The organism is Alcanivorax sp. IL3 (assembly GCF_047495465.1).
Taxonomy (GTDB): Bacteria; Pseudomonadota; Gammaproteobacteria; order Pseudomonadales; family Alcanivoracaceae; genus Alcanivorax; species Alcanivorax jadensis.
Genome location: NZ_CP179931.1, coordinates 1597997 through 1825248 on the forward strand (window position 1 = coordinate 1597997; position 227252 = coordinate 1825248).

Annotated in this window: 203 protein-coding genes, 4 tRNA genes and 3 pseudogenes (2 of these 210 running past the window's edge); 128 read left to right on the plus strand and 82 right to left on the minus strand. The window is 58.5% G+C overall.

What is annotated here, in order from left to right:
* A protein-coding gene (locus ACMG4M_RS07475; protein ID WP_414431055.1) for an MBL fold metallo-hydrolase crosses the window boundary here: on the plus strand, positions 1–241 show its 3' end. It extends 779 nt beyond the left edge of the window; the window shows 241 of its 1020 coding nt (coding positions 780–1020); its start codon lies off the left edge, out of view; the stop codon is at positions 239–241.
* Positions 242–357: 116 nt separating this feature from the next.
* Here the strand turns inward: ACMG4M_RS07475 and ACMG4M_RS07480 are convergent, their stop codons facing one another.
* Together ACMG4M_RS07480 and ACMG4M_RS07485 are read right to left on the minus strand one after the other, a co-directional pair.
* Positions 358–1758, minus strand: coding sequence for a hypothetical protein (locus tag ACMG4M_RS07480; protein ID WP_414431056.1), 1401 nt, complete (start codon positions 1756–1758; stop codon positions 358–360).
* 246 nt (positions 1759–2004) lie between these two features.
* A complete protein-coding gene (locus ACMG4M_RS07485; RefSeq protein WP_414431057.1) occupies positions 2005–3162 on the minus strand; it encodes an acyl-CoA dehydrogenase family protein in 1158 nt (385 codons plus the stop codon).
* A 323-nt stretch (positions 3163–3485) separates the two neighbouring features.
* Here ACMG4M_RS07485 and ACMG4M_RS07490 point away from each other — a divergent pair, with 323 nt between their 5' ends.
* The 3 genes from ACMG4M_RS07490 to ACMG4M_RS07500 all read left to right on the plus strand — a co-directional run bounded on the left by ACMG4M_RS07490 (position 3486) and on the right by ACMG4M_RS07500 (position 7091).
* Complete coding sequence (locus ACMG4M_RS07490; RefSeq protein WP_035250337.1) at positions 3486–4688, plus strand: 3-oxoadipyl-CoA thiolase; 1203 nt, start codon at positions 3486–3488, stop codon at positions 4686–4688.
* Positions 4689–4783: 95 nt separating this feature from the next.
* Positions 4784–5950 (plus strand): acyl-CoA dehydrogenase, encoded by a 1167-nt coding sequence (locus tag ACMG4M_RS07495; RefSeq protein WP_035250339.1) that lies wholly within the window; start codon positions 4784–4786, stop codon positions 5948–5950.
* A 298-nt stretch (positions 5951–6248) separates the two neighbouring features.
* The gene (locus ACMG4M_RS07500; protein ID WP_272962478.1) at positions 6249–7091 is read left to right on the plus strand and encodes a YbaY family lipoprotein; all 843 of its coding nucleotides are present in this window, start codon (positions 6249–6251) and stop codon (positions 7089–7091) included.
* A 6-nt stretch (positions 7092–7097) separates the two neighbouring features.
* Here ACMG4M_RS07500 and ACMG4M_RS07505 read toward each other — a convergent pair whose 3' ends face one another.
* Positions 7098–7301, minus strand: a complete 204-nt coding sequence (locus tag ACMG4M_RS07505; protein WP_035250342.1) for a hypothetical protein — start codon at positions 7299–7301, stop codon at positions 7098–7100.
* A 58-nt stretch (positions 7302–7359) separates the two neighbouring features.
* Here ACMG4M_RS07505 and ACMG4M_RS07510 point away from each other — a divergent pair, with 58 nt between their 5' ends.
* The 3 genes from ACMG4M_RS07510 to ACMG4M_RS07520 all read left to right on the plus strand — a co-directional run bounded on the left by ACMG4M_RS07510 (position 7360) and on the right by ACMG4M_RS07520 (position 9367).
* A complete protein-coding gene (locus ACMG4M_RS07510) occupies positions 7360–7977 on the plus strand; it encodes an IMPACT family protein (RefSeq protein WP_156964922.1) in 618 nt (205 codons plus the stop codon).
* 110 nt (positions 7978–8087) lie between these two features.
* On the plus strand, positions 8088–8495 hold the full coding sequence (locus ACMG4M_RS07515) for a DUF1330 domain-containing protein (RefSeq protein WP_414431058.1): 408 nt from the start codon (positions 8088–8090) through the stop codon (positions 8493–8495).
* Positions 8496–8635: 140 nt separating this feature from the next.
* Positions 8636–9367 carry a dienelactone hydrolase family protein gene (locus ACMG4M_RS07520; RefSeq protein ID WP_035250347.1) on the plus strand — a complete coding sequence of 244 codons (732 nt, stop codon included), beginning with the start codon at positions 8636–8638 and terminating at the stop codon, positions 9365–9367.
* Positions 9368–9528: 161 nt separating this feature from the next.
* Here ACMG4M_RS07520 and ACMG4M_RS07525 read toward each other — a convergent pair whose 3' ends face one another.
* The gene (locus ACMG4M_RS07525; protein ID WP_035250350.1) at positions 9529–9948 is read right to left on the minus strand and encodes a DUF3617 domain-containing protein; all 420 of its coding nucleotides are present in this window, start codon (positions 9946–9948) and stop codon (positions 9529–9531) included.
* Positions 9949–10018: 70 nt separating this feature from the next.
* Complete coding sequence (nth, locus tag ACMG4M_RS07530; RefSeq protein WP_272962479.1) at positions 10019–10657, minus strand: endonuclease III; 639 nt, start codon at positions 10655–10657, stop codon at positions 10019–10021.
* A gap of 86 nt (positions 10658–10743) precedes the next feature.
* Here nth and gltS point away from each other — a divergent pair, with 86 nt between their 5' ends.
* Positions 10744–11928: a sodium/glutamate symporter gene (gene gltS / locus ACMG4M_RS07535; protein WP_335627509.1), complete on the plus strand. Its 1185-nt coding sequence runs from the start codon at positions 10744–10746 to the stop codon at positions 11926–11928.
* 126 nt (positions 11929–12054) lie between these two features.
* Here the strand turns inward: gltS and ACMG4M_RS07540 are convergent, their stop codons facing one another.
* Both ACMG4M_RS07540 and ACMG4M_RS07545 read right to left on the minus strand, forming a co-directional pair.
* On the minus strand, positions 12055–12585 hold the full coding sequence (locus ACMG4M_RS07540; protein WP_273009059.1) for a glycine zipper 2TM domain-containing protein: 531 nt from the start codon (positions 12583–12585) through the stop codon (positions 12055–12057).
* A 121-nt stretch (positions 12586–12706) separates the two neighbouring features.
* Entirely contained in the window at positions 12707–13270 is a 564-nt protein-coding gene (locus ACMG4M_RS07545) for a hemerythrin domain-containing protein (RefSeq protein WP_414431059.1), read from the minus strand.
* Between the two features lie 113 nt (positions 13271–13383).
* On the opposite strand from ACMG4M_RS07545, the gene ACMG4M_RS07550 reads away from it, so the two are divergent.
* Positions 13384–13809: a hypothetical protein gene (locus ACMG4M_RS07550; protein ID WP_414431060.1), complete on the plus strand. Its 426-nt coding sequence runs from the start codon at positions 13384–13386 to the stop codon at positions 13807–13809.
* 254 nt (positions 13810–14063) lie between these two features.
* Here ACMG4M_RS07550 and ACMG4M_RS07555 read toward each other — a convergent pair whose 3' ends face one another.
* From ACMG4M_RS07555 to rsxA, 6 genes are all read right to left on the minus strand, one after another.
* Positions 14064–14774 (minus strand): electron transport complex subunit E, encoded by a 711-nt coding sequence (locus ACMG4M_RS07555; protein ID WP_414431061.1) that lies wholly within the window; start codon positions 14772–14774, stop codon positions 14064–14066.
* A gap of 258 nt (positions 14775–15032) precedes the next feature.
* A complete protein-coding gene (gene rsxG, locus ACMG4M_RS07560) occupies positions 15033–15680 on the minus strand; it encodes an electron transport complex subunit RsxG (RefSeq protein WP_414431062.1) in 648 nt (215 codons plus the stop codon).
* Positions 15677–16717, minus strand: a complete 1041-nt coding sequence (rsxD, locus tag ACMG4M_RS07565; RefSeq protein ID WP_414431063.1) for an electron transport complex subunit RsxD — start codon at positions 16715–16717, stop codon at positions 15677–15679. The genes rsxG and rsxD overlap by 4 nt, the downstream gene beginning before the upstream one ends.
* Complete coding sequence (gene rsxC, locus ACMG4M_RS07570) at positions 16717–19605, minus strand: electron transport complex subunit RsxC (RefSeq protein ID WP_414431064.1); 2889 nt, start codon at positions 19603–19605, stop codon at positions 16717–16719. The genes rsxD and rsxC overlap by 1 nt, the downstream gene beginning before the upstream one ends.
* A complete protein-coding gene (gene rsxB / locus ACMG4M_RS07575; RefSeq protein ID WP_035250376.1) occupies positions 19602–20186 on the minus strand; it encodes an electron transport complex subunit RsxB in 585 nt (194 codons plus the stop codon). The genes rsxC and rsxB overlap by 4 nt, the downstream gene beginning before the upstream one ends.
* A complete protein-coding gene (gene rsxA, locus ACMG4M_RS07580) occupies positions 20183–20767 on the minus strand; it encodes an electron transport complex subunit RsxA (protein WP_035250378.1) in 585 nt (194 codons plus the stop codon). Before rsxA ends, rsxB begins: the two co-directional genes overlap by 4 nt.
* Positions 20768–21048: 281 nt before the next feature.
* Between rsxA and ACMG4M_RS07585 the strand changes: the two genes are divergently transcribed.
* From ACMG4M_RS07585 to ACMG4M_RS07615, 7 genes are all read left to right on the plus strand, one after another.
* Positions 21049–22176, plus strand: coding sequence for an aminotransferase class V-fold PLP-dependent enzyme (locus ACMG4M_RS07585; RefSeq protein WP_414431065.1), 1128 nt, complete (start codon positions 21049–21051; stop codon positions 22174–22176).
* A gap of 202 nt (positions 22177–22378) precedes the next feature.
* Positions 22379–23029, plus strand: coding sequence for an esterase/lipase family protein (locus ACMG4M_RS07590; RefSeq protein WP_414431066.1), 651 nt, complete (start codon positions 22379–22381; stop codon positions 23027–23029).
* A 283-nt stretch (positions 23030–23312) separates the two neighbouring features.
* Positions 23313–23705 carry an SMI1/KNR4 family protein gene (locus ACMG4M_RS07595; protein ID WP_039926702.1) on the plus strand — a complete coding sequence of 131 codons (393 nt, stop codon included), beginning with the start codon at positions 23313–23315 and terminating at the stop codon, positions 23703–23705.
* A gap of 98 nt (positions 23706–23803) precedes the next feature.
* Positions 23804–24028 (plus strand): hypothetical protein, encoded by a 225-nt coding sequence (locus ACMG4M_RS07600; protein WP_414431067.1) that lies wholly within the window; start codon positions 23804–23806, stop codon positions 24026–24028.
* Positions 24029–24091: 63 nt separating this feature from the next.
* Positions 24092–24361, plus strand: coding sequence for a hypothetical protein (locus ACMG4M_RS07605; protein ID WP_414431068.1), 270 nt, complete (start codon positions 24092–24094; stop codon positions 24359–24361).
* 115 nt (positions 24362–24476) lie between these two features.
* Positions 24477–25037, plus strand: a complete 561-nt coding sequence (locus tag ACMG4M_RS07610) for a PepSY domain-containing protein (RefSeq protein ID WP_035249516.1) — start codon at positions 24477–24479, stop codon at positions 25035–25037.
* Positions 25038–25316: 279 nt separating this feature from the next.
* Positions 25317–25691: a hypothetical protein gene (locus ACMG4M_RS07615; RefSeq protein ID WP_414431069.1), complete on the plus strand. Its 375-nt coding sequence runs from the start codon at positions 25317–25319 to the stop codon at positions 25689–25691.
* A gap of 134 nt (positions 25692–25825) precedes the next feature.
* Here ACMG4M_RS07615 and ACMG4M_RS07620 read toward each other — a convergent pair whose 3' ends face one another.
* The 3 genes from ACMG4M_RS07620 to metG form a co-directional block, all read right to left on the minus strand.
* A complete protein-coding gene (locus ACMG4M_RS07620) occupies positions 25826–27166 on the minus strand; it encodes an oxygenase MpaB family protein (protein ID WP_414431070.1) in 1341 nt (446 codons plus the stop codon).
* 316 nt (positions 27167–27482) lie between these two features.
* A complete protein-coding gene (locus ACMG4M_RS07625) occupies positions 27483–28268 on the minus strand; it encodes a class II aldolase/adducin family protein (RefSeq protein WP_349379942.1) in 786 nt (261 codons plus the stop codon).
* 157 nt (positions 28269–28425) lie between these two features.
* Positions 28426–30456, minus strand: a complete 2031-nt coding sequence (gene metG / locus ACMG4M_RS07630) for a methionine--tRNA ligase (protein ID WP_349379943.1) — start codon at positions 30454–30456, stop codon at positions 28426–28428.
* A gap of 247 nt (positions 30457–30703) precedes the next feature.
* Here metG and ACMG4M_RS07635 point away from each other — a divergent pair, with 247 nt between their 5' ends.
* Positions 30704–32794, plus strand: coding sequence for an ATP-binding protein (locus ACMG4M_RS07635; RefSeq protein ID WP_414431071.1), 2091 nt, complete (start codon positions 30704–30706; stop codon positions 32792–32794).
* On the opposite strand, the gene ACMG4M_RS07640 is transcribed toward ACMG4M_RS07635, so the two are convergent.
* A complete protein-coding gene (locus ACMG4M_RS07640; RefSeq protein WP_414431072.1) occupies positions 32761–35559 on the minus strand; it encodes a 7TM diverse intracellular signaling domain-containing protein in 2799 nt (932 codons plus the stop codon). The genes ACMG4M_RS07635 and ACMG4M_RS07640 overlap by 34 nt on opposite strands.
* A gap of 129 nt (positions 35560–35688) precedes the next feature.
* Between ACMG4M_RS07640 and ACMG4M_RS07645 the strand changes: the two genes are divergently transcribed.
* The 8 genes from ACMG4M_RS07645 to ACMG4M_RS07680 all read left to right on the plus strand — a co-directional run bounded on the left by ACMG4M_RS07645 (position 35689) and on the right by ACMG4M_RS07680 (position 48321).
* On the plus strand, positions 35689–37101 hold the full coding sequence (locus ACMG4M_RS07645; protein ID WP_414431073.1) for an alkaline phosphatase D family protein: 1413 nt from the start codon (positions 35689–35691) through the stop codon (positions 37099–37101).
* A gap of 433 nt (positions 37102–37534) precedes the next feature.
* Complete coding sequence (locus ACMG4M_RS07650) at positions 37535–37849, plus strand: DUF2288 domain-containing protein (protein ID WP_272979952.1); 315 nt, start codon at positions 37535–37537, stop codon at positions 37847–37849.
* Positions 37850–38277: 428 nt separating this feature from the next.
* Positions 38278–43089: an NAD-glutamate dehydrogenase gene (locus tag ACMG4M_RS07655; RefSeq protein WP_414431074.1), complete on the plus strand. Its 4812-nt coding sequence runs from the start codon at positions 38278–38280 to the stop codon at positions 43087–43089.
* 204 nt (positions 43090–43293) lie between these two features.
* The gene (locus ACMG4M_RS07660) at positions 43294–44349 is read left to right on the plus strand and encodes a PA0069 family radical SAM protein (protein WP_052043035.1); all 1056 of its coding nucleotides are present in this window, start codon (positions 43294–43296) and stop codon (positions 44347–44349) included.
* A gap of 168 nt (positions 44350–44517) precedes the next feature.
* Complete coding sequence (locus tag ACMG4M_RS07665; RefSeq protein WP_035249537.1) at positions 44518–45279, plus strand: SDR family NAD(P)-dependent oxidoreductase; 762 nt, start codon at positions 44518–44520, stop codon at positions 45277–45279.
* Between the two features lie 355 nt (positions 45280–45634).
* Positions 45635–46252, plus strand: a complete 618-nt coding sequence (locus ACMG4M_RS07670) for a TetR/AcrR family transcriptional regulator (RefSeq protein WP_035249540.1) — start codon at positions 45635–45637, stop codon at positions 46250–46252.
* Positions 46252–46890 (plus strand): alpha/beta fold hydrolase, encoded by a 639-nt coding sequence (locus ACMG4M_RS07675; protein WP_035249543.1) that lies wholly within the window; start codon positions 46252–46254, stop codon positions 46888–46890. The genes ACMG4M_RS07670 and ACMG4M_RS07675 overlap by 1 nt, the downstream gene beginning before the upstream one ends.
* A gap of 30 nt (positions 46891–46920) precedes the next feature.
* Positions 46921–48321 carry a tetratricopeptide repeat protein gene (locus ACMG4M_RS07680; RefSeq protein WP_414431075.1) on the plus strand — a complete coding sequence of 467 codons (1401 nt, stop codon included), beginning with the start codon at positions 46921–46923 and terminating at the stop codon, positions 48319–48321.
* Here ACMG4M_RS07680 and ACMG4M_RS07685 read toward each other — a convergent pair.
* On the minus strand, positions 48305–49627 hold the full coding sequence (locus ACMG4M_RS07685) for a rhomboid family intramembrane serine protease (RefSeq protein ID WP_052043037.1): 1323 nt from the start codon (positions 49625–49627) through the stop codon (positions 48305–48307). The genes ACMG4M_RS07680 and ACMG4M_RS07685 overlap by 17 nt on opposite strands.
* Before the next feature lie 170 nt (positions 49628–49797).
* Complete coding sequence (locus tag ACMG4M_RS07690; RefSeq protein WP_035249548.1) at positions 49798–50271, minus strand: hotdog fold domain-containing protein; 474 nt, start codon at positions 50269–50271, stop codon at positions 49798–49800.
* 131 nt (positions 50272–50402) lie between these two features.
* On the opposite strand from ACMG4M_RS07690, the gene ACMG4M_RS07695 reads away from it, so the two are divergent.
* Both ACMG4M_RS07695 and ACMG4M_RS07700 read left to right on the plus strand, forming a co-directional pair.
* Positions 50403–53351 carry a DUF748 domain-containing protein gene (locus tag ACMG4M_RS07695; protein ID WP_349379951.1) on the plus strand — a complete coding sequence of 983 codons (2949 nt, stop codon included), beginning with the start codon at positions 50403–50405 and terminating at the stop codon, positions 53349–53351.
* Between the two features lie 2 nt (positions 53352–53353).
* Entirely contained in the window at positions 53354–54100 is a 747-nt protein-coding gene (locus ACMG4M_RS07700) for a class I SAM-dependent methyltransferase (RefSeq protein ID WP_035249555.1), read from the plus strand.
* Positions 54101–54197: 97 nt separating this feature from the next.
* Here ACMG4M_RS07700 and ACMG4M_RS07705 read toward each other — a convergent pair whose 3' ends face one another.
* On the minus strand, positions 54198–56156 hold the full coding sequence (locus ACMG4M_RS07705; RefSeq protein ID WP_273009461.1) for a transglycosylase SLT domain-containing protein: 1959 nt from the start codon (positions 56154–56156) through the stop codon (positions 54198–54200).
* Positions 56157–56338: 182 nt separating this feature from the next.
* Here ACMG4M_RS07705 and ACMG4M_RS07710 point away from each other — a divergent pair, with 182 nt between their 5' ends.
* Entirely contained in the window at positions 56339–57313 is a 975-nt protein-coding gene (locus tag ACMG4M_RS07710; RefSeq protein WP_272962992.1) for a methyltransferase, read from the plus strand.
* A 94-nt stretch (positions 57314–57407) separates the two neighbouring features.
* On the opposite strand, the gene ACMG4M_RS07715 is transcribed toward ACMG4M_RS07710, so the two are convergent.
* Entirely contained in the window at positions 57408–58388 is a 981-nt protein-coding gene (locus ACMG4M_RS07715) for an SDR family oxidoreductase (protein WP_273009459.1), read from the minus strand.
* Positions 58389–58514: 126 nt separating this feature from the next.
* On the opposite strand from ACMG4M_RS07715, the gene ACMG4M_RS07720 reads away from it, so the two are divergent.
* Positions 58515–58588: transfer RNA gene (locus tag ACMG4M_RS07720), tRNA-Gly, on the plus strand.
* Between the two features lie 54 nt (positions 58589–58642).
* On the opposite strand, the gene ACMG4M_RS07725 is transcribed toward ACMG4M_RS07720, so the two are convergent.
* Complete coding sequence (locus ACMG4M_RS07725; RefSeq protein WP_035249563.1) at positions 58643–58927, minus strand: hypothetical protein; 285 nt, start codon at positions 58925–58927, stop codon at positions 58643–58645.
* Positions 58928–59093: 166 nt separating this feature from the next.
* Here ACMG4M_RS07725 and ACMG4M_RS07730 point away from each other — a divergent pair, with 166 nt between their 5' ends.
* Complete coding sequence (locus tag ACMG4M_RS07730) at positions 59094–59531, plus strand: translesion error-prone DNA polymerase V autoproteolytic subunit (protein ID WP_035249566.1); 438 nt, start codon at positions 59094–59096, stop codon at positions 59529–59531.
* A 5-nt stretch (positions 59532–59536) separates the two neighbouring features.
* Positions 59537–60808 (plus strand): translesion error-prone DNA polymerase V subunit UmuC, encoded by a 1272-nt coding sequence (gene umuC, locus ACMG4M_RS07735; RefSeq protein ID WP_414431076.1) that lies wholly within the window; start codon positions 59537–59539, stop codon positions 60806–60808.
* Positions 60809–60830: 22 nt separating this feature from the next.
* Here umuC and ACMG4M_RS07740 read toward each other — a convergent pair whose 3' ends face one another.
* The 4 genes from ACMG4M_RS07740 to ACMG4M_RS07755 form a co-directional block, all read right to left on the minus strand.
* Positions 60831–62291, minus strand: coding sequence for a DUF3336 domain-containing protein (locus ACMG4M_RS07740; protein ID WP_035249570.1), 1461 nt, complete (start codon positions 62289–62291; stop codon positions 60831–60833).
* Positions 62292–62459: 168 nt separating this feature from the next.
* On the minus strand, positions 62460–62768 hold the full coding sequence (locus ACMG4M_RS07745; RefSeq protein WP_035249572.1) for a hypothetical protein: 309 nt from the start codon (positions 62766–62768) through the stop codon (positions 62460–62462).
* 197 nt (positions 62769–62965) lie between these two features.
* The gene (locus tag ACMG4M_RS07750; protein WP_273009453.1) at positions 62966–63994 is read right to left on the minus strand and encodes an AraC family transcriptional regulator; all 1029 of its coding nucleotides are present in this window, start codon (positions 63992–63994) and stop codon (positions 62966–62968) included.
* Between the two features lie 266 nt (positions 63995–64260).
* Positions 64261–64962, minus strand: coding sequence for an SIMPL domain-containing protein (locus ACMG4M_RS07755; protein ID WP_272974971.1), 702 nt, complete (start codon positions 64960–64962; stop codon positions 64261–64263).
* 163 nt (positions 64963–65125) lie between these two features.
* Here ACMG4M_RS07755 and apbC point away from each other — a divergent pair, with 163 nt between their 5' ends.
* Together apbC and dcd are read left to right on the plus strand one after the other, a co-directional pair.
* On the plus strand, positions 65126–66211 hold the full coding sequence (apbC, locus tag ACMG4M_RS07760; protein ID WP_414431077.1) for an iron-sulfur cluster carrier protein ApbC: 1086 nt from the start codon (positions 65126–65128) through the stop codon (positions 66209–66211).
* Between the two features lie 116 nt (positions 66212–66327).
* Positions 66328–66897 (plus strand): dCTP deaminase, encoded by a 570-nt coding sequence (dcd, locus tag ACMG4M_RS07765; RefSeq protein ID WP_035249579.1) that lies wholly within the window; start codon positions 66328–66330, stop codon positions 66895–66897.
* Between the two features lie 195 nt (positions 66898–67092).
* On the opposite strand, the gene ACMG4M_RS07770 is transcribed toward dcd, so the two are convergent.
* Genes ACMG4M_RS07770 through purM form a run of 4 tightly spaced genes read right to left on the minus strand, consistent with a single transcriptional unit; the run spans position 67093 to position 70172 of the window.
* The gene (locus tag ACMG4M_RS07770) at positions 67093–67806 is read right to left on the minus strand and encodes a DUF3108 domain-containing protein (protein WP_035249580.1); all 714 of its coding nucleotides are present in this window, start codon (positions 67804–67806) and stop codon (positions 67093–67095) included.
* 2 nt (positions 67807–67808) lie between these two features.
* Entirely contained in the window at positions 67809–68483 is a 675-nt protein-coding gene (locus ACMG4M_RS07775) for a DUF3108 domain-containing protein (RefSeq protein ID WP_414431078.1), read from the minus strand.
* A 7-nt stretch (positions 68484–68490) separates the two neighbouring features.
* Positions 68491–69075, minus strand: coding sequence for a phosphoribosylglycinamide formyltransferase (gene purN, locus ACMG4M_RS07780; RefSeq protein ID WP_052043050.1), 585 nt, complete (start codon positions 69073–69075; stop codon positions 68491–68493).
* A gap of 53 nt (positions 69076–69128) precedes the next feature.
* Positions 69129–70172 (minus strand): phosphoribosylformylglycinamidine cyclo-ligase, encoded by a 1044-nt coding sequence (gene purM / locus ACMG4M_RS07785; RefSeq protein ID WP_035249585.1) that lies wholly within the window; start codon positions 70170–70172, stop codon positions 69129–69131.
* A 213-nt stretch (positions 70173–70385) separates the two neighbouring features.
* On the opposite strand from purM, the gene ACMG4M_RS07790 reads away from it, so the two are divergent.
* The 5 genes from ACMG4M_RS07790 to ACMG4M_RS07810 all read left to right on the plus strand — a co-directional run bounded on the left by ACMG4M_RS07790 (position 70386) and on the right by ACMG4M_RS07810 (position 76689).
* A complete protein-coding gene (locus ACMG4M_RS07790) occupies positions 70386–71384 on the plus strand; it encodes a DUF2066 domain-containing protein (RefSeq protein WP_272962986.1) in 999 nt (332 codons plus the stop codon).
* 3 nt (positions 71385–71387) lie between these two features.
* Complete coding sequence (gene hda / locus ACMG4M_RS07795; protein ID WP_414431079.1) at positions 71388–72011, plus strand: DnaA regulatory inactivator Hda; 624 nt, start codon at positions 71388–71390, stop codon at positions 72009–72011.
* A gap of 4 nt (positions 72012–72015) precedes the next feature.
* The gene (locus ACMG4M_RS07800; RefSeq protein WP_414431124.1) at positions 72016–72078 is read left to right on the plus strand and encodes a hypothetical protein; all 63 of its coding nucleotides are present in this window, start codon (positions 72016–72018) and stop codon (positions 72076–72078) included.
* 163 nt (positions 72079–72241) lie between these two features.
* On the plus strand, positions 72242–75721 hold the full coding sequence (locus tag ACMG4M_RS07805; RefSeq protein ID WP_414431080.1) for a hypothetical protein: 3480 nt from the start codon (positions 72242–72244) through the stop codon (positions 75719–75721).
* A gap of 20 nt (positions 75722–75741) precedes the next feature.
* On the plus strand, positions 75742–76689 hold the full coding sequence (locus ACMG4M_RS07810; protein WP_414431081.1) for an Ig-like domain-containing protein: 948 nt from the start codon (positions 75742–75744) through the stop codon (positions 76687–76689).
* On the opposite strand, the gene ACMG4M_RS07815 is transcribed toward ACMG4M_RS07810, so the two are convergent.
* Positions 76651–76947, minus strand: a complete 297-nt coding sequence (locus ACMG4M_RS07815) for a hypothetical protein (RefSeq protein WP_035249593.1) — start codon at positions 76945–76947, stop codon at positions 76651–76653. The genes ACMG4M_RS07810 and ACMG4M_RS07815 overlap by 39 nt on opposite strands.
* Positions 76948–77096: 149 nt before the next feature.
* Here ACMG4M_RS07815 and sthA point away from each other — a divergent pair, with 149 nt between their 5' ends.
* Positions 77097–78494 carry a Si-specific NAD(P)(+) transhydrogenase gene (sthA, locus tag ACMG4M_RS07820; protein WP_414431082.1) on the plus strand — a complete coding sequence of 466 codons (1398 nt, stop codon included), beginning with the start codon at positions 77097–77099 and terminating at the stop codon, positions 78492–78494.
* A gap of 164 nt (positions 78495–78658) precedes the next feature.
* Here the strand turns inward: sthA and smrA are convergent, their stop codons facing one another.
* Complete coding sequence (gene smrA / locus ACMG4M_RS07825) at positions 78659–79258, minus strand: DNA endonuclease SmrA (protein WP_414431083.1); 600 nt, start codon at positions 79256–79258, stop codon at positions 78659–78661.
* Positions 79259–79348: 90 nt separating this feature from the next.
* Between smrA and ACMG4M_RS07830 the strand changes: the two genes are divergently transcribed.
* A complete protein-coding gene (locus tag ACMG4M_RS07830; RefSeq protein WP_156964908.1) occupies positions 79349–79672 on the plus strand; it encodes a hypothetical protein in 324 nt (107 codons plus the stop codon).
* 347 nt (positions 79673–80019) lie between these two features.
* On the opposite strand, the gene ACMG4M_RS07835 is transcribed toward ACMG4M_RS07830, so the two are convergent.
* Positions 80020–80778: a glutathione S-transferase N-terminal domain-containing protein gene (locus tag ACMG4M_RS07835; RefSeq protein WP_035249600.1), complete on the minus strand. Its 759-nt coding sequence runs from the start codon at positions 80776–80778 to the stop codon at positions 80020–80022.
* A gap of 287 nt (positions 80779–81065) precedes the next feature.
* On the opposite strand from ACMG4M_RS07835, the gene ACMG4M_RS07840 reads away from it, so the two are divergent.
* Both ACMG4M_RS07840 and ACMG4M_RS07845 read left to right on the plus strand, forming a co-directional pair.
* A complete protein-coding gene (locus ACMG4M_RS07840; protein WP_272962981.1) occupies positions 81066–82277 on the plus strand; it encodes an acetyl-CoA C-acetyltransferase in 1212 nt (403 codons plus the stop codon).
* A 29-nt stretch (positions 82278–82306) separates the two neighbouring features.
* Positions 82307–84472, plus strand: coding sequence for a 3-hydroxyacyl-CoA dehydrogenase NAD-binding domain-containing protein (locus ACMG4M_RS07845; RefSeq protein ID WP_272979832.1), 2166 nt, complete (start codon positions 82307–82309; stop codon positions 84470–84472).
* Between the two features lie 76 nt (positions 84473–84548).
* Here ACMG4M_RS07845 and ACMG4M_RS07850 read toward each other — a convergent pair whose 3' ends face one another.
* Complete coding sequence (locus tag ACMG4M_RS07850) at positions 84549–84959, minus strand: VOC family protein (protein ID WP_272974961.1); 411 nt, start codon at positions 84957–84959, stop codon at positions 84549–84551.
* 68 nt (positions 84960–85027) lie between these two features.
* Between ACMG4M_RS07850 and ACMG4M_RS07855 the strand changes: the two genes are divergently transcribed.
* Both ACMG4M_RS07855 and ACMG4M_RS07860 read left to right on the plus strand, forming a co-directional pair.
* A complete protein-coding gene (locus ACMG4M_RS07855; protein ID WP_035249608.1) occupies positions 85028–85843 on the plus strand; it encodes a PPK2 family polyphosphate kinase in 816 nt (271 codons plus the stop codon).
* A 9-nt stretch (positions 85844–85852) separates the two neighbouring features.
* The gene (locus ACMG4M_RS07860) at positions 85853–87376 is read left to right on the plus strand and encodes a Na/Pi cotransporter family protein (protein WP_290518950.1); all 1524 of its coding nucleotides are present in this window, start codon (positions 85853–85855) and stop codon (positions 87374–87376) included.
* Positions 87377–87385: 9 nt separating this feature from the next.
* Here the strand turns inward: ACMG4M_RS07860 and ACMG4M_RS07865 are convergent, their stop codons facing one another.
* On the minus strand, positions 87386–87781 hold the full coding sequence (locus ACMG4M_RS07865; RefSeq protein ID WP_052043042.1) for a response regulator: 396 nt from the start codon (positions 87779–87781) through the stop codon (positions 87386–87388).
* Positions 87782–88034: 253 nt separating this feature from the next.
* On the opposite strand from ACMG4M_RS07865, the gene ACMG4M_RS07870 reads away from it, so the two are divergent.
* Positions 88035–89054 (plus strand): AraC family transcriptional regulator, encoded by a 1020-nt coding sequence (locus tag ACMG4M_RS07870; RefSeq protein WP_272974958.1) that lies wholly within the window; start codon positions 88035–88037, stop codon positions 89052–89054.
* A gap of 24 nt (positions 89055–89078) precedes the next feature.
* Positions 89079–89951, plus strand: coding sequence for a formyltetrahydrofolate deformylase (purU, locus tag ACMG4M_RS07875; protein WP_035249612.1), 873 nt, complete (start codon positions 89079–89081; stop codon positions 89949–89951).
* Positions 89952–90072: 121 nt separating this feature from the next.
* Here the strand turns inward: purU and ACMG4M_RS07880 are convergent, their stop codons facing one another.
* Positions 90073–90744: an outer membrane beta-barrel protein gene (locus ACMG4M_RS07880; protein WP_035249613.1), complete on the minus strand. Its 672-nt coding sequence runs from the start codon at positions 90742–90744 to the stop codon at positions 90073–90075.
* A 60-nt stretch (positions 90745–90804) separates the two neighbouring features.
* On the opposite strand from ACMG4M_RS07880, the gene rlmM reads away from it, so the two are divergent.
* The 3 genes from rlmM to tusA are packed head-to-tail and all read left to right on the plus strand — an operon-like array spanning position 90805 to position 93346.
* Positions 90805–91866 carry a 23S rRNA (cytidine(2498)-2'-O)-methyltransferase RlmM gene (gene rlmM, locus ACMG4M_RS07885; RefSeq protein WP_272962354.1) on the plus strand — a complete coding sequence of 354 codons (1062 nt, stop codon included), beginning with the start codon at positions 90805–90807 and terminating at the stop codon, positions 91864–91866.
* 2 nt (positions 91867–91868) lie between these two features.
* A complete protein-coding gene (locus tag ACMG4M_RS07890) occupies positions 91869–93110 on the plus strand; it encodes an MFS transporter (RefSeq protein WP_035249615.1) in 1242 nt (413 codons plus the stop codon).
* On the plus strand, positions 93107–93346 hold the full coding sequence (tusA, locus tag ACMG4M_RS07895; RefSeq protein ID WP_035249617.1) for a sulfurtransferase TusA: 240 nt from the start codon (positions 93107–93109) through the stop codon (positions 93344–93346). The genes ACMG4M_RS07890 and tusA overlap by 4 nt, the downstream gene beginning before the upstream one ends.
* A 150-nt stretch (positions 93347–93496) precedes the next feature.
* Here the strand turns inward: tusA and ACMG4M_RS07900 are convergent, their stop codons facing one another.
* Entirely contained in the window at positions 93497–94186 is a 690-nt protein-coding gene (locus tag ACMG4M_RS07900; RefSeq protein WP_414431084.1) for a hypothetical protein, read from the minus strand.
* Positions 94187–94738: 552 nt separating this feature from the next.
* Here ACMG4M_RS07900 and ACMG4M_RS07905 point away from each other — a divergent pair.
* Positions 94739–95194 carry a gamma-glutamylcyclotransferase family protein gene (locus ACMG4M_RS07905; RefSeq protein WP_414431085.1) on the plus strand — a complete coding sequence of 152 codons (456 nt, stop codon included), beginning with the start codon at positions 94739–94741 and terminating at the stop codon, positions 95192–95194.
* Between the two features lie 123 nt (positions 95195–95317).
* Here the strand turns inward: ACMG4M_RS07905 and ACMG4M_RS07910 are convergent, their stop codons facing one another.
* Positions 95318–96673, minus strand: coding sequence for an MATE family efflux transporter (locus tag ACMG4M_RS07910; protein ID WP_414431086.1), 1356 nt, complete (start codon positions 96671–96673; stop codon positions 95318–95320).
* A gap of 112 nt (positions 96674–96785) precedes the next feature.
* Here ACMG4M_RS07910 and ACMG4M_RS07915 point away from each other — a divergent pair, with 112 nt between their 5' ends.
* Positions 96786–97280 (plus strand): elongation factor P hydroxylase, encoded by a 495-nt coding sequence (locus ACMG4M_RS07915; RefSeq protein ID WP_414431125.1) that lies wholly within the window; start codon positions 96786–96788, stop codon positions 97278–97280.
* A gap of 207 nt (positions 97281–97487) precedes the next feature.
* Here ACMG4M_RS07915 and ACMG4M_RS07920 read toward each other — a convergent pair whose 3' ends face one another.
* The 9 genes from ACMG4M_RS07920 to arsC are packed head-to-tail and all read right to left on the minus strand — an operon-like array spanning position 97488 to position 105542.
* Complete coding sequence (locus tag ACMG4M_RS07920) at positions 97488–98825, minus strand: DUF58 domain-containing protein (RefSeq protein WP_414431087.1); 1338 nt, start codon at positions 98823–98825, stop codon at positions 97488–97490.
* An 8-nt stretch (positions 98826–98833) separates the two neighbouring features.
* Positions 98834–99805 (minus strand): AAA family ATPase, encoded by a 972-nt coding sequence (locus ACMG4M_RS07925; RefSeq protein WP_272975659.1) that lies wholly within the window; start codon positions 99803–99805, stop codon positions 98834–98836.
* Positions 99802–101109, minus strand: coding sequence for a DUF4350 domain-containing protein (locus ACMG4M_RS07930; protein ID WP_414431088.1), 1308 nt, complete (start codon positions 101107–101109; stop codon positions 99802–99804). Before ACMG4M_RS07930 ends, ACMG4M_RS07925 begins: the two co-directional genes overlap by 4 nt.
* Positions 101102–102604, minus strand: coding sequence for a DUF4129 domain-containing protein (locus ACMG4M_RS07935; RefSeq protein WP_277672552.1), 1503 nt, complete (start codon positions 102602–102604; stop codon positions 101102–101104). The genes ACMG4M_RS07930 and ACMG4M_RS07935 overlap by 8 nt, the downstream gene beginning before the upstream one ends.
* Positions 102585–103577, minus strand: coding sequence for a stage II sporulation protein M (locus ACMG4M_RS07940; RefSeq protein WP_035249630.1), 993 nt, complete (start codon positions 103575–103577; stop codon positions 102585–102587). Before ACMG4M_RS07940 ends, ACMG4M_RS07935 begins: the two co-directional genes overlap by 20 nt.
* The gene (locus ACMG4M_RS07945; protein ID WP_035249631.1) at positions 103574–104254 is read right to left on the minus strand and encodes an RDD family protein; all 681 of its coding nucleotides are present in this window, start codon (positions 104252–104254) and stop codon (positions 103574–103576) included. The genes ACMG4M_RS07940 and ACMG4M_RS07945 overlap by 4 nt, the downstream gene beginning before the upstream one ends.
* Positions 104244–104585: a DUF2069 domain-containing protein gene (locus ACMG4M_RS07950; RefSeq protein ID WP_035249632.1), complete on the minus strand. Its 342-nt coding sequence runs from the start codon at positions 104583–104585 to the stop codon at positions 104244–104246. Before ACMG4M_RS07950 ends, ACMG4M_RS07945 begins: the two co-directional genes overlap by 11 nt.
* A gap of 2 nt (positions 104586–104587) precedes the next feature.
* Positions 104588–105181, minus strand: a complete 594-nt coding sequence (gene wrbA / locus ACMG4M_RS07955) for an NAD(P)H:quinone oxidoreductase (RefSeq protein ID WP_414431089.1) — start codon at positions 105179–105181, stop codon at positions 104588–104590.
* A gap of 7 nt (positions 105182–105188) precedes the next feature.
* Complete coding sequence (gene arsC / locus ACMG4M_RS07960; protein ID WP_272962003.1) at positions 105189–105542, minus strand: arsenate reductase (glutaredoxin); 354 nt, start codon at positions 105540–105542, stop codon at positions 105189–105191.
* A 77-nt stretch (positions 105543–105619) separates the two neighbouring features.
* On the opposite strand from arsC, the gene ACMG4M_RS07965 reads away from it, so the two are divergent.
* The 5 genes from ACMG4M_RS07965 (at position 105620) to ACMG4M_RS07985 (ending at position 110839) form a co-directional block, all read left to right on the plus strand.
* Positions 105620–106915 (plus strand): YihY family inner membrane protein, encoded by a 1296-nt coding sequence (locus tag ACMG4M_RS07965; RefSeq protein WP_272997513.1) that lies wholly within the window; start codon positions 105620–105622, stop codon positions 106913–106915.
* Positions 106899–107174 (plus strand): acylphosphatase, encoded by a 276-nt coding sequence (locus ACMG4M_RS07970; protein ID WP_335625552.1) that lies wholly within the window; start codon positions 106899–106901, stop codon positions 107172–107174. Before ACMG4M_RS07965 ends, ACMG4M_RS07970 begins: the two co-directional genes overlap by 17 nt.
* Positions 107171–108046 (plus strand): alpha/beta hydrolase, encoded by an 876-nt coding sequence (locus ACMG4M_RS07975; protein WP_272997515.1) that lies wholly within the window; start codon positions 107171–107173, stop codon positions 108044–108046. The genes ACMG4M_RS07970 and ACMG4M_RS07975 overlap by 4 nt, the downstream gene beginning before the upstream one ends.
* Positions 108047–108423: 377 nt before the next feature.
* A complete protein-coding gene (locus tag ACMG4M_RS07980; protein WP_035249638.1) occupies positions 108424–109926 on the plus strand; it encodes a fumarate hydratase in 1503 nt (500 codons plus the stop codon).
* Positions 109927–110068: 142 nt separating this feature from the next.
* Positions 110069–110839, plus strand: coding sequence for a hypothetical protein (locus tag ACMG4M_RS07985; protein ID WP_035249640.1), 771 nt, complete (start codon positions 110069–110071; stop codon positions 110837–110839).
* A 451-nt stretch (positions 110840–111290) separates the two neighbouring features.
* Here the strand turns inward: ACMG4M_RS07985 and ACMG4M_RS07990 are convergent, their stop codons facing one another.
* Together ACMG4M_RS07990 and ACMG4M_RS07995 are read right to left on the minus strand one after the other, a co-directional pair.
* Positions 111291–113954 carry an efflux RND transporter permease subunit gene (locus ACMG4M_RS07990; RefSeq protein ID WP_272998217.1) on the minus strand — a complete coding sequence of 888 codons (2664 nt, stop codon included), beginning with the start codon at positions 113952–113954 and terminating at the stop codon, positions 111291–111293.
* Positions 113955–113988: 34 nt separating this feature from the next.
* Complete coding sequence (locus ACMG4M_RS07995; protein ID WP_035249644.1) at positions 113989–114420, minus strand: SRPBCC domain-containing protein; 432 nt, start codon at positions 114418–114420, stop codon at positions 113989–113991.
* Between the two features lie 143 nt (positions 114421–114563).
* Between ACMG4M_RS07995 and ACMG4M_RS08000 the strand changes: the two genes are divergently transcribed.
* Positions 114564–115583, plus strand: coding sequence for an AraC family transcriptional regulator (locus ACMG4M_RS08000; protein ID WP_035249646.1), 1020 nt, complete (start codon positions 114564–114566; stop codon positions 115581–115583).
* Between the two features lie 76 nt (positions 115584–115659).
* Here ACMG4M_RS08000 and ACMG4M_RS08005 read toward each other — a convergent pair.
* From ACMG4M_RS08005 to ACMG4M_RS08035, 7 genes are all read right to left on the minus strand, one after another.
* Positions 115660–115735, minus strand: a tRNA-Thr gene (locus ACMG4M_RS08005).
* A gap of 61 nt (positions 115736–115796) precedes the next feature.
* Positions 115797–117308: a 4-hydroxyphenylacetate 3-hydroxylase family protein gene (locus ACMG4M_RS08010; RefSeq protein ID WP_414431090.1), complete on the minus strand. Its 1512-nt coding sequence runs from the start codon at positions 117306–117308 to the stop codon at positions 115797–115799.
* A gap of 330 nt (positions 117309–117638) precedes the next feature.
* On the minus strand, positions 117639–118070 hold the full coding sequence (msrB, locus tag ACMG4M_RS08015) for a peptide-methionine (R)-S-oxide reductase MsrB (RefSeq protein ID WP_414431091.1): 432 nt from the start codon (positions 118068–118070) through the stop codon (positions 117639–117641).
* Entirely contained in the window at positions 118067–118693 is a 627-nt protein-coding gene (msrA, locus tag ACMG4M_RS08020) for a peptide-methionine (S)-S-oxide reductase MsrA (RefSeq protein ID WP_414431092.1), read from the minus strand. The genes msrB and msrA overlap by 4 nt, the downstream gene beginning before the upstream one ends.
* Before the next feature lie 160 nt (positions 118694–118853).
* On the minus strand, positions 118854–119996 hold the full coding sequence (locus tag ACMG4M_RS08025) for a CaiB/BaiF CoA transferase family protein (protein WP_035249656.1): 1143 nt from the start codon (positions 119994–119996) through the stop codon (positions 118854–118856).
* Positions 119997–120014: 18 nt separating this feature from the next.
* The gene (locus tag ACMG4M_RS08030) at positions 120015–120623 is read right to left on the minus strand and encodes a hypothetical protein (RefSeq protein ID WP_414431093.1); all 609 of its coding nucleotides are present in this window, start codon (positions 120621–120623) and stop codon (positions 120015–120017) included.
* Between the two features lie 157 nt (positions 120624–120780).
* Entirely contained in the window at positions 120781–122763 is a 1983-nt protein-coding gene (locus tag ACMG4M_RS08035; protein WP_272975671.1) for a neutral/alkaline non-lysosomal ceramidase N-terminal domain-containing protein, read from the minus strand.
* Between the two features lie 244 nt (positions 122764–123007).
* On the opposite strand from ACMG4M_RS08035, the gene ACMG4M_RS08040 reads away from it, so the two are divergent.
* The 4 genes from ACMG4M_RS08040 (at position 123008) to ACMG4M_RS08055 (ending at position 128226) form a co-directional block, all read left to right on the plus strand.
* Positions 123008–124099: an OmpA family protein gene (locus ACMG4M_RS08040; RefSeq protein WP_272975672.1), complete on the plus strand. Its 1092-nt coding sequence runs from the start codon at positions 123008–123010 to the stop codon at positions 124097–124099.
* A gap of 23 nt (positions 124100–124122) precedes the next feature.
* A complete protein-coding gene (locus ACMG4M_RS08045) occupies positions 124123–125544 on the plus strand; it encodes a thrombospondin type 3 repeat-containing protein (protein WP_414431094.1) in 1422 nt (473 codons plus the stop codon).
* Positions 125545–125737: 193 nt separating this feature from the next.
* Positions 125738–127822 carry a transporter substrate-binding domain-containing protein gene (locus tag ACMG4M_RS08050; protein WP_414431095.1) on the plus strand — a complete coding sequence of 695 codons (2085 nt, stop codon included), beginning with the start codon at positions 125738–125740 and terminating at the stop codon, positions 127820–127822.
* Between the two features lie 116 nt (positions 127823–127938).
* Positions 127939–128226, plus strand: a complete 288-nt coding sequence (locus ACMG4M_RS08055; protein ID WP_035249668.1) for a hypothetical protein — start codon at positions 127939–127941, stop codon at positions 128224–128226.
* 494 nt (positions 128227–128720) lie between these two features.
* Here the strand turns inward: ACMG4M_RS08055 and ACMG4M_RS08060 are convergent, their stop codons facing one another.
* Complete coding sequence (locus tag ACMG4M_RS08060) at positions 128721–129653, minus strand: alpha/beta fold hydrolase (RefSeq protein WP_414431096.1); 933 nt, start codon at positions 129651–129653, stop codon at positions 128721–128723.
* 209 nt (positions 129654–129862) lie between these two features.
* On the opposite strand from ACMG4M_RS08060, the gene ACMG4M_RS08065 reads away from it, so the two are divergent.
* The 8 genes and pseudogenes from ACMG4M_RS08065 (at position 129863) to ACMG4M_RS08100 (ending at position 140798) form a co-directional block, all read left to right on the plus strand.
* On the plus strand, positions 129863–131662 hold the full coding sequence (locus ACMG4M_RS08065; RefSeq protein WP_272962675.1) for a M61 family metallopeptidase: 1800 nt from the start codon (positions 129863–129865) through the stop codon (positions 131660–131662).
* 149 nt (positions 131663–131811) lie between these two features.
* The gene (hrpA, locus tag ACMG4M_RS08070) at positions 131812–135696 is read left to right on the plus strand and encodes an ATP-dependent RNA helicase HrpA (RefSeq protein ID WP_414431097.1); all 3885 of its coding nucleotides are present in this window, start codon (positions 131812–131814) and stop codon (positions 135694–135696) included.
* 267 nt (positions 135697–135963) lie between these two features.
* Positions 135964–137094: a beta-ketoacyl-ACP synthase III gene (locus ACMG4M_RS08075; protein ID WP_035244038.1), complete on the plus strand. Its 1131-nt coding sequence runs from the start codon at positions 135964–135966 to the stop codon at positions 137092–137094.
* Between the two features lie 192 nt (positions 137095–137286).
* The gene (locus ACMG4M_RS08080) at positions 137287–137634 is read left to right on the plus strand and encodes a hypothetical protein (RefSeq protein ID WP_414431098.1); all 348 of its coding nucleotides are present in this window, start codon (positions 137287–137289) and stop codon (positions 137632–137634) included.
* Between the two features lie 18 nt (positions 137635–137652).
* Entirely contained in the window at positions 137653–138510 is an 858-nt protein-coding gene (locus ACMG4M_RS08085; RefSeq protein WP_272998086.1) for a DUF692 domain-containing protein, read from the plus strand.
* A complete protein-coding gene (locus tag ACMG4M_RS08090; protein ID WP_273010211.1) occupies positions 138507–139277 on the plus strand; it encodes a DUF2063 domain-containing protein in 771 nt (256 codons plus the stop codon). Before ACMG4M_RS08085 ends, ACMG4M_RS08090 begins: the two co-directional genes overlap by 4 nt.
* Positions 139278–139286: 9 nt before the next feature.
* Positions 139287–139936 (plus strand): annotated as a pseudogene (locus tag ACMG4M_RS08095) (DoxX family protein).
* A 118-nt stretch (positions 139937–140054) separates the two neighbouring features.
* Positions 140055–140798, plus strand: coding sequence for a VacJ family lipoprotein (locus ACMG4M_RS08100; protein ID WP_414431099.1), 744 nt, complete (start codon positions 140055–140057; stop codon positions 140796–140798).
* A gap of 160 nt (positions 140799–140958) precedes the next feature.
* Here the strand turns inward: ACMG4M_RS08100 and ACMG4M_RS08105 are convergent, their stop codons facing one another.
* From ACMG4M_RS08105 to dusA, 3 genes are all read right to left on the minus strand, one after another.
* Positions 140959–141399 (minus strand): TerB family tellurite resistance protein, encoded by a 441-nt coding sequence (locus tag ACMG4M_RS08105; protein ID WP_035244048.1) that lies wholly within the window; start codon positions 141397–141399, stop codon positions 140959–140961.
* Entirely contained in the window at positions 141396–142346 is a 951-nt protein-coding gene (locus ACMG4M_RS08110) for a transaldolase (RefSeq protein WP_414431100.1), read from the minus strand. The genes ACMG4M_RS08105 and ACMG4M_RS08110 overlap by 4 nt, the downstream gene beginning before the upstream one ends.
* 191 nt (positions 142347–142537) lie before the next feature.
* Complete coding sequence (gene dusA / locus ACMG4M_RS08115; protein ID WP_084573365.1) at positions 142538–143536, minus strand: tRNA dihydrouridine(20/20a) synthase DusA; 999 nt, start codon at positions 143534–143536, stop codon at positions 142538–142540.
* Positions 143537–143817: 281 nt separating this feature from the next.
* Between dusA and ACMG4M_RS08120 the strand changes: the two genes are divergently transcribed.
* The 4 genes from ACMG4M_RS08120 to ACMG4M_RS08135 all read left to right on the plus strand — a co-directional run bounded on the left by ACMG4M_RS08120 (position 143818) and on the right by ACMG4M_RS08135 (position 146993).
* On the plus strand, positions 143818–145302 hold the full coding sequence (locus tag ACMG4M_RS08120; RefSeq protein ID WP_272997472.1) for a SulP family inorganic anion transporter: 1485 nt from the start codon (positions 143818–143820) through the stop codon (positions 145300–145302).
* Between the two features lie 10 nt (positions 145303–145312).
* The gene (locus ACMG4M_RS08125; protein ID WP_035244056.1) at positions 145313–146161 is read left to right on the plus strand and encodes a universal stress protein; all 849 of its coding nucleotides are present in this window, start codon (positions 145313–145315) and stop codon (positions 146159–146161) included.
* A gap of 55 nt (positions 146162–146216) precedes the next feature.
* The gene (locus ACMG4M_RS08130) at positions 146217–146561 is read left to right on the plus strand and encodes a TraR/DksA family transcriptional regulator (protein WP_035244058.1); all 345 of its coding nucleotides are present in this window, start codon (positions 146217–146219) and stop codon (positions 146559–146561) included.
* 96 nt (positions 146562–146657) lie between these two features.
* Complete coding sequence (locus ACMG4M_RS08135) at positions 146658–146993, plus strand: YnfA family protein (RefSeq protein WP_035244060.1); 336 nt, start codon at positions 146658–146660, stop codon at positions 146991–146993.
* Positions 146994–147067: 74 nt separating this feature from the next.
* Here ACMG4M_RS08135 and ACMG4M_RS08140 read toward each other — a convergent pair whose 3' ends face one another.
* Positions 147068–147547 (minus strand): DUF4399 domain-containing protein, encoded by a 480-nt coding sequence (locus ACMG4M_RS08140; protein WP_414431101.1) that lies wholly within the window; start codon positions 147545–147547, stop codon positions 147068–147070.
* A 217-nt stretch (positions 147548–147764) separates the two neighbouring features.
* On the opposite strand from ACMG4M_RS08140, the gene gltX reads away from it, so the two are divergent.
* The 3 genes from gltX to ACMG4M_RS08155 all read left to right on the plus strand — a co-directional run bounded on the left by gltX (position 147765) and on the right by ACMG4M_RS08155 (position 149736).
* A complete protein-coding gene (gene gltX / locus ACMG4M_RS08145; RefSeq protein WP_035244063.1) occupies positions 147765–149249 on the plus strand; it encodes a glutamate--tRNA ligase in 1485 nt (494 codons plus the stop codon).
* A gap of 330 nt (positions 149250–149579) precedes the next feature.
* Positions 149580–149655 (plus strand) — tRNA-Ala (locus tag ACMG4M_RS08150).
* A gap of 5 nt (positions 149656–149660) precedes the next feature.
* Positions 149661–149736, plus strand: a tRNA-Glu gene (locus tag ACMG4M_RS08155).
* A gap of 262 nt (positions 149737–149998) precedes the next feature.
* Here ACMG4M_RS08155 and ACMG4M_RS08160 read toward each other — a convergent pair.
* From ACMG4M_RS08160 to ACMG4M_RS08170, 3 genes are all read right to left on the minus strand, one after another.
* Positions 149999–150763 (minus strand): TIGR01458 family HAD-type hydrolase, encoded by a 765-nt coding sequence (locus tag ACMG4M_RS08160; RefSeq protein ID WP_035244065.1) that lies wholly within the window; start codon positions 150761–150763, stop codon positions 149999–150001.
* 72 nt (positions 150764–150835) lie between these two features.
* Positions 150836–151537, minus strand: coding sequence for an RES family NAD+ phosphorylase (locus tag ACMG4M_RS08165; protein WP_408605288.1), 702 nt, complete (start codon positions 151535–151537; stop codon positions 150836–150838).
* Entirely contained in the window at positions 151534–151941 is a 408-nt protein-coding gene (locus tag ACMG4M_RS08170) for an MbcA/ParS/Xre antitoxin family protein (protein ID WP_035244067.1), read from the minus strand. The genes ACMG4M_RS08165 and ACMG4M_RS08170 overlap by 4 nt, the downstream gene beginning before the upstream one ends.
* A 157-nt stretch (positions 151942–152098) precedes the next feature.
* Here ACMG4M_RS08170 and ACMG4M_RS08175 point away from each other — a divergent pair, with 157 nt between their 5' ends.
* Together ACMG4M_RS08175 and ACMG4M_RS08180 are read left to right on the plus strand one after the other, a co-directional pair.
* Entirely contained in the window at positions 152099–152665 is a 567-nt protein-coding gene (locus tag ACMG4M_RS08175) for a hypothetical protein (RefSeq protein ID WP_414431102.1), read from the plus strand.
* Positions 152644–153114: an amidohydrolase family protein gene (locus ACMG4M_RS08180; protein WP_414431103.1), complete on the plus strand. Its 471-nt coding sequence runs from the start codon at positions 152644–152646 to the stop codon at positions 153112–153114. Before ACMG4M_RS08175 ends, ACMG4M_RS08180 begins: the two co-directional genes overlap by 22 nt.
* 58 nt (positions 153115–153172) lie before the next feature.
* Here the strand turns inward: ACMG4M_RS08180 and ACMG4M_RS08185 are convergent, their stop codons facing one another.
* The 3 genes from ACMG4M_RS08185 to gltA form a co-directional block, all read right to left on the minus strand.
* The gene (locus tag ACMG4M_RS08185; protein ID WP_414431104.1) at positions 153173–154051 is read right to left on the minus strand and encodes an NAD(P)-dependent oxidoreductase; all 879 of its coding nucleotides are present in this window, start codon (positions 154049–154051) and stop codon (positions 153173–153175) included.
* Positions 154038–155150: an SMP-30/gluconolactonase/LRE family protein gene (locus tag ACMG4M_RS08190; protein WP_052042397.1), complete on the minus strand. Its 1113-nt coding sequence runs from the start codon at positions 155148–155150 to the stop codon at positions 154038–154040. The genes ACMG4M_RS08185 and ACMG4M_RS08190 overlap by 14 nt, the downstream gene beginning before the upstream one ends.
* A gap of 354 nt (positions 155151–155504) precedes the next feature.
* A complete protein-coding gene (gene gltA / locus ACMG4M_RS08195; protein WP_297764370.1) occupies positions 155505–156788 on the minus strand; it encodes a citrate synthase in 1284 nt (427 codons plus the stop codon).
* Between the two features lie 454 nt (positions 156789–157242).
* Between gltA and sdhC the strand changes: the two genes are divergently transcribed.
* From sdhC to sucD, 9 genes and pseudogenes are all read left to right on the plus strand, one after another.
* Complete coding sequence (gene sdhC / locus ACMG4M_RS08200) at positions 157243–157617, plus strand: succinate dehydrogenase, cytochrome b556 subunit (RefSeq protein ID WP_084573340.1); 375 nt, start codon at positions 157243–157245, stop codon at positions 157615–157617.
* Positions 157611–157982: a succinate dehydrogenase, hydrophobic membrane anchor protein gene (gene sdhD / locus ACMG4M_RS08205; RefSeq protein WP_335625582.1), complete on the plus strand. Its 372-nt coding sequence runs from the start codon at positions 157611–157613 to the stop codon at positions 157980–157982. The genes sdhC and sdhD overlap by 7 nt, the downstream gene beginning before the upstream one ends.
* Before the next feature lie 3 nt (positions 157983–157985).
* Positions 157986–159761 carry a succinate dehydrogenase flavoprotein subunit gene (gene sdhA, locus ACMG4M_RS08210; protein WP_035244078.1) on the plus strand — a complete coding sequence of 592 codons (1776 nt, stop codon included), beginning with the start codon at positions 157986–157988 and terminating at the stop codon, positions 159759–159761.
* A gap of 14 nt (positions 159762–159775) precedes the next feature.
* Positions 159776–160492 (plus strand): succinate dehydrogenase iron-sulfur subunit, encoded by a 717-nt coding sequence (locus ACMG4M_RS08215; RefSeq protein WP_035244079.1) that lies wholly within the window; start codon positions 159776–159778, stop codon positions 160490–160492.
* 395 nt (positions 160493–160887) lie between these two features.
* Positions 160888–163722 (plus strand): 2-oxoglutarate dehydrogenase E1 component, encoded by a 2835-nt coding sequence (locus ACMG4M_RS08220; RefSeq protein WP_035244080.1) that lies wholly within the window; start codon positions 160888–160890, stop codon positions 163720–163722.
* A gap of 13 nt (positions 163723–163735) precedes the next feature.
* Positions 163736–164996, plus strand: a pseudogene (odhB, locus tag ACMG4M_RS08225) (2-oxoglutarate dehydrogenase complex dihydrolipoyllysine-residue succinyltransferase).
* 93 nt (positions 164997–165089) lie between these two features.
* Positions 165090–166529: a dihydrolipoyl dehydrogenase gene (lpdA, locus tag ACMG4M_RS08230; RefSeq protein WP_414431105.1), complete on the plus strand. Its 1440-nt coding sequence runs from the start codon at positions 165090–165092 to the stop codon at positions 166527–166529.
* 71 nt (positions 166530–166600) lie between these two features.
* Positions 166601–167770 carry an ADP-forming succinate--CoA ligase subunit beta gene (gene sucC, locus ACMG4M_RS08235; RefSeq protein ID WP_035244084.1) on the plus strand — a complete coding sequence of 390 codons (1170 nt, stop codon included), beginning with the start codon at positions 166601–166603 and terminating at the stop codon, positions 167768–167770.
* Positions 167767–168642, plus strand: coding sequence for a succinate--CoA ligase subunit alpha (sucD, locus tag ACMG4M_RS08240; RefSeq protein WP_272962660.1), 876 nt, complete (start codon positions 167767–167769; stop codon positions 168640–168642). Before sucC ends, sucD begins: the two co-directional genes overlap by 4 nt.
* Before the next feature lie 166 nt (positions 168643–168808).
* On the opposite strand, the gene ACMG4M_RS08245 is transcribed toward sucD, so the two are convergent.
* Positions 168809–169045: a PA3496 family putative envelope integrity protein gene (locus ACMG4M_RS08245; RefSeq protein WP_035244089.1), complete on the minus strand. Its 237-nt coding sequence runs from the start codon at positions 169043–169045 to the stop codon at positions 168809–168811.
* Between the two features lie 508 nt (positions 169046–169553).
* Here ACMG4M_RS08245 and ACMG4M_RS08250 point away from each other — a divergent pair.
* The 5 genes from ACMG4M_RS08250 to sixA all read left to right on the plus strand — a co-directional run bounded on the left by ACMG4M_RS08250 (position 169554) and on the right by sixA (position 175777).
* Complete coding sequence (locus ACMG4M_RS08250; protein ID WP_035244093.1) at positions 169554–171179, plus strand: hypothetical protein; 1626 nt, start codon at positions 169554–169556, stop codon at positions 171177–171179.
* On the plus strand, positions 171176–172078 hold the full coding sequence (locus tag ACMG4M_RS08255; protein WP_035244095.1) for a TIGR01777 family oxidoreductase: 903 nt from the start codon (positions 171176–171178) through the stop codon (positions 172076–172078). The genes ACMG4M_RS08250 and ACMG4M_RS08255 overlap by 4 nt, the downstream gene beginning before the upstream one ends.
* Positions 172079–172154: 76 nt before the next feature.
* Complete coding sequence (gene htpG, locus ACMG4M_RS08260) at positions 172155–174002, plus strand: molecular chaperone HtpG (RefSeq protein ID WP_035244097.1); 1848 nt, start codon at positions 172155–172157, stop codon at positions 174000–174002.
* Positions 174003–174272: 270 nt separating this feature from the next.
* Complete coding sequence (locus ACMG4M_RS08265) at positions 174273–175304, plus strand: NAD(P)H-dependent glycerol-3-phosphate dehydrogenase (RefSeq protein ID WP_272962680.1); 1032 nt, start codon at positions 174273–174275, stop codon at positions 175302–175304.
* Positions 175301–175777 carry a phosphohistidine phosphatase SixA gene (gene sixA, locus ACMG4M_RS08270; protein ID WP_035244101.1) on the plus strand — a complete coding sequence of 159 codons (477 nt, stop codon included), beginning with the start codon at positions 175301–175303 and terminating at the stop codon, positions 175775–175777. Before ACMG4M_RS08265 ends, sixA begins: the two co-directional genes overlap by 4 nt.
* A 329-nt stretch (positions 175778–176106) precedes the next feature.
* Here sixA and ACMG4M_RS08275 read toward each other — a convergent pair whose 3' ends face one another.
* From ACMG4M_RS08275 to xthA, 4 genes are read right to left on the minus strand one after another with little or no spacing between them, the layout of a single operon-like run.
* A complete protein-coding gene (locus tag ACMG4M_RS08275) occupies positions 176107–177321 on the minus strand; it encodes a serine/threonine-protein kinase (protein ID WP_272962657.1) in 1215 nt (404 codons plus the stop codon).
* Positions 177322–177372: 51 nt separating this feature from the next.
* Positions 177373–177876: a two-component system response regulator gene (locus ACMG4M_RS08280; RefSeq protein ID WP_035244105.1), complete on the minus strand. Its 504-nt coding sequence runs from the start codon at positions 177874–177876 to the stop codon at positions 177373–177375.
* A 51-nt stretch (positions 177877–177927) separates the two neighbouring features.
* A complete protein-coding gene (locus tag ACMG4M_RS08285; protein WP_035244108.1) occupies positions 177928–178953 on the minus strand; it encodes an ion transporter in 1026 nt (341 codons plus the stop codon).
* 3 nt (positions 178954–178956) lie between these two features.
* Positions 178957–179772 (minus strand): exodeoxyribonuclease III, encoded by an 816-nt coding sequence (gene xthA / locus ACMG4M_RS08290; RefSeq protein WP_272997958.1) that lies wholly within the window; start codon positions 179770–179772, stop codon positions 178957–178959.
* Between the two features lie 244 nt (positions 179773–180016).
* On the opposite strand from xthA, the gene ACMG4M_RS08295 reads away from it, so the two are divergent.
* From ACMG4M_RS08295 to ACMG4M_RS08320, 6 genes are all read left to right on the plus strand, one after another.
* A complete protein-coding gene (locus ACMG4M_RS08295; RefSeq protein ID WP_035244110.1) occupies positions 180017–180829 on the plus strand; it encodes an alpha/beta fold hydrolase in 813 nt (270 codons plus the stop codon).
* On the plus strand, positions 180829–181677 hold the full coding sequence (locus ACMG4M_RS08300) for an alpha/beta fold hydrolase (protein ID WP_035244111.1): 849 nt from the start codon (positions 180829–180831) through the stop codon (positions 181675–181677). The genes ACMG4M_RS08295 and ACMG4M_RS08300 overlap by 1 nt, the downstream gene beginning before the upstream one ends.
* Positions 181678–181785: 108 nt before the next feature.
* Positions 181786–182247 (plus strand): MaoC family dehydratase, encoded by a 462-nt coding sequence (locus ACMG4M_RS08305; RefSeq protein WP_035244112.1) that lies wholly within the window; start codon positions 181786–181788, stop codon positions 182245–182247.
* 289 nt (positions 182248–182536) lie between these two features.
* On the plus strand, positions 182537–183490 hold the full coding sequence (locus ACMG4M_RS08310; protein ID WP_035244113.1) for a hypothetical protein: 954 nt from the start codon (positions 182537–182539) through the stop codon (positions 183488–183490).
* Positions 183483–184571, plus strand: coding sequence for a diguanylate cyclase domain-containing protein (locus ACMG4M_RS08315; RefSeq protein WP_272962652.1), 1089 nt, complete (start codon positions 183483–183485; stop codon positions 184569–184571). The genes ACMG4M_RS08310 and ACMG4M_RS08315 overlap by 8 nt, the downstream gene beginning before the upstream one ends.
* Positions 184568–185077 (plus strand): DUF2505 domain-containing protein, encoded by a 510-nt coding sequence (locus tag ACMG4M_RS08320; protein ID WP_035244115.1) that lies wholly within the window; start codon positions 184568–184570, stop codon positions 185075–185077. Before ACMG4M_RS08315 ends, ACMG4M_RS08320 begins: the two co-directional genes overlap by 4 nt.
* Before the next feature lie 159 nt (positions 185078–185236).
* On the opposite strand, the gene ACMG4M_RS08325 is transcribed toward ACMG4M_RS08320, so the two are convergent.
* Positions 185237–186037, minus strand: coding sequence for an SDR family NAD(P)-dependent oxidoreductase (locus ACMG4M_RS08325; RefSeq protein ID WP_414431106.1), 801 nt, complete (start codon positions 186035–186037; stop codon positions 185237–185239).
* A gap of 101 nt (positions 186038–186138) precedes the next feature.
* Here ACMG4M_RS08325 and ACMG4M_RS08330 point away from each other — a divergent pair, with 101 nt between their 5' ends.
* The gene (locus ACMG4M_RS08330) at positions 186139–186348 is read left to right on the plus strand and encodes a hypothetical protein (protein WP_035244118.1); all 210 of its coding nucleotides are present in this window, start codon (positions 186139–186141) and stop codon (positions 186346–186348) included.
* Here ACMG4M_RS08330 and ACMG4M_RS08335 read toward each other — a convergent pair.
* The 5 genes and pseudogenes from ACMG4M_RS08335 to ACMG4M_RS08355 all read right to left on the minus strand — a co-directional run bounded on the left by ACMG4M_RS08335 (position 186333) and on the right by ACMG4M_RS08355 (position 190702).
* Positions 186333–187660, minus strand: a pseudogene (locus ACMG4M_RS08335) (dicarboxylate/amino acid:cation symporter). The gene ACMG4M_RS08330 and the pseudogene ACMG4M_RS08335 sit on opposite strands and share 16 nt — an antisense overlap.
* A gap of 101 nt (positions 187661–187761) precedes the next feature.
* A complete protein-coding gene (locus ACMG4M_RS08340; RefSeq protein WP_035244123.1) occupies positions 187762–188379 on the minus strand; it encodes a hypothetical protein in 618 nt (205 codons plus the stop codon).
* Positions 188376–189671 carry an ammonium transporter gene (locus ACMG4M_RS08345; RefSeq protein WP_035244124.1) on the minus strand — a complete coding sequence of 432 codons (1296 nt, stop codon included), beginning with the start codon at positions 189669–189671 and terminating at the stop codon, positions 188376–188378. Before ACMG4M_RS08345 ends, ACMG4M_RS08340 begins: the two co-directional genes overlap by 4 nt.
* 174 nt (positions 189672–189845) lie before the next feature.
* Entirely contained in the window at positions 189846–190325 is a 480-nt protein-coding gene (locus tag ACMG4M_RS08350; RefSeq protein ID WP_035244126.1) for an EVE domain-containing protein, read from the minus strand.
* A complete protein-coding gene (locus ACMG4M_RS08355) occupies positions 190322–190702 on the minus strand; it encodes a hypothetical protein (RefSeq protein ID WP_035244128.1) in 381 nt (126 codons plus the stop codon). The genes ACMG4M_RS08350 and ACMG4M_RS08355 overlap by 4 nt, the downstream gene beginning before the upstream one ends.
* Positions 190703–190925: 223 nt before the next feature.
* On the opposite strand from ACMG4M_RS08355, the gene prmB reads away from it, so the two are divergent.
* The 3 genes from prmB to ACMG4M_RS08370 all read left to right on the plus strand — a co-directional run bounded on the left by prmB (position 190926) and on the right by ACMG4M_RS08370 (position 194421).
* A complete protein-coding gene (gene prmB / locus ACMG4M_RS08360; RefSeq protein ID WP_084573341.1) occupies positions 190926–191852 on the plus strand; it encodes a 50S ribosomal protein L3 N(5)-glutamine methyltransferase in 927 nt (308 codons plus the stop codon).
* Between the two features lie 70 nt (positions 191853–191922).
* The gene (gene aroC / locus ACMG4M_RS08365) at positions 191923–193008 is read left to right on the plus strand and encodes a chorismate synthase (protein WP_272962646.1); all 1086 of its coding nucleotides are present in this window, start codon (positions 191923–191925) and stop codon (positions 193006–193008) included.
* 258 nt (positions 193009–193266) lie between these two features.
* Positions 193267–194421 carry an MFS transporter gene (locus tag ACMG4M_RS08370; RefSeq protein WP_414431126.1) on the plus strand — a complete coding sequence of 385 codons (1155 nt, stop codon included), beginning with the start codon at positions 193267–193269 and terminating at the stop codon, positions 194419–194421.
* Positions 194422–194425: 4 nt separating this feature from the next.
* Here ACMG4M_RS08370 and ACMG4M_RS08375 read toward each other — a convergent pair whose 3' ends face one another.
* Positions 194426–195301: a LysR family transcriptional regulator gene (locus ACMG4M_RS08375; RefSeq protein ID WP_084573342.1), complete on the minus strand. Its 876-nt coding sequence runs from the start codon at positions 195299–195301 to the stop codon at positions 194426–194428.
* Positions 195302–195460: 159 nt separating this feature from the next.
* Here ACMG4M_RS08375 and leuC point away from each other — a divergent pair, with 159 nt between their 5' ends.
* From leuC to ACMG4M_RS08495, 24 genes are all read left to right on the plus strand, one after another.
* Positions 195461–196879, plus strand: coding sequence for a 3-isopropylmalate dehydratase large subunit (leuC, locus tag ACMG4M_RS08380; protein WP_035244134.1), 1419 nt, complete (start codon positions 195461–195463; stop codon positions 196877–196879).
* A 10-nt stretch (positions 196880–196889) separates the two neighbouring features.
* Entirely contained in the window at positions 196890–197528 is a 639-nt protein-coding gene (gene leuD, locus ACMG4M_RS08385; RefSeq protein ID WP_035244135.1) for a 3-isopropylmalate dehydratase small subunit, read from the plus strand.
* 42 nt (positions 197529–197570) lie between these two features.
* Positions 197571–198011, plus strand: a complete 441-nt coding sequence (locus tag ACMG4M_RS08390) for a hypothetical protein (protein ID WP_414431107.1) — start codon at positions 197571–197573, stop codon at positions 198009–198011.
* 72 nt (positions 198012–198083) lie between these two features.
* Positions 198084–199160, plus strand: coding sequence for a 3-isopropylmalate dehydrogenase (gene leuB / locus ACMG4M_RS08395; RefSeq protein WP_277672948.1), 1077 nt, complete (start codon positions 198084–198086; stop codon positions 199158–199160).
* 62 nt (positions 199161–199222) lie between these two features.
* Positions 199223–200335 (plus strand): aspartate-semialdehyde dehydrogenase, encoded by a 1113-nt coding sequence (gene asd, locus ACMG4M_RS08400; protein WP_414431108.1) that lies wholly within the window; start codon positions 199223–199225, stop codon positions 200333–200335.
* A gap of 126 nt (positions 200336–200461) precedes the next feature.
* Positions 200462–201475 (plus strand): aspartate-semialdehyde dehydrogenase, encoded by a 1014-nt coding sequence (locus tag ACMG4M_RS08405; protein ID WP_035244143.1) that lies wholly within the window; start codon positions 200462–200464, stop codon positions 201473–201475.
* Between the two features lie 164 nt (positions 201476–201639).
* On the plus strand, positions 201640–201906 hold the full coding sequence (locus ACMG4M_RS08410) for a FimV family protein (protein WP_414431109.1): 267 nt from the start codon (positions 201640–201642) through the stop codon (positions 201904–201906).
* Complete coding sequence (locus ACMG4M_RS08415; protein ID WP_414431110.1) at positions 201854–202903, plus strand: FimV family protein; 1050 nt, start codon at positions 201854–201856, stop codon at positions 202901–202903. The genes ACMG4M_RS08410 and ACMG4M_RS08415 overlap by 53 nt, the downstream gene beginning before the upstream one ends.
* A complete protein-coding gene (locus ACMG4M_RS08420) occupies positions 202854–204305 on the plus strand; it encodes a FimV family protein (protein WP_414431111.1) in 1452 nt (483 codons plus the stop codon). Before ACMG4M_RS08415 ends, ACMG4M_RS08420 begins: the two co-directional genes overlap by 50 nt.
* Positions 204265–204762, plus strand: coding sequence for a FimV/HubP family polar landmark protein (locus ACMG4M_RS08425; protein ID WP_414431112.1), 498 nt, complete (start codon positions 204265–204267; stop codon positions 204760–204762). Before ACMG4M_RS08420 ends, ACMG4M_RS08425 begins: the two co-directional genes overlap by 41 nt.
* A gap of 226 nt (positions 204763–204988) precedes the next feature.
* Positions 204989–205792, plus strand: a complete 804-nt coding sequence (truA, locus tag ACMG4M_RS08430) for a tRNA pseudouridine(38-40) synthase TruA (protein ID WP_035244144.1) — start codon at positions 204989–204991, stop codon at positions 205790–205792.
* Positions 205793–205878: 86 nt separating this feature from the next.
* On the plus strand, positions 205879–206535 hold the full coding sequence (locus tag ACMG4M_RS08435) for a phosphoribosylanthranilate isomerase (protein WP_272962640.1): 657 nt from the start codon (positions 205879–205881) through the stop codon (positions 206533–206535).
* Entirely contained in the window at positions 206528–207739 is a 1212-nt protein-coding gene (gene trpB / locus ACMG4M_RS08440) for a tryptophan synthase subunit beta (protein WP_035244150.1), read from the plus strand. The genes ACMG4M_RS08435 and trpB overlap by 8 nt, the downstream gene beginning before the upstream one ends.
* A 9-nt stretch (positions 207740–207748) precedes the next feature.
* Positions 207749–208552 (plus strand): tryptophan synthase subunit alpha, encoded by an 804-nt coding sequence (trpA, locus tag ACMG4M_RS08445; RefSeq protein WP_272962639.1) that lies wholly within the window; start codon positions 207749–207751, stop codon positions 208550–208552.
* Positions 208553–208564: 12 nt separating this feature from the next.
* Positions 208565–209446, plus strand: coding sequence for an acetyl-CoA carboxylase, carboxyltransferase subunit beta (accD, locus tag ACMG4M_RS08450; protein ID WP_414431113.1), 882 nt, complete (start codon positions 208565–208567; stop codon positions 209444–209446).
* Positions 209439–210665 carry a bifunctional folylpolyglutamate synthase/dihydrofolate synthase gene (locus ACMG4M_RS08455; protein ID WP_414431114.1) on the plus strand — a complete coding sequence of 409 codons (1227 nt, stop codon included), beginning with the start codon at positions 209439–209441 and terminating at the stop codon, positions 210663–210665. Before accD ends, ACMG4M_RS08455 begins: the two co-directional genes overlap by 8 nt.
* Before the next feature lies 1 nt (position 210666).
* Positions 210667–211281, plus strand: a complete 615-nt coding sequence (locus ACMG4M_RS08460) for an SPOR domain-containing protein (protein ID WP_272974629.1) — start codon at positions 210667–210669, stop codon at positions 211279–211281.
* A gap of 140 nt (positions 211282–211421) precedes the next feature.
* Positions 211422–211907 (plus strand): CvpA family protein, encoded by a 486-nt coding sequence (locus ACMG4M_RS08465; protein WP_272974630.1) that lies wholly within the window; start codon positions 211422–211424, stop codon positions 211905–211907.
* Positions 211908–211972: 65 nt separating this feature from the next.
* Positions 211973–213496 (plus strand): amidophosphoribosyltransferase, encoded by a 1524-nt coding sequence (gene purF, locus ACMG4M_RS08470; RefSeq protein ID WP_035244162.1) that lies wholly within the window; start codon positions 211973–211975, stop codon positions 213494–213496.
* 30 nt (positions 213497–213526) lie between these two features.
* Positions 213527–214738, plus strand: coding sequence for an O-succinylhomoserine sulfhydrylase (locus ACMG4M_RS08475; RefSeq protein WP_035244164.1), 1212 nt, complete (start codon positions 213527–213529; stop codon positions 214736–214738).
* A gap of 94 nt (positions 214739–214832) precedes the next feature.
* Complete coding sequence (locus tag ACMG4M_RS08480) at positions 214833–215744, plus strand: AAA family ATPase (RefSeq protein ID WP_035244165.1); 912 nt, start codon at positions 214833–214835, stop codon at positions 215742–215744.
* 3 nt (positions 215745–215747) lie between these two features.
* On the plus strand, positions 215748–216704 hold the full coding sequence (locus ACMG4M_RS08485) for a DUF58 domain-containing protein (RefSeq protein ID WP_052042399.1): 957 nt from the start codon (positions 215748–215750) through the stop codon (positions 216702–216704).
* 8 nt (positions 216705–216712) lie between these two features.
* Positions 216713–218755, plus strand: coding sequence for a transglutaminaseTgpA domain-containing protein (locus tag ACMG4M_RS08490; RefSeq protein ID WP_035244167.1), 2043 nt, complete (start codon positions 216713–216715; stop codon positions 218753–218755).
* Positions 218756–218823: 68 nt separating this feature from the next.
* Positions 218824–219558, plus strand: a complete 735-nt coding sequence (locus tag ACMG4M_RS08495; RefSeq protein WP_035244169.1) for a TenA family transcriptional regulator — start codon at positions 218824–218826, stop codon at positions 219556–219558.
* A 114-nt stretch (positions 219559–219672) separates the two neighbouring features.
* On the opposite strand, the gene ACMG4M_RS08500 is transcribed toward ACMG4M_RS08495, so the two are convergent.
* A complete protein-coding gene (locus tag ACMG4M_RS08500) occupies positions 219673–220239 on the minus strand; it encodes a hypothetical protein (protein WP_272961893.1) in 567 nt (188 codons plus the stop codon).
* Between the two features lie 140 nt (positions 220240–220379).
* On the opposite strand from ACMG4M_RS08500, the gene hrpB reads away from it, so the two are divergent.
* The gene (gene hrpB, locus ACMG4M_RS08505) at positions 220380–222830 is read left to right on the plus strand and encodes an ATP-dependent helicase HrpB (protein ID WP_414429823.1); all 2451 of its coding nucleotides are present in this window, start codon (positions 220380–220382) and stop codon (positions 222828–222830) included.
* Between the two features lie 100 nt (positions 222831–222930).
* Here the strand turns inward: hrpB and acnB are convergent, their stop codons facing one another.
* Both acnB and ACMG4M_RS08515 read right to left on the minus strand, forming a co-directional pair.
* The gene (gene acnB, locus ACMG4M_RS08510; protein WP_035244172.1) at positions 222931–225531 is read right to left on the minus strand and encodes a bifunctional aconitate hydratase 2/2-methylisocitrate dehydratase; all 2601 of its coding nucleotides are present in this window, start codon (positions 225529–225531) and stop codon (positions 222931–222933) included.
* Positions 225532–225712: 181 nt separating this feature from the next.
* Positions 225713–226621: a lysophospholipid acyltransferase family protein gene (locus ACMG4M_RS08515; RefSeq protein ID WP_414429824.1), complete on the minus strand. Its 909-nt coding sequence runs from the start codon at positions 226619–226621 to the stop codon at positions 225713–225715.
* Positions 226622–226741: 120 nt separating this feature from the next.
* On the opposite strand from ACMG4M_RS08515, the gene ACMG4M_RS08520 reads away from it, so the two are divergent.
* On the plus strand, positions 226742–227252 hold the 5' portion of the coding sequence (locus tag ACMG4M_RS08520) for a tRNA-(ms[2]io[6]A)-hydroxylase (RefSeq protein ID WP_035244177.1). The gene runs 95 nt beyond the window's last position; 511 of the gene's 606 nt are visible here — the first part of the coding sequence; it begins with the start codon at positions 226742–226744; its stop codon lies beyond the right edge, outside the window.

Sequence of the window (227252 nt, forward strand, 5' to 3'; positions counted from 1 at the left end):
GCATCACCGAATCAATGCGCTGGTCGCCCATCACGACCAGCAACTGGACCAGGTACAGGCCGCCTGCCGTCATCACCCCCACAACGCCCACGATATTCTGCCGGTGATGTTCAACCGGGAGCTGGATGTGCAGCAGCTCATGTTTGCCATGGGCGAAAGCATTGCGCATCTCAATTGTCTGGTGGAGCAGGGCCGCGTGCAGCGCGAAGATTGTGATGGAATCTGGCACTTCGCGGCCTGAAGGGCAAAGGCGAACGGCAGTTCACCACAGAGGGCACAGAGATCACAGAGTGAAACCCGTGCGTTGCATACGTTTGGTTTTTCTCAGTGGTCTCTGTGCCCTCTGTGGTAAAAAATTCATACCCCGATCCATTGATTCAAGACCACCAACCACAACGCCAGCATCGGCACCACCAGCACAAAGAACAACCCGTTCCAGCGCCAGGCAATCCGGTAGGGCGAGCGGCTGATCAATTGGCTGAGGACCAGCATGGACGCGGTGAAGGGTGAGGAGATCATCGACAGGCTCCAGGCGCACATCAGGCCCACGGCCAGCAGGCGGGGATCGGCGCCCACACCATCGCCCAGCAGCGATGCCAGTAGCGTTACCGACACAATCGGGTTGAGGCCGATCTGGGCCAGCGCCACTACCAGCAACATGGCGGCCACGGCCATGGCGGCGCCCTGAAGATGAGTGGCCAACAGCATCTCATGCAGCATCTGCGGGTCAATCAATGGCGTGATCAGCGCGCCCAGGCAGGCGGAGCCGCCCAGCACCGCAATTTCACCCCGGTTGGCGCCAAAGATCAGCCGGGAATGTCGCCCCAGTAATGTCAGTGCCCGAGGCAAGCCGGTGCCGCCACCCAGTCGCTGCCGTTGCAGGGCCATCCACAAAATAGCTGACAACGGACAGGCCACCAGCACCGCCACCGGTAGACGCAGCTCGGCTGCTATCGATACCGCAAAGACTCCCAAGGTGATCGCCAGCGCCAGCAGGGTGAATTGCCACAAGGGTGTCAGGGAGGGTGGCGCAGTGTGTGGAACGCGGCTGGCCAGATGACCGGGCCGCAGTTGCCAGTCCAACCACCAGCCCAGCAGGAAGAACAGGCCGGCGGTGGGCAGTGCCACCGGCGCCAGTGTGGCCCAGGTAAGGCTCGGCATATTGGCCAGGATCACCGCCATGGTGATGCCCAGTGGTGACACCAGCGGTGCCAGGGCAAAACCTCGCAGAATCGACAGCATCATGCGTCGCTCCCGCGCCGCCTGAATATCATCATGGCCACCGGCGGCTTTCAGGGTATTGCTGCGCAGTACCATGGCGCCGAACAGATTGAGCACGCCGATATTGATGATCACCCCGAACAGGGCGGTGCCCAGTGACAGGGTGGGATAACGCAGGGCCGGTTTCTGGCGGATCAGGGTAGTGCCGGCCTCGCGCACCAGCCGCGAGCGCATGGCGGAGACCCGCAGCAGACCCAGGGACGACACAAAGGTGGCAAAGAAACAGAGCCGGTCGAGAGCCTGAAGCAGAATGGGGATAGGGTGGGTTTCACGCCAGACAACCACGCCGGCCATGGCGATAACCACCAGCAGAATCCCCTTTGCCATCCGTGTCTGGCGCGGCCATTGCACCAGCAGATAAAGCAGCAGTGCGATCCGCGCCAGCCAGGCACCGGCTTGCAGATCGAGCACCAGAAACAGCAGGGTGCCCAGCATGCACAGGGGGAGGGTGTAATGGAGTGGGCTTGTCAGGAGCATGAGGAGTTGCAAGTTGAAAGTGTAAAGTTGAAAGGCGCGTTCAGGGTCAAAGCTAATTGATGAAATCAGTGCCCGCGATTAAATGCCGTATTCGCGATGCAAGCATCGCTTCCCACAGGGATCAAAATGGCAGCTGTTTTTGTGGGAAACTATGCTTGCATCGCGAATACGGCATGTCGGCGCGGTTCGGGCTTTGTTCAATTGGCAGAAACAGTGATTCGCGTTTCAACTTTCCACTTTGAACTTTCAACTATTCCCCGCCTGCCGTGCCAGTTCCCGGGCAATGACGATTTGCTGGATCTGGGTGGTGCCTTCGTAGATCCGGAACAGGCGCACGTCACGGTAGAAACGTTCCACTGCATAGTCCGCCATATAACCGGCACCGCCGTGAATCTGCACGGCGCGGTCGGCTACGCGGCCAACCATTTCGGAACAGAACAGCTTGCAGCAGGACGCATCCAGGCTGACTTTTTCACCCCGGTCCTTGCTGCGGGCCGCTTCCAGAACCATGGAGCGACCGGCGAACATTTCCGCGCGGGAATCCGCCAGCATGGCCTGGATCAGCTGGTGCTCGATGATGGGTTTACCGAACTGTTTGCGTTCGGCGGCAAAATTCACTGCGTCTTCGATCAGTCGTGTGGCCACGCCCACACAGATGGCAGAGATATGCAGACGGCCACGGTCCAGGACTTTCATGGCGGTCTTGAAACCCACGCCTTCCTTGCCGCCGATGATGTTCTCGGCGGGCACCCGGCAGTTATCGAAAATGATGTCGCAGGTGTGGGCGCCTTTCTGGCCCATCTTCACGTCGGCCTTGCCGCGGGAAATACCGGGGGTACCCCCTTCCACAATAAAGGCGGTGACGCCGCCGCCACCCTGGATTTCCGGGTTGGTGCGTGCCATTACCGTAAACAAGCCCGCACGGGGACCATTGGTGATGTAGCGCTTGGTGCCATTGAGAATGTAGTGGTCGCCGTCACGCTGGGCGCGGGTTTTCACTGAGCCGGAATCTGAGCCCACATCCGGCTCGGTGAGACAGAAGGCGCCGATCACCTCGCCGGTGGCCAGTGGAGGGACGTACTTCTGCTTCTGCTCTTCGGTACCATCAATGAGAATGCCCTGGGCACCGATGCCATTATTGGTGCCCATCAGGGAGCGGAACGCCGGGGAGGTACGGCCCAGCTCGAAGGCCACCAGCACTTCCTCCTCCATGGTCAGCCCCAGACCGCCATATTCTTCCGGGATCGACAGACCGAATAGCCCCATGGCCTTCATGTCGGCGACAATGTCCTCGGGAATGGTGTCCGTCTCGGCCACGTGCTGCTCGGCAGGCACCAGCCGTTCACGGACAAAGCGGGCAATGGTATCGGTCAACTGAGTGAGGGTTTCGGCATCACGGATCATGGTCGGGTCCGGCTGTAGCGTGGCTTCTTTTAGGGGTGTTATCGCAGGGCGAATCTCTTGCATCGCACTCTGTCACGGCCTATCCTGCTCGTCAAGTTATTCAAAATAACATTCCGCACAGCGGACAAGAGCAGTTGAAAGTGTAAAGTTCAAAGTTGAAACGCGACTGAGTCAGTCGCCACCCCTTGCACTCATTCCCTCGCAATGGCGGGCTTGAGAGCCAGCATTGGGGCGCGACGATATCGCTTATCGAATGGCAGATTCCCATCCCGCGTTTCAACGTTAAACTTTGAACGTTCAACTCTCTGAATGGGAGAGTGCAAATGCTGGATGCCTATATTTACGACGGCCTGCGAACCCCCTTTGGTCGCCATGGTGGCGCCCTGGCACCGGTGCGACCGGATGATCTGTTGGCCGGGGTGATCCGTGAGCTGGTGCAGCGCAACGGGTTCGAGCTGTCCCGCTATGAAGACGTGGTGATCGGTAATACCAATCAGGCCGGGGAGGATGCCCGCAATGTGGCGCGCCACGCCGGGTTGCTGGCGGGGCTGCCGGAATCCGTGGCCGGGATAACCGTTAACCGCCTGTGTGGCAGTGGCCTGGCGGCGACGCTGGATGCCGCGCGCATGGTGACGGTGGGCGAGGGCGAGCTGATCGTGTCTGGCGGTACCGAATCCATGAGCCGGGCGCCCTTTGTGATGGCCAAGGCGGAGAAAGCCTTTAGCCGCGACATGACCATTTTCGATAGCACCATCGGTGCCCGCTTTCCCAACCCGGCCATTCTCCGCCAGTTCGGTGCCGACACCATGCCGGAAACCGCCCAGAACGTGGCGGACGATCTGGGCATCAGCCGTGACGCATCGGATGCGTTTGCCGCCCGCTCGCAGCAGCGCTACCAGGCCGCCCGGGAGCGCGGTTTCTACCAGGCAGAAATCCTGCCGGTCACCGTTCCCCAGGGCCGCAAGAAAGATCCGCTGACTGTGGCAGAGGATGAGCATCCCCGTGCCGGCACCACTGCCGAAAAATTGGCAAAACTGCCTGCTATCGTTGAGGGTGGCACCATCACCGCAGGGAATGCATCGGGCGTGAATGACGGCGCGGCGGCACTGATTATCGGTTCTCGCGCTGCCGGTGATGCGGCGGGCATTGCGCCCCGCGCACGGATTCTCGCCGGTGCCGTGGCCGGTGTGGCGCCCCGTGTGATGGGGCTGGGACCGGTAGAGGCCTGCAACAAGGCACTGGCCCGGGCCGGGCTGACCCTGGACCAGATGGATGTGATCGAAATTAACGAGGCGTTCGCCACCCAGGTCTTAGGCTGTTGCAAGCAGCTGGGCCTGGCCGGCGATGATGAACGCCTGAACCCGAATGGTGGCGCCATTGCCGTGGGCCATCCACTGGGGGCGTCCGGCGCCCGCCTGGCCCTTACCGCCATGCGCCAGCTGGAAGCCAGCGGTGGCCGCTATGCACTGGTCAGCCTCTGTATTGGTGTGGGGCAGGGCGTGGCCATGGTGATTGAAAGGCAATGAATAATTAATAGTTAATAATTAATAACGAAACCCGCAGGGCGGAGATTTCCTGCCGGAAATGTCCGCCCTGCGGAATGAAACGAACAGGATTACTAATGCAGAGATTCGACTGGAAAGATCCGTTGTTGCTGGAAACCCAGCTCACCGAAGACGAGCGCATGATTCGTGATGCGGCCCATGATTACTGCCAGAGCAAACTGATGCCCCGAGTGCTGGAAGCCAACCGGCACGAGATTTTTCACCGGGAAATCATGACGGAAATGGGCGAGCTGGGTTTTCTCGGCCCCACCATTCCCGAGCAGTATGGCGGTGCCGGTGTGAACCATGTGAGCTACGGCCTGGTGGCCCGGGAAGTGGAACGGGTGGACTCCGGTTATCGCTCGGCCATGAGCGTACAGTCGTCACTGGTAATGTTCCCGATTCATGCCTTTGGCAGTGAAGCGGTGCGCCAGAAATACCTGCCGAAACTGGCCACCGGCGAGTGGGTCGGCTGCTTCGGTCTCACCGAGCCGGATCACGGTTCCGATCCGGGTTCCATGAGCACCCGCGCCAGGAAGGTGGACGGTGGCTACCTGCTCAACGGCGCCAAGACCTGGATTACCAATTCGCCCATTGCCGATGTGGCGGTGGTGTGGGCCAATCTGGACGGCAAGATCACCGGCTTTGTGGTGGAACGCAGCTTTGACGGTTTCACCACCCCGAAGATCGAAGGCAAGTTCTCCCTGCGCGCCTCCATCACCGGGCAGATCATGCTGGATGACTGCTTCGTACCGGACGAAAACCGCCTGGACGTAGAGGGGCTGAAAGGGCCGTTCAGCTGCCTTAACAAGGCCCGTTACGGGATCAGCTGGGGTGCCATGGGCGCGGCGGAATTCTGCTGGCAGGCAGCACGCCAGTACACCCTGGATCGCAAGCAGTTTGGCCGGCCACTGGCCGCTACCCAACTGATCCAGAAAAAGTTGGCGGACATGCAGACCGAAATTACCTTGGGCCTGCAGGGCGCGCTACAGCTGGGCCGACTGATGGATGCCGGCAACTGGGCGCCGGAAATGGTGTCGCTGATGAAACGCAACAACTGCGGCAAGGCCATCGATATCGCCCGCCAGGCCCGTGACATGCACGGTGGCAACGGTATCAGCGACGAGTACCATGTGATCCGCCATGTGATGAACCTGGAGGCGGTAAACACCTACGAGGGCACCCATGATGTTCACGCCCTGATTCTGGGCCGGTCCCAGACCGGGATTCCGGCTTTCGGTTGAGGCCGGTTGGCTATGAATGCTCTGAAGCCCCGGCAAGCCGGGGCTTTTTTGTGCCGGCTCGCCCTGGCTGGATCAGGAGCAAGCGCAGACCCTGGAGGAAAAGGCCCATAAGGTGTGCTGCCTCCCGCGGCATATTGATGTGGAGCTGGTCGTTACCGTTTAAAGACATCGTTGAAGAAAAGTAAAAAAGCAGCCCCAGTGGGCTGCTTTTTTATGGGCGGTGCTTTATTAGTAAAGCTCGGCAGGGAACCGCCGAGCGTCCAGCGAATCCCATCACTGACGATGACAAGGAATGACTATGCGATCTCCCATATTGACCCACCGTTCTGTTTCCGTGCTGTTTGGCTCCGCTGGCATTGCTGCCTTGCTTGCCCTGTCTGGCTGTGATCAGGGAAAACCGGAATCTGATAGCCAACAACCCACCGTGGTGGAGCAGAGTGAAAAGACCGAGCAGCAGATCCTCAGTGGTAAAGTCATGTACCGCGAGCGCATGGCCATGCCGCAAGGTGCAACGCTCACGGTAACCCTGGAGGATGTATCGCTGGCCGATGCGCCGTCCACAGTGATTGCCGAGCAACATATCGACGACCCGGGTCAGGTACCGGTGCCCTTTACCCTGCGCTATGCCAGGGATGCGGTAATGCATGACCATCCAATGGCGTATGCGGTACGTGCGGAAATTCGTGGCGCGGATGGGCAGTTGCTGTGGCTCACCACCGAACGGCATACCGCCGAACTGGGCGAACGGGCCAGCGGTGAAGAGATCACGGTCATGTTGCAGCGGGTTGGCGCCGAGCAATCCGCGGAGGCGCGACCGAAAACCGCCATGGTGAAGGCGCAGGAAGCGGGGGCGTCATTCTGGGCCGTCGGTAACGAGCCTGGCTGGCATCTGGCAATTTACCCGGACGAAAAGTTGGTCTTTGTGGGCGACTACGGCGAAACCACGGTAACCACTCCGGACCCAGGGGCGCAGACCGAAGGCACGGAAACCATTTACCTTGCCAACACCGACACTGACCAGCTGAAAGTGGAAATCAGCGAAATGCCCTGCGATGACTCCATGAGCGGTGAGTCTTTCGATTATCAGGTGAAGGTTATCAGTAACGAAAAGCTCTTCAGTGGTTGTGGTCAGGACCTCTGATCGAGATCAGGGCGCCAACAGGTGATAGATGAATCGCCCGGCGCCCAGCCATAGCAGGGCACAAAGCGTAAAGAAGAAAATACTGCCATCCTGGTACAGGGCCCACAGCAGCGGTGCGAAAATCACACCTGTGACGGGCAGGGCAACACCGATGGCCAGCCGCTTGCGGCGGCGCAGGCTGTCATCGTCTTGGCTGAGGGGATCGGTCATGGCAAGTCGCGTATTCGGATAAAGACGGCAATTACCTTACCATAGCGGCTCCCCGCCAGTGATCAACCCGGAGTTTGCCATCAAAGGTTATCCCGTTCCCGCCGCTCCCGTTGACCGGGAACTACTGATCAACAAAAGTCGTTTCATCACCTGGCTGCGCCCGGTAGCCAGCCGCGAACAGGCCATGGCGGTGATCGACGAGGCCAGGGCCCGTTACCCGGATGCCAGCCACCATTGCTACGCCTACCTGCTTGGCAACCCGGCTTCTGCCCAGGCCGCCATGAATGACGATGGCGAGCCTTCGGGCACCGCCGGCAAACCCATTTTCAATGTGATCCAGCACAAGGGCATGAGTGATGTGCTGGTGGTGGTGAGCCGTTATTTTGGTGGCGTGAAGCTGGGGGCGGGCGGTCTGGTCCGCGCCTACGCGGCAGCGGCAGAAGCGGTGCTGGCGGAAGTGGAAAGGGTGGAGAGTGTGCCGCAGCTCACCTGCCGGCTGGAGATGGGCTTCCCTCTGGAGCAGCGCCTTCGTCACTGGGCGGAGCAGAATGCGGCAGAGGTGCTGGACGTGCATTACAGCCAATCAGTGGCGATGACACTGCGCTTTCCGACGCAGAGTCTGGATGACCTGGAAAGTCTCTGTGCCGCGGAGCAGATTGCCCTGACAGTGCTGTGACCGCTTTGGCGTTCAGGGTGTCGTTATCGGCCCTGTCTTTCTGCCTGACACGGCGGCAAGGTGGTGATCGAACCCTTCGCCTTGCTGATAAAAAACCAAACGGAGTCACCATGTCAGAGAAACCGGTCATCGACCCGAATCCCCAGACCCTGCCCGATATACTGGCATCCCTGCCGGACGATACCCCCATCGTCATGCTGAATCTGCTTCGCTTTAACAAGACCGCGCGGTACAAGGATGGCGAAGCGGATTACAGCGGCCGCGAGGCCTACCAGAAATATTCCGACGTGGCCTTCGGCAAGGTTCGCGGTGTCGGCGGCGAGCTGGTCTGGAAGGGCAAGGCCCTGGCCGGCGTGATTGCCCCGGACGCAGAGAAGTGGGACGACGTGCTGCTGGTACGTTACCCCTCCAAACAGGCCTTTGCCTCCATGCTGGCCGATCCGGAATACCGCGAAGCCACCAAACACCGCACCGCCGCCCTGCAGGAAGCGCGGCTGGTGGCCATGCAGGAAAAATGAAAAGCAATTGATAATTGAGAATTGATAGTTGATAACTGGGTTGGAAGTGGCCCGGTTGGATAGGGGAAACCCTGACCGGTGGTAGTAGCCTCACTGCTTCGTTATCAATTATTCATTATCAACTATCAATTGGGTTTCTCATGTCCAACCAACCTGTAGGCATTCCCATTCCCGGCGGTCACACCATGCGTGCCCGTTGGCTGCGCCCGAAAACGGCCAATCCTCACAAGGCGGCGGTGATCGCCATTCATGACATTTTTGGCTACACCGAGGATATCGAACGCATTGCCCAGCGGTTGGCGGATAATGGTTATCCGGTGCTGGTGCCGGATCTCTACGATCTGCCGGGCAGCAAGGCCCTGTGCGTAGTGAAAACCCTGAAAGCTCATGAAACCGGCAAGGGGCAGACCTTCGAGCAACTGGAAGCCTGCCGTGAATGGTTGCTGAACCAGAGCGAAGAAGCGGTGACCCAGGTGGGTGTTATGGGCTTCTGCATGGGCGGTCGCTTTGCGGTGCTCTACGCCAGCCAGGCACCGGTGCAGGTGGTGGCGCCTTTCTATGGTGGCATGCCCAAAAACGTGAAAGAGGTGAGCGGCATCTGCCCGGCTGTGGGTGGCTGGGGGCGCACGGACATGATCTATGGCGATCATGGTGATCGTCTGGCAAAGCACATGGATGCGCTGGGTGTGCCCCACGATATTAAGACCTATGAAGACGTGGGCCATTCCTTCATGAATGACCACCAGACCTTTACCTTCAAGAAGCTGGGGCCATTACCGCCGCTGCGTTCAAAATTCGATGCGGGTGCATCGGAAGACAGCTGGCAGCGAGTGCTGGCGTTTTTTGAGAAGGTGTTTGCTGGAGAGATCTGAAGCACCTCGCTGCGCTGTTGGAGCTATGCTCGCATGGCGAAGGGTGGATGACCGGTATGACTACCGGGCTAAGCCCTTTCGCCATGCGAGCATAGCTCCAACGGTTAAGTGGTAGGTGATGATTTCGTTGGAGCCTTGCTCGCAAGGCGAACCGCCAATCCTTATCCAGGACAATCCGAACTGGCCCATTTTCCTTCGCTCTTCGACACCATCTTGTGGCTCGGCATGGTCATGTCGATGGTGCTGGTGTAATGGGTATCGCTATGCAGTGTCACCGAACCTTTCATGGTGCTCTGCATGCCGTTCTGGTTGCAACTGGCTTCCCAGGTCAGATTGTCTCCGCTGCGATCCACCTTCCCAAGGTCACATTCATCCGCGTTCCAGCTCTCTTGCAGGGCACTGACCACATCCTCGGCCTCTTCAGGGCTGAGGCACTGCTGCTGGGTATGAGCCCGCATCTGCGGGGGCAGATTGTCGCCTTCCATGGTGGTATTGATCTGCCACAGGCCAGGCTTCAGGTCGCCGGCCAGAACCGGGGCGCACAGGCCCAGCAGTGTTGCCAGCAGGATCGTGTGTTTCATGTCGCGTCCCTTCGTTACCAAACTGAGATACTTCAGAGTAGCAACGTAGAGCAGGGCGCTCAATTACCACTCATGCTGGCCGCTGGCTCGGCGGGAATTCGCACAGGTCTGCGATCAGGCATTCGCCACACTTGGGCTTGCGGGCCATACACACATAGCGGCCGTGCAGGATCAGCCAATGGTGGGCATCGCGCAGGAATTCCTCCGGCACCAGTCGAACCAGCCGTTTTTCCACTTCCAGCACATTCTTGCCCGGTGCAATCCGGGTGCGGTTGGACACCCGGAAGATATGTGTATCCACCGCCATGGTGGGCAGGCCATAGGCCGTATTGAGCACCACATTGGCGGTTTTGCGACCCACACCGGGCAGGGCTTCCAGGGCTTCGCGGGTACGTGGCACCTGGCTATCATGATGCTCGACGAGAATTTTACACAGCTGAATGATGTTTTCGGCCTTGGAATTAAACAGGCCGATGGTCTTGATGTACTCTTTAAGCCCGTCGACTCCCAGGGCGAAGATCGCCTCTGGCGTATTGGCCACCGGATAGAGTCTGGCGGTGGCCTTGTTCACGCCCACGTCTGTGGCCTGGGCAGACAGCACCACGGCCACCAGCAACTCGAAATCGCTGCTGTATTCCAGCTCGGTGGTGGGGTGGGGGTTCTGATCCCGTAGACGGGTAAAGATTTCAGTTCGTTTTTCGCGATTCATAACAGCTTCCCGTTGTCGCGGGCAGTATAACGGATCAAATCGGTGGCTGTGAGGGGGAAGCCCCAGCCGCCAACAAGGAGAAAGGGATGCAGTTTTCCGCCATGGAAACCCTCATGGTCGCATTGTTGGTGCTGGGCGCCGGTCAGTGGATCGTTCACAAGGTGGACTTGCTGGCTCGGCTGAACATGCCCGAGCCGGTGGTGGGCGGTTTGCTGGCCACCATCGTTGTCACTCTGATGCAGGTATCCGGTATCAGCCTGACCTTTGATGAAAGCATCAAGACGCCGGCCATGCTGTTTTTCTTCGGTGCCGTGGGCCTGGCCGCAGACTTTCGCCTGTTGCGCCGGGGCGGCTGGGCCATGCTGCTGTTCGCGATGCTGGTGATCGTGCTGGTGGCACTGCAGGATCTGGTCGGTGTGATGATGGCCAAGCTGATGGGGCTGGATGCCTGGTATGGCCTGATTGGCGGCTCGGTGACCATGACCGGTGGCCACGGCACGGGGGCCGCCTGGGCGGGGGTCTTCGAACGGGATTTCGGTCTTACCGGCGTGAGTGAGCTGGCAGCGGCGTCTGCCACTTTCGGTCTGATATTCGGGGCGCTGCTGGGCGGGCCACTGGCTATGTTCCTGATTCGTCGCTACCGGCTTGCCGCACCGGCCCATGGTGCGGCGGTGGAAGATGTCGAGCATGACGAAGCGGAAACACCTCGCCCGATTTCCGCCGCCAGCGTGATCCGCATCCTGATGTTGCTGTCAGTGGGTGTGGTGGTCGGCGCGGTGGCGGCGGAAGAGTTTGCTTCCGTGTTCCGGTTGCCTACCTTTGTATGGGTGCTGTTTGTCTGCATTGTGCTGGGTAACACGGCGCGTCGCCTGTGGCAGGTCAACGATGCCACCATTGATGTGGTGGGTAACACGGCGCTGGGGATTTTTCTGGCGATCACGTTAATGAGTCTGCAATTGTTACAACTGGTGGATCTGGCACTGCCCATGCTGGCCATGCTGCTGGTGCAGGTGGGGTTGGCGCTGGCGTTCATTACCCTGGTGACCTTCCGGCTGATGGGGCGCAACTATGATTCGGCCGTCCTCTGTGCTGGCCACTGCGGCTTTGCCATGGGGGCTACGCCTACAGCGGTGGCCAACATCCAGGCGGTGACCCAACATCATGGCCCGTCGCCGCTGGCGTTTATCATCGTGCCGGTGGTAGGGGGCTTTATTGTGGATATTGCCAACGCGACGATCATCCAGACGTTCGTGTCTGTGCTATCGGGCTAGGGGCAATGCGGACGTTGTTTGCTATGAGCTGCGTGCGCGACTGCAGAAAGGGCTCAAGCGAGTGACGAGTAACGAGTTTCGAAGAGCAAACCGGTTTGGCCTTTCGCTCTTCGCAACTGCTTCCAGTTACTGGGTAACCACTTCCCCCTCTTCGATACGCAACCGCTCGCCGGGCCTCTTGTCCATGCGAATGGTGTCTTCCTGATCATTGAAGACATAGGTCACGTCGTAACCTTCTGTGCGACTCTTGTCTTCCATCACGGTGTTACAGCGTTGTTCCGTGGTGGTGTAGGTGTTTTTTTCCTGCATGCCTTTCTGGATCTGATTACCTGCCACACCACCGGCAATGGCACCACCTGCGGTGGCCGCATCTTTACCACTACCGCCGCCAAACTGGTGGCCGATCACACCGCCGACCACGGCACCGACAACACTACCGGTAACCCGATGCTGGTCTTTAACCGGTTTCTTGCGTTCCACGGTGACTTGCTGACAAACCTCACGGGGTTCCTGCCAGGTTTTCACAATCGGGTCCACATTCACTACCTGGGCATAGCCTGAGGTAGCCGGGGTTATGGCCTGGTAAGCCCCATAGCCGACACCGGCGATGGCCACGGCCCCTACGATACCCAGGGCGGCAACTGCTGCGCTTTTCATGGCTCACTCCTTATTTGTTGGTTGTGCCTATTATGATCCTGTAATGGCCATAATGTTCGCTGCCTGGCGCACAACAAGTGCAAAAGAATGTGAATTATGCCGTTCAATAGAGCGCAAAAAATTACATGTACAGCAAATAAATGGGCATGATGATCTCTTCTTCATCGTCCATATGCCGGTGCAGCAGCCGGATCAGTTTGTCAGCCTGGGCGTGGGCTTCGCTAATCACCTGGGTTGCCGGTTTTTTTTGTGCAAAACGGCGCAAATTGCTATCCAGCTCTTCCAGACTGGCCTCCAGTACCCCGTGATCCTGCTCAAGAAGATCGAAGCCAACGGTTAGTCTGGGATGGTCGCGGCGCAGTACCGGGAACACGCTGCTGTCCTCGTAGCCATGATGGCTGTGCAGATTGCGTAGCAGGCTTTTGCCGACCCGCTCCACCTCTATCATTCCATCCGTGTATGCACTGGCTGATTCGCGCTGGTTCAGTACCTGCTCAAGGCTGGCGTGGTAATGGCGGGCCTGTCGCTTCAGGCTGTTGTGGTTGCGCTGCAAGGGGCGGGCGTTGCTGATCAGGTAATTCTCATGCTCCCGCCATTCGTCGCGAGGCAATGTGATCAGTCTGCTGCGCACCTCTTCCGGCAGCCCTTGCCGTGATAGCACATGATGATCTGATGTGGATGCCATGATTCGCTCCCTGGTTGATGGGGGCACTATAGGTTTTTGTTTGCCGGCAATGAATCGGGTTAAATGATGCCGTTTTATCAGACCATCTGATCTTTGGGGAACGGGGAACAACAATGCTGGATACACAGCTACAAGCGGAATATTTTCATCTTACCAATCTGATTGATGCCTTCGATCAGAAGTCGCTCACGATCAAGGCCTGGAGCGTCACTCTGGCCGGAATTCTGGCTGGCTCCGGCGCGTTCTTCGATCGCCCGGCGCTATTGTGGGTGGGTGTGCTGGGCAGTTTGTTGTTTTGGTTGGTGGAAGGGCACTGGAAGGCGTTTCAGTCGGCGCACTTTGCGCGTATCGAAAAGATTGAAGCCTATTTTCGTGGCGAAGTGGACGACATCGCCCCATTCCAGACCGCCGCCAGCTGGGACCGCAGCCGCAAGAGCGGCGGCCTGGCAGAGCTGCTGCGAATTCTGCGCTGGCGACATGTGTTTCTGCCACATGAGCTGGTGGCGGTGTCGTTGTTGATGGCGGGGTTGGTGCTGTAGGAGCGGCGCTTGAGCCGCGAATGGCGTTACCGTAGGAGCGTCGCTGGCGGCGCGATAAAAAACCAGGATCAAAAACTTTTTCACCACCGAGGACACAGAGATCACTGAGGAAAGACGTTTTTTCTCTGTGTGTTCTGTGCCTTCTGTGGTAAATCCGTCGTTCAGGTTATCGCGCCGCCAGCGGTGCTCCTTCGGGGGAGATGGGTAGGGTGGATTAGCCGATAGGCGTTATCCACCATGATGCGATGAAGGTATTAACTGACTTTGCCGGTGGTACGCACCCGCCGGCTGACCTTGGGTTCGTCGGAGGCCCTGGCTTTCTGGATGGCCTTGAGGCGCTTGTCGATCACGTTCTTGCCGGCGATGATCAGGCCCAGGCCCACGAAGGCTCCCGGGGGCAGGATGGCGAACAGGAAGCCGCCGTAGTTTTCTACCACCTGAATCTGCCAGTCTTCCGCCATGGGGCCAAACAGCAACTGCATGTTGGTGAACAGGGTGCCCAGACCGATCAGCTCACGCATGCCGCCGAGAATCAGCAGGATCACCAGAAAACCCAGCCCCATCATGAAACCGTCCAGCGCCGCCGGCAGCACCGGGTTCTTGCTGGCAAAGGCGTCGGCACGGCCCAGCACGGTGCAGTTGGTGACGATCAGTGGAATGAAGATACCGAGGATTTCGTAGAGCTCGAAGGTGAACGCCTGCATCAGCATTTCAATCACCGTCACCATGGCGGCGATGATCATCACGAAAGCGGGCAGGCGTACCGCATCGGTCACGTACTGACGAATCAGCGACACGCAGATGTTGGAGCCCATCAGCACCACCAGGGTGGCCAGGCCCAGGCCCAGGGCGTTGACCACGGTGCCGGTCACCGCCAGCAGCGGGCACAGGCCGAGAATCTGCACGGTGGCCGGGTTGTTGTTCCACAGCCCGTCCAAGGCCAGTTCCCGATAGGATTTACTCATTCAGTCACCTCCAAAATGGTCCAATGTGAGGCGTTTTCTTGAAGGAAGAGTGGGCCTCTTTCGAGAGGAAACAACGAAGCAGTGGGCCATTTTGGAGATGACCCGAAGGGCGACAAGCAGAGCTCGCATAGCTGTGTTATTTCGTCTTGGAATAGGCCCACTATGCCTGCGACGAAATGCCTTACTCTGCGAGCTCTGCTTGCCGCTGAATGAGTAAATCCTATCGGGAACTGGCCCATGATCTTTTTGTAGTTCGCATCACTCATCACAACTCTCCACCGATACCGCTTCCGCCGGGGTGCTGAACACAGCGTCGCGGTTGGCGTCGAAATATTGCAGGGCACGGTGCACGGCCCCCACCACAGCACGGGGGGTAATGGTGGCGCCAGTAAAGCTGTCGAACTGGCCGCCATCCTTTTTCACCGCCCAGCCGTCACTGGCAGGGTTGCCCAGAGACAGGCCATTGAAACCATAAATCCAGTCGGATTTTTTGGTTTCGATTTTATCGCCGAGCCCCGGGGTCTCATTGTGCGGTGGCACGACGCGCACCCCCTGAACCTTGCCTTGTGTATCCACGCCTACGATCAGGGCAATATTGCCACCGTAACCGTCCGGGGCGGTGGCTTCCAGTACGGCCCCATTGGGCTCGCCATCAAGACGCGCCCGGTAGACATGGTGGCCGTTGCGACCCAGCAGCGGGTCGCTGACGGTAAGACGGTCGGCGAGCAGATCATTATCGTGCTGCTCGTGGGGCATCACTTCGTTGAGCGATGCCATCAATGCGGCCTGCTTGTTGCACTCTACCTTGCCGATGGTCAGCTCGTTGGTGATCGCCAGGGTAGCGGCGGTACCGATGGCGAACACGCTGAGGATCACCATATTCCGGGAGATGGCCTGGCGCATCATGAGCCACCCCCTTGTTTGGCGCTGTTAGTGCCCCGGTTCGCCTTGTTGTGCCCGTAGGTGCGTGGCTGGGTGTAGTAATCGATAAAGGGCGCGCACAAATTCAGTAACAGCACCGAGAACGCCACGGCATCCGGGTAGCCGCCGAAGCTGCGGATCACCCAGATCAGCACGCCGATCAGTGCCGCATAGATCAACCGGCCGCTGCGGCTGGTGGCAGCACTCACCGGGTCGGTGGCGATAAAGAAGGCGCCGAGCATGGCACCGCCGGAGAATATCTGGAACACCGGGTCGGAAAACCGCACCGGGTCGATCAGCCAGGCAATCAGGGCGGGCAGGGCCAGGCCGACCAGAAAACCCGCCGGGATATGCCAGGTAATGATCTTGCGGCTGATCAGATAAAGGCCACCCAGCAAAAAGGCCAGATTGACCCATTCCCAGCCGAGACCGGCAAACTGACCATGCAGGATGCCGTGGCTGGCCAGCTCGCTGTCATTGCCGGCCCAGGTACGGAAGGTATCCAGGGGCGTGGCGCCGCTCAGGCCATCCACCGGCAACTGGCCGGTAAACAGTTGCCAGCTTTGCGCCAGGCTGGGCGCTTCGCCCGGCGCAATCCACTGGGTCATGGCCACCGGGAAAGAAATCAGCAGCAGCACATAGCCGACCATGGCCGGGTTGAACGGGTTCATGCCCAAGCCACCGTAGAGCTGCTTGGCAACAATAATGGCAAAGCCCACCCCGATCAGGGTCAGCCACCAGGGGGAGGTGGGCGGCAGCGCCAGGGCCAGTAGCACGGCGGTGAGCACCGCACTGTAGTCCTTCAGGTAGAAGGCCACCGGGCGACCGCGGGCTTTCAGGATCAGCGCCTCACTGACCAGCGCCACCACCACGGCCCACAGCACATTGATGACTGTGCCCCAGCCGAACTGCCAGGTCAGCACCGCCAGACCGGGCAGGGTGGCGTAAATCACCTGGCGCATAAAGGCGCCGGTGTTGTTGCTCACCGTGGTGTGGGGCGAGGTTGAAGAGATCAGTGCCATCAGTCTTGCAGTCCTTGTTCTTCTACCGCCTGCTTGAGCGCCATGCGGGCGATCTGGGCTTCCGCCTCCAGGGCCTGTAATTCGGAACTGAGGGCTTCCAGATTGACTTCCGAGGCGCTGTCCCGCTGTTGCTCAAGCTCGCGCTGTTTGTCGGCCAGGGCACTTTCTGCCCGGGCGGCTTCCAGCTTGAGGGTTTTCAGATCCTTGCCGGTGTGGGCGCGGATGTCTGCCTTGGCTTCTTCCACCAGCGCGTCCAGGGCATCGCGGGCCACGTCGGCCTTGCCTTTCAGCTTGTCCACTTTCCGTTCCATGGCATTGAGTTCTTCGGCGGGAATATCGCCGTTACGCTCGCCGCGCTCCAGGGCCGCGTGGGCTTCCTTGTACTGCTTGTGGGCCATGTTGTAGGCGGTCTTCAGGGCCTTGAGGCGCTTCTGGCGCTTGGCGGCCACCTCTGGATCCACTGCCTTCAGAGCCTGCGGGGCTTCGGTTTCCGGGGCCTTGGGGGTATCCGTGGGGGCCGGCGGTGTCTTGGGGGTCGCCGGAGCCGGGGCAGAGGCTTTGGCCTCGCGCAGTTCGGCTTTCCATTGATCGGCCTCGGTTTTCAGGCGATCCGCTTCGGCGCGCAATTCGGCAGCGTTGTCGGCCCCGTTCTCGTCGGCCTCTTTGGCGGCTTTGACGGCGGCCTTGTAGGTGGAGGAGACCTCGCCCACTTTCTTCTTCAGGTCGGCCAGCGGGTCGGCTGGTGCTGCGGCAAGTGCCGGGGTAGGCGTGGCCGGCGCATTGGCCTTGGCGTCGCGCAGGTCGGCCTTGAGCTGGTCCGCCCTGGCTTTCAGTTCGTCCGCCTGGCTGCGGAGTTCGGCAGCGTTGTCGGCGCCGTTTTCTTCCGCTTCCTTGGCCGCTTTCACCGCTGCCTTGTAGGCGGAAGAGGCGTCACCCACCTGTTTCTTCAGGTCTGCCACCGGGTCAGCCTGGGGCGCTGCTGCCGGGGTGGCGGGGGCGCTGGCCTTGGCGTCACGCAGTTCCGCCTTGAGTTTGTCGGCGGCGGCCTTGAGCTCATCGGCTTTGGCGCGTAGCTCGGCGGCGTTGTCGTCGCCATTGGCTTCCGCTTCCTTGGCGGCTTTCACCGCCGTTTTGTAGGCAGTGGACGCCTCGCCAACCTGCTTCTTCAGATTGCCTACCAGGTCTTCTGCCGGTGCGGCGGCGGGGCCCGCATCCTTGGCGTCACGCACGGCGGCCTTGGCCTTGTCGGCCTCGGCTTTCAGGCGATCCACTTCGGCTTTCAGTTCATCGATGTTGTCGGCGCCTTCCGCCTCGGCGGCTTTAGCCGCTTTCACGGCAGCCTTATAGGCCTTGGAGGCGTCCAGGGAGGCCTGCTTGAGGGCCGCTGTATGCACGGCGGGGACACTGGCTGTCTCGGTCTTCTTCTTGCGGTTGGCTTCCAGCCGCGCCTGACGACGGGCTTCTTTCTCGGCCTTTTCCGCTTCGATGCGGGCCTGGCGGGCTTCAAAGCGCTGGCGGGCCTTGTCGGCTTTTACCTGTTCCGCTGCCTGTTGGCGCACTTCTGCCTTGGCATAGCGGTAGTACTGCACCAGCGGGATATGGCTGGGGCACACATAGGCACAGGCGCCGCACTCGATGCAGTCCATCAGGTTATGGTGCTGGGCCTTTTCCAGGTCGTCGTTCTTGGCGTGCCAGTAGAGCTGCTGGGGCAGCAGATTGGCCGGGCACACGTCGGCACAGGAGCCGCAGCGAATGCAGGGCTGTTCCGGCGGTGGCTCGGGCAGTTCTTCCAGGGTGGCGGCGATGATGCAGTTGGTGGTTTTCACCACCGGCACTGCCGGGTTGTGCAGGGTGAAGCCCATCATCGGGCCGCCCATGACCAGGCGGCCGATATTGTCCGGGTCTACGCCGCCATGCAGCAGCAGATCGCGTACCGGGGTGCCCAGTAGCACCTCCATATTGCCCGGCTGGCTCACGCCTTCGCCGGTGAGCGTGGTCACCCGCGAGAGCAGGGGCTCGCCGTCGATCACCGCTCGCTTGATGGCGTAGGCGGTGCCCACGTTCTGGCACACCACACCCACCTTTGCCGGTAGCTGGCCGCTTTTCACTTCCTTGCCGGTGAGCAGCTGAATCAGCTGTTTTTCGCCGCCGGAGGGGTACTTGGTGGGCACTACCCGCACGTCGATGTCGCAGCCCTTGCAGGCTCGCTTGATGGCGGAGATGGCGTCGGGCTTGTTGTCCTCGATGCCGATCAGGGTGCGGCGCGGATTCAGCAGGTATTGCAGGATGTTGATGCCGGCAATGATCTCGGCGGCACGCTCGCGCATCAGGCGGTCGTCGGCGGTGATGTAGGGCTCGCATTCCACCGCATTGATCACCAGTTCTTCCACCCGCTGGTGGTCGCCCAGGTTCACCTTGATGCTGGTGGGGAAGCCGGCGCCGCCCATGCCGGCGATGCCGGAATGACGGATGGTGTCCACCAGTTCGCCGGGGCTGCGCTCGGTGTAGTCGGCCACACCGGTGTGCTCGATCCATTCATCCTTGCCGTCGGTGTCGATGACGATACAGATGGCATCCATCCCGGACGGGTGCTGAATGGCGCGCGGGCCGATGGCGCTGACGGTGCCGGAGGTGGGGGCATGAATGGCCGCGCTTACCGCGCCGCTGGGCTCAGCAATCATCTGGCCTTTCAGTACCCGCTCACCGGGTTCCACCAGCGGTTTGGCCGGGGCGCCGATGTGCATGTTCAGCGGCAGTATCAGCTGCGCCGGCATCGGGCCGGGGACAATGGCGGTGCCGTTGGAAAGCGCTTTCCTTTCCGGTGGGTGAATACCACCGTGGAAGTCGTAGACCTTGCGGCTGCGCGAACTGAACAGGGTACGAATCACAGGTTCACCACTTCAATACGGCTGTCCGGGCGCTCGCCGATACCGGCCGGGCGGTTCCAGCCCCAGGTCTGCAGGGTGGGTTGCACTTCCACCATGTCGATGCAGTCCACCGGGCAGGGCTCCACGCACAGGTCGCAGCCGGTGCATTCGTCCACGATTACCGTGTGCATCAGCTTGGCGGCGCCGACGATGGCATCTACCGGGCAGGCCTGGATGCACTTGGTGCAGCCGATGCACTCGTCCTCGCGGATATACGCCACCTTGGGGATGTCCGCATCCTCGGCGCCTTCGTCATCCAGGGTCAGCTCGTCGCGGCCGAGCAGGTCGGTGAGCGAATCCACGGTGTCCTGCCCGCCGGGCGGGCAGCGGTTGTGGTCTTCGCCCTCGGCAATGGCCTCGGCGTAGGGGCGACAGCCCGGGTGCCCGCACTGGCCACACTGGGTCTGCGGCAACAGGGAATCGATCTGGTCGACAATGGGGTCACCCTCGACCTTGAATTTCTCCGAGGCAAAGCCCAGCACCGCACCGAACACGGCGGCCAGGGCAAGCAGGGCGGCCACGGCAATCAGTACAGCGGTCATAACTTGATCAGCCCGGAAAAGCCCATGAAGGCCAGCGACATCAGGCCGGCGGTGATCAGGCCGATGCTGGGACCACGGAACGCTTCCGGCACATCGGCCACGGCAATACGCTCACGCATGGCGGCAAACAGCACCAGCACCAGGGAAAAGCCCAGCGCTGCGCCCAGCCCGTAGGTGAGCGATGACATAAAGGTGGCATCTTCCTGGCGTACATTCAGCAGCGCTACGCCCAGCACCGCGCAGTTGGAGGTAATCAGCGGCAGGAACACCCCCAGTACCCGGTAGAGCAGGGGGCTGGCCTTCTTCACGAACATCTCGGTGAACTGTACCGCCACGGCGATCACCAGAATAAAGCTGATGGTGCGCAGGTACTCCAGCTCGAAGGGCACCAGAATATAGGCCCAGGTCAGGTAGGCGAGCACGGACGATAATGTCAGTACAAAGGTGGTCGCCAGGGACATGCCCATGGCGGTCTCGATCTTGTTGGAGACCCCCATAAAGGGACACAGCCCCAGGAACTGCACCAGGACAAAATTGTTTACCAGCACAGCGCTGATCAGAATCAGGACGTACTCTGTCATGTGATCGTGGCTCGCTTGCCGAAGAATAGGGGTTAAACGCTGTGTTTACAGGGCGTTAAGGGCGCATAGTATGAGGCAGCGCCCCGGTTGGCTCAAGATTGTTCCGATATAAGCTTACTTGACTACAGAAGACAGTCATTGACTGCGAATTAACCAGTTGATGCCCCTTTTGCCATGCTTTTTGCCCCGGACGGTTGCGGCGCTGCCAGCAATCCAGTATCCAAGGCAGACAATAACGCGATGAGACCGGCCAGCGCCGGTTGCTGCAGAGGTGACCCCCAGTGACAGATTTGCCCCGTGACTTTGACCGAGACGGCCTGCTTGAGTATTCGGTGGTTTTCACCGACCGCTCCCTGAACCATATGTCCCAGCGTTTCCAGCAGGTGATGCGGGATATTTCCAGCAACCTGAAGCAGGTCTACAACGCCCACTCGGTTACAGTGGTGCCCGGCGGCGGCAGCTTCGGCATGGAAGCAGTGGCCCGTCAGTTCGCCACCGACCAGCATTGCCTGGTGATCCGTAACGGCTTCTTCAGCTTCCGCTGGAGCCAGATCTTTGAGATGGGCAACATCCCGTGCAAAGAGACCGTATTGAAGGCCGCCCCCATCAGCGACCAGCCCCAGGCACCGTTCGCCCCGGCACCCATCGAGCAGGTGGTCGACACCATCAAGGCCGAAAAGCCGGCCATGGTGTTCGCCCCCCATGTGGAAACCGCCTCCGGCATCATCCTGCCGGACGACTACCTGAAACAGGTGGCCGATGCCGTGCACAGCGTGGGCGGCCTGTTCGTGCTGGACTGCATTGCTTCCGGCACCATCTGGGTGGACATGAAAAAGGTCGGTGTGGACGTACTCATCAGCGCCCCCCAGAAAGGCTGGAGCTCCTCGCCCTGTAGCGCCCTGGTGATGCTCAGCGAAGCCGCCGACCAGCGCCTGCACGAAACCACCAGCACCAGCTTCGCCTGCGATCTGCGCAAATGGCGCGACATCATGATCGCCTACGAAAACGGCGGCCACGCCTACCACGCCACCATGCCCACCGATGCCCTGCGCGGCTTCCGTGACACCATGCTGGAAACCATGAAGGAAGGGCTCACCGCCGTGAAAGAGCGCCAGTGGAAGCTGGGCTCCGGCGTGCGCGAGCTGATGGCCAAACACGGCTTCGCCAGCGTTGCCGCCCCCGGCTTTGAAGCCCCCGGCGTGGTGGTGTGCTACACCGACAACGACACTATCAAGAGTGGCGCCGCCTTCGTTCAGCTCGGCCTGCAGACCGCCGGCGGTGTACCGCTAATGTGTGACGAACCAGCGGACTTCAAGACCTTTCGCGTGGGCCTGTTCGGCCTGGACAAGTTGGGGGATGTGGATGCGGCAGTGGCGCGGCTGTCGTCCGCCCTGGATCAACTTGGCTAGCCCTGAATGGCAACTGGTACACTTTATGAGGTTGTTAGCAGGCTTGCTGTTGTGGGCCTGTTTTAGCCCTAGTCTTCTTGCCGATGCCATTCACTCAAGAGATGAGGGCTGCAGCCAAACCTTTATGGAGAGTCCCCTCTCCCCTTGCGGGAGAGGGACAGGGAGAGGGGGAACGGCCTTGCTGAATACCGAGGGCACAACAATGAAAACCCAGAACCCTCAATGCGTCATCCTGCTCCATGGCCTGGCCAGAACTGCCCACGCCATGAAGAAAATGGAAAAGGCCCTGGCGAACACCGGCTACACCGTAGTGAACCAGGGCTACCCCTCCACCAAAAAAGACATCCAGACCCTCGCCGCAGACACCCTGCCCAAAGCCCTGGCTAAATGCCCGGCCACCGGCCCCATCCACTTCGTCACCCACTCAATGGGTGGCATCCTGCTACGCCAGTACCTCAGCCAGCACACCATCGAGAGAATGGGCCGCGCTGTCATGCTCGGCCCGCCCAACCAGGGCAGTGAAGTAGTGGACAGTCTGGGTGACTGGGCCCCATTCCAGTGGTTCAACGGCCCCGCCGGCAGCCAGATGGGCACCGGCCCCGACAGCGTGCCCAACCAGCTCGGCTCGGTGGACTTCCCCCTGGGCGTCATCGCCGGTAGCGACACCATCAACTTTCTGCTCTCCACCCAATTACCCGGCCCCAATGACGGCAAGGTCACCGTGGAAAGAACCAAAGTCGAAGGCATGCAGGATCATCTGGTGTTGCCGGTGACGCATCCGTTCATGATGCGCAATGGGGAGGTAATTGAGCAGGTGAAGGCATTCCTGGCAAGGGGGGTGTTCAGCAAATAGGGATTGCGATTCCCCTTTTCAACGGAAGCTTCCGTTGAACCCGGAAAGGGAAATGCCAACATGTTGATTTAGTGGGGCTTTGGTTTTTCTGTCTCCGAGTTCAAAGGAAAGGAGTTATAAGGAAGGTTCCGCATAACTCCGTGTAGGAAATTGGCTATAGCCTGCCAAGCGATTGTTATGGCAGGATTTTCTTTCGGGGCCGGGATTAGGGTTCCAGAGTTATACGGAACCGGGTTATGCGGAACGTTCTAATTAATACGCTGTTATAGCCTCGGAGACATAAGTGCCTTTTAACTTGTCAGAAGATCAATTAGCCCAAACTGAAAAAGAATTGGGAGCAAAATTGCCGTACGAATATCGTGAAGCAATGAAATTGGATAATGGCGGGGAAGCATCAACAGAAGAGGATGATTGGGAGTTTTACCCCATTAGAGATACCTCTGATAAAAAGAGGCTTTCACGTACTTGCAATCACATAATCAATGAAACTGAGTCATGTAAAGGCTTTGGCAATTTCCCAGAAGGAGCGATAGCAATTGCAAACAACGGTCTAGGCGATCAAATGGTATTCATCAAAGAGTCGGGCCAGTTACTAAACAAAGTGTTTTTGTGGCTTCACGAAACCGGAGAACTGCAAGAGTTAGCGGCAACATTTAATGAAATCGAAAAGCTATAACAAAACGCACCAGCATCGCCCCTTCGGGGCTGGACAGCCTAGACGCGGCTTCGCCGCAGGCTGCCGCTGTGCTCTGCGTTATGTTGTTTGAGGGGTATATGGAAGAAGTAAAGGTCGAGCTGACGAAAGACGAAGCCTTAGTCTTATTTGATCTTCTTTCTAGGTTCTCATCCGAAGATGTGCTCGACATTCAAGATCAGGCTGAAGAAAGGGCTCTCTGGAATCTATCCTGTACGCTTGAGGAGATTCTGTCTGAGCCGTTTTCAGACAATTGGGCCGAAATTATCTCAGCAGCAAGAGAACGGTTGCGAGATGAAAATTAGCTACAACATAACAATGCCATGCATGCGACAAGCGCATAATGGCGGGCGTTAAATGCTATGAGTATGAATAAGAAAGGCTGCCCCGTTTGCGGTTTTGCAGATGTAATCGTTCTTGATGAATTCAACTGCACCACATTTGAAATTTGTGACTGCTGTGGCTCTGAATCAGGTGTGGAATATGATCAGAATTCAACACCGGGCCATCTTGCAAAGGTTCGTCGTGAGTGGGTCGTTGAAAACAGATGTGAGTGGTGGGGTAGTAAGAAGACTATGCCGGAGAACTGGAATCCCAAGAAGCAAATGGAGCTAGCCGAAATTGAAATTCCTCAGTAGCGGTCAGCATTTAACAAGAAAAGGCAGCATCGCCCCTGCGGGGCTGGACCTCGCTACGCTCGGCCGCTGCTTTTGGCGTTAGGATAAAAATAAAATCTCAATGTACGGAAAATGAATGATGGATAGAATGAAGCTGATGAAAGCCCATGCATTGCTTGCAGCGTTTATTTTTCCTGCCGCGATAATGTTTATGGTTACGGGGGCCTTGTATACTTGGAGTGTAAAAGGGGGATACAAAAATGATGTCTATGAAGTGAAACTTAGTAAGCCTGTACAGTCAAACCTTAGTGAATTAATAAACCTTGCTCAGTTAGAGCTCGATGACCTTGTGATTGAGTATCCTGAAGGTCAGCCAAAGCTCAAGGCCTATGGCAGTCACTTTCTCCTTGAATGGACAGGCTCTTCTAAAGACGTAGTCTTAGAGCCAACTGAAGATCCGTTGATCGCCAAGCTCACTGTTAAACGCACTGATTGGTACAGAAGCCTGGTTCAACTCCACAAGGCTAAAGGCGGCATAGCTTTTAAATTTTATGCTGTGGTTCTTGCTATTTCCATCGTTGCTTTACTCGTTTCGGGTTTTATTATGGCTTGGCAAACACCTAAGCTCAAAAGGGTTACATTAATAACATCATTTGCTGGCTTGTTTTCTTTTTTTGTTTTTGTATTTTTAAGTTAGGCGGATGAACAAGGGTGAGCAGGCAGGATATGTAGTTTCCCCATTTTAGTGGGCATCTTCTCCTAACCAGAGTAGATGCATATTTCTCCATAGAATAATCAGGGAAAGCACCGGCAGTATCGGAACATGAGGAATGCGAGGTCTTGCTCCGTGCGTCAAGCGGCTAAAAATTTCTTGCTTCTACGACTCGTAGTCAGTCCTGCATCGGTTCTCTACTGAAACCAACAAACCGCCCCACTGTGGTAAAATACCCCCAAAGCCCCAACCCCGGACCCAGATATGCTCGTATACCTCCTCGTCGCCTGTGATCGCCTGGATGAAAAGCAGGAAAAGAAGCTCAAGCGCAATCTGCCTGACCTACAGGCGGCGCTGCAGGCCTATGTGGATGAGAGCGAAGCAGGCGGCAACGTCACTTTGATCAATGACTGCGAGAGTGACGATTGTGAGGACTGGCAACTGGGTATCAGCCAGCCGGTGAAGAAAAAAGCGCAGCTGAAAACGCCGGTCACCCTGTTCAATGATCTTGCCAAGCAATATGGCATTGATTGTGAGGTCGGCTCTATCGAGAACGGTGAGCGTGATCCGGTGAGCTACTTTGGCAAGCAGGAAGGGCAGGGGGATGCGTTTCTGATCGGGGAGTATCTGGGTGTGTAGTCTGGGTTGACCGTTACCCTTGAATCGCGCGCTTCCTGTTTCGCATGCTGTGGCCTGATGATAAAAAAGCCCCCTGATTAAGGGGGCTTTTTTGTGGCTCTTTGCCGCTGTCGTAGCAGGGCATTAATGCAGGATCAGGTGGCGTTCTTGATGGTGGGAGTGTATTGCGCCGCATCGGTGGTGAATTCCGCATGGCCATAGTCCACCAGCAACTCGTTGATGCGCCTGACCAGTATCCTGTCCGCGATCTTGTTGGCCACGGGAATGTCTTGCAGGGTCCGGTAGGCGATCAGGCGGGGCATGATGAATAGCGTGCCGATGCTGGACAGGGCGTAGTCGATCAGGTGCGGCTCCACGCCCATTTCTTTCGCTTTTGATTTGTCGTTTTTGCCGAGAAATGCCTGGTTGAAGAACACCTTGGAGACGCTGCGCTCTACCAGGTTGTGGACCTTGCTGGTGAGCTTGTCGTCTTTCGGGCGGTAGACGGACATGGTGGCGCGGGTGAGTTCGCCGCAGGTCTCGTCATCGTACCCTTCGCGCAGGGTGCCGGAATAGGTGAGCATGGTGTCGATGATGTCCGGCGCCTCGGCGGGTAGCAGTTCTTCGGGCAGGCCCAGCAGGAAGCACTGGTAGCGGGACAGTTCGACGATGGCCCGCTCGTTACGGGTGAAGTGTTTGCGGCCCTTGCGCATGGCCTTGAAGGCGGTCAGGTAGGCGGGCATGGTGCCGGCGGGCATCTGGTCGACCTGGGGGATGGGGATGCCGTAGATGGCCGGGTCCCATTTTTTTACCCGCTTGAGGATGTTGAAGCGGACCATGGAGTGCATCAGGCGGACCATGGCGGCGGCCTTGAAGCCGGGGCCGAAGCGTTCCAGGGCGCCGGGCAGGGTGGCGGTGGTGAAGAAGCTGGCGGTTTCGTTGATGCGCCGGTTTACCGAATCGTTGGCCAGGGTGCCGGTGATGGCCATGGGCAGGCCGGAGTACTTGTTCATAAAGGTGGCCACGAAGGCGCCACGGATCACGTAGGGAGCCAGGTTGGCCATCTGATTGCGGCTCAGACGGGCGCCTTCGCGCACCAGGTCCATGTCCACCCAGTCCGGGGTGGTTTCCATGGCGGTGATGAAGTCCACCAGTTCCTGTGGCGCCTCGGGGACTGCGTCGAGCCCTTCGTCGCAGGCTTTCTTGAGCATGCCGATCAGGTCGCGAAAGCTGTATTCGGGCATCAGGGCCGCGTAGGCATCGGCCACGGTGTCGCCCAGCAAGGTATAGGCACGGGCGCGTTCAACCTTTTCATTGTCGGCGAGGATCTTCTCGCGGTACTTGTTGGCGAAATGGCTCGGCAGGGTGCTGCGGATGTCCATGGAATCGGTGAAACGCTCCGGGGTGACATCGAAATCGATATCGCCATAGAGAGAGGGAATCCGGGTTTTCTGTGCGCGGACTTTTTCCCAGAGTGCGTCCAGTGACTGTGTCATCGGTAACCTCGGTAGACGGTGTCTTTCAATGCCTACACATTGCGTATACCCGTCGAGCAAGACAATTAACGGAAGTCGCCTTTCTGTATAGGTTGGCCGGTTTTGGCCTGCTTTGACAGGGGGAATAGGGGAGAGGAAACAGATTTGGGTGGGGTGTTTGGGCAATTGAGCCAGCGCCATCCATTGTCTGGTAGGCCTTTCACCCTCTCCCTGTCCCTCTCCCCTCAAGGGAGAGGGAACCCTCTAGAGAGGTCGTAGGGGGAGTGAAAGGTTCTGTAAATAATCTTGGCTCTCGACTAGCGCGTTAAACAGGTGCTTAGTCCGCGTAGCCGGGGTTCTGGCGGTCCAGTTTGCGTAGCAGGCCGGGCCAGGCCAGGTTGCCGCCCATGCCTTTGGTGACCTGGGAGGCTTGCTGTTTGATGGTGTTGACGATGCCATCGGGGATCGGAGTGAGCGGGCGGTTGCCGGACAGGGCCTGGAGCTGGATTTCGCAGGCGCGCTGCAGGATGAACATGCCCAGAAAGGCATCGGCAATACTGCTGCCCACGGTAAGAAGCCCATGGTTGCGCAGGATCATGAAGTTGGCGTCGCCCAGGTCTGCCTGCAGGCGGGCCTTTTCGTCTTCGCGCAGGGCCACGCCTTCGTAGTCGTGGTAGGCCAGGCTGGCCAGCGGGAATAGGCTTTGCTGGGACAGGGCGAGCAGGCCTTCCTGCTGGGCGGATACCGCCACACCGGCGATGGTGTGGGTGTGCATGACGCAGTTGGCATCGTCGCGCACGGCGTGGATGGCGCTGTGGATGGTGAAGCCGGCCGGGTTGATGTCGAAGTCGCTGTCGTCGAGTTTGTTGCCGGCCTGATCCACGCGCACCAGGCTGGAGGCGGTGATCTCGTCGAACATCATGCCGTAGGGGTTGATCAGGAAGTGATGCTCGTCACCGGGAATGCGTGCTGACAGGTGGGTAAAGATCAGGTCGTCCCAGCCGTGCAGGGCGATAAGCCGGTAGGCGGCGGCCAGATCCACACGCAGCTGCCATTCTTCTGCGCTGACGGTGTCTTTCTTGGACTGGATGGCGTCGGGGGTCAGTGTTGCCTGGCGGTTCATGGTAGCGCTCTCCCTTATTTTTCGTTTTCACAGTGTAGAGTGAAAGACCTTGCCCGGGGCAAGGGGAAAGCGATTGTACGTCGTGGCTGACCGGAAAGATGGCGGTAACCGCACAGGACAGGCCCTCCTGCGCAAGCGCGCGAGAGGGCCCTTCGAGTTAGCGTACTTCCATACCCGGCTGGGCGCCGCTGTCGGGGCTGAGGATATGGATGTCGTCACCGCCGGGGCCGGCGGCAAGTACCATGCCTTCGGAGACGCCGAACTTCATCTTGCGCGGGGCCAGGTTGGCCACCAGCACCACCAGTTTGCCTTCCAGATCTTCCGGGCTGTATTTGGCCTTGATGCCGGCGAAGACATTGCGTTCGCCCAGCTCGCCCACGTCCAGGGTGAGCTGCAACAGCTTGTCGGCCCCTTCCACATGGGCGGCCTTGGCTACGCGGGCCACGCGCAGTTTTACCTTGAGGAAGTCATCGATGCTGATGGTGTCATCTGCCACGTTGTCGGCCTTTTTCGGTTCGTTTTTCTTGCTGGCCGGTTTGGCCGGTACGTCTTCCTTGGAGGCGTTGAGCATGGTTTCGATCTGCGCCATGTCGATGCGGTTCAGCAGCGGCTTGAACTTGGCGATCTCGTGGCCCAGCAGCAGGGTGTCGCTATCACTCCAGGTCAGTGGCTCGACCTGCAGGAAGGCTTCTGCGCGCTCGGCCAGCGCCGGCAACACCGGCTTCAGGTAGATCACCAGCAGGCGGAAGACATTGATGGCCGTGCTGCAGATGGCCAGCACTTCCTGTTCCTTGCCGTCTTCCTTGGCCAGGGTCCAGGGGGCCTTGTCGGCGATGTAGCCGTTGGCGTGGTCGGCCAGGGCCATGATTTCGCGCATGGCCTTGCCGAATTCGCGCTTCTCGTAGAACTCGGCCAGGCGCGGGGCGGCTTCTTGTACTTCACGCACCAGCAGCGGGTTGTCCAGCTCGTCGCTGAGCGTGCCGCCGAATTTCTTCACGAAGTTGCCGGTGCGGCTGGCGATGTTCACCAGTTTGCCGACCAGGTCGGAGTTCACCCGCTGGGCGAAGTCTTCCAGGTTCAGGTCGAAATCATCGACACGGCTTGAGAGCTTGGCGGCGAAATAGTAGCGCAGGTATTCCGGGCCCAGGTGATCCAGGTAAGTGCGCGCCTTGATAAAGGTGCCACGGGACTTGGACATCTTGGCGCCGTTCACGGTGACGAAACCGTGGCTGTAGATGGCAGTGGGTTTGCGCAGGCCGGCACCGTCGAGCATGGCGGGCCAGAATAGGCCGTGGAAATTGATGATGTCCTTGCCGATGAAATGGTACAGCTCGGCGGTGGATTCCTTGCCCCAGTAGTCGTCGAAGCTCAGGCCTTCGCGGTCGCAGTAGTTCTGGAAGCTGGCCATGTAGCCGATGGGGGCATCCAGCCAGACGTAGAAAAACTTGCCCGGGTAGCCGGGAATTTCGAAGCCGAAGTAGGGGGCCTCGCGGGAGATATCCCAGGGCTGCAGATCTTCGATCCATTCCTGCAGCTTGTTGGCCACCTGTTCCTGCAGGGCGCCGGAGCGGGTCCATTCGCGCAGCAGCGACTCGAACTTGGGCAGATCGAAGAACAGCTGGGTAGTTTCCTTTTCCACCGGGGTGGCGCCACTCACGGAGGAGTAGGGCTTGATCAGGTCCGCCGGGGTGTAAGTGGCGCCGCACACTTCACAGTTGTCGCCGTACTGGTCTTCGGACTTGCACTTGGGGCAGGTGCCCTTGACGAAACGGTCCGCCAGGAACATGCCTTTCTGCGGATCGTAGAGCTGGGTAATGGTCTTCTCGACGATATAGCCGGCGTCTTTATTACGCTGGAACACCATTTCCGAGAGCGCGCGGTTTTCCGGGCTGTGGGTGCTGTAGTAGTTGTCGAACTGGATCTGGAAGTCGGCGAAGTCCCGTTCATGGTCCGCTTTGACTTGCGCAATTTGTTGCTCCGGGGTGATGCCGTTTTCTTCCGCCTTGAGCATGATGGCGGTGCCATGGGCATCGTCGGCGCACACGTAGATGCACTGCTCACCGCGCAGTTTCTGGAAACGGACCCAGATATCGGTCTGGATGTATTCCAGCAGGTGGCCCAGGTGAATGGGGCCATTGGCGTAGGGAAGGGCACTGGTCACCAGGATTTTGCGGGGCGTGTCACTCATGGGGTCGACGTCGTCATTCCGGAAAAAGGGTGGCCTATGATACGGGTGCGGCGGGGCTTTTTCATCCTGTGGGTGAACGGCTGTGCGGCATCTCCCACCGCTGATACTGGCAGGGGCCCGCTGCGGGGAATCTTGTGCTAGGGTTTCGGCTCAAAATTATTCTTTCAAGACAGTGATTCCGGGAGCTCATGCAGGCCATGGGACGGCACCTTTTGTCGTCCGGCCACCCGGTCAGGGGAAGGTAACGATGTCACTGAGAGTGCGCATTCGGTGGTTGCTGGTAATTTCCGCGGCTTGTTGTGTGGTGCTGGCTACTGTGGCGCTTTATTGGGTGAATCTGTCGCTGGTGGATACCCTTACCGAACGCAACGCCGAGCGGGAACTGGAAAAGGTGGAGGCTACCTTTCTGGATCAGCTTTCCATCTTGCGGGTGCGGGCCCAGGACTGGAGCCAGCAACCGGATCACCCGCCCAGCAATCAGGGGGGGCTGGGTTATCTGGACCTGATGATGGAGCTGCGTGGCAGCTCGGTGGTCTGGAATAACGGCGCCGATAAGGTTTCCTCTCCGGTGTTTGCCACTCTGGCGGAGCGCTTTGACGAGCAGGGCTGCATGCCGATCTGGGGGGTGGTGAAGGTGGAGGGCCGCCCATTGTTGTTCAGCACCGCGGTGGAGATGGGCTGCCAGGCCTATCTGCTGGGGGTGTGGCTGGACAGTGACTGGATGAGCTATCTGTCAGACCGGGTGGGCCATGCGCTTTATGTTCGCGAGGTTCCGGAATCGCTGAAACCGCTGCGGGGATTGACCATGACCGAGGACAAGCAGCTTCTCGGCCGTTTCCCGGTGCCGGATTTCCTTGGCGGCAATCCGCTGGAAGTGGTGGTGGAACTGCCTCGCGATGGCTATAACTCGTTGAATCTGTCGGTATTGGTGATCGGGTTGATCATGGCGGTGCTGGCCGGGCTGACGGTACTGGTGATCAACTACCGGATTCAGCCAATGCTGTTCGGGCGTTTGAATCTGGTGCATAACGCGGTGCGATCCATTGCGCGAGGCGGGGCGCTGGATCAGCGGGTGCCGGTGCTGGGTAATGATGAGATCGGCGCTCTGGCGGAAGACTTCAATGCCATGGTGGACAGCATTAATCACGCCCAGACACAGTTGGCGGATGCCCGCCGTCAGGCGGAGGAGGCAAGCCAGACCAAGAGCCAGTTCCTGGCGAATATCAGCCATGAAATCCGCACCCCGATGACGGCGATACTCGGTTATACCGAGTTGCTGCGTGATGGTTCCCTGAGCCAGGCAGATCAGAATCGCTATCTCACCATTATCCAGCACAACGGCGATGCCCTGCTGGCACTGATTAATGATGTGCTGGATTTGTCGCGTATCGAGGCGGGGCAATTACATAACGAGCAGCGTCTGTTTTCCGTGACCGAGCTGCTGGATGAAGTGGTTGATAGCCTGCAATTGCGAGCGCAGGAAAAGCAGATTGACCTGCGCCTGGATTATCTCTCGAGCATGCCGATGACAGTGTGTGGCGATGCCTTTCGGCTGCGCCAGATTCTGGTGAATCTGGTCGGCAATGCAGTGAAGTTCACGGAGGAAGGCCATGTTCAGGTTTGTGCTGGCTGGTCGGAGGTGGAGCAGCAACTGCAGGTGTCGGTGGAGGATTCCGGTATTGGTATCAGTGACGCGGAGCAACAGAAGATTTTTCAGCCGTTTTCCCAGGCGGACGCGTCCCATTCCCGTCGCTATACCGGAACCGGGCTGGGGTTAAGCATCGCCCGCCAGCTGGCCCGTTCCCAGGGCGGTGATATCTCAGTGTCCAGTGAACTGAACAAGGGCAGCCAGTTCTCCCTGGTGATGCCACTGTCTCAGGCGACCGAAGTGGATATGCGGGCAGCAGCGGCCCAACAGTTGCCTGAACTGGCAGGGACCGCCATGGAGCTGAAAGGCCGGGTATTACTCGTGGAAGATAACGCGGTGAATCGCTTGTTTGTTCGCAAAGTGCTGGAGAAATCCGGGATGCAGGTGGTAGAAGCCGAGGATGGGCGCGAAGCCTGCCGTTATTATGCCGAGGACCGTTTTGATCTGGTGGTGCTGGATATGCAGATGCCGGTGATGGACGGTTATGAAGCCGCCCAGGCACTACGGGACCGTGGCTTTGCGGGCCCGATACTGGCATTAACGGCCAACGTACTGGCGGTGGACCGCCAGCGCTGCATGGACGCGGGTTGCGATGCCTTCCTTGGCAAGCCCATTCGCGTGAAACAGCTGATTACCGTGTGTGCCGGGTTGCTTGCTCAGCCAGAGATACCTGATGGGGTAGCGACCTGACCGCGATGGAGCGCTTCGCGCACCTGTTGCTGGGAAACCGGTTTGCTCAGGTAGTCGTCCACGCCGGCGTCGCGGGCTTTCTGTACATAGTCGCCGGTGGCATGGGCTGACAGGGCGATAATCCAGCAATGCGGGTGAGCGGTGGATTCCTGCTCCAGGGTGCGGATTTCCCGGGTTGCCTGGTAACCGTCCATCACCGGCATCTCACAATCCATGAAGATGATGTCCCAGTAACCGGGTTGTTCGCCAACCAGTTCCAGCGCCTGTTCGCCGTCGCTGACCAGGGTGGCGTAGATACCCAGGGATTTGAGAATGCTGTCGATCACCAGCTGGTTGACCGGGTTGTCTTCGGCCACGATTACGTTCAGGGCGTTGCCCTTGTCCAACACGATGGCGGGTTCTTCAGCACTTTGTTGGGCGAGTTGTTCGTCATGGCCGGTGAGCAGGCTGCGTTTGAGGGCCTGACAGGAGAACGGGGTTTCGATCAGCAACAGGTTCTCGGGCAGATTGTCGCTCAGCGGTTTGCCGGTGGGGTGTAGCAGTACCAGCACCGGGTTACGGAAGTGTTGCTTCAGCCGTTGCACATACTGCGGGTTCTCCATTACCGCATGCTCGGCGATGACAAAGTCCACCGGGCGTGACGGATTGGCCGGATCCAGAGCGCTTTCCACATCACGGTATTCCAGGGTCTTCGCCCCCCAGCGTGTGAGAATCTGGGACAGGCTCAGCAACTGGGCCGGGGTATTGGAAATGAGCAGGGCGCTGCGGTTTTGCAATACCGGTTTGCTTTGCGGTTTTTCCACTTCCACTGGCAGGGACAGCCAGAAGGTGGCGCCGCGGCCCAGCGAGCTGGATACACCGATATCCCCGTTGAGCAGTTCGATCAGTCGTTTGCAGATCACCAGCCCCAGACCGGCGCCGGTATGTTTGCCCTTGCCGGATAGCTCGTGAAATGCCTGGAACAAACTGTTCTGTTGTCCTTCGTCCAGGCCCACACCGGTATCCACCACTTCAAACATCAGCACGCACAGGTTCTTTTCATTCACCGGTTGTTTCACGGTGACGTGCAGAGAGACATTACCTCGTTCGGTGAACTTGAAGGCATTGCTGAGCAGGTTGGTAATGATCTGCTTGAGCCGGATCGGATCGGTTTTGATGCGTTCCGGTACGCGGCTGTCGATATGGATATACAGCGGCAGTTGTTTCTCGCTGGAGCGCAGGGCAAACAACCGCACACAGTCGTCGACAATGCTTTCCAGCTGAACGCTCTGGTAATCCAGCTCCAGCTTGCCGGATTCAATCTTGGAATAATCGAGAATGTCGTTGATCACTGTGAGCAGGGACTGGGTGGACTGGTAAATGGTGCCCACATACTGAGCCTGCTGCTGGGTCATGGAGGTGCGACGCAGCAAGTCGGTCATACCCATGATGCCATTCATGGGGGTGCGGATTTCATGGCTCATGGTGGCCAGGAACTCGCTCTTGGCATGGTTACGAGCGCCGGCCTTGAAGGCTTCCATTTCTGCAATGGCTTTTTCGCGAATGGAGTCGGAATGGGCTTCCTTGAGCCGGCTGATGCGCCGGGCCAGCGCCAGTGACAGCAGAATGACTTCCAGGAATACGCCGGTCTGGACCAGGTTTTCCGTAAGGCCGGTGCGCGGCAGTACGCCGTATTTGTTCAGCGCCATGGCCGCCACACCGGTAATGAAGCAGGCCCAGGCAATAGTGAAAATGCGGGCATCCGGGTCGCCGGCGCGGGTGCGTAGCAGCCCTACCACCAAGATGCTGAAGTCCATCACCAGAATGGCGCTGACGGAAATCGGAATCAGGAAACCGCGGCTGGTAAAGGGGGCGGCAAGGAACAGCAGCGTACCGATGATTACCAGGCCTTTCAGCCATGCCGCCAGGCGCGGCGCCTTTTCCCGCAGCGACAGAAAATGCAGCGTAAACAACGGTGGCAGCAGCACGATCAGGGGTAGCAGGTAGTGAATGATGTACTGACTGACAAGCGGAGAGTGCGGCCACAAGTAACGGTGGGCATAGCCGTGCAGTACTGCCAGAAACAGGGTAACCACTGCCGACCAGCACACATATAGCAGATAGACCTTTTCGCGTATGGAGAAGAACAGCGAGAGGTTATAGAGAATCATCACCAGCATGCCGCCGAAAAAGATTCCCTGGATAATGGTCTGGTTCTGCGCGGATCGGGCGAACTGATCGTGGCTAAGCAGTCGTATCGGCAGCTGGATGCTGTGAGGAGAGGTGACCTTGAGATAAAAACTGCTGTCCTTGCCGCTGGGCAGGGACAGCGGGAAAGCGGGAGTGGGGTAGTTGCCAGGCCGTACGGCAAAATCACGGTCCATGCCGGCCTGGAAGTGATTGACCAGGTTGCCGCCGGCATCCAGTTGGTAGACGTCCAGCTCGCCGAGCATGGCGTAATCAACCAGTAGCTGCCAGTCGCTGTGCCGTGGGTTCTGGTTGCGCACGGCAAATCGGAACCAGCAGTGCTGATTGGTGAATCCCAGGTTGGGCATTTCTCCCCGGCTGGATTGCCAGGGCAGGGTCGGGCGTTTTTGCAGGGCATTAATGGTCGGCGACTGTGCCGCAGGGGTACAGAAGTAATCCAGCCCTTGATAGGGGTGTAGTTCTTCCTGCTTTTCGCCAATAATCTGCAGCTCGGGACCGTTAGCCCAGACGGCTGATGTCAGCCCGAGTGAGAGCAAGGCAATAAGCAGAATAAAGGCAGTTTTCGCATCCTTGAGCAACGTTTTTATTCCTGACAGAGGGTGCCGTTTATTTCGGGCCCGTACGAGTGACCATGAGGTTGCCTGCACCGCTTAACCGTGATGCTAGCAGCGTGGGCCGGGGGGCTCAATGCAGGGGGGACATAAGCCATGAGTCAAAGAGTGAACCGGTTTGCCGTAGGACCGGTGGTAGGGGAGGCGGTGGACACCCATGTGAGAGTGTTCGGTGCGCTGCCAAAAGGGAAGCTGGGAGCCGGAAAAAAATGGCTGTGGGGGCGGATTCGCTGGCGTCGTAAGGGAAGCACGGATTGGTCACCGGCGAGAACGTTTCGGCTTAATGGCAACTTCGATGGCTCCGGTGTGGTGATTCTCAATCAGTTGCAGCCTGGTACCCGCTATGAATATCAGGCTGGCTGGGTGGCCACGGAAGATGAGGTAGCGCTGGACTGGGAAGCAGCAGATCAGGGGGAGTTTCTTACCAATCAGCCGGATGCGGATGCCACGCGTTTCTTTTTTGGCTCCTGTTGCTACCGGTTTGTCGGCCTGGATGGTGAAATTCAGGACGATCGGGCAGACAAGATTTTTGCCGAAATGTCGTCGCGGGCGGATACCTCGAAACCGGATTTTTTGCTTTTCGGCGGAGATCAGGTATATGCCGATTCCATGTATAAGTTAGGTGCCGCCACCACCCGTGAGGATTTTGATGCGCTTTACCGGGAAAGCTTTTCCCAGCCGCATCTGGCCAAGCTGCTTCGCGATACCAACAGCTACATGATCCTTGACGATCACGAGATCGAGAATAACTGGCCGGCCCGGGCCAATGCTGAGTTGTGGACCAGCAAATATCCCGCCGCCATCAAGGCCTATCAGATTTACCAGGCGTCCCACTCTCCGGCGGCCCCCCTGAATCAGGCGGGCACCTATCTGGATCGCGATCCGGACCGTTTCTGGTACACCTTCTCCCGGGGGCCGGCAGATTTCTTTGTCATGGATGTGCGCACCGAGCGGGTACTGAGTCGTTGGCCCTGGCAGCGTCGCATGATCGGCGATATTCAGGAACAGGCCTTTATCGAGTGGCTGGATCGTGATCCGGACCGCATCAAGGTGCTGGTGACCTCGGTGCTGTTGTTCCCGGAGCAGCGACGCCCGTTCCGTGGCAAGGATGCCTGGGAGGGTTTCAAGCACCAGCGTCAGCGTCTGCTGGAGGCCATGGGGCGCAGCCGTAGCGACAAGCTGGTGGTGCTGAGTGGGGATGTGCATGCCTCCCTGTATGCCTGTTTGACGTTAAATGGTGGCAAGCAGGTGCATAGCTGGACCTGCTCCGGTTTGTTCTGGCCCACAGCGCTGCGGGCGTTCCGCTGGTATCGCCCGATGATTCGGGTGCCGGGTGTGCTCCATGGGGGCTGGGGTAAGCCTCTGGGCCGGGTGGAGGTCCCCGGCGAGGTATTCAGCGATAACGCCTTTTCCGAAGTGAGCTTCAGCGCCGAAGGGGCCAGCTTTCAGCTGTTCGATCGCAGGCAGCGACCAATCAGCGAGACAAGCCGTGAGATTCGCTGGCGCTGACCCCGGAGCGTTGGCTGGCTGTTTTGTAGGAGCGCCGCTTGAGGCGCGAAATGGCACGGTCGCACATGAAAGCCTCGTGCCAGAAGGCTTCGCGCCTCAAGCGGCGTTATTCGCTTCGCCCCCCCTTCGGGCCAGCCTGCGGCTGTTACTTCGCTAGGCTGGGTTCCTACAGCAATAAGCCTTGGCTTGCCGAGGCCGAAAACCACACCTTGCTATGGCAAATGGCTTACAAAAGATGTAGCAAATCGCGTCTTATGCCGCCTTGCTGGTTTCCCTAAAGTGGATCTCGCAAGGACGCAATCGAACACGGATGTTCAATTTCGGCCCCGGTACAGCCCGCCCGCCATTCCCCAAGTGGCGGGCGTTCTTTTTCCCTCTTTGATTGCACCCTCCCGAATACGGATAATGCACGGCCCTGAACACGGAGCCGCCCATGTCTGATTCATCCGCAGATCGCGATATTCTCAAAGCCAAACTCAATCAGGAAACGGCCAAGGCCAGCTGGAAAGAGCTGCAGCCGTTCTTTGCCCGTGGCCAGACTGTCTATGTGGCGCCAGAACTGGACCTGATCGAAGTGGCACTGGCGTTTTCCGAAGACCAGGCCGACACCCTGTCTCTGTGGCGGGACAAGGGGCAGGTAGACAAGGTCACCGATGATCAGGCCGCCAAGTGGTTTGAGATCGATCAGGGCCTATGGACGGTGGTAGTGATGCCCTGGGTGCTGGTGCAGCCGGTGCAGGTGCAGTAAGGCGCCAGAAGCCTTTTATGCAGGGCGCACTGAGGCTGAGGCGAACTGCACCAGAATAATTGATAATGGACAATTGAGAATTGATAACGCGCGGGATGGTGCCTTTATTATCAAAGCTAGGAGGCCGCGCCTACATTGGGAACGCGACTTCTTAGTTTTCCGGTCAGGCCGGCGTCTGATCGCGTCGTTATCAATTATCCACTCTCTCCATTAACAATTTAGCGGTGTTGGTGCAGTTCGCTTGGACTCAGTGCACCCTGCATAGCGATATAGCCCGCTGCACAATGTTGCTGCCGCTTTCCTGTCATTTTCCTGTTTGCCGATCTAATCACGGCGCCGGGCTGGTATTGATCCATTCCTCCGGTATAGAGTGAAACCGAGGCCGCTGGCCCCTTGCCGGCGCGCCCGAACGGACGCCGGAGGATTCGATGCAGGATGACGTCGCGCAGCGCCAGGCCCTGTTACAGGCCCAGCTTGAAGCACTGGTTACCGCCCACGTCGGGGTCGAACATCAGCCCCTGTTCCGCAGTTTCATGGCGGCTTATTTTGAAATGAGCAGCCAGGCGGCGCTCACCGCCCGTACCCCCGAGCAGCTTTTTCACATCGCCCAGCAACACTGGATGATGGCCTTCCAGCGCCACCCTGAAGAAACCCTGATTCATCTGAAACCACCCACTAGGCCAGGTGGGCTGGCGGCGTTGCGGACGGTGACCGATGACGTGCCATTTCTGGTGGATTCGATCGCCATGGCGGTACGAGATGCGGGCACGGCTATCGACTGGACTATTCATCCAGTGATACAGGTGCTTCGTGATACCCATGGACACATGACTAGGGTGGCCGGCGTTGGCGATGGCGAGAATCCGGCGGAATCCCTGGTCTATGTTGAGTTTGAACCACTGGCCAGCGACGAGGCCTATGAGCATCTCCAGGAATCCCTAGAACAGGTGCTGGGAGAGTTGCGCCTGGTGGTGGAGGATTTTCCGGCCATGCTGGATAACCTGGAAACCACCCAGAAGAACCTCTCTGGGGATTTCCCCAGTCGCGATCAGGAAGAACTTGCCGAGGCTCAGGCCTTTATTGACTGGTTGTCACTGGATCATTTTACCTTCCTGGGCTATGCCCGCTCCCGGGCAGAGCCCGTGGACGACGGCATCAAGCTTTCCCTGGATCATGATGCCGGGCTTGGCCTGGCCCGCCCCGGCAGCCGTTATGCCAACGCGGAAGAGTTTATTGCCCCCCACGACGAGATGGCCAAGTACATTGCCCATGGCCGCCTGGTCGTGGTGACCAAGGCCAACGCCCGTTCGCCGATCCACCATCCCCATTACATGGATGTGGTATCGGTAAAACGGTTGGCGGAGGACGGGACTGTAGAGGGGACCGATCGTTACATCGGCTTGTTCTCGCTGGATGCCTATATCAATCGTCCCCGGGACATCCCGTTGATCCGTCGCAAGGTCAATTATGTGCTGGACCGCTCCCGCCTGCCCGAGCGGTCACACTCCGGCAAACATCTGCGCGACATTATCTATCAGTTACCCAGAGACGAACTGTTCCAGTGCAGTGAAGAGGAGCTCTACAGCATCTGCATGGGTATCCGTGCCCTGCGTGACCGCCACCACCTCAGTCTGTTCATGCGGCGAGATCGTTACGGGCGGTTCTATTCCTGCATGGTTTATCTGAGCCGGGAGCGTTATTCCCGGGAACTGCGTGATCATGTCACCGCCGAGTTGAAGCAGCTCTGCAATGGCAGCTCGGTGGAGCGCACGGTGGATTTTCTGCGTGAGGGGCTGGCACGGATTCACTGCATTATCCGCATTCCCCAGGGGACTCATCTGGCCATGTCACAGGCCCAGGTGGAAGATCGCCTGTTGGCAGTTACCCGCACCTGGGCTGACCAGCTTCGCGACATCCTGCGCAAGGAGGGCGAGCATGGCGAAGAGGGTGCCGGACTGGCGCAGCGCTATGGCGACGCTTTCCCGGTGGGCTATCAGGAAAAGACTGATCCGATGGAAGCGGCAGCGGATATTCATTATCTGGCGCAGTTGAATGACCGCCAGCCGGTGCTGCCCTCGCTATCCATCCAAAGCGGCGACGGGGCTGCCTGCCCCACCAGCCTGCGTCTCTATAGCCAGAAGAAACCGATTGGCCTGTCAGATGTGTTACCCGCGCTGGAAAATTTCGGTCTGCGTGTGGTGAGACAGGAACCCACTCAGGTCATTCCCCGTGATGGTGAGGCCCAGTGGGTGCAGGTGTTCGATGTGCAGGTGCATGGCGATTGCGCCTTGGGGCCGGTGCAGCAGAAACGCTTTTTTGAAGAGGCGTTTCTGGAATGCTGGCATGGCAACACGGAAAACGACGGCCTTAACCGGTTGGTGCTGTTGGCTGGCCTTAACTCCCGGCAGATCGTCTGTCTGCGGACGCTGACCAAGTACCTGGTACAGACCGGCTTGCCCTATTCGCAGAACTATATGGAACAGTTGCTGGCGGACCATGCCAGCATCGCCCGCTCTCTGGTGCAGCTGTTTGAAACCCGTTTTGACCCCGGAATCAGCGACGAGCGCCGCAAAAACGAGGGCATCAAGCTGGCCCAGAACCTGGATCACCAGCTGGACCAGGTGGCCTCGCTGGATGCGGACCGGGTGCTGCGTGCCTTCCTCAGTGTGGTGCGGGCCGGGTTGCGCACCAACTTCTACCAGCCGGATGCGGCCGGCCACGACAAGTCCTATGTGAGTCTGAAGCTGGACCCGAGTCAGGTATCGGAACTGCCGCCGCCGCTGCCCATGTATGAAGCCTTCGTCTATTCACCGCAAATGGAAGGTATCCATCTGCGTGGTGGTCCGGTGGCCAGGGGCGGGCTGCGCTGGTCTGACCGGCGCGAGGATTTCCGAACCGAGGTGTTGGGCCTGGTAAAGGCGCAGATGGTGAAGAACGCCATTATCGTGCCGGTGGGTGCCAAGGGCGGCTTTGTGCTCAAGCGAGGCAACCCGGCGGACCGGGAGGCCTGGCAGCAGCTGGGCATCACCTGCTACAAGGAATTTATTCGCGGCCTGCTGGATATCACCGATAACCGGGTCGGGGATCAGGTGGTGCCGCCGGCCTCCGTGGTCCGTCATGATGGCGATGACCCTTATCTGGTGGTGGCCGCTGACAAGGGCACCGCGACCTTTTCTGATATCGCCAATGGCCTGGCCGATGAATACGGCTTCTGGCTGGGCGATGCCTTTGCCTCCGGCGGCAGTGCCGGCTACGACCACAAGAAGATGGGTATTACCGCCCGCGGTGCCTGGGAGAGCGTTAAGCGGCAATTCCGGGAAGCGGGCAAGGATATCCAGACAACGCCCTTTACCGTGGTGGGCATCGGCGATATGGGCGGCGATGTGTTCGGCAACGGCATGTTGCTGTCCGAACAGATCAAGCTGGTTGCCGCGTTCAACCACATGCACATCTTCATTGATCCGGACCCGGACCCGATGACCACCTTTGCCGAACGTCAGCGGCTGTTCAACACGCGTGGCACCACCTGGGAAGATTTCGATGCATCGCTGATTTCCGACGGTGGCGGGGTCTGGTCGCGCAGTGCCAAAAGCATCACCCTCAGTGAGCAGGCTTGTAACGCTCTGTGTATCGAGCAACGTACCCTGACACCCGCGGAGTTGATCACCGCCATCCTAAAGGCACCGGTGGAGCTGCTCTGGAACGGTGGCATTGGCACCTATGTGAAAGGCAGCAACGAAAGTCCGGCACAGGTAGGCGACCGGGCCAACGATGCCATCCGTATCAATGGTCGCGACCTGCGTTGTCAGGTGGTGGGCGAGGGCGGCAACCTGGGGCTGACCCAGTTGGGGCGGATCGAGTACGCGCTGAACGGCGGCTGTATCAACACCGATGCAATCGACAATTCCGGTGGCGTGCACAGCTCCGACCGGGAAGTGAACATCAAGATTCCACTCAATCAGCGGCTGCGTGATGGTCGCCTGGACCGGGAAACCCGTGACCCGCTACTAGAGCGGATGACCGATGACGTGGCAACGGCCGTACTGCGCGACAACTATGTGCAATGCCTGGCCCTGAGCCTGTTGGAATTCAATGCCGCCAGCCGTCTCGACGAACACGCCAACCACCTGCGCACTCTGGAGCGCCAGGGCTCGCTGACCCGCTCGGTGGAATACCTGCCGGATGACGAGGGGCTCAGTGAGCGCCGCACCCGGGGCAAAGGGCTGACACGGCCGGAACTGTCGGTGTTGTTGTCCTACACCAAGAATGCTTTGTTTGATGCCATGCTGGCCACCGATGTGCCGGACGACCCCTTCTTCGATCAGGACGTACTCAACTATTTCCCGGAAGAGCTGGTGGAATCCTTCCGCGAGGATTTATTGGCGCATGGGTTGCGCAGGGAGCTGATTGCCACTGTGTTGTCCAATGCGGTGGTCAATCGTATGGGCTTTTCCTTTGTCCACCGTTATGCCGATGAGCATGGGCTGTCCCTGCACCGTATCGTCAAGGCCTATGCCATGGCTCACGCGGTGTTCGATGGGGACCTTTACTGGGCACCGGTGGACGGGCTGGATGGCAAGGTGGACAGCCAGGTGCAGCTGCGCCTCTATGGTCGTGTCATCGGCCTGATGAAACACGTCACCACCTGGCTGATCCATTACAAATGGGGTCGTCGCCCGGTGGCGGAAGCGGTCAACCGCTATCGCAAGTCCATTGGTGAGCTGGAAGCCATGCTGCCGGATATCCTGCCAGGCAGTTACCGTCAGGAGTGGGATCAGGCGGTGGCCGGCATGGGCGACGATGGCGTGCCGGAAAAAGAAGCTCGCCTGCTGGCCAACACCATGGTGCTGGGCAGCGCGCCGGACGTGATCGAATTGGCCTCCCAGGCCCAGGTGCCGCTGAAACTGGCGGCGGAGGTCTACTTCCTGGTCGGGGATCGCCTGCAGATCCTCTGGCTGTTGTCCGCCATCATCGACCTGAGCGTACAGGGTCGCTGGCAGGCCCTGGCCCGCGCCAACCTGCGCGAAGACTCTTATCGCCTGCACCGCCAGGTGGCTGCCAAGGTACTGGAACAGGAGGGCGACAACGCCGCCGCTCGCTTTGCTGCGTGGGAAGACAAGGCCAGCCGCAAGGTCGCCTTCGGCATCCACCGCTTGCAAACCCTGCAGGCAGACAGCCCCCACGACTTCATGACACTTGCAGTCGGGGTAAGGGAGCTGCGCAAGCTTCGGAGTTTGTAGGCCACTTATGCCACCAGACTTCGTTGGAGCTATGCTTGCATGGCGAAGGGGTTGCCCGCTTCGCCATATGCTGGTGATCAATACTCCCATTCGCCTTGCGAGCAAGGCGCCACCGGGCTGGCTGGGCGTAGTTGGGTAAAAAGTATTGAGTCCGGGCTCTTCTCGATATACTGTACAAAAAGACAGTATTCGACGGGAGCCATTATGCCTGCTGTGAACCGGGGTACCTTCAGCCAGATACCGGGACGCTTTGCCGTCAGCCATAGCGATATGGATGACGCGCCGGTAAACCGGCCCACCCGCTATCACCGTGAACAGGCAAAAAGCCTGATCATGACCAATCGCAGCCCGGACCTGCCATTTGAGCAGAGCATCAATCCCTACCGGGGCTGTGAGCATGGCTGTATCTACTGCTATGCCCGCCCCAATCATGCCTATGTGGATCTGTCACCGGGCCAGGATTTCGAGAGTGAAATCTTCTGCAAGGACAATGCGGCAGAGGTACTGCGCGATAGTTTGCGCAAGCCAGGATATCGCTGTCGGCCCATTGTGCTGGGTACGGTGACAGATCCTTATCAGCCCATCGAACGAGAACGGCGTATAAGCCGGGAACTGTTGCAGGTGCTGGTGGATTGCCAGCATCCCTTCAGCCTGATCACCAAGAGCACCCTGGTACTGCGAGATCTTGACCTGATTGCTCCCATGGCGCGCCTGGGCAGGGCGTCGGTGGCGGTGTCCGTGACCACGCTGGATAACCGCCTCAAAGGCGAGTTGGAGCCACGGGCCAGTGGTGGCCGTGAGCGCATCAAGGTGATTCGTGAGCTGAGCCGGGCCGGGGTGCCTGTAACTGCCCTGGTGGCGCCAGTGATTCCTTTCATCAACGACCACGAGCTGGAAGATATTGTCGAGCAGGTGGCCCAGGCCGGTGCTCAGCAGGCGGGTTATGTGGTGTTGCGACTTCCCCATGAAGTGGGGCCGCTCTGGGAGGAGTGGCTGCATGAGCATTACCCGGAGCGGGCGGAGAAGGTGATGTCGGTGATGCGGGATCTGCATGGTGGCGCCGTCTATGACAGCCGCTGGCACCAGCGACAAAGCGGGCAGGGGGCCTGGGCGCATCTGCTGCGCCAGCGTTTTGCATCCGCTTGCAAAGCGGCCGGATTGCAGGCCCGTGAAGAACAATCTCTGGATTGCAGTGGCTTTGTGCCACCAGGTCCCCATGGCCAGCTCAACCTGTGGGGCGTGGCAGAAGGGGAGACCTGAAGCGATGGCGCTGTTGGAGCTTTGCTCGCAAAGCGAAGATTGCACTGAAAACCAGGGCTCTCAAAAGGTAGTGTCGAGGCGCAACTCATTTAAGTGACCAGCGGTTATTTACAGATCGGTGATTTTTCTCTAAATTAGTGACCGATGGTTACTTAATGGAGAAAAGCTATGCAAGCGGTCGTTATTACTGGCGCCAGTGCCGGTATTGGTAAGGAATTTGCCCGGCAATTGGCAATGGAAGGGAACAACCTGGTATTGGTGGCCCGGCGCCTGGATCGCCTGGAGGCCCTTGCCGGCGAGTTGCGCGAGCGAAACGGTATTGAGGTTGCCTGCATCGCCTCGGATCTGGCGCAGCCGGAAGCCTCCGCCGAGCTGGCAAAGGCGCTGGAGCAACAGCAGATCGCGGTGACTGGCCTGATCAACAATGCCGGCTTTGGTGATCGCGGGCAGTTTGCGGATCTGGATCTGCAGCGGCAGCTGGATATGGTGCAGGTGAATGTGACAGCCCTGGTAGATCTGACCTGGCGTCTGGTGCCGGCGCTCAAGCAGGCTAAGGATGCGTTTGTGATCAATGTGGCGTCTTCGGCGGCCTTTCAGGCAGGCCCGAACATGACCATTTATTACGCCACCAAGGCCTTTGTTCTGTCGTTCTCTGAAGGCCTGCACGAAGAGCTGAAAGGTAACGGGATCGCGGTCAGCGCTCTGTGTCCAGGTGCTACCGATTCAGAGTTTGCTACCGAAGCCCACATGACCGATACCCTGTTGTTCAAGGCTGGCACCATGACTACCGAAGCGGTGGTGAAAAAGTCTCTGGCAGGGCGCCGTCGCGCCATTGTGATTCCCGGCCTGAAAAATTTGCTGCTGGTGTGGATGGGCAAGTTCTCGCCCCGTATGATTACCCGCCGACTGGCAGGCATGCTTCAGGCGTAATCTGCGCTGGCGGATCTCTGGCGTAGGGTGCACTGAGCCTTAGGCGAACTGCACCAATACCGTTAAGTTGATAATTGAGAATGGATAATTGATAACGACGCGATCAAACGCCTGCCTGATTGGAAAACTCAGAAGCCGCGTTCAAAATGCAAGTGCGGCATCCGGGCTTTGAGAATAAAGGCACTATCCCGCACGTTATCAATTCTCAATTATTCATTATCAATTTTTCTGGTGCAGTTCTGAACCCTACGCTCGGCGCCCCTGCAGGTTCCGACTGGATACTAATGTCGGCGGAAAATCATGCTTGCATGATGAGCGATCTGGCACTGATTCCTGATTCAATCAGAGGTTCCCTATGGCCGAATGTGTTTTTCAGCGCGCCCGCTCACCTGAGCAGAAGGCGGAACGGCGCGCCCAGATTCTTGCGGCGGCGGCAACCTTCTTTGAGCAGGAGCGTTTCGAAGCCATCAGCCTTGCCTCCATTGCCCGCAGGGCCGGCGTCACCAAGGCGGCGTTGTATCGTTACTTCCCTTCCAAGGAAGCGCTGTTTCTTGGCTTGTACCTGGATGAACTTGAGCGGGTAAGCCATGCGCCAGTGGATGACAGCTTGCCACTGTGGCAGGCCTTGTCGGAGATGCTGGTGGCGCGCCCATTGTTTTGCCGGCTCACAGCGATCCTGCACTCAGTGCTGGAACAGAATCTGGATGAGGCGGCGGCCTTAGCGTTCAAACAGTCCCTGCTAGCGCATTTCGCGCAATTGGCTCAGCGTCTGCAGCAGGCCTATGGTCTGTCCAGCGATAAGGCGGCCACTTATCTGATGCAGGTACAGCAAACCTTGATCGGCTGCTGGGCTGTCAGTCATCCGGCACCGGTGGTAGAGAAGGTGCTTGATACACCTGGGCTGGATCTTTTTCGGGTAGATTTCAAAACGGCGCTGCAGGCCCAGTTCAAGGCGCTGGAGATGGCGCTGTGATGGATTTGCTGTGGAACTGTGCCGAGCAGCCAGCGGCGCTGTTGGTGCTGGCCCATGGCGCTGGCGCTCCCATGGATAGTGACTTCATGAACGCCATGGCGGAAGCTCTGGCCGATCGGGGAATCTCCGTTGTCCGTTTCGAGTTCCCCTATATGGCGCGCCGTCGCCAGGAACAACGCAAGTTCCCGCCGAATCGCGCCCCGCAGTTGCTGGCGCACTTCCGGGACGTACTGGCGGCGTTGCCGGACGACAATCTGCCGATCTGGATCGGGGGCAAATCCATGGGCGGGCGCATGGCATCACTGCTGGCAGCGGAAACAGACTGTCCGCCTATCCATGGAGTGGTGGCGTTGGGTTACCCGTTTCACCCACCGGGAAAACCGGAGAAAACCCGCACTGAGCATCTGCCACATCTGGCTGTCCCCATGCTGATTTGCCAGGGTGAACGTGACCCCTTCGGCAAGCCGCAGGAGGTGACGAATTATGGTTTGCCGCAAGCCATCTCTTTACACTGGCTGCCCCATGGGGATCATGATTTTCGACCACTAAAGCGCAGTGGTCTTGAGCAGACCGATTTGATTGGTGACGCTGCTGTCAGGGCAGCATTGTTCATCAGGGAAATAAGAGCGGCACAATGACGTGCCGGTAGGGAAGGGTAAGGGAGTGACATGGAAGCCTGTAATTATCACCTGAAGAAGCCAGGGAGCTGGCATTGCTCCGGTTGCAGCAAACGGTTTTGTGGGCAGTGTGTGCCGGGTGGAGAAGAGAATTTTCGTCCTGGCTTGCCGCGCTGTGTGTTGTGCAGCCAACAGCTGGACTGGCAGGGCGATGGTGAGCCTGGAACGCCATTCTGGCAACGCTCCGGGGAAATCCTGCAATACCCGCTCAAGCCACCGGCGTTATGGCTGATTCTGTCTCTGGGCATTGCCAGTGTGCTGTCTCTGGGGCTGCTTACGGGCCTGTTGTTATTGTTTCTGGCTCTCACCCTGTTTGTTTATTCGCTGGTAGTGATCGCGGAGGTCGCTGGCGATGACTGGGTACCGCCATCCCCGATGGATGTGATGTCCGAAGGTGGCTTGCTGGTCAAGCAGATCGTCCTGTTGATTACCTTGTTTACGGTGCCCCTGTTGCTGGTTTCAACGTCCATGGTTCTGGCCATGGGGCTGCTGGCCCTGGCTGCGCTGGTGTTGCCGGCGGCGGTGATGATTCTTGCAGTGAGTCGATCTCTGCGCATGGCGTTGAACCCGTTGCGCTGGTTGCAGCTGGTGGTCACTGTCGGGGTGTCCTACCTGCTTTTGTGGTTTGCCGTGATGGCGGTGACGGCTGCTCCGTCGTTACTGCAAACCCAGAGTGATCTTCAGGTGTTGGTATTTCTGGGTACGGCGTTCTCTGCTTATACGACGATTGTTGCCTCTGCCATGATGGGCGCCATGCTCAATGAAAAGGCCCGCGAACTGGGGCTGGCAGAAGATGAGCCCCGGGGGCGTTCCCTGGCTGCGGATGATTTTGATGTGGCAGAAGCGCTGGGTTCTGCCCATATCTATGCTCAGGAAGGGCGTTTTGACGATGCGCTGGGCGTGGTAAATCGTGGCCTCAATGCAGCCCCAATGCACCAGGAACTGAACTGGCGCCGACTGCGTCTGCTGCGCTTGCTGGAAAAAGACAAACCCTGGCAGGCGCATCTTGCCCGTTTTCTTCGCCAGCAATTGGCCAATGGCAACGAGGGTTCCGCTGTGCAGATCTGGCTGGAAGCCCAGCAGCAACAGCCGGGATTCCGCTTTGAAGAAGAAGGCAGTTTGTCTTTGTCGTTGGCCCAGGCGTTGTACGAGAGGGGGCGATTGAAAGAAGCGCAGCATTTGCTGGTAAACCTGCATCAACGAACGCCGGGCTTCCCATTGTTGGGCACGGCCTATGTGCTGTTGGCCCGATTGTATATGGAGCAGCACGGGGATCTGCTCCGGGCGGGCAAGTTGCTGGCCTTTGTGGAAAAGCACTTTCCCGATCAGTTTCAGAGCCAGGAATCCTGCGAAGCCATGCAGGTATTCCAGCGTCTTAAAGCCGCTGGCTGAGCCGTTCCAGGCGAGGGTGCTGCCACTGTTTCTTTTGCAGATCCTGCACGATCTCTCGTACCAGCTTGCTACGCTGCTGGCGCCAGGCCAGCTCTGCCAGCAGCAGTTGGTAGGCGGGAGGCAGGGCACGGATGTCGCCGCCCAGAAATTCGTATTCCTGCCATAGCGCCCCCAGCAGGGCATCACTGCCCTGGCGTTCGCTCAAGGTTTTAACTGCCTCTTTCATGGCCGCATCCAGCTGCTTGCGGCGCAGGCCCATCTGCAGGAAGAAAAACCACAAGGGGCGGCTTTTAGGGTGGTTGACAAGCCATTGGCGGCAGCGGGACTGGGCATCATCAAAGCGTAATTGTTCGGCCAGTTGCTGGCAGATTGCAGGCACCTGAGTGTCATCTCCGTCCATGCCGGGCTGATTGCCTTTCTGCCGGTTCGGTTGCTCGGTGAAAGGAAGCAGGAAAGCCAGAGCCAGCCCGGTCAGCAGGCCGCCGGCGTGGGCCATATAGGCGACGTTGCTGTTCATTGTCGCCGCCTGTATCAGTTCCCAGCCCAGCCATACCGGAAACAGCACCAGTGCCGGTGCCCGGAAGCTACCGAAGAAAAATCCCAGCGTGTAGAAAAACTCCAGCTTGCGCAGACGGAATGTGCCGGCAAACAGTCCCATCAGACCGGAAATGGCGCCAGATGCCCCCACCAGTGGAATGCCGCTGTTCGGAGCGGATGCGATAAACAACAGGCCTGCACCGATGCCACAAAGCAGATAAGCCGGTAGGAAACGCCGGGCACCCCAATGCCGTTCCATGGCAATGCCAAACATGATCAGGAACAGCATGTTGCCGAGAAGATGAAACCAGTCACCATGCATGAACTGGGAGCTGAGCAGGGTGACCAGGCTGGGATCATTGGGAATCAGCCCCCAGCGAATAGTGGATTGCTGATCCATCCAGTCTTCAAGATCGTTGCGAAGCTGGCGCCACTGGTTGGCAGGGGGGTGTTGCTGCCAGTGGTGGTGAACATGCAGGGCGAATGCCTGATCGTACCAGCCGTAGGCCATCATGAAATCCGCGCCCTTGTCGTTCATGGCCACAGCATCGGCATAGGTCCTGCTGTCCTGCTGTGATAGCCACTGCAGCAGCAAATCCACTTCATAGTCCGCCAGCAGATTGGCCTGTTCTGCAGTCAGCGGACCGTCTCTTTGCAGATCCTGGTGGGTGGTCCAGGTATAGACGGCAATATTGATCAGGATCAGCAGAATGCAGATCCAGGGCGTAGTGCGGCGCGCTTCCTTGTCACCGACGGGTACGATAAGCATGTGGTTCCCCCTTTTCCCGGCGACTAGTGTAGCGTCATCCTTGCAGGCGGGGGAGGGCTGTCAGAGCGCTGCGGGTTCAGAACGAAAGAAGCCGCGCCCAAATGCCTGGACACGGCCTCATACAGTGACGCAAACACGGCCCCAGCTCGGGAACCGTTAACTATTCACTGTTAACTGCTTTTAGCGGGTTTCTCACTGATCCACAGATTGATGGTGCCTTCCACTACCACGGTGCCATCGTCGCGCATGGCTTTGACGGTGACGGGAAGGTTGCCGGGTTTCCAGTCTTCCGGATTGGCTTCGGCGGTGGCAGTAATATCGCTGGTGGCCTTGGCGGTATAGTTCACATCCATGCCTTTGGGAATCCAGCGCAGGTGCTTGGGCACAGAGGATTCCGCCATGGCGCCCATGGCACATTCCAGTGCGTTGCAGATGGCGATCACGTGCACTGTCTGGATGTGGTTTTCCACACCTTTACGTTTCTTGAACTTTACCTCACAAAAGTTGGGGCGAAGTTCGCTGATGATCGGGGTAATAGTGGCAAAGTAGGGGGCTTTGCGGCTGAACACCATGGAAAACAGCTTGCGGCCGGCGGGCAGCTTCAGGGCTTTTTCGTACATGTTCAGAAGGTAGTTGTCGCTCATGGCAGGACTCCTGTGCAAGATGCGCCCATTTTCCATAGCCACCATGGCGGCGCAATGGGTTTGGAGCGCCAGCGGGGCGCGCAACTGCTACCATGGCGTCAAAATCGGAGCGTCTTGATAGGGAGACAGATGTGAAGGTGTTACAGGCCTGGAAAAGCAGTAGCTGGAAAGTGAAAACCCTGATTATTCTGGCTAGCCTTTATCTGCTTTACGCCTTGTTTGGCTTTTTCCTGGCGCCGGGACTGGTCCGGGATAATGCCAGCAAGGCACTGGCGGATCTGACTGGTCGGCAAGTCACCATTGATGAGGTGAAGATCAATCCTCTGGTGCTGAGCGCCACGGTGAATGGTTTCTCCATCCAGGATGACCAGACAGAGGTATTGCTAGGCTTCAACCAGCTGTATGTGAATTTCCAGTTGTCTTCCCTGTTCCGCTGGAGCTGGCATTTTGATGAAGTCATGCTCGATGCATTGACGGTGCGTGCCCAACGCAATCCCGGTAACACCTTCAGCTTTGATGATGTGTTGACCCATATCCAGGAGCAGCTTGCCCAGGCTCCGGAAGAGGAAGCTCCGGAGCCGGAGCAGGAGCAGGAGGAGCCTGGCTTGCCGGCCATTTCCATTGCCAGCCTCAGCCTTGCCGCCGGCGATCTGCGTTTTACCGAGGCCTCCGGCGACGAGCCGGAAAAGCTGGTGTTGCCACTGGCTTTCACGGTGAGCAATTTTTCTACCAAGGGCAAAGGTGAAAACAGCAATGACTACGCGATTCGTCTGGAGGGGCCGGACGGTGGCGCACTGGATTGGCAGGGTCGCTTTGAATTCACTCCCTTCATCGCGCGGGGACACTTGAGTGTGGAAAAGGTCGACCTGGTGCCCCTGGCGCGGCTGCTCAAGAATGAAGTCCGCTTTACCGTGCCGTCCGGCGAACTGGATGTGGAAACCGCCTATCATTTTGCTGCGGAGCCGCAACCGAAGGTAGTGCTCAGTGATGGCCAGATGGTATTACGACAGCTTCAGCTGCTCAAGCCAGGTGAAGACTCCCCCAGCGTGTCGCTGCCGCAAGTCAGTGTTGAAGGGGTGGAGCTGGATTCCCTGGCACAGAAGGTCAACGTTCCCAAAGTGACCGTCACTAATCCTGAGCTAGGCGTGGTGCTGAATGAACAGGGCATCGACCTGGCGACGCTATTTTTGCCGTCGGACCGGGAAGCCGCTGAAGAGCGGGTGGAGGAAGTAAAGGAAAAAGCCGAGCAGGCGGCCCAGAAGGTGCAGGAAGGCAAGGCTGACTGGATCGTGCGGCTGGACACCCTGCAAGTGGACGGCAGTGGACTGCGCTTTACTGACCGTACTCTGCAACCTGCTCAGGCCTTGACCCTTTCGGACGGTCAACTGACCTTGAAAAACCTTATTATCGGTGAGCCTGCTACCTTCACTTGGGAAGGTAGCAGCAAGATCCAGCAAAGCGGCACACTGAAGCATTCCGGGGAAGGCAATCTGACCCCCTTCAGTGTTGATGCCCAGGCGGCCTTGCAAGGATTGCCGTTGGTTCCCTTTTCGCCCTGGCTGGAACGCGAGGCGCCGCTGGTTCTGGCCGACGGGGTTTTGTCTGTGGATACCCGCGCCAGTGTGAAAGGTGAGAACACGGCGGTCACCGTCAGCGCCAATGCGTCCCTGGAAAACTTCAGTTTGCTGGAGAACGGCGAATCCCTGCTCAAGATCAACCAGGGCAGCGTGACGGATCTGTCGTTGGCCTCTGCCGGGCAGACGGTACGTATTGGGGAAATCGGCCTTACCGGCATGGATATGGCCAATCGGGTGGATGCCCAGGGCCGGGATGTGGCCACACGGATTCAGGCGGGCATGGCTTCCGGTGATGCCAGCGGTAGCGGCAGTGATACGAGCCAGGGTGAGCAGGGTAAATCTTGGCAGGTGACGGTGGATCGAGTACGTCTGGTTGGCAGCCAGATCCGCCACGAGGACTTGTCGCTCAGTCCTGATTTCCGCATTGGCCTTTATGAGCTTTCAGGGAACCTGCGCAATCTGGATACCCGCCCGGGCAGAAAGGCCACCATGGATCTGAACGCCCAGGTGGATCGTTATGCGCCGTTCAGCATCAAGGGCGCGCTGACGGCGGAGCCTCTGTTCACTGACTTGAACATTTCCCTGAAGAATTACGAAATGACTGGCCTGACCCCCTATACGGGGCAATATCTGGGTTACAAGGTGGAGAAGGGCCAACTCGGCGTGAACTCGGGCGTGTCCATCGACAACAACCGGCTTAGCAGCAACACGAATATTCTTGCCGATGAATTCTACCTGGGAGAAAAAGTGTCCAGTGATACGGCGGTGAACGCGCCTGTGAAACTGGGGTTGTCGGTGCTGCGTAACCGTTCGGGGAAGATCACCCTGCCGGTCGCCATGGACGGGGATCTGAATGATCCGAGCTTTAGCGTTGGAGGCATGGTGCTCAAGGTGTTGAGCAACGTTGTGGTGAAGGCGGCGACGGCACCGTTCTCTGTGCTGTCGGCGCTGGCGGGCGGCAAGAACCTGGAGAGTATTGCTTTTGAGCCGGGGCTGGCAGCAACTGGTCAGGACACGGCTTCTTCCCTGGAGGCGCTGGCCAAGGTGCTCAATGAGCGCCCGGAATTGCGTGTGGGGCTGATCGGTACCACCAACGCTGAGGATCGCACCGCCCTGGCTGCGCAGGCCATCGGCCGCGAGGTGGCAGACGAGGACTGGCAGGGTATTGATGATGCCTTGCAGGAAAAGAAATGGCGCCGAAAATTGATTCGTCGCTATGAATCCAGCACCGATCGGGATGTGGAAAGTCTGGTAGGCAACGCGCTTCCCGAGGATGACGAGCAACGTGAAACGGTACTGGCCAAAGCCGCCTGGGAGACCATGCTGGCAACCGATACCAAGGCCCTGGACCGGGCTCAGCTCACAGAACTGGCACGCCTGCGAGGGGAAAATGCCAAGGCGATGCTGGTGCAGACACTGGGTATTGAACAGAGCCGGATTTTCCTGAACGAAACCAATGTCGATGGCAAAGTAGCTGGCCTGACTCTGACCCTGGAAAAATAAGTGTGGCGCTAATCTGGAAAACCGAGCTGCAGGGGGTGCATTACGAAGTGCGCCGTGCCGGTCGAACCCTGCGGCTTTATGCCAATGGCGTACAACACTCCGAGTTTCACCCCAAACGCCTGCTCACCGGCAGTGTCTGGGATCTGCTCTGGTTGCCGGCCCTGCTGCACGAGCCCTCCCGGTTCCGACGGGTGCTGGTGCTGGGCCTGGGGGGCGGGTCGTTGATCCCGCCCATTCGCCAGTTACTGAATCCTGAAACGCTGGTTGCCGTGGAGCTGGACGCTGCCCACTTGCAGGTGGCCCGTGAAGTGTTTGGCATGGACGCTTTCGGCGTGGAGACCTATGAGGGCGATGCCCAGGCATGGCTGCAGGCGTATCAGGGGGAACCGTTCGACCTGATCATCGAAGACCTGTTTGCGCCCAGCAATCAGCAAGTCAGCCGGGCGGTGCCGGCGGACAAGGCGTGGCTGCAATGCCTGGCGGACAATCTGTCGGCCAGCGGTACCCTGGTGATGAACTTTGGTGACTGGAAGGAATACCGGGAAAGTCCCGCTGCCACGGATGAAGCCATGGCTGGCTATGCCAGCCGTTTCCGGCTGTCATGCAGTGACTGCCACAATGCGATTATCGCTTTTACCCGGGAACCGGCCCGCAGTATTCATCTGCGCAGAAGGGTAGAAGCCACCAAGTCCCTCAGCACCCGCGATGCTCGCGCCCGGCTGGATTACCACATCCGCCAGCTGGATTGAGAAGAAACCAGCTACTAGCTACGAGCTGCGCGTAAAAACCTAAAAACAGGTTCTTTTACTGGAAGCTAGTAGCTCGTAGCTAGAAGCTCATATCCTTTCAATCCAGCATCGATACCGAATACAGATCCTGGCTTTCCTTTTCGGTGAGCAGTTGTGAGGTGCGTGCCTGGTTGTCGTGTAGCCCAACAAACAGGGCCCGATAGGTGAGCACGGCCTGGACATAATCCCGGGTTTCCCGGAAGGGAATGGATTCAATCCAGACATCGGCGGGCACCGCCTCGTCCTCTTCCCTCAACCAGTTGTTCACCCGATGCGGACCGGCGTTATAGGCCGCCAGAGCCAGTACTCGGTTGCCTTTGAACTCGTCCAGCAGCTCCGCCAGATAGCGGCTGCCGAGCTGGATATTCAAGTCAGCGTTTTGCAGGGTGTTGGTGGTGGGGCGGCCCAGGTTGGCATCTTTGGCAACCTTGCGGGCGGTGCCCGGCATCAGTTGCATCAGCCCCATGGCGCCGACAGGTGAACGGGCCTGGGGATTGAAGGCACTTTCCCGCCGAGCCACGGCCATGGCCAACCAGGGGTCCAGATCATGCCTTTGTGCTTGCTGTTCAAACTCGCGCTGATAGGCAGGCGGGAAACGCCAGGCGAGAACATCCCAGGCCTTGGCCTGGATAGATGCCTGTACCGCCAGATCGTACCAGTGTTGCTCCAGCGCATGCTGGGCAAGCTGGCGGACGTTGGCATCATCGTTGTGCCACATCAGCCACAGCCATTCCTGACGGGCCGCGTAATCCTCGTTCAGCTCGCGCAGCAGGCGTACACGGGCGATAGCCTGAGGGGGAGTGAAATCCGCGGACGGTTGCACCTGGGCATTGGAGAAATGGTAGGGCTCGCCCAGGCGGTCGGCGGCCATAAAGGCAAAGAAGTTTCTGTGTCTGGAGGCTTGCCGGTAGAGGGCACGGGCCTGGTCAGGCTGGTTCAGTTCTTCCAGTGCCCGGGCGCGCCAGTAGAGCCAGCGCGAATCCTGCTGTTCGCTATCAGGTAAACGGGTAATCCACAGTTCCGCGCTGTCCCAGTCCTGTTCGATGATGGTGCGGCGGGCACGTTGGTCCAGCAGCTCCGCATCCGGATTGACCGTCAGCCAGTTGTCCAGCCATTGGCGGTTTTCTTCAATACCTCGAATGGTGGAATACCAGGCGATGCGCCGGCCGGCGTCTTCCCGCATGGCGTCATCGCGAAGGCCTTGACGGCGACTGTGGTCATCGAACCATTGCCGTGCCTTAACGGTGTCCTTGTAGGCCCAGCGATGTATAGCGGCGGCCAGCAGTTGCTGACGCTGTTCCGGTTTGATGTTGGTGGGCAGGTTGTCCACCTTGTCGGGATGTCGATAAAGGGTTTCCAGCCAGTCACTGGCGGTGTCGTAATCCGTATCCTCGAGTTTTCTGGCCAGGTAACGAACCAGGCCATGGCTGTTGGCCTTGAAGGCCAGCAGCTGTCTTTCCCAGATTGCCGCATCATCAATGACGCCGCCTGCCTGGGCCTGATCAAACAGGGGATCACACTGATTTGGGCGTGACTGGCCGCTGGCCCAGATGTCGGCAGCGGCTTGCAGGGCACTGTCGTCACCGTTGGCCAATTTGGCCTGGTAGTAATAACACTGACGCGCGGTGGCTGAAGGCTCGTTGCTGTTGACGGCCAGCAGGGCGTCCCATTTCTCCACCTTGCCATAAGCCACGTTGGCCAGCTGGCGAATGTCGTTTGGCAGCGGGGAATCGGGATAGCGCCGGGCGTAGTCGTTTATCTTTTCCGGGGCCAGGTCGGGCAGGGCCGCGCGCAGCCTATGAAAATCCAGATAGGCTTGCAGGGGGTGATCATCGCCCAGCTGTTTTTCCAGTCGGGTCAGAGTATTCCAGTCATCATTGCGTGCTGCGTCCAGTGCCTGGCGGAAGACGCCGCTATCCGTAGCGGCGGCTACCAACGAAGAAAACAGGCAACAGCTAAACAGTGCCACAGCGCGAAAATAGGTTACAGCGCGAATGCAGGGTGCAGCGCTAACCATTTGAGCCTCCACATCGTCGGGTCAACGTTCCAATTCTACCGGTGCGGCAGACTCTTTGGCGTGCGGAATGTGTAAAACTTGCAGGCTGGTACAAAAGTCTGAGAGTGCGTTATGCCTGACATGAAAACGCCTGCTGCTCTATACTGCGGCGCACTTTACTCCGCCGGTTCGGGCTTGCTGCTATGGAAAACACGACACAATTGCTACTGCGCCAGGCTGGCGCTCTGTCGGGCCGTCAGGTGCTGGTGATCGATGCCAACGACCCGGCGTTGAAAAGCCTGGATGTGGATGCCCAGCTGCAGTTGCATGCGGATGATTTCACCGTGGGCGCCCAGCAATGGGCGCCGGCACCGACGGTGCCACCCGAGGTGGACCTGCTGGTGTTGCCTCTGCCCAAATCCATCGACCGCTTGCGGTTTTTGCTCAACTGGCTGGCTGGCGAAATCAGTCAGCCGGTGGAGTTGTGGCTGATCGGGCCGGCGAAGGGCGGCATCCGCGGGGCACTGAAACATCTGCAGGCACATGTGGATGATGCGGTACTGGTGGATAGTGCCCGCCATTGCAAGCTGTATAGCGGGCAGCTACAGCCGGGAGAAACGCAGACCCTGGCGGCCTGGGGAGAGGTGATTCCGGTGGGTGAGCTGGAAATCGTCAGCTACCCGGGCGTATTCAGCCATGGCCGTCTGGATGAGGGCACCCGGTTGTTGCTGGATCTGATGGCAGAACACCGCTTGCCCAGACGGGGAAGCATGATCGACATGGGCTGCGGTGCTGGTGTGATCAGTGCCAGCCTGGCCAGCCAGGGGTGGAAGGTGCAGGCGGTGGACGTGAGTGCCTGTGCGGTCGCTGCGACAACTGCGAGCCTGGCTCGCAACAGCTTGCAGGGCCGCGTGACTGGCGGCGATCTGTTTTCCCCACTGGCCGGCCGGGTGGACATGATCGTGACCAACCCGCCGTTCCATGACCGGCGCCAGCGTACCACCGATATCACCCGCCGATTGATCGCCGAGGCGCCAGCCTATCTGAACAAGGAAGGGGTAATGTGGTTGGTGGCGAACCGCGAGCTGCCTTATGCCCAGTGGCTGGACGATGCTTTTTCCCATGTGCAGGTGGCAGGGGAAACCACGCGTTTTCGGGTATACCGGGCGGTGGTCTAAATCAGGAAAAGGGCATTGCCGGGCAGATGTCTTTTCCCGGTAACGGTTTTCTGCAGGCGCCATGCTTGTGCATGGCGAACCACCCACTTCGTTCTTACAGGCGTTGTTCCTGCACCATCCAGCGAATACAGTTTGCGATCATGGTGGCCAGTGGCACCTGATCGTTAAAGCCTAATTCCTGGACGGCTTTACTGCCGTCGGCATGTACCCGGCTGGTGACCAGCGCCACTTTTTCCGGTGTCAGCCGAGGCTCATTACCGGTAAACAGGCTGCCGATGGGGTATAGCTGTCCGGCCAGTTTCAATACCGCCGGGGGCACGGTTCGCGACGGGGCTTTTTTACCGAGCTGTCCGGCAATGGTCTGTACCAGTTCCAGAAAGCTGGCTTCCACCCCGGCCAGGATATAGCGCTCGCCGCATTGGCCGCTTTCCAACGCCGCCAGGTGTGCTTTGGCCACCTCTTCAACGGCACAGAAGTTGCCCCCGCCCGGTGGCACCCCTGGCAGCTTGCCGTCCTGGATCAATTTGATCATCTGCGACCAGTTATGGGTGTCACCGGCGCCGATAATGCCGCAGGGATTGAGGATCACCGCGTCCAGACCCTGCCGGATACCGTTCTCTATTTCCTGCTCGGCGAGGTACTTGCTGCGGTTGTAGCCGATCCAGTCGTTAGCTGCATTGGAGGGCGTCTGTTCGTTGATGGGGGTGTCCTGAATGCCCCAGGCGGAGATTGAGGAGGTATGGACAAATCGGCCCGCCACGTTTTTCAGTGCCGCGCTGACCATGGCCCGGGTGCCCAGTACGTTATCTCTGTACTGTTGCGCGTTGCCACGCCGCCACAGGCTGGTATTGCCGGCCACGTGAAAGACGGCATCCGGCGCTGCCGGCATCACCAGTGCCAGTTCGGTGGCATTATCCAGCGGAGCCTGTACGACCTGAACGCCTTTGGCCTGAAGCGCCGCGGCATCGCTGCGTGGCCGTATAACCGCAGTGACGTCCCAGCCTTTTTCCAGCAGCTGGTCGACGATGTGTCCACCGAGAAACCCCCGGGCCCCACTCACAAATGCCATTGGCATGGCCACGCTCCTCTTTGTCATTCTGATCTGTCCCGCAGTGTAACCTCAAACCCGTCATGATGGCGTATCTGCTTACATCAGCGCTGGCCAAGGCGCATCCTTTTGACTATATTGCCGGTTGTTCAAGCGGGTGTAGTTCAATGGTAGAACGGCAGCTTCCCAAGCTGCATACGAGAGTTCGATTCTCTTCACCCGCTCCATATCAAAAAAAGCCACCCATCGGGTGGCTTTTTGTTTTTCCGGATCCGGCGTTTTCAGATCGGGTAGGCAAGAAACTGTCCGCCCAGCCGGAACAGCACCTGCACCTGCATGCCATCCTCCATGTCCATGGCAGCGTCCCGTGCCAGCATGATGTAAGGGTAGCGGTGAGCCCAGGCACAAGGCTTCACATAATGGGGAAAGGACGGGTCGGGTGCATCGGCGACAAAGCTGTCACTTTCCCGATGATAGAGCACATATCCCTGAAACGCGGCGCTGGCCGGCAGCCCCATTTCTTCCAGAAAGTCGGACATCCAGCCCGGGTTACCTTCAAGCATCATGACTACACCCTGATGACGGCATTGTTAGTCCAACCCTAAGGCAGCCATGGCGGCGTTTGGATATGCCTTTCTTTGCGTTTTGTTACCTTGCTGTGTGTTCTGTCAGTGCCGGTATCGATGGTGTGGAAATGTCATTTAACTGTACATAAAGACAGTATTTGATAGCATGGCTCCATCGTTATCTTTCCTGTGGTGTCCCATGACTGCGCTGCCTTTTTTCTCCGAACGTGTTGCTGCCGGTTTTCCGTCCCCGGCCCAGGGCTATATGGAGGCGCCGCTGGATCTGAACCAGCTATGCATTGGCCAGCAGGAGGCCACCTTTCTGCTTCGGGTAGAGGGGGACTCCATGCGGGAAGCGGGGATTTTCCCGGACGATATTCTGGTGGTGGACCGCTCCCTGGAGCCATCTCACGGTGATGTGGTGGTGGCGTCGCTGAATGGGGAGTTCACTGTGAAGGAGTTGCGGCTGCGGCCACAGCCCATGCTGATGCCACGTAACCCCCGCTATGCAGCGATACCGCTGGCGGATCAGGAGTGGGAGTTGTTTGGTGTGGTGACATTTTCCCTTCATGCACACCGGCCGGTGGCCCGGCCCCGGCGGTGAGTGCCATGTTTGCTCTGGTCGATTGCAACAGTTTCTATGCCTCCTGTGAGCGCGTTTTCCGGCCGGATCTGGCAGGGCGGCCGGTGGTGGTGCTATCCAATAATGACGGCTGCATCGTGGCCGGTTCTGCCGAGGCCAAGGCGCTGGGGGTGAGAACCGGCATGCCATTGTTCGAGGCTCGGGATCTGATTCGCAAGCACCGGGTCGCGGTGTTCTCCTCCAACTATGTGCTCTACGGGGATCTCTCCCGGCGGGTGATGGCGTCACTGGCTACCCTGGTGCCGGCGGTGGAGGTGTACTCCATTGATGAGGCCTTTCTGGATCTGTCCCTGATGCGACCTGAGGAGCTTAAGCCGCTGGGGTTGGCCCTCCGCGAACGGGTAGGCAAGTGGGTGGGTGTGCCGGTGTGTGTGGGAGTGGCTCCCACCAAGACCTTGGCCAAGCTGGCCAACCATGCTGCCAAGACGTACCCGCAGACCGGGGGCGTGCTGGTGCTGACAGATCCGCGGTGGCGCGAGCGGTTGCTGGCACGTACACCGGTCTCGGCGGTCTGGGGTATCGGTCGGCGCCTCGGGCAGCGTTTGAATAATATGGAGATCGAGACGGCTCTGGATCTGGCCCGTGCCGACTATCGTCTGATCCGCAAGCGGTTCTCGGTGGTTCAGGAGCGGGTAGTACGGGAGTTGAACGGCGAGAGTTGTCTGCCCCTGGAAGCCCGGCAGGAACCCCGTCAGCAGATTATCCATTCCCGCTCTTTCGGTGAGCCGGTGGCATCGCTGGCAGCGGTGCGGCAGGCGGTCAGTGATTTCACCGCCCGGGCGGCGGAAAGCATGCGGGCAGAAGGGCTCAGTGCCGGTGCCATCAGCGTTTATCTCCGCACAGCGCCGATGGGCAAGCCGCAGCAGTTATTCCCCGATTCTGGCCGAACAAGTCTGTCGCCAGCCACGGTAGATACCCGGGTGATGGTGCACCATGCGGTGGAGATGGTAACGGCCCTCTGGCAGGCCGGTTATCGCTATGGCAAGGCGGGCGTCATGCTGACGGACCTGGGCCCGGCGGGGCGTGAGCAGGTCACCCTGTTTCGGGAAGACGAAAACGCGGAGAAAGGGAACGCGTTAATGCAGGTGATGGATACCATCAACCGCAGCGGCAAGGGCAAGGTATGGCTGGCGGGTCGGGGAATGAACCAGAATGAACGGTGTGTCTGGGCCATGCGCCGAGCCCATTTATCGCCGGCCTATACCACCCGCTGGGCCGATCTGCCCCGGGCTCGATGAGCCACGGGGCAGAGGGTAGGGCTCAGACGGCGGTCATCGGTACCTGTTCGAGCATGCGTTCCTCGATACGGTCCAGGCGGGCGCGACAGTCGCGGAAGGTGCGGCTGATGGCGGTGGTGTTGGCCACCATGCCGAGCTTGGGCCAGGTCGCCTTTTCCCCTTTGCGGATGTAGTTGCGAACATCCTGCAAGGTGGGGTTATTAAGCACTTTGAAGGCATTCATGGGCTGGCGTGGCGGGATCATGTTGATATCGCCGATATACTTCTGGGTGACCATGCTCTTGGCCTTGTCGAACATCAGCCCCACGTCGTTCGATTCCACCCTGCGCTGAATCAGTTGCAGGGCGTAGCGCAGATTCATGGAGACATTTTTCAGCCCCCAGTCCGCCAGGGTGCTCATTGAGCTGTCGGTATTTTCGTTACGCGACAGGAATGGCACCACATGGGGGTTGGTCTGGCTGACGATGGAATGGTTGACGCCATAGAGTCGGGACAGGCGGCGGATCGGCAGGTCGTCGACGATGGAGCCATCCACGAACTTGCGACCAGGAATGTAGGGCACCCGCTCGCCATCAATATTCTTGGCCCACAGGGAAACCGGTGGATAGATGCCGGGAATCGCGCAGGAAGCCAGTGATGCCTTGCGGATCAGCACATTGGGCGAGGTGCGCCAGTTGAGCAGACGGGCATGCTGATTACGGTCGTAAGGGCTGACGGTAATGTTGATTTCGCGGCCGGTGTGCCGGTAGGCCTCCTCGAAGGTCATGTCGAGGATGTTTTCTTCCAGGCAGGCTTCCAGGTGGTCGCCATCCAGCACCGGGGTGCCACGGATGATGCCCTTCCAGCCCAGCACCTTGAAGGCTTCCAGGTAGATGTTTTCCGGTTCCAGCTTGAGTTTCAGTTCTTCATCGTTGTGGGTGCCCACAACGGAGGCAATGATGCTGCCGGCACTGGAGCCGGAGATCACCGAAGGTAGCAACCCCTGTTCCCACAGGCAGCGGGCCACACCGATATGAAACAGACCCAGAGCGGCGCCACCGGAGAGCATCAGACAGCTCTGGCCGAAGGCCTGGCCGGTGGTTTCGAAGAAATCCAGTTTCTCCTTGAGCCCGAACTCCTTGAAATTGGTGTCGCACAGGTAGTTCAGGGCGATGGTGACTTCTTCGAGATAATTCTCGATCAGGCGTTTGGTGCCCACGCGAGTTTGTTGATAGAGGCGCGGGTTGGAAATGTTGCCCAGATTGCCATGCAGGCCTTCGTGCAGGTGAAACACCAGCTTGTTGACGTCATTGCGTTCACGGGCCTGGCGAATCTGCCACAGGCGATTGCGGATCAGCTCGTAGTCATAATGGGGGGAGCGATCAATTTCTTTCCATTCGTCCGCACCGGAAAGACGGTCGTGTTCGCGGCTGGCTTCGTACCACTCTTCGTAGGTTTCAGCGTGCTCGATGGCCCGATCCAGTTGTTTGAGAGTGCCTTTCATGCAGGTCTCCGCTCATTGTTGTCATTAGCTGATGTCAGTATAGCCATGACCCATGGGGAGAATTAAGGCTTTGTAGGACAAAAAGAACGCGGCCGAAAAGAAAAGGCCGCGTTTATATGGGCAGAATTGCCTAACAGGCGATCAGCGCAAGCTGATGGGGTGGGGCAGTTAGCCGGGCAGCGCCCGTGCCACATCTTCCAATACCCGGATCATATTCATGGCCCGGAATGGATGGGACAGGGTAAAGGGAGCGTCGGGCCGGTCCTGGGAGCTGGGATAAACCAGGATGCAGGGTTTGTCACTCTTGCTGGAGGTGGCGCGAGGGCTATCTTTGGCGGTCACCAGCAGTACGTCGGCCTGACCCGGGTCGGCATTCTCCCAGATGACACTGCAGCGGCCATTGATGATGCCCATCATGGAGACAAAGGCGCTGGCTGAGTCATGGGTGAGGCCGCTGACGGAAATTTTTCGGTTCATGGTGCGTCCCTGTAACGGTTCCCGAAACCGGCATAGCCGGTGGTTTGAGGGAACTTCGTGATCCCTTGGGAACTGTTGTAGTCAACCGCTGGCGGTATGGGCAAAGCGATAACGACCAGCGGCGGTGAGGTAGACACTGAACGGGGCTATAAGTAAATGCGCATAAGAGAAAGCCGACAAAGCGTGTAAGTGATTTCCTACAAATCCGGCTTTTGTTGGGTGCGAAACTGGCCAGGGGTCATCCCCGTATGTCGCTTGAAGCTGCGTTGAAATGACCGAATATCCGAGTAGCCCAGGGCTTCGGCGATTTCTGCCTGGGGGGCCGGGCTCTGGCAGAGTAATTGCCGGGCCTGATGCAGTCGCACCTGGTCCAGCAGTTTCTGCCAGCTGTGGCCTTCATCGGCGAGCCGACGGTGCAGGGTGCGCACGTTCATACCCAGCCGTTCGGCGATGGTTTCCTTGCGCGGCAGGGAATGGCCAATGGCATCCTGAATGCACTGTTTTACCCGCTGGGCCAGGCTGGTTTCCACGCCCAGCTGGTGAAGCTGTTGAATGGCGTGGGCTTCCAGGGTCGACAGCAATAGCGGGTCCGGCTGGCGAATCGGTTGTTCCAGCAGGTCCGGCGGACCGATCAGGGCAGAGCAGGGTTGCGCGAACCGCACCTCGCAGAGGAACACCCGCTGGTATTCCTCCACCAGTGCGGGGCTGGGTCGGGGATGTTCCAGCCAGACTTCGGCGGGGGCCAGTTGGTCATTGCCGGTCAGCCAGCGGGCGTAGCGGATCCAGGAGCCCAGCACATTGTCTATCAGGTGTTGGCGAGCGGGTTGTTGTCTGTAGCGACAGTCCCAGCGAATGGCGGCCTGGTTGTCGTCAATGCGGGTGTCGGTGGTGCCCATATCGCCCACCAGCTTTTCATAGAGGCTGACCTTGGACAGGGCTTCCTGGAGAGTGCCGGCACTCATGGCGATGTAACCCATCACATTATAGGAGCCCGGCTGGACAAACTCGGAGGTGTGCAGGCCGAAGAGCGGGTCGCGGGAGTGATCAATCAGAGTGTGCAGCAGCGTCTGGAAGCTGACACCGGGAATGCGAGCGTCCGGCTGGCGGACCCGTTCCGCATCCAGCGCTGCGGTATCCAGCGCCGCAGCGATATCCAGCCCCCGGGCTTCACCGTGGGCAAGATACTGCTGCAGCGCGGCGCTGCAGATCTGACCGAGGCGATCCATTAGGGCCTGCTCCCACTAATTCCGTGGCCCCTGCTGGAGTCATTTTTTTGTCCAGTCGTTCCAACCGGTGCGCGGTGTAGTTGTTCTACATAAGTAACGGTTGGGGCTGCTGGACGGAAAAAGGGCCCAGCCCTTCGGGTTGAGGCCCAAAATGCGCCACTCGTTGTTGCTCGTCGTTCATTTGGAGACACCAAACATCTCTCCTCGCGCCTAGATTGGCGCATTTTGGGCCGCAACAGGGGCCTCGGAATTAGTGGGAGCAGGCCCTAGTCCAGTTCGAAGGTGATCTGGACCCGGGCGGTGATATCGGTTTCGCCGGGCCGGTAGCTGTCGGCGTTACCGCTTTTCTCGCTCCGTGCCATCATCATTACCGGTTGCGGGGGCTGGAAATCCTGGGCCTGGATCTGGATAGCCTTGCCAAGCTCCCGGTCAGCGGCCTCGGCGATGATGCTGGCCCGCTGGCGGGCATCTGCCACCGCTTTCTCCAGAGCCTGATTGGCCAGCTCGTCGGCGTTGCTGACTTCGGTGCCGGCCGGGCGAATATCCCGCAAACCTTGCTTGGCCAGGCCGTCGAGCAGCTGGGTATAGGTGTCCAGGCCATTGGCCCGGAAGGTGACGTCACGGCTTACCTGATGGCCGATCAGTTTACGCTCCGGCTGGTATTGCCATTGCGGCTGAACGCGCAGATCGCTGGCGCGCACCTGTTTTTCCTCAATATCCAGGTCGTCCGCCAGGTCGAGCATATCGGCTACGGTGTCGTCGACGCGGGATTTCATGGCGGCAATGTCGTCGCCCTGTTCGCTGGCAGTCGCTACCACGCGGAAAATATCCGGTTGCGCTGAGATGTCGCCACTGCCGGACACGGTGATGCTGTCAGGTCCGTGATTGATAAGATGGGGGGCATCGTTGCAGGCTGTCAGGCTCAATGCTCCCAGGGCGATTAGGGATGCGGCGGTGATGCGTTTCATGGACTCTCCTTGTACTGCCGTGCAATCGGCACTCTATTTTGCGCATTTACAGCGGGATAACCACCCCATGGTTCGCGTTTGTGCAACGAATAACTTCCGCGAAGGTGGCTTGGTTGTTAACGGCTTAGCCCCTATCATCGCACCTCTCGAAACGGAGGCCATTATGAGTTCAGCCGAGCAACGCATTCGACAGCAACTGGGCGGTTTTATTCCCGACGATCTGGGTGTCAGCCTGACGTCCGTGGATGCCATTGAATCACTGACTGTGGATGACAGCACCGTCCACGCCCGAATCGTTCTTGGTTTTCCGATTGACGGTATCCGTGAGCACCTAATGACCCAGATCCGGGAGCATGTGAGCGAGGTGCTGGGAGGGCGTGAGCTGGCCCTGGATCTGACGGCGAAGATTATTCCGCATCGCGCTCAGAGCAGCTTGCCGGCCATGGACCAGGTGGCCAATGTGATTGCCATCGCTTCTGGCAAGGGGGGCGTTGGCAAGTCCACCACGGCAGTGAATCTGGCATTGGCCTTACAGGTGGAAGGCGCCCGGGTGGGGCTGCTTGATGCGGACGTATTCGGCCCTAGTCAGCCGCTGATGCTGGGGTTGCCAGACGGTACCCGCCCGGAGGTACTCGAAGGTAAGTACTTTGTGCCGGTGGATGCCTATGGTTTGCAGACCATGTCCATGGGCTATCTGACCACCAAGCAGACCCCAGTGGTCTGGCGTGGCCCGAAAGCCAGTGGTGCTCTGGTGCAAATGATGGAGCAGACCCGTTGGCATCATCTGGATTATCTGCTGGTGGATTTGCCGCCAGGTACCGGTGATATCCAGTTGACTCTGGCCCAGAAAATTCCGGTGGCCGGCGCGGTGGTGATTACCACGCCCCAGGACATTGCCCTGCTGGACGCCATCAAGGGCGTGGAGATGTTCCGCAAGGTGGATATCCGCGTGCTGGGCATCGTTGAGAACATGGCGGTGCATATCTGCAGCCAGTGTGGCCATCATGAGCATGTGTTTGGCCAGGGCGGTGGAGAAAAGATGGCCAGTGAGTATCACACCGAAGTGCTGGCGGCCCTGCCGCTGTCCTTGCGTATCCGCGAACAGGCAGACAGCGGTGAACCGATGGTGGCGGCCTGCCCGGACAGCGAGGAGGCAGGCCTGTACCGCCAGGCTGCCCGTCGGCTGGCAGCGAGACTGTCACTGACGGAAGGCGGCAAGCGGGCGTTTCCCAAGGTGACGCAGCATTGAACAAACGCCACATGTCGGGGCCGAATTAGCGGCGCCCCACATCTGGCGCCCGGCGTTCGGCGTCTATACCATTATCTGCTTGAACGCCAACCACCCCGGAATTTTGAGGCGCAACAATGACGATTAAATCGGATCGCTGGATTACCCGCATGGCCGCCGAGAAGGGCATGATTGAGCCCTTTCAGAGCGGACAGATCCGCGCGGATGAAAATGGCGAAAAAATGATTTCCTATGGTGTGTCCAGCTACGGGTACGATGTGCGCTGTGCGGATGAATTCAAGGTGTTCACCAATATTCATTCCGCTACGGTAGACCCGAAGGCTTTCGATGAGCGCAGCTTCGTGGACATCAAAGGCGACTACTGCATTATTCCGCCTAATTCCTTTGCGCTCGCACGAACTGTGGAATACTTCCGCATTCCCCGTAATGTGCTGACCATCTGTCTGGGCAAGTCCACCTACGCCCGCTGCGGCATTATCGTCAATGTGACGCCGCTGGAGCCGGAGTGGGAGGGCCATGTGACCCTGGAGTTTTCCAACACCACTACGCTGCCGGCAAAAATTTATGCCCACGAAGGTGTGGCGCAGATGTTGTTCTTCGAGTCCGATGAGGTGTGTGAAACGTCTTATATGGATCGGGGCGGGAAATACCAGGGCCAGCGCGGTGTCACCCTGCCACGGGCCTGAAGCCAGCTTCTAACCTTGTCGTAGGCGTGTCGATAGCAGGGTCGGTCAAAAAAATTCACCACAGAGAGCACAGAGCACACAGAGCAAACCCTTTCTTTCCTTCAGTGATATCTGTGCCCTCTGTGGTAAATCCGTCTTTTCAGGCGTTGGACTATCGCGCCGCCAGCGACGCTCCTACAGAGGGGGGGCGGGCTGCTAGGACGACGGCGGCAGATCCGGGCCGTCGTAATCAATCATGATCAATTCTGCCTTGAGCAGGGTGCTTTCAATGTGCCTGGCCTTGACCACCATGTAGTCCAGGCTTGGCGCCACCCAGAACAGGGTGCGACGTTTCTCCTTGCTGTCCCCTTCGCGCTTTTTTTCCACCAGCAGGGTGTCGATTTCGCCCATGGGCGTATCGATCACTTCCCGGTCGATGATCTCGAAATGATGGGTGCGCAGCTTGTCACCGTAGACACTGGTGACTTTGTAGGCCTTGTCACCGGTAGCAAACACACAACGCCCGCGCAGCAGAATGGTTAGCTCGTCCAGGGTGTTTTCCGGAATTTCCAGGCTTTCCTGATCGTCCTCGGATTCGTTGTGGACCATGGGTGGGTTCCACTGGAAATCCATATGGTGGTAGCGGTGTTGGCCGAAGCCCTTGAATTCATGGACATACTGGTTGGTGCGGGGCTGACAGTCGCGCCAGTGGAAATAACTCTCTTCGGTGTTGGTAAGCAGAAAGGATTTGGCCTTCAACAGCATGCGGTAATAGTCTTTGCCTTCAGCCGGTTCCAGTACCAGGTCGGCCTTGACCGGGGTGGGCAGCTTGTTCACATAAATGCGGAATTCGGCCGCAAAAGGAGCCAGTGGTTCGGCACCGGCTACGCTGCTGGCGGCTACCAGTAAGGCAAGAATAATCCGTCGCACCGTTAGTCTCCCTCGATAGATTGCAGCTTCATCACGTGGTCGCCATCACTGTTTTCCTGCAGCAGTTGGACGAGCAGATAATCATGCTGCGGTGCAAACCACATGTAGGTCTGCCGTTTGCTGTTGGTGCCGCGCTGGCGCTGTACTTTTACTGTCTCTACCTGCTTGCCGTCAATATTCAGATGTTCCTCGCCGACTACACGGTAGCGGTGTGCTTCCATGGAGCGCTCATCGGCAACCTGCAGTTTGATGTCACGCTGGCCTGCCTGAAGAGAGCATTGCAGGGCCAGAGAGACGGAGAGTTCGTCCGTGGCTTGATCTGTGATCGGGTAGTTGCGCGTGGGTTTATCCGTGCGTTCACTGGCGGCGACCCCGGCCTCCCGGTCCAGATGTAGTTTGGCTTCCTTGACCCGCCCCAGGCCACGACGGTAGTAGCCATAGAACGTGCTTTCGGGAATACATTGTTGCCAGTCGAACAGGGTGGTTTCGCGGATTTCGCCCAGCCAGTTTTTGGCCTGCACTTCCATTTTCCACAGGCCGTCCTGCATGAGTTTCAGGGTACGTGTGGCCGTAACGGTGAAAGGAATGCCTTCACTCTTCAGACTGTAATCCAGAGAAAAAGGCGCAACCGGTGACGCAGCATGGCTGGCCGGAGCCATCAGGGCCAATGTCAGCAACAGACTGCTAGACCAGTTGAAACCCCTGTTCGGGGAGAGGTTTGGCATCCAGCATGACTCCGTTTTGATTCAGTTCCAGGCGCTGTTCAGCACGCCATTGCAACACCAGAGGATAAAGCAGGTGTTCGCGTTGTTGTACGCGTTTGGACAAGGAATCAACGGTATCGTTCGCAAGGACGTCCAGCGGGGCCTGGGCGATCAGCGGGCCGCCATCCAGTTCTTCGGTGACGAAATGGATGGAGCAGCCATGCTGTTGATCGCCGGCTTCCAGAGCGCGGGCATGGGTATGGAGCCCTCGGTACTTGGGCAATAGAGAGGGATGGATGTTGATCAGCTGGCCGGCATAGTGGCGGACAAACAGCGCAGAGAGAATGCGCATGAAACCGGCCAGGACCACCGTGCCGGGCTGGTAACGGTCCAGGGTGGTGATCATTGCCTGGTCGAATGCTTCCCGGCTGTCGTACTGGCGATGATCCAGTACTTCGGTGGCAATGCCGGCATGCTGGGCACGGCTCAGGCCACCGGCATCGGCACGGTTGGACAGTACCACTGCGATTTGTGCATCCAGGCGGCCACTATCAATGGCCGCCATGATGGCCTGCAGATTGGTACCTGAGCCGCTGATCAGAACAGCAAGGCGGTGCGTCACTCTGCCAGGCCTTCCAGCACCACTCCCGGTTCCCCTTCGCCGGCCTGGATTTCACCCATCAGGAAGGCGACTTCGCCTTCGGCTTCCATCAATGCCAGGGTGGCATCCACCTGATCCGCCGGGACGGCGATGACCATGCCGACACCACAGTTAAAGGTGCGGTACATCTCGAAAGCCGGGACCTGGCCTTCTTGCTGCAACCACTTGAATACGGCGGGGAATTCCCAGCTACGGGTGTCGATAACTGCACGGGTGTTGTCCGGCATCACCCGGGGCAGGTTTTCCGGCAGGCCGCCGCCGGTGATGTGTGCCAGGGCATGCACGGGCACCTGCTCGATAAGTTTCAGCAGGGGTTTGACATAGATGCGGGTGGGTGCCAGCAGATGCTCCATCAGGGGCTGGCCTTCCAGCTCGATGTTGATATCGGACTGGGCCATGATGCGGCGAATCAGCGAATAGCCGTTGGAGTGGGGGCCGGAGGACGCGAGGCCGATGAGTTTGTCGCCGGCCTGGAGCTTGCTGCCATCCAGCACGCCATCTTTTTCCACCACGCCGACACAGAAGCCGGCCAGATCGTAATCCTCGCCCTCGTACATTCCCGGCATTTCTGCGGTTTCACCACCGATCAGGGCACAACCGGCCATTTCGCAGCCTTCACCGATGCCAGTGACAACGCTGGTGGCGGTGTCCACATCCAGTTTGCCGGTGGCGTAATAGTCGAGAAAGAACAGGGGCTCGGCGCCACCCACGATCAGGTCGTTGACACACATGGCCACCAGATCGATGCCTACCTTGTCGTGGCGACCGGTATCAATGGCCAGGCGCAGCTTGGTGCCAACCCCGTCGGTACCGGCTACCAGAACCGGGTTCTTGTAGCGGCTGGGCAGCTCGCAGAGGGCGCCAAAACCGCCCAGACCGCCCAGCACCTCGGGACGGCGGGTGCGTTTGGCCACGGGGGCGATACGTTTTACCAGCTCGTTGCCAGCGTCGATATCGACACCGGCGTCACGGTAAGTCAGCGGCCGTTTCTGATCGGTCATGGGGGGCTCCGGATTGGTGAAGGCGCGTATTTTAAGGGTGAGGGGGCTATCTTTCCAGCCAAACCGGCAGAATTGCCGCTGGCGACGCGCCTCACGCGGTGCCAGTAGAAATCCTTTGCGCGATTGCACTCTCTCTGCTTTCAGTCGTCTCGCGTCCCGGCGGGTTATCAGTGATAATAGCGCGCTTGAATTTTCAGGTTGGAATGGGCGGTCATGCGTTTTCTTGGAATGGTGGCATTGTTGTTGGGGTTGGCCCTTGTGGCCCAGGCAGAGTCTCTGAATACAGTGGAGCTGACGGTGGAAAGCCGTGGCGAGGCTCAGCGCCAGCAGGCTCTGCAGCAAGGGCTGAAGGACATGCTGGTGCGCCTGAGTGGCAAACAACAGGTGCTTGAGCAGCCGGTATTAGAGCAGGCTCTGGCGCAGCTGGATCGTTGGGTCACTCGCTACGATTACGACGGTGATCAACTGATGGTCCGCTATGACACTCGCGGCTTGATGGATTTCATGGCGGCAGCAGGGGCGCCGGTATGGGGCTTTCCCCGTCCTAAGGTGTTGATCTGGTTGGTAGAGCAGGGAGCCGGCCGTGGAGACATGGTGGCGGGAGAGCATGAACTGCGCGACCACCTGGTTGGCGAAGCCCGGCGTCGGGGGCTTTCCCTGGTAGTGCCCGAATGGGACAGCCAAGACCGCAATGCGGTCACCGTAGCGGATGTCCGCGGCCGTTTCGATAATCAGTTGCTGTCCGCTTCCGACCGTTATCCCCATGAGCTTGTTGTCGCTGCCGTCTTATATGAAGGCTCGCCGGCCACGGTGAGCTGGCGTGTGCTTCAGGGCAAGAAGACCTTGGACCAGGGCCGTGAGAAAAGTGCCTCCGCTGAGCAGGCGGTGACGACGCTGGTGGATGCGGTGACCGATCAGCTCGCCCAACGTTATGCGGTGGCCAGCAGCGCTTCCGAGCGGCTCACCTTGTTGGAGGTCGAGCAGGTGGAAACGCTCGCTGATTGGCATCAACTCCAGGCTTTCCTGGCAGGGCTGAGTGGTATGCGGGCCGTTTCGCTGGTACAGACCACTGATCAGGGCGTGACTTTCGGCCTGGATTTCGGTGCCAGCGATTCCCAGCTACGTAGCCTGCTGGAGCTTTCCCGACAATTGCGCCCCTGCCCGGACGAGTCGGTCGCCGGGCCGCAGTGGCGCTACTGCTGGCGTTCCTGATCCATGAGCGCACAGCTGCCCCTGGCGCTGCAATTGCGTGAGGGAAATAACCTCTCCAACTTCCTTTCCGGCCCCAACGGGGCCGCGCTGGCCGGTGTCCGTGAAGTGGTGCTGGGTGCAGACCGGCAGGCCTTTATCTGGGGCGGGGAACAGCAGGGCAAGAGCCACCTGCTGGAAGGGGCGGTTCGTCTGGCCCAGCAGCAGGGCATGGATGCTTGCCTGTTGCCTGCCAGCGAGCTACTGCCGCTGGTGCCGGCGGTGCTGGAGGCCATGGAACAATTCGATCTGTTGGCGCTGGATGATTGTCAGCGCTTTGCCGGCGATCCGGCCTGGGAAGAAGCCCTGTTTCACCTTTACAACCGTCTGATGGCGCAGGGCGGGCGCCTTCTGGTGACCGCCAATGCCTCTCCGGCCGCTGCCGGCCTGTTGCTGCCGGATCTGGCCACCCGCTTGGCCGCCGGGCCGGTATACAGGCTTGGCCCTTTGGAAGATGGTGATATGCAAAAAGTGTTGCAAGAGCGAGCCAAGGCCCGTGGGCTGCGGATTGAGCAGGATGTAGCTCACTATATCGTGTTGCGCAGCGAGCGCAGCCACTGGGGCGCTGATGGCGCTGCTGGACCGCCTTGACCGTATGGCCCTCGCGCAACAACGCTCGGTCACTATTCCCTTTGTCAAGGATGCGCTGGGGTGGTAAAAAGGGTCGCTTAACGAAGAAGCAACAGTTTGCTACGCAAGTAACCGGTATATTGATGATTCATTACATCAGGTTACGTTTCCGGCAATCTGAGTATTGCCGGATTTTGGATCCAGATTAGAACAATAACGCCAGGCACAAAAAAGCCTGCAAGGAGCACAACATGCGCCACACTGCGCTTTGGCAAACCCTTGCGGGCTGCGCCCTTATTCTCGCAGCCGTCACCTCCCAGGCAACCGTTTACAAGATCGAGACCACGGACGATGTGGCCGTTTCTGCAGATCGTGTCATTTATACAGAAAATGATGCCCCCGATTTCACTCCGGCAGATAGCTATTACCAGGTGACAGCAGCATCCAGCGGTGGTTTGTGCACTCTGCGCGAAGCCATCTATGCGATCAGTTACCAAGTCAGCGTCGGGGCCTGTGAGGCGGGTACTGGTAATGACACCATTCGCTTGCTTGAAGGTGAGACGTACCTGTTGACCGAAGGGGAGCTTCCCTTGGGGGGCAGGAAAATCAAGTTTATTGATCAGACAAAAGAAGTTCTGGACCCCGAATGTACTATAACAGCCCAAAATGACTGTCTAGTAGAGATCGTTGTGAAAGTGCCTGTCGATCTTAATGAGGGCGATGACACTCCTATTTCGCCGAGTATCAGAATTGATGTGTTTCTGGACAGCTTTGAAGAAGCGGAAGACAAGGAAAAGCCGGTCATCTCGGCGGGCGGCAACAGCCGCCTGTTCCTGCTGGAGCGAGGTTCGCTGACGCTGAGTAATCTTGTTCTGCAGGAAGGCTCGGCGAATCATGAAATCGATCCGGCAGACCAAAATGGTGGGTTGATCCTGGCTCGGGGTGGGCTCGGCTTAGCAGAGAATGTCGAGTTGCGTGGAGGCCAAGCGGTCAACGGTGGCGCGGTATACCTTGAGAACGGTAGCAATCTGGACTTTCCGGAAAGCACGCTGTTCGAAGACAATGTGGCCAGCGGCAACGGTGCCGTGATAGCAACGTCTGCCGAATTTGATGGGGAAATTACCGGTCACCGTTTTTACATGGCAGGTAATGAATCGGAGTCTGATGGTGGCCTGTTCTATCTTGATGGAGATGAAGACCAGCAGATTCTTTTTGATCTGACGAATGGAACTATCACCAACAATAGTGGTGGCGTGATTCAGTTGGTAGCGCCAAAGCACCAGCTTGTGCTGCAGAATATGACGATTGTTTTCAACGAAGGCTTGGCGTTGCATCTTGACGAAGCTCAGCTGGATGTGCCGACCGACCCGAATGCAGATCCGCCTGAAGCTTTCAGTACCGCTTTTATCTTCAATACGGTGCTGGCGGGTAACAGCGCTGGCGCTTGTGCGGGTACTGCGCTGGATGGAATTGACGATGCCGATGCCACCCTGCTTTACACCATTACCGACGATGCGACATGCCCCTTGCCGCGGGAGCAGACCGAAGGGACGCCGGTGACACTGGACCCGAACGGGGCAACGGCTGAAGTACTGCTTGGCTGGAATGAGGCAACGATGAGTCGTGTCACTTGCGTGGGGACCGGCTCCGGAGCCTGCATGCCGATTCCTGCCGAGGAGCTGGGCGGAAATTTTCCTGGCTTTCTCCCTAACCCGGAACCCGCCGGGTTGGATACGACAATACCGGAGGCGACTCCCAGCCTGTTCGATCGCGGTAACCCGGAAACGGTAGATCAATGTGCCAAGGAAGACATGCGCGGTCAATCGCGGGGTGGTGCTGGTGGACGTTGTGACGTGGGCGCGGTGGAATTTCTGCGTGCACTGGCGCAACCGGATGAGATTGATCTGATTAGCGGCCGGACAGTACTCGGTGATGTGCTGAAAAACGACAGAAATGACACCATGGTGGATTGTGGACGTCTGGAACAGATCATTATTGATGAAGGCACCTGCCCGGCCATTGATAGTGCCTGTCTTGAGCAAGAAGTACTCGAACGTTGCATGACGATTATTGTTGCCCCTGAGCGTGGACGGGCATCAGTGGAAATTGATGACCAAGGCTATCCTCGTATTCGTTATTCCCCTGACAGCAGTTTTCACGGCGTAGACCAGATTCGTTATGTGGTTTCCCGGCATGCCTTTGCCGGTGGCACCGATATTGGTCTGGATCAGAGTGAAATCGCCAATATGGTGGCGCAACCGGCCAGTGGTCTTACAGAGTCCAAGAGCATTCTAGGTGGCAACAGCGGCGGTTCTTTTTCAGTCCTGGCATTTTTGACGTTGATCGCTAGTGGCCTGCTGCGTCGGTGGCGTTCAGGGCTTGTTGCCCTTGCTGTTATGCTATCGGGCACAGTGTTGGCAGCTGATATTGAAGTGAACTCCCTGCTCGATGATAACCCCTCCATTACCAACGATGGCCTGTGCACCTTGCGAGAAGCGTTGGCCAATGCGGCCACTTTCAGTAGCCCGGATTGTGATTTCGGTGCCAAAGGCGAAGACCGCATCCTGCTACCTGCTGGTGATATCCATCTGGAAGGCACCCTGGTCATCCAGGGGGGCAGTGTCGAGTTGGTCGGCAAGGGTGTTCGCAATGATGATGATGCAGAGCCGGATGCTGAAGACACCATTACCCGAATTATCGGGGATGGGCAGAGTCGATTGTTCGAAGTGCGAGCGCCAGTTAGCAATGGCCATCCCAATGTATTGTTTCGCTATCTCCAGCTGGAAGACGGTAATGCCTCAGTGCCTGGAGGTACCCCCGTTGGTGATCAGGGATTTGGCGGTGCAATCATTACCGGCGGCTCCGTGGTTTTCGACCGGGTTGTACTTCGCAATAACCGGGCAGACCGTTCCGGCGGGGTTATCTATGTACGGGCCAACGCCGGCAATGAAAAGCAGGTGTCCTTCAATCGTGCCTATGTGACAGGTAATGAGGCGTTGCAATCCGGTGGTGTTATGGCAACCACAGCTCAGAATGGAGAGAGTTTCCGGTTTGCCGCTGTTGATACAACGTTTGAGAACAACCATGCTGACGTTGAGGGCGGCGCCTTTGATTTGAATATTCCAACTGGCAATTTTATTGCATTTTCCAACAGTACCTTTGTGGATAACAGTGCACCGAAAGGCTCGGCCCTGGATCTCAGCGGCGTGGATATTAATGTCCGTCTGATGAATCTGACCTTCGTGAATAATGCTCCGGGAAATGGTATTGAACTGGGGGATTCTGAAGCCTCGGTCAGCCTAGCAAACAGTATTGTTGCGGCAAGTGGAGCCAGTTGCTCTACAGGTACCGGGGAATTGCGCGATAGCGTTTATAACCTGTTTTCAGACGCTGCATGTACGGCAAGTGGTACAGATGAGAACAATGATGATGGGGAAGGTGGAACCGCGGGCATGTCCACTGACCTTGCCGTTGAGTCGGGTAGTTCTACGGACTATACGCCTCCGTATCTCGTTGCTGCTGATCTCAACGATGCATTAATCATTGATGCTGGCAACGAAGACGATCTGCAATCTGGTACCTCAACCCCGCTGCGATGCCGTGCCACGGATTTGCGTGGTATTGCCAGGACGTCCGGGGGGAGTGCGACCGTGGGGCATTCGAATATCAACAGATTACCGCTTCTGATGATGAGGCCAATAACCAGCGTGCTCCAGACCGCCGTGTCCTGATAGACGTCTTTGATAATGATTTGCCGAGTGATGGAGCCGAGATCCAGCTACTTGATGGAAATGGTGCGTTACTGGACGACAGGTTCGTTTTCACTCCGGCACAATTTGATATTGTCGGCGGGGAAGAGGAGGTCAATCCGGCGGCCGGCTCTTACACGTATGACTCAGCGACCCGCCGTTATGTTCTTGGTAGTAGTGGATCCCAAGCCGATGGCACCACCATTGAGTTTGTCTGGGAATTTTACAGCGAATCGGTTGATGGCTATGACGTGAAATGCGGCGATCCGCTTCCTCAGCGTTTTATCAATCGCAATCCGGACAATTACGATGATGGAGATGTGGCCGAAAATTGTATCGTCCTGTTCACTCCTTCAAACCAGGGCTTCATTCCAGATTCAATAGATCCAGCCAAGGATGCAGTTTGTGAAGCCCTCAATGATGATGAGAGAGACACGCCTCGGCTGGTTTTCCTGTACAACTTTGAAGACAACGCGAACCCGGCCCAGCAGTCCTCAGATGCTTCTGTCAGCATGAGTATCACCAACAAGGCACCGAGTATCACTGGGCAGACCCGCAGTAGCCGTCCTGGTGAATCGGTAACCTTTAAGATTACTGCTGATGACCCCGATGGTGACGCGAGTTCCATCAATTGGCCAACGCTTAGAATCAAGGATGAGCCTAATTTTACTAAACGTAGTAATGAAACGGGTAGCGCTCAGGGCACGGGGATAATCATAAATTCTGACGCACGCACCGTGACATACATCCCTGATAGCAACTTCAGTCCGTTCAAGGACCGCTTCACTCTGGAAGTGGAGGATTACTGTGGTAGTACGTCAGCGGCAGCCACCTTCACCATCACATACCCGGGAGAACAGGAAGACACCAGCGCTGGAAGCTGGAGTCTCGGCCTGTTCTCCAGCCTGCTATTACTGTTTTGGCGCCGCCGGCGCCTTGCGGCGGCGTAGCAGGCTGCGCCGCAACAGCTCCCAGATCAGCCCCCCGGCCAGCATGCTTGCTAGCAAGAGCAGCAATTTGGGGATGTCCACCAGTGTCCAGAACAGGATGTCGATGCTGGTGGGCTCCAGATTCTGAAGCACGATAATTGATACCAGTATCACTGCCAGAATCTGCAGGGCCCCGATCGGGTGGGCCACCAGCCAGCGTCCTGTCGTTTTGCCGCCACGGGCCAACTTCGAGGGCTTTTGTTCGCTGCGCTCTTCCATGTCAGGCTCCTGTTATTGAATTGAAACGATTCTTTCCTCTATCCCCACCATGCCAGTCTTGGCCAACATGGTCAGGCCTCTGCTTTGGTCTTACTCGTGCGAGCGAGGGGACATGCCTATAATAGTGCTGTCGTGGAAAGGAGAAGTGAATGGATATCAGTGCGGGTTGGGATCTGGTGGTGATCGGTAGCGGGCCGGCCGGTGAAGCGGCGGCGATGCAGGCGACAAAAAAAGGCCTGCGAGTGGCCATTGTCGAAGACCAGAAGTCCCTGGGCGGCAACTGCACACATTGGGGAACGATCCCTTCCAAGGCGCTTCGTCATCTGGTCCGCCAGGTGATCCGTACCCAGCGCAATCCGTTACTTCGCGGCATCATCAATCCCAGAGAAGTCCGCTGGCAGGACCTGATTGTCAGAACCCGTGAGGTGATCGATTCCCAGGTCCAGGTGCGCACGGATTTCTATATCCGCAACCGGGTGACGGTGTTTGGTGGAAGGGGTGAGTTGCTTGGCAACAATGAGGTGAGGGTGGAAGACCGGGAAGGGCGGCTGCATCTGTTGAAAACCCGTAACGTGGTGATTGCTACCGGCTCAAGGCCCTATCACCCGGAGGATGTGGATTTTGATCATCCCCGTATCTACGACTCCGATACCATTCTCACCATGGACCATACGCCGCGCCATATCATCATCTATGGGGCGGGGGTGATCGGCTCGGAATATGCCTGCATCTTTACCGGTCTGGGGATCCGGGTTGACCTGGTGAATTCACGGCAGCATCTGCTGGATTTTCTGGATACGGAAATTTCCGATGCGCTCAGTTATCACCTGCGCGAGCAGGGCTGCACCATTCGTCAGGATGAGGAGTACCAGCGGGTTGTTGCCGACGATGAGGGCGTCACCCTGGAATTGCATTCCGGCAAGAAACTGCGCGCTGACGCCTTGCTTTGGTGTAATGGTCGCTCCGGCAACACTCAGGACATGGGGCTGGAAGCCGCCGGGCTGAAACCCAACAACCGCGGGCAATTACAGGTCAATGAGCGCTACCAGACCGAGGTGGAAGGTATTTATGCCGTCGGCGATGTGGTGGGTTGGCCATCTCTTGCCAGTGCGTCCTATGATCAGGGCCGTTTCTGTGCGGCGGCCATTGCTGGCGATGAAGTACGGCAGGTGACCGACGTGCCTACCGGGATCTATACCATTCCGGGGATCAGTAGTGTGGGGCGTAACGAGCAGGAGCTCACCGAAGCCAAGGTGCCCTATGAAGTCGGGCAGGCCTTCTTTCGTAATCTGGCCCGCGCGCAGATTACCGGTGAGCGGGTGGGGATGCTGAAAATCCTGTTTCACCGGGAGACCCTGGCGGTGCTGGGTATCCATTGCTTCGGCTATCAGGCCATGGAAATTGTCCACGTAGGGCAGGCCATCATGCGCCAGCCCGGTGAGCTGAACACCCTGGAGTACTTCATCGACACCACCTTCAACTACCCGACCATGGCGGAAGCGTATCGGGTGGCGGCGATCAACGGGATTAACCGGATAAGAAGGTGAGGGTTGAATTGATAATTGAGAATGGATAGTTGATAACGGCGCGGAATAGGCAAGGCAGCTAATTAGAGTGCTGGAGGCCGCGTCCCAAAGTAAGGTCGCGGCCTCCAGCGGTTAAGTACCCAAAGTCTGTTGGCGCGTAGTTATCAATTATCCATTCTCAATTATCAACTGCTTCTATTGTTCTTTCCCGCCTCCATAAAGAACTCCCTATTGCGCTGCCGTGACTGACTGCTTTTTCTGATCAGCACATAGGTGGCGCCGCTGCCGCCTTGATTCTGTGGGGCGGAATGGAAGGCGAGTACCAGCTGACTCTCCTCGAGCCAGTGCATTACGTAGCTTTTCAGGAAACCGGGACGCTCGCTGTGTACGCCTTTACCATGGTTGATCAGCACGGACCGCAAGCCCTGTTCGTGGGCTTTCATCAGAAAGGTCTGCATTCGGTCACGGGCATCCATCAGGCGTACCCGGTGCAGATCCAGCAGATCCTGGGCATCGTATTTGCCCAGTCGCAATTTACGGTACACCCCTTCCTGAACACCGTTTTTCTTGACTCCGACAATGTCGGTGGGGCCAATCCGGGGGACCTGTTCCGGCACGGTGAGGGGATTGCGATCCTGGCGATCGTCCATGGCGGCGGCGCGGCGCAGCTGTTCGCGCAGACTGTTTGGGCGCTTGGACCGGGGCTGGGTCGCGCGATTATCCGGTTTCATCGGTGTCACATCCGCCATTTCCTGGCGGAACAGATCATCGTCATTGGTGGCCATGGAACTGCTCCACAAAACCCGTTAGTTCATGCTTGCATGGTACACAAAGCGGGCAGAAACTGGCAGTGAGACCCTTCCCGAGAGGTAGTTATGGAACGACGACGTTTCCGCAGGCCTCGACTGAGACTGAATGTCCGGGCTTCCATCGATCGAAAACCGGTGGGGCATATTCTCAATCTGACTGACGAGGGCCTGTGCCTTACCGGGCGTGGTACGCCACCTCAGGGCAGCCAGTCACTACTACTGCAATTACCGCTAGCTTTATCGGGCCACCGTGAATTGACAGTGATGGCGGAACACCGCTGGCATGATTATTTGCCCAATGGACACTGGCGAGGTGGATTCAAACTTCTGGCGGATGAGAACACGGCTGCGGCACTGACCACTCTTGCCAGCCGTTACGGCGATAATTAGCCAAAACGAGAGAGGGGCTTCATCCATGAAGCCCGGTTTTCAGACCTGGAAGCGAATGCTCCCGAGATGGAACCTGTTTCAGTAAGGACGCGAATCGCGGCTTTCGCGCGAGTCACTTTTGTCCTCTGAATCGTGCCGATGACGTTTTGCATCACGTTTGCGACGTTCACGTTCAGCGCGCTTGTGTTCTTCGTTCCAATCGTCCGGTTCATAGTCATCAAAATGTCGACGACCCATGGTGCTACTCTCTTTACAGAATTAAAGGGGGTTCTCAGTGCTTTATATAGCACTAATCCGGGGAAGGGAGAAGTGTCCGGCACACCATTTGTTGATGCGCCGGGTTGCGATTATCGACCGTAAGTCTGATCCAGGTAATCCAGAATGTCCGCGGATTCGAATAGTTCTGCGCCAGTATTGGGATCTACCAGGTAGGGAACGGCGATGCGGCCGGCCCGTTCCATCAGGGCAATTCGGTTCCGCTGGCGGGGTGCGTAGTCATCAAGAAGGCGTCGACGTAGCGGCGGCAGCACCCAGTCTTGCCACTGATCCCGGCCGCACTGGCGGAGCAGGTAGGGCAGTTGCAGCTCGGTGAGGCGTTCGCGGACCAGCCTGGCAAAAGGGCTGGCTTCGAACGAGTAGAGTTCCAGTGCCTGTTCCGGCACCTGGCTGTCCTGGGCGCGTAGACCGCGGGAGGCGCGAGGGAGAGAGGCGGACACCGCCGCGGCCGTGCGCAGGCTGCGAACCAGCCAGCGGCGCGGCGCCGGGCGGCCGCCGTATTCCCGGTACAGGTAGTCGATGATGTCGGCGGATTCGTAAAGGGCGGCCCCGGTATTCGGGTCCATCAGATAGGGGAATTGCTGACGCCCACCCAGGCGTTCCACCAGCGGGCGGTAACGCTCACCCCCCTTGGGGCAGGGGAAAATCACTACATCCAGGTCCAGATCCGTCAATGCTTCGCGAACCAGGCGGCAAAACGGGCAGCCTTCCATGTCATACAGTTCAAGGGGTTCCTGGGGTGTCTTGCGGTGGCCTTTGCTGGCAATGCCGCGACCCTGCTGCAGGGCGGAAGCGGCCAGGGAGCGCAGCACCTCGGTGTTATGGGACATAGCGAATTCTCCTGAAACGAATGTCCGGACCTTACCATCTCTCGAGCGACTCGCATTGGCCCTCAAGACGCCTTGCATATCAAGCGGTTAACCACTGCCCGTTCCGCTCACCCAGGCTGTTAACTCCTGTCATTGAGTGACGGGCGCGTGTAGGGCAATCTCTGCGGTCTACATTTGGCCGGTACCTGTCACTTTGTTGCGCATGATTGAACCCATGCACTGACAGGTGCCGCCCTTCACAACCCGTCAGCTGAGCTGACATCTGCCTGAGGCAAGAGGAAGGTTCCATGACCGAAGCCTATATTTACGATGCCATCCGTACTCCCCGTGGTCGGGGTAAAAAAGATGGCTCACTGCATACGGTGAAGCCGCTGGACCTGGTGGTCGGCCTGATCGATGAAGTGAAAGCCCGTTTCCCCAATATGGACACCAACCGTATTGATGATCTGTTGTTGGGCGTGGTTACCCCGGTGGGTGATCAGGGCGCCTGTATCGCCAAGACTGCGGCGCTGGCTGCGGGTCTGCCGGATACTGTGGCAGGTTATCAACTGAACCGTTTCTGTGCTTCCGGCCTGGAAGCGGTGAACACCGGTGCCCAGAAAGTGGCTTCCGGTTGGGATGATCTGATTCTGGCGGGTGGTGTGGAAGCCATGAGCCGTATTCCCATGGGCTCTGATGGTGGCGCCTGGGCCATGGACCCGGTTACCAACTACAAGACCGGTTTCGTCCCCCAGGGCATCGGCGCTGATCTGATCGCCACCATCGAAGGCTTTTCCCGCCGTGATGTGGATGAATTCGCTGCCGAATCCCAGGCGCGGGCTGCCACTGCCTGGGAAAAAGGCTACTTCGGAAATTCTGTGGTACCAGTGACAGACCTCAACGGCCTGACCGTACTGGATCGCGACGAGCACGTTCGCGCCGGCACCACCGCCGATGGCCTTGCCGGTCTGAATCCGTCTTTCGCCATGATGGGCGAAATGGGTGGTTTCGATGCGGTGGCTCTGCAGAAATACCACTGGCTGGAAAAGATCGATCACGTCCATCACGCCGGTAACTCTTCCGGCATCGTGGATGGCGCGTCACTGGTCGTGCTGGGTAACGAGCAGGTTGGCAAGGATTACGGCATGAAGGCTCGTGGCCGTATTGTCTGCACAGCGATCAGTGGTGCCGATCCGACCATCATGCTGACTGGTCCGGGCCCGGCTGCCAAAAAGGCACTGGCCAAGGCCGGCCTGAAGGCTAGCGATATTGATCTGTGGGAAATCAACGAAGCGTTCGCCGCCGTGGCCATGCGCTTCATGAAGGACATGGACATCACCCCGGATGTGACCAACGTGAATGGCGGTTCCATCGCCATGGGCCACCCACTGGGTGCCACCGGCGCCATGATCCTGGGCACCGCGCTGGATGAACTCGAACGTCGCGACAAGAAGTACGCGCTGTGCACCTTGTGTGTGGGCGGTGGCATGGGTATCGCCACCATCATTGAGCGTCTGTAAACCGCGTCGAACGAATTCGGAGAAAGAACATGAGTGAACAAACTGCAATCCGTTGGGAACAGGACGCGGACAACATCGTTACCCTGATTCTGGATGATCCCAACCAGTCCGCGAACACCATGAACGAGCTGTACGGCAAGTCCATGGCAGCCACCGTGGAGCGTCTGGAAAAAGAGAAAGACAACATTGCCGGGGTGATCATCACCTCCGCCAAGAAGACCTTCTTTGCCGGCGGTGATCTGCGTGACCTGCTTAAGGCGAAAAAGGAAGACGGCCAGGTTTTCCTGGATAACGTTACCGAGATCAAGCGTCAGTTGCGCGTGCTGGAAACCCTCGGCAAGCCGGTTGTGGCTGCCCTGAACGGTACGGCTCTGGGTGGCGGTCTGGAAATCGCCCTGGCCTGTCATCACCGTGTTGCCATCAACGACAAATCCGCCCAGTTCGGTCTTCCGGAAGTGACCCTGGGTCTGCTGCCCGGTGGTGGAGGTGTCACCCGCGTGATCCGCATGCTGGGTATCCAGGATGGCCTGATGAAAGTGCTGATGCAGGGCCAGCGCATGAAAGCCGACAAGGCCCAGAAAGTGGGGCTGATCGACGAGCTGGCTGTTGACCGTGACGAGATGCTGGCCAAGGCCCGCGAATGGGTCAAGGCCAATCCCAAAGCCCAGCAGCCCTGGGATCAGAAAGGTTACAAGATCCCCGGTGGTGACCCCAAGAATCCCAAGTTCGCCATGAACCTGCCGGCGTTCCCGGCCAACCTGAAGAAGCAGATCAAGGGCGCCAATTATCCGGCACCGCTGGCGATCATGTCTGCGGCCGTGGAAGGGGCCCAGGTGGATTTCGACAATGCCTCCACCATTGAAGGTCGCTACTTCGTGTCCCTGGTTACCAGCCAGGTGGCCAAGAACATGATCACCGCCTTCTTCTTCAACCTGCAGGCGATCAACGCCGGTGCCAGCCGTCCCAAGGATGTGCCGAAATTCCGTGCCGAAAAAGTCGGTATCCTCGGGGCCGGCATGATGGGCGCGGGCATTGCCTATGTGACCGCTCGCAGTGGCGCCAAGGTTGTGCTGAAAGACATCTCCCAGGAAAACGCGGACAAGGGCAAGGATTACTCCCGCAAGCTGCTCGACAAGGACATCTCCCGCGGCAAGATGACCGAGGAGAAGAAAGAGCAGATCCTGTCGCTGATCCATGCCACGGCAGATGCCAAGGATCTGGACGGGGTGGACTTCGTGATCGAGGCGGTGTTCGAAAGCACCGAACTGAAGCACAAGGTATTCCAGGAAATCGAGGATGTGGTGAAGCCGGATGCCGTGCTTGGCTCCAACACCTCATCTCTGCCGATTACCGGCCTGGCCAAGGGTGTGAAGAAGCAGGATAACTTTATTGGTATCCACTTCTTCAGCCCGGTGGACAAGATGCCGCTGGTGGAAATCATTTCCGGCAAGGACACCAGCCCGGAAGCGCTGGCGAAAACCTACGATTACTGCCAGCAGATCAAGAAGACCCCCATCGTGGTCAACGATGCCCGCGGTTTCTTCACCACCCGCGTGATCGGCACCTTCGCCAACGAAGGGATTGCCATGCTGGGTGAAGGTATCAATGCCCAGTCCATTGAACAGGCCGCCATGCAGGCCGGTTACCCGGTAGGCACGCTGAACCTGATCGATGAGATCAACATGGAAACCGCCCTGAAGATCGGCAAGGCGGCCCGTGACGATGCCAAGCGTGAAGGTCAGGAACTGCCGCCCGAGCATCCGGCAGAAGTGGTCATGAAGAAAATGGTCGAAGAGCTGGATCGTCCCGGTAAAGTCCAGGGCAAAGGCTTCTACGAGTACCCGGAAAATGGCAAGAAGCACCTGTGGCCAGGTCTGAAAGACGCTTTTGGTGGTGACAAAGAGATTCCGTTCGAAGACATCAAGGAACGGATGATGTTTGTTGAAGCCATCGAAGCAGTGAAATGCTTCGACGAAGGGGTTATGGAATCTGTGGCCGATGCCAATATCGGTTCCATCTTCGGTATTGGCTTCCCGGCCTGGACCGGTGGCGTGATCCAGTACATCAACCAGTACGAGGGTGGTCTGCGTGGTTTTGCGGCCCGCGCCCAGGAGCTGGCCAAGTTGTATGGTGATCGCTTCAACCCGCCGGCTTCCCTGGTGGAGAAAGCGGAAAAAGGCGAAATCTACAAGTAACGTAGGTTCCGCCTGATAAAAAAGCCCGGCCCTGTGCCGGGCTTTTTTATGTCTACACGTTGATGTCAGTCGTCAGCTAGCGGGGTCCCACCCAGAAATGCGGGTTGCAGGCTACCTCCCACAGGTGACCATCCGGATCGGCAAAGTAGCCGGCGTAACCGCCCCAGTCGGTGGACTGTCCGGGCTTGATCAGTTGCGCACCGGCTTCCTGAGCCTGGGCCAGTAACTGGTCGACCTGCTGTGGGCTTTCCACATTGTGTGCCATCGCTACGCCACGAAAGCCCTGATCCGATGGCGCAACGCCGGCATCAGCGGCCAGCGCATCATGACCGAACAAGCCCAGCCAGGTGCCGTTCAATTCAAAGAACGCCACGGGCGCTTCGTCCGGCATGGGGCGGCGGGGCAGGCCGAGACCCTGCTCATAAAAGCGGATCGCCGTCGCAAGGTCATTGACGCCAAGGGTGATCATGCTGATACGTGGTTCCATGAAAATCTCCTGTTTGCCTGGCTCACGCTGCCCTTTATGCTCAATACGGTATACCCAAGGGAGTGCGCATGGAACTGGACCGCTTTGGTTGGCCGTCAGGGCCCACCCTCAACGTACAAAGTTTACCCACTGATTTCAGGGAACCACCGCAACAGGATCTCGATACGGTGCTGGACGGTCTGCACGAATACCAGCGGCGCCTGTTTGCCAATCGACGTCACGGGGTGCTCCTGGTGGTGCAGGGGCTGGATGCTGCCGGCAAGGACAGCCTGATTCGCACCCTGGCCCGGGCCATGGATCCGGCCGCGTTTCGGGTACATGGGTTCAGTCGACCGCTGGGTGAAGAGGTGGATCATGATTTTCTCTGGCGGGTTTGGCGCCACCTGCCGGGCAGGGGGGAAGTGGTCGCCTTCAATCGCAGCCACTATGAATCGGTGTTGGCTGAACGGTTGTGGCCGGTCACCGAACACAGCAGTGATGACTGGCCGCTGAAATACGAGGCCATCAACGCCTTCGAGCAGCACTTGCACCGGGAAGGAACCCGGATCATCAAGATCTGGCTGAATACCTCGCAGGAAGAACAGCGTCGCCGTCTCTTAAAGCGCTTGGACAAGCCCCGCAAACGCTGGAAGTTTGACGCGGCGGATGTGGAAAGCTGGCTGGCAAGAGACGCCTATCTATCGCTGGTCAACGAGACCCTCGTGCCAACCCATACCCTTCATGCTCCCTGGCATCTGATTCCCAACGATGACAAGAAAAATGCCAGAGCCGCGGTGGCGGCGTTGCTCCTGGATACGCTGAAGGAGCTGGCGCCAGAATACCCGCAGGAAGATCCCCAGTGTATTGAGCACTATCGGCAAGTACTGACGAAAAAGAATGATTGAGCCGCAGCGATGAACAGTGTGCTGACAATGATTGCCGGGCTGGGTCTGTTTCTGTTTGCCATGCAACTGGTGGAACAGGCGGTGCAGACCCTGTTCAGCGAAAAGGCTTCCCAGTGGCTGCAACGGTCCACCAACACCACCCTGAAAGGGGTGGTGGCAGGGGGCCTGATTACAGCAGTGATGCAGAGCAGTTCTCTCGTTGGGTTATTGGTGCTGGCATTCGTGTCGGTGGGGATACTCCCTCTGCGCCATGCCATGGCGGTGATGCTGGGCGCCAATCTGGGCACCACAGTAACCGGCTGGCTAGTAACGCTGCTGGGCTTCAAACTCTCGCTTTCTGCGGTCAGCCTGCCGCTGGCGGGGGCCGGTGCCCTCTGTTATGTGCTCCTGCCGAAAGGCATGTGGCGTTCTGCCGGCCTGTTTTTGCTGGCTTTCGGCTTACTGATCTTTGGTCTGGATACCATGAAGGTGGCGGTGGAAGGCGTCGGCCAGCGCTTTGATGTGAGCTGGCTGCAAGGTTATCCACCGGTGCTGTATCTGCTGGCCGGGGTGTTGCTGACGGCCATCATCCAGTCTTCTTCTGCAGCCATGCTGATTACGCTATCGGCGCTAAACGGCGGCTTGATTGCCTTGCCGGAAGCTCTGGCGCTGGTGATCGGTGCGGACCTGGGGACTACCAGCACCTTGCTGCTCGGTGCGATCAAGGGGTCCGTGCAGAAGAAGCAAGTGGCGGCGTTTCATGTGCTTTATAACGTGGGAACGGCGTTGCTGGCCTTTCTGCTGGTGATGCCCGTGTGGCCACAGGTCTCGGGCTGGTTGGGTATCGATGATCCGTTATATGGCCTGGTGGCCTTCCATACTGGCTTCAACTTGATCGGTATTGTGGTGTTTGCGCCGTTACTGGGTGTTATGGAGCGAGCGATTGAAGCGCATATCGGCAAGCGAGGGCATCATGATCTGTTCGCGGATATCAGCCCGCAATCGGTAGAGCCTGCGCTGTTGGTGCTGGCACGGGAAACCGGCATTCTCATTGATCGGGTCAGGGATTATTGCCGGAACCCACTGCAGGGACGTTCCCTGTCCCGCTTCTTTGAGGAATATAGTCAGGTCACGGATCTGGAAATGCAGCTGGCAGACTATGCCAATCGGTTGGCCCAGCAGCCCATGACTGAGGGACAGGAGCAGCGCCTGCAACGTTTGCGTGCCAGGGTGCGTGAAGCGGTTTATGCCTTGAAGGCGCTGAAGGATGTGGCGGATGACCTGGCGCTACTGACAGAAAGCCATGATCCCGGTTTGCAGGGCTTCAGTGAGCAGATCCTGCGAGCGTTGGACAGGCTCTACCAGGCACCACCCTGCGCGGACCTGGCGGCCCAGCACCGGCAGGCCATGGAGCAGCTGCAACGTGAGGCCTATTCGTTGGTGGCAGATGCCCGTATGCGGGGTATCAGCGTATTGAATCTGGCGAGAGAAGTGGATGAAAGTGGGCGCCACTGGTTGCGAAGTCTGGCGGTAATGGATGATGCGACTGAGTAGAGGCAGGGGTCAGGCTGACGCACCGGAGGGAGTCAGGTTGCTGCAGGCTAACTGGGTGAAGGCGACTTCCAGCCAGCGCCGTAACTCACTGGGGCGCAAGGGTTTGGGCATCAGTGTCTCGCCGCCGGCATCCAGGCATTGCTGCTGGTAGGCCTCACTGTGGTTGCCGGAGATGAACAGGATGGGGGTCTGGCCATTCTGGTTGCGGATTTCCCGAGCCACACTGAAGCCGTCCAGTATCGGTAGTTCCACGTCCAGAATCAGCAGGTCCACGTTCCGTTGCCGATAAAGGCGCAAGGCTGCCTCACCGTCGGCTGCCAGCACATATTCATGGCCCAGCTCTTCAATGATGCGGCAGATGATCAGACTGACAGCTTTATTGTCTTCGACAACGAGAACATTCATGACTGATTTTGTAACGTAACGGCAAGCCGATAACAAGAGTGAATGTCACGTCAAGGCAGTTTTCGTTGCGGTAAAGTACAATCGCAGGTCTGCCCAGGGTAAACAGTGTGTTAATTACGGTCAGTTTCTTTATTATGATGGCCCGTGAACGGTCCTGCGGAGAGATGCGGAACGGGTATCATTGAAGATCACGATACTGGATTCTGATAGAGACAGCTTTTTGGCATTGCCAACGGTGTGAGGGTGGCGGTCGATGTACCAGCGCAGAACAATCAATATCAATCGCGTAGTGAAGTTGCTTCAGGGGGCAGGGCGGTCCGGTGCCAGTATCCCTGATCTGCTTGATCAATGTGATATTCCTCGGCAATTGCTGGATGATCCGGACGGCACCATCGAGCGCGACACCTTTATCAAGATGATGCTGCTGATTATGCAGCAGACCCAAGACGAGTTTCTCGGTTTCGGGCAGGGGCGCAAATCCAAGCCGGGCACATTTTCAATGATGGCCCACGCGGTGATCAACTGCCCGACCCTCGGGGCGGCCATTGAGCGGGGTATTCGTTTTTACGATCTGTTCGAACTGAGCATGCATTCCCGGATCGAGCGGCAAGGAGACATCGCCCGGCTGGTCGTCAAGGCGGACCCGCGCCTGGATTTTAGGGAAGTGATCATCGAGACGTCCCTTTTTGTCTGGCTGCGTTTCATGAGCTGGCTGGTGGGCAAGGCTATTGAACCCCAGCTGGTGAAGCTGGATTACACCGATGTGAGAAACGATGAGGAACACCGTTTCCTGTTCGATTGCCCCATCGAGTACAGTGCCGACGAAAATGCGGTGAGTTTCCGTGCTGACTTTCTCGACCTGCCCCTGGTGCAGAACGAGCTGTCTCTCTCCAAGTTCCTCAAGGATTCCCTGGCCCAGTTGTTCGATGGCAATATCCACAATGTGGGCTTGCCGGCGCAAATCCGGGCGATCATTTCCAACGAGTACGGCAACAGTTTCCCCGATTTCACGGAAATCTGCGGTAAACTGAACATGACGCCGCAAACCCTGCGCCGCCGGCTGAAAGAGGCCAATACCAGCTACCAGGAGATCAAGGACTCCATCCGCAAGGATGCGTCAGTCTATTACCTGTCCAAGCCGGATCTGAGCATCGATGAAATTGCCCTGTTGATGGGCTTCAGTGAAGCCAGCTCTTTCCACCGTGCCTTCAAAAAGTGGACGGGCAAGACCCCATCCAGCTTCCGCAAAGAGCATTTCGGCGTTAGTCATTAATCTGCCCGATTACCAGGACCCGCAATGACAGTGCAAGACGCCAATACGGCCCGCCTGCTGGTAACCTGCCCGGACAAGCCGGGTATTATCAGCGCCGTCAGTACCTTTCTGTTCAACCACGGTGCCAACATCACCGATTTCGATCAGCACTCCAGCGATGCGCGAGGTGGCACTTTCTTTTTGCGTCTGGAATTCCAGACGCCGGAGCTGGATTGTTCCCGGGACGCTCTGCGTAACAATTTCGCCAGCCGTGTTGCCGAACCCTACGGTATGCAGTGGCAGATCAGCTACGCCAGCGAGAAAAAGCGCATGGCGGTGCTGGTGTCACGCCATGACCACGTGATCATGGATCTCTTGTGGCGAACCTCGCGGGGCGATCTACCAGCAACCATCCCCATGGTGATCAGCAACCATGAGGATTTACGCGGTGAAGTGGAGCGATTTGGGATCGACTATCACCATATTCCAGTGAACGGCGATAACAAGGCCGAGGCGGAGGCCAAGGCGTTGGCGCTGTTGGACGGACAGGTGGACGTGATCGTGTTGGCCCGCTACATGCAGATTCTTAGCAGCGAGTTTGTTTCACACCATCCGCATCGCATTATCAACATCCACCATTCCTTCTTGCCTGCCTTTGTGGGCGCCAACCCGTATCAGCAGGCCCACGATCGTGGCGTCAAACTGATCGGTGCCACCAGCCATTATGTGACGGAAGATCTGGATCAGGGCCCGATCATTGAGCAGAACGTGCAGCGGGTCAGTCATCGACATTCCGCTGACGAGCTCAAATCGCTGGGTCAGGACGTGGAGCGGCAGGTAATGCTGCGGGCAGTACGCTGGCACCTAGAAGACCGGGTCATCGTTGATGGCAACAAGACCGTGGTGTTTGTGAAGTAACAGCAGAGGGTCATCTGCTGTGGTATGAAAAGGTGCCTGACTTGTTGGAGCTTTGCGAGCAAAGCGAAGGCCGGTTCCAGGCGCTGCGCCTTGAAAGCAAGGCTCCAACCGCGTTTACGGGTCAGTTGGAAAAGCGAATCCCAACACCGAAGGAGCCAAAGTTTTCGGATTCCAACTGCGTTTGGCGATAATCTGCAGTGACAGACAGCTTGTCCAGTACCGGGATGGCTAGCCCCACGCTGATATAGGGGGCGATACCGCTTTGACTGTCGTTAGTTGGGGCTTCGTTGACGGTGGCAACGGTGTCGGAATTATTGTCGAGGAATGCGCGTTGCTGGCTGTTTTCTAGCTTGAAATCGTAGATATAGGCACCGCCTTTCAGATAGACCCAACGTTTGGTTTGCCAGACAACACCCACCGTAATGCCGTTAAGGCGTAGTGAATTCTCTTCGCTGATCCTAACACTATCGATGGGGGTTCCATTGATCGGGGTTTCATTGGACTCTGGTGCACGCTCAAACTGACGGTCATTCGAGTCTTCGCTGTTACGTAGGAAGCCCGCCTCCAGTCCCAGCCTAGAGTTTCCGCCGATATCCACACTGTTGAGCCACATTCCCAGGCGAATATCCAGCCCGTCGGTGGTATCAAAGCCATAGGGGGCCAGGTCGACACGTAGCATCTGCGCCTCGGCGTAGAAATCCACATCCGGTGGTGCCAGTTCTTCTTCGGCGTGTATAAAAGGGGAGAGCAGGGCAGCGCCAAGGCCCAGGGTCAGCGGCAATATTGTTTTCATTATTGATCCAGCCGTTGTGATAAGGACAATGTGCCACATTGTAACCAGCGCGAGACCAACATGCACAGTGACTTGCAGCACGCCCATGATGAAACCCTGCTGGGGTTGTGCCGCCCCGGGTTCGAGAACGACCTGGCTGCGGAGCTGAACTACCATGCGGCAGAGCAGATGGTTGGCGGTTATCCGCGTACCGTACCGGATAGCGGCTATGTGCTCTGGCACAGTCAGCAGGGCTCGATGGCGGCACTGCTGGGGAGCGGGCTGATTTTTGCCCGTAGCCTGAGCCTGGCCGAGGGCCAGTTCGTGGATATCGGCGATGACCGGATTGCCGAACTGTGGCCGCTTCTGAAGCAGGCGGCCCCTTTCAGCGAGGTGTTTCTGGAGCATCCGGACACCAACGAAGGTCGTGAGATGCAGCGCTTTCTGCGCGGCTTTCGCAAGGCGCTGGAGCCACGCCTGAAAAAGGCCGGCCTGTTGAAACCCGGTGCCCGCCAACGGGTGCACCTGTTCTTCAGTGATTCCCACAATGGCTGGGTGACCAGCAGCCCGACCGCTGTACCGTTGGTCGAAGGCGGGGTGCGACGGCTGAAATTGCCGGCGGAAGCCCCCAGCCGCTCCGCGCTCAAGGTGGAAGAAGCGCTGATCCGCTTCTTCGGCAGCACCGACAGTCTCACAGCGAAAACCGCCGTTGATCTGGGCGCCGCCCCGGGCGGCTGGAGCTGGCAACTGGCCCGGCGTGGCATCAAGGTGCAGGCCGTGGATCACGGTAAACTCGATACCCGCCTGATGGATGAATATCCGGTGGAGCATATCCACGGTGATGCCTTTACCTGGCGGCCCCGAAGCAGTGTGGATCTGGTGGTCTGCGATGTGGTGGACAAGCCGGCGCGGACCCTGCAGCAGATGGAAAAGTGGCTCACCCAGGGCTGGTCCAAAGCGGCGCTGTTCAATCTCAAGCTGCCCATGAAGCGCCGTTTCCAGGAGGCCTGGCAATTACTGGAAAAGCTGACTGCTGCCATGGAGCGCCATGAGCATCTGGGGGTGCCCGAGATCAAGGCGGCACAGCTTTACTACGATCGTGAGGAAATTACCGTGTGGGCAGCGTTCCACCGGGACTACTGAGCATGCCTGCACAGCGTCCCGCGCCGGCTCTCTTTGTCACTCTTGGCGTGCTGTATTTTGCCCAGGGGCTGCCGGCCGGTTTGCTGGGAAAATCCATGCCGGCTCTGGCCAGAGACGCAGGCCTGTCACCGGAATGGATCGGCCTGCTGGCTCTGCCGGCCTTGCCCTGGGCGTTGAAGTTTCTCTGGGCTCCCTGGGTGGATCGCTGGGGTAGTGGCAAACCCAATCATCGCAAGCGGTGGATTCTGGCCTGCGTGTTTGCCGTGATGCTGGTACTGGCCATCACGGCACTGTTTCCCCGCGAATGGTTGTTTGGTCCGGGCTTTGCGCTGTTGGTGGTGCTGCTGTTTCTGCTCAACCTGTTCAGTGCCACTCAGGATATCGCTACCGACGGCCTGGCCACCCGTTTGCTGACACCGGACTTGCGCGGGTTGGGCAACAGCATTCAGGTGAACGGCTACAAGATTGGCATGATCCTGGGTAGTGGTGCCTTGCTGATCATGGTCGGTCGCTGGGGCTGGCAGGGTACCCTGGCAAGCCTGATTGTCGCCCTGCTGCTGGTGGCACTGGTTGTCTGGCGATTTCGTGAGCCCCGGGAGCAGATCAAACCCCGTCGACCCGTGACGTTGCTCTGGTGGCGGCGACAACTGACCCTGTTCTGGTGGCGGCCGCAGATGGCTGTTTGGCTGGTGATCCTGCTGGGCTACAAGGTCGGTGACGGGTTCGGTACCCGTATGATCAAACCCTTTCTGGTGGACCGGCAGTGGAGCCTGGAAGCCATCGGTCGACTGGATTTAGTTTCATCCCTGGTGGGACTGGCCGGCGCGGCACTGGCGGGCGTGCTGATGATGCGGCTGTCGCGCAAACTGGCGCTGTTCGGTTTTGCCGCCTTGCAGGCCGTGTCCTTTCTTGGCTGGTGGATGGTGGCCAGCAGCCCGGCGGATCACTGGATCTGGCCGGTGGCCCTGTTCGAGCAATTCGCCGACGGTCTGTCCACAGTGGCTCTGTTCGTATTAATGATGGACTACTGCCGTAGCGGCCACGAGGGGAGTGACTACACCATGCAGGCCTCGGTACAGCTGTTTGCGGTGGGCGCCTTTACACTGGCGAGTGGCTTCAGTGCGGCCTGGCTGGGCTATGCGGGCCACTTCCTGCTGGCTGCGATTCTCTGCACAACCGTTATAATGGCCGCCTTTTTCTGGCAAGCGCCACTTAATGACAACGCGCAAAAGGTAACTCCATGACCCAGGACGCCCAACACCACCTCGACGCCACTGGTCTGCTGTGCCCGGAACCGGTGATGATGTTGCACAACAAGGTGCGCGACATGGCCCCTGGCGAGGTCCTGGAAGTCCGCGCCACCGACCCGTCCACCGAACGGGATATTCCCAAGTTCTGCCAGTTTCTTGGCCATACCTTGTTGGGCCAGGAGCAGGAGGGGGAGCTTTGGGTTTATTGGATACGGAAGAAGGGTAATTGATAGTTGAGAATGGATAATTGATAACGTCGCGGTGAAGATTACGGTGACCTGAAACGCAAGAGGCCGCGCCCAGAGATTGGGCGCGGCCTCTTGCATTTTAATGCTGCACGGAGCTTGATCGCGCAGTTATCAATTATCCATTCTCAACTATCAATTGGTCCTGGAAAGCATCGCCACCGCGGCCAGTGCTTCCGGGTCACGTTCTTTCAGTTTATTGGCGATGCCGTGCTGGAAGAAGTAGCGGAAGTGCGCTAATTGTTGGGCCTGGATCAGGCATTTGGCGCCAGGTAGCACCGGGGTTTCCATGGTGCCGGTTTCATCGGCCACCATGGCGGCCAGGGTGCCGTCTGCGGTCAGGCGCCAGCTCACCACCTCCATCAGGCTGATGGTATGGAAGCCATCCTCGGAAAACACCGCGTGGGTGCCGATGGTGTCGGGGATTTCCTGAATCGTCTGATCGCCGGGCCGGGGTTTGCCAAAGAAGCCCAGTGCCGCATCCAGCTCCTGTACCTTGTGCTCGGGAGCATCAACGAACAGGTAGTCGCTTTCCGGCAGTCGGTATCCTTCCCAGCGGCCGTTCAGAGGGTCCGCCAGCGCCATGGCGGTCACCGGCTCTTTCAGCCAGGGGACCATGGCCACCGTGTCGCCATTGGCGAGACGAGCCCAGGCCAGAATTTTCAGGGAAAAGAGTTTATCCGGGTGGTGGTCATTGGCGTACAACAGCTCAATGCCATCGTATTCCGGGGAAAGACGCAAAATGGGGGGCTGTGCCGCTTTGCGGCGTGGAGAGAAGGGAACCACATTGTTCCCGCCAGGGTGTTGCCGGTGAGCCTGAGTCATGGGCACCTCCCGGTACAAGTCCTTGGCGCCGCCAGCCCGACACACAGTGTTCGTTCTGCACGGCCCTGAGGAGACTCTGAATAACTCGTTGCATACTCAGCGTGGCCTGAAAGGTGCAGCTGTTGTGGTTTGTCGCGAAGGACAGGGTGGTTCCCTTTCCTAGGGACAAAACGCAGCAGATGTGCCTTTCAGGCCGCGCCCTCCGGGTCTTCCAGGCTGACCCGTACTCTTCGTTGCAATTTCTCGACAGGCAACCAGCATGCCATCAAAATTGCGCCTAGATTACGAGCCAGCCTGAAAGACTGAGCATGCAAGGAGTTATTCAGAGTCTCCTGAATTCACGTTAGCCTGTACGGGGCGGCCATGCAAGCCGGTGCAGAAAGCAATTGATAGTTGATAATGGATAATTGATAGCTGCGCGGTTTTGGTACTGAGGTGGCTCGCTGCGAAGGTGCCCGCGCGTCGGGGTGGCGTAGCCTGTAGGCCTGAACGCGGTTGACTTGTGGTTCGGCTTTATCCCCTTTTAATGTTCATTTCATCCAGGAGGCGGGTGTGCAGTGTGAGTATTATTTTGCCTATGGCTCGAACATGAACCCGTGCCGAATGGCGGTGCGGGGCATGCAGTATCGGGAGTCCATGGCGGCGCGGCTGGAAGGGTGGACGCTGGCATTCAACAAGCGGGCCGATGGCAAGCAGGGCATCGCCTACGCCAACATTGTGCCGACCAATGATGCGGTGGAAGGGGTGTTGTACCGCTTGCGCGATCACAATGAAATTGAACGGATGGACCCCTTCGAAGGCCACCCGGTACGCTACCGGCGTGAATGCCTGCCGGTACTGACGGGGGCAGGCGAGATCTCCACCTGGGTCTACATTGCCAACCCGGACTGGCAGGCGGATGACCTGAAGCCGGAACGCTGGTATCTCAATCATCTGTTGAGCGGGCGCCCCTGGTTGACCGACAGTTATTATCGAAGGCTGTTGCAGGTTCCGGTTTTCGAACGTTAGGCACCTGTTTCATGGCATGGCAAAAGCGTTTTCACCACAGAGGGCACAGAGAACACAGAGAATGATTGTTCAGGAATTTTCCTCAGTGATCTCTGTGTCCTCTGTGGTGAAACAGAAAAGACGTCAGTGGGTCGGTGACAAGGTTTGTTGCATCCGCCAGCGCAGTCGCCAGCCGAGCAGAATGGCGGCCACGGTGAGACCAGCTACCAGGCCGATCCAGAAGCCCGCCGGGCCCATGGGCTCGCCAAACCAGTGGGTCAGACCCAGGCCATAACCCAGTGGCAGGCCCACGCCCCAGTAGGCGAACAGGGTCATGATCATCGGCCAGGCGGTGTCTTCAAAGCCGCGCAGGCAGCCGTTGGCGCATACCTGCAAGGCATCGGATACCTGGTATAACGCCGCGAACAGCAACAGATAGGTGGCCAGCTCGATCACGTCCCGGTTGTTGGTATAGATATGGGGGATCCAGCTTCTCGCCAATACCAGCGCTGCGGCTGCCGTTACACCCACCACTGTGGTGATACAGAGCGCCACCTGCACCGCATGACGCAGGCCTGGCTCGTCGTGGCGGCCCCTGGCATGGCCAACGCGGACCGAGGCGGCCAGGGAAAAGCTGAGCGGCACCATGAAAATCAGCGAGGTAAAGTTCAGGGCGATCTGGTGGCTGGCCACGATCTGGGCTCCCAGGCTGCCGATCAGCAGGGCAATCACGGCAAAGATGCTGACCTCGAAAAAGATTGATAACCCCACTGGTAACCCCAGACGCAGCATGTACCCCAGGCTGGCCATTTCAAAATGGCGCCGGCGCAGATTGAGCGGGGCGTGCTGGTACACCGGGTGGCGGTGGGTATAAAACAGCATCATCAGTGCCATAGACCACATCACCAGGGAGGTGGCCCAGCCGCAGCCGACTCCGCCCATGGCAGGGAAACCCAATTTGCCGTAAATCAGCACATAGTTACTGGGAATATTGATCAGTAGCCCGATCACGCTGAACAGCAACACCGGGCGGGTGTGGTTCATGGACTCGGTGTAGCTGCGCATGGCCAGCATCAGGGCGGCGCCGGGCATGCCCCAGCTGAGCGCATCCAGATAGCCGCTGACCAGCGGGCGAATTGCCGGGTCCACGTCCATCCATACCAGTACCGGTGCGATGCTGCGCAGGATCAGGGCGCAGAGAATACCCAGTCCCAGGCCCAGCCAGATGCCCTGCTGGGCGAGCGGGTTGATGCGATGGTAAGCTTCGCCGCCAAGATGGCGGGAAAGAATCGGCGTGGCGCTCATCAACACGCCGGTCATGAACAGGAACAGTGGCACCCAGATACTGGCGCCCACCGCCACCGCCGCCAGATCATTGGCACTGACTCTCCCGGCCATCATGGTATCCACAAAGCCGTTGGCGGTCTGGGCCAACTGGCCGCCGAGAATGGGCAGGGCAAGTGTGAGCTGGGCGGCGAGCTCCTGACGACGGGATGACATAGGCACGACGAATCTTATGGGTGATCTTGGCGGTAAACCACAGGGCCAAACAAAGGCGGCTACCATACCGCAAAGCGCTGTCCGGGGGCACCGTAGCGAGGACCTGGACAGACTGTTTAGGGCCACTTTTTTTCATTCTCATACCACCGTTCTGGAAGGCGGCGGGGAAGAACCCGTGTATCGTCCGGGCAACCCCCATCGTATCTGTTACACCCGCGATTATTTCCGCAGCGCCCTGCACGAAATCGCCCACTGGTGTGTGGCCGGCCCGACCCGCCGACAGCAGGAAGATTATGGCTACTGGTATGCCCCGGACGGACGCAATGCCGAGCAGCAGGCGCAGTTCACCCGGGTAGAAGTCTACCCCCAGGCCTTGGAAGCCCTGTTCTGTGCAGCATGCGGCCATCCATTCCGGGTGTCACTGGATAACCTGAATGGGGAGGCGGGGGAAGAGGGCGCGTTTGCCTTGAAGGTCAGGGAAAAGGCTCAGGATCTGCTGAAAAGCGGGTTGCCGGATCGCCCGCAGCGCTGGTGCCAGGTGCTGATGGCGTATTACGGCCTGGCGGACAGGGAACTGGAAACGGCTTTGGAAGATACGTTCATATAGCCGGAGTGGCTGAAGGAGCCCCGCTTGAGGGGCGAACCGAGCGGAGTGAGGAAAACATTGTTATGACGGGCAGGCTCGGGCCTGTCGGGTCCTGATATCCCTGATCGCCCTAGGTGCGATTTCCGCGCAAGCGCGGTTCGCGGCTCAAGCGGGGCTCCTACAGCTAGTTCAGAACGTGTGGTTGGTACGTTTCAATGTGTGTCAGTTCTACAAACGTCCGCTGCGTTTCAGCATAAGGTAAAGGTTATTGAGCTGCGCCGGCATCTGTTGTGGTGTGGTGGCAGTGACCAGCGCCCCCGCATGGCGCAGGCGGGTGTGCAGGTCGTGGCGGGCCTGTTGTTCCTGGGCGTCGGCGCACACTTGCAGGGCCTGATCAAAATCGTTGCCCACCGGCTGGCGTGACAGTTGTTCCTGTTCCGGCAGCAGCATGTCGGCAATCAGTACCAGATGGTGGCGACGCAGCAGAGACACGGCGCTCATCAGATCATCCAGATCTTCCTGCTGCAGGCGGGTAACCAGTACCACAAGGGCTCGTCGCCGGCTGCGGCGCACCAGTTGCCGGGCGGCCAGGCTGAAGTCGCTGGCATGCTGGCTGGGGTGTAGATCGTAGAGCCCGTTGAGTAGGTGGTTGATGCCCTGCTGGCCCTGCACCGGTGGCAGCCAGCGTGGCTGGTCGCCGGAAAACAGCATGGCGCCGGCCTTGTCCTTTTGCTTGAGCGCACTCCAGGCCAGTAGCAGGGCGGCGTTAAGCGCGTGGTCGAAGCCGGTCAGCGAGCCAACCGGCATCCCCAGACGCCGCCCGCCATCCAGCATCACCAGCACCTGCTGATTCTGCTCATCCTGATATTCCCGGCTGATCAGACTGCGGCGGCGGGCGGTGGCTTTCCAGTCGATCTGGCGCAGGCTGTCACCGGGGTGATATTCGCGTAACTGATGAAACTCCATGCCTTCGCCGCGGCGCGGTTGCAGCCGTGTGCCGGTGAGCAGGTGGGCATGATTGGCATCCAATCCGCTGTGGCTGAGACGGGAGAAATCCGGGTATACCGGCACGGTGCAGGCGGCGTCGCATACCTTGCGTACCTGCCACAGCATCAGGCGGCTGGGGAACCAGAACACCAGGTCGCCGAACTGTACCGGGCCGCGGCGGCTGGGCCGGTAGTGATAGGTCAGCTCGGTCAGCTCTGCCTCGGCCCGCGTCAGGGTGGTCGGCAGGCCGGTGTGGGGGTCGTCACCGGGGTGCTGGTCGGCCAACTCTACGGTTTCCGGCAGGCTTGCCGAGGTGATCCGCACCCTTACCGGGTGCGGTTGCTGAACCGACAGAGCTGTAGGTAACTCCCGCTGTGCCTGTGGGGCAGGCAAGCGGCGGGCGTGCCACTGATCCAGCAGGGCAATCACCAAAGTCAGGGCGCCCAGTGCCCACCAGACGACGACAAACCCGGCGGGCAGCCAGAATAGTGGAACGGCCAGCAAGGCCCACAGCGCAACGACGGCAAGCAGTCGCGGTGCGGGTTTTAGGCTTCCAGCGTCTGGCGTCCGGCGTCTCACGTTCCCTGTCATTGCTTCGGCGCTTCCACCTGTTCCAGCAGTCGACCCAGGGCGGTTTCCGGAGTCTGGCCTTCGATTTCCGCATCGGCGCTCAGCTGAATGCGGTGGCGCAGCACCGGCCGGGCCACCTGCTGTACATCGTCCGGGGTGACAAAATCGCGGCCCTCAAACAGGGCCTGTACCCGGCTGGCCCGGGCCAGGGCGATGCTGGCACGGGGGCTGGCGCCGTGGCTCAGGCCGCTGAAATCCCGGGTGGCGCGTACGATGCGCAGGGCATAGTCGAGCACCTCGGCATCAATCAGGACGCTGTCGCTGAGCGCCTTCATGGCTTTCAGGCCGGCGGCATCGGTGACCGGGCTCAGGCTTTCCACATCCAGGCTGGCGCGGATGGTACCGTCCAGCACCATGTTAACCAGACGGGTTTCGTCCGCGTGATCCGGGTAATCGATCAACACCTTGAACAGGAAACGGTCCAGTTCCGCTTCCGGCAGCGGGTAGGTGCCCTCCTGGTCCAGCGGGTTCTGGGTGGCCAGTACCATATAGGGCTCATTCAGCGTAAAGGCTTTGCCCTCAATGGTGATCTGCCGCTCCTGCATGACTTCCAGAAGCGCCGCCTGAGTCTTGGCCGGGGCCCGGTTAATTTCATCGGCCAGCAGCAGTTGCGTGAAGGCGGGACCACGGCGAATACGGAATTGCTCGCTTTTCTGGTCGTACATGGCGTGGCCGGTCACGTCCGTGGGCATCAGGTCCGGGGTGAACTGGATACGATTGAAGTCCAGTTCCAGCACCTTGCCCAGGCTGCGCACCAGCAAGGTCTTGCCGAGTCCGGGTACCCCCTCAATCAGCACATGGCCGCCGGAGACCAGGGCGATCAGCACTTCGCGAACCACCTGCTGCTGACCGATCAGCACTTGATTGAGATGATGTTCAATATCCTGGGCCAGCTGGGTGGCGTCGGCCAGGGTGGTGGGCTGTGTCATGTGTCACTCCTTAAAGCCTGTAGCAGGGCTACCTGCTGGGCGAGCTGGTCACGGTTTGCCGGGGGCTGTGTCAGCGCGTGATTCAGTTGCGCGACAGTCACTTTCAGGTGACTGGCGGCGCGTTCCAGGGCCTGCTGGCGCTGATGATGGTAACGGTTGAGTCGGGCCAGGGCCTGCTGCCGCAGGGCGGTGAGCAGCGTGTCCTGCTGTTCGGTGCGCCACTGGAAATAGCCACTGGCGTGCAGATGCTGCAGGTAATCCCGGTTGTGGTCTTCGGCCACCGGCTGAATCGGGCCGCGGCGGGGAATTCGTGACCATAACCACAGGCCAACCAGCAGCAGCAGGGCGGTTCCCAGTTCCGGGGCGCGCAGCCATAACCATTGCAGTAATGGTGGCATGGCCACGGAGTGCACGAACCACACCGGCTGGTTGCCAGTGAGCCAGGCCAGCAGCCAGGCATGGTCGAAATAAAGCAGGTTCTGGTTGTCCCACAGCCCCAGGTCGGTGAGCACGGTGACCTGGCCGTCGCCCAGGGATAGCTGGACCAGCTGGCTGCCGTAATCGTTGTCCGCATAGGCGGTCACTTCCACCGGCCACTCGGGGAGAAACTCTGCCGGGGTGTCTTCCTCGTTCCAGCTGTCGTGCCAGAGTACATGCTGGCTATGCAGCTGGATGCGACGGGAGGGCTGGTCATCGCCGGCATGCAGCAGCAGGGGCTCCGGTTGTGGCGGGGCCTCACAGGCCAGCGCCTCGCAGGTTTCGCGCAGTTCATCGTTGTCGGTGAGCAGGCAGTATTGCAGGGGATTGCCGGCGAACGCAGGCAGAGCGTCGAGCAATTGGAAAAACGGGTCCAGTTCCTCCTCGTCAGCCAGCGCCTCCCCTTTCCAGACGGTGATTCCCAAGCTGTAGAGCAGGGCATCGTTGTCCTGCCAGTCCGTTTCCGTGGCGGTATCTTCATCCCGGGATTTTGGCAGTGGTCGAGCCTCGACGATCAGTTCGCCGCCCGCTTCCACCCAGTGCAGCAACGCGCGTACCTGACTGTGGCTGAGCAGACCTCGCTGCTTGTCGATGATCAGGGCGGTGTCTTCTTCCGGCAACGGGAAAAGGGCAGCGGCACTGAGCACTCGCTGACTGGGTTGCCCCCGTTGTGCCAGCCAGGCCTGGGCGGCGCTGTAGGGATTGCGTTGAATGGCGCTGTCAGGGGCAGTCCGCTGGATTACAGTGACTGGCTCGGTGAGCGCGTAGTAAGCGATGATCAGTGCCACCACCAGCAGGGCGCCCAGCCAGGGCAGTTTCCTATGCATCGGCAGCCTCCTCAGCACGAATCTCCTCCCAGTGAGTGAGCAGGCTGCGGACTGCATCGGCATCTACCGGACGATGGGCCCAGGCGGTGCTGATCCAGGCCTGGATCAGGCGCTGCAGGTAGAGAATCGGCAAGGGTTCGCCGTGGCAGGCCTTGAGGGTGCGCAGGCATTGCTGTTCGGTGCTGCCGGCGGCCAATGCCACTGGATAGCGGCGCAGCAAGCTGGCCAGGGCACTGCGCAGCATTAGCGACAGGGCCAGGCGAATGTCGTTGGCTGCCAGTGCGTTCTCCACCGCCTGGCGCAGGTTTTTCGGCAGGCTATGGCGGCGAATATCCATGCCGGCTACGTGAGTGGGGATCACCGGGCTGTGGTCCCGCCGCTGGCTGCCCAGGCCCAACTGATTCATCACCTTGGTGAGCAACCAGATAACCAGCCCGGCGAACAGGGCCCAGAACAGAATCCACAGCACCGCATCCGGGATGTCAAAGGGCTGGGAGGAGGATTCCGGTTGCTCATCATCGTCCAGGTTATCGAAGAAGTGCTTCCAGAACTCTTCCAGCCAGCTGTTGCTGTCTTCGTCCCGGTCTTTCCATTGTCGCTCAGTGCGCTCTTCGAAGGGCATATAGTCCGGGCTTGCCAGCAGCTCGATGACTTCCTGTTGCTCTTCATTGCGGGGCGCGGGTTGAGCCGTTGCCGGTTCCGGCAGGGGTAGCAGCATCAGGGCCAGCAGCATCAACACGGTGGCGCCGCTGCGGGTGGCCCGGTGGCGGCCAAGACGGGTCAGCCCCAGTTGCAGATCCCAGCCTTCCAGCCAGGTGCGCTTGTTCAGATAGAGGGCAAAGCCACAGGCCACGTATAGCGGTTCGGTGACACACATGACCAGGTACAGTGTGGCACTGGCAATGGCCATCTGCAGGGCGCCCTGATCGTAGAACCAGTCGCTCCATTCCAGGCTGAACTGCCAGGGCACCAGGGTGTAAAGCAGTACCATCAGCCCCATGGCCATGAATTGCTCCAGGTGAAGCACCACGATGGTCATGATGCCGGCCCGGTTGGAGGGGTAGCTGTTCAGCGCCCGCAAGCGCTGGCTGAGTTGTTCCTCTTTGGCGCCTTCCAATTGCCAGACGCAGGTGTTGAAACTGCGTGCCGGACTGAAACGTCGCCAGGTGAGCTGGCTGGCGAGGCCGGGCAGGGCGTAGTGGCGCCAGCGCTGGAATAATTGCTTCAGGGTCAGGGTTTCCGCAAACAGGGCATGGCTGTACCAGGCCAGTAACGGACGCTCCCAGAGAGGCTTGAGCCACCAGAACAGGAACAGTGGCCACAGGGTTTCTGCCAGCAGCGACCAGCCCAGTAGTAAGCCGAAGGGCGCCAGCGTGAACGCCAGCCATACCCATAGCACCGGTGCGGCCCATTGCCGATACAGTTTTGTGCCCAGGTCCACCGCCTGCCAGGGGCTACGCGGTGCCAGGCGGGCGCTAGCCTTTTCCAGCTCCACGTTGACGTCCCCCGAAGAAAAGATAGAGATAAAGCAGTGCCCAGCAGGCGGCACCGACGCTGTATTTTAGGGTGGCGTCGAAGTCTCTGGGCGACCAGAAGGCTTCGATGAAAGCGGCCAGCAGCAGCAGGGCGAAGACCCCGTACATGGTTGGCAAGGCATCCCGTGCCGCCAGGCGCAGGGCATCCAGTCGCGACCATTGGCCCGGGGCGATAATCGACCAGCCCAGTCGCAGCCCGGCGCCCCCGGCCAGCACGATGGCGGTGAGTTCCGGGGCGCCGTGGGCGATCACGAAGGTAAAGAAGGCCTCATGGCCGCCGGTATTGATCAGGTGGCCGGCAATAGCGCCAAAGAAGCTGCCATTGAACAGCATGACAAAAATGGCACCCACGCCCAGCAGCAGGCCGCCGGCAAAGGTGCGAAAGGCAATGCCGATGTTGTTCTTGATGTAAAAACCGAACATCAGCACGTCATCTTCGCCCTCGCGCCCGGCATGGATGTCGCCGCCTGCAGAATCCGCCGGCTGGTACATGAGCTCCAGATCCGAAAGCATGGCTTCGTCCACCACGGTGTAGATCATCTCTGGCTGTTGCTGCACCAGAATCCAGGCTAGCGCGATGGACAGCACAAAGCTGAGTGCGCTGACCAGGTGCCACTTCCATTGCCGACGAACCGCCGCCGGAAACCCGCTGGCAAAAAAAACGCCGATGCGATCCGCCAGGGGCGGGTTGTAGCGGTACAGCTGACGGTGGGCACGTAGCACCAGATTGTTCAGGTATTGCTGTAGTTCCAGGCTGTAGGTGCGCTCCCGGGCCAATGCCAGTTGGTGGCAGAGCTGGCGGTAATCCGCCACGAAGCGGTCCAGGGGCAGGCGCTTCTTGCGCGACACCCGCAGCGCCTCCAGTTGATCCAGTTGCTGCTCCAGAGAGTCCCATAGCGGGCGGTACTGTTGTTCGAAGCGGGCCTGTTTCATTGGGCCCCCTCAATCAGGTAACGGGTCACTGATCGCAGACGCTGCAGTGCCTGGGGCGGGCTCAGTTCCGGGAATGCCAGCTGTGCCAACTCCTGCTGGCGGGCTTCGGAAAACTGGTCCTGGCGTTCGTGGAAAGCCAGCAGGGCCAGTTGGTCCTGGGAGCTGAGCGGCCAGTCCGGTGGATTGGTCGGGCCGTTATGTTGCTTGCGGCTGGTCTCGGTTTTTTCGATATGCACCACCAGGGTATTGGCCGCCATATCTCCCAGGCGCTGATAGCGGGGGCTGATCAGGGTAGTGATGAAACCGAGCAGGTAAAACAGCGGAAAGGCATCGGCGGTGCGCAGCAGATTACGGATCAGGCTGCCGTTGAAACTGAGCGGGCTGCCGTTGGCGTGGACCACAGCAATGCCCATGGCTTTCTTGCCTGGCGTCTGGCCATGTCGCAATGCTTCAAAGAGCGTGGGGTAAAACCATTCCAGGGCAAAGCCGATAATCAGCAACAGGCCGATGCCCATTTTGCCGAGCAGGCTGAGCACAAAGGCCAGTATCGCAAAGATCAACAAACGAAGGGTGAGGTCGATGCCATAGGCCATGGCCCGTGTCACCGGGCCGGCCAGGGACAGGCTGAGCATGGCCCCTTCCGGTGTTTCGACCTCGAACCGTTCGTCAATCAGCATGTTGCCCCTGGCGAATCTGCAGCGCAGAGAACACAAACAGCATTACCGTCAGTGATGTCTTGGCGATGGCCAGGGTGCGTACCGGCGGCGGGTCCAGCAGCTGGATGGCATAACCGCAGAAATAGAACAACAGGATAAAACACAACCAGGTGGCCTGGCGCTTGTTACCACTGATCACGGCCGGCAGCATCAGCACTAGAGGGGCATAGAGAATCACCGCAAAGATAATGCTGGAGACAATGTGCACATCCGGCGGGGCCAGGCTGAACAGCCCGGAGATGCCAACAAACAATAATAGTGCGTAGCTGATACGCAGAAGCAGGAGATTCATGTTCAGGCCTTGAGTTGGCGGGCGAGGGTAGCCAGGCGTTTGCCCAGGGCCCTTGCCAGAGAGATTTCATGGTCGGTCAGCGACGGGGCTGAATCGGTGCCGGCAACGTGGGTAGGACCATAGGGAGTGCCGCCACTGCGAGTATCCAGCAGTGCTTGTTCGGAATAGGGCACACCGGTAATCACCATGCCGTGATGCAGCAGTGGGGTCATCATGGATAGCAGGGTGCTTTCCTGGCCGCCGTGCAGGCTGCTGGTGGAACAGAACACGCCGGCGGGTTTGCCGATCAGAGTGCCTTTCATCCACAGATTGCTGGTCTGGTCGACAAAGTATTTCAACGGCGCCGCCATATTGCCGAAGCGAGTGGGCGAACCCAGCGCCAGGCCGCTGCAACCGGCCAGGTCTTCCAGGGTGGCATAGGGCGCGCCCTGTTCCGGTACCGCGGGTTCCGTGGCTTCACAGTTGGCAGAGATTGCCGGTACCGTGCGCAGGCGGGCTTCCATGCCAGAGCCTTCAATGCCGCGAGCGACCTGTTGCGCCAGATTGGCCACACTGCCGTTGCGGCTGTAGTAAAGCACCAGTACATAATCCGTCATGATGGTGTCAGTCCAGCAGGTTAAGGGCGTTTTCCGGCGGGCGTCCCAGCACCGCCTTGTCGCCCCGTACCACGATGGGGCGCTCAATCAGTTTCGGATACTGCAGCATGGCGGCAATGACTGCATCATCGCTGCTATCCGCCGACAAGCCTGCCGTTTTATAGTCGGCTTCCTTGTTTCGCACCAGATCATGGGCGTTGGCAAGGTCGAGTTTCTTGATGAGGGTTTTCAGCGTGGCGGCATCCGGGGTGTCGTCCAGGTACTTTACGATAGTGGGCTGGATGCCGTTTTCTTCCAGCAAAGCCAGCGTCTGGCGGGATTTTGAACAGCGCGGGTTATGGAAGATGGTGTAGTCCGTCATGAGTTTTGCATATTCTGTGGATGAGGGTGCCATTGTAAGGCGCTTGAACCCGCTGGCAAGGAGAGGATGCCGATAGCATGGAAACTGATGAAAACGTCATTCCGGTTCGTGCCAGGCTGGATTCCATTCGTGCCTTCTTCGCGCTGCTGGTGCGTCAGTTCAAGGAGGATGGCTGTCGCGAAAGCGCCGCCGCACTGACTTACACCACGCTCTTTGCCATCGTGCCGGTGATGACCGTGAGTTTTTCGGTACTGGCCTCGGTGCCCGCGCTGAAAGGCAAGGGCGTTCAACTTCAGCAATGGGCGTTTGAATACTTCGTGCCGTCGGCGGGCAATATGCTGCTGGAGCACCTGCAGTCATTTGCCCGGCAGGCCACCAATCTGACCGGCCCCGGGGTGATTATTCTGATCATCACCTCGGTGCTGATGCTGCGCACCATCGAACAGACCGTGAACCGTATCTGGAAAGTACGTAGCGCCCGCAAGGGACTCACCAGTCTGATGATGTACTGGGCGGTGCTGTCGTTGGGGCCGATCTGTTTGGGCGCCGGGCTGGCGATCTCTTCCTACCTGACCTCCCAGGCCATATTCAGTGATACCGTGCATTATCTCGGCGGGGTCAGGCTGTGGTTGTCGCTGCTGCCTTTTCTCTTTACCACGGCCATGCTAACCCTGATGTACACCGTGGTGCCCAATACCAATGTGCCACTGCGCCAGGGCATACTGGGAGCTGCCAGCGCGGCGTTGCTGTTTGAGCTGGCAAAAGGCGGCTTTACCTTCTTTATTCGCCAGGCTCCCAGCTATGAAGTGGTGTACGGTGCGTTTGCGGCGGTACCGCTGTTTCTGCTGTGGGTTTATATTTCCTGGATTATTGTGCTTGGTGGCGCAGAGCTGGTGCGGGCCCTGGTGGTATTTCAGGAGCATCGACGCCAGATACCGAGAATGCATGCGTTGATACGTTTACTGCACGCGTTCTGGCTGCGTCAGCAACATGGCAAGGTGCTGCGCAGCAAGGAAGTACGTCAGGTGATGCGCGACTGCGGCGTGAGTCAGTGGGATGAATTCCGCAATCTGTTGATGGACGCCAAGCTGATACGGCGTACCGAGGAGGGCGGTTACATATTATCCCGGGATCTGCGCAACCTGACCCTGGGGCAACTGGTGGCCATGCTGCCCTGGCCTGCCCATGCCCAGCTGCGGGTGCGGCTGGGGAATGATGAATCCGCCTGGGAGCGGACCTTGAAGGAAAAGATGGATCAGGCCCGGGACGGTATGATGGCGCCGCTGGATATGCCGCTGGATACACTCTTTCAACGCCGCGACAGTCGTGGCGACGAAGAGAAGAATCGGGAGAGCAATGATGGCGATCACTAAACATGTACTGGTGAGCGGTAGGGTTCAGGGGGTAGGCTACCGGGCCTGGACCCAACACGAAGCCAGCCTGCGAGATCTTGCCGGCTGGGTGCGTAATTGTGATGACGGCCGTGTGGAAGCCATCTTGCACGGCCAGCCGGATGCGGTGTCGGCCATGCTGGACGCCATGCGCCAGGGGCCGGCCATGTCCCAGGTGGATGACATCATTACCCGGGACAGTGAGGCGCCGCAGATCCGGCATTTTGAGGTAACTCGATGAAACAGGTTGAACTGGTAAACGGTGACTTGCGCTTTCCGGCCCTGATGGCCGGTAGCGGCGAGCCCGTGATATTGCTCCACGGTTTTCCGGACACTTACGAAAACTGGGCGGTGCAGATCAATGTCCTGGCGGCGGCCGGGTATACGGCGATCGCTCCGGCTCTGCGCGGTTATGCCCCGAGTTGTCAGTCCGGGAGTGGTGATTATTCTGTTTATGCAGGGGTGGATGACCTGATGGTCTTCGCCGCTCAGCTGGGTGGCCGTGTCCATTTGATCGGCCATGACTGGGGCGCAGCGGTGGGCTATCTGGCCTGTGCCCAGTCTCCGGAAACCTTTTGCTCTTTCAGTGCCCTGTCGATCCCTCCCTTGAGGCGTATCCCTCAGGCGCTGCTCAAAGTGCCGGAACAAGTGTTGCTTAGCGGGTACATGCAATTCTTCCAGTTGCCGGTAGCACCAGAGGCCTGGCTCAAGCGTGGTGATCTCAGCGGTGTGGACACCCTGTGGCGGCGCTGGTCGCCGGATTGGGACCCCGGCCTCTATCTGGACAATGCCAAGCACACCTTGGCCGAACCGGGAGTTATCAAGGCAGCGCTGGGCTGGTACCGGGCCATGTTCAAGCTGTGGAAGAAGGATCAGCGCAAAGCCTTGAGCTGGCTGGGTCAGGATATTGCCACGCCCACTCAGATACTGATTGGCGAGAATGATGGCTGTATGAGCCCCAAACTGCTTGAGCATACCCTGGTGGAGAGTGATTTCAGCGGGGGAGTGGAGCTGCAGCGGATCGCCAATGCCGGGCACTTCCTGCACCTGGAGCAACCGGAGGTGATCAATGATCACCTGCTGCGGTTACTCAACAATACCCGCTGCGATTGAATGAGCTACGAGCTACGCTCGTTGGATGGGGAAAAGGCTAAACTTCGGTGCTCTCTACGAAGCCGCTGTAGGAGCTATGCTTGCCCCCCCAAGGGGGATCTGCGACATGCGAACCGCGCTTGTGCGGAAATCGACCGTAGGGCGATCAGGAATCCCAGCGCTCGACAGGTTCCAGAAAGAACGGCGGACGACCTGGATCTCTGCCGCCTCGCTGCGCTCGGTTCGCCATACAAGCATAGCTCCTACAGAAAGGCCTCAATTCTCGACACTGCTGCAAAGAGGGCTGGCTGGCAAGCACTGCCCGCTTTCGGTTTTCACCCCCTTCACACTCTGCGCTATACTACGCGCCCCCAATTTGTCCCAGCAGGAGTAATCCCATGACGGTGATTCGCCAGGATGACCTGATTCAGAGCGTGGCCGATGCCTTGCAGTATATCTCTTACTACCACCCGGTGGATTTCATCCGCGCGGTGAAAGAAGCCTACGAGAAGGAAGAGAGCAAGGCTGCCAAGGACGCCATGGCGCAGATCCTGGTCAACTCCCGCATGGCCGCCATGGGCCGTCGCCCGATCTGCCAGGACACCGGTATCGTGACCGTGTTTGCCAAGGTGGGCATGAATGTCACCGTTGAAGGCGACATGAGCCTGGACGACATGATCAACGAAGGCGTGCGTCGGGCCTACAACCACCCGGAGAATGTGTTGCGCGCCTCGGTGCTGGCGGACCCGGACGGCAAACGTGCCAACACCAAGGACAATACTCCTGCGGTGATCAACTACTCCATCGTGCCCGGTGACACCCTGGAAATCGATGTGGCCGCCAAAGGCGGTGGTTCAGAAGCGAAATCCAAGTTCGCCATGCTCAACCCGTCCGACTCCGTGGTGGACTGGGTGCTGGAACAGATTCCCAAGATGGGTGCTGGCTGGTGCCCGCCAGGCATGCTTGGCATCGGCATCGGCGGCACCGCCGAGAAGGCCATGCTGATCGCCAAGGAATCTCTGATGGACCCGATCGACATCCATGAGCTGCAGGCCCGTGGTGCCCAGACCCGCTCTGAGGAGTTGCGTCTGGAGTTGTTCGAAAAAGTGAATGCCCTCGGTGTTGGCGCCCAGGGCCTGGGCGGCTTGACCACCGTGCTGGACGTAAAAGTGGTGGATTACCCCACCCACGCGGCCAACAAGCCGGTGGCGCTGATCCCCAACTGCGCGGCTACCCGCCATGCGCATTTCATCCTGGATGGCAGCGGCCCGGCTGATCTGAAGGCACCGGACCTGGAAGAGTGGCCGGACATTGCCTGGGGCAACGACGAAGGCGCCAAGCGCGTCAATCTGGACACGGTCACCCCGGAAGAGGTGCAGACCTGGCAGCCCGGCGACACCCTGCTGCTCTCTGGCAAGCTGCTCACCGGCCGCGATGCGGCCCACAAGCGCATGGTAGAAATGCTGGCTAACGGCGAAAAACTGCCCGTGGACTTCACCAACCGCTTTATCTACTACGTGGGTCCGGTGGACCCGGTGGGTGACGAAGTCGTCGGCCCCGCCGGTCCGACCACGGCCACCCGTATGGACAAGTTCACCCGTACCATGCTGGAAGAAACCGGTCTGATCGGCATGGTCGGCAAGGCCGAGCGTGGCGATACCGCCATCGAAGCCATCAAGGACAACAAGGCGGTGTACCTGATGGCCGTGGGTGGCGCTGCCTATCTGGTGTCCAAGGCGATCCGTAAATCCCGCGTGGCTGCCTTTGAAGATCTGGGCATGGAAGCCATCTACGAATTCGAAGTGGAAGATATGCCGGTTACCGTGGCAGTGGACTCCACGGGTGAATCCGTTCACAAGACCGGCCCGGTGATCTGGAAAGAAAAGATCGCTGCACGTTAAGCTCCTGCAAGTCTCGGAGGGGGTAGCCTGGCTACCCCCTTTCTTTCCGTCCCGATCTCACAGGCGACGTTCTGTTGTGCGTATTGTTCCGGCTTTTCTCACTGGGTGTCTGGTAGCTGCTGTCAGCGGTTGCAGCACTGTTGTGCCGACCACGGCCGACTGGCTGGGCTGGACCCGTGCGCCGGCCCAGGTGGATGGCCTGGACTACCATGAGATCGACGCACTGGGCGCCCGGGTAGGGGGCTGTCAGTCTCTCTATGAGCATCACCGTGAGGCGCGTTACCTGAAAGAGCAGCAGGCGGTGGTATGGCTGGATGATTGCGTGGAGCAAATCGCCGGAGCCCGCAAGGCCCGCCACTATGCGCAACAGGTGGATCTGGAGGTGGAAAGTGCCTGGCAGGCAGTGCTGGCCCACAAGGAAGCGCAGCGTCGACAGGCACAGCGGCGGCGGGAGATTCGTGAGGGCATGCGCCAGGCCCAGCAAATGGCGGAAACCTTGCGCAATGCCGAAGAGGAACAGGAAAAGGCTCAGAGCCAGCGGCTGGAGAGGCTGGACGGCGCCAATATCCACAGCCTGATGCTGGAAGTACCCAACCTGCCACTTGCGTTTACCGTGGGCTCCGCCTCGGACATGACTTTGAAACGGTTTCTGGCCTGTCTGGAAGTGCTGTATCCCAATGAGGGGTACCAGATCCGGCGTGATGGCGACAAGCTGACGGTGAAGGCGGAACGAGCCACCATGATGCGCGGTGATGTGCTGCTGGAAAGTCGCTATACGAGAATCTGGGACAACTGGACCTTGCAGTACCTGTCGGTGGGTGAGATCCGGGCGGAAAATGCCCAGGATCGCTACGTGCTTGCCCAGAACCTGCTGGGTTCCCAGTGTCAGCCTGACCGGCAAGCGGGTAATTAAGCCGCTTGCTCACCGTTTCTTAACGGCCCACCCCAAGCTCTAAATCCCTGAACACGTGATTATCATTCTGTACCGTAGGTGGATTAGCCGTAGGCGTAATCTACATATTCACGGTGTGCTGGTGGATTACGCTTGAAGCTAATCCACCCTACGCAACTGGCCTTAGGCTGGGTTTCTTTTTGCAAAACCCTGCCAGCCAGATCTGTCGAATAAGTCCGGGAGCCCGGCCCCATCCCTGGGGCTACGGAGATCAATCAGGTCTTCCTGGGGTCACAGTACGAAGGCCTGGGGCCACCCGGATAATCAATGTACTGTTCATTTGATCAGTAGTCAATCAAAACCTCCGAACCTGCCTTGGTCCACCGTAGGAGCGGCGCTCGAGCCGCGAACCGTACTTGGGAATGCTTTCGCAAGTAAGTTCGCGGCTCGAGCGCCGCTCCTACAGCTGGCTTCAACCCGCCCGTAGCTTCGGCTTGACCGAGATCAACAGCGCCGGCAGCAGGGTCAGGTTGCTGAGCAGGGCCACCAGCATGGCCAGACCGGTGAGCAGGCCGAAGTACACTGTGGGGTTGAAGTTGGAGAACGCCAGAATCGAGAAGCCGGCAATGATGGTCAGCGAGGTGTAGTACATGGCCTTGCCGATGGAGCCGTGGCAGCGCTTCATGGTGGCCACGTAGTCATTATCTTTCGGCAGCTCTTCATGGAAGCGGTGGATGTAGTGAATGGTGTCATCCACGGCAATGCCGATAGTGATGGCGGTGATGGTGATAGTCATCAGATCCAGCGGCAGGCCGATCCAGCCCATCAGCCCCAGCACCAGCGATGCGGAGATCAGGCTCGGTACCATGCTGATAAGCGCCACCGGCAGGCTGCGGAAGAGAATCAGCAGCATCACCAGAATAGCGGCGAACACATAGCCCAGGGTCTTGATCTGGGAATCGAACAGGCTCTGCAGCATGTTGTTGTAAAGCACCATGGCGCCGGTCAGATGCACCTGTTCTGGTTGCAGGCCGAAGTTGTTTTCCATATCGGTGCGGATCTTGGCCAGCAGCTCGTTGCGATTCAGGTTTTCATCCGAGTCGATCACCCGCACGCTGAAACGCACCTGATTGCCGTCGTCCGAGAGATAGGGGCGCACCAGCTGGTCGCGCAGGTCCTCGGGGATGAAGCTGGCCAGCAGCATCAGCTGCACATAGCTGAGCGGCCCCTCGTTCAGTTTTTCCGCTACCTTGTAGGTAGTGGCGATGGACAACACCTTGCCGGTTTCCGGCAGGGATTGCAGGTAGTTCTGGATCTCCACCAGCTGGGCCAGACGCGCCGGGGTAAACCAGTAGGCACCTTTCAGCGGATTGGGTTTGGCCTGTTTAGACTCGGCAAACGGGTCCTCTGACGGTGCGCTGGCAAAGGGATCTTCGCTGCCGGAGGCGTCAGAGAACGGATCACTGTCACCTTCCGCAAACGGATCCGGCTCGGCACTGGCGAACGGGTCGCTATCGTCACCTGCCGCGAACGGATCTGTTGCGGCGCTATCGTCCATGGATTCACCATCCCAGCCGGTAGCCGGCGGGGATGAGGCTGTCGCAGTCTGGGCTTCAGTACTGGGTGCATCGATGACGATATCCAGCGGAGTCGTGCCCCCCAGCTTGCGATCAATCTGCAGCATGCCCTGGTAGATTTCCGTGTCTTTCTGGAAATAGTCGATAAAGCGGTTTTCCACCGTCAATCGGCTGACGCCCCACAGTGAGGCGATCACGGTGATAATGGCCAGCACCATCAGGGTAGGGCGGTGTCGTTCGGTAAAGTCGGCAAACGCCAGGGTGAACTTGCGGCTGAAGTCACGCCCCTGTTGCGGTTGGCCGGCCTTCAACGGACCCAGCAGGGCCGGGAAAACCAGAAAACAGACCACCAGCGACACGCCCAGACCAAAGGTCATCATCCAGCCGAAGTCGATCACCGGGCGAATCCCGCTGATCACCAGAGAAGAAAAGCCCACCATGGTGGTGAGGATCATGTAGATCATGGGCCGCATCATGTGGGCGGCGGTTTCCCGGATCAGCCACTTCTGGCTCGCATCCGGATTCTCCTCGTGCAGTTCCCGGAAGCGCACGGTCAAGTGGATGGTGATCGACATGGTGATAATCAGCAGCAGCGATATGTAATTGCTACTGATTACCGAGACTTTCCAGTCCATCCAGCCCAGCCAGCCGGTTACGGTCAGCACGGTGACACCACAGCAGGCCAGGGGCACTATCACCCAGCGAGGGCGGCGGAAAATCATGAACAGGGTGACGATCAGGAAGGCCAGCACGCCGATCCCGAAAATTTTCAGGTCTGCGCGAATGAAACGCACCAGGTCAGTGGCGATCATGGGCACCCCGCCCAGGAACAGTTTTGCCTCGTCCCGGTAGCTGTCCATGATATCGCGCACTTGATCAATTTCGCCGGCGGTGCGTTCCTGAATCTGGCTGCTGTAGTCACTGAAGGCCTGTGAGGCTTCTTCCAGCGCCTGCTCGCCGTCTTCGTCCAGTTGACCCTCGTGTTGCTGAGTGCGCAGCTCATTACGCTGGTAGAGCAGCTCGTAATACTTTTCGTCGCGCTCGAAACTCACCAGCAAGGCAGTGGTGTTGCCGTCGTCGCTGACCAGCAGATCTTCATACAGCGGGTTTTCTTCGGTGAATTCCTTTTCTGCCAGTGACAGGTCCACATCCTGGTCGGTGAGGGTGCGGTAGTCGTTGGCCAGGTCGCTGAATTCCACCTGGGGACTGAACAGCAGCGGCACATCCAGCATGCTGTACACCGAACTGACCCGGTCGACCTGTTTCAGATCGTTCTGCAGCGCCTGCAGGTGTGTGAGAGTGTCCCGCTGAAACAGGGGAGCCTGGGACGGGGTGTAGGTGATGATCAGGAAATCACTGCCGCCATAGCGCTTGGAGATTTTCCGGTAATACTGCAATGCCTCATCGTTCTCGAGCACCAGCGAATCTGCTGATGCATCAATCTTGAACTCCCGGGCCTGCCAGGCAGAAACAGCACAGAGCAGGGCCAGCAGAGCCAGCCAGAAAACCGGGTGTGCCAGCACAACCCGGCAGTAGGCATTAAACAGTCGATGAGTCATGAAGGAATCCGTTCAGGGTCAGTAAAGCCGGTTTTTAGAACATGGCAGCATATTCTGCTGCAAAGCGGGTATCGAAACGGTGAATCAGTTTGCCGGCCGGCCAGGCCAACAGGGTAAGTAGCCCCTCGGTCCATTCTTCCTGATGCACCCGGCAACCACCCTGGCCATCATCGATAAAGGTAAAGCGATGGGTAATGCGGGCGAAGGGCAGATGCAAGCCCCAGGTGATGCGCTCGTTTTCCTTGTACTCCATCACCCTTACCACCACCGGCGCCGGTGGCAGGCCGGGCAAGTCTGCCACAAACAACAGCAGGGCGCCGGGTCGCCAATTGCCGTTGAGCAGGCGGGCATGGCGGACGACTGAGCACCAGTTCTGCCAGTTGGCCGCGTCGGTAAACAATTTGAAGGCCTGCTTGCGGGAGGCCCGGGTGTCGGTGACCTCGTCGACCAGATAGCGTTTGAGCATAATCGATCCGGTTGTTGTTATGGGTGAGGGTAGAGTACTCACAGTCTCTGCTAACCTCCAGTCGGTCAAACGGGCCAATCCATCACGGTTGGTTGACCTGTCCGGAGCCTTTGCCTAGTTTCGGGAGATTGCGAGGAAACACCATGACCACAACGTTGCTTCCGGCTTCCATTCTACCCGGCCTCCTCGAGGTATCACTGCGCAGCCGTCTGGATGTGCAATCCCTGTTCGAGCGTGCCGGTATTGATGCTGACATTGTTGGCCGCAACGACCGGTTTATCAGCTTGCTGCAACTGGACGAGCTGCTTTATTCCGCGTTCACTGAAAGTGATGACCCGTTGTTCGGCTTGCACGTAGGGGCCGATAACCACTATGGCAATCTGGACCTGCTGGGTAACCTGATGGCCACGGCCGATACGCTGGAACAGGGTCTGGCCATGCTGTTTCGCTACAAGGATCTGGTGGTCCCCTATCTGGCCTTTACCCTGGAGACGCTTGGCAATGACGTGATGCTGGCCGTGGCCAGCAAGGACCCGAGCCTTCGCTTTACCGCCACCCGCACCCACAATGAAGTGGTGGTGGCAACCATGGTTGCCATCGGTCGCTCTCTGCTGGGGGGGAACATGCCGGTGAGTGCTGCCTGGTTTCTGCATGGCGAGCCGGTGGCGGATCAGGTAGCGGTCTACCAGCAGTTTTTCCGGTGCCCGTTACACTTCACGCAGCAATACAATGCCATCACCATTCCCGCCAGCCTGTTAGCCGAGCCTCTGCCCAGGGCCTATCCCAAATACAATGAGCGCCTGCGCCAATCCGCTGACCAGGTGCTGTCTGGTTTGTCACGGGCTGCCGGTGTTTCCGGCCAGGTGATCAAGCAACTTGAGATCATGCTGGGTGGTCAGGGCGTGACCATGGAAGCGGTGGCCGACGCCCTGGCCATGACGCCCCGCACTCTGCAGCGTCGCCTGCAGGAGGAAGGCACCCGCTTCGCCCAGCTTCGCGACCAGGTCCGCCACCAGCATGCCTGTCAGGCTCTGCGCGAGCCGGGCTGTGACATGCAGGCACTGGCTCTGGAGCTGGGCTTTTCCGATACCGCCAATTTTTACCATGCCTTCAAGCGGTGGCAAGGTTGTGCACCGGGTCAGTACCGGCGGCAGTTTGGTTGAGCCTCGGCATCCTGCCGGAGTGAAAATCACGCCCACAAAAAAAGCCGCCTGAAGAGGCGGCTTTTCTGTGATTCGATGGTGCCGGAACGCGGAATCGAACCGCGGACCTACTGATTACGAATCAGTTGCTCTACCGACTGAGCTATCCCGGCATGCCCAGTACTCAGGGCGGCGCTAGTTTAGCAGGACGCCCCGGGCTGGCAAGTATTGGCGTCAAGAAACCTGCTTGATGCCGGCCAGTTTGCGGGCATGCCATTTTTTGGTTTCCACATCCATGCCGCGCAGGATCTGGATACGCTGGGCCTGGGGGCTGCCGGCACCGTGCATGGATTCAGTGAGGTAACCCACCGCGTTGCGGCCCAGGGTCATGTTCTCGATGAGGCGCAGGATACGCATGCGGTCCTCGGTGGGGATATCGTCTCGGCCTTTCAGGAAGCGACGGATGATGTCGCCGGCTTCTTCGTTATCCAGATCCTGCTCGCTGGGCATGGTCACCATGATGCCGCCGGCGATATCCTGGGCGAGACGGGAGATCTCATAGGGAAAGCGGGTGACGTTATGTTTGCAGACGTTGGCCAGCATGGTGTCGTTCATGAATATGCCGCTGGGCATTTTCTTGGCTTCATGGGAACTGGCAATACCGGAGGAGTAGATAGTCTCGTTCAGGTGAGTCATCTCTACTAGCTTGTCACGCAGGTGACTGACTTTTTCCAGGCCGTTGTATTCCACGATTGACGCGGCGGCTCCCACCAGTACATCGCCCAGTCCGGTTTTACACACGTAGCTGGCTCGGTGGTAGGCGGTGAAGCGGGTTACCAGTTCCTGGGCGAATTGGTATTGGCCATCCATGAAGACATGCTCGTTGGGGATGAAGACGTCATCGAAGTACACCAGCACTTCCTGGCCACCATACTGGGCGTTGCCCTGGTCGATGTCGCCGGGTTCCATGGCGCGGGTGTCACAACTCTGGCGGCCGTAGATATAGATGATGCCCTCGGCGTCACCAGGGATCATGCCAACGACGGCATAATCCTTGTCAGCTTCGCTCAGGTTCATGGTGGGCAGCACACAGATCCAGTGCTGGTTCCAGCCGCCGGTCATGTGGGCCTTCACGCCTTTCACGTAGATTCCCTTGTCAGTGCGACGGGTGACACGCATGAACATGTCAGGATCAGCCTGCTCGGAAGGACGCTTGCTGCGATCGCCTTTCGGGTCGGTCATGCCGGCGGCGATGAGGATGTTCTTGCGCTGGGCTTCCTTGAGGAAGTCCAGATAACGCTGGTGGTAATTGGTGCCGTGCTTCTCGTCGATCTCGTAGGTCACGGAGTGCAGCACACTGATAGTGTCCAGCCCAGTGCATCGCTGGAAGCAGGTGCCGGTGATCTGGCCCATGCGGCGCTGCATCTTGTTCTTCATTACCAGATCGCCGGGAGATTCCACGATGTGCAGGAAACGATTTACCTGGGCGTCGATCAGCGGGGACCAGGCCGTGGCCAGTTCCGGATCGTCGATGGCCAGGTCATAACTGGCGCGCAGGGCGTTGATGCTGGGCTTGATGATCGGGTGGTCGGCGGGCTCATCAATCAGCTCACCAAACAGGAACAGGCGTGTGCCGCGGTTGCGCAGGCTGGCCAGGTAATCGTCACCGGTCTTGAGGACGGAAAAGCGGTTCCAGCGCTGTTCGGCGCTTTCCTCGCGGCGCGGGGCAGGGGTCGCGGCGTTCATGGTGCCTCCTGTGATTTCCATTGCTCTGGCAGCGGCCAGGTTGTCGTGACTTGGGGGTCACTTCCGATGGTATACAGGGTGTTGCGTGAGGCAATGACAGAAACTGCCGCTGTACGCTGCGGTCAAGTCAGGGGTGCTGTGGTGCCGGGATTTGCACGACAGGCATAACGGCATCTGAACCACAGGGGGGGGGGGCACTGTAGGAGCGGCGCTCTCTGTACTCTGCGAGTATGAGCCGCGAAATTACTTGCGATACGCCGTGCCAAGTACGGTTCGCGGCTCATACTCGCAGAGTACAGAGAGCGCCGCTCCTACGATGTAACGGGTAGTTCAGGTGCTTGCCTTGAACACCATCGACGCTGAATTCAGGCAATAGCGCAGTCCCGTCGGGGGCGGGCCATCGGGGAATACGTGGCCCAGGTGGCCGTCGCAGCGGGCACAACGGATTTCTATCCGAACCATGCCGTGGCTGCTGTCACGTAGTTCGCGGATATGCTCCGGGTCAAAGGGCTGGTAGAAGCTGGGCCAGCCGGTGCCGGATTCGAATTTGGCGTTGGCGGCAAAGAGTGGCAGGTCGCACAGTTTGCAGTGGTAAGCACCGTCTTCCTTGTTGTCCAGCAGGCCGCCGCAGAAGGGCGGCTCGGTTCCCTGATTGAGCAGGATGCGCTTTTCCTCGTCGGTGAGGTGCTCTGCTCGTTGCTGTTTCTCGGCGTCGCTAAGCGGCGTGAGATCATGGCCGCTGGCGGAGTGGGCTGCGTTCATTGCGTATCCCCTTTGAGCAGATCGGGAAAGGCGTGGATGAGTTTTTCCACCTTGGGCCTGGCCACGTGAACGATATAACCCTGGTTAGGGTTGTGGTTGGCAAAGTTCTGGTGGTAATCCTCGCCGCGATAGAATGTCTCCAGCGGTTCCAGCGTGGTCACGATAGGCGCGGTAAAGGCGCCGGCGTTGTCCAGCTGACGAATATAGGCTTCGGCGACCGCTTTTTCCTCCGGGCTCTGATAGAAAATGGCGGACCGGTACTGGGTACCCCGGTCGTTGCCCTGGCGGTCTTTCTGGGTGGGGTCGTGGGCCACGGAGAAGAATACCTTGAGCAGCTGTCCGTAGCTGATTACCTGGCTGTCGTACTCGATTTCCACCACCTCCGCATGGCCGGTGGTGCCGGTGCAGACCGCCTCATAATTGGCACGGGCGGCATGACCACCGGCATAACCGGAGGTGACTGCCAGTACGCCATCCAGATTGAGGTAGACCGCTTCCACGCACCAGAAACAGCCCCCCGCCAGTAGGGCTTTCTGGGTGCCGTCAGTTGGCAGGTCGTCTACCGGATCGGGGAAACGTTCCGGATGAATGGCCAGGGATGTTCCGGGTATCACTGCACTCATGGTGTCCTCCGCTAGTCAGAATGCCCCGGCTTGTGGCCGGGGGCTCTGCTGGCCTGAAAAAGGGGCTGTTGGAGCTTTGCTCGCAAAGCGAAGGTTTCAGGTTGCACGCAACTTGACCAACCCCTTCGCCTTGCGAGCAAGGCTCCAACAGTGGCTCAGGTCAGTCCTGCTTCACTGCGCCGCTGCTGATCAATGTGTCGATCTGTTCGTCACTGAAACCGGCCTGGCGAAGAACCGCCTGGCTGTCGGCCCCGGCGCTGGCGGCGGCTTTGATATCGCCGGCGGCGCTGCGCGAGAAGCGCGGTGTCGGTGCCGGCTGCACGGTGTTGCCGACTGTGACAAAGGAACCTCTTGCCACGTTATGCGGGTGTGAAGGCGCTTCTTCAAGGCTCAATACCGGTGCAAAGCATACGTCGGTACCTTCCATCAGCGCGGTCCATTCATCACGGCTCTTCTGTTTGATGACCGCCGCCAGTTTTTGTTTCAGTTGCGGCCACATGGCCGGGTTCATCTGCTGGCCAAAGTCCTCGGCGGGTAACTCTGCAATGCGGCACAGTTCGGCGTAGAACTGCGGCTCAATACTGCCGATGGAAACATATTTGCCATCTGCGGTTTCGTAGATCTCATAAAAGTGGGCGCCGGAATCGAGCATGTGAGTGCCGCGATTTTCGGTGAACATGCCCTGGGCCTTGAGGCCATAGAACATGGCCATGAGGGCGGCGGAGCCTTCTACCATGGAGCTGTCGACCACCTGCCCTTCGCCGGAGCGCTGGGCTTCCAGGGCGGCACAGACCATGCCGAAGGCGAGCATCATGCCGCCGCCGCCGAAATCACCCACCAGGTTCAGCGGAATGGCGGGCTTTTCCCCCTGGCGGCCCATGGCATGGAGGGCACCGGACAGTGAGATGTAATTCATGTCGTGACCGGCCGCTTTGGCCAGCGGACCCGTCTGGCCCCAACCGGTCATGCGGCCGTATACCAGTTTTGGATTGCGGGCCAGGCACTGTTCCGGGCCGATACCCAGGCGCTCGGTCACACCCGGGCGAAAGCCTTCGAACAGGCCATCGGCGGTTTCACAGAGCTTGAGGACGGTCTCGATGCCTTCCGGGCTTTTCAGGTCCAGGGCCAGGTTCTGTCGATTGCGGAACAGAACGCTATGGCCGATGGCGGCGTGGGGGTTGCCGCCGGGGCGATCAATGCGGATCACGGTGGCGCCCATGTCAGCGAGCATCATGCCGCAGAAGGGGCCGGGGCCGATGCCGGCCAGTTCGATAAAGGTCAGTCCGTTCAGTGGGCCAGTCATAGTCTTTATTTTCCGTTGTCAGGGTATCAGAGCATGCTCTTTGAGTGTGTTGCGCAGAGCCGTACATTGGCTCTTGGCAATGGCAACGGTGTTGCTGGCTTCGTGTGTGGTGGCAATACCGGTCCACAGGGGTTTGCCGTCAGCATTGATCAACTCAGTACCGTGTTGACGTAGTGCCTCGGGAACCGCTTCCCGGGCCAGCTCGCCGCCAATCCCCACTTGCCAGGTCGGTGTCATTTCACTGGCGGACTGGTCCATGGGGTTGAGGCGATTGCCGCCTGACGGTGGTGCCGCTGCATCAATCAACAGATGGGTCAGTTCCACCACCAGAATCCGTTGCACATCATTGCTTTGCGCCCAGTTGAGGATGCGGTTTTTTCCGCCTTCATACCATAACGGCAATTCCTGGTGGCTGAGCAAAATGGTCAACGAACTGCTTGAAAATATTTCCTTGCAGGTCAGCTCCCAGGTTTCACGGGTGCCGCCTTCCGGGGTGTGGGCCACCAGTAGCAATGTTTCCCGGGGAGGATGACTCCCTTCAGCGGTGAAGCGAGTTGTAACCTGGGTGGTGCTGGCACAGCCGGCAACGAGCAGGGCAGGCAGCAGAAAGCGGAACAGCGGGCGCATGATGGATCTCCGGGAGAAAAAGCGGTGTCGCTCCAATCCAGTGTAGCAGTGCCATTGTCAGGGCTCATCCGTTAACGTCTATACCTCTTCTGTGGTTGTGACAGGATCAGCACAGCACTGAGTGGCCTCGGAGATTCAGCGCTGTTTGCTGGGCGGACTATGGCAGGGGGGCGGATAACACTGCTTGCGGCTGATTGGTGCTAACGAAGAAACGGCAGGCCCCGGAAGGAGAGGGTGTGGTGGGGTACCAGCGCACCTCATAACGACCGTGCCCTTTCTCAGTGTCTTGCTGATGCAGCAACTGTAACTCGGCGCTCTCATCGCTGATCACTTTATCGTCGCAGTGAACCGCCATTAGAGGGCGATCCAGTGCCAGTTGATCCGCGGGTTCCGCTTCCAGTAGCAGGCTCCAGTAAGGGCCGGTGGTGGCGTTGCCGTCATGACGCGTAGGCTCGCTTAACCAGCGCCTTGTGCCCGGACTTGCCAGCGAGTCAGGAAAGTATTGTCGGCTGAGCAGGGAAAAGGTCTGCTGGGCCGGGATGTCGTTGATGTCGCCTTGTTGTAGAAGATCCCGGCTCAGCCTCTCGCTCTGCTGAATCAGGAAATCCAGGGTGTGTGGACCATAAAGAGTGTGGCCGCCCTCGTAGTACTGGAGCGCATATTCTTCCGGAGTCACGGCATAGCCGAAGTAGCCATTGGCCAGACTGGAAATTTCCACCTTCCAGTCGCTGCCTTCGGGCAGGGTGCTCGCTACCGCCTGACGGAGTCTGTTGCCGCTTTCCTGGGTGATTTCCCAAGGCAGGGGAACCAGTACCAGGTCGTTGATGCGCACAATCTGGAACAGGGCCTGGTGGGGAAAGCGCTCGGGCGGTAGCAACAGCTGCAGTTTGGACAGCATCCACTGCTTCACGCCCTGGCAGTTGTCGGTAAAGACCCGGCGGGGCCAGTCTTCCTTCAGAAACGGGAGATAGGAAATCGGGAAGACTTCGTCGCCGTTGGCGGCGCCGGCGACGGCGGCACCGGCGATGGCCCTTTCGCAAAGGCCGAAACGGCCGGTATCAATGTCGTCGAGCAGGTCCAGCTGGCGGCTGGCGACGGCGGTGCTGAGGGTGTCAGTGAGCTGACTTTCCAGGGAATGAAATAGCTGTGAGGCATGTTTGCCCAGTGCCTTGCCGATCCGTTCAGCTTCACGGTCGCCGCGCAGGTCCTCTTTCCAGGCCGGGTTGTTATCTGCATGGGTTGCCTGGGCGGGGCCGTGGATGAATTGGGGGTAATAACTGGCCAATTCGCTTTCCAGTTGCTCGCTGATCCAGTGCCAGACATCCGAATGGTAGGGACGTGTAAAGGGGGGTATGGCCGTGCCGTGGATGGAGTAGAGGCTGAGCGCGCCGGCAGGTTCGAAGCTGCTGCCCTGGCGCTGGTCAATGCGCAGCAGGGTCATGGTGGGGTTCACTGCCTGCATGGGGTCGGCGTTGGCGGGATCACGGTCTGGGAAGTTATTGGCCCAGGCCTCGATGGAGCGGTTACGGGTAACGCCAAACAGGTCGCTCTGACCCACGGCAAAGCGCGCCTCGCGCCGGGACTCATAAGCATCGATGACCGCATCGGCAATACGCTGGCTGAGAAACTCGAACAGGGCCGGGTCGAAGCCCGGCCGGTTACTGCCGAAAACATTGTAGAAATCGCTGCCCAGATACTGGCCGGGACCCGAGTGGGTGTGGGTAACCAGCAGGGTCACGGCATGGGAGGGCACATCGGTATGGTCGGCGATCAGTTCTGCTACCCGGTGGCGCAGCACCAGCGAGCCGCTGCCAAGATCCAGTTGTACGATAGCAAGCGGGGTCTGGCCGGGGCCTTTCAGGTAGAACGCCCTTGCCTTGAGCCGGGTGCGAAAGCCGTCTGCATCCTTTGCCCAGGCGGAATAACCGAACTTGGGTATGCCGGCGGGCGGCGTAATGTCCCGTTCAGCGATACCTGCTTTTGCTGTTGAGTCATCTGCTGTTATCGGTTGTACAGGGAATGAAAAAGACAGGTTCTGCCGGGGGTAAAACAGGAACGGCCAGGCCGTGTGCAGCAGGCCACCGATAATGCCGGCAAACAAGAATAGTAGCAGTAGGTAGCGGGTGCGCAATATTCGCATGGAGAATGGCATTCCAATTAATTTGCACCATCGTGCCATATATGGGTTAATTGTGAAATGTAACCCTTTGAACGGCGCCATTTCCCTCTTTTTGATACGAAAAGATACGCTCAGAAACAAAATAGGGTGCCAGCAACCATCCGGCAACATTAAAGCAACGTAACGGCACTCGTTGGATGTTTTAAAGCGCCCCCAATCCTATTTCAATAATTGCACAGATCAATCATACCCGAGGGGGGTAACCATGAAAGGATGCATACGACTCTCAGCACTTGCACTTTCTGTGGCCATGGCAAACCAGGCATTAGCAGAAAACAAGTCAGAGGACACTACTCGTCAGTACCTGGCGCCTATGGCCAGCTATCTGGTTCTGGACGAAGACCGTGAAATCTCTCGCAAGGGGTTGGGTGCCAGTCTGATTTATGGCCGTGAGCTGTCTGAACACTGGTGGTGGGAGACCGAGGGCGCCGCATACGGCCTGGATAGCGGCATTGACGGTGCGACCGACTTTTACCAATACACGGCCAGCACAGGTCTGGCTTATGCATTCGGTGATCGTGAAGGCTTTACGCCTTTCGTATTGGCAAATATCGGGGCGATCTACAACGATGTAGTGCCGGACGATGATGATGGTGTAGACCTTCATGCCAACGTAGGCATCGGTGCCGTAACGGGGCCTATCTTCGACAATGGCCTGAAACTGCGCGCTGAAGCTCGTTACATGTATGACGACTTTGACGGCGTCACTGGAACCCTGTCTGAAGACGAAGGCGGCTTCAATGACTGGCGCTTCTCCCTGGGTCTGGAAATCCCGCTGGGTGTGACCAGGGTGGTTGAAGTCGAGAAGATCGTCTATGAAACCCGTGAAGTGGAAAAAATTGTCGAGAAGCCCTTTGTGGACAGCGATGGCGACGGTGTGCCGGATGATCGTGACAAGTGTCCGGATACCATCCAGGGTGCCAAAGTTGATTCCGATGGCTGCATGATCACCAACCAGACCATCACCTTCAATAATATCAATTTCGAGTTGAACTCCGCGGAGATTACCGCAAGTTCAGGTCCCTCTCTGAACCGTGTGGCCAAGGCGTTGAAGGCGCAGCAAAACTTCAACGTTGAGATTGCCGGTCATACTGATAGCACCGGTTCTGCGTCTTACAACGAGAAACTGTCTGACGAGCGTGCCAAATCAGTGCGGCAATACCTGATTGAGCAAGGCATTGATGCGGATCGCCTGACTGCTCGCGGTTACGGTGAAATCGAGCCGATCGCCAGCAACGAAAATCAGTCTGGTCGTGCCATGAATCGTCGCGTCGAATTCCGCGTTACTGAGAAATAAGGGATAAAGATATGAACTCGCAAATGAGAATCTTGTTTGCCATGCTCCTGACCGCTTTGTTGGGAATGGGGCTGGCAGGCTGTGAAGCCGAAGGCGATGGAAGCAGCGTTGGTAACAACAACCCTGTCTCGCGTGACAATGATCAGGACAATGATGGCGTTCCGGATGACGTTGACAACTGTCCCGCTAACGCTAACGCCATGCAGGAAGACCAGGATGGTGACGGCATTGGAGATGTCTGCGATGACGACCGTGATGGGGATGGTGAAGACAACCCTACCGATAACTGTCCGCTAGTTGCCAATCCGAATCAGGAAGACACCGATGGCGACGGTATCGGTGATGCCTGTGACATGAATAACGATCAAGACAACGACGGCATCGATGACGGCGTTGATAACTGTCCGACCATCTTCAACCCTGAGCAGAGTGACGTTGACAATGATGGTATCGGTGATGTTTGTGATGATGATGCCGATGGCGATGGTATCGATAACAACAACGACAACTGTGTATACACCCCGAACAATGATCAGGTGGATACAGACACTGATGGCATCGGTGATGCGTGCGAAGATGACCGCGACGGTGACACCATTCTGGACCCGAATGATAACTGCCTGAACACGCCGAATACGGATCAGGCGGATCAGGATCTGGACGCCATCGGTGATGTGTGTGATGACGACCGTGATGGCGATGGCATCCCGAATGACACCGATAACTGCCCGTTTACTGCCAATGCGGATCAGGCTGATTCCGATGGCAATGGTGTTGGCGACGTCTGCGATGGCGGCGGCGGTGATCCCACCGATACCGATGGCGATAGCATTCCGGATGTGACGGATAACTGCCCGATGATTCCGAATTTTGATCAGGCCGATGCGGATGGCGACGGTAAAGGTGATGTGTGTGATGACGACGGTTTCAATTGTGCGGCCACCAACACCTACCAGCAGCTGGGGAATACTGATTACACGGCAGACAGTGGTGTTCTGGGTGTCTGCTTGGGTTGCTCCGTAGATGACGAAGCCAATGCGCTGGATGCTAGTAACGCTACCTTCGCACAAATCAATATCGGTGCAGCACTGTTGTACGGCGGCGGATTTGTGGCTGCAGTCGCCAACGATACTTCAATGGACATCGCTGACAGTGAAGTGGGCTTCGTGATTAGCGACCCGTCGTCTCAGCTGGTTAACCTGGAACTGCTGGGCAACTTCATCACCATCCGCTTCTTCAACGATGGGGTAGAAGTCGACAGTGCAACCGTCGGTGGCGGTCTGTTGGATTTGGACCTGCTAGGTTTGGGGGCGAACTCCGATCAGCGTTTCGTTGCCGCACCTGCGTCCAGCCAGGCGTTTGATTCAATCCAGCTTGATTACGCTGGCTTGGTAAACGTGAACAAGTCCTTCCGTGTACATGACGTCTGTGTAGGAACTCCCTGATTCCTCATGGGAGTGATTGAGAGGGGCCTTCGGGCCCCTTTTTCTTTATATGCGATTTACTGCTGCGGGAGCCTTCACGTGACAGCGGTATTACTATCGACAAAATAATCGCCTGATTCGCCCTGAATCGTTACTCTGTCTATAAGGCCCTTTTTGGCCTCAAGAATGATAATCAGTGCAGTAAGGGGGCATCATGCGAAGCCGTATTTTTCTTACAGTGTGTCTGTTGGTTTCCCTGTTGGCGGGTTGCGACAAGGAGCCGGGGGTCGGAGAAGTCGTCAGCACCTTCAACAACTATGAAGAAACCGGCGATTTGCCTGCCTTGCAGGAGAGAGGGTATATCCGCCTGCTGGCTCCCCGTTTTGATGAGCCCTCCGGCCTGCCCCGGGAGGGTGTTCCTGCCAGAGAATATCAGGCCCAGGCCGAGGCGTTTGTCAGGCACCTGGGTCTGCAGCCCCGTTGGGTCTACGCGGAAAGCTTTGCGGAGCTGGGTGCACTCATCAATGCGGGTGCTGCTGACGTTATCGTGACGAACTACTCGGTGACCAAAGACCGACAGAAAACCCTGGCATTCTCTACCCCGGTCAATGCAGTGCAGGAGAAGCTGGTTGTGCCTGCGGAGAAGGCTGACCTGACTCTGACCAAGCTGAAAAACCTGACTATTTCAGTTCCTGAAGGGACCTCTTACCAGGAAACTGCAGAAAAACTGGCGCGCCGGCATGACAACATTTCGGTGGACATTCTGGATGCCAACCTTTCCGACGAAGAACTGGTTGAGGGAGTGGAATCAGGAGAATTGGCTGCCACTATTATCGACAGCAACATGCTGGATGTTCTCATCAGCCCTGATGGCGAGGCAGCTATCGGCCCGGTGGTGAACCGTAAACGGCGCATCGCCTGGGCAGTGAGGCAGGACAGTACCGAGCTGCTGGATCGCATCAACCAGTACATAACCAGTGAGCGGGTTATATCTTCTGTCAAAGAACAAGAAAAGCGTGACTGGTCGGCGATCAAGGAGCACGGCGTTCTGCGAGTCATTACCTCCAACAATCCCGCCAGTTATTTCATGTGGCGTGGGGAGTTGATGGGGTTTGATTACGACTTGATCAACGATTTTGCCAAGAAGCATCGGCTGAGAGTGAGTGTCGTTGTCCGAGACAGCCCTTCAGCTATGTTCGCGGCGTTACAGGTCGGGGAGGGAGATGTCATTGCGGCTTCCATGACCGTTACCGAGGATCGCCAGAAACAGGGCTGGATGTTCAGTGATCGTTATTTGGAAGTAAACGAGCAATTGATCGGCCGTTCCGATGAAGCGCCGCTGGAAAACATCGGCCAGTTGGCCGGTCGTACCGTAGCCGTCAACCCTGAAACCGCCTATTACGATACCCTGCAGAAACTCCGAGAGAGTGATTTTCCCTTCATCGTTCAGGAGGTGCCGGGCGCCAGCACCGAGATGCTGATTAATGCTGTCGCCAATGGCGAATATGATCTGACCATGGCCGATAGTCACCTGGCAGCCATGGAGTCCACCTATCGTGAAGATATTGCGGTGTTGTTTGAATTCGAACCCGCCAAGCAGATTGGCTGGGGGCTGCGCCCTGAACAGCAGGCACTGGAAGAGCAACTGAATAGCTACATCGCCCGCCATTACCGGGGCCTGAACTACAACATCACCTATAACCGCTACTTCCGTGAGAAAAAAACCATCAATACCCACGAGGCCTATCGGGTTGGCTCCGGGAAAGCCATTTCTCCCTACGACGAGCTGGTCAAAAGCGAGGCCCTTAAATATGGGCTGGATTGGCGCCTGATTACCTCGCAGATGTACCAGGAAAGCCGCTTTAATCCCAAGGCGCGCTCGTTTGCTGGGGCGCAGGGCCTGTTACAAGTGATGCCTCGTACCGGGCGCCAACTCGGGTATAGCAACCTGACTCGACCAGAGAACGGAGTGGCGGCAGGTGTGGCCTATATGGACTGGCTGGAACAGCGTTTCCCGGCACGTCTGGACCTGGCGGAGAAGCTGTATTTTACTCTGGCTGCCTACAACGCCGGGCACGGCCATGTGGAAGACGCACGCCGCTTGGCGGAACGTCTGGGCAAGGATCCGGATAAATGGTTCGGCAACGTGGAAGAGGCCATGCTGTTACTTTCCCGGCCGGAGTACGCCCGTCAGGCTCGCTACGGCTATGTGCGCGGGGCCGAGCCGGTGAAATATGTCCGGCAGATCAAGAACCGTTATCTGGGCTATGTGTCGGCGCTGGAGGAAGAAGAGGGCTAACCGTTTGTGCAGCCCATGCTGAAAACTCTGTAAATGGATATTTTACAAAGTCGCCATGGAAAAGTGTCTTGGCAGCCCCATGATAAGGGGTACCCATTCATTGAAAGGAGATTGTGATGGATCGCAATGCTTTCATCGAAAAGATTAAAGGTAAGCTGAACGAGCTGGATAATGAATTCGACCAGTTGCAAGTCAAGGCGGACCAAGCCAGTGAAGATGTTCGCCACAAGTGGGAAAGCCGTAAGCTGGAACTGAAAGAAAAACGTCAGGAACTGGCGGCGCGGCTGGATGAAGTCCGTAATGATAGCAACGCGCGCTGGGAAGATGTAAAAGCCAGTGTGGAAAAAACCTGGGATAGCACCTTGGAAGGCCTTAAGGACATCAAAAACAACCTTTTGAAATAATTCCCAGTAACACTCGTTACGTCTGATTGGAAAAAGCGCGCCAACCTTGTTGGCGCGCTTTTTTTATGGGGTCGCTTCGATATGGGCAGATATCTCGACCTCACTCTAGGGCGGAGCTGAATGATTTCGCTCTTTTTGCTCTGCAGGTATTACAGGCATGGATTTGACTCAGCCTTTTAGGGAAACGTTGTCTAGAGTCGCGAATCCAGGAGGTGTTGAGAGTGATCGCTTGATGGTAGAAACCGAGAGCACTTCAGATCCCGCGCATCGAACTGACGGTTGCAGTCGGTCTGTTCAGTGCACTGAATGTTCACACTGAGGAGTGTTGGGCCGATCCCTTGCAGCGCAGCAATAACCGAAGAAAACGGAAATCATAGGCGTTACGTTTGTTATCCGATATTTTGCCGACAGCCGCAAAACCCATCGTTGGAGCCTTGTCAGCAGGGCAGATGCATCAGGGAATCACTCTGATGGAGGAGGAGCTTGGCCGGCTTTCAGCCCTTCAGTGCCAGAGGCTCAAGCCATTGGCTCATCGCATCCAGTACCTGGTCCCGGCAATGATCGTTGAGAATTTCATGGCGCCCTTCGGGCCAGAAGTGGGCGGTCAATGGCTGCTCCATGGTATGCAACACCTGCTCCAGAGCCATCATGCCCTTGCCCATGTCGCTCATGGGATCTTGCTCGCCACCAAGCAGCAGGACCGGAAGTTGGTCGGGCAGCTCGGCGAGCTGGACGATGCTGTGGATCTGGCGTAAGCCCTCAATCAACTGACACCATGACTCCGTGGTGCAATCGAAGCCACACAGGTCGTCGTCCAGATAGCGTTGTACCTGATCGCGATCATTGCTCAGCCAGTCGAACTCGGTACTCGGGTCCGGCACTCTTTTGGCCCAGGCCCCGAAGGTCATTCTGCGAATCAGCGGACTGACCCCGCGCTTACCATTACGGTGACGGGTCAGTTTCACCGGCAGGCCCATCAGGGTGTAGTAGGCTGCCGGGTGGTAATCGCTGGCGCATAGCACCAGCCCCGACAGATTCTCACCGCTGCGTTGGGCTGCTGCGAGGGCAATAAAAGAGCCCATGCTGTGGCCGCCAAGCACGCAGGGCAGCCCCGGGTGGGTTTCACGGGCCATGGCGATCACTGCCAGGGCATCCTCAACCAGACAATCCCAGCCGTTGTCGTCGCCGAAATGCCCTTTCGGGCAGGCCTCGCTAACACTCAGGCCATGGCCGCGATGATCCGGACAATACAGATGCCAGCCTTGTTCGTTCAGTGCTTTCGCCAGGGGCTCATAACGGGCACCATGCTCCGCCATGCCATGCAGCCAGACCATAATGCCTTTGGACGTTGCTGCCTGCGTGGGCCAGTGGTGGATAGCGGTGGAATGGCCGTCGCCCGTGTTCAGGTAGCGCATCTGCTTGCTCATAACATTCTCCGGCGGCGCGGTCAGTGGACAGGTTGGTGCCTGTGTTATTAAGGCGTCCCTGGCGAGGATAAATGCTCAGCCGGCAGCCTGCCGGCCAGGCTTCCTGAGCCTGTTCCGGACCATGGCATAATAACAGCTATGGCAACAGGGTGATGCAGCAACTACCATGCCGGACGCTGTTGTACGCTGCCCGATTTCCAGGAGAGACCATGATTGAATACCGGATTCGCCCACTGCGCCCTGAAGCTCATCTTTTTGAAGTGACGCTCACCGTGGCGAACCCGACCCCGGAAGGGCAGGCGTTTAGCCTGCCGGCCTGGATTCCCGGCAGCTACATGATCCGTGATTTTGCCCGCCATCTGGTGTATCTGGAAGCCAGTTGCCAGGGTGAGACTCTGCCAGTCGCGAAAATCGACAAGCAAACCTGGCAGGTACCGCCCTGCGACGGTCCGGTGCAGCTGCATTATCACGTCTATGCCTGGGACCTGTCCGTACGTGGTGCCCATCTGGATACCACCCACGGCTATTTCAATGGCACTTGTGTCTTCCTGGCGCCCATGGGGCACGAGGATCAGGCCTGTGAAGTGGACATCGAAGCACCGGAAGGCCCCGCCTATCTGGGCTGGCACCTGGCCACCGGGCTGCCGCGGCTGAGTGGTTCGGAGCTGGCATTTGGCCGCTTCCGGGCAGACAACTACGACGCCCTGATCGACCATCCGGTGGAAATGGGCCCGTTCGAGTATGCCCAGTTTGAAGCCTGCGGCGTACCGCATTGGGTGGTGATGGCTGGTCGTCACAGGACCGATATGGCGCGGCTGTGCCGGGACCTGAAACCGATCTGCGAACATCACATCCGCATGTTCGGCGAACCGGCGCCCATGGACCGCTATCTGTTCATGACCCTGGTCACCGGCAATGGTTATGGTGGCCTGGAACATCGCAATTCCACCAGCCTCATGTGTGCCCGCGATGACCTGCCCAAACGTACCGACGAGCCGGGCAAGGTGCGCGATGGCTATCGCAATTATCTGGGCCTGTGCAGCCACGAATATTTCCATACCTGGAATATCAAGCGGATTAAGCCGGCGGCGTTTACGCCGTTCGACCTGTCTCAGGAAGTGCACACGGAATTATTGTGGGCCTTCGAGGGCATCACCAGCTACTACGATGACCTGTCGTTGACTCGCACCGGGCTGATTGCGCCGCAGAGCTATCTGGAGTTGCTCGGGCAGACCCTGAGCCGGGTGTATCGCGGCCAGGGCCGTCACAAGCAAACCGTCACCGAATCCAGTTTTGACGCCTGGACCCGTTTCTACAAGCAGGATGAAAACGCCCCCAATGCCATCGTCAGCTATTACACCAAGGGTTCCCTGGTGGCGCTGGCGCTGGATCTGACCCTGCGCAACCTGACCGGTGAGCAAAAGTCCCTGGACGATCTCATGCGTTTGCTCTGGGCCCGTTACGGGCAGACCGGCGAAGGCGTGCCGGAGCAGGGCATACAGCCCCTGGCCGAGGAAGTGGCCGGTTGCGACATGAGCGACTTTTTCGAGCGGGCGCTTTATAGCACCGAGGATCTGCCCCTGGCAGAGCTGCTGGCCGAACGGGGCGTGGAGCTCAACTGGCGCAGTGCCGCCGGTCACGGCGACAACGGGGGGAAACCGGGCAAGGAGGGTATTGCCAATCTGGGTGTGCGGGTGGTCGGCGATTCGATGGGCGCCAAGATTGCCGTGGCATTCGAGCAGGGCCCGGCCATGGCGGCAGGCCTGTCCGCCGGCGATGTGATTATCGCCGTGGATGGCCTGCAGGCCACCCAGAGCAATATCGACAACCTGATGGCCAACTTTTTGCCCGGCGAAATCGTGGAAGTGCATGCTTTCCGCCGCGACGAACTGATGAAGTTCAAGGTGAAAGTGGCGCCCAGCGAGCCCAGCACGGCGTATTTGACCATCGCCAAGGGCGGGTTAACCGAGAAGGGTAAAGCCTGGCTGCACTGGAAAGGCAATGAATAGTTAATAGTTGAGAATGAATAACGACAGAAAACAGGCCGTAGGAGCGGCGCTTGAGCCGCGAACCTGCTTGCGAAGGAAATTCGCTGCTCATACCCGCAGGGCGCAGAGAGCGCCGCTCCTACGACGTTTTATGGTTGATTGAATTTTTCATGTCTTTGAAAGCACTTTACAGCCAGCTTGATAACGTTCGCAGAGCGGACCATTTTCGTTTGAAAAAGCGGATTGATGGTCTGTCACGCTTGCCTGCCGACAAGCGCAATGACAAGGCGCTGGAGAAGATATCCACGGCTATTGCCGATTCCATTGCCAATCGGGAAAAACGCCAGGCTTCTCAGCCCGTTCTAAACTGGCCGGACCTGCCGGTAGTTGCCAGTCGCGAGGAGATCAAGACTGCCATCCGCGACCATCAGGTGGTGGTGATTGCCGGGGAAACCGGCTCCGGCAAGACCACCCAGCTACCCAAGATCTGCCTGGAGCTGGGGCGGGGCATCGAGGGCACCATCGGTCACACCCAGCCACGGCGCCTGGCGGCACGAGCGGTGGCAAGCCGGGTAGCGGAAGAGCTGAACAGTCCTCTCGGCAGCACCGTGGGCTTCAAGGTGCGCTTTTCCGAGCAAGTCAGCGAGACCAGCCTGATCAAGGTACTTACCGATGGCATGCTGCTCAATGAGATCCAGCGGGATCGCTTTCTCAACCACTACGACACCCTGATCATCGATGAGGCCCACGAGCGCAGCCTGAATATCGATTTTCTGCTCGGCTATCTCAAGCAGCTGTTGTCGAAGCGCCCCGATCTCAAGCTCATTATTACCTCGGCCACCATCGACCATGAACGCTTTGCCAATCACTTCGGTGATGCGCCAGTGCTGGAAGTATCCGGGCGGACTTTCCCGGTGGAAATGCGTTATCGCCCACCTGCTGACGGTCAGGAACTGTCCCGGCAGATCGAAGAGGTGCTGCAGGAGATTCAGCGCGAGGAGCGCCGTGATGGCCTGCCCGTGGCCCGGGATGTACTGGTATTTTTGGCCGGCGAGCGGGACATTCGCGATGTGCATCATCACCTGAAGCGGTGCGAGCTGAGAGACACGGAAATCCTGCCTCTCTATGCGCGGCTGAGTCAGGCCGAGCAGCACCGTATCTTTGCTTCTCACCGGGGCAGGCGGGTGGTGCTCAGCACCAATGTGGCGGAAACCTCACTCACCGTGCCGGGCATCCGCTATGTGATTGATGCCGGTACCGCCCGGATCAGCCGCTACAGTGTGCACTCCAAGGTACAGCGGTTGCCGGTGGAGCCGGTCAGCCAAGCCAGCGCCAACCAGCGGGCCGGGCGTAGCGGTCGCATCATGCCCGGTATCTGTTTTCGCCTTTACGACGAAGACGACTTCCTGAATCGGCCTGCGTTTACTGATCCGGAAATTCAGCGAACCAATCTGGCGGCAGTGATTCTGCAAATGGCGGATCTGCGCCTGGGGCGTGTGGAAGACTTTCCCTTTATCGAACCGCCGGACGGTCGACTGATCCGTGACGGTTACCGGCTGCTGGACGAGTTGGGCGCGTTGACGCCGAAACAAACCCTGACCCCCCTGGGTCGACAACTGGCCCGCTTCCCGCTGGATCCTACCCTAGGGCGTATACTGGTAGCCGCTGCACAGCAGAAGGTGCTGCGAGAGGCGCTGATCATTGTCTCGGCCCTGGCCGCCCAGGATCCCCGTGAGCGGCCCCACGACAAGCAACAGCAAGCGGACCAGGCGCACCAGCCGTTCACCGACAAGGACTCGGATTTCCTGTTTTTCGTGAAGCTGTGGCAGTGGGCGGACAGCCAGCGCGAAGCACTCAGCCGCAACCAGTACGAGAAGCTGCTGAAGAAAACCTTCCTGTCGCCCACCCGCATGCGTGAATGGCGCGATACCCACCGCCAGTTATTGTTGCTGAGTAAAGAGCAGGGTTGGGAGCTGAACCCGCCGACCATGAATGAGCAGGGGCTCGCAGAGGGAGCCTATGGGCCCTTGCATCAGGCCCTGTTGCCCGGCCTGCTGGCCAACGTGATGCAGCGCACCGATGAGGGCGAGTGGCTGTCCACACGTAATCGCAAGCCCCTGATCTGGCCCGGCTCGTCGCTGTCGAAAACCAAGGCCCGCTGGCTGATGGCGGCGGAGCAGGTGGAAACCAGCCGACTGTTTGCCCGTACCGTAGCGCGTGTCGAGCCGGAATGGGTGGAGGCCGCCGCCGCTCATCTGGTCAAACGCCAGTATTTCGAGCCGCATTGGTCGAAGAAACGGGGCTGTGCCATGGCCAAGGAACAGGTCAACCTGTTCGGCCTGATCCTGGCCACTGGTCGGCGTGTCAACTATGCCCCCATCCATCCCCAGGAAGCCCGCGAGCTGATGATTCGGGAAGGACTGGTGATGGGAGAATTGCACCGCGAACCGCCCTTTGTGAAGGCCAACCGGGAGCAGTTCGAAGCGCTGGAGGAGATGGAACACAAGCTGCGCAGGCGCGATATCCTGGTGGATGAGGAGGTCCGGGTGGCCTTCTACGATGAGCGGTTGCCGCAGGACGTGACCAGCCTGGCCGGGCTGATGAGCTGGTATAACAAAAAGGCCACGCAGGAGCAGAAGGCTGCGTTGCTGATGGCGCGGGATTTCCTGCTCTCGCGCAGCCCGGATCTGGGCAACGACCAGTTCCCGGATCAGCTGCGCCTGGATGGCATCAGCCTGCCCCTGGAGTACAGCTTCGACCCCACCGGCGAGCGCGACGGCGTCACCCTGATTGTCCCCGTGGCGGTCCTCAATCAGGTGCCGGATACCCGCCTGGACTGGCTGGTGCCCGGGTTGCTGCGGGAAAAACTGGAAGCCCTGATCCGGGCGTTGCCCAAGGCCCGGCGACGTCACTTTGTACCGGTGCCGGATTTCGTCAGTGCGCTGCTGGAGACCCTGAATCCGCAGGAGCCGTTGTTGTCTGCCATGACCCGGGAGCTGCAACGCATAACCGGTGTACGTATCGAGCGGGAAGAGTGGCAGGATGCCACGCTGCCGGATCATCTGCGCATGTTCATCCAGGTGGTGGACCGGGTGGATGGCAAACGCAAGGTGTTGGCCCAGGGACGCCACCTGGACGAAGTCCGTGACAAGCTGGATGGCGTCACCCGTAACCTGCCGGAACCCGCGGCGGAGGAGCCGGCCCTGCGTGGCCAGGAATGGCTGTTCGGCACCTTACCGGAAACCAGGGAACAGGATCTGGGGGGTATGGTGGTTCGCCGCTATCCGGCGCTGGAAGGCGATGGTGATGCGGTGGTGCTGCGCTACCGGGATGATGCCGATGACGCGCGCTGGAGCCATCGGTGGGGCACGGCGCGACTGCTGGGCTTCAAGCTCAGTGTCCAGCTGCGGGACCTGCGCAAACAGGCCTCGCAGATGCCCGGTTTCCAGAAGCTCAAGGGCGAGAAGGGCGCCATGGCCCGCCAGGCACTGGATCATGCGGTACTGCGTCTGCTGGCAGAGCATTTCCGGCTGGACGAGCCGGTACGCGATGAGGCCGCCTTCCGGGCCCGTCTGGATGCCCACCGTGGGGATTTCGTGCCCTGGGCAGGCCAGCAATTGACCGCCTTCGGCAAGCTGTTCGCCGATTATCGGCAGCTGATGGGTAAGCTGGAAAAAAACTTCCCGCTGGCCTGGGCCCATGCCCACCGGGACCTGAAGCAACAACTGGGCAACCTGTTCCGTGACGACTTCCTGTTGCAGGTGCCCTGGCCCTGGTTAATGGAGTATCCCCGATACCTGGAGGCCATCGGTCATCGTCTGGACAAACTGGGTGGCCAGATTGGCAAGGACCGCACCCTAACCGCAGAGCTGGAGGCCTGTGACAAGCAATACGCCACTCGTGCTGCGGGTCTGCCCCTGTGGCAGCAGCCGGCGCCTCTACAAGAGTATTTCTGGATGTTGCAGGAATATCGGGTGAGCCTTTTTGCACAGCAGCTAGGCACCCGGGTCCCGGTCTCTGCCAAGCGGCTCAACAAGCAGTGGGAACTCTGCTGATCAGCGATCCTCTCTACGAAGCCGTTGTAGGAGCGCCGCTTGAGGCGCGAACCTCGCGTGCGAGGAAGGGTAGGGAGACGATCAGGCATAACAAAACGCTACGCCCGGTTCGCGCCTCAAGCGGCGCTCCTAAAGTGGCCCTGTAGAAAGCCTGACAGCTATCTACTCACCCCCTTTGCGCTGGCCACCCCGAATCCGGATAATCGACCCATTATTCCCATTTGTGGAGCGGGGCCCTTTGCCTCGCTCGAGTGCGAGGACTCGCTTGTGAGCTATTCTGTAGTAATCAGTGGCACCGGTCTGTGGACCCCGGAGCAGACCATCACCAACGACGAGCTGGTGGAATCCTTCAACGAATACGTGAAGCGTTTCAATGAGAAAAATGCCCAGGCCATCGAGGCTGGCGAAGTGGAGGCATTGGGTCCCTCCGATAGCGCCTTTATCGAAAAGGCGTCCGGTATCAAACAGCGTTTTGTGATCGATAAAAGCGGCATTCTCGACCCGGAAAAAATGGCACCGAACATTGCCGAGCGATCTGACGATGACGTCTCCATTCAGGCAGAAATTGCCGTAAAAGCAGCAAAGCAGGCTTTGGAGAATGCCAATCTGACCGCCGACGACCTGGATGCGGTATTGGTGGCCTGTTCCAACATGCAGCGCCCGTACCCGGCCATGGCCGTGGAAGTACAGGCGGCGCTGGGCATGGATCATGGCTGGGGTTATGACATGAACGTGGCCTGTTCCAGCGCCACGTTCGGGATTCAGGCCGGTGTCGATGCCATTCGTAATGGCAGCGCCCGTCGGGTGCTGATGGTGAATCCGGAAATCTGCTCCGGGCACCTGGCCTGGGAAGATCGCGACTGCCACTTCATCTTTGGGGATGTGGCTACCGCCGTGATCCTGGAGCGTAAGGAAGACGCTACCTCCGCCAACCAGTGGGAAGTACTGGGCACGCGCCTGCAGACCAAATTTTCCAACAATATCCGCAACAATTTCGGGTTCCTGAACCGTGCCGACGAAAGCGGCGTTGGCGCTCGCGACAAGTTGTTCCGCCAGGAAGGGCGCCGGGTATTCAAGGAAGTCTGCCCGATGGTAGCCGAGCAGATTTCCTCCCATCTGTCCGATACCGGTGTGGCGGTGGAGTCCTTGAGCCGAATGTGGCTGCACCAGGCCAACCTGAGCATGAATGAACTGATCTCCAAGCGGGTACTGGGTCGCCCGGCCACCCGTGAGGAAGCCCCGGTCATTCTCGACGACTATGCCAATACCAGCTCCGCCGGTTCCATTATTGCTTTCCACAAGTACAACGCGGACCTGCCGGTGGATACCAAGGGGGTGATCTGTTCCTTTGGCGCCGGTTACTCCATCGGTAGTGTGATTGTGAACCGGATCAAGTAACCGCCCGCCGGTTTCACGTCAGCTTCACGAAGGCCGCATTCTGCGGCCTTTTTTCATGCTGCCTGTAACGTTTACCTCACGGCTTCATCTCTATATTGTCTGAATCAGGCGCTACGCAAAACAACGTGGTTTGCCTGAGCCGCATTGTGCGGTTTCGGATACAACCTTAATAATGATGTATGGAGACTGAACATGGCTAAGTTGAGCAAACTGAACCCCCTCGTTGCGACTGTTGGTGCCGCTGTTGTGGCTTCCGCACTTTCCGCTCCTGTGGCGATGGCTGCAGAAAATCCGTTCGCAGCCGCTGATCTGCAAGCCGGTTACCAATTGGCTGGTGCCCACGCTGAAGGTAAGTGTGGTGAAGGCAAATGCGGTGACAAGAAAGCAGAAGGTAGCTGCGGCGAAAAAAGTGGCGAAGGTAGCTGTGGTGAAAAAAGCGCTGAAGGTAGCTGCGGCGAGAAAAGCGCCGAGGGCAAATGTGGCGATGACAAGAAAGGCGAAGGCAAGTGTGGTGAAGGCAAATGCGGCGGTGGTGCCTAATAAGGCAGGAGCTAATGCATGAAACCTGAGACACCAGTGTCCGGAGTGGGCCTGGGTCTTCGGCGGGCCCTGATGGGCCCGCTTTCTCCGACCCTCGACTCTCCGCAAAGTGCGCCCTTTGATTTTATGGAGGTGGCACCCGAAAACTGGATACCCATGGGCGGCCGTCTGGCCAAGCAGTTCCGTGCCTTCACGGAGCAATTTCCCTTTGTGACCCATGGCCTTAGCCTGTCCCTTGGCGGGCCTGAGCCTCTGGATTTTGAATTATTGAAATCGGTGAAAGGGTTCCTGAAGGAACACAATATTCGCCGTTATACGGAACACCTGAGCTACTGTAGCGACCATGGCCACCTCTACGATTTGATGCCGATTCCTTTTACGGAAGAGGCAGTACATTACGTGGCAGACAGGGTTCGCCAGGTACAAGATTTTCTTGAGCAGCCCATCGGCATCGAGCACGTGAGTTACTATGCTGCTCCCGGCGCGGAAATGTCAGAAATCGAGTTCGTTAATGCGGTACTGGAAGAGGCGGACTGTGAGTTGTTGCTGGATGTGAACAACGCCTACGTGAACAGCATTAACCACGGTTATGACCCCCGCGATTTTATCAGTGCGTTGCCGGGTGAGCGTATCTGTTACGTGCATATCGCCGGCCACTTTGATGAGGCGGAAGATCTGAAAGTCGATACCCACGGCAGTGCGGTTATTGATCCTGTGTGGGCATTGCTGGAGCATGCCTACCGTGAGTTTGGTGCCTTGCCTACCTTGTTGGAGCGGGATTTCAATTTCCCCGGCAATGAAGAGCTGTTCAGTGAGCTTCAGAAAATTGGCCGTTATCAGCATCAGCAGCCGTCAACGACACGGAAACTGGGATGAGCCAGGCCGATTTTCAAACCCTGCAGCGGCGATTTGCGGCACATCTACGCAATCCGCAAAACCACTCAGCCCCCGGCGATATCGAAGAACGTCGGCTGGATATTTACCGAACGCTTTTTTTCAACAACGTAAACGGTTTTATCATCCAGGGGTTTCCTGTGCTGTATTCCATTCTGGATGCGCAGCGTTGGCAACGGCTGGTTCGTACCTTCTTTGATCAGCATGCCTGTCAGACCCCTTATTTTCTGGAAATTCCCCAGGAATTTGTCACCTTCCTGGCTTCCGGTCAGGGCCTGGAGGAGGGCGATCCGCCTTTCCTGCTGGAACTGGCTCACTATGAGTGGATGGAGCTGGTACTGGATGCGTCTACAGAAACCTTTCCCGCCACCGGGTTTCATCCCGAGGGCGACCTGTTGCGTGCCATTCCACAGCTAAGCCCCCTTCATGTTGTGTTGAGTTACCAGTACCCGGTCCATGAAATATGTGCCGAATTTCAACCCCAGACTCCGTTAGAGCAAACGTTGTGGTTATTGGTCTATCGAGGCAGGGATGACAAGGTGCGGTTCATGGAAATTAATGCGCCAACCGCCCGGTTGTTACAGCTCATTGATGAAAACCCTGGACTCACAGGGCACCAGGTTGTCGCGATATTGGCGAAAGAGATGCAATTTTCCGATGTCAGTAAATTGGCGTCTTTTTCTCTGGAAATTCTGCAACAAATGCGTGAACGAGACATCCTTATTGGGACGACACTAAGCAGCCTGTAAGGATTCCTGATGAGCAACGCGTTATTGTTTTCTATTCATGATGTGCTGAATCGTACCCGTTCCCTGGATTTCCTGGCGCCTCTGGCGCTGCGCTTGTATATGGCTCCGGTAATGATCAGTGCCGGATACAACAAGGCTGTAAGTTTCGACAGCACGGTCGCCTGGTTCGGAAACCAGGAATGGGGGTTGGGCTTGCCCTTCCCGGCGTTATTGGCTTTTTTGGCTACCGCGACAGAGCTGTTGGGTGGGGTGCTTTTACTCCTGGGGCTACTGACCCGGTACATCACATTGCCGCTTATGTTTACCATGCTTGTTGCCATGGCAACGGTGCATTGGCAGCACGGGTGGTTTGCAATCGCACCCTCTGACCCTGCTACCAGCACGGCATTACCGTTGGCCCAGGTGGGCTTTCCCGGGGCTCAGGCCAGCCTGGAGAACAGTGAGGCTGTGGGTGAGCGGTTAACACGAGCCAAGATGATTCTGCGTGAACATGGTAATTACCCCTGGCTGACGGAAAGGGCAACTTGGTCGTTCTTAACAATGGCATCGAATTCGCTGCTACCTATTTCATCATGCTTCTGGTGCTGTTCTTTTACGGGGCTGGCCGATATCTGAGCCTGGATTATTGGTTCGCTCGCCGCCTGTCCCGGCCGGTTTAAGGGAGCGATAGCATTGTAGATTGCTCGCCCCCCTGTTCGGGGGGGCGACAGGGTCGCTATAATGCTGCGTCTATGACTTTTCGGGGTGACCGTGCGTTATTTCCTACTGACTGTATTGATGAGTGTTTCCTGCGCCGTCGCTGGCGCGGAAGGTGAAGACTGGGGTGATGCCTCTTCTCCCTTCGATGCTCCCAAAGGCAGCGAGCCAAAGGATGACGACCCCTGGGAAGACATCAACCGCAAGATCTTTGCCTTCAACGAAACCCTCGACAAATACGCCCTCAAACCCGCCGCCAAGGGCTATCGCAAGGCGACACCAAGCTGGTTTGATGACACCGTGACCCGCTTCTTCGAGAATCTGCGGGATTTTCGTAGCGGTCTGAACAGTGTGTTGCAGTGGCGGTGGGGCCATGCCGGCCACAACTTTGGCCGTTTTACTGTCAACAGTACCCTGGGCATCGGAGGTCTGTTTGATGTGGCCAGCAAGGTCGATCTGGACAAGCACAATACCGACCTGGGCCTGACCTTCGCTCGCTGGGGGATTCCGGAAGGTAATTACCTGGTGCTACCTTTCTGGGGGCCGTCCACAGTTCGCGATGCCGCGTCAATTATCCCCGAAGATTACATGCGCCCTCGCCATTACATCGAACATGACCTGACGCGCTACAGTCTTACGGCGTTGTACGTGGTGGATTTGCGTGCGGATCTGCTGGACCTGGAGCGCAATATCGTTGGTGACCGTTACACCTTCCTGCGCAATGCCTACCTGCAGCGCCGCCGCTTTGAATCCGGCGATGCCCCTTCTTTGCGTTTCCCGGATGTGGAACAGCGAGATTCGGAGCTGGAAGATGAGGGGTGGTGAAGCAATTGATAATTGAGAATGGATAATTGATAACGGCACGGAACAGGTTGTCAGTTGTCATCAACGCAAGAGGCCGCGGTTCAGGTTTGATCGCGGCCTCTTGCGTTTTATGTTGGTAGCAAGATCATTCGCGCAGCTATCAATTATCAACTATCCATTATCAATTGAATTCAGTTGCTTTAAGCTTAGCCCGAATGTAGTCCCCATGAGACACATACAGCAAATCGCTGACCCGGCGGATCAGGTGTTCTTCGTGGGCATCTGCATGGCCGTCGGCAGCGGCCATGGCCCACATTTCCTCGATCAGTGTGACCCTGGGTTCCGGTCCCCAGTGATCGCGCAGGGGGCGAGTGAATTCGAACAGATCGGTGGCCTGGTCCACGCGGTTTTCCAGTTCCGTGAGGATGTCATCCATTTCCTGTGGGTCCAGATGCCAGTGCTTTTCCACCGCCTGGATCAGGCGTTGTGATTCTTCCGGGGCCACGGTGCCGTCGGTGCGAGCCACTTCCAGCAGCAGGGCGGCCGCCGCCCGGTGCAGGTCGTGCTCGCTGGTCTGTTGTTGGGGCTGGTCGGGGCGAAAGAGTCGGTTCAACCAATTCAAATTACACCTTCCTCCTGCAATAGGGTTTCCAGCGCCACTTGGTCTTTGGCGAAGCGGCGGATGCCATCGGCAAGCAGGTCACTGGCCATGGCATCATCATTGAGTTGCCAGCGGAAGGCGGCCTCGGTAATGGCGTGCCAATCGTCTTCCGGGGCCACCAGCTCCGCATCCAGTACTTGAGTCAGACTACCGGTATCGGCGGCCAGTTCCCCCAGCAAGGCCGGGCTGATAGTGAGCTTGTCGCAGCCGGCCAGGGCTTCGATCTGGCCGGCGTTGCGGAAGCTGGCGCCCATCACGATGGTCTCCAGGCCGCGCGCCTTGAAGGTGCGGTAGATCTGGCGCACGGACTGCACGCCCGGATCGTCATCGGCAGTGGCCATTTCCATACCCTGTTTGCGGTGCCAGTCGAAGATACGGCCCACGAAGGGAGAGATCAGGGTGGCGCCGGCTTCTGCCGCAGCCAGGCCCTGGGTCTGATTGAACACCAGGGTTACATTGCAGCGGGTGCCTTCCTCTTCCAGCACTTCTACTGCGCGGATGCCTTCCCAGGTGGCCGCAGTCTTGATCAGGATGCGCGACGGGTCCACGTCCAGTTCCCGATAGATGGCCATCAATCGACGAGCCTTTTCCACGGTGGCGCGAGTGTCAAAGGACAAGCGTGCGTCCACTTCGCTGGAGACCCGGCCTGGAAGCCGTTCAAGGATTGCCTGACCGGCCAGGCAGGCGTAGCAGTCCGTCAGCCAGTCCATCTCGCCGCCATGACCCAGAGTGCGGCATAAATCTGCCGCCTGTTGCAGCATCGGCCGATAGCGTTCGTCACGGGCAGCCGCCAGTAGCAGGGAAGGGTTGGTAGTGGCATCTTCCGGCGCCAGTTCGGCGATCATGTCCAGATCACCGGTATCGGCGACCAGAGAGGTCCATTGGGCTAGCTGTTCGCGTTTGTTCACGGTATCCGTTCCTTTCAGTGTCATGGCGGGCGATAGGGTAAAGGCCAACTATGACAGGGGCTTTTCTGTGCCGTAGGAGCGGCGTTCTCTGTGTCCTGCGGTTATGGGCCGCGAACAGTTCCTGGGGAAGTGTTCGCAAGCAGATTCGCGGCTCTAGCGCCGCTCCTACGGAGATATAACGTACTGACAGGCTAAGGCAGTTGTGCCAAAGCGTCCATGAGCACTTGCGGGGTGGTGTCCGGCTTGTGCATGTTTTCGCTCAAGTGTCGTCGGAAGCGACGGGCGCCCGGTTCACCCTGGAACAGGTTGAGAATATGGCGCAGGGAATGCTTGGGCGCATGGCCCAGTGCGTAGCGACGCTCCACATAGGGCAGGAATTGTTCGGCTACATCCCGGCGGCTGGGTACAGGGTGCTCATCCGCAAACACGATGCGATCCGCGTCGGCCAGGAAGTAGGGGTTCTGGTAAGCCTCGCGACCAATCATCACGCCATCCACGTCGCCCATGTGCTCGTGCACCTCGTCCAGAGTCTTCACGCCACCGTTGAGGACGATCTCCATATGCGGGAAGGCCTGCTTGATGGCATAGGCGCGCTGATAGATGAGCGGAGGGATCTCCCGGTTTTCCTTGGGCGACAGCCCGGAAAGGATGGCCTTGCGGGCATGAATGGTGAGGCTGGTGCAGCCGGCCTGTTCCATGCGGGTCACAAACCGGTAGAGAAAATCGTAATCATCCTGGTCATCAATGCCGATGCGGGTCTTTACCGTCACCGGCACACTGACGGCTGCCTGCATGGTTTCCACGCACTGGCCCACCAGTTCCGGCTCGGCCATCAGAATGGCGCCGATCTTGCCCTGCTGTACCCGATCCGACGGGCAGCCCACATTGAGATTGATTTCGTCGTACCCGTATTGCTCGGCAATCCGGGCCGCTTCGGCCAGATCCCGGGGCTCGCCGCCGCCAAGCTGCAGGGCTACCGGATGCTCTTCGTCATTGAACGCCAGAAACCGCTCACGATCGCCGCGCAGAATCGCCTGGGCCACCACCATTTCGGTATAGAGCAGGGTGTGGCGGGTAATCAACCGGGCCAGAAACCGGTAGTCCCGGGTGGTCCAGTCCATCATCGGCGCCACGGACAGGCGTCGGTCCGGCTGTTGTAGTGGGGTTGTCGTTGTCAGAGTGTGATTCATGCAAGGCGGCAAGCGGGTGTCAGAGGGCATTATTGTCGCATGTTGTTGCGCGTGGGCGTAGGGGGGACGGCGGCGTTGCCTGTCAAAGCCGGGTTCGCTCTGCTAGACTCCGCGCCTTTCCAAATCACTCGAGACTGTTCATGACCCTCCCACGGTTGAGTCCGCCCTAGTAGACAGCCCGTCTCCGGCTTTGCCGTATGGTGCTTTGCGCCATGTCATCCCGTGTTCTGCTGCTGCGCAGCATCTTTGTTTGTCGTAATTCCAAAACAGGATTGTTCTCCATGCTTCGATCTATTCAGCAGGAATGGTTCAGTAATATCCGTGGTGATTTGCTGGCCGGTTCCGTTGTTGCCCTGGCCTTGATTCCCGAGGCAATTGCCTTTTCCATCATTGCCGGTGTGGACCCCAAGGTAGGGTTGTACGCCTCCTTTTGTATCGCTGTAGTCATTGCGTTTGTCGGCGGGCGCCCGGGGATGATTTCGGCGGCGACCGGGGCCATGGCCTTGGTGATGGTGACCTTGGTGAAAGACCATGGCCTGCAATATCTGCTGGCGGCAACCGTGCTGACGGGTGTCTTGCAGATTATTGCCGGCTTCCTGCAGCTTGGTAATCTCATGCGTTTTGTCTCCCGCTCCGTGGTCACCGGCTTTGTGAATGCGCTGGCGATTCTGATCTTCATGGCGCAGTTGCCGGAGCTTGTTGGGGTGACATGGCATGTCTATGCCATGGTCGTGGCGGGTCTGGCGATCATTTATTTGCTGCCGCTGCTGACCACGGCGGTACCGTCTCCGCTGATCTGTATCGTCGTGATTACCGGCATCGCCATGTATCTCGGCCTGGATGTACCTACTGTCGGTGACAAGGGCGATTTGCCGGATAGCCTCCCGGTGTTCCTGTTGCCTGATATCCCTCTTAACCTGGAAACCCTGAAAATCATCCTGCCGTATTCACTGGCTCTGGCCGTGGTAGGCCTGCTGGAATCCATGATGACGGCAACCATCGTTGATGATCTGACCGATACCGATAGCGAGAAGAATCGCGAATGCAAAGGGCAGGGTGTCGCCAATATCTTCTCTGGTTTCCTGGGCGGCATGGCGGGTTGTGCCATGATTGGCCAGTCCGTGATTAACGTGAAATCCGGTGGCCGCAAGCGCCTTTCCACCCTGTTTGCCGGCTGCTTCCTGCTGGTGCTGGTGGTGTTCCTGGGCAAGTGGGTGTCCCAGATTCCCATGGCGGCGCTGGTGGCGGTGATGATCATGGTGTCCATCGGTACCTTCAGTTGGGAGTCCATTACCAACATGACCAAGCATCCGGCGAGCAGTACCGTCGTCATGCTGGCTACCGTGACTGCCACCGTAGCCACCCATAATCTGGCCATCGGTGTTGGCATCGGCGTGGTACTCAGCGCGCTGTTCTATGCCAACAAGGTGGGTCGTGTTTTCTATGTGCGTTCAGACCTGGATGAAACCAATAGCGGTCATCGTCATTACGAGGTTCTGGGCCAGGTGTTCTTTACCTCTGCGGACCAGTTCATTGCCTCCTTTGATTTCAAGGAAGCACTGGATAAAGTGACTATTGATGTGCACCGGTCCCATTTCTGGGATATCACCGCCATTGGCGCCCTGGACAAGGTGATCATCAAGTTCCGCCGTGAGGGTACCGAGGTGGAGTTGATCGGCCTGAACGAAGCCAGCGCGACTCTGGTGGATAAATTTGCCGTGCACGACAAGCCCGAGGCGGTCGAAAAACTCATGGGCGGCCACTAGGAGAAGAACAATGAGTGAAGTGATTGCCTGTATTGATGGTTCTCCAGCCGCGGCACGGGTTTGCGACTATGCCGTCTGGGCGGTGCAGCGCCTGAATGCGCCGCTGACCCTGCTGCATGTACTGGATCATTCCCGCTATCCGGTGGAAAGTGATCTCAGTGGCAACCTGCTGCTGGGTGGTCGTGAATCGTTGCTGACTGAGCTGTCCGAGCTCGATGCCAAGCGGAACAAGCTGGCCCTGGAGCAGGGCAAGCTGATGCTGGATGGCGCTGCCAGTCGTGCTATTGAAAAGGGTGTGGCTGAGCCTAAACAGCGCCAGCGTCATGGTGGCCTGGTAGAAACACTGGCCGGCATGCAGGAGCAGACCCGCATCTTGGTGATCGGCAAACTGGGTGAAGAACATGCCGGTGAGGCGGCTCAAGTAGGCGACCATGTGGAGCAGGTGATTCGAACCATGCACAAGCCGATTCTGGTTGTGCCGTCTGATTTCGCTGAACCTGGCAAAATCATGCTGGCCTTCGATGGCAGCCCGACTTGTCGTGAAGGCGTAAAACTGCTGGCCGCCAGTCCGCTGTTTCTGGGGCTGCCTTGTCATCTGGTCGCCGTGGGCAAGGACAAGCAGTTGTCAGAGGATCTGGACTGGGCTCGCGACACCCTGGAAAAGTCCGGTCACGAGGTGGAAGTGGCACAGCTGGAAGGCGACGTGGAGCCTGCCTTGCACCAATACCAGCAGGATAACGGTATTGATATGGTGGTCATGGGCGCCTATGGGCATTCCCGTATCCGCGAATTCTTCGTGGGCAGCACCACCAGCAAGATGATCAAGAACGCCACGGTGCCGCATCTGCTGCTGAGGTAAAGAGGTACCCCGGCGTGGTTGGTGACGTCGGGGGTATTGTCCCCTGGGGAGCCAAATGGAAGAGGCAGATCAGGAACACTTTCGCCGGAAACTGCTGGAAGAGAAGCAGGCATTAAGCGAAAAAAATGATGCGGCTGATTCAGCCACCAAACCGGTGGAGCTGGATCAGCAAAGCGTTGGGCGCCTGTCGCGAATGGACGCCATGCAGGGACAGGCCATGGCCCTGGCAACCCGTCAACGTCAGGAGCAGCGTTTGCGCCAGCTTGTTGCGGCGCTGCGTCGTATTGATGAGGATGATTACGGCTACTGCGAAGACTGCGGCAAGCCCATCAATCCCAAGCGTCTCGAGATTGATCCCGCCACCTTGTTTTGCCTTGATTGTGCCAGTGCCCGCGAATAGGCGGATATTTCCCGCTACACTCGCGGTACTTACCGTGCGCTGAACGTCGCGTGTACGTTGCGGTGTGCTTATCTGACGATAGACCGGGAGGTTCTCTTGCCGGAGTTGAAGATTCTGGGATTGTTTCTGATCACGGCTGTCGCCGAGATCGTGGGCTGCTATTTGCCCTACCTGTGGCTGCGTGAAGGGAAGTCCGCCTGGTTGTTGATTCCTGCTGCGCTGAGTCTGGCGGCCTTTGCCTGGTTACTGTCTTTGCACCCCACGGCGGCGGGGCGGGTCTATGCGGCCTACGGGGGCGTGTATATTTTCGTGGCCATTCTCTGGTTGTGGGGCGTTGACGGTATCCGTCCCACGGGCTGGGATATTGTCGGGTCGCTGGTGGCGCTGACCGGCATGGCCATCATCATGTTTGCGCCTCGGCAGATAGGGTGACGACTGAGGCTTGATGCCGGACCCCTGACGCGAAAAGAGAAACTTGTTGGCGTCTGAGGTCCGGCGTTTGACCCTTATTCCACGGTAATGGTGATCTTTTCAGACATTACCGGCGGTTCATGGGGCACGTGCATGTGATCACCCAGCAGCAATTGCAGGGTATGGGTGCCCGGTTCCAGTTCCAGCTCGGTTTCTGTCTGGCCCTTGCCGAAATGCACCACGTTGTCGTTGGCCGGCAGCGGGAAATCCATGGCCGGCAGCTCGTTCAGGTCAATCAGCAGGTGGTGATGGCCAGAGTGTTCTTGCTCGGTGCCGGCGGGCGCTACGTCCATACCTTCCAGGCCAAATGTCACGGTGACCGGGCTGGTGACGGTGGTACCGTCAGCGGGACTGAGAATGGAGGCTGTGGCATTTTCGGGCGCCATGCTGCGCTCAATGCCAGAAGCGGTGGATTCTTCCGCAGACATGGCTTTGGATTTTTGCGATTGCTCGACAATTTTTTCGGCGATGTCTTGTTGTTCCGGGGTTTCGTTATCTGAGCAGGCCTGAAGCATAGGAATGCCCACAATTAAGGCTGCAAGCAGTGTGTATCTGAAGGGAATACGCATTGTCTTTTCCTTTACGTCTTGTCGAGGAGATAACGCCCAGCAGTTGCTCGGTAGGCGAAATAATGATTCGCGTTCAACCTTAACAGAAAGCCGCTGCTCCGTGTCTATAAGCTTCCCGCTGTGACAGGTATAATCCGCGCCAGTTTGCACTATTGGAGTCAGCATGACCGTCCGCACCCGCGTAGCGCCGTCGCCCACCGGTGACCCTCACGTAGGCACCGCCTATATTGCCCTGTTCAATCGCTGTTTTGCCCACCAGCACGGTGGTCAATTCATTCTGCGAATTGAAGACACGGATCAGACCCGCTCCACGGACCAGTCCGAGCAGATGATTCTGGATTCGCTCAAGTGGCTGGGGCTGAGCTGGGACGAAGGCCCGGACGTGGGCGGCCCCCATGGCCCGTATCGGCAGAGCGAACGCAAGCATATGTACGCTGAGTATGCCGAGGCGCTGATTGAGAAAGGTCACGCCTTTAAATGCTACCGCACCAGTGAGGAGCTGGACGTCCTGCGTGCCGAATTGAAAGAGCAGGGCGAGAACCGGGCGCTGAAGCCGATGGATCTGGAACTGCCCGCCGACGAGCAGGCAAAGCGGGAAGCAGACGGTGCGCCTTACGTGATTCGCATGCGTGTGCCCACGGACGGCCGCTGTGAAATCCAGGATATGCTGCGCGGCACCGTGGAGCTGGACTGGGCGCTGGTGGATGCACAGATCCTGCTCAAGTCCGACGGCATGCCTACCTACCACCTGGCCAATATCGTGGATGATCATCTGATGGAGATCACCCATGTGATCCGCGGTGAGGAATGGCTGAACTCCGCGCCCAAGCACAAGCTGCTGTATGAATATTTTGGCTGGGAGATGCCGGCGCTGTGTCACATGCCGCTGCTGCGCAACCCGGACAAATCCAAACTCAGCAAGCGCAAGAACCCCACCAGCATCCTGTTCTATCAGCGTATGGGCTACCTGCCGGAAGCCCTGGTGAACTATCTGGGGCGCATGGGCTGGTCCATGCCGGACGAGAGCGAGAAGTTCACCCTGGCGCAGATGCAGGACGCTTTCGATATCAACCGGGTGTCCCTGGGCGGTCCCGTTTTTGATGTGGAAAAGCTGAGCTGGCTGAATGGCCAATGGTTGCGTGAGCAGAGCGACGAGCAGTTCCTGGATACCTTGCTGGACTGGGCCTACAACCGCGATTACGCCATGAAGATCATTCCTCACCTGCGTCAGCGGGTGGAAACCTTGTCGGACGTGGCGGACAAGGCCGCATTTTGTTTCAACGGCATGCCGGCGATCAGCGAAGCCAGCTTCGAGCACAAGCAGTATGGTGCCGAGGACATGAAGGTGTGGCTGCAGTACCTGCTGTGGGCCTATGAGGCACGCAGTGACTGGAACCGTGACGGTCTGTTTGCCGATGCCAAGGCCATCGCCGATGCCCTGGAAGTGAAGATCAAGGACTTCCTGTTTCCGGCCTTTGTCGCCATTGCCGGCACCAGCGCCAGCTTCTCGGTGGTGGATTCCATGGAAATCATCGGCGCCGACCTGAGCCGCGCCCGCCTGCGCAACGCCATCGAGGTGCTGGGCGGGGTGTCCAAGAAGCAGATGAAGAAGCTGGAGAAGGCTTATCGGGATTTGCCGGTAGGCTGAGGCCTGACTGTGGGAGCGTCGCTGGCGGCGCGATAAGGTCAGTTGCGAGTAACGAGTTACGAGAAGCGAAAATCATCGGGCTTTCCCGGGTTTTGGGGTTTGTCTTTCGAAACTCGCTTCTCGCAACTCGAAACTCTGGTTATCGCGCCGCCAGCGACGCTCCTACGACAGAGGCTGTGGATTTTGTCCAGTTTTTCAGCAGCTTGTTCAGGATGTAGCCAAACGGACTTCATTCTGAAAAAAACACCAGGCCAGCGCTTGACAGAGTAGGGGGGCTGGGTAGAATACGCCGCACCAACCGGGATGCACCTTGTTCTGATTGACGTTTTTGGGGCCATAGCTCAGCTGGGAGAGCGCAACACTGGCAGTGTTGAGGTCGGCGGTTCGATCCCGCCTGGCTCCACCAAATACGTCCCCTTCGTCTAGTGGCCCAGGACACCGCCCTTTCACGGCGGTAACAGGGGTTCGACTCCCCTAGGGGACGCCATATAGAAAAGCCCTGCTCGAAAGAGTGGGGCTTTTTTATTTGTGCGTTTTATCCTTGGTCATCATTGTCCAGATCTTCGCCTTTGCTGCCGGGTAGCGCCGCCAGTGCTTGGTTGCTCCCCTTTTTTATCGGCTGGCAGATCCCGCTCGTTCTTCCTTGAGAAATACCTTTGACAGTGCAACTGGATTGCCAGCCATGCTGAAAGCCGGCGTCCTAAAGGTTTTCAACCGTCTCACAGGACGCTGATGTAATCTCGCTATGGCTATCCGAGCAGGTGGGTTACGGTTCGGGCGACGGCAGTGATATCCGCCTCCAGGTAAAAATCACCGGTGATGGCTTGCTCGTCCCCCTCCCGGTATTTCCCGGTTTGCACCAGGCAGGCCTGCATGCCGCTGTTCAGCGCGCCTTCCACGTCCCCATGGACGTCGTCACCTACCATCAGGGTGTGTTCGGGCCGGGTTCCCAAGTCGGCCAGTACCTGTTCAAAGAACGCGGAGGAGGGTTTGCCGGTGATGATGGCTCGGCAGTTGGCGGCATATTCCAATGCCCTGACAAAGGGACCGGCATCCAGATGCAGACCGTCATCCAGCTGGTAATAACGGTTTTCGCCGATGGCAATCAGCGGTGCGCCGTCGTGCAGCAAACGAAAAGCCTGGTCCAGATGCTCGTAGGTGAACTTCCTGCCGGCATCGCCGATCAGTACGGCATCGGCTTGCTTGCCTTCCAGATCAGCAAACTCTTCTTTCAGATTGGGGTGGAACAGGCAGTAGGGGGTCAGCCCTCGGCAAGTCAGGTAGTCGTGGGCGGCTTGCGGCGCGGTAAACAGCTCTGTCTCATCAACCGCCAGGTTCAGACTGGCCAGGTCATTGAGTATCTGGGTGCGGTTGCGCTGGGAGGTGTTGGTGACAAAGCGCAGGGGCAGACCGGTGGCGCGCAGGCGTTGAAGCGCGTCCTGGGCGCCCGGTAGCAGGCGCGGGCCTTGGTAGAGCACGCCGGCCAGGTCCAGGCAGATGGCATGCAGTGGCATGGCACTCCTCCGTGAGAGCCTGTGTATGGCGGGAAAGTAGGCTCTACTCAGAGCATAGGCTTGGCGGTGTGGTCAGCTCAAGCGGCGAATGGTCAGCGTGTGGGCAATTTTCTCGCCATCCCAGATGTACTCGTAATGCGCGCTGGGGGTAATGGCCTCCACCGGCAGGGGGGAGAGCAGGGCGTAGCAGTGGCTGCCGGGGGCGCGGACGGATTCGTAGTGAAGGCCGGCTTCGCGCAGCTGGTAAAGCTGCTGGCCAAGTTGCCGTGGGGCCTGGTAATGGTCCGGGTCATGCCAGTGCGGATATCGGGTGGCCGGGGTGATATCGCACAGGGTGGCCGAGAAGTGGACCTTGAGGCCGCGCATGACAATGCGGTCGTATTTCAGGCCGTCTACCTGCTGGAAATAACGCTGTTGATGGTAACGGGTTTCGGCAAGGGCCGTGGCCATGCGATCCGCGCAGTAGAAGACACCGTAGGCACCATCGGAAAAGCGGGAGCCGGCGGGGTTCACGTGGACAAAGGGCCCCAGGGCATAGTTGCAGCCGGGAATGCCCCAGGGGCGCTCCGCAGGCGGCACCCGGTTCAGATCACCCACTTCGTTCTGCAGGCGCGGGTTGGTCAGGGCCTGCACCGCAAACAGGGCATCGAAGTCGGCCTGGTCTGCCACATCGTCAAAGATGGCGATGGGTGGGTATTTGCCGTTAACCAGCCGGTAGGCGATCTGCGAGGGGAAGGGGTGTCGGGGCAGGGCGTGGATCTCTGTTTCGCTCATCCCCATTGCCCGCCCCGCAGGCTGTCCAGCTGACGGTGCACTTCGTAGAGGCTGGCCACGCGGCCGTTGCTCATGATGTCCATGGGTGTGGCGCCGTTGAAGAACGGGTTGTGGTTAGCCATGCGCACGAAGCCGTAGACGTTTTCCCGGTTACCGAACAGGGTGCGCAGCGCCTGGTGGATGTTCAGCAAGTAGCTGAGGCGTTCCAGCAGGTCGTTGCCGACCCGGGCACTGTCCGGTTGGCTCTGGTACTTGTGCAGGGTGGAGCGACCCACGCCGAGCAGAGCCATCTTTTCCTTCTCGCTGCACTGCCAGTGCTCCAGTAGCTTGAGTACTGCGCGCAGTGCTGCATGGCGGGCACCGTCGTCCAGCGCCTGCGGTGTCTGTTGTCTGGCTGCTTCCATAATGCCTCCTGACTTGATGCTTCAATGATGGCCCTTTTTGTCATTTTTGTCTATATGTGGATATACGGACGGATCCAGGTCCCAGTTCGGGAGGATGGCCAGAACTTGAGCCGGGTTTCCCGGTCTCTGACAGCGAGATGACAGACAGGGCATGGTGATGACAAAGACAGGGTTGTCGATGTGGGTATTGCTGATATTACTGGGCAGTGCAGGGATTCAGGCGAGGACGCTGACGGATGCGCACCTGCATTACGTGGATTTCATGCAGGACAGTGAGGGCAGTGAGGCCATGCTGGCGGCAATGGATCAGGCCGGGGTGGAAACGGCCTGGCTGTTCGGCTTGCCGGTGATGAAGAAGTGGCAGGCGGAGGCACCGCGAAAACCACGCTATTACCTGGGTGATGAGGCGCCGTTGTATTACTACAGCGCCACCGATGACATTGTGGCACAGGCGGTCCAGGCGCTGACGAAGGCGCAGCAGCGGCGGCTGAAACCCTTTATCAGCGGTGTTAATCCCACGGACATGAACGCTGCTGACCAGATTGAGGCGTTGATACGGCGGTATCCGGGGATGTGGTTCGGCATCGGGGAAATTCTCACCCGCCATGATCAGCTGACAGCGCTGACCGAGGGCGAAACGCCCAGAGCCAACCATCCTGCATTGATGCGGGTTTACACGCTGGCGGCCGCTACGATCTGCCGGTGTTGCTGCACAGCAACCTGACATCACTGCGGGAAGAGACGCCGATTTTCCTGGAAGAGCTGGAGGCGGCGTTGTCCGCCAATCCCCAGACCCGCTTTGTGCTGGCACATGCAGGCACCAGCGGTGGGGTGGAAGAGCGGCAGGCGCCGCTGGGTACCCTGGTGCCGATCCTGCGGGCCTTGCTGGGCCGTTATGAGCATTTTTATGTGGATCTGTCCTGGAGCGTCAAGGATCACTATTTGCTCAAGGATGGCAAACCCGCTGCGGAATGGATCGAGCTGATCAGGGACTATCCAGACCGTTTTGTCCTGGGCTCGGACCTGGTGGGGCACTTTGGCAGCATGAAACGGCTGATGGATGACTACCAATCGCTGCTGGATGTCTTGCCCCAAAAAGTGGCGGAGCAACTGGCGAATGGCAATGCTGCTGCGCTTGTGCCCGAAAAGGGTGCGCAATATCGGAGTGATTGAGGGGCATCGAAATTTTCCGTTGTTGCCTTGGTGAAAAGGCAACAACGGAGTTGGAGGGCTACTCGGGTTTTTGCAGGCGACGCAGCAGGGAGGATGTATCCCAGCGCCCGCCACCCATCGTCTGGATCTCCTGATAGAAATCATTTACCTGCGCCGTCACTGGCAAGGGTGTGCCGTTGCGGGCGGCTTCTGTCAGGCAGATATCCAGGTCCTTGCGAATCCAATCCACGGCAAAGCCATGCTCGTATTGGTCGTCGATCATGGTCTGGTGGCGGTGGGCCATTTGCCAGGAGCCGGCGGCGCCATGCTGAATGGTCTCGAACACTTTGCCGGCATCCAGTCCGGCATTCTTGGCAAAGGCGACGCCTTCGGCCAAGGCTTCCACCAGGCCTGCCACGCAGATCTGGTTGACCATTTTGGTGAGCTGCCCACTGCCAGCGGGGCCCATCAAATTGACCGCCTTGGCATAGTGATTGAGCACGGGAACCGCGCGCTGGTAGGCAGAATCATCACCGCCACACATGATCGACAGCTGGCCGTTTTCGGCACCCTGCTGGCCGCCGGACACCGGCGCATCGATAAAATCGGCCTGGCGATCCCGGCAGGCGGCATCCAGCTCCCGAGCCACGGCGGCGCTGGCGGTGGTGTGATCTACCAGCAGGGCGCGATCGCTGAGAGTTTCGAGCACGCCGCCAGGGCCCAGAGTGACCTGGCGCAGGTCATCGTCATTGCCCACGCAAACAAACACCATGGCGGCACCTGCAGCGGCCTCGGCGGGGGTGTCAGCGGTACGGCCATTGAAGTCCCGGGCCCACTGGTGGGCGCGGCTGGCGGTGCGGTTGTAGACGGTCATGGACAGCCCGGCTTCGGCCAGGTGGCCGGCCATGGGATAGCCCATGGTGCCCAGCCCGATAAACGCGGCGTTAATCTGTGACATGGCGGGCGTCCTGCTCGATAACTGTGGCGGGGTCATTGGCCGGCAGCGGGTAGGCGGCAAAACGGGGGGCAGTGAGACTGCCCAGATACAGGGTGTTGCCGTGTTGTTCCACGCTGGTGATGGGGGCGAAGGCGTCGGCGCTGGTGTCCTGCAGGTTGTGAGTGACTTCCCCCTGTTCATTCAGGCCCAGTACGAAGCCGTGGTGGGCAGGCTGGGGCTGGAGGAATGATGGCAGACGGAAGGCCACCTTGCGTAGCAGGGGCTTGTCGGACATGGCGTCCAGCATGGCATTGCGCGGGCTGAACAGGGCCACCCAGAAGGTGCCGTTGCCGTTGCTGGAGATGCCGTCGGGAATACCGGGCAGGTTGTCGAAGAACACATCATGGCTGCCGGCGTTGTCGCCTTTCAGCCAGTAACGGACAATCCGGTAGCTGCCGGTTTCATTGACCAGGACAAAGTCTTCGTCCCGGGATAGCGCCACGCCGTTGGCGAATTGCAGGCCATCCAGCAGGACCTGGGTCTGGTCGCTGGCCGGGTCGTAACGCAGCAGGCGGCCGTGGCCTCCGTGTTCGAGAATGTCATCGCGTGCGTGCAGGGCGGGGCCGAACTTGCTGGACGCATCGGTGAAGTAGATAACGCCGTTGCTGTCCGCATCCACATCGTCGGTGAATTTGTAATCCACACCGTTGGCCCGCTGGGAAAGAGCGGCAATGGCGCCGGACGGGCTGATGCTGAGCAGCCCCTTGTAGCCATCGGCCACGATCAGATTGCCTTGCGGGTCGAAATCCAGGCCCAACGGGCGGCCCTTGGTGTCGGCAATCAGGTCCGGGTTGCTGCCATCCGGGTCGAAGCGGAAGATGCGTCCGTCCACGTAGCCCACATAGAGAAAACCGTCACTATCGATAGCCACATCTTCCGGGCCGATGCCGTCATCAACGGCCAGGGAGCGGCTTTCCGCCAGGGCGGAGTTGCTGGCATAGGGGCCTTCCAGTGCTGGCGCTTCGGGCGCCTGCCAGGCCACTGGATCAATGGACACGGGCCAGAACAGCAGATAGCCAACCAGAATGATGAGAATCAGCAGTGCAATATTTTTTATCATTGGAATCCGGAAGATCGATTAACGGAAAGTCGATGCTTGCATGGAGGGCGGGGATTTGGCAAACGGTTGCCTCATCCAGGCTTTTGACGCCATGGCATGCTGTTACACCACACCTCTGTAGGAGCACCTCTCGAGGTGCGAACCCGAGCGCCAGCAAGGGACACGGTAACCTTTACCATCGATTTTTTTCCGAAACCCTGCATCAGGTTCAGCCGTGATGTCTTCGTCATGTTCAGGGTTCGCACCTCGAGAGGTGCTCCTACAGCAAGGGATAGGAGTAGAGGGACGGGGGGATTCTGAAGACACAAAAAAACCGCCCGGAGGCGGTTTTTTTGTGTGGCGCTAACGAGGCGGTTATTTGCGCTCGTTGACCGGTACGAACTCGCGTTCGGTCTCGCCGGTGTACAACTGGCGAGGGCGGCCAATTTTGTACGGGTTGGAGATCATTTCGTTCCAGTGTGCGATCCAGCCCACGGTACGGGACAGAGCGAAGATCACGGTGAACATGGAGGTCGGAATGCCGATCGCCTTGAGGATGATCCCGGAGTAGAAATCCACGTTCGGGAACAGCTTCTTCTCTTTGAAGTAGGGGTCGCTCAGGGCGATTTCTTCCAGCTTCATGGCCAGTTCCAGCTGCGGATCGTTGACACCCAGTTCGGCCAGAACATCGTGGCAGGATTCGCGCATCACGGTGGCACGCGGATCGTAGTTCTTGTAAACGCGGTGACCGAAGCCCATCAGCTTAAACGGGTCGTTCTTGTCTTTGGCTTTGGCGATGTAGGCGTCGATGTTATCCAGCGAGCCGATTTCGTCGAGCATGTTCAGCACGGCTTCGTTGGCGCCACCGTGTGCCGGGCCCCACAGGGCAGAGATGCCAGCAGCGATACAGGCGAACGGGTTGGCACCGGAGGAGCCAGCCAGACGCACGGTAGAGGTGGAGGCGTTCTGCTCGTGGTCCGCATGCAGGATGAAGATGCGATCCATGGCCTTGGCCAGGGTCGGGCTGATCTTGGATTCTTCACAGGGGTTGCCGAACATCATGTGCAGGAAGTTCTCTGCGTAGCCCAGGTCGTTGCGCGGGTACATGAAAGGCTGGCCCAACGCGTACTTGTAGCACATGGCCGCGATGGTGGGCATCTTGGCGATCAGGCGGTACGCGGTGATCTCACGGTGCTCGGGATTATTGATGTCCAGAGAGTCGTGGTAGAAGGCAGACAGCGCGCCAACTACGCCACACATGATGGCCATCGGATGGGCATCGCGGCGGAAACCGTTGAAGAAGTTGCGAATCTGCTCATGCACCATGGTGTGATTCTTCACGGTGCTGATGAATTGATCGCGTTGTTCTGCGGTGGGCAGTTCGCCGTACAGCAGGGTGTAACACACTTCCAGGTAGTCGGACTTGCCGGCCAGTTCCTCGATGGAGTAGCCGCGATGCAGCAGCTTGCCCACTTCACCATCAATAAAGGTGATCTTGGATTCACAGGAGGCGGTGGAGGTGAAGCCCGGGTCGAAGGTAAAGACACCGTTGGCTACCAGTTTGGACACGTCAATAACATCGCGGCCCAGGGTCGGGGTGTAGATCGGCAGGTCCAGGTCCTTACCATCTACCTTGAGAGTGGCTTTCTTCTCGGTCATGGGAATCTCTCCATTGGCGGACGAGGGAACGTTCCTCAAGGCAAGGAAGGTCCTCCAAAGCGCGGGGGAAGGTAAAGTTTTGACACACCTTTGTCAACGCGAACCCGGGAACCGGTGGGTCAGACTTTTGTAGGGTAAACAGCCTGTTACAGCAATAACCGCATTTTGCATCAGGCTGGTGCAAGCTCTTTTTAGGGCGCTCACATCCGGTGCGCCATTGTAAATCAAGGCGTTAGAGGAAAGATACTGTGTTTGTATGGTGCGCAGCGTTTGTTTTGCTCAGGGCGCAGCGATATACTGCCGCCCGGCAGAAACCTCTGACTGGGGGTTTTGTGTGGGCCCACCCCGGCCCGGGCGAGGTTGTTAAGATCAGACTTCACGTTTTGATCTCAACAACTTTGCCAAAGTTCCCGACAACCGCCCCAACCTGGGGCCCGGCTATAAGTAGGCTACCGTGAACGATAAGCGACCCGTTAACCTCGATCTGAGCACGATCAAGTTCCCGGTCACGGCTATAGCATCTATCACCCACCGTGTAACCGGCGTTGCCATTTTCCTGGCGTTGCCGATTCTGTTGTGGATGCTGGATCGCTCCCTGGCGTCTCCCGAGAGCTTTGCGGACTTGAAAGAACTGATGACCTCCCCGCTGGTGAAGCTGGTGGTATGGGCCATTCTGGCTGTACTGCTGTATCACCTGGTGGCAGGTATTCGCCACCTTGTTATGGATGCTGGAGTGGGTGAGACCCTGGAAGGCGGCCAGCGTGGCGCCAAACTGGTGTTCATCATCTCTGTAGTACTGATTCTGCTGGTAGGAGGCTGGATATGGTAACCAGTGTGACGAGCCTGGGCCGTAACGGCCTGTATGACTGGCTCATTCAACGTGTGTCTGCCGTTATCATTGGTGTGTACATGATCGGCATGCTGGGCTACCTGATGTTGTCCGGTGATCTGGACTACGGCAGCTGGAAGGCCCTGATGGGCTCTGTCTGCATGCAGATTGCCAACACCCTGCTGGTAGTTTCCGTTGCTGCACATACCTGGGTAGGCCTGTGGGGTGTAACCACCGACTACCTGACCGGCATGACCTTGGGTAAAGCTGCCACCGGCGTGCGCCTGATTGCCCAGGTGGCAATCGCTCTGGCTCTGGTGGTGTATCTGCTGTGGGGTCTGGTTCTGATCTGGGGAGGGGCGTAATCCATGTCCATTCGCACTATTACGTTTGACGCTATCGTCGTAGGTGGTGGTGGTGCCGGTATGCGCGCCTCACTGCAAATGGCCCAGTCCGGTTTCAAGACTGCGCTGATTTCCAAAGTATTCCCGACCCGGTCGCACACCGTGTCCGCCCAGGGCGGTATTACCTGTGCCATCGCGTCTGCTGATCCCAACGATGATTGGCGCTGGCACATGTACGACACCGTCAAGGGCTCCGACTACATCGGTGACCAGGACGCGATCGAATACATGTGTAATGTGGGCCCGGAAGCGGTCTTTGAACTGGACCACATGGGTCTGCCGTTCTCCCGTACCGAAGAAGGCCGTATCTACCAGCGTCCGTTCGGTGGTCAGTCCAAGAACTTCGGTGAAGGCGGTCAGGCGGCCCGTACCTGTGCGGCCGCTGACCGTACCGGCCATGCGCTGCTGCATACCCTTTACCAGCAGAACCTGAAGAACGGCACCCAGTTTTACAACGAGTGGTATGCCTCCGAACTGGTCAAGGACGACGAAGGTAATGTCTGTGGCGTGATCGCCATCGATATTGAGTCCGGCGAGACCGTGTTCTTCAAGGCCAAGGCAACCGTCTTTGCTACCGGCGGTGCCGGTCGTATCTACGCTTCTACCACCAATGCTCTTATCAATACCGGTGACGGTGTTGGCATGGCTTTGCGTGCTGGCGTGCCGGTACAAGACATCGAAATGTGGCAGTTCCATCCCACCGGTATTGCCGGTGCAGGCACACTTGTTACCGAGGGTTGTCGGGGCGAGGGTGGCTATCTGATCAACAAGGATGGCGAGCGTTTCATGGAGCGTTATGCGCCAAACGCCAAAGATCTGGCCTCCCGCGATGTTGTTGCCCGTTCCATGATGATGGAAATTCTGGACGGCCGAGGCGCTGGCCCGAACGGCGACCACGTATTCCTCAAGCTCGACCACCTGGGTGAAGAAGTGCTGCACAGCCGCCTGCCGGGCATCTGTGAACTGGCCATTACGTTCGCACAGACTGATCCTGTGAAGGAACCGATCCCGGTTGTGCCGACCTGTCATTACATGATGGGTGGTATCCCCACTAACGTTCACGGTCAGGCCATCAAGCTGTCTGGCGGCCATGAAGGTGAAGAGCAGTTCGTCAACGGTCTCTTTGCAGTGGGCGAAGTCGCCTGTGTATCTGTACACGGTGCAAACCGCCTGGGCGGTAACTCGCTGCTGGATCTGGTGGTGTTTGGTCGGGCTGCAGGCCTTTATATCGAGGATCAGCTACGCCAGGGCATGACCCAGTACGAGCCTACCGATGCCAACATCGACGAAGCTATGGCGCGCCTGCGTCGTTGGGATGAGTCTACCAGTGGCGAATCCATTCCGGCCCTGCGCAAGGAGCTGCAGAGCGTGATGCAGAATCACTTCGGTGTATTCCGCAAAGGCGATCTGATGGCGGAAGGTGTGGCCAAGCTTGCGGATCTGCGCGAGCGCATTGGCAAGGCGCATCTGGATGACAAGAGCAAGCCGTTCAACACTGCGCGTATCGAAGCGCTTGAGCTGGAGAACTTGCTGGAAGTGGCTGAAGCCACTGCCATTGCAGCAGAAGGTCGTACCGAGAGCCGTGGTGCCCATTCCCGCTACGATTTCCCTGATCGTGACGATGAGAACTGGCTGTGCCACTCCATCTTCGACCCGAAAGCCAAGAAGCTGGGCAAGCGTGACGTGAACTTCAAGCCGAAGACTGTCGACACCTTCCAGCCCAAGGCTCGGACCTACTAACGGAGAGTAATACGATGAAAGTTAGTATCTATCGCTACAATCCGGAAACGGACCGCGAGCCGAGCATGAAGGAGTATGAGGTTGATACCAATGGTAAAGACCTCATGGTGCTGGACATCCTTGCTCTGGTGAAAGAGCAGGATTCCTCCATGTCCTACCGTCGCTCCTGTCGTGAGGGTGTATGTGGCTCTGACGGCATGAACATCAACGGCAAGAACGGCCTGGCTTGTATCACTCCGTTGTCCCAGGTGGCACCGGGTGTACTGGAAGGCAAGAAGCCGCTGATCCTGCGCCCGTTGCCGGGCCTGCCGGTGATTCGTGACCTGGTGGTGGACATGGGTATGTTCTACAACCAGTACGAGAAGGTGCAGCCGTTCCTCCAGAACACCAGCCCGGCGCCAGCTATCGAGCGCCTGCAAACTCCGGAAGACCGCGCCAAGCTGGATGGTCTTTACGAGTGCATTCTGTGTGCCTGCTGCTCTACCAGCTGCCCGAGCTTCTGGTGGAACCCGGACAAGTTCCTGGGCCCGGCGGCCCTGTTGCAGAGCTACCGCTTCCTGGCGGACAGCCGCGACACGGCTACCGAAGAGCGACTGAGCAAGCTGGATGACCCCTTCAGTCTGTTCCGTTGCCACGGCATCATGAACTGTGTCAGCGTGTGTCCGAAAGGTCTCAACCCGACCCGGGCCATTGGCCATATCCGTTCCATGTTGCTGGAACGGGGCATCTGACCCGAACGAAGAAGGCGGCCATCTGGCCGCCTTTTTTGTATCTGTTACCGTAAGAAGTGTCGTTGAATGGTGTCTATTCGACGTTTTGCCAGTGCCGTAACGGATAGAAAAAGTGTTAAGTTGTTTTATCAAAATCGGCGTCTAACAAAACCGAAATAAAAGGGCTACACTAGACGACGATTCGAGGTAATCCCTCGTCGAGACGTGACAGAACACTCACCCTCACCCCACCCGGTGAAGTTGGGCGGTTTTGTTTCATCTCATGGGTGGGGCAGGGCTTAAAAGGCGCTGTCCCGGACAATACAAAGCGTACGGGAACAGGGTCGCCCCCCTGTGGTCGCAGTGACACCACCTACCACAGAGTGTGACACCTCCCGCTGAAGGAACGAGCTGACATGCAAGACAGTTCCATGCAGCGCCAATGGCAGTCCTCCCATATCGGAGGAGCCAATGCCGCCTATGTCGACGAACTGTACGAATCCTATCTGACTGACCCCAATTCTGTGCCGGAAGACTGGCGCGTCTACTTCGAAAAACTCCCCAGTGTTGATGCCGCCGTCGAATCTGACGTTCCCCATGCGGCTGTTCGTGAATACTTCCTGTTGCAGGCCAAGAATCGTTCCCGGGTGCAAAAGTTCGGTGCCAGTGCTGTCAGCACCGAGCACGAGCGGCGCCAGGTGCGAGTGCTGCACCTGATTGCGGCCTACCGCAACCGGGGCCATCAGGTGGCGAAGCTGGATCCACTGGGGATCATGGAACGCGAAGCAGTGCCGGATCTGGAGTTGTCTCACCACGGGCTAAGTCCCGCGGACCTGGATACCGTATTCCAGACCGGTAACCTGTTTATCGGCAAGCCCGAAGCCACCCTCCGTGAAATCGTTGACTGTTTGCAGGGCACCTACTGTTCCAGCGTGGGTGCTGAATACATGCATATCGTCAACACTGCGGAAAAACGCTGGCTCCAGCAGCGCATGGAAGGTGTGCGCAGCCATCCGGAGTACGGTGAAGACGTCAAAAAGCATATTCTCGAGCGTCTCTCCGCCGCAGAAGGCCTGGAAAAATATCTGGGCAGCAAGTACCCGGGTACCAAGCGTTTCGGTCTGGAAGGGGGCGAATCCCTGATTCCATTGATGGACGAAATCATTCAGCGGGTGGGCAGCTACGGCGCCAAGGAACTGGTCATCGGCATGGCCCACCGGGGTCGTCTGAATGTGCTGGTCAACACCCTGGGCAAGAGCCCCAAGGATCTGTTTGAGGAATTCGATGGCAAGAGCTTTATCGAAACCGGCTCCGGTGATGTGAAGTATCACCAGGGCTTTTCCTCCAATGTGCAGACCTCCGGCGGTGAAGTTCACCTGGCCATGGCGTTCAACCCATCGCATCTGGAAATCGTCTCCCCGGTTGTGGAGGGCTCGGTGCGGGCCCGCCAGGATCGCCGGGAAGACCATGAAGGCGAACAGGTCGTACCGATTCTGCTGCACGGCGATGCCGCCTTCGCCGGTCAAGGCGTGGTCATGGAAACCTTCCAGATGTCCCAGACCCGGGGCTTCTATACCGGTGGTACCCTGCACGTGATCATCAACAACCAGGTCGGCTTTACCACCAGCCGTCGTGATGATGCGCGCTCCACCGAGTACTGCACCGACGTGGCAAAAATGGTGCAGGCCCCCATTTTCCACGTCAATGCAGATGACCCGGAAGCGGTGTACTTCGTCACTCAGCTGGCGGTGGACTACCGCATGCAGTTCAAGAAGGATGTGGTGATTGACCTGATCTGCTATCGCCGCCTGGGTCATAACGAGGCGGATGAACCGTCTTCTACCCAGCCGCTGATGTACAAGAAGATCAAGTCCCACCCGACTACGCGAACGCTTTATGCGGAGCGTCTGGTCAGTGAGGGCGTGGTCAGTGAGCAGGCAGCACAGAAAACTGCTGACGATTACCGCAACATGCTGGATGCGGGCGACCACGTGGTGAAATCCCTGGTGCGTGAACCCAACAAGTCCCTGTTCGTGGACTGGTCACCCTACATCGGCCATCAGGTGGAAGATGACTGGGATACCAGCTATCCGCTGAAAAAATTGCAGGATCTTGCCACTCGCCTGGAAACGCCGCCGGAAGGTCTTGTGGTCCAGCGGCAGGTGAAAAAGATTCTCGAAGATCGCCGCAAGATGACCGCCGGTGCCTTGCCGTTGAACTGGGGGTACGGTGAAACCCTGGCCTACGCCACCCTGATCGATCAAGGCTTCCATGTGCGTCTCACCGGGCAGGATTCCGGCCGCGGCACTTTCTCTCACCGTCATTCGGTGCTGCACAACCAGAAAGACGGTGAGCAGTATGTGCCGCTGCAGCATCTCTATGAAGGGCAGCCACGTTTCGATATTTACGATTCGTTGCTGTCCGAAGAGGCGGTGCTGGGCTACGAGTACGGCTACTCCACTACCACCCCCAAGACGCTGGTGATCTGGGAAGCGCAGTTTGGCGACTTCGCCAACGGCGCCCAGGTGGTGATCGATCAGTTCATTTCCTCAGGGGAAGCGAAGTGGGGCCGCCTGTGTGGGCTGACCATGCTGTTGCCCCATGGCTATGAAGGGCAGGGGCCTGAACACTCCTCCGCCCGTCTGGAACGTTTCCTGCAACTGTGCGCCGAGCACAACATGCAGATCTGCGTTCCCAGCACCCCGGCCCAGATTTATCACCTGTTGCGCCGCCAAGCAGTGCGCCCGCTGCGCAAACCATTGGTGATCATGAGTCCCAAGAGTTTGCTGCGGCATAAAAAAGCGATTTCCACCCTGGAAGATCTGGCTGACGGTATTTTCCGTACCGTGCTGGATGATCCGGCAGAGCTGGATCGTGACAAGGTGAAACGGGTAGTGATGTGTTCCGGCAAGGTGTACTACGACCTGCTGGAGAAGCGCGACAGTGATGAGTTGATCGATACCGCGCTGATTCGCGTCGAGCAGCTCTATCCGTTCCCGGAGCAGCGCTTGCAGGAAGTGTTGGAGGGCTACCCCAATCTGGAAAACCTGGTGTGGTGCCAGGAAGAGCCCATGAACCAGGGCGCCTGGTATTGCTCGCAGCACCATATGTACCGGGTGGCCCGCGAGGTCGGAGACCTGCGGGTGCATTACGCTGGCCGTGATATGGCTGCCGCGCCGGCAGCTGGCTCCATGGCCCTTCATGTGGAACAACAGCAGCGTCTGGTCCAGGACGCCTTCGAGATCAAGTAAATAAGGATTAGGCATGGCGACTGATATCAAAGCTCCGCAGTTTCCCGAATCAGTAGCGGACGGCACCGTAGCCACCTGGCACAAACAGGAAGGCGAAGCGGTCAAGCGTGATGAGCTGCTGGTGGACATCGAAACCGACAAGGTGGTGCTGGAAGTAGTGGCACCGGCTGACGGTGTAGTCAGCAAAATTCTCGCCGCAGAAGGCGACACCGTTGAGAGCCAGCAGGTGCTGGGTCATTTCGAAGAGGGCGCCAGCGGTTCGGCGTCGTCTGGTGGCGACAAGGCCGATTCGGCTCCGGCCGAGCAGAAGGAAGAGGAACCGGCAGCAGAGAAGGCACCCGCCAATGAGGCTGCCAGCGACGACGATAGCGCCTCGGATCAGGCCGGCCCGGCGGCCCGTAAGTTGATGACCGAACATGGCGTTGCCGCTGCACAAGTGACCGGCACCGGCAAGGGCGGCCGCATCACCAAGGCGGATGTGGAAAAAACCATCAGCGATAAGGAAGAGAAGCGGGCCAACCAGCCAGCACCGCAGCAGCCGGCCACCCTGGATGTACCGGCAACGCCGGGTGAACGCGAAGAGCGTCGGGTTCCCATGACCCGTCTGCGCAAGCGTATCGCCGAGCGACTGGTGTCTGCCCAGCAGAACTCCGCCATGTTGACCACCTTCAACGAGGTCAACATGAAACCGATCATGGATATGCGCAAGCATTACCAGCCGGAATTCGAAAAGGCTCACAACGTGCGTCTGGGTTTCATGGGCTTCTTCACCCGTGCCTGCGTGGAAGCGTTGAAACGGTTCCCGGCCGTGAATGCGTCCATCGATGGCGAGGACATTGTGTACCACGGTTACTACGACGTGGGTGTGGCAGTGTCCACCGAGCGTGGTCTGGTGGTTCCGGTGATTCGCGATGCGGACCAGCGCGGTCTGGCGGAAGTGGAATCCCAGATCATTGAGTACGGTCAGAAGGCCCAGAAGGGCAAGCTGTCCATCGAAGAAATGACCGGCGGCACCTTCACTATTTCCAATGGCGGGGTGTTCGGCTCACTGATTTCCACGCCGATTCTCAACCCGCCGCAGACAGCCATTCTCGGCATGCACAAAATCCAGGAACGCCCCATGGCGGTGAGACGGCAAGGTGGAAATCCTGCCGATGATGTACCTGGCGTTGTCCTATGACCACCGTTTGATCGATGGCAAGGAAGCGGTGCAGTTCCTGGTGGCAGTGAAGAACTTTATCGAAGATCCGGCGCGTTTGCTGCTGGATATCTGAATGTATGCCTGCACGCATCACGTTGGCACGCAATCACGCTAAGGGCGTGCCAGCGTGTTTCGTGCAGCGTGCCAGCGATTGAAGGAATAGATCATGGCTGACAAGTACGACGTCATTGTCATCGGTGGTGGCCCCGGCGGTTATGTGGCTGCCATCCGTTGTGCGCAACTGGGTTTCAACACGGCCTGTATCGAGAAACGTATCAACAAGCAGGACGAGCCCGCACTGGGTGGTACCTGCCTGAATGTGGGTTGTATCCCCTCCAAGGCCCTGCTGGATTCTTCCTGGAAGTATCACGAAGCGCAGAGCTCCCTGGCGGACCATGGCATCAAGCTGGGCGACGTGAGCCTGGACCTGGATACCATGCACAAGCGCAAGGACACCATCGTTCGCAACCTGACCGGCGGCATCGCTCAGCTCTTCAAGGCCAACAAGGTCACCTGGCTGCAAGGCAGCGGGCAGTTGAAGAGTGGCAAGCAGGTGGAATTCTCGCCCCTGGAAGGTGATGCGCAGACCCTGCAGGCCGAGCACATCATTCTGGCTGCTGGCTCCGTGCCGGTGGAGATCCCGCCGACCCCGGTTGATCAAAAAATCATCGTCGATTCTACCGGCGCACTGGATCTCCCTGAAGTGCCCAAGCGTCTCGGTGTGATTGGTGCCGGTGTGATCGGGCTGGAACTGGGTAGTGTCTGGGCCCGTCTCGGCAGCGAAGTGGTGGTGCTGGAAGCAGTGGACACCTTCCTGCCGACGGTGGATCAGCAGATCGCCAAGGACGCCAAGAAACAGTTCAGCAAACAAGGCATGGATATCCGTCTTGGTGCCCGGGTTACCGGCTCCGAGATGAAGAAGAACCAGGTAGTGGTGAATTTCACCGACAAGGATGGAGATCACCAGGAGATCTTCGACCGCCTGATTGTGGCCGTGGGCCGTCGCCCCTATACCGAAGGCCTGCTCAGTCAGGATGCCGGTGTCAGCCTGGATGAGCGTAATTTCGTTTACGTGGATAACCAGTGCCGTACCGATGTGCCCGGTGTTTATGCCATTGGCGATCTGGTACGTGGCCCAGCACTGGCCCACAAGGCCATCGAGGAAGGTGTGATGGTAGCCGAGGTGATTGCCGGCGAGCACACCCAGGTTAACTACGATGCCGTTCCCGGGGTGATCTATACCCACCCGGAAGTGGCCTGGGTGGGCAAGACCGAAGAAGAGGTCAAGGAATCCGGTGACGCCTACAAGACCGGTGCAGTGCCTTTTGCGGCCAATGGTCGCGCCATGGCTGCCGGCGAAACCGGGGGCATGGTCAAGTTTGTGGCCGATGAGAAAACCGACCGCATTCTCGGCATGCACGTGGTGGGGCCACAGGCCTCGGAACTGATCCAGCAAGGCGTGGTGGCGATGGAGTTCGGCGCCACCATAGAAGATTTGCAACTGATGGTGTTTGGTCATCCGAGCCTGTCGGAAACCGTTCATGAAGCCGCCCTGGCCGTGGATTACAAGGCAATCCATGTGGCGCAGCGTCGGCGCAAGAAATAACGCCGCAGAACGGTCGCGAAGTGACGGCGTCCAGTCGGGCGCCACTCATTCATTGATATGGAAGTATTGGCATGAATCTCCATGAATATCAGTCAAAGCAGCTTTTTGCTGATTATGGTCTGCCAGTTTCTACCGGTTTCGCCTGCGATACTCCGGAAGAGGTTGCAGCCAAAACCAAAGAAATTGGTGGTGAAAAGTGGGTGGTAAAAGCCCAGGTACACGCCGGTGGCCGGGGTAAGGCCGGTGGTGTGAAACTGGTGAATAGCCCGGAAGAAGCGGCGGAGTTTGCCAAAAAATGGCTGGGTAAAAACCTGGTCACGTTTCAGACCGATGAGCATGGTCAGCCGGTGTCCAAGATCCTGGTGGAAACCTGCACCGACATCGCCAAGGAACTGTACCTGAGTGCGGTGTTTGACCGTGCCTCCCGGCGCGTTGTGTTCATGGCCTCCACCGAAGGTGGTGTGGACATTGAAACCGTTGCCGAAGAAACCCCGGAAAAAATCCTGCGGGCGGAAATCGATCCGCTGGTGGGTGCGCAGCCCTATCAGGCCCGTGAGATTGCTTTCAAGCTTGGCCTGGAAGGCAAGCAGGTTGGCCAGTTCGCGAAGATCTTTGTGGGTCTGGCGAAACTGTTCGAAGACAAGGATCTGGCGCTGATCGAAGTCAATCCGCTGGTGATCACGGACCAGGGCGATCTGCATTGCCTGGACGCCAAGATCAACGTGGATGGCTCTGCGCTGTATCGCCACCCGGACATCAAGGCGCTGGAAGATCCCAGTCAGGAAGACGAGCGTGAGCGTCGTGCGGCCGAGTGGGACCTGAACTATGTGGCACTGGACGGCAACATCGGTTGCATGGTCAACGGTGCTGGCCTGGCCATGGGCACCATGGACCTGGTGAAGCTGAAAGGCGGTGCGCCGGCCAACTTCCTGGACGTGGGCGGCGGTGCCACCAAAGAGCGTGTTACCGAAGCCTTCAAGATCATTCTCTCCGATGATCAGGTGAAAGGCGTGCTGGTGAACATCTTCGGCGGTATTGTTCGTTGCGACCTGATTGCCGAGGGCATTATTGGCGCAGTGGAAGAAGTGGGTGTGACCGTGCCGGTGGTTGTTCGTCTGGAAGGTAATAACGCGGAGCTGGGCTCCCAGAAGCTGGCAGAAAGCGGCATGAACATTATCGCCGCGCAAAGTTTTGATGATGCTGCCGAGCAGGTAGTGAAAGCAGTGGGAGGTGCCGCATGAGCGTACTGATCGACAAGAACACCAAAGTGATCTGCCAGGGTTTCACCGGCAGCCAGGGCACCTTCCATTCCGAACAGGCTATCGAATACGGTACCAAGATGGTGGGTGGTGTGACCCCGGGTAAGGGCGGCCAGACGCATTTGGGCCTGCCGGTGTTCAACACCGTGGCCGAGGCGGTTGCCGAAACCGGCGCCACTGCCAGTGTCATCTACGTGCCGGCACCGTTCTGCAAGGACTCTATTCTGGAAGCGGCCGATGCTGGCATCGAACTGATCGTCTGCATCACAGAGGGTGTCCCGGCGCTGGATATGTTGTACGTGAAGGAATACATCACCCGCAAAGGTGGTGTGCGTCTGATCGGTCCCAACTGTCCGGGTGTCATTACCCCTGGTGAGTGCAAGATCGGTATCATGCCGGGGCATATCCACCAGCCGGGCAAAGTGGGCATCGTATCCCGCTCCGGCACCCTGACCTATGAGGCGGTCAATCAGACCACCAAACTCGGCTTTGGCCAGTCCACCTGTATCGGTATTGGCGGTGATCCGATCCCCGGCACCACCTTTATTGACGCGCTGGAACTGTTCCAGAACGATCCGCAGACCGAAGCCATTGTCATGGTCGGCGAGATCGGTGGTACTGCGGAAGACGAAGCCGCTGCCTATATCAAGGAACACGTGACCAAGCCGGTGGTTAGTTACATCGCCGGCGTGACTGCGCCTCCGGGCAAGCGTATGGGCCATGCCGGTGCCATTATTGCCGGCGGCAAGGGCACTGCGGACGAGAAGTTTGCAGCCCTGGAAGCGGCCGGTGTGAAAACCGTACGCAACCCTGCGGAAATCGGTAAGGCCGTGAAAGAAGCGACTGGCTGGTAGTATAGTCCTTCGCTGATACAAAAAAGGCCGGCATTTCGCCGGCCTTTTTTGTTGGGGGTTGCCCACACTATTTCTATAGTCTCTGACAGGCGGAAAAGCGATCAGCCTTCTCCTCCAGGGTTAGGCCCTCAACAGGGGCCATAGAAATAGTGTGAGCAGCTCCCCCTCAGTGGAGAATGTCGTCGTCCAGATCGAAGAACTCATACTCGTTGAGTTCCTTTTTCAGGCGACGGGCCTCCAGACGATCTTCGATGCGATGACGCATGTCCATGTTGAACGCACGGGAGCGCGCGCTGCGTTCCTCCTGCTCTTCATCGTCCACGTCGTCATCCAGGATATCGAAATCTTCGTTCATCAGCAGATCTTCCGAATCAAGGTCTTGCTCATTACGATGGTTACTCATGGTGGCCTCCTGTATTTGACCTCCCCAAACAACCTGTTAATCGGCGAGCCAGGTCCGGGGTACCGGTTTCCTGACGTCCTCAGCGCCTGTATATATCCAGATTTTCCCGCTGACAAGTTTTTTTTTATTTCCGATGATAAGTGGTGGTGGCTGGAGCACCTGGCGGTGCAGCAAGCGGATCTGGCCGGCTGCTGCAGGGCTGAGTGTGATGGAGATCATGCCTGGCCGCTGGATAGAAAAATCAGTCACTTAAGTGCTGGAATGCCCGGCCCCGGCTTTGTAAAGTGGAGGCATCGGGATAACCTTTTCGCCTGGAGCCTGCAGAGCCTGTTCTGGCGTCTCCCGCAGGGAGGCTTGTGCAGCCACCCGGTTACCTTTGCCGAGAATCTGAAGAGGCCATATGCGTATTGCTGGCTAGCAGGGCAGCAAAGGCAAAAGCGCCAACAACGCTTCACAGAAGCTTATTCAATGCTCCGTTGAGAGAATCATCTGTTGAGAGAATAAGAAGATGGCAGAACTGCTGATCATTATTGGGGTAAGTGGCTTCATCATCAGCACCCTTGGCCTGATGAACGAGGCGGGTAGCCGGGGGCACAGTGCCTTGTTTTTCCTGTTACCCCTGGCAAGTCTGGGGCAGGTGCAGCAGCACTGGGAAGAATATCGCTGGTGGGCGCTGGGGCGTGTAGCGTCTTTGCTGACGGCGGCAGTAGGGGTGGCGCTGTTCCTAGCTACTGGCCAGAGCCCACTGGAACAGACACCCCGGCAAAACCTGGCGGGGCAGGCGGGCCAGGTTTTGCGGGGCGATAATATGGCCACCAGCACTGCATTTGTGACTTCTGAGGAGGCCGCGCTGCTGGTGGTAGAGGGTCAGGGAAAGGCCCTGTCAGGCCGTTTGCACGGGAAAAAATTCCGTTATGACCGGGTGGCACTGATAGACGGGGTCCTGACAGCCAGCCAGGGAAAAGGCTTCCTGCCCGAACTGGAAGTGCGCATTCTGCTGGGTTGGGATCCTGAAGAAATCACCGAGCGCCGCTCAATGCTGGTGAGCCCATCCGATGAGGGGGTTCCGGTGGTGCATTTATCCTGGAAACCGGAGGGGCAGGACTACCCGGAAACCCGCATCTTTTCCGGCGGTTACCGTCTGGAGCTGGCGCTGGCGCCGCTGGATACCGATCAGCTTTCCGGTTCCATGGTGCTGGTCATGCCGGACAGCTTCAAAAGCTATCTGGTCGGTGACTTCACGGCGTATTCCAATCATCTTCGTTATCGTAATGGCAATGTGGATTTGCATTTTGACCACGATGACACATTAGCCTATGTGGCAGAGGAGTATCTGGCGACCCAGTTCCCTGAAGGGATGCTGGAATCCGTGCAGGCGGAGCATGTCCAGCTGCGCCGCGCGGAGGCCACTGGGCAGGTAATGTCACGGGTAGTGTTGACCAGCGGTGCGGTGGAACAACGGCACGTGCGCCTGGAGAAGAGCGAAGTGGGTTGGGCTGTGGTCCCGGGCTCAATGGAAACGCGGGTGATTACTCCTCCGCGTGAGGGCAGTGCAACCCTGAGATCCCCCGTTTTCGAGGAGCCGGCGTCAGAAGAGGTGCAAGCCTTGCCGCCCGTGGAGAAGACCTTTCCGGAGCTAGTTGCCTATGTGGACAGAACGGTACTGCTGGAAACTCGCAGTGGCCGTGAGCTGGAAGGGGTATTGCGCCGCATCAGCGGAGATCGCCTGTGGCTGGTCATGAATGTGGGTAGCGGTAATGTAGAGCGCAGTGTGTCTGCAGAGGAACTTCAATCACTGACGTTGCCCAATGGACAACGGGTTGATCTGGTATCAGAGGACGATGGCAGTGATGAGGCAGAGGTTGTCTACGACAGTGAACGGCGGGCTGAACAACAGTCGGAGCAGGCAACGAAGGTGGACGAGCCTGTTGCGGAAATATCTGCGAAACTGAAGGAGCTGCGTGCCCTGGTAGGTCAATCCGTCACCATCACCGCCAGTGGCGTCGTCACCCGCACAGGAGTTTTGCAGGCGGTCACCGAGGATCATTTGACCCTGAGTGTGGCGATGGGAGCAGGCAACATCGAATACTTCTATGACATGAACAGCATTCAAAAGGTTGAGGCAGCGCGTTGAAGATACTGATTACCGGAGGCAGCGGATTTATCGGCCAGCATCTGTGCCGGAGACTGGCGGCACATGGGCACGATCTTGTCGTGCTCAGTCGTCGCCCGAAACGGGTTGCCAAGCTGTTGCCAGAAGAAACCCGTATCGTCTCGTCGCTGGATGATATTGCCGATGACGACCCCATCGACGGCATCATCAACCTGGCCGGTGAAAGCCTGTTTGCCGGGCGCTGGACGGAGCGTCGCAAGAAGGTGCTGTTTGATTCCCGTATTGGTGTTACCCAGGGCCTGGTGGCACTGGTGTCCAGGTTGCAACGCAAGCCGGCGGTAATGGTATCCGGCTCCGCAGTGGGCTTCTACGGGGACGCGGGTAATGCGGAATTGACTGAAGACAGCTCTGCCCGCAAGCGTGATTTCGGTTATCTGCTCTGCGATGCCTGGGAGCAATCGGCACGGCCCGTATCCCGTCAGGGAGTACGGTTGTGCCTGGTGCGAACCGGCATTGTACTGGGCCGTGATGGCGGCATGCTTGGCAAGCTGCTACCGGTTTACCGGCTCGGGTTTGGCGCCATGCTCGGCGATGGTAGCCAGTGGTTGAGCTGGATACACATCGACGACATGGTGGCGATTCTGGTGCGGGCGGTGGAAACCCCGGGGATTGACGGGGTATTCAATGCCACGGCACCGGCACCTGTTACCCAGCGTGAGTTTCATCAATCGCTGGCCAGTGCGGTCAAGCGACCGGCGTTTCTGCGAGTGCCATCAGTGGCTCTGCGTGCCGGCCTGGGCGAGCAGTCAGAGATCCTGCTGGGCGGGCAACGGGTCTACCCCCGGCGCCTGGAGCAACAGGGTTTCGTGTTCCGCTTTCCGGACCTGAAATCGGCGCTGGCTCACCAGATCAAGCGCTGATCCCTTTTACTCCCCCCTTGAAAAAGACACGGCTGCCCCTATTACTCCCGGGTGATTAATCCCAGAGGAGTCAGCCGTGTCTGCAGAAAAACAAACCCATGGTTTTCAGGCGGAAGTATCCCGCCTGCTGCACCTGATGATTCATTCCCTGTATAGCAACCGGGAAATCTTTCTTCGTGAATTGATCTCCAACGCCTCCGATGCCTGCGACAAGCTGCGTTTCAAGGCACTGGATGAGCCGTCGTTACTGGAGTCAGGAAATGACCCGGCTATCAGCCTGCGAATAGACAAGGAAGCGGGCACTCTCACCATCGCCGATAACGGAATTGGCATGAACGAGGAAGACGTGATCGAGAACCTGGGTACCATCGCCCGTTCCGGCACCGAAAAATTCCTCGCCTCGCTCAGCGGTGACCAGAAGAAGGACGCCCAGCTGATCGGCCAGTTTGGTGTAGGCTTTTATTCCGCGTTCATTGTTGCTGACCGGGTAACCGTGGAAAGCCGCAAGGCCGGTACCGATGTCTCCGCCGGGGTGCGCTGGGAAAGCGATGGCCAGGGTGAGTTTACCGTGGAAGCCATTGAGCGGGCAGAGCAGGGTACAGCGGTGGTTCTGCATCTGCGCAAGGATGCCAGGGAATTTCTGGATGACTTCAAGATTCGTCAGGTGGTGAACCAGTATTCGGACCATGTGGCGTTCCCGATCACGCTTGTCACTCCGGCAGAAGGTGACGACGAGGAAAAAGCAGAAACCCTCAATTCCGCCACGGCCCTCTGGCAGCGGCCCCGTCAGGAAATCAGTGACGAGGAATATCAGAATTTCTACAAGCACATCAGCCACGATTTCCAGGATGCCCTGAGCTGGAGCCACAACAAGGTTGAGGGCAAGCTGGAATATACCAGTCTGCTTTACATCCCTGCCCGGGCACCCTTTGATCTGTATCACCGTGAAGCCAATCGTGGCCTCAAGCTCTATGTGCAGCGCGTCTTTATCATGGACGATGCGCAGCAGTTTCTGCCCCAGTACCTGCGCTTTATCAAAGGGGTGATTGATGCCCCGAACCTGCCACTGAACGTGAGCCGGGAGCTGCTGCAAGACTATGGCCCGGTACAAAAAATCCGTGCAGCGCTGACCAAACGGGTACTGCAGATGCTCAAGAAACTGGGCAATGACGAGGAAAAATACGCCACCTTCTGGTCCCAGTTCGGCCAGGTGATCAAGGAAGGTATTGGCGAAGATCGTGACAATCAGGAGGCGGTTGCCGCCCTGTTGCGCTTTGCCAGTAGTAATCAGCCGGGCAAGGTGGCCACGTCGCTGGATCAGTACCTGGAGAACAAGCCAGCTGAGCAGGACAAGATTTATTATCTGTTGGCTGACAGCCCGTCAGCGGCAGAGAACAGCCCCCATCTGGAAGTCTTCCGCAAGAAGGGCATCGAGGTCCTGTTGCTCAGCGATCCGGTGGACGAGTGGATGGTCAGCTATCTGGACAGCTACAAGGATGTGAAGCTGATCAATGCGGCCCGTGGCGAGCTGGATCTGGGGGAAGAGACGGATAAGGCCGATAACGATAATCCATTGATCGGCCGTCTTGGCAGCATCCTGGCAGAACGGGTGGAAGCCGTGCGGGCGACTTCCCGTCTGGTGGACTCCCCGGCGTGCCTGGTGTTGGCCGAAGACCAGCTGGGGCCACAGATGCGCCGCATGCTGGAGGCTGCCGGGCAACCGGCGCCGGAAAACAAGCCGGTGCTGGAAGTGAATCTGGACCACAGTCTGTTACAGGCGTTGGCCGAGATGGAAGAGGGCGAACGCTTCGACGACATGGCCGCACTGCTACTCGACCAGGCCATGCTGGCAGAAGGTCAGTTGCCTAAAGATCCGGCGGCGACTGCACGACGCTTGCAGGAGCTTCTTGTTCGGGCGTTGTGATCACCACCTGTAGGCGCGCCGACTATTCGCTTCGCTTGGTGAGGCGCGAACCTCGGCGAGGGAATCTCCGCAGGCGATCAAGCCTGTCAGAACTCGACATGTGCATATGGGATGACGGACGGAAACTACTTCCGTCCTCGCTACGCTCGGGTTCGCGCCTCAAGAGGCGCTCCTACTGTTGGCTTCGCCCCAAGCTTGATGAGGCTTCCGTTGTCTCTGCTTCGATGGGCGCTTATGATGCCTCAAAAGCTGCTATACAAGGCGTTCCGTATGGAGCAGGAAAGACATAACGCAACAATTCTGGGCGGTGGCAGTTTTGGCACCGCCATGGCCAGCATTTTGGCCGCCAATGGCCACCGGGTGAATATCTGGGTACGTGACCCGGAAACAGCTGCGGCGATCAATCTGGATCGGGAAAACAGCCGCTATCTGCCCGGTGCTGAATTGCCTGCGGGAGTGAATGCCACAGACAGTCTGGAAGAGGCACTGGATCAGGCATCCCTGGTGTTTGTGGCGATTCCCAGCAAGGCGTTTGTGGACGTTCTTCGTCAGGCCAGGGAATGGGTGCCAGCTGGCACTATGGTGATCAGCTGTACCAAGGGGATTTATTCCGAAGGCTTTCTGCTGATGAGCGAAGTGTTGCAGCAGGAGTGGCCGCACGCCCGTATCGGTGCGCTCAGTGGCCCTAATCTGGCCAAGGAAATCGTCGAGCAGAAATTTAGCGGCACCGTGGTAGCCAGCCCCGATGAGGAGTTGTGCCAGGTGGTGCAGACGGCACTTAGCTGCGATTACTTCCGCGTCTATGACAACCCGGACATCTACGGCGTGGAACTGGGCGGTGCCCTGAAAAATATTTACGCGGTGGCCTCCGGCATGGCCGCGGCCATCGGAGTGGGTGAAAACAGCCGCAGCTTCATGATTACCCGTTCCCTGGCGGAAATGAGCCGTTTTGCGGTGGAGTTGGGTGCCAACCCGATGACATTCCTGGGACTGTCCGGGGTGGGGGATCTGATCGCCACCTGTAGTTCGTCGTTGTCGCGCAACTATCAGGTGGGCTTCCAGCTAGGCCAGGGGAAGAGCCTTGAGGAGGCGGTGGAAAGCCTGGGGCAAACGGCTGAAGGTATCAACACTATCAAGCTGGTGGCGGACAAGGCCGCGGAGCTGGACGTCTATATGCCCCTGGCTACGGCCCTGTATCAGATCGTTTACCATGGCCAGCCGCTGGAGCTGGTTATCCAGCAGTTGATGAGCGGGGAATACAAGCACGATGTGGAATTCCAGCTCGCTGGAGCCAGTGCATGAAGCTTTATCTCAGCCGCCACGGTCAGGCTGTTTCCCGGGCTCCTACCGATGCGCAGCGCCCATTGACCGAGACGGGCAGGGCGGCGCTGCTTGCCCACTGGCAAGGCATGCGGGATAGCGGAATTGCCGTATCGGCGCTGATCGCAAGCCCTTTTGTGCGCGCCCAGCAGACCGCAGATTGTATCGATCAGGTCTATGGTGGCTTGCCCCGACAAACCTGCGAGCAACTAGTGCCGGATGCCAACCCGCAAGCGCTTTTTGACTGGTTGCTTGCCAACCCGCCCGCAGATAACGCCGTGCTGGTGAGTCATATGCCGTTGGTGGCCCAGTTGACCGCAAGCTGGACCGGTTCGGTCGAGCGTATTGGTTTCAATGTGGGGACCGTGGCCTGTCTGGATGTGGAGGTGGCCGCTGCAGCCGGTGCCCGCCTGTTGTGGTTACGCAGCCCTGGCGAGGCCGTTTCTGGCCGCTAATCCGGAAAACCCTACCCTTGATAACGCGTTGCGTACCGTTCGCCGATAGGCGCTGGTCAGGTTGTTTGCGATTGCCCTAACCTGACCTTGATGACACTGGAACGCATGGCAGACTCCTGAACGGTGTCATCGGTACCACCCTAAGGGGGGAATGTGATGTCTCCTTGCATCACATCAACTTAGGCAGATCCTCGAGCACCAACCTATGTTGGTGCTTTTTTTATGTCTGTTATTCGGCGATCGCTATCCCGGCAGAAACCCTGTTTTCACAGTGAGTTCGCGAGGGGTAATGACACGGTTTTACTTTGTGAAATTGTGGATACTGGGTTTTAACTGGATTCAGAATCTGGCTCCCAGGCTAACCGTTCAATGGGCTGGCCATCGGCGGCCACCAGGTTGAGCAGAATTGGCAGGCGACCGAGAAATTCCAGCCCCTCTGACTGGCGAAGCTCTTTGAGATACTGTTTTACCCGGCCACTGATCCACGGATGCAGGGTTGCCTTGATGGTGACGCCCTTGCAGCGTGAGCCCCTTTGCTGGTGCCAGTCCTGGAGAGCGGAGCGCAGTACCGGAAAATGGGACTGGAACTGCTCGAAGTCGTCGGCCACCAGATAAATGTCGTACTGGTAGAGATTGCCTCGCCAGCTCATTCCTGCCTTGGTTTCCTTGAGCCGCAACCGTGGTGCCAGGGTGCCGTTGATCCCGGCTTCCTGCGGGCGGTAACGGGCTCGTTCGCGGGTGTAGTGCTCCGGGGATTCCAGGTGGTCGAGGGCCTCAACAAGGGCTGCGCCGCTCTCCGGTCGATCTGCCGGTGCCTTGGCCAGCAACTGGCGCAGTATTGGCTGATAATGGCGGAGTGTGACTGGCAGTAAAGGTATCGGCTCACGCAGGTGGGCCTGCGCCATAGCGCTGGTATCCTCGCCGTGATAAGGCGGTTTGCCAGTGAGCATTTCGTAGAACACACAGCCCAGGGAATACAGGTCTGATTGCGGTGTCAGCGGCTGGGAGCGGTGTTGTTCCGGGCTCATGTATTTGGGGGTGCCCATGATGCTGTTGGTAGCGGTGACGCTGTTATCGCGCAGCATGTTGGCGGCGATGCCGAAATCCATCAACAGTGCGGAGCCGTCGGCACGGAACATCACATTGTCCGGCTTCACGTCCCGGTGAATGAAGCCATGCAGGCCGGCGTAGTCCAGGGCGCCAGCCAATTGCCGCAGCACGTTTTCTGCTTCCCTGGGCTCTATGCCATCGCGAATGCGCTGTTTCAGGCTGCCCCCGGTCACGTACTCCATGCTCAGATAATAGTAACCCTCGTGCTCGCCCACGTCGTACACCGGCACGATATGGGGATGATTAAGGCTGGCCACGGTGCGAGCTTCCTGCATGAAGCGCTCGGCAAAGCTGGGTTCCAGGGCGAGGGAGGGGGTGAGTATTTTGATCGCGACCTGGCGCTCGAAGGAATGCTGGGTAGCGAGAAAGACATGCGCCATGCCACCCTTGCCAAGGCGTTCGGTAATTCGGTATCCGGGAAGTCTGATGGCCATGCTGTTATCGAGGTCGTCCTGACCGATTATTGTTGTCGGGCCCGGGAAAATTTACTCGGGCGGTTCGCCGTAAAGCGCCTTCATTTCGGCTTCGGAGCGACGGGCCTGGGCCAGTTTCGCTTCCAGTCGCTTCTTCTGTTGATCGAGGCTGAGGAAAAAGCTGACCTTACTCTGCAGCAGTTGCGGATCAATAGGCTTGAACAGATAGTCTACGGCACCACTACGATAACCTTGTTGCACAAAGCGGGTTTCTTTCGAGATCGCAGTCACAAAAATGATAGGCACATTCTGGGTGCGCTGATGGGATCGCATGATGCCGGCTACTTCGAAGCCGTCCATTTCCGGCATTTGTACGTCCAGTAAGACCAGGGCGTAATCTTCCTTGAGGAGCTTGGCCAGGGCCGCATTGCCGCTGGTCACGCTGTCCAGATCACAGTCCATATCTTCCAGTACCACTTCGAGCGCCACCAGATTCTGCGGGGTGTCATCCACCAGCAGGATACGGGAGCGGGGTAGTTGCAGATTGTCGTCACTGGAATCGGCAGTGGTACTCATGATGTGATCCGGTTGGCGTAGTCGCTGAGACTTTAGTCTTACTCGATGTTATCAACTTTTTTCGGGGCCGTCTTGCTCTTCCAGCTTCCATTGTTGCACGGCCATCTGGGCTTTTACCTGTTCCAGCACATCCAGCAAGGTATCGCGGATCAGCTGGTCGAGTTGCTCGCCTTCTCCCTTGGCGGCACCGATCAGATCGTGGAGAAGTTGCTCAAGCTGCGGCCGGTTGGCCGGTGAGGCCAGGTCATCCACCAATTGATCCACGAAAGCGGTGCCGGTCTCGCGCACGGCGTCGCCGAGCAGGGCGATAGCCCTTGGCCCGGCCACGGGGATGGCCGCCAGGCGTTTACCGGCCTGGGTGCGGGTCAGCGATTCGTCGGTCAGGTGGGCGAAATATTCCGCCAGTTGATCGCGATACTGGCCGTGGCTTTTCTGGGTCGCGTCGGCGATGCGGGTGGCGATAAAACTCACCAGCTTGTCCTGGCGCGGTGCCAGTACCTGAGTTTCGATACGATGCAGCAGCGGACTGCCGCCACCGATTTCTCGTTGGGCGCCGCTTAAGACATTGATGACCACGCGGTCGGACACTTCCTCTACCACGATGCCGTAATACTTGAGGATAGTCTGGCCCAGCCAGGTTTGTGACAGGTCGATAATGCCCATGCGCTGCAGACGCATGACCAGGCCAACCACACGCAGAATCCGCAACCAGCGGAAACTGCCCACCGGAATACAGCCGAGCAGGTCATACCAGTGGGCAAAGGGGTAGAAGAACCAGCGGTGGTAGGTGCTGCGGGCAATGGCGACAATCCAGCGGATGACGAACTCGGTCAGGTAGACAGCGACGAAACAGAGGTCGTAGAACAGAAAATTACTGTGGATGGTATCCCGGTAGAAGGCATGGAATGCTGGCGTCATCTCTGCCAGAAACCCCTGTACCGGTGGCACCTGGAAAAGCCAGTCGAACAGGATCAGGCCAAGGTTGAGGATGACCAGGGCAATCATCAACAGATCGATAACAAAACCGATCGTGTCCAGATTGAGCTTCAGCTTTTCCGGGTGCAGTTTGATCTTCATGGGTTAGCCGCGAAACCTGGCCCATACCGGGCAGTGGTCTGATGGTTTTTCCATGCCACGCAGGTCATAGTCCACCCCGGTGGTATCGAGTTTTTCCAGCAGCGGGGCTGTGGCCAGGACGGTATCGATGCGCAGGCCCCGGCGTGGCTCGCGCTCGAAGCCCCGGGAGCGATAGTCGAACCAGGAAAAGATGTCATCAGTTTCCGGGTTCTGGTGCCGGAAGGTGTCGGTGAGCCCCCAATCGATCAGGCGCTGCCACCATTCCCGTTCTTCGGGCAGAAAGCTGGTCTTACCCTCGCGTAGCCAGCGCTTGCGATTTGCTTCGCCGATGCCGATGTCCAGGTCGGTGGAGGAAATATTGAAATCCCCCATGACGGCCACCTGCTGGTCGGGTTGCTGGTGGTTATCCAGGTAGTTCTGCAGGTCCTGGTAGAACTTTTCCTTGGCAGGAAATTTGAGCGGGTGCTCGCGGTTTTCGCCCTGGGGGAAATAGCCGTTGAGCACGGTAATGGCAGAGCCATCGGAATGACGCAGGGTGCCAATGATCATGCGACGCTGGGCGTCTTCATCATCGGAGGGAAAGCCGTACTGAACCGATTCCAGCGGTTCGCGGGTAATCAGTGCCACGCCATAGTGGCCTTTCTGGCCAAAATAGTAGGGGTGGTAGCCCATGTCTCGAACCGCCTGTTCGGGAAACTCCGGGTCGTGAACCTTGGTTTCCTGCAGGCCGATCAGGGCCGGCTGATATTTATCGATGACTGCCTGCAACTGGTGCAGACGGGCGCGAATACCATTGATGTTGAATGAAATCAGGGTCATGGAGCCTCCTTTGTGCGGGCATTGTACACCAACAAAAGATGACCAAGGCAGACCACTCTGTGGCGTTATCGGACATGGTCCGGGGTGAACAGTTGCGGCTATGATGTCTCCTGAAACCGTGACTTCATCGTGGCGCCTGACGCAAGCCTTTGCCGCCACAGAAAATTCTTACGCCATGCATCTACGCTGAAGTCACGGTTTCAGGAGATCTCTTTTATTTTCGTGCCCAACTTAGGGAGACACCATGTCAGCAGTTTCCGCCGGTCGTCAGACGCTGGTCTTTGCCCACGCCAACGGCATTCCCGGCCATAGCTATGACACCTTTCTGGCACCGCTGGCGGACGAGTTCGATGTCATCATCATCGATCGCTTGGGCCACAATCCGGCTTACCCGGTGGATGCGGACTGGCATAGCCTCAGCCTGGAGCTGGAAGCCAGGCTCGAATCCCTGCCCAAGCCGCTGGTTGGAGCCGGACATTCGCTGGGGTCGGTAGTCATGTACCTGGTGGCCCAGCGCCGCCCGGAATGGTTTTCCGCGCTGATCATGCTGGACCCGCCGATGATGAATGGCTGGCACGGGGTGATGATGCATGCGGCGAAGCTGACCGGCATGATTGATCGAGTGACACCGGCGGGCAAGAGCAAGGGGCGGCTGGATTACTGGCCGAACAGGGAAGCCGTGGAAAGCTATTTTTCCTCACGCGGCCTGTTCCGGGCCTTTGATCCACGTTGCCTGGCAGATTATTTGCGCGCGGGGCTGGAGCCCTGGGAGGGCGGCTGGCGATTGCGTTTTCGCCCAGAGGTGGAAGTGGCCATTTTTCGACATACCCCCACGGCTGCCACACGCATGCCCAGGCTGAAAGTGCCCGGGGCGATTATCACCGGCAAGGGGTCGCCATCTCCGTTTCTCGACAGTGCCCGGCGCCATGTTCGCCGCCACGGCATGCTCCATCGCATTGCGGAAGGATCGCACATGTACCCACTGGAGAAGCCTGAACAGACCCTGGCCCTGTTTCGCGAAACCCTGCAAACGCTGCAACAGGGGGAGGCGAGTTAATGGCTGCAAAAGAGAAGAAATTTCACGTTTTCGGACAGACTCTGGCCGCCCTCAGCTGGGACGGCGAGGGCGAGCCGGTGCTGGCCCTGCATGGCTGGCTGGACAATGCCGCGTCCTATATTCCGCTGGCGTCGCAGTGGCAACGCCCCATGGTGGCACTGGATTTTTCCGGTCATGGTCACTCGGACCATCGCCCGGACGGGGTGGTAACCCACCTGGTGGATCATGTGCGAGATGTGCTGGCAGTGGCAGATCAGCTCGGCTGGCAACGCTTTACACTGGTTGGCCACTCCATGGGGGCGGGGATTGCCTGCCTGTTTGCGGCAGCGTTTCCGGATCGGGTCTCCCGGCTGGTGCTGATTGAAGGATTGGGCCCGCCCAGCACGCCCGGTAAGGACGTGGCCAGCACCCTGCGCAAGGCACTGGATGACATGATGGCTTTGGCAGACAAGCGCAAGCCGGTGTACACGGACATTGCCGACGCGGTTGAGGCACGCACCCGCGGCTTCGGTGGACTCAGCCGGGAGGCGTCTGCGTTGCTGAGTGAGCGTGGCCTGATGCCGGTGACCGATGGCTGGACCTGGCGGGCGGACAGCCGCCTGCGGCTGACTTCCTCGTTGCGGCTTACCGAAGAACAGGTGGAGGGTTTTGTTCGTGCCATTCAGGCACCGGTTTGCCTGATTCTCGGTGAGCAGGGCATGGGCGGCAACGGCATGTTCGATCACCGGCTGGACTGGTTGCCGGATGCCTCCGTGGTGCGTTTAGCGGGTCGGCACCATTTGCATATGGAAGCACCGGAGGTCGTGGCAGGCGCAATCAATACCTTTCTGGATGACAACAACCGCTGACTGACCAAAAGCACCAGACCTGTCCAGGCCACTGCCTGAAAGGGTCATGTATTGCCTTGCCCAGGCTCGCTAAGCTTCAGGAAAAATGTATTCAAGGAGCGCGTTACGATGAAAGTGGTTGAGGTAGCCTCGCTGACCGATTACGTGGGCAAGGAACTGGGAGCGTCCGACTGGTTCCAGATAGATCAGGACAGAATTAACGCTTTTGCTGACGCGACCCTGGACCATCAGTTCATTCATGTGGATCCGGATCAGGCCAAGAACACCCCTTTCGGCACCACCATTGCACACGGTTATCTGACCCTGTCGCTGCTGCCTTATCTGCAAGCCTCCATTGATGGCTTCTTGATGCCCAAAGGCATGAAAATGGCCATGAACTATGGCTTCGACAAACTGCGATTCATGGCACCGGTGAAAGAGGGCAAGCGGGTTCGAGCAGTAGCCACCTTGCTGGAGGTCACCGAAAAGCGTGAAGGGCAGTGGTTGTTGAAATTCGCCTTTACGGTGGAAATCGAAGGAGAGGACAAGCCGGCACTGGTTGCCGAGTGGTTGCTGATGTACTTCGTCTGAGACAAACAGCGCCATAGAGAGAATCACAAGGTCTCCTGGTCAGGTCTGTCGTTTTGTGCACGGCAGGCCTGTTTTTTTATCGCACACTCCTCTCGACAGACATAACTGATGTCAGCTTTGAAAGTTCGGGTTCTACACAAGGTTGATCAAATAAGCTACTGATTTGGCTCAGGTTGAGTTGTGGCGCTGGCCGTTATTGTTGCTGGCAAAATAGCGCATTTCGACGTACTGTACAGGGGAACTTTCGTGTTAGAGCGAATTTGTCGCCACCCCGTATCAGGGCTTCCCAATGTTGCACCGTCCCCGACAATGGCTTCGCCGTCTGGTAGACAACCGTTCTGCCATCCGTCGTGATCTGCGCCTTAGCCTGACCCATGCAGCGGATATTCCCCGCATGGTCCTACCATTGGGCCGGGAGCCAGGTGTTCGCTCGGAAATGGCCTGGTCATCCTACTCAAGCCGCGGTGAGGCCCTGTTCTCGCTCTTGCAGTTGCTGGTGCCGGCCACCCGTGAGTCCATCAGCCAGGGCACCCTGGTCTGCCATCCTCCGCGGACCACCCATGAAGGGCGCTCTTCGCGCTGGTTCTTCATCAATGGCATGGGAACGGCCGGGCCGGTGGCGCTGCTCAATGCCAGCGAGATCGCGCGGATTTTTCGCCGTCCGGTGCACCTGATCCATACCCCTACATGGGGACTGATCCGCGATGTGGCCGAGTCGATTACCGCTCGTACCCTGCGCAAGGACGGCAAACTGTCGCGCCCGGCGTTGAATATCCTGGTGGAAGCACTGGAAAATAATGATCAGGTAGTGCTGGTCTGCCACTCCCAGGGCACCATTGTTGCCAGCTATATCGTGCGCAAACTGCTGCGTCACCCGAGCGCCCGGCAACTGGTCAAGAAGCTGGAAATTTATTGTATCGGTGGGGTGGCCGACAGCCTGGAAATCGATCCGCAGCTGACGCTTGCGGCCGGTCACCCGGTGCCCTATGTGGAACACTTTGCCAACGGCCGTGATTATCTGGCGCAGATCGGCATTCTTTCCCATCTGGACAGTACCGCTGGCACTGTCTATTGCCTGGCCGACCGCCCCGGGCATCTTCTCAACGAACATTATCTGCCTGCCATCGCGCGCGGGGATTTTTGTCAGCGTCATTCCCGGCTTTACGGGTATGTGCGAGGGCGAGAGCCCGGCCTGAAAGGGGCGCTGTCCGTGGTAAAAAAGGGAATGGAGCCACATGGATAACAACAACAAACCGGTGCTGCTGTTTGTCGATGACTCGAAGGTAATGCGTCTTGCTGCTGACAAGATGCTGGGCAGGGAATTTCGTGTCGAAGTGGCGGAAAACGGCGTCGAAGCCTGGGAAATGATCTGCCACAACCCGACCATCAGCGTGGTTTTTTCCGACCTGGCGATGCCGGAGATGGACGGCTTTACGTTACTGAAAAAAATCCGCACCAGTGACGATGACGGCATTGCCGGTCTGCCGGTGATCATCGTTACCGGTGCCGAGAACGACGAGGAAACACGCAGCGAAGCCCTGCGTCTTGGCGGCACCGACTTCATCAGCAAACCGTTCAATTCCACGGATCTTCTGGCCCGTGCTCGTGCCCATGCCCACTACCAGCGTGAGCGCAAGGAACTGGCCCGCCAGGCCATGATCGATCCGCTCACCCGACTCGGTAACCGTCGTTATCTGCAGCATCGCCTGCGCCAGGAGCTGGCCCTGGCCAGTCGTCAGCAGATCCCGCTATCGGTTGTGCAACTGGAGATTTACCAATTCAATCAACTTTTCGTACAGCTCGGTAAACGTAGAACCGATATGGTGTTGATGAAAATGGCGCAATTGATGCGGGGAGTGGTACGTAAGGAAGATTCGCTGGCAAGAAGCAGCGTGGCCCAATTTACCATTCTGCTGCCCAGTGCCGGAGCCAATGGCGCCCAGCGTTTTGTCGAGCGGGCGTTGAAGGTCAGCGAGAAACTGGCTTTCCAATTTCGCGGCCGGGCACAGCAATTGCCGCTGTCGGTGGTCATTCATACGCCCACTGCGCATACCGGGCTGATGCCCCGCCAGGTTCAGGCGGTATTGGATGAACAGATGAGCAAGGCGCGCCTGGCCGGGCCCGGGGCGGTGGTCAGAGATGGCCCCGATGAGCCTCTGGCCACCGCCCTGACGACGCCTTCGATAACCATAGAGCAGGCACTCACCCTGTTGCGGGCTGGCAAGCCCCGTGTGGTGGTGAATGCATTGCCGGACTTGAAACGCCAGCTGGCGCCCCTGTTGAAATTGATTGAGCAGACGCCGGCGGGTCAGGAGACAGCATGAAGGTAATGGTTGACCGGGAATTTCCTGTCGGCGTGGACCGGCTTTATGAGATTCTCACCAGCAAGGCCTATTTCGAACAACGATTCGAATGGGGCAAGGTAAATGACTACCGTTTCCAGGCCTTCCAGGAGACCGGGGAAGGTCTGCTGATACAGATCGTTCAGCCGATACAGATTCGCACCGACAAGGTACCGTCATTTGCGCGGCGTTTGCTGCCCAGTCAGGCGGATTTGCTGACGGAATTCCTGTGGCAAGCCACCGGCCGGCCGGGTTTCTATCAGGCCCGCTATCGCTTTCAGCTTGGCAATGTGCCGTTGAAAATCAGTGGCACCATGGAGCTCAACGCCGACGGTGAGTCCCAGTCCATCCAGCAAACCCAGGTGGAAATCACCTCATCGGTTCCCCTGGTGGGCAGGAAACTGGTGGATCTGGTGGCGCCGAAAATTGACGATGCTCTGGCAGGGGATTACCGGCATACACTGCGTTATGTGGAACAGTTTGCCTGACGTGGCTGGAATAATTTTTACCACAGAGTGCACAGAGAACACTGAGTGAAAACCGGGCTATGACTGCCATGTTATCGCGGGCACTGAAATGCGCGGCGAGGGACGGCGGGGCTTTTGATCTTTCTCAGTGTCCTCTGTGGTGAAACCAGTCTTTTGCTCTTAGCGCCGATACCTCGCCCCTAACTCCCGCAATCCCCGCTCCCAGCGTTTCCTGAACCAGCGCTTGCGCCGCCATTTCGCCCGTGTATAGCCGGAGGCGATGTGCAGGGCGTTATCGCTGTTCAGGGCATCCAGGATCTGCTGGCTGAGCTCCTCTCGGGTGACCGGGCTGCGAGCAATCTTGCGCTGGAAGCGAGCGTCGCTGAGCGGGTCGGTGGCGCACAGGCTGCTGGCCTGCTCCTGATACAGGGGGATCACCAGGGTGGTCACCCTGATACCGCTACTGTGCAATTCACTGTGCAGGCTTTCTCCCAGGGCCACGATGGCGGCGCTGGCAGCGCTCTGGGCGCCAGCCAGAGGCCCTGCCAGGATGCCGTATTCCGGTACCACATTGAGAATCCGGCCACCTTCTTCCTGGCGGTGCATGGCGCTGATCGCGCTCTGGCACAGATTTACCGTATCCATCAGTTGCTCATCCATAACCCGCTGCCAGTGTGATGTCTGGGTCGCCTCGAAAGGGCCGAGGGTCAGTGGCGCGGGCAGGTTAATCACGGTATCCAGCTGTTGCCAGCGACGTAGCACCCGTTCTACACCCCGTTGACGGTCGCGGGAGCTGCCGGGAAGACAATCCAGGAAAAGCGCTTCTCGACCATTGCCGTGCAGGTTGGCACAAAGTTGGTTTCCGAGTTGCCCATCCGCGTCTGCCAGGGCAACCCGAAAATGCTCTGCAGCGTCACTGACCAGGGCCTGACCAAGTTCGGAGCAGGCATTGCTGATAAGCAGGGTAGGCTTATGTTTCAAGGGATCTCCGGGAAATAATCATTGAAAGTGAACAGGTGTTGACTTTCCATTCTTGTGAGTTAACATGTGTTCACTAAAACAATTTAAGAGGAGCGTTACCCATGACTACTATCTCTCGTATCAGTAAAGACATTTTCGCTCTGGTTGTGGCTGTTCTGTTCACCGTGCTGATGGTAGCCGGTCTGGCCGATCAGGGGAAAAATCTGTTCCCGGCCATGCTGGCATTTGCCGCCATGGTGCCGATCGTTGGCAGTGCGGCGGTGGCCATCAAGCGTGACTGGGACAACCGCGACCATCACTTGTCAGTCTGACCTTGTCCGGCGTGGGCGCTTGCCGCCTGCGCCATTCTCTCTGCGTCGGCTACCGGCCTCTGCAGCACCTGTTCTTCCCCTTCGCTGCGTGCCAGCACTACGGTGACGACACTGTCGCCCCATACGTTCACTGCGGTGCGGAACATGTCCAGTAGCCGGTCGGTGACCAGAATCAGGCCGATAGCTTCCGCCGGTAGTCCGATGGCAGCCAGTATCACGGTGATTGCCACTAGGGACGCGGCCGGAATACTGGCCACGCCAATGGAGGTGAGTACCGCGGTTATCACGATCATGAATTGTGTCGCCAGCGACAGGTCCATGCCATAGGCCTGGGCGATAAACATGGCGGCCACGCACTCATACAGGGCCGTGCCGTCCATGTTGACGGTGGCCCCCAGTGGCAGTACGAAGCTGCTGCTTCGTTGTGATACCCCGGCCCGGTTCTGCACGCATTCCATGGTCAACGGCAGGGTAGCTGCGGAGCTGGCCGAGGAAAACGCGGTGAGCAGGGCCGGTGTCATGGCTTGGATGTGCCGCAACGGTGAGCGGCGCGCCAGGAAAAACACCAATGCCGGCATGAAAACAAAGGCATGCAGGGTGAGTGCAACGACCACTGAAGCGAAAAACCAGGCCAGCGGCTCGATGGCATCAAGGCCGGTGCGGGTCACCGTGGCGGCAATCAGGGCGAACACCCCCAGCGGTGTGAAACGAATCACCAGCATGGTGATTTTCATCACCACCTGATAAATCCCCTCGATCAGATCTCGCAGACTGCGGCCGGCATCATTGCGTTCGGTGCGCAGAAAATAGCCGAACAACAGGGCGAACACGATAAGGCCAAGCATCTGCCCATCGGCAGCGGCAGCAATCAGGTTGGGGGTAGCATCTGCATCAGGATCTGGGTGAAATCCCCGGCGCCTCGCCCTTCGATGCCAGCCAGTACCGCTTCGGTATCACTGGCCAGACCAAGCAGGTCCCGGGCCGGTTGGCCGTCGATGACCCCGGGGCTGAACAGATTGACAGTCAGCAGCCCGATCAGCACCGCGACCACGGTGGTGGTCATGTACAGTGCTACCGTTTTTAGCCCCATTCGACCCAGATTGTTGCCGTCGCCGACGCTGGTCATGCCATTGATGATGGCGGTGACAATCAGGGGCACCACCACCATTTTCAAACCATTGATGAACAGACTTCCTACCAGGTCGTAACCGGCCAGTATCGGGACCCCGAACAGGGTAGTGGACTCGCTGGTCAGGCTGCCGACCAGGGCGCCGGCCAGCATGGCAATAAAGATCTGGTGGTGTAGCTTCATGGTGTTCCCTATCGGTTGTTGTTATGGCTCAACGCGCGAACAGGATTACAAGACTACCTGATCCTCGGTGGTGTCACATGGCTGAAATGGCAGGAACCCTTCTACAGCAGCTGGCGCAATGCCGTCGGGTCAATGCGGGTTTGCAGGGCGTTCTGATAGGCCGCCTTCAGTTGCTGGTCGGCTTCCACCGGTCCGAGTCTTTCGCACAACAGCACATAAGTACGGTTGAGCTGATCGCGCAGGGCGGCCAGTGTCAGTGGGGCCAGCGGGCGTTCCGGAGCTTGCAGCCAGTATTCCATGGTCAGCCGGGTTTCCGCCCCGACCTGATTGCTGCGCAGCTGGGCGGCCATGTCCAGCCGCAACTGGCTTGCCGCACGGGCGCCAATGCCTTCCCACAGCGAGCGCATGATCTGCTCGAACGCCTGGCTGCAAGGGTGCTCCCGGGCGGGGTTTTCCTCGCTGCCGGCCAGCGGATCGTCGGCCAGTTCCTGCTCCGACAGTGTCATGGCCTGCACCAGGCTCATATGGATCTGATGCCGGCGCTCCCCCAGGTCGAACATCTGACACAACTCACTGACAAAGCCCTGCAGGGAAAAGCGAGGGCGTTCGGCATAGGTTTGTTGCCAGAGGCTGATCGCCTCCAGCAAGAGAGGTTCGTTCATGTAGGGCGTCAGCCCGGTGGCAATGGCGCGCCGTCGACGTTGCAGCTCCTGACTCATGGACGAGACTCCGCCGAGCGGGTCAGCTCACTGTTATAAAGCGTGTTCTGGGGAAACTCCGGATAGCCACTTTCTGCGTGTTCGCTCAGGTCCAGGCCGCGTTGTTCATGCAGAGCAGGGGCTCGCAGGCCTGTGAGCAAGGACACCAGCATGTACATCACCAGGGCGGTGAAGAAGGCCCAGCCAAATGCAACCACGATGCCCAGCAGCTGTACGGTAATTCGTTCCGGGTTGAACAGGTCACCATCGTAGAACAGTCCAGCGGCCAGGGTGCCCCAGGCACCGGCGAAGGCATGCACCGGCACCGCGCCGACCACATCATCGAGGCGTAACGCTAGCAACATTCTCGCCCCGAAGGCCGCCAGCGCACCGGCGACCAGGCCGGTGAGGACAGCAAAGCCCGGTGTCATCACGGCGCAGCCGGCGGTAACCGCCACCAGACCTGCAAGGCTGCCGTTGACGGTTTCCGTCAACAGAATCGGTCGGCGGCTGACCATGCGGTAGATCACGCTGCCCACCGCACCGGCGGCGGCAGCGAGCTGGGTATTCAGATTCACCTTGGCAATATCCACGCTGGCAGCCAGGGTGGAGCCGCCATTGAAGCCGAACCAGCCAAACCAGAGTATAAAGCCACCCAGAGCCACGTAGGACAGGTTATGCCCGGGGATGGTCCGGGGCTGGCCGTGACGGTCAAAGCGGCCCAGTCGTGGGCCAACCACCAACACTCCGGCCAGGGCACACCAGCCGCCGATGCTGTGCACCACGGTGGAGCCAGCAAAATCGATAAAGCCGAGCTTGGCCAGCCAGCCCTCACTGTTCCAGGCCCAGTGGCCGTAGAGCGGATAGATCAGCCCGGTAATGACAATGGCCCCACACAGGTAGCCCACGTAACGGGTGCGTTCTGCCATGGCGCCGGAAGCGATGGTGGCAGCGGTGGCAGCAAACATGATCTGGAACAGCAGCATGGCCCAGGTACTGCCGTCGGCGTGGCTGAGCATGAACTGGTCTTCGCCAAACCAGCCGGTGCTGCTGGTGCCAAACATCACGCCAAACCCCACACCCCAGAACACCAGGGTGCCCACGCACAAATCCATGTAGTTTTTCATCACCACGTTCAGTGCATTCTTGGCGCGGCTCATGCCACTTTCCAGCAGCGCGAAGCCCGCTTGCATGAAGAAAACCAGGGCGGCAGCCACGGCAATCCAGACCGTATCAACGGCGCTGAGCGAATCCGCCCTGGCCAGGCCGGGGAGTAGCAGTAAGGCAAACCAGGGTAAACGGCGCTGTGGCATGGTATGAATCCCATTCGTTAGTAGTGACGAAGGGGCAATTGCAACCGCTGTGCCAAGCCGGCCACGGAAGGGATTATGGGGGAGTGTCGTGCTTTTTTCGTATCTGCCTGCGCGGTTTTGGGGCGCAGTCTTGCGCTGGTGCGATGCTGTGCACCGCACTGGTTCGCTTGCTGGTCAGGCGCTGGCGCTTTCTGGCATGCAGAGTTGCTGGATGCGCTGAAACTGACGTTCGGTGACTTTCTGTACTGACAGGCGTGGCCGCACAACCAGTTCCATATCCGCAAACTCCGCGTACTGGCGAAGGGTTTTCAGCGACAGGGGCTGCGGATACGTGCACAGATAACGGATATCCACCTGATACCAGCGCGGTTCTTCGCGGCTGCTGCGATTGTCGAACCCCCCTGAGTCGAGATCAAACTGGCTGGGGTCCGGGTAGGGGGCACTGACCACACAGGCTTCACCGACAATGGCGGGCTGTGCGCAACTGGAGTGGTAGATCAGCACGCAATCACCTTCGTTCATCTCGTCGCGCACACGATTGCGAGCCTGGTAATTGCGCACTCCGTCCCAGCCGCTGGTGCCCCCAGGACAGGCCTGCAGGTCATTGATGGAAAAAGTGTCGGGCTCGGTTTTCAATAACCAGATCGCGCTCACTGTTCCTCCCGGGGGTGTTTTTCCAGCAGGCACGCCTTGGCCTCTGCCAGGCTCGCACACACGTAGACCGGGAATTGCGGTTTGTTCAGGGTCAGCATCATGTTGGCAAAGGTACGGTTGAGTATGCTTTCCAGTACCAGCACTTTGGCCTCGGTAATTTGCTTGAAGTCTTCGCCGCAGGCATAGCGGGAGGCGGTAAAGTCGAGCCCACAGATGCGACCCACATAGATTGCCAGCTGTTTGCGCTGGAGATTCATGTTGAACAGGGTCAGTCGCTGTCGATAGATCGATAGTTCCACGCTCATGTCGACCAGGGTGCCGTTCTTCAAATCCACCAAGGTAAAAGGGCCGTCTTGGAACACCGTAACTGCGGTCATACTAATCCTTTTCAACAGCCTGCCAGAGAGCGTGAGCGCATCTTATACGCAATGCTGCTGTCGCTGAAATGATGCCACTTGATTTTCCTATGCCGACATTGCTGCTAACCGACACCATTTGCAGGTTAACAGCCATGCCTGCTGGCAGGCCAACAAGTTACCCTCTACAGGCTTTCATGGCGGATTTTGTGCTAATCTTCGCCGCCTGCTTGAGGAGGATGCCGTGATTAGCCCGCAACAACAGAAAGAAGCCGTTACCGCCCTGCACACAGTCAGGGATTGTCTGCGTTTTGGTGAGAGTGCCCTGCGTGCCGGTGAGGTTTTCTTTGGTCACGGTAATGATGACCCCTGGGACGAGGCGCTGGCGCTGTTGATGAGCACCTTGTCTCTGCCGTTGCATGGCGATCCTCGCATTCTCGATGCCCGCTTGTTGCCTTCTGAAATCAGTGACTATCTGGGCTTGCTGTGTCGTCGGGTGAATGACCGGGTTCCGGTACCTTATTTGACCCATGAAGCCTGGTTTTGCGGGTTGCCCTTTTACGTGGACGAACGCGTCCTGATTCCCCGCTCGCCGTTGGCAGAGCTGATCGAGCAATCCTTCACCCCCTGGGTAGAGCCGGAGCAGGTCCATGCGGTGCTGGATTTGTGCACTGGCAGCGGCTGTATCGCCATCGCCTGTGCCTACGCGTTTGACCATGCCCGCGTGGACGGCAGTGATATCAGTGAAGAAGCTCTGGCCGTCTGTGAAGACAATATTCGCCGTCATGGCCTGGAAGGGCAGGTGAAAGCCCTGCATTCCGATGGCCTAGCCCAGGTGGATGGCCCCTATGACCTGATCGTCTCCAATCCGCCCTATGTGGATGCACAGGATATGGCCAGCCTGCCGGATGAATACCGCCACGAACCGGAATTGGCACTGGCCTCCGGCGATGACGGCCTGGATTTTACCCGCCGCCTGCTGAGTGAGGCCCCTGATAAGCTTACCGAGCACGGGGTATTGATCGTGGAGGTGGGCAATAGCTGGGAAGCCATGGTCAATCAGTGGCCGCAGGTGCCTTTCTTCTGGTTCGAATTCGAGCGTGGTGGCCACGGGGTATTCATGCTTACCCGTCAACAGCTGCTAGAATACCGCGAACAGTTTTCTTCCTGAGCCGTTGATGCTCCTTTTACCGGGCAGGTGAGGGGAGATGCAATGGCCCAATGCTTTTTTGAGGATCCGCATGTCCGGCAACAGTTTTGGTGAACGTTTTCGCATCACCACCTTTGGTGAGAGTCATGGCCTGGCACTGGGGGCCATCGTGGATGGCTGCCCGCCGGGGCTGGAAATCAGCGAGGAAGACCTGCAGGTGGAGCTGGACCGGCGCAAGCCAGGCACCAGCCGCTACACCACTCAGCGTCGTGAGCCGGATCAGGTGAAGATCCTTTCCGGGGTGTTCGAGGGCAAGACCACCGGCACGTCCATCGGCTTGCTGATCGAAAACACCGACCAGAAGTCCAAGGACTACTCCGACATCGCCACCACCTTCCGGCCCGGGCATGCGGATTACACCTATACGCAGAAATACGGTTTCCGCGATTACCGCGGCGGCGGGCGGTCATCGGCCCGGGAAACGGCCATGCGCGTGGCGGCCGGCGCCATTGCCCGCAAGTATCTGGAGCAGACACTGGGTATTCGCATCTATGGGGGCTGTACTCAAATCGGTGAGGTCAAAGCGGAGCAATTCGACTGGTCTACCGTAAACAGCAATCCTTTCTTCTTCCCGGATGCAGGCAAGGTGCCGGAGCTGGAAGCTCTCATCAATGCGCTGCGCAAGGATGGCTCTTCCATCGGTGCACGGGTGGAAGTGTTTGCCGACGGCGTGCCGCCGGGCTGGGGCGAGCCGGTGTTCGATCGTATCGACGCGGATCTGGCCAAGGCAATGATGTCCATCAACGCGGTCAAGGGTGTGGAAGTAGGCGACGGCTTTGCAGTGGTCAATCAGCGCGGTGAGCAACATCGTGATGAGATGACCCCGGAAGGCTTCCTCAGCAACCATGCCGGCGGTGTGCTCGGAGGTATCAGCTCCGGGCAGACCATCCGTGTGGCCATGGCGCTCAAGCCCACTTCCAGCATCCTGATTCCCGGCAAGAGCATTGATCTGCAAGGGAACCCGGTTGAAGTGGTTACCAAGGGGCGCCACGATCCTTGCGTGGGCGTGCGGGCCACTCCTATTGCCGAGGCCATGCTGGCCCTGGTGCTCATGGACCATTGCCTGCGCCATCGGGCGCAGAACGGCGATGTGACGCCACCATTTCCGCCGATTTAAATGCCTGACCATCCGTAGGATGCGTCGCTGGCGGCGCGATGACACGTAATCAAAAGCATTTTCACCACAGAGGGCACAGAGTACACAGAGAAAAAACCAGTCTTTTCCTCGGCGATCTCTGTGGTTACATTGCTGTTCAACGCCTTTGATCGCGCCGCCAGCGACGCTCCTACGGCAGGTTTGATTTAGCGCCGGATGTCCGACATCAGACGTCCGGCCTTCCATTCATTTAACCGCCACGCCAAGGTTCAGCCCCTAATGCCTTACTACTGGCGATTGTCAGGCTTCTATTTCCTCTATTTCGGACTACTGGGCACCCTGGTGCCTTACTGGTCCCTGTACCTGAAGGACCTGGGTTTCAGCGCTGCCGCCATCGGCCTGCTGATGGCCATTCCCCAGCTGACCAAAATTGGTGCCCCTAACCTGTGGGGTTGGCTGGCGGATCGGAGCGGCCAGCGCCTGCGTATCATCCGGACCGGAAACCTGCTTGCGGCGATAGTGTTCCTGCCGGTGTTCTGGATCGATCAGTTCTGGTCCATGGCGGCACTGCTGGTGTCGTTCAGTTTCTTCTGGAACGCGGTACTGGCCCAGTTTGAAGTCCTCACCTTGCAGTCTCTGGGGCGTCAGTCTCACCGCTACAGTCTTGTGCGCCTGTGGGGCTCAGTGGGGTTTATCCTGGCGGTACTGGTGCTTGGCGAGGCGCTGGACCGGCTGGGTACTGATCTGCTGCCCTGGGTATTGAGCGCGTTGTTGTGGCTGTTGTGGCTGGGTACGTTGACGTTGCCGGCGGGTGACGGGGAGGCGCGTCATCGGGAACAGGGTGGGCCATCTGTGTGGAGCGTGTTGCGACGTCCGGCCGTTTCCCTGTTTCTGGTGGCCGCTTTTCTGATGCAGCTCTCCCATGGGCCTTACTACACGTTCTACAGCATCTATCTGCAGGATCTGGGATTCAGCAAGTTCGTGGTGGGTAGCCTGTGGGCGCTGGGTGTACTGGCGGAGGTAGGGTTGTTTCTGGTCATGCATCGGCTGATGCGGCGTTTCTCTATTCCCTGGATTCTGGTGGCCAGTCTGCTGTTGGCGGCCCTGCGTTGGCTGCTGATTGGTGTGGTAGCCGATTCGTTGTTATGGCTTGCGCTTGCCCAGCTGCTCCACGCGGCCAGTTTTGGCAGCTTTCATGCGGCCAGCATCGCCTGGGTGCACAAGCAGTTTGAGGCGTCACTGGGCGGTCAGGGACAGGCCCTGTATTCCAGCCTGGGCTTTGGCGCAGGCTGGGCGGCGGGTGCCGGGTTGTCCGGTTTGCTGTGGCAGCAGTGGGGAGTGGACCTGTTTTTCGGCGCGGCGCTGGCCGCCGTGCTGGCGGCCATGTTGCTTATCGTGGGCGGCGTTACCCGTTCCGGCGATTCAACCGCTTAAGCAGTTACAGGCCGGATGCCTCCAGCGCCTGCAAAAACGCCCTGGCGGCATTGGAGCGAGTGCGGGCAGGGTGAATCACCACACCCAGCTCCCGCTCCGGTAACGGTACATCCACGGCCAATTCCACCACCGAGCCATCCACCATGGTGGCAGGCAGGACGCTCCAGCCCAGGCCGATGGACACCATCATGTGAATGGTTTCCAGATAGTTGGTGGACATGGCGATATTGAGCTTAAGATTATGTTCGTCAAACAGCCGCTCCACGATGCCGCGTGTAAAGGTGACCGGTGACGGCAGGATGGCGCTGTAGCCGGTGAGGGTTTCCAGGGTGATATTGTCCACCTTGGCCAGCGGGTGCTCCGGCGCGCACATGAACACCAGCGGATCGCGCCAGATCACATCACTTTGCAGACGCTCATCCGGCTGCGGAGGCAAGGTGACTACGCCCATTTCCAGTTCCCCGTGCAGCACTCCCTCCCAGGCTTCTTCCGAATCGATAAAATGGATGTCCAGTTCCACTTGCGGGTAGTCCCGGGAGAACTGACGCAGCACCGGCGGCAGGCGGTGCAGGCCGATATGGTGGCTGGTGCCAATGCGCAATTTGCCGGTGACCGAGCCGGACAGGTCGTGGATGGCCCGAGCCATGTCTTCCACGTCCATCAGCACCTGCCTGGCCCGTGGCAGCAGGGAGCGACCTGCTTCGGTAAGCTGAATTTGACGGCCCACCCGATCAAAGAGACGGGCGCCAAGCTGCTGTTCGAGCAGGGCGATGCGTTTGCTGATGGCAGGCTGCGTGATGTAGAGGCGCTCAGCGGCGGCAGAAAACGAGCCGGTTTCAGCCACTCCCATGAAGGCGCTCAGGGTCGGTGTGTCTATCATTACCGGGGCATCCAGTTGTTCGGTTGCGAGATAATAATTGGTTATCTTAAAAATGAAAAATATGAATTGGATTTATTGGTGGGTGAACCCTACATTAATCGTTATTGACAAACCAGTCGCAATGATGAAGTTGCTGCAGTGCGACGCAGGGAGAGAAACATGGCCGGCAAAACCCTCTATGATAAATTGTGGGACGCCCATCTCGTCACCGAGCGTGAGGATGGCTCCGCGCTGATCTATATTGACCGTCAGATCATCCATGAGGTGACCTCGCCCCAGGCGTTTGAAGGCCTGCGCCTGGCCGGCCGTAAACCCTGGCGTACGGGCGCCAGTGTGGCCACCATCGACCACAATGTACCGACCACGCCATTCAAGTCGGCCGCTGAAATTGTGGATCAGACCTCCCGGATCCAGGTACAGACTCTGCAGGACAACACTCGCGAATTTGGCATTACCGAATTCGGTATTGGTGATGTACGCCAGGGCATCGTTCACGTGATGGCGCCGGAGCAGGGTGCCGTCCTGCCCGGTATGACCGTGGTCTGCGGTGATTCCCATACGTCCACCAATGGCGCGCTGGCCTGTCTGGCCCATGGTATCGGCACCAGCGAGGTTGAACATGTGCTGGCGACCCAGACCCTGGTGGCCAAAAAAATGAACAACATGCGGGTGTCCGTGGAAGGGGATTTGAGTCCCGCTGTCACCGCCAAGGATGTGGTGTTGCATATCATCGGCATCATCGGTACCGCTGGCGGCAACGGCTATGCTATCGAATTTGCCGGCAGCGCCATTCGCGGCTTGTCCCTGGAAGGGCGAATGACCATCTGCAACATGGCCATTGAGGCTGGTGCCCGTGCCGGCATGGTAGCGGTGGATCAGACCACCATTGATTACGTGGAAGGTCGCCCCTTCGCGCCGAAAGGTGAGGACTGGGACAAGGCGGTGGATTACTGGCGAACCCTGGTGTCCGATGCGGATGCCGAATTCGACGCGGAAGTGAATATTGATGCGGCGGATATCCGTCCGCAGGTGTCCTGGGGCACCAGTCCGGAGATGGTGGTGCCGGTAGATGCCATGTTGCCGGATCCGCAGGCCGAGAGCGATGAAGTGAAGCGCTCTGGCATGCAGCGCGCCTACGAGTACATGGGGCTGAAGCCAGGTATTCCGGTCACAGATATCAAGGTCGACCGGGTCTTTATCGGCTCCTGTACCAACTCACGCATTGAAGACCTGCGAGCCGCAGCCGAGGTGGCCAAGGGCCGCAAAAAAGCGGATTCCGTCAAACAAGTGCTGGTGGTGCCGGGCTCCGGTCTGGTCAAGCAGCAGGCCGAGAAGGAAGGTCTGGACAAGGTCTTTATTGAAGCTGGCTTCGAATGGCGGGAGCCGGGTTGCTCCATGTGCCTGGCCATGAATCCTGACCGCCTGGAAGCCGGTGAACACTGTGCGTCCACTTCCAACCGTAATTTCGAGGGGCGTCAGGGCAATGGTGGCCGCACGCATCTGGTGAGTCCGGCCATGGCCGCGGCCGCTGCGGTGGCGGGCCATTTTGTGGATATTCGCGAACTCGACCAGGCCTGAGGAGCAGATCATGGAAAAGTTTATTCGTCAGGAAGGGCTGGTCGCGCCGTTGGATCGTGCCAATGTGGACACCGACCAGATCATCCCCAAGCAGTTTCTCAAGTCCATCAAGCGTACCGGTTTCGGGCCGAATCTGTTTGATGAATGGCGCTACCTGGATGAGGGTTTTCCTGGCCAGGACAGCAGCCAGCGCCCGAAAAACGAAGACTTTGTGCTGAATCAGCCCCGTTATCAGGGCGCCAGCATTCTGCTTACCCGTCGCAACTTCGGGTGTGGCTCCAGCCGTGAACATGCTCCCTGGGCACTGATGGATTTTGGCTTCAAGGCCATCATTGCACCGAGCTTTGCGGATATCTTCTACAACAACTGCTTCAAAAACGGGTTATTGCCCATTGTGTTGTCTGAGGATAACGTGGAAGCCCTGTTCAAAGCGGTGGAAGGGAAGGAAGGCTTCCGAATCACTATTGATCTGGAGCAACAGCAGGTGATCCCGGAAAGCGGGGAGCCGCTGGCGTTCGAGATTGATGAGTTTCGCAAGCATTGTCTGCTCAACGGTCTGGATGAAATCGGCCTCACGCTCAACGAGGCAGAGACCATTCGTGCCTATGAAGCACGCCGCGCCGAGCGGGAACCCTGGATTTTCCAGTAACAGAGTCCGGGACCATTAAAAGAAAAAACAAGGAGGCGACACATGTTGCGAATTTTATCTTTGCTGTCAGTACTGACTCTGGCCGGTTGTGCGACCGGCATGTACAACGAACCGGACGCGGGTGATGCGGCCAAACTGAGTGTGGACAACCAGCTTTCCGTAGCTGCAAATGGTGATGGCGGCGGTGGTTGGCAGATGCCCACCAGTAGCTCTGCCAAGGCGGAAATCTTCAAGGTCGACGGTGACCGGATTTCCGAGCAGGGCGGCGTGGAGTCGGTGTTTATTGATGCCGGCGAGCGTTCCGTGGAAGTGTTTGCCGACCAAGGCGGCATCCTGCGGTTCGGAAAATTCCGCCATACCTTTGAAGAAAAGGGCATTTACCAGGTGCGGGTGAAACCATCTCCCGGCAATAAGGGTGATTACACTCTGGAGCTGGTCAAAGCCTCGGCACCTGACGATGTGCTGGTAAGCAAAAACTTTTAAGCAATAGATCAAGTGTTCAGATCAAGTGTTCAGATCAAGTGTTCAGATCAAGCAGTAAACAGGAAGCAGGTAATGAGCAAGGTACTGGTGTTGCCCGGTGACGGTATCGGCCCGGAAATCGTGGATGAAGCGGTGAAGGTGCTGAATGTCGCCAAACAGAAATTTGGCCTCGATGTAGAGCTGGATGAGGCCTTGGTGGGCGGCGCGGCGGTGGACGCGGAAGGTGATCCGCTGCCGGAAGGTACCCTGGAAAAGGCCCGCGCTGCAGATGCGATTTTGTTCGGTTCCATCGGTGGCCCCAAATGGGACGCCATTGAGCGGGGCAAGCGCCCGGAGCGTGGCCTGCTACGCCTGCGTTCCTCGCTGGGCCTGTTTGCCAATCTGCGCCCGGCGATCCTCTTTCCGCAACTGGCGGATGCTTCCAGCCTGAAACCTGAAGTGGTTTCCGGGCTGGATATCCTGATCGTGCGCGAGCTGACCGGTGGCATCTACTTCGGTCAGCCCCGTGGTATCAAGGAAGAGAACGGCGAGCGCGTAGGTTTCAATACCTATGTGTACACCGAGTCGGAAATGCGCCGTATCGCCAAGGTGGCTTTCGAGCTGGCCATGAAGCGTGACAAGCGAGTCTGTTCGGTGGACAAGGCCAACGTGCTGGAAGTCACCGAACTTTGGAAAGAAGTGGTCACCGAGGAGGCCAAGGCCTATCCGGAGATCGAGTTGTCCCACATGTATGTGGACAACGCGGCCATGCAGTTGGTGCGTGCGCCGAAACAGTTTGATGTGATTGTCACCGGTAACCTGTTCGGTGACATTCTCTCCGATGAAGCCGCCATGCTCACCGGCTCCATCGGAATGCTGCCCTCCGCGTCCCTGGACGAGAACCGCAAGGGCTTGTACGAACCCTGCCACGGCTCGGCACCGGATATTGCCGGCCAGGGCATAGCCAACCCGCTGGCGACCATCATGTCGCTGGCCATGCTGATGCGTTACAGCCTGGAGCGCGGCGATGTGGCGGATGCCATTGAAGCTGCGGTAGAGCGAGTACTGGATCAGGGGTTGCGTACTGCGGACATCTACACCGAGGGCACTCGCAAAGTGGGCACTGAAGAGATGGGTAACGCCGTGGCCGAAGCTCTGGCCCAGGCGTAATAGCGCGTTCACCCGTTTATTCACAGATAGAAAGGGCAATCCTTTCAGGAGACAGTTTTCCAATGAAGAAAGTCGGTTTTGTCGGCTGGCGTGGCATGGTGGGTTCCGTTCTGATGGAGCGCATGATTGCCGAAAATGATTTTGCAGATATCGAACCGGTCTTTTTCTCGACCTCCCAGGTCGGTCAGGCGGGCCCCAATGTGGGCAAGGATATTTCTGTCCTGGGCGATGCCAAGAGCATTGATGAGCTGAGGACCCTGGATGTGATCGTGACCTGTCAGGGTGGCGATTACACCAATGAGGTGTATCCCAAGCTGCGTGAAGCCGGCTGGGACGGTTACTGGATTGATGCTGCTTCTGCCCTACGTATGGCGGACAACAGCGTTATCGTGCTGGATCCGGTCAACCGTAATGTGATCGACAGTGCCCTGGATAAGGGTGTGAAGGATTATGTGGGTGGCAATTGCACCGTCAGCCTGATGCTGATGGCCCTGGGTGGCCTGTTCAATGAAGGCTTGGTTGAATGGGCGAGTGCCCAGACCTATCAGGCGGCATCTGGTGCCGGCGCCCAGAACATGCGTGAGCTGATTGCCCAGATGGGCAAGATTCATGGCGATGTGGCAGACAAGCTGGGGGATCCGTCCAGTGCGATCCTGGATATCGACAGCCAGGTGGCGGCCACCATGCGCAGCAGCGATCTGCCCACGGAACATTTCGGTCATTCCCTGGCGGGCTCCCTGCTGCCCTGGATCGACAAGGAAATGGAAAATGGTCAGAGCAAGGAAGAGTGGAAAGCCCAGGCAGAAACCAACAAGATTCTGGGTCGTGCCGCGGATCCCATTGCTCTGGATGGCACCTGTGTGCGTATCGGCGCCATGCGCTGCCACGCCCAGGCCCTGACAGTGAAGCTCACCCGCGATGTGCCGCTGGATGAAATCTACGAGATCATCGGCAAGGCCAATGACTGGGTGAAAGTGGTGCCCAACGAAAAAGAGGCTACCCTGCGGGATCTGACTCCCACGGCGGTGACGGGTACCCTGAGCGTCCCGGTAGGTCGCTTGCGCAAGCTCAACATGGGTGGCGAGTACCTGAATGCCTTTACCGTGGGCGACCAGCTGTTGTGGGGCGCGGCGGAGCCGCTGCGTCGCATGCTGCGTATCCTTATGGAGCGTTGATAAGCTGCTAAATAGTGAAAGTAGAAAAGCGCGGGCAGGGCCGAGGTAGTATCAAGGCCGTGCCCGCGTTTGTATTTGTGGGGGATGTTATCAGCGCTCCTGCAGCATCGTTGTCGCGAGGTTTCTATGCGTTCAATCAATCTTGCCATTGTCGGTGCAACCGGACTGGTCGGCGAGGCCATTATCAAGCTGCTGGCAGATCGGCAATTTCCGGTCGGCGAGCTTTTTGTGTTGGCATCTGAAAACGGGGCAGGGGGCAAGGTGTCCTTCGGCGGCAAATCGCTGACCGTAAAGAAAACCGAAGATTTCGACTTTTCGCAAGTGGAGGTGGCGCTGTTTGCCGCTGGCGCCACGGTGAGTCAGCAATTGGCGCCCCGGGCTGCCGAAGCAGGGGCGATGGTGGTGGATTTGTCACCGGCGTTTCGTTACGAATCCGATGTGCCGTTGCTGGTGGCTGATGTTAACGATGAGCTGCTTGGTCAGGCCCGGGAAAACAACCTGGTAGCCTGTGCGGATGCCGCCACCGTCCAGCTGGTGCGGGCTCTCAAGCCTCTTGCTGATATGGCCCCGTTGCAGGAAGTGGTGGTGACCCAGCTTCAGGCGGTGTCTGCGACTGGCAGGAGCGGGGTGGATCAACTGGCCCAGCAGAGCGTGCGCCTGCTTAATGGCCTGTCGCCCAGCGAGGCGGCCCAGGCCCAGATTGCCTTTAATGCACTGCCGCTTAGCGGCCAGGCTCAAGAAAACGGTTTTACCAGCGAAGAGCTCAAGCTGATGCTGGAAACCCGCCGTGTGCTGGCCGACCAGCCCTTGTCGGTTCAGGTCACCACGGTGCGCGTGCCGGTCTTCTATGGCCATGGGCAGAGTGTGTCGGTTCGTAGCATTCAGCCCCTGGCAATGGCGCAGGCGCTGTCGGTCTGGGAGGGGCAGAATGATCTGGATGTGCTGGAAAATGACGACCCCCAGGCAATGTCCCCGGTGGCTTCGGTGGAAGGGGAGCCGCGCCTGCGGATTTCTCGAACCCGGGAAGACATGGAAGGCAGCGGCGGTTTGAGCTATTTTAGCGTCGCCGACAATGTCCGTTGGGGGGCCGCTCTTAACGCGGTGAAGGTGGTCGAGAAGTTGCTAAAAGACTATCTGTAATGGATACTTACTGACATTATGTGACGCGGTTTCTAGGTTTTGAGTCCAGCCTGGGGCAGAATGTGTGATCAGCGTCATAGGACTGCTTGCCGCCTCGGGTTCGTCCGGTAGCGCCCGCGGGATCGGGCTGAGCGCGGGAAACATAATAAATAAAGGGTTCGACCATGCTTCGAAAACTTGGGTTTGGCTTAACCGCACTGGTAATCATGTCACCAGGCGTTGCGGCGGCTTTAGGGGTTGGGGAATACGAGCTGAATTCCTACCTGAATCAACCCCTGGATATGGAAATTTCCCTGCATGAGGTTGGGGATCTGACCGCAGAGGAAATCCTCGTGAACCTGGCGTCGCAGGCCGAATTCGACGCAGCCGGGGTGGATCGTGCCTATTTCCTCAACCGTATGGATTTTGCGGTCGAGCTTGCAGGCCGGTGACAAGGCGCGGCTACATGTCACTACGGATCAACCAGTTCGCGAACCCTATCTGAATTTCCTGGTGGAGTTTCTCTGGCCGACCGGTCGACTGATGCGTGAGTACACGGTGCTGCTGGACCCGCCCAGCTATGCCGACAGCGCTTCTACAGCCGCTCCGACCATCAGCCGGGCACCACAGCCGGTAACCCGCACTGAGGCAGAACCTGAGCCGCAAGCCGCGCCGAGCCGTCCGGTCGCCCAGTCATCCCCGTCAGAATCTGCAAGCCCGGCGCCGGTGGCGGATAGCGGCCAGCGCAACACCTACACGGTGAAAGCCTCAGACACCATGTGGCGTATCGCCCTCGACAACCGTCCTGCAGAAAGTGTGTCCGTGCAGCAGATGCTGGTCGCTATCCAGACCATGAATTCTGACGCCTTTATCAACAATAACGTCAACCTGGTTCGGGAAGGGACGGTGCTGCGCATTCCCAACGAACAGGAAGTGCGCAATATCTCTACCCGCAATGCCATTGTGGAAGTGGCTGACCAGAATCGTAAATGGCGCGAGATGCTGGAGGCCCGTGGTATTGAGGCCCCTCAACAGCGTGCCCAGCTTGATGGTAGCCGCCAGGCTGCCGGCAGCGATGACGATGAGCAGGGTCCGACCACTGGCCAGGTGAAATTGGTTTCCCCGGAATCCACTGCTGGTGTAGATGACGGTGACAGCACCGGCTCGGCCCGCGATGGCAGTGCCAATACCGCAGTGCTTGAGAATGAGCTGGCCATTCGTGACGAGAATCTGGACCGTCTTGACCGGGAAAATTCCGAGCTCAAATCCCGTCTGGATGACCTTGAAGGCCAAACCCGTACCAGCGAGCAATTGCTGAAGCTGCGTAACGATCAGATTGCTCAATTGCAGGAAGAACTCCGCAAGTTGCGTGAAGAGCAGGGTGTCGCTGTGGAAGGCGATGATCCGCTTATGGAAGCGCCAGCTGAACCTGTGGCGACTTGCAGATGAAGAAACTGATTCCACTGTTGCTAGCGACGATGACATAACGGCTAACGGTGACGAGGCTTCCGAGCCGACCGCGGGCGACGACGCTGACAGTGCTACTGTGGCGCAAACAGATGCCAGCGTTACCGAGGATGGCTCTGCAGCCGCTGATGATGCGGAAGGTGCGGACCGTGACGCACAGGACAATACTGATGCCACCGTTACTGCGGCTGAGCCTGCAGTGGAAAAAGCGCCAGAAGTGGTCAAGCCAAAGCCGGTGGCACCTGCGCAGCCTCCCGTCCAGGAGCAGCAGGGCGGCATCGTTGCCCTGTTGCTCGACAACCTGATGTATGTCGCTCTGGGCTTGGTTGCCATCCTGTTATTGCTCTTCCTGCTGCTGCGCGGCAAGAAGAAGGACGGTGGTGACGACGAGACTGATGGTGCTCTTTTTGAAGATCTGGACGATGACGGTCAGGACGAATTTGGCCTCAACCTGGACGATGACAATGTCGCTACCGGTGCCGTCGCTGACCACGATGAAGAAGCTGACGTTCCGGAGCAGAGTAGCAGCCAGGATCCGCTGGAAGACGTGGAAGTCTATGTGGCCTATGGCCGCTACCCGCAGGCGGTGGATTTCCTGCGCAACGAAATCAACAAGCATCCTCAGCGGGCCGATCTGAAAGTTCGCTTGTTGGAGCTGCTCAAGGAAATGAATGACGATGCTGCCTTCCAACAGCAGACCAGCATTTTTGCTGGCACTTCCGCCGAGGTGGATGAAGCCATTGCCCGTCTGGGCGGCAGTGTTCCATCCCAGACATCAGACAGCGATGATGAAGCGTTGTCCCTGGATGATCTTGAAATGGGCCTGTCCTCCGGTCTGGATGACGATGTCCCCACCATGCAGGCCGATAAGCCGGAATTGTCCACCGACGCCTCTGATGACCAGGCGAAAGGGCATCAGGACGATGAGCTGGCTGATTTCGATTTCGAGCTGGATGCGGATGAGGGCAGCGACACTGAAGATCACACTCTGATGCTGGATCCTTCCGAGGATACGGCCTCTCTGAATGATGATTTCAGCCTGGATTTTGAAGACGACAGCAAAACGGAAGCCGGGCAGGAAATACCTCTGTCCGACGCGGACAAGCAGTCCCTGGCTGCCAGCCCTGTTCTGGAACTGGACGATGTCAGCAGTTCCTCCATGGGCGATGGTGATGCCGAGTATGGGGATCTGAATCTGGATGACACGAGCCTCGAGTTCGATGAGTCCGGCGACAGCGAAGATAACAAGGAAGAGCTGGATCTTTCCCTGGATGATTTGGACCTGGATGGCGGTTCTGACGACAGCGCCGATGACACCCCGGCTGATCTGGACCTTGAACTGGATGAAGCGGAGAAATCCCTCGGCCAGTTCTGCGGACAGTGACACAGAGGATGATCTCGCCGATCTGGATCTGGAAATGCCCGCTGATGAACCGACACCGGCATCCGAGCAGGCTGCCTCTCTGGAAGATCTGCTGGGTGATGAAGACCTGGAACTGGAGGGTGAGGGTGACAGCCTCTCTCTGGACGAGGATCCTGTCCGGGAAGAAGCTCCGACTCCTGAGCCGGAACCGGAAGCCCCGGTAGCTCCTGCTGAGCCGGCTGAGGAGATTGCATCGTCTCCGGAACCGCAGGCGGCGACCGGCGATGTGCTGGGCGACGAGGACGATTTCGACTTCCTCGGGGAGACCGACGAAAACGCTACCAAGCTGGACCTGGCCAAGGCCTATATCGATATGGGCGACAGCGAAGGTGCTCGTGATATCCTCAATGAGGTGATCTCTGAAGGTAGCGATCAGCAACAGGCGGAAGCCCGTGAGCTGATGGGGCAGGTTGGTTAACCTCTACTGCTAGGAAATAAGGGGGCGATGCCTTATGGTATCGCCCCCTTTTTGTTTAGCTGCGAGTTGGAAGTTCAGGGTTGAAACAGTGTGTGGCGGGGTGGTGTTTGACGTTGAGCACCCTGCCCGCAAAGCAGGGCTGGTAAGTGTGGCTCCATCTTATCGGCTGGTTGGCACTTTGGTTCGCGATTTAACTTTCAGCTTTGACCTTTTAACTGAGGTTGCCATGGCCCGGATCGCCCTTGGAATTGAATACGACGGTACCGACTTTCGCGGCTGGCAGACCCAGCAAGCCGGCGTAAGAACTGTGCAGGAATGCCTTGAGAAGGCGCTATCGAAAGTGGCGGACCATCCTGTGTCGGTGGTCTGTGCTGGTCGCACTGATGCCGGCGTGCATGGCACCGGTCAGGTGGTGCATTTTGACTCCGATGCTCCCCGGGAAATGAAAAGCTGGATCATGGGTGGCAATACCAACCTGCCTCGGGATGTGACCGTTCGCTGGGCCACTCCGGTGAGCGAAGAATTTCATGCGCGTTTTTCTGCCGTCAGTCGCCGCTATCGATACGTGATCTACAACCACCCACGCCCACCGGCCCTGTATCGCAATCAGGTTACCTGGAATTATCGACCGCTGAATCTCAACGCCATGCGTGAAGCAGCCGGTCACCTGGTCGGCAGCCACGATTTTACTGCTTACCGCAGTGTGCACTGTCAGGCGAAGTCACCGCACAAGACACTGCACAGTCTGAAACTGCATGAATTTGGCAAGGTGATCGTGCTGGAGGCTCATGCTAACGCCTTCTTGATGCATATGGTGCGTAATATAGCAGGCGTGCTGATGACGATCGGGGCGGGTAAGCGACCCGCCCATTGGGCTCGTGAGGTGCTGGAATCCGGGGACCGTCGCAAGGGGGCTGCAACGGCACCACCATTTGGTTTGTACCTCGTCGACATCGAATACCCGGACCATTTCGATTTACCCAGAGAGCCGCTTGGCCCCCTGTGGTTGCCGGATTCCCTTGAGGCATAATGAGCAGCCGGGCAGTGGTAAATGATTTATTGCCAATGCCCCGAAACATCCCTAATCCGCCGGGCTTTTGATACACTGGAGAACCCATGACCATACCCCGGGTCAAAATCTGTGGCATCACCCGCATCGAGGATGGACTGGCGGCAGCAAACGCCGGTGCCGATGCTATTGGTCTGGTATTTTACGAGCCCAGCCCCCGTTACGTTACGGTCGCCCGGGCGGCGGCAATATGCGCCAGCTTGCCCCCGTTTGTGACCACGGTTGGTTTGTTCGTGAATGCGTCGCAAGCCACCATTGACCATGTGCTGGCTCAGGTGCCGCTGGATCTGCTGCAATTTCATGGTGATGAGCCCGCGCAGTTCTGCACCCGTTTTTCGCGTCCGTGGATCAAGGCGGTGCGCATGAAAGATGATGTGGATTTGTATCGCTGCGCGATGGAGTATCGTGAGGCGGCAGGGCTTCTGGTCGATAGCTATGTGCCCGGTGTGCCCGGTGGTACCGGTGAGACGTTTAACTGGGGCAGATTACCCAAGGATCTGCCCCTTCCCGTGGTGCTGGCCGGTGGCCTGCACCGGGGCAATGTGGCCGATGCCGTAGCACAGGTGCGGCCTTGGGCGGTGGATGTCAGTGGCGGCGTTGAGCAGAAGACTGTTCAGGGCGGCCGCAGTGGAGGGGTCAAGGACCCGTCCGCCATCCGCGCCTTTATCAAAAGTGCGAAAATACGAGGAGTAGCTGGTGTCTGAACGCCCTGATTTTTCTGCTTTTCCTGACGCCCGAGGCCATTTCGGCCAGTTTGGCGGCTGTTTTGTTTCCGAGACCCTGATGGGGGCTCTGGACGATCTGGCCGCCATGTATGAGCGTCTCAAGGATGATCCGCAATTCCGTGCGGATTTCGACTACGACCTGGCCCACTATGTTGGCCGTCCGTCTCCGCTGTATCTGGCGGAGCGATGGTCGAAGCAGCTCGGCGGGGCAAAGATCTGGCTCAAGCGTGAAGACCTCAATCACACCGGTGCCCACAAGGTAAACAACACCATTGGCCAGGCCCTGCTTGCCAAGCATATGGGTAAGCCGCGGGTGATTGCAGAAACCGGAGCAGGACAACATGGTGTGGCAACGGCCACTGTGGCGGCCCGCCTGGGTCTCGAGTGCCAGGTGTATATGGGTGCGGAGGACGTGGAGCGGCAAAAGCTCAACGTCTATCGCATGAGGCTGCTTGGCGCTGAGGTGATTCCGGTCACGTCCGGTTCAAAAACCCTCAAAGACGCCATGAACGAGGCCATGCGTGACTGGGTTACCAATGTGGATGACACCTTCTACATCATCGGTACCGTGGCCGGCCCGCATCCCTATCCGCTACTGGTGCGTGACTTCCAGTGCGTGATCGGTCGCGAAGCCCGCGAGCAGAGCCTCAAGCAGGCCGGCAAGCTGCCTGATGCGCTGGTGGCATGTGTCGGCGGCGGTTCCAACGCCATTGGCCTGTTCCACCCTTTCCTCAATGATGATGGTGTGGCCATGTATGGCGTGGAAGCTGCGGGTGACGGTATCGAAACCGGCCGCCATGCGGCGCCCTTGAGTGCCGGCCGTCCGGGTGTATTGCACGGTAACCGTACCTACCTGATGGAAGACGATAACGGCCAGATCATCGAAACCCATTCCGTGTCCGCTGGGCTGGATTATCCCGGTGTGGGGCCAGAGCATTCCTGGCTCAAGGATCTGGGGCGGGTGAAGTATGTGTCGGCGGATGACAAGGAAGCCCTCTCGGCTTTCCGTGAGCTGACCCAGGTAGAGGGCATCATGCCGGCCCTGGAGTCGGCCCATGCGCTGGCCTATGCTCGCAAACTGGCTCCGACCATGTCACCGGATCAGGACATCGTTATCAATCTGTCCGGTCGTGGAGACAAGGATATTCTGACTGTCGCCGCCATCGATGGCATTGAATTTTAAGGAGCAGTAATGCGTCGTATTGAAAGCTGTTTTCAGCGGTTGGCCGAGCAGAAGCGCAAGGCTCTGATTCCCTTTGTGACCGCCGGTGATTCCAGCAAGGAAGTGACGGTGCCGTTGATGCATGCCATGGTGGAAGCGGGGGCCGACATCATTGAATTGGGTGTGCCTTTTTCGGACCCCATGGCCGATGGCCCGGTAATCCAGAAGGCCTGTGAGCGGGCCCTGGCCCACGGCACGTCTACCCATGACGTGCTGGCCATGGTAAAGGAATTTCGCGAGCGGGATACCCAGACGCCGGTAGTGCTGATGGGCTATTTGAACCCGGTGGAAGCGCTTGGGTATGAAAGCTTTGCCAAGGCCGCCTCGCAAGCCGGTGTGGATGGCATTCTGCTGGTGGATCTGCCTCCGGAAGAAGCCCTGGAAATCAAGCCGGTGATGGATGCCCACGAGCTGGACATGATTTTCCTGGTGGCACCGACTACCTCGGATGCTCGTATCAAGCTGATTGGCAAGGCCGGCTCCGGCTACCTGTATTACGTCTCCCTGAAGGGCGTGACCGGTTCCGCATCACTGAATGTGGATGAGGTGGCTGGACGGGTTGAAACAATTCGCAACCTTGCTCAATTGCCCATTGGTGTCGGCTTTGGTATCAAAGACGCTGAATCTGCACAGGCGGTGAGCCGGGTGTCCGATGGTGTGGTCGTAGGTAGTGCTCTGGTGAACCAGATCGCTGCCAATCCGGATAACCCGGAGGCGATCAATAAGGCCATCAGTGACATCCTGGCCGCCATGCGCAACGCTATGGATCAGTAACGGGACCTTTGCATGAGCAACAGCAACTGGCTGGAGAAAATCCTGCCTGCAGTACGTCGCCCCCAGGAAAACCGGCGCAACAACATTCCCGAGGGGCTGTGGCGTAAATGCCCACGCTGCGACGGGGTGGTGTACCGGCCCGAACTGGACCGCAACATGGATGTTTGCCCGAAGTGTGAGCATCACCTGCGCATCAATGCTCGGCGGCGGCTCAAGCTGTTTCTGGACGAGGGGCCGCAGACGGAAATCGGTGCCGAACTGGCGCCAGTGGATCGTCTCAAGTTCAAGGACTCCAAAAAGTACAAGGACCGGCTGGTTGCTGCCCAGAAAGCCACTGAAGAGAACGATGCGCTGATTGTCCTTAAAGGGGCCCTGCACGGTGAGCCCCTGGTGGCCTGTGCCTTCGAGTTCAACTTCATGGGTGGTTCCATGGGCTCGGTGGTCGGCGAGCGTTTTGTCCGCGCCGTGGATGTGTGCCTGGAGCAGAAGCTTCCGTTGGTGTGTTTCTCTGCCAGTGGCGGCGCGCGTATGCAGGAGGCCCTGTTCTCCCTCATGCAGATGGCCAAGACCAGTGCGGCGCTGGAAAAGATGCGTCAGGCGGGCCTGCCCTTTATCTCCGTGCTCACTGATCCGGTATACGGCGGCGTTTCCGCGTCCCTGGCCATGCTCGGTGATGTGAATGTGGCTGAGCCCAATGCCTTGATCGGCTTTGCCGGGCCCCGGGTGATTGAACAGACCGTGCGACAGAAATTGCCCGAAGGCTTCCAACGCAGTGAATTCCTGGTTGATCACGGTGCCATCGACATGATCGTGTCTCGCCACTATATGCGCGATACCCTCCATCGCCTGCTGGCGAACATGATGGGCTGGCCCCTCCAGACCGTTGATGACTGAAGACTCTGCCGCTTCCGCTCTGGCCGGCTGGCTGGAGCGGATTGAGGCCATGCATCCCACTGAAATCGAACTGGGTCTGGAACGCATCCACCAGGTGGCCTGCCGTCTTGGTGTGGATGCCATGCCGGTGCCGGTGATCACTGTGGCGGGCACCAATGGAAAAGGCTCCACCCTGCGCCTGATGCAGGTTCTGGCCGAGCGTCATGGCCGTCGAGTCTGTCTCTACACCTCTCCTCATCTGCATCGTTTCAATGAGCGCGTGCGTCTGCCCGGTGGCCTGGCCTCGGATCAGCAGCTCTGTGAGGCGTTTGAGCAGGTGGAGCGGGCACGCCAGGACGTTTCCCTGACCTATTTCGAGTTCAGTACCCTGGCGGCGCTGTGGCTGTTCCGGCAAAGCGAGGGGGATCTGGTACTGCTGGAAGTCGGTCTCGGCGGCCGGCTGGATGCTGTAAATATCGTTGATCCGAATGTGGCAGTGGTCACCTCTGTAGGACTGGATCATCAGGACTGGCTGGGTGACACCCGCGAGGCCATAGCGGGGGAAAAATGCGGCATCGCCCGTCCCGGCAGACCGTTGATTTTCGGGGAGGCAGACTGGCCTCACAATCTGCTGGCCCTGGCAGATCGCTATGGCGTTGAGCCGGTGTTTGCCGGGCGAGAGTTTCGCATCAATGAGCAGGGTGTGACGCTTTGTGATGGTCGCGAGCTGGGTTTCCCCGGCATGGTGACCCTGGGTCGGGATAACCTGGCGACCGCGTGTCAGGCGCTTGCCCTGGTTGGGGTCCCGATTACCACACAGGACTGCGCAGCGGTGGCCGATGTGGCTCTGTTCGGGCGTTGTGAATTTCGCCAGCTGCAGGGACACCCCTGCTGGTTTGATGTGGGCCACAATCTGGCGGCGGTGACTCGCTTCCTGCAACTGTTGCCGCTCTGCGAAGGCCGGCGGCATCTGGTGTTCGGAATGATGGCAGACAAGCCGATTGATGAGGTGGTGGCGTTATTCGCCGGTCAGTCAGTAAGCTGGCACCTCGCCGCCCCGGCCATGGCCCGGGCAGCAGCGCCATCTCTGCTGGCAGCTGCTTTGCCGGCGCAGGCGCAATACCGTCAGTATGACAGTGTCTCCGAGGCATTGAGCGGCGCCCTGGACGCTGCACAGAGCAGCGATCAGGTGCTAATCTTCGGATCTTTCTATACCGTTGCGGAAGCGAGGGGAGAGTAAGGTGGATAAACGAACCCGCCAGCGCATTATCGGCGTTGTCCTGTTGTTGCTTCTGGCGGCCGTCCTGGCGCCCTTAGTATTCCGGTCGCCGGAACAGATTCGCAATGCGCTGGATATGCAAATACCGGATCAGCCAGAGATGACTGCTGTGAATGTGGAACCGGTGGTCTCTGAAAAGGTGGAAAGTGCCGCAGCGGAAAGGATCCAGTCTGAGCGCGAGGCTGTTAAAGAGGCTGCGCAAGAGCAGTTATGGGTCGAGACGGACAACTCCGGTGAGTCTGCTGCTGATGCCCGTGAAGACGGCCAGGCAGCGCCGGTTATCGACGACGCGCCAGTGCCACCGCCCGTCAAACCGGATGATAGCCCGGTTCTGGCCGGTTTCGTGGTTCAAGTGGGGAGTTATGCCAGTGTTGATAATGCTGCAGGTGTGGTGGAAAAGCTGAAAGCCGCTGGTTATCGGGCCTACAGCGAAACCGACAGCCACCAGGGCAAGGTCGTTCATAGGGTCATGGTGGGTCCGGAAATCCACAAGAAGGATGCAGAGCGAACCCGCCAGCAGCTGGCGGATGACAGTCGTTTTGGTTTCAAGGGTCTGGTGCGGATTTATGCTCCCTGATTCATACCGCCCATTGGGCGTATCCATGGGCAAGTGCCCCTGCCTCTGTTAAACTTCGCCCTCTGAATTTTCCGGGTAGCCGGGTGCGAGCAAGCGCACCCGGCCGCTTCAGGAATCAAGCCGGTGAGAGCACGCTTTACATGAATCTGGCAGACGCCATCATTCTGATCGCCATCGCAATTTCCGCTTTGCTGAGCGTGCGCCGTGGCTTCACCCGCGAAGCCTTTTCATTGCTCACCTGGGTGGCTGCCTTTATCATCGCGCGCCTGTTCAGCCCGGCCCTGGATCTCCTTCTTCAAGATCAGATTGCCACCCCCAGCCTGCGAGCCGCCGTTGCTTTCGGCTTGCTGTTTGTCCTGACGCTGGTGGTGGGCGCCCTGATTAATCATCTGCTCGGTGAATTGATCCGTGTTACAGGGCTGAGCAGCACTGATCGCTTACTGGGTATGGTCTTCGGCGCCTTGCGAGGAGTGCTGCTGATGGTCGTGCTGGTAGCCTTGGGTCGGCATATGTTTGGCGCCGACCCATGGTGGCAAGAATCCACTCTGGTTCCGCATCTGGTCATGATGGAAGCGTGGACTCGGGACATGGGTGAGAAGCTGCTCGCCCTGGTCATGAACGTATAAGCAACGAGGGTGTGTAACATCATTCATATCGGTGGTGTAGCAGGCCCTAACGAGAGGAAAGTACCATGTGCGGCATTGTGGGCATTGTCGGCCATCGCTATGTGAACCAGGGCATCTATGATGCGCTGACAGTCCTTCAGCATCGGGGGCAGGATGCAGCCGGTATCGTTACCTGTGACGGGGATCGTCTCTATCTGCGCAAGGACAATGGCATGGTGCGGGATGTGTTTCGTACCCGCCATATGCGCCGTCTGGTGGGCAACATGGGGATTGGCCATGTGCGCTATCCCACAGCCGGTAGCTCCAGTTCGGCGGAAGCCCAGCCGTTCTATGTGAATTCGCCCTATGGCATCACTTTGGCCCACAACGGCAACCTCACGAACGCTGAGGCGCTGGCCGAACACATTTTTCGGGCTGACCTGCGCCACATCAACACCACTTCCGATTCCGAGGTGCTGTTGAATGTGTTCGCTCACGAATTGCAGAGCATCGGCAAGCTTCAGCCAGAACCGAACGATATTTTTGATGCCGTCGCGGCGGTGCACAAGCGGGTGGAGGGGGCCTATGCGGTGGTGGCCATGATCACCGGCTACGGCATTCTGGCATTCCGTGACCCCCACGGTATTCGTCCGGTCTGCTTTGGGCGCAAGGATACCCCCAACGGCCCCGAGTACATGGTGGCTTCGGAGTCCGTGGCGCTGTCTTCCCTGGGCTTTCATATCGAGAGAGACCTGGAGCCGGGCGAGGCCATTTATATTACTGCCGAAGGGGAAATGCACACCCGTCAATGTGCAGAAAACCCGAGCCTGCACCCATGCATTTTCGAGCAGGTTTACCTGGCTCGTCCGGACTCGATCATCGACGGTATCTCGGTGTACAAGGCGCGTTTGCGCATGGGCGAGAAACTGGCGGAAAAAGTAGAGCGAGAGTGGCCGGATCACGATATTGATGTGGTCATTCCCATTCCGGATACCAGCCGTACGTCGGCCCTGCAGATGGCCAATCATCTTGGCGTCAAATACCGGGAAGGTTTCATCAAGAACCGTTATATCGGCCGCACCTTCATCATGCCCGGCCAACAGCAGCGCAAGAAATCTGTACGCCAGAAACTCAATGCCATCGAGCTGGAGTTCAAGGGCAAGAATGTGCTGCTGGTGGATGATTCCATTGTGCGCGGTACCACCTGTAACGAGATCATCCAGATGGCACGGGAAGCCGGCGCCAAGAAAGTGTATTTTGCCTCGGCGGCGCCAGCGGTACAGTTCCCCAATGTCTATGGCATCGATATGCCGGCTGCCCAGGAGCTGATTGCCCACGGTCGTACGACTGAGGAAATCGGCAAACTGATTGGTGCAGACAAATTGATCTATCAGGACCTGGAAGATCTGGTGGAGACCTGCAAGGAAGGCAATCCCGGAGTGGAGTCTTTCGACTGTTCCGTGTTCAATGGAATCTATCTGGCAGGCAACATCACACCGGAATATCTGGCAGGCCTTGAAGCACGGCGCAATGACATGGCCAAGGGCAGTAATGAAAAAACCCAGGCACTGGCAGATAACGAGATTATCGATTTGCACAACACAAACTGAGTAAGACCCAAGGGAAAATTGAGGCCATCAATGAACGATCTTGATCCGACACAACTCGATGTGGAAACCCTGGCAATCCGCACGGCACAGTTGCGTACGGACGAGATGGCGCACTCAGATCCGATTTTCCTGACCTCCAGTTTTGTCTATGAAAGTGCCGCCCAGGCGGCGGCGCGTTTTGGCGGTCAGGAACCGGGCAATATCTATTCCCGTTTCACCAATCCAACCGTACGTGCTTTTGAACAGCGCCTGGCCGCGCTGGAAGGAGGCGAGGCCTGCGTGGCCTTTGCCTCCGGCATGGCCGCTATCAGTGGCACCTTCTTTTCCCTGCTTTCACCCGGCGATCATATCGTCAGCTCCCGCAGTGTGTTCGGCACCACCAATGTGGTGTTTGACAAATATCTGGCCAAATTCGGCATCGAGACGTCGCTGGTGGACCTGAGCGACCTGAAGGACTGGGAATCGGCAATCCGTCCGGAAACCCGCATCCTGTACCTGGAAACACCGTCCAATCCGCTATCGGAAATTGGCGATATACGAGCCCTGGCCAAACTGGCCCATGACAATGGCGCCTTGCTGGTGGTAGATAACTGTTTCTGCACGCCGGCCTTGCAGAAACCGCTGGAACTGGGCGCGGATATCATTATTCACAGCGCCACCAAATACCTGGATGGTCAGGGGCGCTGTCTTGGTGGTGCCGTGGTTGGGCCGAAAGCAGAAATGGAAGAAGTGCTGGGTTTTGTCCGCTCTGCTGGTGCCTGTATGAGCCCCTTCAACGCCTGGGTATTCCTGAAGGGGTTGGAAACATTATCGTTGCGCATGGAAGCCCAGAGTGCCCGCACTCAGGTGTTGGCCGAGTGGCTGGAAAGTCAGCCGGGCATCGTGCGGGTGCACTATGCGGGTCTCAAGAATCATCCCCAGCATGCCCTGGCCGGTAAGCAACAGTCAGGTTACGGTGCGGTCATGTCCATTGAAGTCGAAGATGCCGCGGGCAACCGGGATCGACAGGCAGCCTGGCGCTTTATTGATGCCACCCGGCTGATTTCCATTACCGCTAACCTGGGTGATGTTAAAACGACGATTACGCATCCGGCGTCAACCACCCATGGGCGCGTGAAAGAGGAAGAAAAACAACGGGCCGGGGTTACCGAAAATCTTATCCGTCTGGCCATCGGCCTGGAATCGGTCAACGACCTGAAGGCAGATTTGAACCGGGGGTTAGAGGCGCTCGGTAGCGCATAAAACGAGACGTTGCATACGCAATGCAACCTGTAAACAGAAAACGCTTTGGCATGACGCGTGAAGCGTCCAGCCTGTGGCGTTTGAAAGGGGAACCATGCAGGCACTGGATAAAGCCCTGGCCCAGGTGGGGCGTGTGGTACTGGGCAAAGAAGAACAACTGAAGCTCGCGCTTACCTGCATGCTGGCCAATGGCCATCTGCTTATCGAAGACCTGCCCGGCATGGGAAAAACCACCCTTGCTCATGCCCTGGCCCGGGTGTTCAAGCTTGAGTACCGGCGAGTGCAATTCACCAGCGACATGTTGCCGGCGGATATTCTCGGCGTTTCCGTATTCGATCCCAATACGCAGCAATTTTCCCTTCGCGAAGGGCCGGTGTTCACCCAGTTGTTGCTTGCCGATGAGATCAACAGAGCCACCCCGAAAACCCAGGGCGCTCTGCTTGAGGCCATGGAAGAGCGACAGGTGACCCTCGATGGTGTAACCCGTCCCTTGCCACAACCGTTCTTTGTTGTCGCCACCCAGAATCCGGTGGACCAAGCTGGCACGTTTGTGTTGCCTGAATCCCAGCTTGACCGTTTTCTGATGCGGATTTCCCTAGGCTACCCGGCTCCGGAAGTGGAGTTGCAGTTACTGGCCGGTGGCGACCTTCGCGAGCAGGTTCGTGAGCTGCAGTCGGTGATCACCAGTGAAGGACTGATCAAGTTGTCACGATTAGTGGGCAAGGTCCGCGCCAGCCACGAGTTGCTGGACTATGTACAGCGTTTGCTGGATGCCACTCGTTCTGATGATCGTTTCGTTGCTGGCCTTTCTCCCCGCGCCGGCCTGGGTTTGCTCAAGGCAGCCCGGGCATGGGCCCTGCTCAGTGGTCGCGATTATGTGCTGCCGGAAGATGTTCAAGCGGTGTGGCCATCCGTGGCGGAGCACCGTCTCAGTGCCCGTCAGGGAGGGAGTGTGGCGGCCATCACCCAGTCCCTACTGCAATCCGTCCCAGTCATCCGTCGCTAGCCCATGCAGTTGCCGGCGCCGCTTCGCAACTTCTACGAACGCTGGCTGGCCCGGCGTTTGCCGTCGGCGAGACAGATCGTGCTGGATCAACGGCGCATCTTTATCTTCCCCACCGGGTACGGTTTCTTTTATCTGCTGGTAGCGGCATTGCTGTTCATCGGTGGCATCAATTATGAAAACAACCTGATCCTGGCCTTGTCTTTCCTGCTTGCCAGCCTGTTCATGGTGGCGATTCTGCATACCTTCCGGAATCTTTCTGCTCTGGGTATACGAAACGGTGACAGCGAATCCGGTTTTGCCGGAGAAGAAGGGGCGCTGGAAATAGTATTGTTTGCCCAGCGACGGGAGCACCATTGCGTCTGGCTACGCTGGCGTGGCCAGGACGGTCAGCAGATCAGCATCCGCAGAGGGGAAGAGGAGAGCCTGTGGCTGAATTTGCCTCTTGCAGAGCGGGGCAGGGTGATGGCGCCTCGTCTCAAGGTAGAAAGCCGCTTTCCGCTTGGGCTGCTGCGTACTTGGTCCTATGTGACCCTGGACCATTATTGCCTGGCCTGGCCGCGTCCGAAGGAAAGCTTGGATTGTCCGGCAGATGGCGGTAAGGAAAATCAAGAGGCGTTCAGTAGCGGCCAGTCAGGGAACGACGAATTTCAAGGGCTGCGCAGCTACATCCCCGGAGATTCCCTGCGCCGGGTAGACTGGAAAGGTTACGCAGCTGGTCGAGGGTTGAATACCAAGCAGTTCGAGGAACCGGTGGGTGGTCGGCTTTGGTTGCGTTGGGATCGTTTGCCGGGGATTGGCGAGGAGCAGCGACTATCCGTGCTCTGCTACTGGATTTTGCAACTGGATCAGCAGCGCCAGCCCTATGGTCTGGCGTTGCCGGGTCTGACGTTAGCGCCGGATACCGGTGACGTGCATCGTTGGCGATTGCTGGATGCCCTGGCCGGTTATCCGGATTTCTGAGGTTTTCCATGGCGCGTATTTATCAGGTCCCGTCCCATACCCGACTCTGGCTCGCCCTGGCGGTCTTGCTGTGTTCCTTGCCGCAGCTTGTCAAAGGGCCTCCCTGGCAGGCCGGGTTGTTGCTGCTGGTGATTCTGATTCGCTGGCTGGTGGAGCAGCAGCGTATGACGTTGCCGGGTCGCATGGTTCGTTCGCTGCTGTTGATTGGCGCTGTGGTGCTGACCTTTTACAGTTTTGGCAGGTTGTACGGCCCGGAAGCAGGCGTTGCCTTGCTGGTCAGCCTGTTTGCTCTCAAGTATCTGGAAGTGGTGCAGCAGCGTGATGCCTATGTGGTGATTGTGCTGGGGTATTTTGTCTGTGCAACGGCGCTGTTGTTTTCCCAGGCACCGGGCATGTTCCTCTATGTTGTCCTTTGCATGACGGTCCTTACGACCTGCCTGGTGGGGATAAATCACAGTGATACCCGTGCCAGCGGCCTTCTGCATGGCAGGCGTGCACTGGTGATTACCCTGCAGGCTATTCCCCTGATGGTGGTGCTGTTCCTGTTGGTGCCTCGCGTGGCACCGTTGTGGAATATGCAGGTTGGAGGTGACAAGGCCCGCACTGGCATGAGCGACAGCATGTCGCCAGGGCAGATAAGCGAGCTGTCGGAATCTGCAGAGCTGGCTTTTCGAGTGGACTTTCAGGGGGATATGCCGCCTCGGGCTCAGCGTTACTGGCGGGGGCTGACACTGAGCCACTACGACGGACGTACCTGGCAGCAGGCAGTACCTCAGGGGCAGCCGGAATCGGAATATCTTTACCAGCGAGGAAGCGAAAAACCGGACTGGTACAAACGGCTTGAAGGCCGCCGATCCCCTGATCAGCAATATTATCGTTACCAGGTGATTGCTGAACCGACCCAGCGTCGCTGGTTGTTCAGTCTGGATGTTCCCTTCCCGTTGTACGGCGATGTGTCTTTAGCGAAAGATATGCGCCTGGTGGCCAATCAGCCGGTCTCTGAGAGGTTTGCCTATCGAGTGGACAGCGTTCCCGCGGTCTCTGCTGCCATAAACCTTACTAGCCAGGAACGACAACTGATGTTGTCGCTGCCGGAGGGAGCCGGCAGGAAGGCACGGGGATTAGCGCATCAGTGGCGACTTGAAAGTGATTCGGCGTCGGATATTGCACAGCGAGCACTGGATTACTTCCGTGATCAACCTTTTCATTACACCTTGCGTCCACCCAGGCTTACCGTGGATCCAGTGGATGACTTTCTTTTCCGAACCCGGCGGGGCTTCTGCGAGCATTATGCCTCCAGCTTTACTTTCCTGATGCGTGCTGCCGGGGTGCCGGCCAGGGTTGTGGTGGGCTACCAGGGGGGAGAGCGCAATGAACTGGGCTCTCATCTGCTGGTGCGACAGTATGATGCCCATGCCTGGAGTGAAATCTGGCTGGGCGGGCATGGGTGGACTCGTGTTGACCCCACCGGCGCGGTTGCGCCGGATCGTATCGAACTTGGACTCAGGGAAGCTCTCGAGAACAGCGAAGATGGTAGAGATCTGTTGGATGATCTGGGGCTGCGTCGTTTCTCGGATGGGGGCTTGTTCGCGAAAGTCAGTCAGTTGATGGATTACGTGGATTTCCGCTGGCAGACTTGGGTGCTGGGCTATGACAGCGCCTTCCAGTCCGAATTTCTGGAAGATCTGCTGGGCGCGGTTTCGCCAGTGCGCATTGCCATTGCCCTGATTGTCGCCGTCACCCTATTGATGGGGCTGTATGCATTGTTTCTGTTGTGGCACGGCGGCAATGAAAGGCTGACCCTGATGGAGCGGGAATACTGGCGACTGCATCAGCGTGCCAGTGAGCGGGGCCGCCCGCTGGAGGCGGGTCTGACTCCTATGCAGCTTTGCCAGGCGATCAGTGAACAGTGGCCTCAGGCAGCCATTGCTGCCGATAACTGGGCAAAATACTACCAGAAGCTCCACTATGACCCCGTCTCATTACCGAATAAACAGCAAAAGCGCCATTTACGCAGCCTGAGAAATCGCTTATACAAATTATTGGACTAGTGTGCTATCACTAGTCCATGGCCCTCTGGCCACGAGCTGCGATAACCGGTTGTTATGGAGAACGACAAATGCGCGCCGCAAATTACAAGAAAGGGCTGGAACTCACTGACCACGGCCCCTGGGCTCAGGCCTTCTGGGACGATCTGGTACCGTTAAAAAATCGGGTGGTGGAGCATCCGGTGTTCGTGGAAATGGGGGCCGGGACACTGAGCCTGCCTCGTTTTCGCAGTGCCTTGCTGAATTTCTACCCGCTGGTTGAAAATTTCCCCAAATACATGGGCCTGAATCTGGCCAAAACCCAGCCCGGTCGCTACCCAGGGCACGAAGAAAGCAAGAATTGGCTGATCAGCAATATCAAGGTCGAACAGCGCCATGCCTACTGGTACCAGGACTGGGCCATGGGCTTTGGTATCAGCCTGGAAGAGTTGGAGTTCGTGACTCCACCGGCAGCCATGGACGCGGTGAATCATTATCTCTGGCACATGGGCCGACAGGCTAGCCTGGAGGAAGGATTGGCTGCTACCAATCTGGCCATTGAATGGGCCACCGGCGAATGGAGCCAGAGTGTAGTGAAGGGCATGCAGGCCTACCAGGAAAATGGGGTGGCCACCATCAACCGCCATTCCATGGCCTGGTTGCGGGCCCACGCTTCCTACGATGATGCGCATCCCCATGAGGCCATGGAGTTGATCAAGCTCACCTGTGCTGATGAAGCAAGCCGGGAGAGGGCCTTCGCGGCAGCGGCGAAAGGGCTGGAGTACTACATTCTGGCACTGGACCACTGCTACACAGAGTCGGACTGAATCGACGGGGCACGCCTGCAAAGCCGTGAAAGCTGCCTATTGAGACTTGGTGGTTCTTCACGGCGTGGTGCCTGTTCTCGCTGTCAACTATTAACTATTAACTGTTCGCTGCCTCTACATATAGACCTTCAGCTTGTCGCGAATCACGCGTTGTATCGCTTTGATTTCCATGGGTGAGCGTTCCGATAGCCTGGACGGCTGAATCCTGTGCAGATGCAGGCAGGGAAAATCCTTTTTGAAGGCGCGTAAGTCCCCCTTGGTGATGACCGGCAAAAAAGGAATATCACTGGATTCCTTTTTCATCAGGGCCCACAGACCCACTTTCAGTGGCACCGGTTTGATAACCCGTTTGCCATACTTGAGCAGACGTAACGTCAGAAAAAGCCCTTCCTTGCCAAACAAGTCCCCCGGCACGATATACATGCCCGTGGCGTGAACACTGTGATCCCCAATACTGTTAAAGGTATCGTGGTAAGCATAGGGGTTGGGCAGAATCACCAGTGAGCGATCATCATCCGGCGGTATGGAAATATCGTAGTTGGTATAGAGCTGCTCCACAGGTGCACTGTAAACACACAGCGTATCCTGAAACTGTTTGATAAAGTTGACCGCCCGCTGGTGGTTGTCAAAGTCATTCAGTTTCCAGATAAGGTGCTCTGGAATCCCCAAATCGTTCAGCATATTTCACTATATTGAGTAGTTATTAATTATTAGTTAATGAGCAGAATATAGCATAGGTTTAACCCCCGGCCAGTGGTATAGCCCTGTCAAAGTGATCAGAAGTGACCGCCGTCACGATGGTTGAGTAATGGACGGAATGAATGCAGAAAAAATTTCCCGTTGATGATGTTGTCGTGCCATTGCGTGACGCTTTGCTGAGTGCGGGGTGCGCGATTCTGGAAGCTCCGCCCGGGGCCGGGAAATCCACGCGTGTACCGCTACGGCTACTGGACCATTTCGGTGCTGATCAGGGTCGTATTCTGATGCTGGAACCACGCCGGGTGGCGGCTCGTTCCGTAGCCACCTTTATGGCCTCTCAGCTGGGAGAGCCGGTAGGGCAAACCGTTGGTTACCGGACCCGCACCGATACCCGGGTTAGTGCTGCCACCCGGTTGGAAGTTGTCACTGAAGGTGTTTTGACCCGCATGGCGTTGAGTGATCCGGAGTTGCAGGGCATCTCACTGGTGATCTTTGATGAGTTCCATGAACGCTCCCTGAATGCGGATCTGGGACTGGCGCTGGTCAGTGAAATCCGTGAAGCATTCCGGCCGGATCTCGGGCTGCTGGTCATGTCCGCCACGCTGGATTGCGGACCGCTGGTGACCCTGCTGAATGCGCCTGTGATTCGCAGTGAAGGGCGCAGTTTTCCAGTCGATGTGATGTATCGGCCGCCTGCCCCTCGTCAGGACTGGCGAGATCATTGCGTGCAGAAAATCTGTTCTGTGGCCGGTGATGCCCAGGTGGTACTGGTGTTTCTGCCCGGCCGTGCGGATATCCGTCGGGTGGCCCGCGGTCTTTCCGAATCGGGACTCAGCTTGCCGATCGCCGAGTTGCATGGGGGGCTGCCGCTGGCGCAGCAACAGCAGGTGCTCGATTCAGCCAGAAACGGCGATGCCCTGATTGTACTAACCACCAATGTGGCGGAAACCAGCCTGACCATTGAGGGGGTCACCCATGTCATTGATAGTGGCCTGGCTAGGGAACCGGTCTATGATCCGGCCCGTCACCGTAGCCGGCTGGTCACGCGTCGGATCAGCGAGGCCAGTGCTCGCCAACGCAGCGGTCGGGCCGGGCGGTTAGGTCCCGGTTGCTGCGTGCGGCTATGGCCTGAGTCCGAGGTCATGGCCAGCCACCAGAAACCGGAAATAGCGCGAGTGGCGCTGGATCAGCTGGTGCTGGATCTAGCCCGCTGGGGATGCCGGGAGCCGCAGCAGATGCACTGGCTGGAGGCACCGCCATTGCCGGCCTGGCAGAGCGCGGTGGCCAGGCTTCGCGATGGTGGCGCGCTGGATAGGCAAGGCGGGCTGACGGACCATGGTGCAGCCATCGCCAGCCTGGGAGTCGAGCCGGCGCTGGCCATGCTGATACTGGCAGGCAGGGAGCAGGGATTGCCGGTGGCCGCAGCCCGAGTCGCGGCCTTGTTGTCCGAGCGGGACATCCTCAATGGTCAGGGCGTGGATTTGCGTAGTCGCCTGCAAGCACTGGAAAGCCACCCCGACCGCCACAGACTACTTCTTGCTGAAGCTCAGCGACTACTGCCTGGCAAGCCGCCCCGCGATAGCAATGACTGGCGGGATTGTCTGGGTGGGTTGCTGGCCCGGGTCTACCCGCGACAGGTGGCTCGCCTGCGCCAGGGTCAGGGCAATCGTTACCAGATGATGGATGGCCCCGGTCTAGAACTGCCACCCGGAGATAGTCTGGCTGGCACACAATGGTTGTTGATTCTGGATACGGACGGCCAGCCCCGGGATGCCCGCATCCGACTCGCCATGCCACTGGAAGAGTCGGATCTGCAATCAGTCATGGCGCAGCATGGACAGTGGCATGAGCAGATTGGTTGGGATAGCGAGCGTCAGCGGGTAACTGGCTGGCGTCAGCACAGGCTGGGAGCTATTGTCCTGCAGAACCAGCCCATGGAATCGTTGAGCGCGGAGCAACAGATTCAGGGCTTGTTGGAGGGGTTGCGTGGGGATGGCCTGCGGCTGTTGCCCTGGTCTGATAGCTGTCGGCAGTGGCAGGCCAGAGTGACAAAACTGGCCGCTGTAGACGAAAGCGCCTGGCCGGATGTGAGTGATGCGGCCTTGCTGGAAAATCTGGAACGCTGGCTGGCACCGTTTCTCGCCGGCATGCGTACGCTGCAGGATTTAAAGCGGGTAGCCGTGCATGAAGCTCTTAATCTGTTGTTGACGGCGGATCAACACAAGCGTCTGCAGCGCTGTATGCCAGAGGCTATTGTCATTCCCACCGGGCGGCGGGTGCAACTCGATTACAGGGGGGATACGGTGGTGCTGGCCGTCAAGTTGCAGGAGTTGTTCGGGCTCACCCAACTGCCGCCCATTGCTGAGGGCAAGCTGACTATCAGTGCGCATCTGCTGACTCCGGCAGGGCGGCCGGCAGCCATTACCGATAACCTGGAACGATTCTGGCGGGAAAACTACCAGGCGGTGCGCAAGGACTTACGTGGCCGATACCCCAAACATCCCTGGCCGGAAGATCCGCTTGCGGCGGAAGCTACAGTCCTCACGAAGCGCCGTCTTAATGCAGGCCAGTAACGGCCTTTATCGTCAACGCCACGACGTTTTTTCTTCCTCCATAACCAGAAACGCCCGGCAAAAGCCGGGCGTTTCTGGTTCGTGAAGCAATCAGTCAATCTTAAACAGATTGAGCAACCGGGATCTTCACGGTATCTGCCACGTCCTGGTACTCCGGCATCTGGTCGAAGTTCAGGTAGCGGTAGATCTCGGAGGACATGGAATCGATGGTGTTTGCGTATTCCATATACTCTTCAGTGGTCGGCAGCTTGCCGAGAATGGACGCCACAGACGCCAGCTCAGCCGATGCCAGGTACACATCCGCACCCTGACCCAGACGGTTCGGGAAGTTACGGGTGGAGGTGGATACCGCGGTGGACTTCGGCGCGATGCGAGCCTGGTTACCCATGCACAGGGAGCAGCCCGGCATCTCGGTGCGCGCACCGGCACTACCGAAGATGTTGTAGTAGCCTTCTTCGGTGAGCTGGTGCTGATCCATCTTGGTCGGCGGAGCGATCCACAGACGGGTCGGCATGGTCCCGCTTTCCACTTTCTGCAGCAGTTTACCGGCTGCACGGAAGTGACCGATGTTGGTCATGCAGGAACCGATGAACACTTCGTCGATCTTGGCGCCAGCCACGTCGGACAGGGTCTTGGCATCATCCGGGTCGTTCGGGCAGCACAGGACCGGCTCGTTGATCTGGTCCATGTCGATTTCGATGACGGTGTGGTACTCGGCATCGGCGTCGGCACGCATCAGGCTCGGGTTTGCCAGCCACTCTTCCATGCCCTGGATACGACGCTCAATGGTGCGGGCATCGCCGTAGCCATTGGAGATCATCCACTTGAGCATGGTGATGTTGGATTTCAGGTACTCGGTCACGCTGTCTTCAGACAGGGTGATGGTACAGCCGGCAGCGGAACGCTCGGCGGATGCATCGGACAGCTCGAATGCCTGCTCGACGGTCAGGTCGTCCAGACCTTCGATTTCCAGTACGCGACCGGAGAACACGTTGACCTTGCCGGCTTTGGCAACGGTCAGGTGGCCATCTTTGATCGCCTGCATGGGGATCGCATGTACTAGGTCACGCAGGGTGATGCCCGGCTGGCGTTTGCCCTTGAAGCGAACCAGAACGGATTCCGGCATGTCCAGCGGCATAACGCCGGTGGCGGCGGCAAAGGCTACCAGGCCAGAGCCCGCGGGGAAGGAGATGCCCATGGGGAAACGGGTATGGGAGTCACCACCGGTACCGACAGTGTCTGGCAGCAGCATGCGGTTCAGCCAGGAGTGGATGATGCCGTCACCCGGACGCAGGGACACACCGCCACGGTTCATGATGAAGTCGGGCAGGGTGTGCTGGGTTTCCACGTCAACCGGCTTGGGGTAAGCGGCGGTGTGACAGAATGACTGCATCACCAGGTCCGCCTGGAAGCCCAGACAAGCCAGGTCTTTCAGCTCGTCACGGGTCATCGGGCCAGTGGTGTCCTGGGAACCCACGGTGGTCATCTTCGGCTCGCAGTACATGCCGGGGCGAACGCCGTCCATGCCGCAGGCCTTGCCGACCATTTTCTGGGCCAGGGTGAAGCCCTTGTCGGAATCGCCCGGCTGCTCCGGCTTGCGGAACAACTCGGAAGGTGCCAGACCCAGGGCTTCGCGAGCCTTGGTGGTCAGGCCGCGACCGATAATCAGGTTGATACGGCCACCAGCGCGGACTTCGTCCAGCAGTACCTGGGAGCGCAGGTCGAATTCGGCGATCACTTCGCCGTCTTTTTCTACCTTGCCTGCGAACGGGTAAACGTCGATCACGTCACCGGTGTTCATTTTCTCTACGTCGCACTCGAAGGGCAGGGCGCCGGAATCTTCCATGGTGTTGAAGAAGATAGGAGCAATCTTGCCGCCGATGCAGACACCGCCTGCACGCTTGTTGGGTACGAACGGGATGTCGTCACCGAAGTGCCACAGTACTGAGTTGGTGGCGGACTTACGGGAAGAACCGGTGCCCACAACGTCGCCCACATAGGCAACCGGGTGACCTTTTTTCTTCAGCTCGTCCATCTGGCTCAGCGGGCCGATCTCACCGTCTTTCTCCGGGTGGATGCCTTCACGGGCATTCTTCAGCATGGCGTTGCCGTGCAGCGGGATATCCGGGCGGCTCCAGGCGTCCTGTGCGGGGGACAGGTCGTCAGTGTTGGTCTCGCCGGTAACCTTGAAGACAGACAGGGTCATCTTTTCGGCAAGGTCCGCGCGATTGGTGAACCACTCACCTTCAGCCCAGGACTCGATGACTTCCTTGGCCTTGGCGTTGCCGGCTTTCATCTTGTCTTCCACATCGTGGAAAGCATCAAATACCAACAGAGTGTGCTTGAGTTCGTCAGCAGCGATTTCTGCCAGTTCGGCATCATCCAGCGCTGAAACCAGCGTGGCCACATTATAGCCACCCTGCATGGTGCCCAGCAGCTGCACGGCACGTTTACGGTCGATCAGGGGAGAGCTGGCTTCACCGTTAACAATCGCGGTCAGGAAGGCGGCCTTCACATAGGCGGCCTGGTCCACGCCCGGCGGCACGCGGTTAACGAACAGGTCCTGGATGAATTCTTCTTCGCCGGCCGGCGGGGCTTTCAGCAGCTCTACCAGGTCGGCAACCTGATGCTCGTTCAGCGGCTTGGGCGGCACACCGTCAACGGCGCGCTCTTCAACATGTTTGCGATAGGCTTCTAGCACAGCGTTTCCCTCTTTCTCGAATTGGCTGATTTCTTTTGGAAATCAGTCTTTTAGGGTGTTACTGGGGGTTGGAATTGCGCGCGGAGTATAGCCGAAATGCCATCAACTGTTAAGCCAAACCGCGGTTGTAGTCATTCACGGGATGAATACTCGTAATCACTGACAGCATGGTATGCGGCAATCAGTAGGGGGCTTTCAGGCCGTCCGGCGGGCGCCGGAAGCGTTTGTAGCTCCACAGGTACTGGTCAGGGGATTCGTCGATAAGATGTTCGATGGAGCGATTCATTGCCGCAAGGGCAGTATCCAGGTCGTCATCAGCGACGGCGGGATCAGCCGGACGGACTCGAATTTCGTAGCCCTGGGTGCCGGGCAGGCGGCGGGCCCAGGCCATGAAAGTGACCGCGCCGGTCTGGCGTACCAGCTTGCAGGCCAGGGTGCCGGTGTAGGCCGGCTGTCCGTAGAAAGGTACATGCCGGCCGCTGCGGCGGTCGGGTACCTGATCAGGAAGAATGGCTGTCAGGGCACCTTTTTTCATGGCGCGCACTAATCCGGCTACACCGCGAGCGGTAGTCGGGTACATGGTGGAGCCAAAATGCTCCCGCCCTTGCCTTACCAGTTGATCGACTTCTGGCAGGCCGGAAGGAGCAAACATGGCGTGCAGCCCGAACTCGGTGGCGAGCCAGAAATTCAGTACTTCCCAGCAACCCAGATGAGGCGCCAGGATCATGATGGGTTTGCCGTCCTGCACCGCTTGCCGCAGAGGGGCATCGCCGTCCACGGCGACTATCCGTGTCAGTCCTTGGTTGGGGTGCCGCCAGAAGAGTGCGATTTCAAAGGTGTTCTTGATGCTCTCCACCAATGATTTGCGGGCGAGCCGGGTGCGTTCTTCCTCAGATAAGGCAGGGTAGCTAATTGCCAGATTGGTCTTGCTGATCGTCAAAGCCTGGGTCGGCAGCCAAGACAGCAACGTGCCGATAAAGGAGGCGAGTGCTCGGTTGACAGCAAAGGGTAACGCGCCCAGCAGTCGCAGTGCGATGATGGCCGCTTGTCCTTTTGCCCGCTGTACGCGTGGATGTGTTTTTCTGCCCATGACGCGACAGTATACGGGCGCGACGAGTGAGCACCAGCGGTGCGGATGAGATTGCGCACAAAAACGCTATAATGCCGACGCCCGTTTCCTGATCGGCTCCTCTAAGCCTGTGAGATTTCCATGCACGACATTTCCCATATTCGCGATTTTCTTCCCTGTGACACGCCGTCGGCCTGGGTTAATTGGGCATTGCAGCATCCTGATATCCTGCTTATCGACCATGCTCATTGCGAAAAGAAAGCGGCCAGCACCGCGTTGAATCTGATGTTTCGTTATGTGGACCGGCCTGAACTGCTGGATACGTTGAGCCAGCTGGCGCGAGAGGAGCTGCTGCATTTTGAGCAAGTCATACAGCTGATGCGAGACCGCGGTGTGACCTACGACCACATGACGCCTGCGCGTTATGCCAAGGGGCTGCGCCAGCATATACGCACTTCGGAGCCTGGTCGGCTGGTGGACACCATGATCGTAGGGTCGTTAATCGAGGCGCGGAGTTGTGAGCGTTTCGCCGCGTTGGCGCCGCATGTGGATGCGGAGCTGGGGCGTTATTACCGTTACCTGCTGAAGAGTGAGTCGCGCCATTTTGAGGATTATCTGAAGCTGGCTGAACAATATGCCGGTGGGCCGATCG

What these genes read in the sequence shown, in the direction of transcription:
- ACMG4M_RS08420 (WP_414431111.1), top strand. Translation starts at nt 202,854, where the DNA reads ATGATCCGCTTATGGAAGCGCCAGCTGAACCTGTGGCGACTTGCAGAT.
- purF (WP_035244162.1), top strand. Translation starts at nt 211,973, where the DNA reads ATGTGCGGCATTGTGGGCATTGTCGGCCATCGCTATGTGAACCAGGGC.
- ACMG4M_RS07620 (WP_414431070.1), bottom strand. Translation starts at nt 27,166, where the DNA reads ATGACACAGTCACTGGACGCACTCTGGGAAAAAGTCCGCGCACAGAAA.
- ACMG4M_RS08405 (WP_035244143.1), top strand. Translation starts at nt 200,462, where the DNA reads ATGCGTTCAATCAATCTTGCCATTGTCGGTGCAACCGGACTGGTCGGC.
- ACMG4M_RS08315 (WP_272962652.1), top strand. Translation starts at nt 183,483, where the DNA reads ATGGATAACAACAACAAACCGGTGCTGCTGTTTGTCGATGACTCGAAG.
- leuD (WP_035244135.1), top strand. Translation starts at nt 196,890, where the DNA reads ATGGAAAAGTTTATTCGTCAGGAAGGGCTGGTCGCGCCGTTGGATCGT.
- ACMG4M_RS08050 (WP_414431095.1), top strand. Translation starts at nt 125,738, where the DNA reads ATGCGAAGCCGTATTTTTCTTACAGTGTGTCTGTTGGTTTCCCTGTTG.
- ACMG4M_RS08295 (WP_035244110.1), top strand. Translation starts at nt 180,017, where the DNA reads ATGTCAGCAGTTTCCGCCGGTCGTCAGACGCTGGTCTTTGCCCACGCC.
- ACMG4M_RS08055 (WP_035249668.1), top strand. Translation starts at nt 127,939, where the DNA reads ATGGATCGCAATGCTTTCATCGAAAAGATTAAAGGTAAGCTGAACGAG.
- ACMG4M_RS07930 (WP_414431088.1), bottom strand. Translation starts at nt 101,109, where the DNA reads ATGCATAGGAAACTGCCCTGGCTGGGCGCCCTGCTGGTGGTGGCACTG.
- ACMG4M_RS07600 (WP_414431067.1), top strand. Translation starts at nt 23,804, where the DNA reads ATGGAAGAAGTAAAGGTCGAGCTGACGAAAGACGAAGCCTTAGTCTTA.
- sdhD (WP_335625582.1), top strand. Translation starts at nt 157,611, where the DNA reads ATGGTAACCAGTGTGACGAGCCTGGGCCGTAACGGCCTGTATGACTGG.
- metG (WP_349379943.1), bottom strand. Translation starts at nt 30,456, where the DNA reads ATGAGTGACACGCCCCGCAAAATCCTGGTGACCAGTGCCCTTCCCTAC.
- ACMG4M_RS07710 (WP_272962992.1), top strand. Translation starts at nt 56,339, where the DNA reads ATGGAAAACACGACACAATTGCTACTGCGCCAGGCTGGCGCTCTGTCG.
- ACMG4M_RS07980 (WP_035249638.1), top strand. Translation starts at nt 108,424, where the DNA reads ATGACGGTGATTCGCCAGGATGACCTGATTCAGAGCGTGGCCGATGCC.
- ACMG4M_RS08170 (WP_035244067.1), bottom strand. Translation starts at nt 151,941, where the DNA reads ATGGAAGCAGCCAGACAACAGACACCGCAGGCGCTGGACGACGGTGCC.
- ACMG4M_RS08495 (WP_035244169.1), top strand. Translation starts at nt 218,824, where the DNA reads ATGCGCGCCGCAAATTACAAGAAAGGGCTGGAACTCACTGACCACGGC.
- rsxG (WP_414431062.1), bottom strand. Translation starts at nt 15,680, where the DNA reads ATGATGCGCCAGGCCATCTCCCGGAATATGGTGATCCTCAGCGTGTTC.
- hda (WP_414431079.1), top strand. Translation starts at nt 71,388, where the DNA reads ATGAGCGCACAGCTGCCCCTGGCGCTGCAATTGCGTGAGGGAAATAAC.
- ACMG4M_RS07850 (WP_272974961.1), bottom strand. Translation starts at nt 84,959, where the DNA reads ATGGAACCACGTATCAGCATGATCACCCTTGGCGTCAATGACCTTGCG.
- ACMG4M_RS08010 (WP_414431090.1), bottom strand. Translation starts at nt 117,308, where the DNA reads ATGAACGCCGCGACCCCTGCCCCGCGCCGCGAGGAAAGCGCCGAACAG.
- ACMG4M_RS07550 (WP_414431060.1), top strand. Translation starts at nt 13,384, where the DNA reads ATGCTGGATACACAGCTACAAGCGGAATATTTTCATCTTACCAATCTG.
- ACMG4M_RS08130 (WP_035244058.1), top strand. Translation starts at nt 146,217, where the DNA reads ATGGAAGAGGCAGATCAGGAACACTTTCGCCGGAAACTGCTGGAAGAG.
- ACMG4M_RS08045 (WP_414431094.1), top strand. Translation starts at nt 124,123, where the DNA reads ATGAGAATCTTGTTTGCCATGCTCCTGACCGCTTTGTTGGGAATGGGG.
- ACMG4M_RS08085 (WP_272998086.1), top strand. Translation starts at nt 137,653, where the DNA reads ATGAAACCTGAGACACCAGTGTCCGGAGTGGGCCTGGGTCTTCGGCGG.
- ACMG4M_RS08060 (WP_414431096.1), bottom strand. Translation starts at nt 129,653, where the DNA reads ATGAGCAAGCAGATGCGCTACCTGAACACGGGCGACGGCCATTCCACC.
- ACMG4M_RS07990 (WP_272998217.1), bottom strand. Translation starts at nt 113,954, where the DNA reads ATGACTCATCGACTGTTTAATGCCTACTGCCGGGTTGTGCTGGCACAC.
- ACMG4M_RS08250 (WP_035244093.1), top strand. Translation starts at nt 169,554, where the DNA reads ATGGCAGAACTGCTGATCATTATTGGGGTAAGTGGCTTCATCATCAGC.
- sdhA (WP_035244078.1), top strand. Translation starts at nt 157,986, where the DNA reads ATGTCCATTCGCACTATTACGTTTGACGCTATCGTCGTAGGTGGTGGT.
- ACMG4M_RS07855 (WP_035249608.1), top strand. Translation starts at nt 85,028, where the DNA reads ATGGAACTGGACCGCTTTGGTTGGCCGTCAGGGCCCACCCTCAACGTA.
- ACMG4M_RS07480 (WP_414431056.1), bottom strand. Translation starts at nt 1,758, where the DNA reads ATGCTCCTGACAAGCCCACTCCATTACACCCTCCCCCTGTGCATGCTG.
- ACMG4M_RS08320 (WP_035244115.1), top strand. Translation starts at nt 184,568, where the DNA reads ATGAAGGTAATGGTTGACCGGGAATTTCCTGTCGGCGTGGACCGGCTT.
- ACMG4M_RS07635 (WP_414431071.1), top strand. Translation starts at nt 30,704, where the DNA reads ATGTCACTGAGAGTGCGCATTCGGTGGTTGCTGGTAATTTCCGCGGCT.
- ACMG4M_RS08160 (WP_035244065.1), bottom strand. Translation starts at nt 150,763, where the DNA reads ATGCCACTGCATGCCATCTGCCTGGACCTGGCCGGCGTGCTCTACCAA.
- ACMG4M_RS07925 (WP_272975659.1), bottom strand. Translation starts at nt 99,805, where the DNA reads ATGACACAGCCCACCACCCTGGCCGACGCCACCCAGCTGGCCCAGGAT.
- ACMG4M_RS08280 (WP_035244105.1), bottom strand. Translation starts at nt 177,876, where the DNA reads ATGAGTACCACTGCCGATTCCAGTGACGACAATCTGCAACTACCCCGC.
- ACMG4M_RS07665 (WP_035249537.1), top strand. Translation starts at nt 44,518, where the DNA reads ATGCAAGCGGTCGTTATTACTGGCGCCAGTGCCGGTATTGGTAAGGAA.
- ACMG4M_RS07940 (WP_035249630.1), bottom strand. Translation starts at nt 103,577, where the DNA reads ATGAAACAGGCCCGCTTCGAACAACAGTACCGCCCGCTATGGGACTCT.
- msrA (WP_414431092.1), bottom strand. Translation starts at nt 118,693, where the DNA reads ATGAGTGCAGTGATACCCGGAACATCCCTGGCCATTCATCCGGAACGT.
- ACMG4M_RS07660 (WP_052043035.1), top strand. Translation starts at nt 43,294, where the DNA reads ATGCCTGCTGTGAACCGGGGTACCTTCAGCCAGATACCGGGACGCTTT.
- ACMG4M_RS08100 (WP_414431099.1), top strand. Translation starts at nt 140,055, where the DNA reads ATGAGTGTTTCCTGCGCCGTCGCTGGCGCGGAAGGTGAAGACTGGGGT.
- trpA (WP_272962639.1), top strand. Translation starts at nt 207,749, where the DNA reads ATGCGTCGTATTGAAAGCTGTTTTCAGCGGTTGGCCGAGCAGAAGCGC.
- ACMG4M_RS08275 (WP_272962657.1), bottom strand. Translation starts at nt 177,321, where the DNA reads ATGGCCATCAGACTTCCCGGATACCGAATTACCGAACGCCTTGGCAAG.
- ACMG4M_RS07655 (WP_414431074.1), top strand. Translation starts at nt 38,278, where the DNA reads ATGCAGGATGACGTCGCGCAGCGCCAGGCCCTGTTACAGGCCCAGCTT.
- ACMG4M_RS07590 (WP_414431066.1), top strand. Translation starts at nt 22,379, where the DNA reads ATGAAAACCCAGAACCCTCAATGCGTCATCCTGCTCCATGGCCTGGCC.
- ACMG4M_RS07880 (WP_035249613.1), bottom strand. Translation starts at nt 90,744, where the DNA reads ATGAAAACAATATTGCCGCTGACCCTGGGCCTTGGCGCTGCCCTGCTC.
- arsC (WP_272962003.1), bottom strand. Translation starts at nt 105,542, where the DNA reads ATGACGGACTACACCATCTTCCATAACCCGCGCTGTTCAAAATCCCGC.
- wrbA (WP_414431089.1), bottom strand. Translation starts at nt 105,181, where the DNA reads ATGACGGATTATGTACTGGTGCTTTACTACAGCCGCAACGGCAGTGTG.
- ACMG4M_RS08465 (WP_272974630.1), top strand. Translation starts at nt 211,422, where the DNA reads ATGAATCTGGCAGACGCCATCATTCTGATCGCCATCGCAATTTCCGCT.
- ACMG4M_RS08125 (WP_035244056.1), top strand. Translation starts at nt 145,313, where the DNA reads ATGAGTGAAGTGATTGCCTGTATTGATGGTTCTCCAGCCGCGGCACGG.
- ACMG4M_RS08410 (WP_414431109.1), top strand. Translation starts at nt 201,640, where the DNA reads ATGCTTCGAAAACTTGGGTTTGGCTTAACCGCACTGGTAATCATGTCA.
- ACMG4M_RS07540 (WP_273009059.1), bottom strand. Translation starts at nt 12,585, where the DNA reads ATGAAAAGCGCAGCAGTTGCCGCCCTGGGTATCGTAGGGGCCGTGGCC.
- ACMG4M_RS08030 (WP_414431093.1), bottom strand. Translation starts at nt 120,623, where the DNA reads ATGCGCCCGCTGTTCCGCTTTCTGCTGCCTGCCCTGCTCGTTGCCGGC.
- ACMG4M_RS07815 (WP_035249593.1), bottom strand. Translation starts at nt 76,947, where the DNA reads ATGGAAGAGCGCAGCGAACAAAAGCCCTCGAAGTTGGCCCGTGGCGGC.
- rsxD (WP_414431063.1), bottom strand. Translation starts at nt 16,717, where the DNA reads ATGGCACTGATCTCTTCAACCTCGCCCCACACCACGGTGAGCAACAAC.
- ACMG4M_RS08500 (WP_272961893.1), bottom strand. Translation starts at nt 220,239, where the DNA reads ATGCTGAACGATTTGGGGATTCCAGAGCACCTTATCTGGAAACTGAAT.
- gltS (WP_335627509.1), top strand. Translation starts at nt 10,744, where the DNA reads ATGCAGTTTTCCGCCATGGAAACCCTCATGGTCGCATTGTTGGTGCTG.
- ACMG4M_RS07805 (WP_414431080.1), top strand. Translation starts at nt 72,242, where the DNA reads ATGCGCCACACTGCGCTTTGGCAAACCCTTGCGGGCTGCGCCCTTATT.
- ACMG4M_RS08485 (WP_052042399.1), top strand. Translation starts at nt 215,748, where the DNA reads ATGCAGTTGCCGGCGCCGCTTCGCAACTTCTACGAACGCTGGCTGGCC.
- ACMG4M_RS08265 (WP_272962680.1), top strand. Translation starts at nt 174,273, where the DNA reads ATGGAGCAGGAAAGACATAACGCAACAATTCTGGGCGGTGGCAGTTTT.
- lpdA (WP_414431105.1), top strand. Translation starts at nt 165,090, where the DNA reads ATGGCTGACAAGTACGACGTCATTGTCATCGGTGGTGGCCCCGGCGGT.
- ACMG4M_RS07840 (WP_272962981.1), top strand. Translation starts at nt 81,066, where the DNA reads ATGACCGAAGCCTATATTTACGATGCCATCCGTACTCCCCGTGGTCGG.
- ACMG4M_RS08515 (WP_414429824.1), bottom strand. Translation starts at nt 226,621, where the DNA reads ATGGGCAGAAAAACACATCCACGCGTACAGCGGGCAAAAGGACAAGCG.
- ACMG4M_RS07545 (WP_414431059.1), bottom strand. Translation starts at nt 13,270, where the DNA reads ATGGCATCCACATCAGATCATCATGTGCTATCACGGCAAGGGCTGCCG.
- ACMG4M_RS07830 (WP_156964908.1), top strand. Translation starts at nt 79,349, where the DNA reads ATGGAACGACGACGTTTCCGCAGGCCTCGACTGAGACTGAATGTCCGG.
- sucD (WP_272962660.1), top strand. Translation starts at nt 167,767, where the DNA reads ATGAGCGTACTGATCGACAAGAACACCAAAGTGATCTGCCAGGGTTTC.
- ACMG4M_RS07615 (WP_414431069.1), top strand. Translation starts at nt 25,317, where the DNA reads ATGCTCGTATACCTCCTCGTCGCCTGTGATCGCCTGGATGAAAAGCAG.
- ACMG4M_RS07900 (WP_414431084.1), bottom strand. Translation starts at nt 94,186, where the DNA reads ATGACTCAGGCTCACCGGCAACACCCTGGCGGGAACAATGTGGTTCCC.
- ACMG4M_RS07715 (WP_273009459.1), bottom strand. Translation starts at nt 58,388, where the DNA reads ATGCCAATGGCATTTGTGAGTGGGGCCCGGGGGTTTCTCGGTGGACAC.
- ACMG4M_RS08185 (WP_414431104.1), bottom strand. Translation starts at nt 154,051, where the DNA reads ATGTCACAGATTAACGCCGCGTTTATCGGGCTGGGCACCATGGGCTAT.
- ACMG4M_RS07645 (WP_414431073.1), top strand. Translation starts at nt 35,689, where the DNA reads ATGAGTCAAAGAGTGAACCGGTTTGCCGTAGGACCGGTGGTAGGGGAG.
- ACMG4M_RS07675 (WP_035249543.1), top strand. Translation starts at nt 46,252, where the DNA reads ATGGATTTGCTGTGGAACTGTGCCGAGCAGCCAGCGGCGCTGTTGGTG.
- ACMG4M_RS07870 (WP_272974958.1), top strand. Translation starts at nt 88,035, where the DNA reads ATGTACCAGCGCAGAACAATCAATATCAATCGCGTAGTGAAGTTGCTT.
- ACMG4M_RS08475 (WP_035244164.1), top strand. Translation starts at nt 213,527, where the DNA reads ATGAACGATCTTGATCCGACACAACTCGATGTGGAAACCCTGGCAATC.
- hrpA (WP_414431097.1), top strand. Translation starts at nt 131,812, where the DNA reads ATGTCTTTGAAAGCACTTTACAGCCAGCTTGATAACGTTCGCAGAGCG.
- hrpB (WP_414429823.1), top strand. Translation starts at nt 220,380, where the DNA reads ATGCAGAAAAAATTTCCCGTTGATGATGTTGTCGTGCCATTGCGTGAC.
- ACMG4M_RS08220 (WP_035244080.1), top strand. Translation starts at nt 160,888, where the DNA reads ATGCAAGACAGTTCCATGCAGCGCCAATGGCAGTCCTCCCATATCGGA.
- ACMG4M_RS08090 (WP_273010211.1), top strand. Translation starts at nt 138,507, where the DNA reads ATGAGCCAGGCCGATTTTCAAACCCTGCAGCGGCGATTTGCGGCACAT.
- ACMG4M_RS07690 (WP_035249548.1), bottom strand. Translation starts at nt 50,271, where the DNA reads ATGAGCGACAACTACCTTCTGAACATGTACGAAAAAGCCCTGAAGCTG.
- ACMG4M_RS08080 (WP_414431098.1), top strand. Translation starts at nt 137,287, where the DNA reads ATGGCTAAGTTGAGCAAACTGAACCCCCTCGTTGCGACTGTTGGTGCC.
- ACMG4M_RS08435 (WP_272962640.1), top strand. Translation starts at nt 205,879, where the DNA reads ATGACCATACCCCGGGTCAAAATCTGTGGCATCACCCGCATCGAGGAT.
- ACMG4M_RS07525 (WP_035250350.1), bottom strand. Translation starts at nt 9,948, where the DNA reads ATGAAACACACGATCCTGCTGGCAACACTGCTGGGCCTGTGCGCCCCG.
- ACMG4M_RS07950 (WP_035249632.1), bottom strand. Translation starts at nt 104,585, where the DNA reads ATGAATCTCCTGCTTCTGCGTATCAGCTACGCACTATTATTGTTTGTT.
- ACMG4M_RS07860 (WP_290518950.1), top strand. Translation starts at nt 85,853, where the DNA reads ATGAACAGTGTGCTGACAATGATTGCCGGGCTGGGTCTGTTTCTGTTT.
- ACMG4M_RS07485 (WP_414431057.1), bottom strand. Translation starts at nt 3,162, where the DNA reads ATGATCCGTGATGCCGAAACCCTCACTCAGTTGACCGATACCATTGCC.
- ACMG4M_RS07670 (WP_035249540.1), top strand. Translation starts at nt 45,635, where the DNA reads ATGGCCGAATGTGTTTTTCAGCGCGCCCGCTCACCTGAGCAGAAGGCG.
- ACMG4M_RS08345 (WP_035244124.1), bottom strand. Translation starts at nt 189,671, where the DNA reads ATGCCACAGCGCCGTTTACCCTGGTTTGCCTTACTGCTACTCCCCGGC.
- ACMG4M_RS07865 (WP_052043042.1), bottom strand. Translation starts at nt 87,781, where the DNA reads ATGAATGTTCTCGTTGTCGAAGACAATAAAGCTGTCAGTCTGATCATC.
- ACMG4M_RS07500 (WP_272962478.1), top strand. Translation starts at nt 6,249, where the DNA reads ATGCGATCTCCCATATTGACCCACCGTTCTGTTTCCGTGCTGTTTGGC.
- ACMG4M_RS07730 (WP_035249566.1), top strand. Translation starts at nt 59,094, where the DNA reads ATGGCTCCATCGTTATCTTTCCTGTGGTGTCCCATGACTGCGCTGCCT.
- ACMG4M_RS08035 (WP_272975671.1), bottom strand. Translation starts at nt 122,763, where the DNA reads ATGCGAATATTGCGCACCCGCTACCTACTGCTACTATTCTTGTTTGCC.
- ACMG4M_RS07625 (WP_349379942.1), bottom strand. Translation starts at nt 28,268, where the DNA reads ATGAACCGCCAGGCAACACTGACCCCCGACGCCATCCAGTCCAAGAAA.
- ACMG4M_RS08025 (WP_035249656.1), bottom strand. Translation starts at nt 119,996, where the DNA reads ATGACTGGCCCACTGAACGGACTGACCTTTATCGAACTGGCCGGCATC.
- ACMG4M_RS07605 (WP_414431068.1), top strand. Translation starts at nt 24,092, where the DNA reads ATGAATAAGAAAGGCTGCCCCGTTTGCGGTTTTGCAGATGTAATCGTT.
- ACMG4M_RS08355 (WP_035244128.1), bottom strand. Translation starts at nt 190,702, where the DNA reads ATGACCGCAGTTACGGTGTTCCAAGACGGCCCTTTTACCTTGGTGGAT.
- ACMG4M_RS08000 (WP_035249646.1), top strand. Translation starts at nt 114,564, where the DNA reads ATGACCACAACGTTGCTTCCGGCTTCCATTCTACCCGGCCTCCTCGAG.
- ACMG4M_RS08300 (WP_035244111.1), top strand. Translation starts at nt 180,829, where the DNA reads ATGGCTGCAAAAGAGAAGAAATTTCACGTTTTCGGACAGACTCTGGCC.
- leuC (WP_035244134.1), top strand. Translation starts at nt 195,461, where the DNA reads ATGGCCGGCAAAACCCTCTATGATAAATTGTGGGACGCCCATCTCGTC.
- ACMG4M_RS08310 (WP_035244113.1), top strand. Translation starts at nt 182,537, where the DNA reads ATGTTGCACCGTCCCCGACAATGGCTTCGCCGTCTGGTAGACAACCGT.
- ACMG4M_RS07965 (WP_272997513.1), top strand. Translation starts at nt 105,620, where the DNA reads ATGGAAACTGATGAAAACGTCATTCCGGTTCGTGCCAGGCTGGATTCC.
- purU (WP_035249612.1), top strand. Translation starts at nt 89,079, where the DNA reads ATGACAGTGCAAGACGCCAATACGGCCCGCCTGCTGGTAACCTGCCCG.
- smrA (WP_414431083.1), bottom strand. Translation starts at nt 79,258, where the DNA reads ATGGCCACCAATGACGATGATCTGTTCCGCCAGGAAATGGCGGATGTG.
- ACMG4M_RS08190 (WP_052042397.1), bottom strand. Translation starts at nt 155,150, where the DNA reads ATGATAAAAAATATTGCACTGCTGATTCTCATCATTCTGGTTGGCTAT.
- purN (WP_052043050.1), bottom strand. Translation starts at nt 69,075, where the DNA reads ATGGCGGCCATTGATAGTGGCCGCCTGGATGCACAAATCGCAGTGGTA.
- ACMG4M_RS08305 (WP_035244112.1), top strand. Translation starts at nt 181,786, where the DNA reads ATGAAAGTGGTTGAGGTAGCCTCGCTGACCGATTACGTGGGCAAGGAA.
- ACMG4M_RS08040 (WP_272975672.1), top strand. Translation starts at nt 123,008, where the DNA reads ATGAAAGGATGCATACGACTCTCAGCACTTGCACTTTCTGTGGCCATG.
- truA (WP_035244144.1), top strand. Translation starts at nt 204,989, where the DNA reads ATGGCCCGGATCGCCCTTGGAATTGAATACGACGGTACCGACTTTCGC.
- ACMG4M_RS07835 (WP_035249600.1), bottom strand. Translation starts at nt 80,778, where the DNA reads ATGTCCCATAACACCGAGGTGCTGCGCTCCCTGGCCGCTTCCGCCCTG.
- ACMG4M_RS07995 (WP_035249644.1), bottom strand. Translation starts at nt 114,420, where the DNA reads ATGCTCAAACGCTATCTGGTCGACGAGGTCACCGACACCCGGGCCTCC.
- ACMG4M_RS07680 (WP_414431075.1), top strand. Translation starts at nt 46,921, where the DNA reads ATGGAAGCCTGTAATTATCACCTGAAGAAGCCAGGGAGCTGGCATTGC.
- ACMG4M_RS07740 (WP_035249570.1), bottom strand. Translation starts at nt 62,291, where the DNA reads ATGAAAGGCACTCTCAAACAACTGGATCGGGCCATCGAGCACGCTGAA.
- ACMG4M_RS07970 (WP_335625552.1), top strand. Translation starts at nt 106,899, where the DNA reads ATGATGGCGATCACTAAACATGTACTGGTGAGCGGTAGGGTTCAGGGG.
- ACMG4M_RS08285 (WP_035244108.1), bottom strand. Translation starts at nt 178,953, where the DNA reads ATGAAGATCAAACTGCACCCGGAAAAGCTGAAGCTCAATCTGGACACG.
- ACMG4M_RS07685 (WP_052043037.1), bottom strand. Translation starts at nt 49,627, where the DNA reads ATGCTTATCGTACCCGTCGGTGACAAGGAAGCGCGCCGCACTACGCCC.
- ACMG4M_RS07745 (WP_035249572.1), bottom strand. Translation starts at nt 62,768, where the DNA reads ATGAACCGAAAAATTTCCGTCAGCGGCCTCACCCATGACTCAGCCAGC.
- xthA (WP_272997958.1), bottom strand. Translation starts at nt 179,772, where the DNA reads ATGACCCTGATTTCATTCAACATCAATGGTATTCGCGCCCGTCTGCAC.
- asd (WP_414431108.1), top strand. Translation starts at nt 199,223, where the DNA reads ATGAAGAAAGTCGGTTTTGTCGGCTGGCGTGGCATGGTGGGTTCCGTT.
- rlmM (WP_272962354.1), top strand. Translation starts at nt 90,805, where the DNA reads ATGCACAGTGACTTGCAGCACGCCCATGATGAAACCCTGCTGGGGTTG.
- umuC (WP_414431076.1), top strand. Translation starts at nt 59,537, where the DNA reads ATGTTTGCTCTGGTCGATTGCAACAGTTTCTATGCCTCCTGTGAGCGC.
- ACMG4M_RS07610 (WP_035249516.1), top strand. Translation starts at nt 24,477, where the DNA reads ATGATGGATAGAATGAAGCTGATGAAAGCCCATGCATTGCTTGCAGCG.
- ACMG4M_RS08370 (WP_414431126.1), top strand. Translation starts at nt 193,267, where the DNA reads ATGCCTTACTACTGGCGATTGTCAGGCTTCTATTTCCTCTATTTCGGA.
- rsxB (WP_035250376.1), bottom strand. Translation starts at nt 20,186, where the DNA reads ATGACCGCTGTACTGATTGCCGTGGCCGCCCTGCTTGCCCTGGCCGCC.
- ACMG4M_RS07910 (WP_414431086.1), bottom strand. Translation starts at nt 96,673, where the DNA reads ATGTCATCCCGTCGTCAGGAGCTCGCCGCCCAGCTCACACTTGCCCTG.
- ACMG4M_RS08065 (WP_272962675.1), top strand. Translation starts at nt 129,863, where the DNA reads ATGATTGAATACCGGATTCGCCCACTGCGCCCTGAAGCTCATCTTTTT.
- ACMG4M_RS07945 (WP_035249631.1), bottom strand. Translation starts at nt 104,254, where the DNA reads ATGCTGATTGACGAACGGTTCGAGGTCGAAACACCGGAAGGGGCCATG.
- ACMG4M_RS07495 (WP_035250339.1), top strand. Translation starts at nt 4,784, where the DNA reads ATGCAGAGATTCGACTGGAAAGATCCGTTGTTGCTGGAAACCCAGCTC.
- msrB (WP_414431091.1), bottom strand. Translation starts at nt 118,070, where the DNA reads ATGAACGCAGCCCACTCCGCCAGCGGCCATGATCTCACGCCGCTTAGC.
- ACMG4M_RS08480 (WP_035244165.1), top strand. Translation starts at nt 214,833, where the DNA reads ATGCAGGCACTGGATAAAGCCCTGGCCCAGGTGGGGCGTGTGGTACTG.
- ACMG4M_RS07705 (WP_273009461.1), bottom strand. Translation starts at nt 56,156, where the DNA reads ATGGTTAGCGCTGCACCCTGCATTCGCGCTGTAACCTATTTTCGCGCT.
- ACMG4M_RS08120 (WP_272997472.1), top strand. Translation starts at nt 143,818, where the DNA reads ATGCTTCGATCTATTCAGCAGGAATGGTTCAGTAATATCCGTGGTGAT.
- leuB (WP_277672948.1), top strand. Translation starts at nt 198,084, where the DNA reads ATGAGCAAGGTACTGGTGTTGCCCGGTGACGGTATCGGCCCGGAAATC.
- nth (WP_272962479.1), bottom strand. Translation starts at nt 10,657, where the DNA reads ATGAATCGCGAAAAACGAACTGAAATCTTTACCCGTCTACGGGATCAG.
- sixA (WP_035244101.1), top strand. Translation starts at nt 175,301, where the DNA reads ATGAAGCTTTATCTCAGCCGCCACGGTCAGGCTGTTTCCCGGGCTCCT.
- ACMG4M_RS08425 (WP_414431112.1), top strand. Translation starts at nt 204,265, where the DNA reads ATGAAGCGGAGAAATCCCTCGGCCAGTTCTGCGGACAGTGACACAGAG.
- ACMG4M_RS07520 (WP_035250347.1), top strand. Translation starts at nt 8,636, where the DNA reads ATGTCCAACCAACCTGTAGGCATTCCCATTCCCGGCGGTCACACCATG.
- ACMG4M_RS07790 (WP_272962986.1), top strand. Translation starts at nt 70,386, where the DNA reads ATGCGTTTTCTTGGAATGGTGGCATTGTTGTTGGGGTTGGCCCTTGTG.
- ACMG4M_RS07555 (WP_414431061.1), bottom strand. Translation starts at nt 14,774, where the DNA reads ATGAGTAAATCCTATCGGGAACTGGCCTTGGACGGGCTGTGGAACAAC.
- aroC (WP_272962646.1), top strand. Translation starts at nt 191,923, where the DNA reads ATGTCCGGCAACAGTTTTGGTGAACGTTTTCGCATCACCACCTTTGGT.
- apbC (WP_414431077.1), top strand. Translation starts at nt 65,126, where the DNA reads ATGAGTTCAGCCGAGCAACGCATTCGACAGCAACTGGGCGGTTTTATT.
- dcd (WP_035249579.1), top strand. Translation starts at nt 66,328, where the DNA reads ATGACGATTAAATCGGATCGCTGGATTACCCGCATGGCCGCCGAGAAG.
- ACMG4M_RS07890 (WP_035249615.1), top strand. Translation starts at nt 91,869, where the DNA reads ATGCCTGCACAGCGTCCCGCGCCGGCTCTCTTTGTCACTCTTGGCGTG.
- ACMG4M_RS07975 (WP_272997515.1), top strand. Translation starts at nt 107,171, where the DNA reads ATGAAACAGGTTGAACTGGTAAACGGTGACTTGCGCTTTCCGGCCCTG.
- ACMG4M_RS08215 (WP_035244079.1), top strand. Translation starts at nt 159,776, where the DNA reads ATGAAAGTTAGTATCTATCGCTACAATCCGGAAACGGACCGCGAGCCG.
- ACMG4M_RS07725 (WP_035249563.1), bottom strand. Translation starts at nt 58,927, where the DNA reads ATGATGCTTGAAGGTAACCCGGGCTGGATGTCCGACTTTCTGGAAGAA.
- ACMG4M_RS07755 (WP_272974971.1), bottom strand. Translation starts at nt 64,962, where the DNA reads ATGAAACGCATCACCGCCGCATCCCTAATCGCCCTGGGAGCATTGAGC.
- accD (WP_414431113.1), top strand. Translation starts at nt 208,565, where the DNA reads ATGAGCAACAGCAACTGGCTGGAGAAAATCCTGCCTGCAGTACGTCGC.
- ACMG4M_RS07490 (WP_035250337.1), top strand. Translation starts at nt 3,486, where the DNA reads ATGCTGGATGCCTATATTTACGACGGCCTGCGAACCCCCTTTGGTCGC.
- rsxA (WP_035250378.1), bottom strand. Translation starts at nt 20,767, where the DNA reads ATGACAGAGTACGTCCTGATTCTGATCAGCGCTGTGCTGGTAAACAAT.
- ACMG4M_RS08330 (WP_035244118.1), top strand. Translation starts at nt 186,139, where the DNA reads ATGACTACTATCTCTCGTATCAGTAAAGACATTTTCGCTCTGGTTGTG.
- ACMG4M_RS08165 (WP_408605288.1), bottom strand. Translation starts at nt 151,537, where the DNA reads ATGAGCGAAACAGAGATCCACGCCCTGCCCCGACACCCCTTCCCCTCG.
- gltX (WP_035244063.1), top strand. Translation starts at nt 147,765, where the DNA reads ATGACCGTCCGCACCCGCGTAGCGCCGTCGCCCACCGGTGACCCTCAC.
- ACMG4M_RS07515 (WP_414431058.1), top strand. Translation starts at nt 8,088, where the DNA reads ATGTCAGAGAAACCGGTCATCGACCCGAATCCCCAGACCCTGCCCGAT.
- tusA (WP_035249617.1), top strand. Translation starts at nt 93,107, where the DNA reads ATGACCCAGGACGCCCAACACCACCTCGACGCCACTGGTCTGCTGTGC.
- gltA (WP_297764370.1), bottom strand. Translation starts at nt 156,788, where the DNA reads ATGACCGAGAAGAAAGCCACTCTCAAGGTAGATGGTAAGGACCTGGAC.
- ACMG4M_RS08175 (WP_414431102.1), top strand. Translation starts at nt 152,099, where the DNA reads ATGACAAAGACAGGGTTGTCGATGTGGGTATTGCTGATATTACTGGGC.
- purM (WP_035249585.1), bottom strand. Translation starts at nt 70,172, where the DNA reads ATGACCGATCAGAAACGGCCGCTGACTTACCGTGACGCCGGTGTCGAT.
- ACMG4M_RS07505 (WP_035250342.1), bottom strand. Translation starts at nt 7,301, where the DNA reads ATGACCGATCCCCTCAGCCAAGACGATGACAGCCTGCGCCGCCGCAAG.
- dusA (WP_084573365.1), bottom strand. Translation starts at nt 143,536, where the DNA reads ATGAATCACACTCTGACAACGACAACCCCACTACAACAGCCGGACCGA.
- ACMG4M_RS08140 (WP_414431101.1), bottom strand. Translation starts at nt 147,547, where the DNA reads ATGCTTCAGGCCTGCTCAGATAACGAAACCCCGGAACAACAAGACATC.
- ACMG4M_RS07650 (WP_272979952.1), top strand. Translation starts at nt 37,535, where the DNA reads ATGTCTGATTCATCCGCAGATCGCGATATTCTCAAAGCCAAACTCAAT.
- ACMG4M_RS08490 (WP_035244167.1), top strand. Translation starts at nt 216,713, where the DNA reads ATGGCGCGTATTTATCAGGTCCCGTCCCATACCCGACTCTGGCTCGCC.
- ACMG4M_RS08340 (WP_035244123.1), bottom strand. Translation starts at nt 188,379, where the DNA reads ATGAGTCAGGAGCTGCAACGTCGACGGCGCGCCATTGCCACCGGGCTG.
- ACMG4M_RS08390 (WP_414431107.1), top strand. Translation starts at nt 197,571, where the DNA reads ATGTTGCGAATTTTATCTTTGCTGTCAGTACTGACTCTGGCCGGTTGT.
- sthA (WP_414431082.1), top strand. Translation starts at nt 77,097, where the DNA reads ATGGATATCAGTGCGGGTTGGGATCTGGTGGTGATCGGTAGCGGGCCG.
- ACMG4M_RS08455 (WP_414431114.1), top strand. Translation starts at nt 209,439, where the DNA reads ATGACTGAAGACTCTGCCGCTTCCGCTCTGGCCGGCTGGCTGGAGCGG.
- ACMG4M_RS07845 (WP_272979832.1), top strand. Translation starts at nt 82,307, where the DNA reads ATGAGTGAACAAACTGCAATCCGTTGGGAACAGGACGCGGACAACATC.
- ACMG4M_RS08245 (WP_035244089.1), bottom strand. Translation starts at nt 169,045, where the DNA reads ATGAGTAACCATCGTAATGAGCAAGACCTTGATTCGGAAGATCTGCTG.
- ACMG4M_RS08375 (WP_084573342.1), bottom strand. Translation starts at nt 195,301, where the DNA reads ATGATAGACACACCGACCCTGAGCGCCTTCATGGGAGTGGCTGAAACC.
- sucC (WP_035244084.1), top strand. Translation starts at nt 166,601, where the DNA reads ATGAATCTCCATGAATATCAGTCAAAGCAGCTTTTTGCTGATTATGGT.
- ACMG4M_RS07750 (WP_273009453.1), bottom strand. Translation starts at nt 63,994, where the DNA reads ATGGATCGCCTCGGTCAGATCTGCAGCGCCGCGCTGCAGCAGTATCTT.